The 230,686-nt window shown below is 28.4% G+C and carries 213 protein-coding genes, 24 tRNA genes, 3 rRNA genes, 1 pseudogene and 6 riboswitches (2 of these 247 only partly in view); of the genes and pseudogenes, 138 read left to right on the top strand and 103 right to left on the bottom strand.

Going from position 1 to position 230,686, the window contains the following annotated elements:
* From MKD34_RS12310 to MKD34_RS12260, 11 genes are all read right to left on the bottom strand, one after another.
* Positions 1 to 283, bottom strand: partial view of a ParB N-terminal domain-containing protein gene (locus MKD34_RS12310; protein ID WP_240220803.1) — the 5' end (the start) only. Its footprint begins 1,091 nt before the window's first position; only the first 283 of its 1,374 coding nucleotides appear in the window; its start codon is at positions 281 to 283; its stop codon lies beyond the left edge, outside the window.
* A gap of 1 nt (position 284) precedes the next feature.
* Positions 285 to 920 (bottom strand): ParB/Srx family N-terminal domain-containing protein, encoded by a 636-nt coding sequence (locus MKD34_RS12305; RefSeq protein WP_240220801.1) that lies wholly within the window; start codon positions 918 to 920, stop codon positions 285 to 287.
* A gap of 35 nt (positions 921 to 955) precedes the next feature.
* A complete protein-coding gene (locus tag MKD34_RS12300) occupies positions 956 to 1,234 on the bottom strand; it encodes a hypothetical protein (RefSeq protein ID WP_240220792.1) in 279 nt (92 codons plus the stop codon).
* Between the two features lie 11 nt (positions 1,235 to 1,245).
* On the bottom strand, positions 1,246 to 1,587 hold the full coding sequence (locus MKD34_RS12295) for a VRR-NUC domain-containing protein (protein WP_240220790.1): 342 nt from the start codon (positions 1,585 to 1,587) through the stop codon (positions 1,246 to 1,248).
* A 279-nt stretch (positions 1,588 to 1,866) separates the two neighbouring features.
* Positions 1,867 to 4,173 (bottom strand): hypothetical protein, encoded by a 2,307-nt coding sequence (locus MKD34_RS12290; RefSeq protein WP_240220788.1) that lies wholly within the window; start codon positions 4,171 to 4,173, stop codon positions 1,867 to 1,869.
* Positions 4,174 to 4,236: 63 nt separating this feature from the next.
* Positions 4,237 to 5,121, bottom strand: a complete 885-nt coding sequence (locus tag MKD34_RS12285) for an IS3 family transposase (RefSeq protein ID WP_240219284.1) — start codon at positions 5,119 to 5,121, stop codon at positions 4,237 to 4,239.
* Positions 5,094 to 5,378: a transposase gene (locus tag MKD34_RS12280; RefSeq protein ID WP_240219283.1), complete on the bottom strand. Its 285-nt coding sequence runs from the start codon at positions 5,376 to 5,378 to the stop codon at positions 5,094 to 5,096. The genes MKD34_RS12285 and MKD34_RS12280 overlap by 28 nt, the downstream gene beginning before the upstream one ends.
* Positions 5,379 to 5,494: 116 nt before the next feature.
* Positions 5,495 to 5,656: a hypothetical protein gene (locus tag MKD34_RS12275; RefSeq protein ID WP_240220786.1), complete on the bottom strand. Its 162-nt coding sequence runs from the start codon at positions 5,654 to 5,656 to the stop codon at positions 5,495 to 5,497.
* Between the two features lie 19 nt (positions 5,657 to 5,675).
* Positions 5,676 to 5,906 (bottom strand): hypothetical protein, encoded by a 231-nt coding sequence (locus MKD34_RS12270; RefSeq protein WP_240220784.1) that lies wholly within the window; start codon positions 5,904 to 5,906, stop codon positions 5,676 to 5,678.
* A 2-nt stretch (positions 5,907 to 5,908) separates the two neighbouring features.
* Positions 5,909 to 6,988, bottom strand: coding sequence for a replication initiator protein A (locus MKD34_RS12265; RefSeq protein ID WP_240220782.1), 1,080 nt, complete (start codon positions 6,986 to 6,988; stop codon positions 5,909 to 5,911).
* Positions 6,989 to 7,150: 162 nt separating this feature from the next.
* Positions 7,151 to 7,357, bottom strand: coding sequence for a helix-turn-helix domain-containing protein (locus MKD34_RS12260; RefSeq protein ID WP_240220774.1), 207 nt, complete (start codon positions 7,355 to 7,357; stop codon positions 7,151 to 7,153).
* Positions 7,358 to 7,502: 145 nt separating this feature from the next.
* Between MKD34_RS12260 and MKD34_RS12255 the strand changes: the two genes are divergently transcribed.
* Entirely contained in the window at positions 7,503 to 8,588 is a 1,086-nt protein-coding gene (locus MKD34_RS12255; protein ID WP_240220772.1) for a TerB N-terminal domain-containing protein, read from the top strand.
* A gap of 163 nt (positions 8,589 to 8,751) precedes the next feature.
* Here the strand turns inward: MKD34_RS12255 and MKD34_RS12250 are convergent, their stop codons facing one another.
* The 4 genes from MKD34_RS12250 to MKD34_RS12235 form a co-directional block, all read right to left on the bottom strand.
* Positions 8,752 to 10,227, bottom strand: a complete 1,476-nt coding sequence (locus tag MKD34_RS12250) for an Eco57I restriction-modification methylase domain-containing protein (protein WP_240220770.1) — start codon at positions 10,225 to 10,227, stop codon at positions 8,752 to 8,754.
* 63 nt (positions 10,228 to 10,290) lie between these two features.
* Positions 10,291 to 10,902, bottom strand: coding sequence for a hypothetical protein (locus MKD34_RS12245; protein WP_240220768.1), 612 nt, complete (start codon positions 10,900 to 10,902; stop codon positions 10,291 to 10,293).
* A complete protein-coding gene (locus MKD34_RS12240) occupies positions 10,892 to 11,953 on the bottom strand; it encodes a GmrSD restriction endonuclease domain-containing protein (protein WP_240220766.1) in 1,062 nt (353 codons plus the stop codon). Before MKD34_RS12240 ends, MKD34_RS12245 begins: the two co-directional genes overlap by 11 nt.
* A gap of 15 nt (positions 11,954 to 11,968) precedes the next feature.
* On the bottom strand, positions 11,969 to 12,679 hold the full coding sequence (locus MKD34_RS12235) for an XRE family transcriptional regulator (RefSeq protein WP_240220764.1): 711 nt from the start codon (positions 12,677 to 12,679) through the stop codon (positions 11,969 to 11,971).
* Between the two features lie 190 nt (positions 12,680 to 12,869).
* Between MKD34_RS12235 and MKD34_RS14105 the strand changes: the two genes are divergently transcribed.
* The 14 genes from MKD34_RS14105 (at position 12,870) to MKD34_RS12170 (ending at position 20,755) form a co-directional block, all read left to right on the top strand.
* Complete coding sequence (locus MKD34_RS14105; protein ID WP_282441581.1) at positions 12,870 to 12,992, top strand: hypothetical protein; 123 nt, start codon at positions 12,870 to 12,872, stop codon at positions 12,990 to 12,992.
* Positions 12,993 to 13,077: 85 nt separating this feature from the next.
* Positions 13,078 to 13,311 carry a hypothetical protein gene (locus MKD34_RS12230; RefSeq protein ID WP_240220763.1) on the top strand — a complete coding sequence of 78 codons (234 nt, stop codon included), beginning with the start codon at positions 13,078 to 13,080 and terminating at the stop codon, positions 13,309 to 13,311.
* Between the two features lie 124 nt (positions 13,312 to 13,435).
* Complete coding sequence (locus MKD34_RS12225) at positions 13,436 to 14,530, top strand: YqaJ viral recombinase family protein (RefSeq protein WP_240220761.1); 1,095 nt, start codon at positions 13,436 to 13,438, stop codon at positions 14,528 to 14,530.
* 18 nt (positions 14,531 to 14,548) lie between these two features.
* On the top strand, positions 14,549 to 15,550 hold the full coding sequence (locus MKD34_RS12220; protein WP_240220759.1) for a recombinase RecT: 1,002 nt from the start codon (positions 14,549 to 14,551) through the stop codon (positions 15,548 to 15,550).
* A gap of 2 nt (positions 15,551 to 15,552) precedes the next feature.
* Positions 15,553 to 15,828 (top strand): hypothetical protein, encoded by a 276-nt coding sequence (locus tag MKD34_RS12215; protein WP_240220757.1) that lies wholly within the window; start codon positions 15,553 to 15,555, stop codon positions 15,826 to 15,828.
* A 253-nt stretch (positions 15,829 to 16,081) separates the two neighbouring features.
* Positions 16,082 to 16,348, top strand: coding sequence for a hypothetical protein (locus MKD34_RS12210; RefSeq protein WP_240220755.1), 267 nt, complete (start codon positions 16,082 to 16,084; stop codon positions 16,346 to 16,348).
* 12 nt (positions 16,349 to 16,360) lie between these two features.
* Complete coding sequence (locus tag MKD34_RS12205; RefSeq protein WP_240220753.1) at positions 16,361 to 16,936, top strand: hypothetical protein; 576 nt, start codon at positions 16,361 to 16,363, stop codon at positions 16,934 to 16,936.
* Positions 16,936 to 17,139, top strand: coding sequence for a hypothetical protein (locus tag MKD34_RS12200; RefSeq protein WP_240220751.1), 204 nt, complete (start codon positions 16,936 to 16,938; stop codon positions 17,137 to 17,139). Before MKD34_RS12205 ends, MKD34_RS12200 begins: the two co-directional genes overlap by 1 nt.
* Before the next feature lie 8 nt (positions 17,140 to 17,147).
* A complete protein-coding gene (locus MKD34_RS12195) occupies positions 17,148 to 17,333 on the top strand; it encodes a hypothetical protein (protein ID WP_240220749.1) in 186 nt (61 codons plus the stop codon).
* A gap of 13 nt (positions 17,334 to 17,346) precedes the next feature.
* Positions 17,347 to 17,946, top strand: coding sequence for a hypothetical protein (locus tag MKD34_RS12190; protein ID WP_240220747.1), 600 nt, complete (start codon positions 17,347 to 17,349; stop codon positions 17,944 to 17,946).
* 84 nt (positions 17,947 to 18,030) lie between these two features.
* On the top strand, positions 18,031 to 18,222 hold the full coding sequence (locus tag MKD34_RS12185) for a helix-turn-helix domain-containing protein (RefSeq protein WP_240220745.1): 192 nt from the start codon (positions 18,031 to 18,033) through the stop codon (positions 18,220 to 18,222).
* Between the two features lie 77 nt (positions 18,223 to 18,299).
* Positions 18,300 to 19,319: a site-specific integrase gene (locus MKD34_RS12180; RefSeq protein ID WP_240220743.1), complete on the top strand. Its 1,020-nt coding sequence runs from the start codon at positions 18,300 to 18,302 to the stop codon at positions 19,317 to 19,319.
* 134 nt (positions 19,320 to 19,453) lie between these two features.
* The gene (gene dinB / locus MKD34_RS12175; protein WP_240220741.1) at positions 19,454 to 20,509 is read left to right on the top strand and encodes a DNA polymerase IV; all 1,056 of its coding nucleotides are present in this window, start codon (positions 19,454 to 19,456) and stop codon (positions 20,507 to 20,509) included.
* A gap of 78 nt (positions 20,510 to 20,587) precedes the next feature.
* Positions 20,588 to 20,755, top strand: coding sequence for a hypothetical protein (locus MKD34_RS12170; protein WP_240220740.1), 168 nt, complete (start codon positions 20,588 to 20,590; stop codon positions 20,753 to 20,755).
* Between the two features lie 49 nt (positions 20,756 to 20,804).
* On the opposite strand, the gene MKD34_RS12165 is transcribed toward MKD34_RS12170, so the two are convergent.
* The 3 genes from MKD34_RS12165 to MKD34_RS12155 form a co-directional block, all read right to left on the bottom strand.
* Positions 20,805 to 21,398, bottom strand: coding sequence for an NAD(P)H-dependent oxidoreductase (locus MKD34_RS12165; protein ID WP_240220738.1), 594 nt, complete (start codon positions 21,396 to 21,398; stop codon positions 20,805 to 20,807).
* A 2-nt stretch (positions 21,399 to 21,400) separates the two neighbouring features.
* Positions 21,401 to 22,360: a BMP family lipoprotein gene (locus MKD34_RS12160; RefSeq protein ID WP_240220736.1), complete on the bottom strand. Its 960-nt coding sequence runs from the start codon at positions 22,358 to 22,360 to the stop codon at positions 21,401 to 21,403.
* 106 nt (positions 22,361 to 22,466) lie between these two features.
* Entirely contained in the window at positions 22,467 to 23,492 is a 1,026-nt protein-coding gene (locus tag MKD34_RS12155) for a FomA family porin-like outer membrane protein (protein ID WP_240220734.1), read from the bottom strand.
* Between the two features lie 165 nt (positions 23,493 to 23,657).
* Between MKD34_RS12155 and MKD34_RS12150 the strand changes: the two genes are divergently transcribed.
* Positions 23,658 to 24,281: a DUF4136 domain-containing protein gene (locus MKD34_RS12150; RefSeq protein ID WP_240220732.1), complete on the top strand. Its 624-nt coding sequence runs from the start codon at positions 23,658 to 23,660 to the stop codon at positions 24,279 to 24,281.
* A gap of 41 nt (positions 24,282 to 24,322) precedes the next feature.
* Here MKD34_RS12150 and MKD34_RS12145 read toward each other — a convergent pair whose 3' ends face one another.
* The gene (locus MKD34_RS12145) at positions 24,323 to 24,496 is read right to left on the bottom strand and encodes a (2Fe-2S)-binding protein (RefSeq protein WP_240220730.1); all 174 of its coding nucleotides are present in this window, start codon (positions 24,494 to 24,496) and stop codon (positions 24,323 to 24,325) included.
* A gap of 141 nt (positions 24,497 to 24,637) precedes the next feature.
* Here MKD34_RS12145 and MKD34_RS12140 point away from each other — a divergent pair, with 141 nt between their 5' ends.
* Positions 24,638 to 25,183 (top strand): helix-turn-helix domain-containing protein, encoded by a 546-nt coding sequence (locus MKD34_RS12140; RefSeq protein ID WP_240220728.1) that lies wholly within the window; start codon positions 24,638 to 24,640, stop codon positions 25,181 to 25,183.
* A gap of 30 nt (positions 25,184 to 25,213) precedes the next feature.
* Here MKD34_RS12140 and MKD34_RS12135 read toward each other — a convergent pair whose 3' ends face one another.
* The 5 genes from MKD34_RS12135 to MKD34_RS12115 all read right to left on the bottom strand — a co-directional run bounded on the left by MKD34_RS12135 (position 25,214) and on the right by MKD34_RS12115 (position 36,428).
* Complete coding sequence (locus MKD34_RS12135; RefSeq protein ID WP_240220726.1) at positions 25,214 to 25,834, bottom strand: MarC family protein; 621 nt, start codon at positions 25,832 to 25,834, stop codon at positions 25,214 to 25,216.
* A gap of 69 nt (positions 25,835 to 25,903) precedes the next feature.
* The gene (locus MKD34_RS12130; protein ID WP_240220724.1) at positions 25,904 to 31,429 is read right to left on the bottom strand and encodes a discoidin domain-containing protein; all 5,526 of its coding nucleotides are present in this window, start codon (positions 31,427 to 31,429) and stop codon (positions 25,904 to 25,906) included.
* Between the two features lie 9 nt (positions 31,430 to 31,438).
* Positions 31,439 to 33,202: a hypothetical protein gene (locus tag MKD34_RS12125; RefSeq protein ID WP_240220722.1), complete on the bottom strand. Its 1,764-nt coding sequence runs from the start codon at positions 33,200 to 33,202 to the stop codon at positions 31,439 to 31,441.
* A gap of 67 nt (positions 33,203 to 33,269) precedes the next feature.
* Positions 33,270 to 35,975, bottom strand: coding sequence for a glycoside hydrolase family 18 protein (locus tag MKD34_RS12120; RefSeq protein ID WP_240220720.1), 2,706 nt, complete (start codon positions 35,973 to 35,975; stop codon positions 33,270 to 33,272).
* Positions 35,976 to 36,005: 30 nt separating this feature from the next.
* Positions 36,006 to 36,428 carry a hypothetical protein gene (locus tag MKD34_RS12115; protein ID WP_240220718.1) on the bottom strand — a complete coding sequence of 141 codons (423 nt, stop codon included), beginning with the start codon at positions 36,426 to 36,428 and terminating at the stop codon, positions 36,006 to 36,008.
* A 411-nt stretch (positions 36,429 to 36,839) separates the two neighbouring features.
* Between MKD34_RS12115 and MKD34_RS12110 the strand changes: the two genes are divergently transcribed.
* Genes MKD34_RS12110 through MKD34_RS12100 form a run of 3 tightly spaced genes read left to right on the top strand, consistent with a single transcriptional unit; the run spans position 36,840 to position 42,291 of the window.
* Positions 36,840 to 38,966 (top strand): hypothetical protein, encoded by a 2,127-nt coding sequence (locus MKD34_RS12110; protein WP_240220716.1) that lies wholly within the window; start codon positions 36,840 to 36,842, stop codon positions 38,964 to 38,966.
* An 18-nt stretch (positions 38,967 to 38,984) separates the two neighbouring features.
* Positions 38,985 to 41,270 (top strand): glycosyl hydrolase family 18 protein, encoded by a 2,286-nt coding sequence (locus MKD34_RS12105; RefSeq protein ID WP_240220714.1) that lies wholly within the window; start codon positions 38,985 to 38,987, stop codon positions 41,268 to 41,270.
* Positions 41,271 to 41,277: 7 nt separating this feature from the next.
* The gene (locus tag MKD34_RS12100; protein WP_240220712.1) at positions 41,278 to 42,291 is read left to right on the top strand and encodes a patatin-like phospholipase family protein; all 1,014 of its coding nucleotides are present in this window, start codon (positions 41,278 to 41,280) and stop codon (positions 42,289 to 42,291) included.
* Positions 42,292 to 42,378: 87 nt separating this feature from the next.
* Here MKD34_RS12100 and MKD34_RS12095 read toward each other — a convergent pair.
* The 3 genes from MKD34_RS12095 to MKD34_RS12085 form a co-directional block, all read right to left on the bottom strand.
* Positions 42,379 to 42,455 (bottom strand) — tRNA-Met (locus MKD34_RS12095).
* Positions 42,456 to 42,462: 7 nt separating this feature from the next.
* Positions 42,463 to 42,538: transfer RNA gene (locus MKD34_RS12090), tRNA-Trp, on the bottom strand.
* Between the two features lie 3 nt (positions 42,539 to 42,541).
* Positions 42,542 to 42,618: transfer RNA gene (locus MKD34_RS12085), tRNA-Pro, on the bottom strand.
* A gap of 155 nt (positions 42,619 to 42,773) precedes the next feature.
* On the opposite strand from MKD34_RS12085, the gene MKD34_RS12080 reads away from it, so the two are divergent.
* Positions 42,774 to 43,538 carry an exodeoxyribonuclease III gene (locus MKD34_RS12080; RefSeq protein ID WP_240220704.1) on the top strand — a complete coding sequence of 255 codons (765 nt, stop codon included), beginning with the start codon at positions 42,774 to 42,776 and terminating at the stop codon, positions 43,536 to 43,538.
* 14 nt (positions 43,539 to 43,552) lie between these two features.
* On the opposite strand, the gene MKD34_RS12075 is transcribed toward MKD34_RS12080, so the two are convergent.
* Positions 43,553 to 44,824 (bottom strand): APC family permease, encoded by a 1,272-nt coding sequence (locus MKD34_RS12075; RefSeq protein WP_240220702.1) that lies wholly within the window; start codon positions 44,822 to 44,824, stop codon positions 43,553 to 43,555.
* Positions 44,825 to 44,826: 2 nt separating this feature from the next.
* On the bottom strand, positions 44,827 to 45,552 hold the full coding sequence (locus MKD34_RS12070) for a gamma-glutamyl-gamma-aminobutyrate hydrolase family protein (RefSeq protein WP_407933869.1): 726 nt from the start codon (positions 45,550 to 45,552) through the stop codon (positions 44,827 to 44,829).
* A 141-nt stretch (positions 45,553 to 45,693) separates the two neighbouring features.
* Between MKD34_RS12070 and MKD34_RS12065 the strand changes: the two genes are divergently transcribed.
* Together MKD34_RS12065 and MKD34_RS12060 are read left to right on the top strand one after the other, a co-directional pair.
* Positions 45,694 to 46,107 (top strand): Hsp20/alpha crystallin family protein, encoded by a 414-nt coding sequence (locus MKD34_RS12065; RefSeq protein WP_240220698.1) that lies wholly within the window; start codon positions 45,694 to 45,696, stop codon positions 46,105 to 46,107.
* 64 nt (positions 46,108 to 46,171) lie between these two features.
* Positions 46,172 to 47,455 carry an MFS transporter gene (locus MKD34_RS12060; RefSeq protein ID WP_240220696.1) on the top strand — a complete coding sequence of 428 codons (1,284 nt, stop codon included), beginning with the start codon at positions 46,172 to 46,174 and terminating at the stop codon, positions 47,453 to 47,455.
* A gap of 46 nt (positions 47,456 to 47,501) precedes the next feature.
* On the opposite strand, the gene MKD34_RS12055 is transcribed toward MKD34_RS12060, so the two are convergent.
* From MKD34_RS12055 to MKD34_RS12040, 4 genes are all read right to left on the bottom strand, one after another.
* Entirely contained in the window at positions 47,502 to 48,137 is a 636-nt protein-coding gene (locus MKD34_RS12055; protein ID WP_240220694.1) for a hypothetical protein, read from the bottom strand.
* 79 nt (positions 48,138 to 48,216) lie between these two features.
* Positions 48,217 to 48,411, bottom strand: a complete 195-nt coding sequence (locus MKD34_RS12050; RefSeq protein WP_240220692.1) for a hypothetical protein — start codon at positions 48,409 to 48,411, stop codon at positions 48,217 to 48,219.
* Between the two features lie 80 nt (positions 48,412 to 48,491).
* Positions 48,492 to 49,679, bottom strand: coding sequence for a sodium/glutamate symporter (gltS, locus tag MKD34_RS12045; RefSeq protein WP_240220690.1), 1,188 nt, complete (start codon positions 49,677 to 49,679; stop codon positions 48,492 to 48,494).
* Between the two features lie 242 nt (positions 49,680 to 49,921).
* Positions 49,922 to 50,857 (bottom strand): nucleoside hydrolase, encoded by a 936-nt coding sequence (locus tag MKD34_RS12040; RefSeq protein WP_240220688.1) that lies wholly within the window; start codon positions 50,855 to 50,857, stop codon positions 49,922 to 49,924.
* A 134-nt stretch (positions 50,858 to 50,991) separates the two neighbouring features.
* Here MKD34_RS12040 and MKD34_RS12035 point away from each other — a divergent pair, with 134 nt between their 5' ends.
* On the top strand, positions 50,992 to 52,500 hold the full coding sequence (locus tag MKD34_RS12035; protein WP_023052501.1) for a DUF1846 domain-containing protein: 1,509 nt from the start codon (positions 50,992 to 50,994) through the stop codon (positions 52,498 to 52,500).
* Between the two features lie 41 nt (positions 52,501 to 52,541).
* Here MKD34_RS12035 and MKD34_RS12030 read toward each other — a convergent pair whose 3' ends face one another.
* On the bottom strand, positions 52,542 to 53,291 hold the full coding sequence (locus tag MKD34_RS12030; protein WP_240220686.1) for an adenine nucleotide alpha hydrolase family protein: 750 nt from the start codon (positions 53,289 to 53,291) through the stop codon (positions 52,542 to 52,544).
* Positions 53,292 to 53,434: 143 nt separating this feature from the next.
* On the opposite strand from MKD34_RS12030, the gene MKD34_RS12025 reads away from it, so the two are divergent.
* Entirely contained in the window at positions 53,435 to 54,241 is an 807-nt protein-coding gene (locus tag MKD34_RS12025) for a DUF4396 domain-containing protein (protein WP_240220684.1), read from the top strand.
* 25 nt (positions 54,242 to 54,266) lie between these two features.
* On the opposite strand, the gene MKD34_RS12020 is transcribed toward MKD34_RS12025, so the two are convergent.
* Positions 54,267 to 55,094 carry a mechanosensitive ion channel family protein gene (locus tag MKD34_RS12020; RefSeq protein ID WP_240220682.1) on the bottom strand — a complete coding sequence of 276 codons (828 nt, stop codon included), beginning with the start codon at positions 55,092 to 55,094 and terminating at the stop codon, positions 54,267 to 54,269.
* A gap of 145 nt (positions 55,095 to 55,239) precedes the next feature.
* Between MKD34_RS12020 and MKD34_RS12015 the strand changes: the two genes are divergently transcribed.
* From MKD34_RS12015 to mobB (MKD34_RS12005), 3 genes are read left to right on the top strand one after another with little or no spacing between them, the layout of a single operon-like run.
* The gene (locus tag MKD34_RS12015; protein WP_240220680.1) at positions 55,240 to 56,619 is read left to right on the top strand and encodes a TldD/PmbA family protein; all 1,380 of its coding nucleotides are present in this window, start codon (positions 55,240 to 55,242) and stop codon (positions 56,617 to 56,619) included.
* Complete coding sequence (locus MKD34_RS12010; protein ID WP_240220678.1) at positions 56,619 to 57,959, top strand: TldD/PmbA family protein; 1,341 nt, start codon at positions 56,619 to 56,621, stop codon at positions 57,957 to 57,959. Before MKD34_RS12015 ends, MKD34_RS12010 begins: the two co-directional genes overlap by 1 nt.
* A 25-nt stretch (positions 57,960 to 57,984) precedes the next feature.
* Positions 57,985 to 59,070 (top strand): molybdopterin-guanine dinucleotide biosynthesis protein B, encoded by a 1,086-nt coding sequence (gene mobB, locus MKD34_RS12005; RefSeq protein WP_240220676.1) that lies wholly within the window; start codon positions 57,985 to 57,987, stop codon positions 59,068 to 59,070.
* Between the two features lie 54 nt (positions 59,071 to 59,124).
* Here mobB (MKD34_RS12005) and MKD34_RS12000 read toward each other — a convergent pair whose 3' ends face one another.
* The 6 genes from MKD34_RS12000 to MKD34_RS11975 all read right to left on the bottom strand — a co-directional run bounded on the left by MKD34_RS12000 (position 59,125) and on the right by MKD34_RS11975 (position 65,756).
* Positions 59,125 to 60,540: a glutamate decarboxylase gene (locus MKD34_RS12000; RefSeq protein WP_240221613.1), complete on the bottom strand. Its 1,416-nt coding sequence runs from the start codon at positions 60,538 to 60,540 to the stop codon at positions 59,125 to 59,127.
* A 202-nt stretch (positions 60,541 to 60,742) separates the two neighbouring features.
* Positions 60,743 to 60,818 (bottom strand) — tRNA-Thr (locus MKD34_RS11995).
* Between the two features lie 12 nt (positions 60,819 to 60,830).
* Positions 60,831 to 60,907: transfer RNA gene (locus MKD34_RS11990), tRNA-Arg, on the bottom strand.
* An 18-nt stretch (positions 60,908 to 60,925) separates the two neighbouring features.
* Positions 60,926 to 61,001 (bottom strand) — tRNA-Gly (locus MKD34_RS11985).
* 81 nt (positions 61,002 to 61,082) lie between these two features.
* The gene (locus MKD34_RS11980; RefSeq protein ID WP_240220674.1) at positions 61,083 to 62,687 is read right to left on the bottom strand and encodes an ABC-F family ATP-binding cassette domain-containing protein; all 1,605 of its coding nucleotides are present in this window, start codon (positions 62,685 to 62,687) and stop codon (positions 61,083 to 61,085) included.
* 117 nt (positions 62,688 to 62,804) lie between these two features.
* Positions 62,805 to 65,756: a glycoside hydrolase family 2 TIM barrel-domain containing protein gene (locus tag MKD34_RS11975; protein ID WP_240220673.1), complete on the bottom strand. Its 2,952-nt coding sequence runs from the start codon at positions 65,754 to 65,756 to the stop codon at positions 62,805 to 62,807.
* A 183-nt stretch (positions 65,757 to 65,939) separates the two neighbouring features.
* Between MKD34_RS11975 and MKD34_RS11970 the strand changes: the two genes are divergently transcribed.
* From MKD34_RS11970 to MKD34_RS14155, 7 genes are all read left to right on the top strand, one after another.
* Positions 65,940 to 66,605 carry a M48 family metallopeptidase gene (locus tag MKD34_RS11970; RefSeq protein ID WP_240220671.1) on the top strand — a complete coding sequence of 222 codons (666 nt, stop codon included), beginning with the start codon at positions 65,940 to 65,942 and terminating at the stop codon, positions 66,603 to 66,605.
* Complete coding sequence (locus MKD34_RS11965; RefSeq protein WP_023051663.1) at positions 66,602 to 67,201, top strand: ECF-type riboflavin transporter substrate-binding protein; 600 nt, start codon at positions 66,602 to 66,604, stop codon at positions 67,199 to 67,201. The genes MKD34_RS11970 and MKD34_RS11965 overlap by 4 nt, the downstream gene beginning before the upstream one ends.
* Before the next feature lie 18 nt (positions 67,202 to 67,219).
* Positions 67,220 to 68,908 (top strand): ABC transporter ATP-binding protein, encoded by a 1,689-nt coding sequence (locus tag MKD34_RS11960; RefSeq protein WP_240220669.1) that lies wholly within the window; start codon positions 67,220 to 67,222, stop codon positions 68,906 to 68,908.
* Positions 68,908 to 69,738, top strand: coding sequence for an energy-coupling factor transporter transmembrane component T family protein (locus MKD34_RS11955; RefSeq protein WP_240220667.1), 831 nt, complete (start codon positions 68,908 to 68,910; stop codon positions 69,736 to 69,738). The genes MKD34_RS11960 and MKD34_RS11955 overlap by 1 nt, the downstream gene beginning before the upstream one ends.
* Positions 69,739 to 69,836: 98 nt before the next feature.
* The gene (locus tag MKD34_RS11950) at positions 69,837 to 70,748 is read left to right on the top strand and encodes a hypothetical protein (protein ID WP_240220665.1); all 912 of its coding nucleotides are present in this window, start codon (positions 69,837 to 69,839) and stop codon (positions 70,746 to 70,748) included.
* Between the two features lie 74 nt (positions 70,749 to 70,822).
* Positions 70,823 to 71,422 (top strand): hypothetical protein, encoded by a 600-nt coding sequence (locus MKD34_RS11945; RefSeq protein ID WP_240220663.1) that lies wholly within the window; start codon positions 70,823 to 70,825, stop codon positions 71,420 to 71,422.
* Positions 71,419 to 72,438, top strand: a complete 1,020-nt coding sequence (locus tag MKD34_RS14155; RefSeq protein WP_366116871.1) for an EpsG family protein — start codon at positions 71,419 to 71,421, stop codon at positions 72,436 to 72,438. The genes MKD34_RS11945 and MKD34_RS14155 overlap by 4 nt, the downstream gene beginning before the upstream one ends.
* A 25-nt stretch (positions 72,439 to 72,463) precedes the next feature.
* Here the strand turns inward: MKD34_RS14155 and MKD34_RS11940 are convergent, their stop codons facing one another.
* The 11 genes and pseudogenes from MKD34_RS11940 to MKD34_RS11885 all read right to left on the bottom strand — a co-directional run bounded on the left by MKD34_RS11940 (position 72,464) and on the right by MKD34_RS11885 (position 84,542).
* Entirely contained in the window at positions 72,464 to 73,780 is a 1,317-nt protein-coding gene (locus MKD34_RS11940) for a sensor histidine kinase (RefSeq protein ID WP_240220661.1), read from the bottom strand.
* Positions 73,767 to 74,423 carry a response regulator transcription factor gene (locus tag MKD34_RS11935; RefSeq protein ID WP_240220660.1) on the bottom strand — a complete coding sequence of 219 codons (657 nt, stop codon included), beginning with the start codon at positions 74,421 to 74,423 and terminating at the stop codon, positions 73,767 to 73,769. Before MKD34_RS11935 ends, MKD34_RS11940 begins: the two co-directional genes overlap by 14 nt.
* Before the next feature lie 55 nt (positions 74,424 to 74,478).
* Positions 74,479 to 75,660, bottom strand: coding sequence for a hypothetical protein (locus tag MKD34_RS11930; RefSeq protein ID WP_240220658.1), 1,182 nt, complete (start codon positions 75,658 to 75,660; stop codon positions 74,479 to 74,481).
* A 66-nt stretch (positions 75,661 to 75,726) separates the two neighbouring features.
* On the bottom strand, positions 75,727 to 76,032 hold the full coding sequence (locus MKD34_RS11925) for an FMN-binding protein (protein ID WP_023049628.1): 306 nt from the start codon (positions 76,030 to 76,032) through the stop codon (positions 75,727 to 75,729).
* Between the two features lie 123 nt (positions 76,033 to 76,155).
* On the bottom strand, positions 76,156 to 77,529 hold the full coding sequence (locus MKD34_RS11920; protein ID WP_240220656.1) for an alanine/glycine:cation symporter family protein: 1,374 nt from the start codon (positions 77,527 to 77,529) through the stop codon (positions 76,156 to 76,158).
* Between the two features lie 126 nt (positions 77,530 to 77,655).
* Positions 77,656 to 77,755, bottom strand: a riboswitch (glycine riboswitch).
* 168 nt (positions 77,756 to 77,923) lie between these two features.
* A complete protein-coding gene (locus tag MKD34_RS11915; protein ID WP_240220648.1) occupies positions 77,924 to 78,823 on the bottom strand; it encodes an ROK family protein in 900 nt (299 codons plus the stop codon).
* Positions 78,824 to 78,833: 10 nt separating this feature from the next.
* Positions 78,834 to 79,703, bottom strand: a complete 870-nt coding sequence (locus tag MKD34_RS11910) for an N-acetylneuraminate lyase (RefSeq protein ID WP_266187668.1) — start codon at positions 79,701 to 79,703, stop codon at positions 78,834 to 78,836.
* A 17-nt stretch (positions 79,704 to 79,720) separates the two neighbouring features.
* Positions 79,721 to 80,671, bottom strand: a complete 951-nt coding sequence (locus tag MKD34_RS11905) for an acetylxylan esterase (protein WP_240220646.1) — start codon at positions 80,669 to 80,671, stop codon at positions 79,721 to 79,723.
* 6 nt (positions 80,672 to 80,677) lie between these two features.
* Positions 80,678 to 82,482: pseudogene (locus tag MKD34_RS11900) on the bottom strand (TRAP transporter large permease).
* A gap of 24 nt (positions 82,483 to 82,506) precedes the next feature.
* Complete coding sequence (locus MKD34_RS11890) at positions 82,507 to 83,493, bottom strand: sialic acid TRAP transporter substrate-binding protein SiaP (RefSeq protein ID WP_407933866.1); 987 nt, start codon at positions 83,491 to 83,493, stop codon at positions 82,507 to 82,509.
* Positions 83,494 to 83,546: 53 nt separating this feature from the next.
* Complete coding sequence (locus MKD34_RS11885; RefSeq protein WP_240220640.1) at positions 83,547 to 84,542, bottom strand: substrate-binding domain-containing protein; 996 nt, start codon at positions 84,540 to 84,542, stop codon at positions 83,547 to 83,549.
* Between the two features lie 152 nt (positions 84,543 to 84,694).
* Between MKD34_RS11885 and MKD34_RS11880 the strand changes: the two genes are divergently transcribed.
* Positions 84,695 to 85,105, top strand: coding sequence for a hypothetical protein (locus MKD34_RS11880; protein WP_240220638.1), 411 nt, complete (start codon positions 84,695 to 84,697; stop codon positions 85,103 to 85,105).
* Positions 85,106 to 85,130: 25 nt separating this feature from the next.
* Here MKD34_RS11880 and MKD34_RS11875 read toward each other — a convergent pair whose 3' ends face one another.
* Both MKD34_RS11875 and MKD34_RS11870 read right to left on the bottom strand, forming a co-directional pair.
* Positions 85,131 to 85,919, bottom strand: a complete 789-nt coding sequence (locus MKD34_RS11875) for a Cof-type HAD-IIB family hydrolase (RefSeq protein WP_240220636.1) — start codon at positions 85,917 to 85,919, stop codon at positions 85,131 to 85,133.
* Between the two features lie 73 nt (positions 85,920 to 85,992).
* On the bottom strand, positions 85,993 to 87,450 hold the full coding sequence (locus MKD34_RS11870) for an ABC transporter substrate-binding protein (RefSeq protein ID WP_240220634.1): 1,458 nt from the start codon (positions 87,448 to 87,450) through the stop codon (positions 85,993 to 85,995).
* A gap of 104 nt (positions 87,451 to 87,554) precedes the next feature.
* Between MKD34_RS11870 and MKD34_RS11865 the strand changes: the two genes are divergently transcribed.
* A complete protein-coding gene (locus MKD34_RS11865) occupies positions 87,555 to 88,955 on the top strand; it encodes an aminotransferase-like domain-containing protein (RefSeq protein ID WP_240220633.1) in 1,401 nt (466 codons plus the stop codon).
* 39 nt (positions 88,956 to 88,994) lie between these two features.
* Here MKD34_RS11865 and MKD34_RS11860 read toward each other — a convergent pair whose 3' ends face one another.
* Both MKD34_RS11860 and MKD34_RS11855 read right to left on the bottom strand, forming a co-directional pair.
* Positions 88,995 to 89,504, bottom strand: coding sequence for an NUDIX hydrolase (locus MKD34_RS11860; protein WP_240220630.1), 510 nt, complete (start codon positions 89,502 to 89,504; stop codon positions 88,995 to 88,997).
* 1 nt (position 89,505) lies between these two features.
* Positions 89,506 to 90,375 (bottom strand): RluA family pseudouridine synthase, encoded by an 870-nt coding sequence (locus MKD34_RS11855; RefSeq protein WP_240220628.1) that lies wholly within the window; start codon positions 90,373 to 90,375, stop codon positions 89,506 to 89,508.
* Between the two features lie 504 nt (positions 90,376 to 90,879).
* On the opposite strand from MKD34_RS11855, the gene MKD34_RS11850 reads away from it, so the two are divergent.
* Genes MKD34_RS11850 through MKD34_RS11840 form a run of 3 tightly spaced genes read left to right on the top strand, consistent with a single transcriptional unit; the run spans position 90,880 to position 92,598 of the window.
* Positions 90,880 to 91,584, top strand: a complete 705-nt coding sequence (locus MKD34_RS11850) for a ParA family protein (RefSeq protein WP_240220626.1) — start codon at positions 90,880 to 90,882, stop codon at positions 91,582 to 91,584.
* Positions 91,577 to 92,320 (top strand): hypothetical protein, encoded by a 744-nt coding sequence (locus tag MKD34_RS11845; RefSeq protein WP_040406739.1) that lies wholly within the window; start codon positions 91,577 to 91,579, stop codon positions 92,318 to 92,320. Before MKD34_RS11850 ends, MKD34_RS11845 begins: the two co-directional genes overlap by 8 nt.
* 20 nt (positions 92,321 to 92,340) lie before the next feature.
* Positions 92,341 to 92,598: a hypothetical protein gene (locus MKD34_RS11840; protein ID WP_240220624.1), complete on the top strand. Its 258-nt coding sequence runs from the start codon at positions 92,341 to 92,343 to the stop codon at positions 92,596 to 92,598.
* Between the two features lie 186 nt (positions 92,599 to 92,784).
* Here MKD34_RS11840 and MKD34_RS11835 read toward each other — a convergent pair whose 3' ends face one another.
* The gene (locus MKD34_RS11835; RefSeq protein WP_240220622.1) at positions 92,785 to 94,791 is read right to left on the bottom strand and encodes a hypothetical protein; all 2,007 of its coding nucleotides are present in this window, start codon (positions 94,789 to 94,791) and stop codon (positions 92,785 to 92,787) included.
* Between the two features lie 840 nt (positions 94,792 to 95,631).
* Here MKD34_RS11835 and MKD34_RS11830 point away from each other — a divergent pair.
* The 14 genes from MKD34_RS11830 to MKD34_RS11765 all read left to right on the top strand — a co-directional run bounded on the left by MKD34_RS11830 (position 95,632) and on the right by MKD34_RS11765 (position 103,273).
* Positions 95,632 to 95,708: transfer RNA gene (locus MKD34_RS11830), tRNA-Pro, on the top strand.
* 3 nt (positions 95,709 to 95,711) lie between these two features.
* Positions 95,712 to 95,786, top strand: a tRNA-Gln gene (locus tag MKD34_RS11825).
* A 9-nt stretch (positions 95,787 to 95,795) separates the two neighbouring features.
* Positions 95,796 to 95,870: transfer RNA gene (locus MKD34_RS11820), tRNA-Glu, on the top strand.
* 2 nt (positions 95,871 to 95,872) lie between these two features.
* Positions 95,873 to 95,957, top strand: a tRNA-Tyr gene (locus MKD34_RS11815).
* A 5-nt stretch (positions 95,958 to 95,962) separates the two neighbouring features.
* Positions 95,963 to 96,038, top strand: a tRNA-Thr gene (locus tag MKD34_RS11810).
* 26 nt (positions 96,039 to 96,064) lie between these two features.
* A tRNA-Leu gene (locus MKD34_RS11805) sits at positions 96,065 to 96,147 on the top strand.
* A gap of 127 nt (positions 96,148 to 96,274) precedes the next feature.
* Positions 96,275 to 97,787: ribosomal RNA gene (locus MKD34_RS11800) — 16S ribosomal RNA — on the top strand.
* Positions 97,788 to 97,839: 52 nt separating this feature from the next.
* Positions 97,840 to 97,915 (top strand) — tRNA-Ala (locus MKD34_RS11795).
* A 136-nt stretch (positions 97,916 to 98,051) separates the two neighbouring features.
* Positions 98,052 to 100,968, top strand: a 23S ribosomal RNA gene (locus MKD34_RS11790).
* A 49-nt stretch (positions 100,969 to 101,017) separates the two neighbouring features.
* Positions 101,018 to 101,134, top strand: a 5S ribosomal RNA gene (gene rrf / locus MKD34_RS11785).
* Together the 16S, 23S and 5S rRNA genes with 8 tRNA genes alongside form the textbook arrangement of a ribosomal RNA operon.
* Before the next feature lie 10 nt (positions 101,135 to 101,144).
* Positions 101,145 to 101,220: transfer RNA gene (locus MKD34_RS11780), tRNA-Asn, on the top strand.
* Between the two features lie 211 nt (positions 101,221 to 101,431).
* Positions 101,432 to 101,632 (top strand): cold-shock protein, encoded by a 201-nt coding sequence (locus tag MKD34_RS11775; protein WP_023052292.1) that lies wholly within the window; start codon positions 101,432 to 101,434, stop codon positions 101,630 to 101,632.
* A 122-nt stretch (positions 101,633 to 101,754) separates the two neighbouring features.
* The gene (locus tag MKD34_RS11770) at positions 101,755 to 103,146 is read left to right on the top strand and encodes an alanine/glycine:cation symporter family protein (RefSeq protein WP_185892175.1); all 1,392 of its coding nucleotides are present in this window, start codon (positions 101,755 to 101,757) and stop codon (positions 103,144 to 103,146) included.
* A 50-nt stretch (positions 103,147 to 103,196) separates the two neighbouring features.
* Positions 103,197 to 103,273: transfer RNA gene (locus MKD34_RS11765), tRNA-Arg, on the top strand.
* Positions 103,274 to 103,341: 68 nt separating this feature from the next.
* Here MKD34_RS11765 and MKD34_RS11760 read toward each other — a convergent pair.
* On the bottom strand, positions 103,342 to 103,776 hold the full coding sequence (locus MKD34_RS11760) for a MarR family winged helix-turn-helix transcriptional regulator (RefSeq protein WP_240220621.1): 435 nt from the start codon (positions 103,774 to 103,776) through the stop codon (positions 103,342 to 103,344).
* A 159-nt stretch (positions 103,777 to 103,935) separates the two neighbouring features.
* Here MKD34_RS11760 and MKD34_RS11755 point away from each other — a divergent pair, with 159 nt between their 5' ends.
* Positions 103,936 to 105,039: a FomA family porin-like outer membrane protein gene (locus tag MKD34_RS11755; RefSeq protein WP_240220620.1), complete on the top strand. Its 1,104-nt coding sequence runs from the start codon at positions 103,936 to 103,938 to the stop codon at positions 105,037 to 105,039.
* Between the two features lie 67 nt (positions 105,040 to 105,106).
* Here the strand turns inward: MKD34_RS11755 and MKD34_RS11750 are convergent, their stop codons facing one another.
* Positions 105,107 to 105,856 carry a YdcF family protein gene (locus MKD34_RS11750; protein ID WP_240220618.1) on the bottom strand — a complete coding sequence of 250 codons (750 nt, stop codon included), beginning with the start codon at positions 105,854 to 105,856 and terminating at the stop codon, positions 105,107 to 105,109.
* Between the two features lie 138 nt (positions 105,857 to 105,994).
* Between MKD34_RS11750 and MKD34_RS11745 the strand changes: the two genes are divergently transcribed.
* Positions 105,995 to 107,302 carry a Na+/H+ antiporter NhaC family protein gene (locus MKD34_RS11745; RefSeq protein WP_240220616.1) on the top strand — a complete coding sequence of 436 codons (1,308 nt, stop codon included), beginning with the start codon at positions 105,995 to 105,997 and terminating at the stop codon, positions 107,300 to 107,302.
* A gap of 5 nt (positions 107,303 to 107,307) precedes the next feature.
* Here MKD34_RS11745 and MKD34_RS11740 read toward each other — a convergent pair whose 3' ends face one another.
* Both MKD34_RS11740 and ybaK read right to left on the bottom strand, forming a co-directional pair.
* The gene (locus MKD34_RS11740) at positions 107,308 to 108,336 is read right to left on the bottom strand and encodes an AEC family transporter (RefSeq protein WP_240220614.1); all 1,029 of its coding nucleotides are present in this window, start codon (positions 108,334 to 108,336) and stop codon (positions 107,308 to 107,310) included.
* A 20-nt stretch (positions 108,337 to 108,356) separates the two neighbouring features.
* The gene (ybaK, locus tag MKD34_RS11735; RefSeq protein WP_240221602.1) at positions 108,357 to 108,830 is read right to left on the bottom strand and encodes a Cys-tRNA(Pro) deacylase; all 474 of its coding nucleotides are present in this window, start codon (positions 108,828 to 108,830) and stop codon (positions 108,357 to 108,359) included.
* 295 nt (positions 108,831 to 109,125) lie between these two features.
* On the opposite strand from ybaK, the gene MKD34_RS11730 reads away from it, so the two are divergent.
* Positions 109,126 to 109,521 (top strand): hypothetical protein, encoded by a 396-nt coding sequence (locus tag MKD34_RS11730; RefSeq protein ID WP_240220612.1) that lies wholly within the window; start codon positions 109,126 to 109,128, stop codon positions 109,519 to 109,521.
* A gap of 40 nt (positions 109,522 to 109,561) precedes the next feature.
* Here MKD34_RS11730 and gltS (MKD34_RS11725) read toward each other — a convergent pair whose 3' ends face one another.
* From gltS (MKD34_RS11725) to MKD34_RS11715, 3 genes are all read right to left on the bottom strand, one after another.
* Positions 109,562 to 110,758 carry a sodium/glutamate symporter gene (gene gltS, locus MKD34_RS11725; RefSeq protein ID WP_240220610.1) on the bottom strand — a complete coding sequence of 399 codons (1,197 nt, stop codon included), beginning with the start codon at positions 110,756 to 110,758 and terminating at the stop codon, positions 109,562 to 109,564.
* A gap of 159 nt (positions 110,759 to 110,917) precedes the next feature.
* Positions 110,918 to 111,565, bottom strand: coding sequence for a Dph6-related ATP pyrophosphatase (locus MKD34_RS11720; protein ID WP_240220608.1), 648 nt, complete (start codon positions 111,563 to 111,565; stop codon positions 110,918 to 110,920).
* 74 nt (positions 111,566 to 111,639) lie between these two features.
* Entirely contained in the window at positions 111,640 to 111,930 is a 291-nt protein-coding gene (locus tag MKD34_RS11715) for a GNAT family N-acetyltransferase (protein ID WP_240220606.1), read from the bottom strand.
* A 117-nt stretch (positions 111,931 to 112,047) separates the two neighbouring features.
* Here MKD34_RS11715 and MKD34_RS11710 point away from each other — a divergent pair, with 117 nt between their 5' ends.
* Positions 112,048 to 113,382, top strand: coding sequence for an MATE family efflux transporter (locus tag MKD34_RS11710; protein ID WP_240220604.1), 1,335 nt, complete (start codon positions 112,048 to 112,050; stop codon positions 113,380 to 113,382).
* Positions 113,383 to 113,440: 58 nt separating this feature from the next.
* On the top strand, positions 113,441 to 113,815 hold the full coding sequence (locus MKD34_RS11705) for a hypothetical protein (RefSeq protein WP_240220602.1): 375 nt from the start codon (positions 113,441 to 113,443) through the stop codon (positions 113,813 to 113,815).
* A 58-nt stretch (positions 113,816 to 113,873) separates the two neighbouring features.
* Here MKD34_RS11705 and MKD34_RS11700 read toward each other — a convergent pair whose 3' ends face one another.
* The 4 genes from MKD34_RS11700 to MKD34_RS14100 all read right to left on the bottom strand — a co-directional run bounded on the left by MKD34_RS11700 (position 113,874) and on the right by MKD34_RS14100 (position 117,448).
* Positions 113,874 to 115,262 carry an alanine/glycine:cation symporter family protein gene (locus tag MKD34_RS11700; RefSeq protein ID WP_240220600.1) on the bottom strand — a complete coding sequence of 463 codons (1,389 nt, stop codon included), beginning with the start codon at positions 115,260 to 115,262 and terminating at the stop codon, positions 113,874 to 113,876.
* A gap of 41 nt (positions 115,263 to 115,303) precedes the next feature.
* A complete protein-coding gene (glsA, locus tag MKD34_RS11695) occupies positions 115,304 to 116,218 on the bottom strand; it encodes a glutaminase A (RefSeq protein ID WP_240220598.1) in 915 nt (304 codons plus the stop codon).
* 341 nt (positions 116,219 to 116,559) lie between these two features.
* Positions 116,560 to 117,240 carry a hypothetical protein gene (locus MKD34_RS11690; RefSeq protein WP_240220597.1) on the bottom strand — a complete coding sequence of 227 codons (681 nt, stop codon included), beginning with the start codon at positions 117,238 to 117,240 and terminating at the stop codon, positions 116,560 to 116,562.
* Positions 117,241 to 117,316: 76 nt separating this feature from the next.
* On the bottom strand, positions 117,317 to 117,448 hold the full coding sequence (locus MKD34_RS14100; RefSeq protein ID WP_023052390.1) for a hypothetical protein: 132 nt from the start codon (positions 117,446 to 117,448) through the stop codon (positions 117,317 to 117,319).
* Positions 117,449 to 117,613: 165 nt separating this feature from the next.
* On the opposite strand from MKD34_RS14100, the gene MKD34_RS11685 reads away from it, so the two are divergent.
* From MKD34_RS11685 to MKD34_RS11620, 14 genes are all read left to right on the top strand, one after another.
* Complete coding sequence (locus tag MKD34_RS11685) at positions 117,614 to 118,312, top strand: S24 family peptidase (protein ID WP_240220596.1); 699 nt, start codon at positions 117,614 to 117,616, stop codon at positions 118,310 to 118,312.
* 247 nt (positions 118,313 to 118,559) lie between these two features.
* Positions 118,560 to 120,200 carry a sigma 54-interacting transcriptional regulator gene (locus tag MKD34_RS11680; protein WP_240220595.1) on the top strand — a complete coding sequence of 547 codons (1,641 nt, stop codon included), beginning with the start codon at positions 118,560 to 118,562 and terminating at the stop codon, positions 120,198 to 120,200.
* Positions 120,201 to 120,405: 205 nt separating this feature from the next.
* On the top strand, positions 120,406 to 121,617 hold the full coding sequence (gene dpaL, locus MKD34_RS11675; protein WP_240220594.1) for a diaminopropionate ammonia-lyase: 1,212 nt from the start codon (positions 120,406 to 120,408) through the stop codon (positions 121,615 to 121,617).
* A gap of 63 nt (positions 121,618 to 121,680) precedes the next feature.
* On the top strand, positions 121,681 to 122,865 hold the full coding sequence (locus MKD34_RS11670; protein ID WP_240221600.1) for a YgeY family selenium metabolism-linked hydrolase: 1,185 nt from the start codon (positions 121,681 to 121,683) through the stop codon (positions 122,863 to 122,865).
* Between the two features lie 18 nt (positions 122,866 to 122,883).
* The gene (locus MKD34_RS11665) at positions 122,884 to 124,476 is read left to right on the top strand and encodes an N-acyl-D-amino-acid deacylase family protein (RefSeq protein WP_240220593.1); all 1,593 of its coding nucleotides are present in this window, start codon (positions 122,884 to 122,886) and stop codon (positions 124,474 to 124,476) included.
* Positions 124,477 to 124,488: 12 nt separating this feature from the next.
* Positions 124,489 to 125,820, top strand: coding sequence for a putative aminohydrolase SsnA (gene ssnA, locus MKD34_RS11660; RefSeq protein WP_240220592.1), 1,332 nt, complete (start codon positions 124,489 to 124,491; stop codon positions 125,818 to 125,820).
* Between the two features lie 23 nt (positions 125,821 to 125,843).
* A complete protein-coding gene (locus MKD34_RS11655) occupies positions 125,844 to 127,184 on the top strand; it encodes an NCS2 family permease (RefSeq protein ID WP_240220587.1) in 1,341 nt (446 codons plus the stop codon).
* Between the two features lie 15 nt (positions 127,185 to 127,199).
* Positions 127,200 to 128,489 (top strand): guanine deaminase, encoded by a 1,290-nt coding sequence (gene guaD, locus MKD34_RS11650; protein ID WP_240220585.1) that lies wholly within the window; start codon positions 127,200 to 127,202, stop codon positions 128,487 to 128,489.
* Positions 128,490 to 128,508: 19 nt separating this feature from the next.
* A complete protein-coding gene (locus MKD34_RS11645; protein WP_240220583.1) occupies positions 128,509 to 129,609 on the top strand; it encodes a 4Fe-4S binding protein in 1,101 nt (366 codons plus the stop codon).
* A gap of 67 nt (positions 129,610 to 129,676) precedes the next feature.
* Positions 129,677 to 130,468 (top strand): FAD binding domain-containing protein, encoded by a 792-nt coding sequence (locus MKD34_RS11640; protein WP_240220581.1) that lies wholly within the window; start codon positions 129,677 to 129,679, stop codon positions 130,466 to 130,468.
* A gap of 59 nt (positions 130,469 to 130,527) precedes the next feature.
* Positions 130,528 to 133,392 carry a molybdopterin cofactor-binding domain-containing protein gene (locus MKD34_RS11635; RefSeq protein ID WP_240220579.1) on the top strand — a complete coding sequence of 955 codons (2,865 nt, stop codon included), beginning with the start codon at positions 130,528 to 130,530 and terminating at the stop codon, positions 133,390 to 133,392.
* 60 nt (positions 133,393 to 133,452) lie between these two features.
* On the top strand, positions 133,453 to 134,820 hold the full coding sequence (locus tag MKD34_RS11630; protein WP_240220577.1) for a uracil-xanthine permease family protein: 1,368 nt from the start codon (positions 133,453 to 133,455) through the stop codon (positions 134,818 to 134,820).
* A gap of 119 nt (positions 134,821 to 134,939) precedes the next feature.
* Positions 134,940 to 136,280 carry a dihydropyrimidinase gene (hydA, locus tag MKD34_RS11625; RefSeq protein WP_240220576.1) on the top strand — a complete coding sequence of 447 codons (1,341 nt, stop codon included), beginning with the start codon at positions 134,940 to 134,942 and terminating at the stop codon, positions 136,278 to 136,280.
* A gap of 29 nt (positions 136,281 to 136,309) precedes the next feature.
* Positions 136,310 to 137,110: an XdhC family protein gene (locus tag MKD34_RS11620; RefSeq protein ID WP_240220574.1), complete on the top strand. Its 801-nt coding sequence runs from the start codon at positions 136,310 to 136,312 to the stop codon at positions 137,108 to 137,110.
* Positions 137,111 to 137,237: 127 nt separating this feature from the next.
* Here the strand turns inward: MKD34_RS11620 and MKD34_RS11615 are convergent, their stop codons facing one another.
* From MKD34_RS11615 to coaBC, 4 genes are all read right to left on the bottom strand, one after another.
* Entirely contained in the window at positions 137,238 to 138,716 is a 1,479-nt protein-coding gene (locus MKD34_RS11615) for a DHA2 family efflux MFS transporter permease subunit (RefSeq protein WP_240220572.1), read from the bottom strand.
* Positions 138,717 to 138,730: 14 nt separating this feature from the next.
* The gene (locus tag MKD34_RS11610; RefSeq protein WP_240220570.1) at positions 138,731 to 139,894 is read right to left on the bottom strand and encodes an HlyD family secretion protein; all 1,164 of its coding nucleotides are present in this window, start codon (positions 139,892 to 139,894) and stop codon (positions 138,731 to 138,733) included.
* 1 nt (position 139,895) lies between these two features.
* On the bottom strand, positions 139,896 to 141,326 hold the full coding sequence (locus tag MKD34_RS11605; protein WP_240220568.1) for a TolC family protein: 1,431 nt from the start codon (positions 141,324 to 141,326) through the stop codon (positions 139,896 to 139,898).
* Between the two features lie 182 nt (positions 141,327 to 141,508).
* Positions 141,509 to 142,693: a bifunctional phosphopantothenoylcysteine decarboxylase/phosphopantothenate--cysteine ligase CoaBC gene (gene coaBC, locus MKD34_RS11600; RefSeq protein ID WP_240220566.1), complete on the bottom strand. Its 1,185-nt coding sequence runs from the start codon at positions 142,691 to 142,693 to the stop codon at positions 141,509 to 141,511.
* 118 nt (positions 142,694 to 142,811) lie between these two features.
* Between coaBC and MKD34_RS11595 the strand changes: the two genes are divergently transcribed.
* Entirely contained in the window at positions 142,812 to 143,450 is a 639-nt protein-coding gene (locus MKD34_RS11595) for a flavodoxin family protein (protein ID WP_240220564.1), read from the top strand.
* Positions 143,451 to 143,484: 34 nt separating this feature from the next.
* On the opposite strand, the gene MKD34_RS11590 is transcribed toward MKD34_RS11595, so the two are convergent.
* Together MKD34_RS11590 and MKD34_RS11585 are read right to left on the bottom strand one after the other, a co-directional pair.
* On the bottom strand, positions 143,485 to 144,825 hold the full coding sequence (locus tag MKD34_RS11590; protein WP_185892756.1) for an MATE family efflux transporter: 1,341 nt from the start codon (positions 144,823 to 144,825) through the stop codon (positions 143,485 to 143,487).
* Positions 144,785 to 146,194 (bottom strand): MATE family efflux transporter, encoded by a 1,410-nt coding sequence (locus MKD34_RS11585; protein WP_240220562.1) that lies wholly within the window; start codon positions 146,192 to 146,194, stop codon positions 144,785 to 144,787. The genes MKD34_RS11590 and MKD34_RS11585 overlap by 41 nt, the downstream gene beginning before the upstream one ends.
* A gap of 158 nt (positions 146,195 to 146,352) precedes the next feature.
* On the opposite strand from MKD34_RS11585, the gene pdxR reads away from it, so the two are divergent.
* Positions 146,353 to 147,798, top strand: coding sequence for a MocR-like pyridoxine biosynthesis transcription factor PdxR (gene pdxR, locus MKD34_RS11580; RefSeq protein ID WP_240220560.1), 1,446 nt, complete (start codon positions 146,353 to 146,355; stop codon positions 147,796 to 147,798).
* Here pdxR and MKD34_RS11575 read toward each other — a convergent pair.
* Positions 147,754 to 148,182, bottom strand: coding sequence for a threonine/serine exporter family protein (locus tag MKD34_RS11575; protein WP_240220558.1), 429 nt, complete (start codon positions 148,180 to 148,182; stop codon positions 147,754 to 147,756). The genes pdxR and MKD34_RS11575 overlap by 45 nt on opposite strands.
* Positions 148,182 to 148,955, bottom strand: coding sequence for a threonine/serine exporter family protein (locus tag MKD34_RS11570; RefSeq protein WP_023051904.1), 774 nt, complete (start codon positions 148,953 to 148,955; stop codon positions 148,182 to 148,184). The genes MKD34_RS11575 and MKD34_RS11570 overlap by 1 nt, the downstream gene beginning before the upstream one ends.
* Before the next feature lie 156 nt (positions 148,956 to 149,111).
* Between MKD34_RS11570 and MKD34_RS11565 the strand changes: the two genes are divergently transcribed.
* From MKD34_RS11565 to MKD34_RS11530, 8 genes are all read left to right on the top strand, one after another.
* Positions 149,112 to 149,199, top strand: a tRNA-Leu gene (locus MKD34_RS11565).
* A gap of 7 nt (positions 149,200 to 149,206) precedes the next feature.
* Positions 149,207 to 149,291 (top strand) — tRNA-Tyr (locus tag MKD34_RS11560).
* A gap of 8 nt (positions 149,292 to 149,299) precedes the next feature.
* A tRNA-Thr gene (locus MKD34_RS11555) sits at positions 149,300 to 149,375 on the top strand.
* Positions 149,376 to 149,497: 122 nt separating this feature from the next.
* Complete coding sequence (locus MKD34_RS11550; RefSeq protein ID WP_240220556.1) at positions 149,498 to 150,769, top strand: hypothetical protein; 1,272 nt, start codon at positions 149,498 to 149,500, stop codon at positions 150,767 to 150,769.
* Positions 150,770 to 150,817: 48 nt separating this feature from the next.
* A complete protein-coding gene (locus tag MKD34_RS11545) occupies positions 150,818 to 151,204 on the top strand; it encodes an META domain-containing protein (RefSeq protein WP_240220554.1) in 387 nt (128 codons plus the stop codon).
* The gene (locus MKD34_RS11540; RefSeq protein WP_240220552.1) at positions 151,191 to 151,661 is read left to right on the top strand and encodes a C40 family peptidase; all 471 of its coding nucleotides are present in this window, start codon (positions 151,191 to 151,193) and stop codon (positions 151,659 to 151,661) included. Before MKD34_RS11545 ends, MKD34_RS11540 begins: the two co-directional genes overlap by 14 nt.
* Before the next feature lie 124 nt (positions 151,662 to 151,785).
* Positions 151,786 to 151,966: riboswitch (cobalamin riboswitch) on the top strand.
* 157 nt (positions 151,967 to 152,123) lie between these two features.
* Positions 152,124 to 154,214: a TonB-dependent receptor gene (locus tag MKD34_RS11535; protein WP_240220550.1), complete on the top strand. Its 2,091-nt coding sequence runs from the start codon at positions 152,124 to 152,126 to the stop codon at positions 154,212 to 154,214.
* Between the two features lie 12 nt (positions 154,215 to 154,226).
* Positions 154,227 to 154,766 carry a YkgJ family cysteine cluster protein gene (locus MKD34_RS11530; protein WP_240220548.1) on the top strand — a complete coding sequence of 180 codons (540 nt, stop codon included), beginning with the start codon at positions 154,227 to 154,229 and terminating at the stop codon, positions 154,764 to 154,766.
* A 12-nt stretch (positions 154,767 to 154,778) separates the two neighbouring features.
* Here MKD34_RS11530 and MKD34_RS11525 read toward each other — a convergent pair whose 3' ends face one another.
* Positions 154,779 to 155,633 (bottom strand): DMT family transporter, encoded by an 855-nt coding sequence (locus tag MKD34_RS11525; RefSeq protein WP_240220547.1) that lies wholly within the window; start codon positions 155,631 to 155,633, stop codon positions 154,779 to 154,781.
* Positions 155,634 to 155,727: 94 nt separating this feature from the next.
* Entirely contained in the window at positions 155,728 to 157,548 is a 1,821-nt protein-coding gene (glmS, locus tag MKD34_RS11520; RefSeq protein ID WP_240220545.1) for a glutamine--fructose-6-phosphate transaminase (isomerizing), read from the bottom strand.
* A gap of 348 nt (positions 157,549 to 157,896) precedes the next feature.
* Between glmS and MKD34_RS11515 the strand changes: the two genes are divergently transcribed.
* From MKD34_RS11515 to MKD34_RS11490, 6 genes are all read left to right on the top strand, one after another.
* A tRNA-Leu gene (locus tag MKD34_RS11515) sits at positions 157,897 to 157,984 on the top strand.
* Positions 157,985 to 157,991: 7 nt separating this feature from the next.
* A tRNA-His gene (locus MKD34_RS11510) sits at positions 157,992 to 158,067 on the top strand.
* Positions 158,068 to 158,083: 16 nt separating this feature from the next.
* A tRNA-Gly gene (locus tag MKD34_RS11505) sits at positions 158,084 to 158,159 on the top strand.
* A 9-nt stretch (positions 158,160 to 158,168) separates the two neighbouring features.
* A tRNA-Lys gene (locus tag MKD34_RS11500) sits at positions 158,169 to 158,244 on the top strand.
* Between the two features lie 3 nt (positions 158,245 to 158,247).
* Positions 158,248 to 158,322 (top strand) — tRNA-Gln (locus MKD34_RS11495).
* 3 nt (positions 158,323 to 158,325) lie between these two features.
* Positions 158,326 to 158,402, top strand: a tRNA-Met gene (locus MKD34_RS11490).
* Between the two features lie 40 nt (positions 158,403 to 158,442).
* On the opposite strand, the gene MKD34_RS11485 is transcribed toward MKD34_RS11490, so the two are convergent.
* On the bottom strand, positions 158,443 to 159,252 hold the full coding sequence (locus MKD34_RS11485; RefSeq protein WP_240220543.1) for an alpha/beta fold hydrolase: 810 nt from the start codon (positions 159,250 to 159,252) through the stop codon (positions 158,443 to 158,445).
* A 222-nt stretch (positions 159,253 to 159,474) separates the two neighbouring features.
* On the opposite strand from MKD34_RS11485, the gene traT reads away from it, so the two are divergent.
* The 3 genes from traT to MKD34_RS11470 all read left to right on the top strand — a co-directional run bounded on the left by traT (position 159,475) and on the right by MKD34_RS11470 (position 162,536).
* Positions 159,475 to 160,185, top strand: coding sequence for a complement resistance protein TraT (gene traT / locus MKD34_RS11480; RefSeq protein ID WP_240220541.1), 711 nt, complete (start codon positions 159,475 to 159,477; stop codon positions 160,183 to 160,185).
* Between the two features lie 119 nt (positions 160,186 to 160,304).
* Positions 160,305 to 161,855 carry a hypothetical protein gene (locus MKD34_RS11475; protein WP_240220539.1) on the top strand — a complete coding sequence of 517 codons (1,551 nt, stop codon included), beginning with the start codon at positions 160,305 to 160,307 and terminating at the stop codon, positions 161,853 to 161,855.
* The gene (locus MKD34_RS11470; RefSeq protein ID WP_240220531.1) at positions 161,856 to 162,536 is read left to right on the top strand and encodes a LytTR family transcriptional regulator DNA-binding domain-containing protein; all 681 of its coding nucleotides are present in this window, start codon (positions 161,856 to 161,858) and stop codon (positions 162,534 to 162,536) included.
* Positions 162,537 to 162,570: 34 nt separating this feature from the next.
* Here MKD34_RS11470 and thiE read toward each other — a convergent pair whose 3' ends face one another.
* The 5 genes from thiE to thiS are packed head-to-tail and all read right to left on the bottom strand — an operon-like array spanning position 162,571 to position 165,830.
* Positions 162,571 to 163,215 carry a thiamine phosphate synthase gene (thiE, locus tag MKD34_RS11465; protein ID WP_240220529.1) on the bottom strand — a complete coding sequence of 215 codons (645 nt, stop codon included), beginning with the start codon at positions 163,213 to 163,215 and terminating at the stop codon, positions 162,571 to 162,573.
* Entirely contained in the window at positions 163,202 to 163,747 is a 546-nt protein-coding gene (gene thiF, locus MKD34_RS11460; RefSeq protein WP_240220527.1) for a sulfur carrier protein ThiS adenylyltransferase ThiF, read from the bottom strand. Before thiF ends, thiE begins: the two co-directional genes overlap by 14 nt.
* A complete protein-coding gene (gene thiH, locus MKD34_RS11455) occupies positions 163,744 to 164,853 on the bottom strand; it encodes a 2-iminoacetate synthase ThiH (protein WP_240220525.1) in 1,110 nt (369 codons plus the stop codon). The genes thiF and thiH overlap by 4 nt, the downstream gene beginning before the upstream one ends.
* 9 nt (positions 164,854 to 164,862) lie before the next feature.
* The gene (locus MKD34_RS11450; RefSeq protein WP_240220523.1) at positions 164,863 to 165,630 is read right to left on the bottom strand and encodes a thiazole synthase; all 768 of its coding nucleotides are present in this window, start codon (positions 165,628 to 165,630) and stop codon (positions 164,863 to 164,865) included.
* Between the two features lie 2 nt (positions 165,631 to 165,632).
* Positions 165,633 to 165,830 (bottom strand): sulfur carrier protein ThiS, encoded by a 198-nt coding sequence (gene thiS / locus MKD34_RS11445; RefSeq protein ID WP_240220521.1) that lies wholly within the window; start codon positions 165,828 to 165,830, stop codon positions 165,633 to 165,635.
* A gap of 94 nt (positions 165,831 to 165,924) precedes the next feature.
* Positions 165,925 to 166,028, bottom strand: a riboswitch (TPP riboswitch).
* Positions 166,029 to 166,120: 92 nt separating this feature from the next.
* Between thiS and MKD34_RS11440 the strand changes: the two genes are divergently transcribed.
* Positions 166,121 to 166,774, top strand: coding sequence for a YczE/YyaS/YitT family protein (locus MKD34_RS11440; RefSeq protein WP_240220520.1), 654 nt, complete (start codon positions 166,121 to 166,123; stop codon positions 166,772 to 166,774).
* 15 nt (positions 166,775 to 166,789) lie between these two features.
* Here MKD34_RS11440 and MKD34_RS11435 read toward each other — a convergent pair whose 3' ends face one another.
* The 4 genes from MKD34_RS11435 to MKD34_RS11420 form a co-directional block, all read right to left on the bottom strand.
* Positions 166,790 to 167,602: a serine aminopeptidase domain-containing protein gene (locus MKD34_RS11435; protein ID WP_240220518.1), complete on the bottom strand. Its 813-nt coding sequence runs from the start codon at positions 167,600 to 167,602 to the stop codon at positions 166,790 to 166,792.
* An 83-nt stretch (positions 167,603 to 167,685) separates the two neighbouring features.
* Entirely contained in the window at positions 167,686 to 168,606 is a 921-nt protein-coding gene (locus tag MKD34_RS11430) for a sodium:calcium antiporter (protein ID WP_240220516.1), read from the bottom strand.
* Between the two features lie 13 nt (positions 168,607 to 168,619).
* Positions 168,620 to 169,975: an MATE family efflux transporter gene (locus MKD34_RS11425; RefSeq protein WP_240220514.1), complete on the bottom strand. Its 1,356-nt coding sequence runs from the start codon at positions 169,973 to 169,975 to the stop codon at positions 168,620 to 168,622.
* Positions 169,976 to 170,045: 70 nt separating this feature from the next.
* Positions 170,046 to 170,723, bottom strand: coding sequence for a flavin reductase family protein (locus tag MKD34_RS11420; RefSeq protein ID WP_185892778.1), 678 nt, complete (start codon positions 170,721 to 170,723; stop codon positions 170,046 to 170,048).
* A gap of 160 nt (positions 170,724 to 170,883) precedes the next feature.
* Between MKD34_RS11420 and MKD34_RS11415 the strand changes: the two genes are divergently transcribed.
* The gene (locus tag MKD34_RS11415; RefSeq protein WP_023049725.1) at positions 170,884 to 171,045 is read left to right on the top strand and encodes a DUF6693 family protein; all 162 of its coding nucleotides are present in this window, start codon (positions 170,884 to 170,886) and stop codon (positions 171,043 to 171,045) included.
* Positions 171,046 to 171,378: 333 nt separating this feature from the next.
* Positions 171,379 to 171,735 carry a YMGG-like glycine zipper-containing protein gene (locus MKD34_RS11410; protein ID WP_240220513.1) on the top strand — a complete coding sequence of 119 codons (357 nt, stop codon included), beginning with the start codon at positions 171,379 to 171,381 and terminating at the stop codon, positions 171,733 to 171,735.
* A 31-nt stretch (positions 171,736 to 171,766) separates the two neighbouring features.
* Here the strand turns inward: MKD34_RS11410 and MKD34_RS11405 are convergent, their stop codons facing one another.
* Complete coding sequence (locus tag MKD34_RS11405; protein WP_240220511.1) at positions 171,767 to 172,924, bottom strand: iron-containing alcohol dehydrogenase; 1,158 nt, start codon at positions 172,922 to 172,924, stop codon at positions 171,767 to 171,769.
* 230 nt (positions 172,925 to 173,154) lie between these two features.
* On the opposite strand from MKD34_RS11405, the gene MKD34_RS11400 reads away from it, so the two are divergent.
* Genes MKD34_RS11400 through MKD34_RS11370 form a run of 7 tightly spaced genes read left to right on the top strand, consistent with a single transcriptional unit; the run spans position 173,155 to position 179,299 of the window.
* Positions 173,155 to 173,571 (top strand): GlcG/HbpS family heme-binding protein, encoded by a 417-nt coding sequence (locus MKD34_RS11400; RefSeq protein ID WP_240220509.1) that lies wholly within the window; start codon positions 173,155 to 173,157, stop codon positions 173,569 to 173,571.
* Between the two features lie 15 nt (positions 173,572 to 173,586).
* Positions 173,587 to 175,251: a propanediol/glycerol family dehydratase large subunit gene (locus MKD34_RS11395; RefSeq protein WP_240220507.1), complete on the top strand. Its 1,665-nt coding sequence runs from the start codon at positions 173,587 to 173,589 to the stop codon at positions 175,249 to 175,251.
* Positions 175,252 to 175,260: 9 nt separating this feature from the next.
* Positions 175,261 to 175,809, top strand: a complete 549-nt coding sequence (locus MKD34_RS11390; RefSeq protein ID WP_240220505.1) for a propanediol/glycerol family dehydratase medium subunit — start codon at positions 175,261 to 175,263, stop codon at positions 175,807 to 175,809.
* An 11-nt stretch (positions 175,810 to 175,820) separates the two neighbouring features.
* The gene (locus MKD34_RS11385; RefSeq protein ID WP_240220497.1) at positions 175,821 to 176,243 is read left to right on the top strand and encodes a diol dehydratase small subunit; all 423 of its coding nucleotides are present in this window, start codon (positions 175,821 to 175,823) and stop codon (positions 176,241 to 176,243) included.
* 13 nt (positions 176,244 to 176,256) lie between these two features.
* Positions 176,257 to 178,077: a diol dehydratase reactivase subunit alpha gene (locus MKD34_RS11380; RefSeq protein ID WP_240220495.1), complete on the top strand. Its 1,821-nt coding sequence runs from the start codon at positions 176,257 to 176,259 to the stop codon at positions 178,075 to 178,077.
* A complete protein-coding gene (locus MKD34_RS11375) occupies positions 178,071 to 178,397 on the top strand; it encodes a glycerol dehydratase reactivase beta/small subunit family protein (protein ID WP_240220494.1) in 327 nt (108 codons plus the stop codon). The genes MKD34_RS11380 and MKD34_RS11375 overlap by 7 nt, the downstream gene beginning before the upstream one ends.
* 20 nt (positions 178,398 to 178,417) lie before the next feature.
* Positions 178,418 to 179,299 carry a PocR ligand-binding domain-containing protein gene (locus MKD34_RS11370; protein WP_240220492.1) on the top strand — a complete coding sequence of 294 codons (882 nt, stop codon included), beginning with the start codon at positions 178,418 to 178,420 and terminating at the stop codon, positions 179,297 to 179,299.
* A 49-nt stretch (positions 179,300 to 179,348) separates the two neighbouring features.
* On the opposite strand, the gene MKD34_RS11365 is transcribed toward MKD34_RS11370, so the two are convergent.
* A complete protein-coding gene (locus MKD34_RS11365) occupies positions 179,349 to 180,884 on the bottom strand; it encodes a hypothetical protein (RefSeq protein WP_240220490.1) in 1,536 nt (511 codons plus the stop codon).
* A 205-nt stretch (positions 180,885 to 181,089) separates the two neighbouring features.
* A riboswitch (cobalamin riboswitch) is annotated at positions 181,090 to 181,267 on the top strand.
* Positions 181,268 to 181,393: 126 nt separating this feature from the next.
* Here MKD34_RS11365 and MKD34_RS11360 point away from each other — a divergent pair.
* From MKD34_RS11360 to MKD34_RS11290, 15 genes are all read left to right on the top strand, one after another.
* Entirely contained in the window at positions 181,394 to 182,878 is a 1,485-nt protein-coding gene (locus MKD34_RS11360; RefSeq protein WP_240220488.1) for a cobyric acid synthase, read from the top strand.
* Positions 182,878 to 183,825, top strand: coding sequence for an adenosylcobinamide-phosphate synthase CbiB (cbiB, locus tag MKD34_RS11355; protein WP_240220486.1), 948 nt, complete (start codon positions 182,878 to 182,880; stop codon positions 183,823 to 183,825). Before MKD34_RS11360 ends, cbiB begins: the two co-directional genes overlap by 1 nt.
* A gap of 21 nt (positions 183,826 to 183,846) precedes the next feature.
* Complete coding sequence (gene cobD, locus MKD34_RS11350; RefSeq protein ID WP_240220484.1) at positions 183,847 to 184,899, top strand: threonine-phosphate decarboxylase CobD; 1,053 nt, start codon at positions 183,847 to 183,849, stop codon at positions 184,897 to 184,899.
* Positions 184,899 to 186,227, top strand: a complete 1,329-nt coding sequence (locus MKD34_RS11345; RefSeq protein ID WP_240220483.1) for a cobyrinate a,c-diamide synthase — start codon at positions 184,899 to 184,901, stop codon at positions 186,225 to 186,227. The genes cobD and MKD34_RS11345 overlap by 1 nt, the downstream gene beginning before the upstream one ends.
* Positions 186,215 to 186,859 (top strand): precorrin-8X methylmutase, encoded by a 645-nt coding sequence (locus MKD34_RS11340; protein ID WP_023049710.1) that lies wholly within the window; start codon positions 186,215 to 186,217, stop codon positions 186,857 to 186,859. The genes MKD34_RS11345 and MKD34_RS11340 overlap by 13 nt, the downstream gene beginning before the upstream one ends.
* On the top strand, positions 186,859 to 187,983 hold the full coding sequence (gene cbiD / locus MKD34_RS11335; RefSeq protein WP_240220481.1) for a cobalt-precorrin-5B (C(1))-methyltransferase CbiD: 1,125 nt from the start codon (positions 186,859 to 186,861) through the stop codon (positions 187,981 to 187,983). The genes MKD34_RS11340 and cbiD overlap by 1 nt, the downstream gene beginning before the upstream one ends.
* Entirely contained in the window at positions 187,976 to 188,605 is a 630-nt protein-coding gene (cbiE, locus tag MKD34_RS11330) for a precorrin-6y C5,15-methyltransferase (decarboxylating) subunit CbiE (protein WP_240220479.1), read from the top strand. The genes cbiD and cbiE overlap by 8 nt, the downstream gene beginning before the upstream one ends.
* Before the next feature lie 5 nt (positions 188,606 to 188,610).
* Positions 188,611 to 189,186 (top strand): precorrin-6Y C5,15-methyltransferase (decarboxylating) subunit CbiT, encoded by a 576-nt coding sequence (gene cbiT, locus MKD34_RS11325; RefSeq protein WP_240220477.1) that lies wholly within the window; start codon positions 188,611 to 188,613, stop codon positions 189,184 to 189,186.
* A complete protein-coding gene (gene cobI, locus MKD34_RS11320) occupies positions 189,186 to 189,911 on the top strand; it encodes a precorrin-2 C(20)-methyltransferase (RefSeq protein WP_240220475.1) in 726 nt (241 codons plus the stop codon). The genes cbiT and cobI overlap by 1 nt, the downstream gene beginning before the upstream one ends.
* Entirely contained in the window at positions 189,890 to 190,651 is a 762-nt protein-coding gene (cobM, locus tag MKD34_RS11315) for a precorrin-4 C(11)-methyltransferase (RefSeq protein ID WP_240220473.1), read from the top strand. Before cobI ends, cobM begins: the two co-directional genes overlap by 22 nt.
* A complete protein-coding gene (gene cbiG, locus MKD34_RS11310; protein WP_240220471.1) occupies positions 190,651 to 191,637 on the top strand; it encodes a cobalt-precorrin 5A hydrolase in 987 nt (328 codons plus the stop codon). The genes cobM and cbiG overlap by 1 nt, the downstream gene beginning before the upstream one ends.
* Positions 191,624 to 192,355 (top strand): precorrin-3B C(17)-methyltransferase, encoded by a 732-nt coding sequence (gene cobJ, locus MKD34_RS11305; protein ID WP_240220469.1) that lies wholly within the window; start codon positions 191,624 to 191,626, stop codon positions 192,353 to 192,355. Before cbiG ends, cobJ begins: the two co-directional genes overlap by 14 nt.
* A complete protein-coding gene (gene cobK / locus MKD34_RS11300; RefSeq protein WP_240220462.1) occupies positions 192,352 to 193,092 on the top strand; it encodes a precorrin-6A reductase in 741 nt (246 codons plus the stop codon). Before cobJ ends, cobK begins: the two co-directional genes overlap by 4 nt.
* Positions 193,093 to 193,113: 21 nt before the next feature.
* Positions 193,114 to 193,395, top strand: coding sequence for a zinc-ribbon domain-containing protein (locus MKD34_RS11295; protein ID WP_240220460.1), 282 nt, complete (start codon positions 193,114 to 193,116; stop codon positions 193,393 to 193,395).
* A 158-nt stretch (positions 193,396 to 193,553) separates the two neighbouring features.
* Positions 193,554 to 193,796, top strand: coding sequence for a hypothetical protein (locus MKD34_RS11290; RefSeq protein WP_240220458.1), 243 nt, complete (start codon positions 193,554 to 193,556; stop codon positions 193,794 to 193,796).
* A gap of 100 nt (positions 193,797 to 193,896) precedes the next feature.
* Here MKD34_RS11290 and MKD34_RS11285 read toward each other — a convergent pair whose 3' ends face one another.
* Complete coding sequence (locus tag MKD34_RS11285) at positions 193,897 to 194,826, bottom strand: DUF523 domain-containing protein (protein ID WP_240220456.1); 930 nt, start codon at positions 194,824 to 194,826, stop codon at positions 193,897 to 193,899.
* 87 nt (positions 194,827 to 194,913) lie between these two features.
* Here MKD34_RS11285 and MKD34_RS11280 point away from each other — a divergent pair, with 87 nt between their 5' ends.
* Positions 194,914 to 195,510: a class I SAM-dependent methyltransferase gene (locus tag MKD34_RS11280; RefSeq protein WP_240220455.1), complete on the top strand. Its 597-nt coding sequence runs from the start codon at positions 194,914 to 194,916 to the stop codon at positions 195,508 to 195,510.
* 36 nt (positions 195,511 to 195,546) lie between these two features.
* Here MKD34_RS11280 and MKD34_RS11275 read toward each other — a convergent pair whose 3' ends face one another.
* Genes MKD34_RS11275 through MKD34_RS11265 form a run of 3 tightly spaced genes read right to left on the bottom strand, consistent with a single transcriptional unit; the run spans position 195,547 to position 199,176 of the window.
* Positions 195,547 to 197,109: an ArnT family glycosyltransferase gene (locus MKD34_RS11275; RefSeq protein ID WP_240220453.1), complete on the bottom strand. Its 1,563-nt coding sequence runs from the start codon at positions 197,107 to 197,109 to the stop codon at positions 195,547 to 195,549.
* Positions 197,110 to 197,150: 41 nt separating this feature from the next.
* Complete coding sequence (locus tag MKD34_RS11270) at positions 197,151 to 198,497, bottom strand: sensor histidine kinase (protein ID WP_240220451.1); 1,347 nt, start codon at positions 198,495 to 198,497, stop codon at positions 197,151 to 197,153.
* A 1-nt stretch (position 198,498) separates the two neighbouring features.
* Positions 198,499 to 199,176 (bottom strand): response regulator transcription factor, encoded by a 678-nt coding sequence (locus MKD34_RS11265; RefSeq protein WP_291943617.1) that lies wholly within the window; start codon positions 199,174 to 199,176, stop codon positions 198,499 to 198,501.
* Positions 199,177 to 199,374: 198 nt separating this feature from the next.
* On the opposite strand from MKD34_RS11265, the gene MKD34_RS11260 reads away from it, so the two are divergent.
* Genes MKD34_RS11260 through MKD34_RS11240 form a run of 5 tightly spaced genes read left to right on the top strand, consistent with a single transcriptional unit; the run spans position 199,375 to position 204,130 of the window.
* The gene (locus MKD34_RS11260) at positions 199,375 to 200,076 is read left to right on the top strand and encodes a glycosyltransferase family 2 protein (protein WP_240220447.1); all 702 of its coding nucleotides are present in this window, start codon (positions 199,375 to 199,377) and stop codon (positions 200,074 to 200,076) included.
* Positions 200,077 to 200,078: 2 nt separating this feature from the next.
* On the top strand, positions 200,079 to 200,360 hold the full coding sequence (locus MKD34_RS11255; RefSeq protein ID WP_240220445.1) for a lipid-A-disaccharide synthase N-terminal domain-containing protein: 282 nt from the start codon (positions 200,079 to 200,081) through the stop codon (positions 200,358 to 200,360).
* Positions 200,361 to 201,398, top strand: coding sequence for a GDP-mannose 4,6-dehydratase (locus MKD34_RS11250; RefSeq protein ID WP_240220443.1), 1,038 nt, complete (start codon positions 200,361 to 200,363; stop codon positions 201,396 to 201,398). It abuts the gene before it with no gap.
* A gap of 1 nt (position 201,399) precedes the next feature.
* Positions 201,400 to 202,722, top strand: a complete 1,323-nt coding sequence (locus MKD34_RS11245) for a UDP-glucose dehydrogenase family protein (RefSeq protein ID WP_240220441.1) — start codon at positions 201,400 to 201,402, stop codon at positions 202,720 to 202,722.
* A 16-nt stretch (positions 202,723 to 202,738) separates the two neighbouring features.
* A complete protein-coding gene (locus tag MKD34_RS11240) occupies positions 202,739 to 204,130 on the top strand; it encodes an ArnT family glycosyltransferase (RefSeq protein WP_240220439.1) in 1,392 nt (463 codons plus the stop codon).
* Between the two features lie 33 nt (positions 204,131 to 204,163).
* Here MKD34_RS11240 and MKD34_RS11235 read toward each other — a convergent pair whose 3' ends face one another.
* Together MKD34_RS11235 and glyA are read right to left on the bottom strand one after the other, a co-directional pair.
* On the bottom strand, positions 204,164 to 204,505 hold the full coding sequence (locus MKD34_RS11235) for a zinc ribbon domain-containing protein YjdM (RefSeq protein ID WP_240220438.1): 342 nt from the start codon (positions 204,503 to 204,505) through the stop codon (positions 204,164 to 204,166).
* Positions 204,506 to 204,600: 95 nt separating this feature from the next.
* Positions 204,601 to 205,845: a serine hydroxymethyltransferase gene (glyA, locus tag MKD34_RS11230; protein ID WP_240220436.1), complete on the bottom strand. Its 1,245-nt coding sequence runs from the start codon at positions 205,843 to 205,845 to the stop codon at positions 204,601 to 204,603.
* 124 nt (positions 205,846 to 205,969) lie between these two features.
* Positions 205,970 to 206,067: riboswitch (purine riboswitch) on the top strand.
* Between the two features lie 59 nt (positions 206,068 to 206,126).
* Here glyA and MKD34_RS11225 point away from each other — a divergent pair.
* From MKD34_RS11225 to thiM, 4 genes are all read left to right on the top strand, one after another.
* A complete protein-coding gene (locus MKD34_RS11225; RefSeq protein ID WP_240220434.1) occupies positions 206,127 to 207,521 on the top strand; it encodes an amidohydrolase in 1,395 nt (464 codons plus the stop codon).
* A gap of 86 nt (positions 207,522 to 207,607) precedes the next feature.
* Positions 207,608 to 208,222, top strand: a complete 615-nt coding sequence (locus tag MKD34_RS11220) for a putative peptidoglycan-binding domain-containing protein (RefSeq protein WP_240220432.1) — start codon at positions 207,608 to 207,610, stop codon at positions 208,220 to 208,222.
* A gap of 24 nt (positions 208,223 to 208,246) precedes the next feature.
* A riboswitch (TPP riboswitch) is annotated at positions 208,247 to 208,344 on the top strand.
* Positions 208,345 to 208,430: 86 nt separating this feature from the next.
* Entirely contained in the window at positions 208,431 to 209,237 is an 807-nt protein-coding gene (thiD, locus tag MKD34_RS11215; RefSeq protein ID WP_240220430.1) for a bifunctional hydroxymethylpyrimidine kinase/phosphomethylpyrimidine kinase, read from the top strand.
* Entirely contained in the window at positions 209,230 to 210,057 is an 828-nt protein-coding gene (gene thiM, locus MKD34_RS11210; protein WP_240220428.1) for a hydroxyethylthiazole kinase, read from the top strand. Before thiD ends, thiM begins: the two co-directional genes overlap by 8 nt.
* On the opposite strand, the gene MKD34_RS11205 is transcribed toward thiM, so the two are convergent.
* The 3 genes from MKD34_RS11205 to MKD34_RS11195 are packed head-to-tail and all read right to left on the bottom strand — an operon-like array spanning position 210,050 to position 212,757.
* Entirely contained in the window at positions 210,050 to 211,354 is a 1,305-nt protein-coding gene (locus MKD34_RS11205) for an amino acid permease (RefSeq protein ID WP_240220426.1), read from the bottom strand. The genes thiM and MKD34_RS11205 overlap by 8 nt on opposite strands.
* Before the next feature lie 9 nt (positions 211,355 to 211,363).
* A complete protein-coding gene (locus MKD34_RS11200) occupies positions 211,364 to 212,146 on the bottom strand; it encodes an ABC transporter permease (protein WP_240220424.1) in 783 nt (260 codons plus the stop codon).
* On the bottom strand, positions 212,146 to 212,757 hold the full coding sequence (locus MKD34_RS11195) for an ABC transporter ATP-binding protein (protein ID WP_240220422.1): 612 nt from the start codon (positions 212,755 to 212,757) through the stop codon (positions 212,146 to 212,148). The genes MKD34_RS11200 and MKD34_RS11195 overlap by 1 nt, the downstream gene beginning before the upstream one ends.
* 104 nt (positions 212,758 to 212,861) lie before the next feature.
* Between MKD34_RS11195 and MKD34_RS11190 the strand changes: the two genes are divergently transcribed.
* The gene (locus tag MKD34_RS11190) at positions 212,862 to 213,368 is read left to right on the top strand and encodes a hypothetical protein (protein ID WP_240220420.1); all 507 of its coding nucleotides are present in this window, start codon (positions 212,862 to 212,864) and stop codon (positions 213,366 to 213,368) included.
* Positions 213,369 to 213,388: 20 nt separating this feature from the next.
* On the opposite strand, the gene malQ is transcribed toward MKD34_RS11190, so the two are convergent.
* Both malQ and MKD34_RS11180 read right to left on the bottom strand, forming a co-directional pair.
* Positions 213,389 to 214,888 (bottom strand): 4-alpha-glucanotransferase, encoded by a 1,500-nt coding sequence (gene malQ / locus MKD34_RS11185; RefSeq protein WP_240220418.1) that lies wholly within the window; start codon positions 214,886 to 214,888, stop codon positions 213,389 to 213,391.
* 89 nt (positions 214,889 to 214,977) lie between these two features.
* Positions 214,978 to 216,429 (bottom strand): carbohydrate porin, encoded by a 1,452-nt coding sequence (locus MKD34_RS11180; protein ID WP_240220416.1) that lies wholly within the window; start codon positions 216,427 to 216,429, stop codon positions 214,978 to 214,980.
* Positions 216,430 to 216,665: 236 nt separating this feature from the next.
* Between MKD34_RS11180 and MKD34_RS11175 the strand changes: the two genes are divergently transcribed.
* The 8 genes from MKD34_RS11175 to MKD34_RS11140 all read left to right on the top strand — a co-directional run bounded on the left by MKD34_RS11175 (position 216,666) and on the right by MKD34_RS11140 (position 226,096).
* Positions 216,666 to 217,904, top strand: a complete 1,239-nt coding sequence (locus tag MKD34_RS11175) for an extracellular solute-binding protein (protein ID WP_240220414.1) — start codon at positions 216,666 to 216,668, stop codon at positions 217,902 to 217,904.
* Positions 217,905 to 217,961: 57 nt separating this feature from the next.
* Positions 217,962 to 218,852 (top strand): carbohydrate ABC transporter permease, encoded by an 891-nt coding sequence (locus MKD34_RS11170; protein ID WP_023049676.1) that lies wholly within the window; start codon positions 217,962 to 217,964, stop codon positions 218,850 to 218,852.
* The gene (locus tag MKD34_RS11165) at positions 218,849 to 219,706 is read left to right on the top strand and encodes a sugar ABC transporter permease (protein WP_240220412.1); all 858 of its coding nucleotides are present in this window, start codon (positions 218,849 to 218,851) and stop codon (positions 219,704 to 219,706) included. The genes MKD34_RS11170 and MKD34_RS11165 overlap by 4 nt, the downstream gene beginning before the upstream one ends.
* A gap of 9 nt (positions 219,707 to 219,715) precedes the next feature.
* Positions 219,716 to 220,489 carry a TrmB family transcriptional regulator gene (locus MKD34_RS11160; RefSeq protein WP_240220410.1) on the top strand — a complete coding sequence of 258 codons (774 nt, stop codon included), beginning with the start codon at positions 219,716 to 219,718 and terminating at the stop codon, positions 220,487 to 220,489.
* 18 nt (positions 220,490 to 220,507) lie between these two features.
* Complete coding sequence (locus MKD34_RS11155; RefSeq protein WP_240220408.1) at positions 220,508 to 221,338, top strand: hypothetical protein; 831 nt, start codon at positions 220,508 to 220,510, stop codon at positions 221,336 to 221,338.
* A gap of 19 nt (positions 221,339 to 221,357) precedes the next feature.
* The gene (locus tag MKD34_RS11150) at positions 221,358 to 223,739 is read left to right on the top strand and encodes a glycogen/starch/alpha-glucan phosphorylase (RefSeq protein WP_240220406.1); all 2,382 of its coding nucleotides are present in this window, start codon (positions 221,358 to 221,360) and stop codon (positions 223,737 to 223,739) included.
* Between the two features lie 63 nt (positions 223,740 to 223,802).
* Complete coding sequence (locus tag MKD34_RS11145; protein WP_240220404.1) at positions 223,803 to 224,399, top strand: metallophosphoesterase family protein; 597 nt, start codon at positions 223,803 to 223,805, stop codon at positions 224,397 to 224,399.
* 8 nt (positions 224,400 to 224,407) lie between these two features.
* The gene (locus MKD34_RS11140) at positions 224,408 to 226,096 is read left to right on the top strand and encodes a hypothetical protein (RefSeq protein ID WP_240220403.1); all 1,689 of its coding nucleotides are present in this window, start codon (positions 224,408 to 224,410) and stop codon (positions 226,094 to 226,096) included.
* Between the two features lie 35 nt (positions 226,097 to 226,131).
* Here MKD34_RS11140 and MKD34_RS11135 read toward each other — a convergent pair whose 3' ends face one another.
* Positions 226,132 to 227,064 (bottom strand): L,D-transpeptidase, encoded by a 933-nt coding sequence (locus MKD34_RS11135; protein WP_240220401.1) that lies wholly within the window; start codon positions 227,062 to 227,064, stop codon positions 226,132 to 226,134.
* Between the two features lie 137 nt (positions 227,065 to 227,201).
* Between MKD34_RS11135 and MKD34_RS11130 the strand changes: the two genes are divergently transcribed.
* A complete protein-coding gene (locus tag MKD34_RS11130) occupies positions 227,202 to 229,277 on the top strand; it encodes a molybdopterin oxidoreductase family protein (RefSeq protein ID WP_240220399.1) in 2,076 nt (691 codons plus the stop codon).
* Positions 229,278 to 229,290: 13 nt separating this feature from the next.
* The gene (locus tag MKD34_RS11125) at positions 229,291 to 230,214 is read left to right on the top strand and encodes an SLAC1 family transporter (RefSeq protein ID WP_240220397.1); all 924 of its coding nucleotides are present in this window, start codon (positions 229,291 to 229,293) and stop codon (positions 230,212 to 230,214) included.
* A 16-nt stretch (positions 230,215 to 230,230) separates the two neighbouring features.
* On the opposite strand, the gene mobB (MKD34_RS11120) is transcribed toward MKD34_RS11125, so the two are convergent.
* Positions 230,231 to 230,686: the 3' portion of a molybdopterin-guanine dinucleotide biosynthesis protein B gene (mobB, locus tag MKD34_RS11120; protein ID WP_240220395.1), read on the bottom strand. It continues 639 nt past the right edge of the window; 456 of the gene's 1,095 nt are visible here — the last part of the coding sequence; the start codon falls outside the window, past its right edge; the stop codon is at positions 230,231 to 230,233.

Below are 230,686 nucleotides of genomic sequence, written 5' to 3'. Positions count from 1 at the left end.
TTTCGATACTATTATGAAATAAGTTGAATCTAATTTCATCCTGGATAGATACATCTTTTATTCTTATCGCAGGACAAGTTTTTAAACCAATAGCTTTCATAGCTTTAGTTCTTTGGTGTCCTGCTGTTAGTATATTCTTACTTCCATTTACAATAACTGGTTTTAATACTCCAAACATCTTTAAACTTTCCTGAAGCAATTTAAAGGCTTTCTCATTAATCTTTCTAGGGTTATAATCAGCAGGTTTTAATTTATCTATCTCTATTTCTCTTATAAATTCCATTTTATGCATCAGCTCCTAAAAGATATGATACAAAACCAAAGTCAACTCCCATTTCATTTATATACTCTTTATATTTAGCTTCTAATCTTTCTAACTCTTCATCAGTTATAATAACCTTCCTAGTTCCAAAAGTTAGTTTTAAAGATGTTTCTCTTGATATTTCATTCTGTTGTTTGTCTATAGCTAAAACTTCTGGAATGTCTAAATCCTCTATTTTTAACTCACTTATTTTCTCTAAAGATAATCCTGTTAATTCTAAATCTGCTTCTGCTAGTTCTAATTTTTCAATAACTAGTTTTGCCATTTCTTCATCTATACCAGTCATTAAAACTGAAGTATTATCCATCATCATTATTTGTAACTTTTCTTCTTCACTTAGATTACTAATCTTTAAACATGGAACTGTCTTTTCTCCTGTTTCTTTTAGTGCTAATACTCTTCCATGACCTGCTAGTATCATGTTCTCTTCATCAATAACTACAATACTATTAAAACCTAATTTATCTATACTCTTCTTTATTAGCTCTATCTGTTCCTGAGTATGAATTTTAACATTATTGGGATTATCAATTAGTTTCTCAATGTCCATTATTACTACTTCTCTTTGTGAATCAATTTTAAATTTTAGTTCTTGCATATATCCTCCATAACTTCAGTATTAAAAAAGTAACCTTAAAAAAAGTTACTTCCTCTTATTTTTAACTTTATTAGATTCTTTTTTACTCTTCGATTTAATCGTTTAATGCTATCAATAGAAGCTTGATATGTTATCCCTAAATCTTTAGCTATTTTGTCATGAGAATGATTAAATTTATTTCTCCTTCTCCAGATTTCTAATTCCAATTCAGTAGCCAATATAGTTCTTAAATCTTCTAACAAAGCTATTTTTACAGACCTCTCTTTTTTATGAGTAACACTATCTTTTATAGTATATCCTTCTATTGGTTTCATTCCCCCTCCTACTACACTACATGACCAACTACCTTTATAGCCTCTTCTAATGATCTAACTACATGGTATTCTTGGCCCTGTTTTTTAAAACTCTCTTCTACTAATTTTTGCTCTTTACTTTGCTTTCCTATAGGTGTTTTAACTTCCATAGCAATAGTTCTCCCCTTAGATATAATCAAAATATCTGGAATACCTTTCTTACAACCTCTAGGAAGTTTCCTGAAAACCATTTTCCCATCAGTTCCCTTATTAACTGGTGGAATGTTATTTAATCGACTAAACCAAATTTTACCTTGATTCTCTAATATACCTAAATAAGTTATTATTGCTGCTTGAATATCTGTTTCTTTCATGTTATCTCTCCTAAATAAATTTGATTTTTCTAATTTTATATAGTAATTAAATATTATCTTACTTTTTCATATGTCTGGGATTTAGTGGGGAAAAAGCTTCTTAGAAGGTCGGGGACTAAGAAGCTTTTTTGTTTCCCAAATTTATCTACTGACATTTTTATTAAAAAAGTCAGTTATTTATATTTTTACAAAAAATAAAAGAGCTAAGATTTACTTCACAGTAAACCCTAACTCTTTATTAAGTCTTTGCATCATATTTAATTTTTATTCATTAGATTTTTAAGGCAATTCTGTTAATTTATAAACTTCTACATTATTTTCAAAACATATTTCTATATTTTTATAAATTTTTAATAAACTCGAACCTTTTAATCTTAATTTTTTATTTTCAATACTATCTTCTGGTATTAATTCTAATAATTTTTGATTATTACTCTCCTCAAGAGTTTCTATTTGAATATATGTACTTTCATTATTTTTATAATCTTCTGGTAAATATTCAAGAACAAATGCTATTGATTTCATTGATATCAATATTGGATTTTTTAATCCATTATAATTTTTTAATACATATATCTTTATTTTCTTATTTTTTACTAAATCAACCACTTTTGAATAATCATCCTTATGGACAAATAAGCACCAATATTTTTCAAAGTTAATTTTTTTATTAACTTCCATATACTTTAATTCAATAGCAATTTGTAAGTATGAATTTATTACAAAATATTCATCCAATAAGTTCATATATTGCTGTGCTATTCCAATATCTAAAACTATATCATTTTGAAATAAAACATTGTAACCTTTTGCTTTTTTTCTCCACTCATCTATTTTTTTATCCACTTTTATTACATTTTCTTCATTTTTACATAAATATTTAAAAAGGAATTGATAACAATTTGATTTATAAGTACTTAATTCTAAATAATAATTCTCTATCTTTTCTTTTGTTAATCTTATCTTACTTAATTTAATTGCTTTCCTTTCTTTAATTTTTTCTTCTAAATTAAGAAGTTGTTTTTCTATCTTTTTAAAATTATTCTCTTTAGCAATCCATTCTATTTTATCATAATATTCTAAAATGAACTCTTCTGTCAGATCATCCATATTCTCATTCAAAAACTTCATAATCATAACTTTTAAGTCTAATTTTTTATCCTCATAATCACAATATCCCAATATATTTGGTTCTGTGAAATCAAACTTATAAATATCAAATTTCTGTTCATACTTTTTATTTTCTATAAATATATCTTGTAAAATTTTAATATCTACATAAGTAAATCTTTCTTCTAAGTTTTCATCCCAATTTTCCTTATTATTATTTTTCAATAAATACAATAATAGCATATTCACGTATACATCAATTTTATCGCAATTTAAATCATCTAATAATTTTTGAAAATATACTTTGATAATGGTATAATCTTTTTCTCTATCCTTTTTAATTATCTCATTAATTAAATTTATAAGTGAACTATAAACCACAATTTTCTGTTCTTGGTTAATATTATTTAAATACAAATATCCCGACAAAAATCCAAATTCTAATTCAGCATTTTCCTTTAATAATACATATTTGTATCTTTCTAATAAAAAATTATAGTATATTTTAGCATACTCTAAGTTTCTTTCTAAAAAATACTCAGCTAATTGTATAGTTGTAGTTTCTAATTCTTTATAAAATTCATCATTAGGTTTTTTCAAAAGATGCTTATACATTAAATAAACAAATTCAATACTTTCTTCCTGTTCACTTTTTTCAACATCTTTAATAGCTGTTTTTTCAATTTTTGAAAAAAACACATTCTCTTCACCAACTTGTGGTTCTTGATCTTGTAACACATTTTGACTTTCTTCTTTTGGAGATACATCATTTTTTTTTAAACTTCTCGGTTCTAAGAATCCATTTTTTAATAATTTTATATAAATTCTTAAACCTTCTTGATATCCTATATAATTTTCTTCTCTTAAAGCTAACATAATATTTTGCTTCAACTCATAATATAAATCTTTCAATCCTAACTTTTCGTTATTCTCTCTAAATTTATATATAATATTTCTAAATTCATTAACAAATCTAGTTGGACTAGTTACAAAAAATACCAAATCTATTATTTTATATAACTCATAAAACGTTAATAATAATAGTGATAAAATAAGTAAATTTGAAATTTTAAATAAATATAGCAATAAAATTATTAGTGTTAAATATAATATTGTTCCTTTCCCTATTAAATAAATTACTACATATTTTTTAAACGAATTTTCTATTCCCATACAATAAATATAAATAGCTAATAGGAACGAAACTATACCTAAATATACGTATAATACTCTGTCACTATTTAAGTATTTTTCAATTTCTTTTATTAAAATATTATTTTCTAAAATATTTAATTCTTTTTCTATAAAATTTTGAAAAAAAAATAGACTTAATATTAAAAAAATAAAATATATTTTTTCTTGATTTTCAAATAATTTTTTTATTTTATATTTTATATTTAACTCTCTTTTAAAAATACCCAAAATAATGATATTTAATAAAATTATTATAAAGATTCCTAAAAAATTTTCTTTCATATAACCTCCTCCTAATAGGAAATTATATGGTGGGCTCTTTTGTCAAACAGTTTCTCTTAAAACCTAAGCAATTTTTTTGTACTCAAAAGTTGATAATTCAAAAGCTTCATTTGGAGTAGAATATCCTAAAGAACTATGTCCTCTTTCTGAGTTGTAAAAATTTAAATATGATTGGATTCCTTTGTATAATTCCAGTGTTGTTTTATGCTCGTAAAGATATAAATAATCATATTTAATTGTTCTCCAAAATCTTTCTATCCAGACATTGTCTAAACAACGGCCTTTTCCATCCATACTTAATAAAGCGCCTGATGAAAGCACTGTTTCGATAAACTCATTACTTGTATATTGACTACCTTGATCCGTATTTAATATTTCTGGTGAACCATAAGTTTTTACTGCTTCTTTGTAACAATTAATGCAGAAATCTTTAGACATACTGTTTGACAATTCCCAAGTTAGTATTTTACGACTATAAACATCAATTATTGCAGTTAAATACATAAAACCTGTTGGTGTTTTTAAATACGTAATATCAGTTGACCATACTGCATTAGGCTTTTCAATCTTTAGATTTCTCAAAAGGTAAGGGAATTTCTGCGCTCCAGCTTTAGGTTTACTTAAATTTCTTTTAGGTGCAATTCCTTTAAGGTTTAGCTGCCTCATGAGTCTTCTAATGACTGATCTTTTTACAGGTATTCCAGCTCTATTCAAAGCTGCAGTAATACGTCTAGAACCCGCTGAAGGATCTAGACTGTATTGTTCCTTTATTTTTTCTTTTAATTGAACCTGAATATCAACTTTAGGCCTAGGAGCGTAATAGTATGAGCTTCGACTAGCGCCAAATATTCTACATTGTTCTGAGATGCTAAAATAAAGGTTTTCTTCGATTAAAGAAACTGGATTACCTAATAAATCAGCTATCTCTCGAGCTTTTTTTTTAACCAATCGTTCTCAGAGCTAAGTTTACCAATTTTAGCATAAAGCTCATGTTGTTGCTCTTCAAGAAGTTCAATCTTTTTAGAGCTAGACATATCTTTAGAAAAAACAGAGATACCCGCCGATTTAAACTCATCTACCCAACGAGATATTTGAGAAGGTGCAATATGATGTTCTGAAGCGATTTCTTGAAGAGTTTTTCTTTCTTTAAGTGCTTCCAAAACAACTGCAAATTTAAATTCTGGTGAATATGATTTTCTAGCCACAACCTCATCCTCCTAGTTTATTTTATGATATATTATACCTCAAAATTTTGCTTAAGGTAAGAGGGAAGCTGTCTTAAATCGTTAACCCATTATATTATACTATATAAAAATATTTTTTAAAACTGAATTTTATGACTTTCTCCACATTTACAAACTATTCTAAATTCTTTTCCTTTCAAGGATATTTTTTTAGATTTTGGATTTATATTTATTTCTCCATCATCACTTCTACTAGCTATAAATTTATTACATTTTTTACAAATATATTTATTCTTCATAAATACTACTCCTTTTTAACTAAAATAAACTTTGTTGTTTGTATTTAATTTTTAAATCATTTGCTACAAGATTATATTTACCTCGATAAAACTCTTTTTCTGAAATACCTATCTTTTCTGCGAGTTCTTTATTGGATAAATTAAAATTAACATAAACCAAAGTTTCCAATTTCTTAAATCTCTGCTTTATTTTACTTTGAGATTTTTTATAAGTAATTCCACTTTTTCTTAGTCTCTTAGTTTTCTCCATAACTAAGCTCCTTTTTCCAATAAATAATACTTTTCTAAAATTTCAAACTTAGTTTTAGTTCTTGCCATAATTTTAGCAACAGTTGGTCCATATTGTTCTACAGCTAATTGATATGCTTCATCATCAATTTTTTTCTTTTCTGTATCACTTAAAACTTGATATATCCCTTGCAATCTATCAATCTTAGATGTATATTCCTCTTTAGCTTCCTTAGCTTCTATTGTGCTGTCTATAGCTTCAGAATTAAACTTATGTCCTCTTGCTGTAGGTGTAGTACTGATATTCTTTTCAGTTGAATATGTTATATCTTTCAATGTCCAATTCTCTTCTAAAGCCTTGTAGATAAAGCCAATTCCTTTTTGAGATTTAGTTGCATAATTAACAACCTCTTTGATTCTTTCAAGAGGTAGACCTATATTTTCAACTAAGAACATGATATTTTTACAAGTTGGTATATCTTTTACGTTCTCAAGCAAATATTTTTTAATCTCTTTTATATTTTTTTCAAAAGAACTACTACTAGCTTTTTCAGGTTGGTTAGTATCTTGGTCTTTATAATTTATATTATCTTGGTTAGTAGTAGTTATTATTAAATTATTATTAATAAAGTTATTATTATTAGCCTCTACAAATTGTGTAATCTCACTAACACACTTTGTAGAATCTGACTCACACAAATTGTGTAATTCTGCTTTTTCTTCTAAGTTAGATTCTACAATTTGTGTAATCTCACTTTCTTCTTTTTCAGAATAGATATTTAGATAATAAAGATTAGAATCTCTATATTTACGTTTAACTTGTAATAATCCTAATTCATATAATTTATCAAGATCTCTTTTTATCTGATTATTTGATTTTACTTTTCTATCTTCTCTCATTGAATCCCAAGAGTATATAATAAAAACTTCTCCTTCTTCATCTATCCAATTGTTCTTTGAAGATAGTCTTGTTCTATCATACATAAGCATATAAAGACAGTATGCTCCTGGAGTAATTTTCCCCTCAAGTAATAAGTTAAATAACCATTTAGGTGTTTGATAAAAATTTATATTTTCTAAATCTTCTTTTTTTATTGCTCTCATTTTGTTACCTCCTGATGAAAGGCCTGCCAAGAACCTTCCATTCTTATTTTTATATTTAATTGCTACCCTCAACCCTTAGGTTCTTGGCTATGGGTTAAGAGTATCAATTAAACGCCTACATTAAGTAGGCATTCCCATAACCTTTGAAAGGTTATGGATTATCTAAAAAAAATTTTTAGGGTTTAAACCTAAAATTTTTGCTATTTTTATTGTATTTTTATAACTTATTTTATTTTTCTTCATTCTTGAAAAAATCATACTTATATTAGCTCTTGTCATTCCTAAAGTATTGGCTATATCTGATTGATTTATTTTTTGTTTTTTCATTTCATTTTTTAAATGCTCGTATATTCTTTCTCCATTTTCCATAAATATCACCTCCTAAAAATTATATAACTATTTTTTAGTTATGTAAATATTTTTTTTAACTTTTTTGACATTTTATTATTTTTGATATAGTATTTTATATATATAATAAAAATTTTTAAATATTTTTTACTTAGGAGGCAATCTTGTGTTTAATTTTATTAAAAAATTTTTCGCTTCAAATAGCATTAAAAACTATGATGAAAATGAAAGAATAAAAAAAGAATTATCTTTAAAACCAATTGAAAGCACTTTAATACCAAAAAACATTAAAAAGTCTACTGATAATGAAGCTAGTATTCCTTACAGTTCATCTAATATTTTTTCTATTTCTGAAAATTTTAATATACCTAAGCATATTATATCTCTTTTATGGTTTGAAGATGGACCTTTTAAAAATTTTTTTTATAATAATGAAGAAAAATTTAATTTTACATATGAAGATTTAGAAATAACTATCACTTCTAGCTTTGGTCCAGAAGAACCTAGTCTTATTTCTGTATTTTCTTCTATTAATATCACATCTTCAGTAACTCCATTAAATGAAATTGGATATTTTCCTAGTTATCACTCTCTTACACCTGAAGAAAAAGGAATTTATTTAAAATGGCTAACAAATCCTTTAAAAAATAGTGAAATTTGTATAGGGTACGTTTTTATTTTTTATTATGGTCTTGAACGATTCTTATTTTTAGAGAATAGAACTGATGCTTTTGATATGATAATTGAGTTAAGAAAAGTATACGATAACTCATCTTTTCAAAACTATAGCTTAAATTCCTTGCTTTCTTATGCTTTTGCTACAAAATCAAAAAATCTAATTGAAAAAATTATTCATACTTTTCCAAATGAAACTTATTATTATACTAAATTTAAAATTTGGAACAAGCTCCCTTTAAATAGTGACGATATAATTTCTTTAGCTTCAAAAGTTGGTTTTACAAATAAAAGGTATATTAAGCAAGAATATCTTCTTTTTAGAGAAACTTTAGAAAATATTTTAGTTAATAAATTTAGTGACAATTTTTTTACATTATCTACTTATGATACCATTAATGTTGAATCAAAAAATATTATTTTTACTGCAAATTATTCTTTAAGAGATTTAAAATTTGAAGTTCCTGATTTATTGGAAAATAATTCACTTAAGTTAGATTTATATAATCTATTACTTGAAACTCATGAAAATACTAAAGCTCTACTAAAAGAAAAAAGAATGAGAATAAAAAAATAATTTGTTATAATATAAAAAAGTATTCTTAATAAGAGGGCACTGAAAAACCTTAAAATCATCGAAAAATTAAAATTTTAAATCAAAAAGAACCCTTATGAATCAAGGGTTCTTAAAAAATTTAAATTCAATTTTAATTAAAAAATTACTTTTTCGATGACTCATATTAGAATCTTTTTTCCAATAGCTCATTTTTAACTATATCTGTACATAACTTTACAGTTAAATCTAATTTGCTATATTTTTCTCCAATTCTCTTTATTGTACTTAATGGTGGGAATTTCATTGATTCTAACTCATATACATTTAAAGTATGGCTACTATTTATCATTCTATAATAAGTATCAAATTGCTCCGAATTTATTATACAAAAAATTCCTACTGCCTCCTCCATACTTAAATTATCATTAATATTTGTAAAATATGAAAGATTATTATCAATTCCCAATTTATCACATTCTAAATTTTTTAAATATAAAACTGGCATTATTATTTTTTTGTTTTTCTTTTCTATATTTTTTCTTAAAATAACATAATTGCTATTTTTTACCAAAATAGATTGATTCTTGATATTATTCTTTAATGTTATTGCTCTATTTTTATTTTTTTCCTGTATTTGTCTATAATTTATTTTTCCTTCATTAATATGACGGTATACTAGTAGTGGAACTTCATTTTCAATTTCATTAAACTCTTCCTCTATTAAAGAATTTTCTCTATCATGGACACGAAACTGTACAACTTTTCCTACTCTCATAAATAATTCATTACCAATACTCTTGTCTTTAATATTATTAAATAGTTCAATAACTTTTACGTCTTCTAAATTTCTTGGCGTCATTATTATAAATTTATCAGCATCTAATATCAACTTATTCATATTTAATACTATTTTTTCATTACCATTATACGATACAATCACATCGTCTTTTTTTATATTTTCTATATGCGAAATACATACTTCTTGTATAATTTCTCCCCCAAAAATTTGACTTCTTTCATTGAAAGTATGCAATTTTGTTATTGAAAATTTTTTTAAAATAAATTCTCTTAATTTTTCAGTATACTTTCCAGAAAGATAGTTTTTCGGAGATACTAATATATACTTTCCTTTTTTTTCTAATAGTTTTAATGATTTCCCTATAAACAAATGGTATAAATTTGGTTGTCCATTTATTAAAAAAGTTAAATCTTGTTCTACTAAATCTTTATTGGTCTTTTTATATGGAGGATTTGATATTATATAGTTATATTTTCTTTCAATATTTACTTTTAAAAAATCCATATCATAAAGATTTATTTTTATTTTTATTTTTGCTAAAGCAGCTATATCATTAATTATTTTCTTAGTTATATTTAATGCTTCGTAATCAATATCGTATGCATCAATTTCTATTATTTTTATTTTTTTTGAATCTAATAATCTTTCTAATAATTTTATTAAAAGTATCCCACAACCACATGCTGGATCTAGTATCTTTACTCTTTCTAAATTTTGGATTTCTAAATCTTCTAACATTTTATCAACTATATTTATTGGTGTAAAGTATTGAGAGTTTTCTTTTATAAAATCCATATTTTTATTTTCAAAAAAATTATCAATTAATTCAAAATAAGTTTGTAATATCTTCGAAAAATCCATAAAAAAATTCTCCTTCGTTCAATTTTCATATCTTTATATTATACACCAATTTTTAACTAATGTCTATAGATGTTCTGAATACATCATTATTTTCATAGCTATGTAAATATTAATTAAAAAATCTAAATACTTACCTCTATATAAATAATATAGTGTTTTTATATCTTTATAATCTCCATGAACAACTCTCGTTCTTGTATCTTTATAATCATCTTGCAATTGTTCCTGTAAACCTAAAAAAGTTAATCTTCTTTTCAATAATATTTTATCAATAACTTTTTTAGTTTCTTCACTTTGCTTTAAAAATTCAAATAAATTTGAAATATCCTTTAAAGATTTATGATCATTTTTAAAATCACTACTCATTCTTTCAGTTTTTATCCCGTTTATAAAAACATCAATATCTTTTATAGAAAGATTATTTAATTTTTTACCATTTCTATATTTAAGCAAAAATATTTTTTTAGAAAGTTTTCTTAAATCTTGATTATAGTTTTTTAAAATATCCTCTAATATTAATAGAGAAAATTTTTCATACAAAGAATTTGCAGCAACATAAGAAGTAAGTATTACTAATCCTTTCTCTGTTTCTGACTTATGCTGATTTTCCATTGTTTCTTTTGAATATTTTATCAAAAACTTTAAATCATTAATAACTTTTTTTTTATCTAACATTTCTATAATCCTTTGCATATTTCATAGCCATTCTCATTCTGTTAAGAGCACTTGGGTTATTTACTCCTATCTCTGTTTGCCATTCACTGTATTTTTTAGATAAAATTTCTTTTATTTCTTCATCTTCTACTTTTCCATCTTCTGAAAGAATATAAAGACTTGATATAATTTCAAAGTATGCATTTATAAAAGCCCCTTGAGGTTTTTCATCCTTTGTATATTTAAATTGACATTTTCCACAATCATTTATAAATTTAGAAAATTGAATAAATCCTTCTTCTAACTCCTCACTATCTAAAGATAATGAAAATTTATTTAAAGCTTCTGAAAAATTTGCTGCATCATTATCTTGATATTGATTTTTTAATAAATTGCTTAATAATAGAAATTCTAAAAATAATTCCATATCTTTTCTTTCTATAAAATCTTGTGCACTCAAAAAAGTAAAATCTAATCTTTTTATTTGTTTTTCTATATGTTCATAGACTGCCGGAGCTGATTCATATAATGTTGCATTTCTTATCTCTTGAGCTGAAAGAACTGTTGAAGAGGAATTTAGTCTTCTAAAAATTTCATATTTATTTTCAATATCACTTTTATTATCTAAAACAGTTACTTGTAATGTTTGTGTTTCTAATATAAAATCTAAATTTGATTTCTTAAAATCTTCCCACGTTTTATCTTCTAGTGTTCTAAAAATACTAGTTCTTTTTAATTTTTTTAATTTTTCCTTTCTTGGAAAACTTTCTTCTAACACACCTATAAATTCATAAATTGTTGCTAATCTCTGTAGCCCATCAATAACTTCCCAAAATCCATGAACAGTGTCTCTGTACATAAAAATAGGTGGTATCGGATATCCTAAAAGTAACGATTCTATAAAATTACTTTTTTGCTCGTTTGTCCAACGATAATGCCTTTGATAAGCAGGATTAATTACTATTCTTTTTTGTTCTTGACTATACCTTGTTACTAGTTCACCGATAGATATACTAAAATTATTAGTAGATATATTTTTTATTTTTTCTTGCCATTCTTGATATAAATCCATAATTTCCTCCTTATTTTATAAATTTCCCTCGTAAACAAATTTTATTGCTCTTCCTAATAATTTTACATTTTCTAACTCTTTACCAGCTATATAAACATCATCATAATCTGTATTTACACTTTTTAATATCATTACTTGAGCCTCCTCTTTTATAAGAATTCTTTTTACAAAAGTTTCTTCTCCAACTTTAACAACATATATCTTATTTGCAATATATTCAGTTTGATGTGGATCTACTATAACGAATGACCCATCTTGAATTAATGGTTCCATTGAATTTCCTGCTACTTCAATTAAATAACAATCTTGACAAAAATTACCTCTTCTAATTAATCTTGTATATAGCGTATCCTCAAAATTAATATATCCATTCCCTGCAGAAGCTTTTGCTTTTACAGGCATTTCAATAAAGTCTTCTTCACTTAATGGTTTTAAATTTGATTGTATTACTTTTTTTTGGTTATTTTTTTCCAAAAAAATTAACTTCTCTTGTATATCAATCGGCAAACGTCTAAACTTTTCATACTCTTCTATTGCTATTTTTTCATCATTTGTAAATAAAAACTCATTATATATATTCTGTAAATAATCTTTACTTGGTCTTTTAGTGTTATTCTCTATTGCTGTTACATATGGTTGAGAAACATTCAAATTCTCAGCTAATCTTGAAGCTGAAAGGCCTTTTTCTTCTCTTTTATTTTTTAAGATTTCTCCTGTTGTTAACATTTCTCCATTCCTCCATGCTTTTTGATTAATTATACTATAAAACGAAAGATATGTTAAAAGAAATTTTAACAAAATGTTAAAATAATTATTGACATAACCAAAAAATAGTTATATTATATAACTGAAATTAAGTTATTAATATTTTTTAATATCTGTTATAACTTTTTTTTAGTTATAACAAGGAGGGTATATGATTATTAAAAATTTAAAAAATGGATTATGGAAATTTGAAATTAATGGAATTATATTGATTGGAACTTATAACGAATGTTTAGCAAGACTTGAAGTTTATGCAAGGATGTGGGGGATTTAATGAAAGTAATAGCTGAATTAACAATAATTGGATTGATGGTACTTACTGTTGAAGTAATAATAATGAGAATTATGTAGGAGGAAATATGTTAGGAGTAGAGCTTTTAGAATTAGAAACAAACTTATTAATCAAAGATTTAAAACTTTTAAAAAAAGATAATGACATTATGTGTGAATGTGGAGAACATAAGGCCAAATGGATACTTATAGATGAATTTATGAAAGGCTGGCACATGAACTTATGTGATGATTGCTTACTAGAAATGAGAGAAGAATATAAAAGAGAAGGCACAAAATACAATGTGAGCCTTATAAAATAGGCTCACTAACCTTTAGGTTTTAATTACATACTCAATCAAATAAGATATACCCCCGACTATCTTATATAATCCCCCGATGAAAATTGAGTATGTAATCAAGACTTAAAAAACGGAGGTTTTACTCATGAATGAGAAATTAACAGTAAAAGAATTAAAAGAACAATTAAAAACTTTAGGTGCTAAAGGATATAGTAAGTTGAAAAAAGCTGAACTTATATCTCTTTTAGAAGAATTATCACCAAAATTACATGATTCAGAAGTGTTATTCACTGGAGAATGTAGTGGAGAAGGTGAATGGTTAAATCATAGAAGAATAGGAGCTACTGACGTTTCTATACTAATGGTTGATTACGCTTGGAGAAATGGTTTTATCGATAGACCTGATAATTATAATAGTCCATTACTTATGTATTTAGAAAGAAAAGGACAATATAAAAGAGAGTTTAGCTTTGAAAGTATGGTTGCTATGAACTTTGGACATTATGCTGAAGATTTCATAATTAATAATCTTCCAGATCTTTTTAAAAGAGAATTTAACCTTGATGTTCAAGAGGTTAGAAAAGGAAATCAAGTAGTAGCTAATCCTCAATATCCTTTATGGACTTGTACTCCTGATAGTTGGGTTAAGATTAATAACGAATGGTATCCAGTTGAATTAAAAACAGGAAATAGTTATCAAGCATATGATTGGTCTAAAGATGAAGTGCCTAATAAATACTATGCACAAGTACAACAGCAACTTGCAGTACTGAATAAAACTAAAGGCTTTCTAGTTGGTTTTATAGATAATAGATTTACTAAAGTTTATGAAATAGATGTTGATAGTAAGTTAATTGAAAAAGCTTATGAATTATCTATAGAGTTTCAAAATTGCTTAGATACAAATACAGAACCTAAATCAAATGGTTGTAAAGCTGAATGTAGCTTCTTTAAAGAAGAGTTTAAAGGCTTTAGCAATAAACTAGAAACTACACCAATAATTGAAATTAATAAATTCCAAGACTATACATCTTTAAAAGATACTTCTAAAGAACTTTCTAAGGAATTAAAAGAAGTTGAACAAGATATGACACCTTTTGTGGCTGAAATTCAAAAGAAAATGTTAGAACTACAAACTGAAGAGTTAATTATAAATAATGAATATATTGCAACTTGGAAGATAGATAAAAGAGGTTCTAAAAGATTTAATATCAAAGAATTACCAAAATATGTAGCTTAATTAAGGGAGGATTAAAAAATGGCAAGAGTTAAAAATGATTTAGTTGGTAGTAACAGCAATAGTTTAAGTACAGGTATTAATGGAACAGGAATTCCTGCTTTAAAATCTCTACTTGCTACTGAGGCAATAAGAAAACAAATGAAAAGTTTGCTAGGAGATAAGGCAGGACACTTTATGATGGCTATTGTTGGAGTAGTAGAAGGAACTCCACAACTTCAAGATTGTGAACCTCAATCTATTATCAATTCAGCAATAGCAAGTGCAACACTAGATTTACCGATAGAAAAGAATTTAGGTTATGCTTATATAGTTCCTTATAAAGATAAAGCTCAATTTCAAATGGGTTATAAAGGTTATATCCAACTAGCTTTAAGAAGTGGACAATATAAATATATTAACTCTATTGAGATAAAAGAAGGTGAATTAGAAAATTATAACCTACTTACTGGTGAATTTAATTTTAAATTTATTGAGGATATAAACCAAAGATTAGAAGCTAAAACAATCGGTTATGCCTCTTATATAGAATTTACAAATGGATTTAGAAATACTTTATATATGACTAAAGAACAAATTGAAAACCATGCTGAGAAGTATAGTCAATCTTATGGAACTGATTTAAAAAAAGGTTATAGTAGTTCAAATTGGAGTAAAAACTTTGATTCAATGGCTTTAAAAACAGTTTTAAAACTTAATTTAAGTAAATTTGGTGCTTTATCAGTAAGTGTTCAAAAGGCTTTACAAATTGATGGTTCTTCTATTAAAAGTATATCTGAAGAGGGAACTATTAATATTGAATACGTTGATAATACTAATGAAGAAAATAAAATTATAGGAAATGTTGAACTTGCAACAAATGAAGAAAAATTAGAACTCCTTAGACAATCCGATTTAATTAAATTTAATATAAATAAAAAGGCTAGTGAATTAAAAATTGATTTTGATACTCTTACTAAAAAAGATTTAAGGATTCTTGAAAACATAATTGATGTCGAAACTGATAAGAGAATGGAGGATTAACAATGATTAAAGAACTAGTTATTATAGATGTTAATTCTACAAATATAGAGAAAATTTTAAATAAATTAACAGAAAATCCTAGAATTAAATGGACCTGTGGTGGCCAAAAGCCTAATACATGGAATCCATATATTAAAACTTCTATGGTTAAAGAACATCAAACTATTGAGCTTAACTACAATATTCAAGGTGAATTATCCTGGAATGATAAAGATGCACATCTTTTAAAAAAGGTTTTAGCTGTTACAACTGCTAGTGAATTTCTAAAAAGTGAATAAAAATAAAAAGCTCCCATGCAACTAAGTACATAGGAGCAACACAGTATATAAATACAGTGCCTGAGAACCTTATTATATACTGTGTACTCCTAAAAATCAAGTGGGAATTTTAGGAGGTTACATTATTAAAGATATCAAAATACCCAATATAAAAGTTACTGTTCCTGATATTAAAGTAGAGAAGGAAGAAGATATAAAAGTACAAGTACCAAAAATTATAATTAAAGAAAATAATGAAAGTGAGGATAAATAAATGCTTAGTTTAAGTGAAGATAAATTCTTTGAAAAAACAATAAGAATAGCTTATTTTGAAAGGATAAAAAAGTTGGAAAAGGAACTTTTAAAAGCTAGAAAAAAAGCTGAAGGTTGGAGTGAAAAAACAATGGAACTCATTCCAAGAAGAGGTATTCGTGGAGGTAGAGCAACTACTAATGAAGCTAAATGTCAGATTGCTTGGAAAGAAGTCAGAGAGATAGAAAAACAAATTAATATATTAAATCAAGAGTTAAAGAGATCATAGGAGGATTACTAAATGGAGTTTATTGAATTATTTAAAGTTAGAGCTAAAAAGATAAGAGAAAAACTTAGTACTGAGTTTGTTTATTTAATGAGTACCTTAGGTATTAATTATAACTATAGAATAAAAGAGTTATTCCAATGTTTGAAAATGCTTGAGTTAAAGTTAATAGACGCTGAAAAGTATTGGTATAGCAGCAAGACTAAATTAAAAACTGATTTAATACTTTTACTTGAAGCTACAAGCTCATTGGTTAGGTATTCAGGTTGGAAACCTTGTTCTGAAGTTGAGAAAGGTTTTAATTTAACACTAAATGCCTTTTATGTAAGTCGTAATTATGAAATAGAGCATGATAAGAAATTTAAAGATATTGCTGAGAACTATAGAGTATTAAAAACTTTAATTGAATACTATAAACAATATTGTAAATTTGTAGCTATCATTTTAAATTTAAATACAGAGATAGATTATATCATTGATTATACAGAAACCTATTTTAAAGAGATTATAGAGTTTATTAAAAAGAAAGAAAATTCATATAAAAAGTATGTTGGAATAAATTTAAAAAATTGGAAGAGCATGGAGGGATAATGAAACTACTCTTTCATGATTATAAAGAAAAGAAATTTTTAAAGTCTGATTTTATATTAATTATAAACGAATGTCTAGTCTATAAAGATGATAAAAATGAAATAAAAGTAAACCTTTTAAAACAATTCAAATACATTTTTATAGACTTTCATAAAATTCATGATAATAGAAATTTAATAGAAAAAATTTTTAAGAAATATTAAGAGGTGAAATGATGGAAAAATTTCCAAATAATAAATATTGGCTAAATCAAATAATCAAAAGACTAGGAATTAATAGAGAAGTAAAAAATTACCAGATTAGATATAAATTTATAAAGAATACTAAAAAATTAAAATATCTTGTAGTTAAAGTTAAATTTATTGGTTTTAGCGTTAAAATGAAAATATATAATTAAGCTAGGGGAAAATATGACTACAAAAGAACTTGAATATGCTATCAATAAACACTATTTTAATTCGGCAAAAATAATAACAACAAAACTTTCTAGAAATAGTGGAGTAGTTAGCCATGAATGTGATGTAGTTGTTGTTACTAACTCATATTATTTAATAGAGTTTGAATTGAAAATTAGCAAATCAGATTTAAAAAAAGATTTTCAAAAGAAGCATTCTCATGAGTGTGATAATATAAAAAAAACTTTCTATGTAATACCAGAAAAATTAGAAGATTGTATAGAATTAATTCCAGAAAGATTCGGAATAATAATAGTTAATAAAAAAATACAAATAGATAAAAGTGGTAAGATTCCATTAGAAAAAACTTACTATCCTTTAAGAATCATTAGAGAAGCACAAACTAATAAAAAAGCTAAAAAGATAACAAATGACAATTTTATAAAAATATGTACTTTAGCTTCAATGAGATATTGGACAACTAAAGAAAACGAACTTAAAAGAGATAAATTAATAATTTGGCAAAAAGCTAAAATATGCGATAACTGTCAAAATAGATTTTCACTTATATGTAGAAATTGTGATAACTTCAACAATTGGGAAGATAAAGAATGAACAAACCTTAAACAATTAGGGAACAAAATTTAAAAATATATGAATAATAAATCAACTAAAGATAATAAATAAGGAGAAATAACTATGGAAGTAAAATGCTTAGTATACACTGTTAATGAAGTGAGCATAATGTTAAATGTCTCAATATCTACAGCTTATAGAAAGATTAAAGAAATTAATCATATGGCAATTAGAAAAGGGATCCATAAAGAATGTATCTCATCTGGAAAAGTTAGTAAAAAATTATTTCACGAAGTCTATCCAAATTGTGATTGATAAATTTAATTAAAGAGGGTATCATATTATTGTGAAATATCCCTCTTTTTTATTTTAATAAATTAGGAGGAAATTATATGAAAAATTCAAATGGAAGTGGTTCTATTTGTAAATTAAAGGGAAAAAGAAGGAAACCATGGTATGTTAGAGCTACAATAGAGTTTTCTAGTGATGGTAAACAAATTAGAAAATCTATAGGTACATTTGCTACGAAGAGAGAAGCTCAAGAAGCTTTATATAACTACAATAAAAACCCATTACTATATAGTAAGAAAACTTTTAAAAATATTTTAGATTTATGGTGGAGTGCATACACTAAAAAAGTTACACAAAAAACAACTATAAGTACACATATTTATAGAATGAGAGCTTTTGAACCATTACATGATAGAATCATAGCAGATATAAGATTGTTTGAATTGCAAGAGTTATTTGATAATATGACAACTTCTTGGAGTTTTAAAAATGGATGTAAAAGTGTTCTTAATATGATATTTGATTTTGCTTTAAAAAACGAATTTATTGATTCCAATAGAGTTAGCTTTATTGAGATTGGGAAAAAGGAAAAAGTTATTGAAAGAAGAGTATTTACAAAAAAAGAAATCGAGACTTTGTGGGAAAATCTCGATTCTAAATACTGCTATATAATTTTAATTCTCATCTACACTGGAATGAGAATAGGTGAACTTCTCAATTTAAAAAATGAAGATATCGACCTGCATAACTCATGTCTTACTATAAGAGAAAGTAAAACAGATGCTGGTGTTAGAATTATACCAATTTCTTCAAAGATTTTCAATTTATTTGTTACCAATATGGTAAAAGATCAAGAGTACTTTTTAAAAGGAGAAACTACTAATCAATTAAGTTATTCTACTTTTAAACCTCGATTTCAGAAGCTGCTAAAATCATTAAATATTGAACCTCATACAATTCATGATACTCGACATACTTTTGCAACTTTACTAAACAATGCTAACGCAAATCAAAGTGCTATAACTAAATTAATTGGTCACTCAGACTTTTCTATTACAGAAAATGTCTATACTCATAAAGACACTGAAGAGCTAAGAAAAGCTATTGATTTACTATGCTGATTTTGTCACCAATTTGTCACCAAAATAAAAAAAATTATGATAAAATTGATAAATAATGACAATTATGATAAATGTATAAACTGCAGAAAACCCTTGATTATACTAAGAATTCAATAAAATAAGGAGGTGCCTAAATGAAGAAATTAATATGCCACTACGATATGGACGCTTTTTACGCTTCTATTGAGATTAGGGATAATCCAAAGTATAAAGATAAGCCCATTGTTGTTGCTGGAGGCGTTGTTACAACTGCTAGCTATCCTGCTCGTAAGTTTGGTATCCACTCTGCCATGAATACCTTAGATGCCAAAAGATTATGCCCTAAACTTATTGTCCTCCCTGTAAATAAAGATAAATATGCTTACGAATCTAAAATTATCCACGAACTTGTTTTAAAAATTACTCATAAGGTAGAATTCATAGCTCTTGATGAAGGATTTATCGATATAACTGATATTATTCCAAGATTTCAATCAAAAGAAAGTTTTGCTACACTTTTTAGAAAAAGAATCTATGAAATTACAGGACTTACCTGTTCTGTAGGAATTGGTCCTAATAAATTAACTGCTAAAATTGCTTCTGATATAAATAAACCTGGAGGACAACATATTTTTAATAATGAAGAGGAATTTATTGAGTTTATAAAAGAAAAAAACATTAGAAAACTTCCTGGTGTTGGAAAACAGTTTGAAAAAATTTTAAATAAAAATAATATTCACTTTGTTAAAGATATTTACCCATTCTCATTAAAAGAACTTGTTGCAAAATATGGAAGTTCTCGTGGAGGAATGCTTTATACCTATAGTCGTGGAATTGATCATCGTGAAGTTGAATTTAATAGAGCTATCCACTCTATTGGAAATGAAAATACATTTAGAATTCCTCTTGATTCAGAAGAGGAAATCAGTAGAGAAGTTGATGCTCTTTTCCAATGGTCATACAATAGACTTCAAAGAAAAAACCTTCTCACTAAAACCGTCTCTTTAAAAGTTCGTTTTAAAAATAGAGAAACTATAACTCGTTCTAAAACTCGATTTATTCCAAGTGATGATAAAGATATTTTAAAGGGAATGCTTGACGAAATTTTAAACTCTTTAGATTTAGTAAACAATATAAAACTTCTCGGTGTTTCCTTCTCTAATTTAGAAAATCCTTCAAGTAGACAACTTGTTTTTGAAAAACTTTATTAATTTTCTTTCAGAAAAAAAGAAGTTTCTTTTAATTATAGTATATTATGGTAATTCGAATATTAAAGGAGGCCAAAAATTATGAAAAAAGTTGTTTTAGCAAGTATTTTCTTTAGTTTATTCTTCGTTGGATGCTCTAGTTCTGAACCTCAGCCAGAGCCTGTAGTTGAAGAAGTTGTAGTTGTAGAGCCTGTAGTAGTTGGAAAAGAAGTTATTGTAGCCCCTGTTTTAGACAAACAAAGTTATTAGTAAAAGGAAATAAACTATGAAAAAAGGCCACTCTAAAAGTGACCTTTTTTTATAAGTCTATAAAACTACTCTCTTTATTCTCTTTTTTTAAACGTTCTAAAAATTTTCTATGATTTATATCTTCATTATTAATATGTTTTATATACTTTCTTGTTGATTCAACTATATCATCATCAGACAATCTAGGGATATCAAAAAGGGCAAAATATGGTAAATAAACCATTTGAATTGCATTTGCTGTCGCTTCTAATGGTCTCAATAACTCAGTTATTGTAAAGTTATTATAACTTCCACCCATATATGAGTACTCTGGTGCTCCTACAGAAAGAGCAACTAAAAACTCTTTTCCTTTTAAAGCATCTCCTCTTGGTCCATAAGCCCATCCAAACTGAAGTACTTTATCAAAATACTCTCTCATTAAAGCCGGCATGCTGTACCAATAAAAAGGAAATTGGAAAACAACCCTTTCAGCTTTTTCTAAAAATTTTTTTTCTTTTTCTATATCAATTTTTTTAATATCTTCATAAATCTCGTCTAAAAACCTAACTGTTATATTACTTTCTTTTTTTAAATTTTCTATCCAAACTTTATTAACCCTAGATTCTTTTATATTTGGATGCGTTGCTATTACAAGTATCTCCATTATTAGTTCACCTTTATTTTTCCAGATATTATATCCTCTTTTAACTTTTCAACAAATTTTATATTCTCACTTCCTATAACTTCTTTTGTGTATTTAAAATCTGTTGTTCCTATACCATTTTCTTTTAATCCAAAGTTATAAACTTGTCCTTTGAACTCTCCGTTAACAGTATCTTCAATCACTTTATAAATTGCATTATTTACATTTTTTAACATAGATGTTAAAATCTGCCCCTTTACTATATCATCTTGATCACAGTCTACACCAATACCATAAATCCCCTTTTCTTTTACTCCTTCTAAAATTCCTATTCCTGTATTTCCTGATGCATGATATATCACATCTATACCTTGATTTGCTAAAGAATATGCATGTTCTTTTCCTTTTAATGGATCACTAAACGGTGCATCTCCTCCTACATATGTTGTTATAACTTCTATATCAGGATTTACATATTTAGCTCCTTGTTCGTAACCTGATTTAAATCTATTTATTAGTGGTATATCTAAAGCCCCTATAAAACCAACTTTTCCTGTCTTACTCATTTTAGCTGCTATTGCTCCAACTAAAAATGATCCCTCACTTTCATCAAAAACTAATGATGCTATATTGGCTCCCTCTTTAGCTCTTGTATCAACTATTGCATACTTTGTATTTGGAAACTTTGTACTTATATCTTCCATTGCATCTTGAGCTGTATAAGATGTCGCAATTATTAAATCAAATCCATTTTGTGAGTACTCTTCTAAAAAGTAAGCATCTTCCATCCAAGAGTTTGGCTCTACATATTTCACTTCAATATCAAAATCTTTTTGTGCTTTTAATAGCCCTGCATAAGCAGAATCATTAAAAGATTTATCACCTAGTCCTCCCATTGCTAAAATTAATCCAACCTTTAAAGGCGCTGCTAAAATTGTTGCAGATAAAAGTAAAAACATAACAATACTATTAATCTTTTTCATTAAAAACCTCCCCAATTTTATATTTTTTATTATATATCAAAATAAAAAAAAGAGCTATCTCTTTTGAGAGATGATAGCTCTTTAACTATTAAAAACTATATTAAATTTAGAAATCGTATGTTACACTAACTCCACCTTGTGGCTGTAATTTCCAATCTTTCTCTGTATTTCCCCAAACTTGGTTTGAGTACTTAACTTGTGCAAAAACAGAGAACGATAAATCATCAGTATAATTATAAGTTACTTCTAATTGAGGTAATGCAAATACTGAATAAGTATCTTTATAATTTCCACTATCTACTGCAGGTCCTAACCACTCATACATTTGGTTTCCTACAATGAACGGATCCCATGCAGCACTTCTGTTAGATGAAATATATGGGTCAAATCCTCCAGTAAAGTTAAATGTTAATGATGTTTGATCATTAAATTTGTACAGCTCTTTTGAGTAACCTAACCAAGCTAAAATCATAAAATAGTTTGCTGTATCATAGCTCTGATTACTATTTCCTATTTCAAAACTTCCATTATACCACTCTCTAAATGCATATGCATTAAATGTAAATGTAAAATCAGCTGGTAATTGCCAATTTGTTAATAAACTTAAGATACCAGTATTAACATGACCTGATGGCCCTTTTGTACTCCATCCATAGATATACATTGGTGATATTGCAAATTGTGTTGCCTGAACATATTGTCCTTTTGGTATATACTCAGAAAAATCAAATGCTGTTTGAGCTAATACATAAGTTTGATTAGTTCCATTAAATTCGGCTTCATTTTCTACCATTAAAGATGATGTCCATTTAATTTTTGAATTCTCTATCATACCATGGTCATAACTCAATGTAGCTTTTGGTCCACTAAAGTTATTATTTTGCTGATTTTCTCCACCATTATAATCATACATATTCCAAACTCTATCCCACTGTAGAGCTATATTCCAATCTTTTGCAAAATTATAGTTTAAAACAGCTGATGGATGTGAAGATTCAGTTTTATACTTTCCTGCATTTCCATAAAAAGTTTGAGTAAATCCTAAACTTCCATTAGGTGTAAACTCCTCTGCATAAGATGCCCCTGCAATAAGCAACGATCCTATAAGTGTTTTTAAAAATAAATTTTTCATAACTTACCTCCCATAATAAAGCTTATGTTTTTCATTTTCAGCTTAAATATACAAATAATCATTTATTTTTCCTTTTAAAAAGTTTATTTATTTTACTTTTTAGAAGGAATTAAGAATAATTTTCGAATAGAAAATATAATTATTCCTTATAGGAGGTTTAAATCTATGATAAAAAAAATTTCTATTTTATTTTCTTTTTTACTACTTCTGCTTCAAGGGTGTAGTGCACTCGATAGTCGAGTTGTAGCTGTTGACTCATATTCAACTATGCAAGCTTATGGTGGTACATATTATCTTTCTACAAATACTCCTGGGCTTCAATTACAACAACAATCATTTGAAGTTATTTTACAAAATATGTTACAAGCTAAAGGTTATACTAGAACCTTTAATCAAAAAAATGCCTTATATAATATAGTTTATAACTATAAAATTAAAGGTCCGTACACATCAATTGAGTCATATCCTGCTCCTGTAAATCCATGGTGGAATGGTCCATATGGAGGAATCTATAATGGATTCTATGGAGATATGTGGATGAATTCTATTAGCGCTTCTACGTACTTTGTAAAAAGACTAGAACTTTCAGCATTTACTAAAAACAATAATGCTGTTTGGCAAGTTGTTGGAAGTTTAAAAAGTGACAATAGTGATCCTAGAAGTAGTTTCCCTTATTTAGTATCTGCTATTTCAAACTATGTTAATGCTAATTCAAACCAAGTGGTTTATCTTAATGTTGAAGAAAATTCTCAAACAGGTCAATATACTGCAACTCCATCAATATGGTAAATAAAAAAGAGCTCTATCATTAATCATGATAGAGCTTATTTTTATTTTTTCTCTTCTATTATTGCTTCTATTCTATCTAGACATCTTCCGCAACCTGAACCTGCTCCTGTTGTATCTATTACTTCTACTAATGTAGTAGCTCCATTTTCTATTGCAGCTAAAACTTTTCCTAAAGTAACACCTTTGCAGTAACATATCATTGTATTTTCAGACATTTTTAACCTCCAACTTCTTTTTTTAAATTATACTATATTTGTGTAGTATTTGCAATATTTTTATTTAGTCTAATTTTTGCAAATAAAGTTAAAATAAGTTATACTTTAATATAGCAAATTATATTTAGGAGATATTTAAAAATGAACGAAATCAATCTAGGATTAAAAATAAAAAAATTTAGAACAGACCAAAAGTTAAGTTTAAAAGAGTTAGCAGAGATGATCAACTCCACATCTGCTCTTTTAAGTCAAATTGAAAAAGGGGTTACAAATCCATCTATCAATACATTAAAAGGTCTATCTAAAGCCCTAAATATACCTCTTTATAAATTTTTTTTAGAAGAAACTTTAAAAAAAGTACATATAGTTAGAGCTCAAGATAGAAAAATTATAAAACCCTCTAAAAGTGAGGGAGTTTCTTATGAAATTTTAAGTCCTGAGCCACAAACTCAAGTAGAGTTTATGATTTTAAATTTAGAACCTTACTCATCTTCCAAAGAAAAAGAAATTGGACATGAAGGTCAAGAAGTTGCATTTGTGCTAGAAGGAGAAGTAAAGCTCAACTTAGACAACGAATCTTATGTTCTCTTTCAAGGAGATAGTATTAAAATTGAAAAATTTGTTAAACATAGTTGGGAAAACTTTACATCTAAAAATACAAAAGTTATCTTTGCAGTTACAATTTAAAAATAAATAGGAGAGTTACCTCTCCTATTTTTATCCTAAAAATATTCCTTTTATTCCATTTGAAATTAACTTTACTCCAGCAGACATTATAAAAATTTGCATAACTCTCGAAAGTACAAATAAAACAACCTCTCCTAAAACTTTGTCTAACCAATCTGAAATACTAAATAAGAATTTCATTATTAAAAAAGTTACCGCAACAGCACCTACAGATATAATCAATCCAGCTTCTTTATGAATAATCATTACAGTTGATATCGTTCCAGGTCCTACAAGCATGGGAAAAGTTAGAGGCGTTATTGCATAACGTATCGCATCTTTTTCAGACATTACACTTCCTGAGCTCTCTTTAGATACTCCAAGACCTAAAAGATTTCTAAAAGCAACAACAACTAATATCATTCCACCTGCTACCCTTAACTCATTCATCCCTATTTTATATAGGTAATTCATGAAAAAGTCTCCTGCAACTATAAATCCTGTTACTATTCCAAATCCAGAAACAACTATAGCATTATACATTTTTTTCCGTATTTCAGGATTTTGATCCTTTGTTAATGTCATAAATAAAGGTACATTTCCAAATGGATTTAAAATTCCAATAATCGTAAGAACATATGTCATTATGTCTATGACAAATTCTTTTCCCATACTTATTAATCTCCTCTTTAATTTATTTATACACTATAATATATAAATAAATTAATAAAGTAAAGTTTTTTATATATTATTTTTATAATTCAAGTTAAATGTTCTTTTTTCCTCTTCTCTAAACTCATTTTGATTATCCCAAGTTATTTGAGCTATATCTTTTGTAAATTTAGGATAAGTATTACAATAATCTATTGCTTCTTGAGTTAAAGTAAATCCATGTTTTATAAAATAATCACTTGCGTCTCTTTTAATTATTCTAGTAACATAAGTTGCTAATTTTCCTGAAATATCCTCTGTTGAACTTGTTTCAATAGTTTGCATATATTGATGCATTTTTACAAAGAAATCTCCCTGTCCATAGTATAATCTAAATTTATACCAAAATGCTAAAACTGCAAAAACATTAAGACTAAAAATACTTTCATTACTTGTTTCTAAAGTTTTTAATTCATTATATACATTTTCTCTAACACTATTTGTATACTCAATTCTTGCCTCATTAGCATACCAGTTATTAGTTACTTCTCCAAATAATCCCATGTGATAATTATTTACATCCATTTCATGTCCAACTTCATGTCCAACAACCCATGCTGAAGCAAAATCTCTTAACTTTGGTTTTAATATATCATGACTTCCACCACTATAAGCTGTATATCCTCCTGTAAAAGATCCTCCTGCGTGTGGATTATCATTACCTGATCCAATCCACATAACTCTTTTATATGGAATAGCATTGTTAAAATGAGAATTCATATTATCTATATAATAAAGAAAATCTAAAAATTCATCAGTTATTTCAATTCTTTGAGCTAATGTTCCCTCAGATATATTATTTTTTAACCAATCAAATTTTACTGCACCTATAAAATTTTTACCTTCTACATATGCCAGATTTGAATTTAGTTTCACTCCATCCCTATCTTCTATTAAAGTTGTGTTATTTGGGATTTTATAAAACTCTTCCTCTTTTGTAATTCCATATCTATATACTATCGCATTTTTTTCATTTAAAGAATAGATCTCTATTAAATCTTTTCTAGTTCCTGTTAAAACTAATTGTCCTGTTGTTTCTCCTAAATTAACTACATTTAATCCCTTTTTCAATAAAAACGAATGTTCTGCTTGAGGTTTATTTTCTCTCAAAATTATATGGGCATTTAAATCTTTATTACACACAATAACATAATCTTTATTAGGTAATATATAATAAGGTGTTAATGAAATATCCCCTGCTCCATTTGTTTTTAATGGATTAAAATAATAGTGTGTATTATATTGAATGCTTTTGATTTTATAAGTTTCAAAAGGTAATTCATTTTTATTTTTTAAAATAGATTCTGCTATATAAAGTTTTGCTAGTAATACTTTATTTGTTAAAACTTTTTCTTTAAATTTCTCTATAGTAGCTAATTTTACCCCTCTACTTAAAGTTTTGTATAAAGTTTTATCTTCGAATAAATTCTCTATATTTTCATTTAGTTTATTGTAGATATCAAATTTTATATCATTAAGAACAACAACACTTGCTTGCGTTCTTTCAAATTTAACACAAATTTCTTTTGCTAATACTGGTGAAAATGCTATTATATTTTCACCTCTCACTGGACTTTCTATTTCATAAATACATAATAATTTCCAATCACTATTTTCTTCACCTTTAAAATACAATGTTGCTTTATATACAACTCCATTAGAACCATTTGCATGCCTTGATACAAATGTAAATTTTTCAATAACTTTTTTATCTTCAAAAGTAAAAAATACTTCTCCTAATCCTGATGAATGATAGTAAGTATCTAGATTTCCATCAACCATTGATCCTATAGCTCCAGGATAACCACAAGTTGTACGAAGTCCTATTTTTTCTATAGGATAGTTATTTGGAATATCAGTTAAATTATAATATAATTCTTGTTCTACTTGAATTAAATGAACACAATTTACTTTCCATTTTTCATACTCATTTACATAAACCTCTACTTTTAGTGTATCTGTAAATATTTCTGAAAATTGTACTTGAACTTTTCCAGCTTCACTTAAATCTATTATTTTCTTCTTTACCTCTTCTAACTCACCTAAATGATTTTTTAAATATATTTTGATATCATATATATAATCAGCTTCTTCTCTAAGTAAGATATCAATAGCATTCAATACTTCACAACTATTATTTTTTATTTCAAAACAAATTGGCTCTATTCTTTTTAAATATATATCTTTAGCTTTTTCTATTTTATCTTTATATTCTTTTGTTATAAGACATCTCTTTTCTAGCTCTAAAATATTTTCATACTCTACTTCAGGCTTTAAGCTTTCAAAAGTTAAGTCTTCAAAAAGATCATTTATCTCATCTTCTAATAAGTTATGTATAAATAGCTCTAATTCATTTATTAAAGCCCAATTATTAACTGAATCCTCTATACTTAAACATATTTCATCAGTTAAATATGGTTTATTCTCAACCATTAACCACTCGTTTTTATAAGACTCAACATCATAACTACCAAACTCAATCCATTCTTCTTGATTTAAATCCTTTACTAATACCTTAAATTTATTAATCAGTCCAGAAGTATTACTTCTAAAACTTATAAGTCTCAATCTATTAATTAAATATTCTCTATCCAATTTAAAATTTATTTGTGCAGGATTAGAAGATTGTGTTGTATGACATTGAGTTGTAAGATCCCCATCAAACATATTTGTCAATGGATACGATAAATTCTCATTATTTGATGACACTTGTAAATTTTCAATACTTACTCTTGTATCAATATCTTCATTTATACAAAACTCTGATAATAGATAACTATTATTTTTTATTTTATGTATTCTATCAGCACCATACATTAAAATTTTTGCTTTTTTAGTCAAAATTTTTCTAAAATTTAGTGTTATATTTTCTTCATCTATCACTGGATTACATCTTATTATTACATTTTCTCCCAATGAATTTTCATATGATAAACACGCTCTCAATATTCTTTGCTCACACACAAATACAATTTCATCTAAAACTGTATTCTCACTTAATGGAACTTCAAACTCTTCTGGTGTTAGAGAATCAATATATAACTCTTTTGCTTTTTTCAAAGTATTTATATAACTCTCTGTTATCAATCCAATTTCTAAATTTTCAATATCCTCTAAAGTTACACTATCTTTTATAACAGTTTGCGTTTCATCAGTAAAAAGATTTGAAATTTTTTCCTCTAAAGTATTGTATTTAAACAAATCTATCTCATGAAAAACTACGAAATGATTATGACCATCTGTTACTCTAATACATATTTCTGATGCTAAGACTGGTTTAAATACTGCCTCTCTAAAATCTCCACTCTCTTCTGTTAATTGTTCATAAACCTTTTTCCACTCTTCAGTACTACTCGTTTTATATAAAATTTCATATGCTTTTATTCTTCCATTATATGAAGATCTTGTTTGAAACTTTACTCTATTTATTAACTTTACATTATCTAATTCTAAAGTAAAATCTCCATACTCTCCAGTACCATAATTTCTATAGTCTGCACTATGAAATGTTGTAACAGGATCATTATCAATAGCATACCTTGGAGCATTATTTGTGTACTGACCACACAAACTTGTAGCAATCATTGTTGTTTTGTCAATTCTTACATCTATATCTTCATTTGCATAAAACTCATCTTGTGGAATTTCTATAACTTCAATACTTCCATTTTGTTCTATTGGTCCATATAAAGATAACTCAAAACTATTACCATAAAACTTTTCAAATTCTATCGTAGTTTCACTACTATTCTCCTCTATTTTTAGTGAATTCGAAAATTTTTCATATCCATGTTCATCTATATATTTTATTTGCCCTTTTAAAACTCTTCCTATATTACTTAATCTTAGTGTTGAAATTACACTTTTATTCTCTGTTTGAACTTGAAATTTATAAGGTTCTAACTGATTAATGTATAACGCTTTGGCATCTTTAAATAGATTTAAATACTCCTCTGTAGTTCCTAAACGAGATTCAATCTCATCTAGCATCTCCAATGTTACAGTTTCTTTTAACTGAGTACATTCTGCATCGATAAATAACTCTTTCAAAGTATCACTTAATTTGTTATATTCAAATAAATCCATCTCATAGATGATTACAAAATTATCATTGGATCTTGTAACTCTAATACATATTTCTGATGCAAAAACTGGATTAAATTTTATATTTCTCCAATTTCCAGATACACCTTCATTTATAGATTCTGCTATTTCTAACCATTCTTCTGAAGATCTCTCTTTATATAAAACCTTATAATTATCAATTCTTCCTAATGAGTTTGGTCTTGTTAAAATATTTATTCTATCTATAACTTTAGGTAATAAATTTTTTAAATAGAAATCCCCATATCCAATACTACTATATTCATTACTGTGAAAATTTGTAGCTTCGTCTCCATCGATAGCTCTATCTGCTCCTAAATTTCCATAAACTCCACAACCTGAACTAGCTAATAATCTACTTTTATCAATTCTTGTATCAATATCTCTTTGAGCATAGTAATCATCTTGATTTATTTCTCTCTCGATTATCTCTGCATTCGTTATATCTGCTGATGCAAAAATTGTAAAAGCTATATCTTTTGCATAAAACTTTTCAAAAGTTACTATTTTATTTTCAGAAATATTTTCTGTTTCTATACTTTTCTCATTCCCATATTTATCTAGATACGTAGCTCTAACACGATATATACTCTCTTCAGTTATAAAGTTAAAACTTTCAACTACTTTAAACTCATTGCTTACATATTCAATAATTTCTCCCATCATTCCTCCAATTAGAATATTCTTAGCAATAGATAGTTTATCTATATACTCTTGTGTTAAACTTGTCTTCTTTTGTAATTCGATAACTCTTTCTATTGTTACCTCAGGCTTTAACTCTGTATATTCTTCATTTAAAAATAGATTTTCAATTTCTACACTTAAATAATTAAACATAAAAATTTCAATTTCATCTTTTGAAAGTTGTGTATCTCCTTCTCCAACTAATAAAAATTTCTTTGCCATTACTGGATGAATTTTTAAAGTTTCACTAACAGGTATCTTTGTTAAAGATATCCAAGTTTGTCCCTCCCCAGGACTATAAAAAATCTCTAAATTTGCAATATCTTTATTTAATTTTATTCTATCTATTATTTTGCTATTTTTTAATTCTATCTCAACTCCATTGTTAACTGAAGTTATTTCAAATTCATTTTTAGGTATTCTTGTATCAACATCACTCTGAGCATAATATGGTTTTATATCTGTTAAAACTGGAGTTACATTTATTATTGAGGCTTCTGACTCACCAATTTTAACTTTTACTAAATCTGTTAAAACTGGGTCTACTTCCCACTCCTGTATATTTCCCATCTCTCTTAATTTATTTGCTCTCAATTTTATATTATTTCCTATAAAATCTTTAAATTCTAAGTTTAATTCTTCTGGAAAAATATTATTTTGACTTTCTATTATTAAATTTTTTATTATAGAATTTGAGCTTAACTTTAAGTTAAAATTATTACTGCTAGGAGCATTTCCATTTCTGATAAAAGTTATTTCTGAACTCATCTTTCCCCCTTAAATATTTCCTTCTAAATTTCTCTTGTAATTTTCATTTATTATAACTATCTCTTCTTCAATCAACTCTTTATAGTTTGAAAAATTAACTCTATTTAAATCAATTGCTAGCTCTGGATATTCATTGCACTGAGATAATATTTCACTTGAAATATCATATCCATTTTCAACAAAATATCTAGATACATCTCTTTGTAATATTTCTACTATCCATAAAACAATTTTTTCTAAATGATTTGTAGCTCCCTCAAAATTATGAGCTTGAAGTTTTTTATATAAGTTTGGTAAAAATCTATCACTATTAAAAAATAATCTTAGCTTTATCCATAATGCTTTTTGATTATCCTCTGGAATTATCATTACTCTTGAATATCTAAATTCTAGTTCTTTTGTTAATAAGAAAACTAATAGTTCTTGAACAGCTGTATTTCCCTCATGTTCACCTATAAAATCTTTTGCTATGACTCTACAAAAATTTGGATTGGCAAGCTCTTCAATTGTTTTATTAAACATCAATCTAGACATTCCACCAAACAGAGTATAACTTCCATCTTGTGTGTCTTTTTGCTCAACTATATTATTATTTACACCTTGAATTAAAACTCTTTTAAATGGTGAAACATGATAATACTCATTTCTATTTAATAAAAAGTATATATAATTTAATATTGTATCTAAATTTTCAATACTTTGTAAAAATTCAAACTCATTGTATAAATTTTCAATCTCTTTTCTATTTAACTGACAAATAAAATTTTTACCTTCAATTAATCCTAATTCCTTAGTATTTTCTTTAATAAATTCTTTATATTCAACTTTTCCTGCAGTATAATTCTTTACTAAATCAGCATTAAATATAACCATTTCAATATTTTTATTAATAGTATCTAGTAAAAATATTTCTGCTGTATCTTCTTTTAAATATACTGTATTTACACCTTTTTTTATTTCTATTTTTTTATTCCTTAAGTTCTCAAAATTGTCAACAGTATATAAAGTGATATCCTCCATTGAAACAATTAAATATTCTTTTTTAGCTTTAAAAGTTATTCCTGTTGGTATTATTGATAAATTTTGCTTTATTTTTAAAGTGGCAAAGTAATCTTCTTTATTAACATCAGATTTTATAAACTTAAATTTTTTTCTGCTTACTTCATTATTATTAAGCCACAGATATCTACCTACATTCAGTAAATTCACCATTTCTAAATTATCTTGATATTTATCTTTTAATATACTTATCTCTTTTAATCTTATTTGAGACTTTACTGCTAAACACTCCAATGATTCAAAAATATTTTTCAAATCATTTTCCACATTTATATTCAAATAAAACTTTATATCATTCATTACTATCCAATTACCATAACTTCTATGAACTCTTATACATATTTCTGAAACTAAAACATCTTGAAATTCTGCTATTTTCCACCCTTTTTCTGCAGTTACTTCTGATTGATAAATAGAAATCCAACCTGCATCAAAATTTCCATTTTTATATAAAATTTCATATTGGTCAATTCTTCCATTATTAGAACTTAGATGTCTCGTTAAAAATTCTATCTTATTTATAACTCTAGGCTCTTCAAACTTAAAATAAACATCCCCATATCCACCAACAGAATATTGATTTGAATGAAACAGTGTATCTTCACTATCATCTAAAATTAAATCAGGACCATTTCCACTCCAGATAGATACGTTAGATGATGCAGTAATGTTATTTTTATCAACAAGATCAAATATATTTCCATCTCTTTTCATAATTTAAACTCCCTTATTTTGATTTTTATATAATTAAAGGGGAGTTACCTCCCCTTTAATTGTTTTATTATCTTCTAGCTATTTTATTTAAATAGTTTAATCTTAATGAGTTTGCTTTGAACTTATCAAATATTACTGATGTTAATAAGTGCTCTGCTTGGTATAATGTTGGATAAGCTGATGTTGCTTCTGAACTATGCATATCAATACCATAATCATCCATTGCAATATCCCATGAAATTAATCCTGCTAAGTTATTATCTACAATCCATTGACACTTTGTTTCAACTGATCTTTCGTCTTCAAATGTATAGAAAATTCCTGCAGTTTGATTATATAAATAAGGTGCTTGAGCGGCCTCATCATAATAGTATTGGAAATCTGATCCCTTTAAAATAGTTCCTGCGTGTGGGTTAGCTGGACCATTCATATCTAAAGTTCTTACTGATACATTTTCCCCTTTAATTAATTTATTTAAATGATGTAGAGGTAAAACTCCTGCTCCTCTTCCTCCGTCCATTGTTCCTGGAGCTGAACATCCTTTTGTTTCACTTGCAGCTGGATCAATAGTTGTTCTTACATATAATCCTGGCATATTTGTAGGCCAACCTGAACTTGGCATAAATATTCCTGACCATCCTCTTGAGTAAAACGGTGCTCCAACTGTTAATTTATTTGCTGGTACTCCATAAGTTGTTGTTACATAATCAATTAAATCCTTAATCGACATTGCGTTATCTTGTGGATTTGTCTCTACTAATGGCTCACTTGTATTTTGGAATAAATATGATTGGTGATTTGATATTGGATCAAATGCTCCATGTACATCGTAAGTCATGTAACTAATAAAGTCACAAGTTGGATGCCACACTCCAATTCCACTCTTTTTAATATGAGTTTTTCCTGATACTATAGCACATGATAAGAAATAGTATTTTCCATCCTCTTGTCCTGCTTTATCTAAAGCTCCTCTTAATGCTTTCATTAAGTTAGTGAATAGTACTTCCTCATCGTCAGCTGCTCTTGGTGTTCCTAAGTCATTTTTATTATCAACTAAGTCTGCATCTCTTCTTGAACAAGGGAATTCCCAGTCAATATCTATTCCAGCAAAGTTAAACTCTCTTATAAAATCAATACATCTCTTAACGAAGTAATCTATTTTATTTGATTGAGCTGCATCTCTAAAGAATGCTGATCTTGACCATCCACCTAGTGATGCAATTGGTTTTACATATGGATATTTTTTACACATTTCGTTATACTCTGTCATAAATGCATTTGTTCCACCGTAAGCTGAGAATGCTGCACCTGGATCAAATATATTTGGAGAAACATTTAAGTTTCCTGCACCATTAACCGCATCTCTTGCTGATTGAGCTAAATGAGATATATCATCTTTGTCTGTAAAGAACTTTCCTGTATAATCAGGAATTACATCTACGAATGCATATTGCATATGAGATATTTTATTCCATGGAGTTATTTTTGGAGTATACTTTCTTCCTCCCCATTTCCCCCACTCTGGAGTATAAGTTATATGCATCTTTTCCATTGGAGATCCTAAACCTTCAACTTCTGAGATATTCATTGGCTCTAAATGAGCATTTGGTTTTGTTCCTGCTGAATCCATTAAGTGATTTCCAGGACAAGCAATTGAACTCTCTTCTGCCACTGACAACTTTGTCCATGGTGACCAGTCTCCATTTAATTTTGGTGATTCTCCTGTTGTTGCCCACCCTGTATGCTTAAAATGGAATCCTTGATAAAACACTATTTTATTTGTAGGTGATCCGTACTCGATTTCTGGACTCCACTCTGGATATTTACAATATTTTACTCCTCCATCTGGAGTAGCTACTTCAATTGTACCTGTTGTACTCTTATAATAAACTACAACTTTATCATTTGTTTTTTCATCTCTTACATATGTAACTCTGTAAACAAATTTTAAATCTTTGTTTGAAGGATATTTAGAAGCTGACACTGTATTTTTAGCCGAACCTTTGTTTCCTGCTGTAAAGTTTGTCGCTAATACTTCTGTTAACTCTCCATCTAAGTAAACAGCCAATTTACTATCAATAACTCCCCAAGTATTATTAAGTGTTATCTCGTAATTTCCATTTGTATTAACTGTATGTGCCCACAAATTTGAATATGGTAATGTTGCTGGGAAATCTCCTTCAACTGGTGGAGGTATTACTACATCCTCTTCAACTATAACTGTATTTGATGTAATCTGTTTAAATTTATCAGCCCAATAATATTTTGCTATAAATTGATATGTTCCAGGTGTATTTGATGCAAAGTTTGCAATTTGAGATCCTGAATTAGTTGTAATTTTCTCTACTCTTGTATTATTTTTATATAACTCATACTCAACAGAAGTTATTAGATGTGCATTTTCACCTAAAGTTAATTCTCCTGTTAAATTTTTATTTATATTTTTTAAAATAGCACTTAAAACTGTAGGTTCTAGCTCTGGAATAGGTGGTAATGTTCCTTCGTGATCACACTCTCCAAGAAGTTTTAAAATATTTTGTACTAACAACTTAAAAGAAAGGTACTCTTCTAATTTTGTTACTCTACTAAGATTTAATACGAAGTTATTCATTTTTTCAATCATTGGATCTAGCTCTTCACAAGCTACTCCATTATGAATAGTTGAATACTTGCTATTTATAAAATTAACTTTTTCTATTGTGTTGTTATATATCTTTTGGAACTCTTGTTCTTTATCTACAACAGGAAATAAGTCATTATTTGTTCTTTTCATTTGCAATTTTGTCCTCCATTTAATAAATTTTTATTTAAACATTCTGTATGATTTTTCAAGATTTGCTTGATAAGTTGATGTTTCTTTATTAAAATTTGTGTGTTTCTCTAAAAATGTTGATAATCTTCCAATTTCTCTTGATAATTTTATTAAATCACCTTCAAGATCTTGAAATTTTCTTACTAAAGTTTCTGTTTTAGAAAACTCTTTATTTTTTTCTTCTAATTTAGAAAGTGTAATCTCTACCGATATTAATTTTGAAGATAATTCTGAAAAGCTTTCTCTAAAAGCATTATTAAAGTTTTCGTTTCTTTTCAGAGCTTCAACATATTCTGTTTTAATTTGTAAATATTTTTCTTGATAATATTCACATTTTTCTTCATATTCTTTATTTATGGCAGTTAGATTAGCAACTTCTTTTTTTAGCTCTTTATTTTTCTTATTAAAGAACATACTATCTCCTTTCATTATAAAAATATCTTTAAATATTTTCACTTATCATGTTTTCTTTTTTCTTTTTAAAATATAATTCAAAATATAGCCCTTAAAATTAAACTATATTTCACTTTTTTAAACATTTATGAAAATATAATACAGTTTTTATTTAAAATAATCAACAATATTTTTAAAAAATTTTATATATATTTTTTAACCATGCATTTTCACTAGCTTTTTATCCCTTTAAATAAGGTTTTATATTTTATTTATTTTTTAGTTTGAATTTTTAATCCAGTTATGTTAATATAAATTCACTTATCATAAATTTTAAATTCTTTTGAAATATTTTTTCTTTTTATTAAAATAATAATTTCAATCTATGGAATTAGTATAAATAACCATAAAAAACTAGGAGGTCAATCTATTTTGAATTCGAATAACGAACTAGATTTTCAAGTCAATGACTTAAAAAGTAAAATTTCATCACTTTTTGACAAGTTTAAGACTCTTCAGACAAGTATGAACCTAATAATGGATATTGTTTCATCAAATCCAGAATATAATATGACAAAAAATAAATTAGAACTTTTAGTAAATTTATCAAATAATCTAAATAGTGCTAATAACATTAATGATTTTTTCGAAATAAAAGCTCTTGCTTATGATGTAGAAAAAATGATTTTCGATTTAGAACATATAATCGAAGTAAGTGAACCTGAAGTTCCTGAAATTGTAATTCCTGAAATTAGAACTGCTATTTTAGAAGATACTGGTCTTACTTTAACTGGATCTTTAAAAGATATTGTTGATCCTGAAATTAGATTAAACAGTGTTGAATATAGATTATACAAAGAATCATCATCTGGAACTAACGAAGTGGTACATATCTCTTTACCTGAATCTATGTTTAATGTAGATTTTAACTTCAGAGACCACGGATCTTTTTACTTTATAGCAACTTATTACTACGATGGAGATAATGAGGTTATTCAAAGTAAAACTCTCAAATCAAATACAGTTATAATTCAATTAGTTGATAAAGAAGTTCCTAGTATTTGTTGTGCAGCTTTAACAGCTTTTGAAAGTACTCCAAAAGGTTTACTGACTAAAATTGTAGATAAAGATTCTGCAATCACTGAAGTAGTATATACATTAAAAAACTCAAATAATATTTCAATTGAAACAATCACTAATACCAACCCTTTTGAACATATTCAATTTGCAAATGTTACTGATGGGAATTATTTCTTCAACTGTAATTGTAAATATAATATTGGTTCTAGAATTGGTGAAATTTTATTGAAATCTAATACTATAACTATCAAAGAAAATACAACTAACCCAGATCCTAATCCAGATCCAACTCCGGATCCTGAACCTACACCAAGTAAAAAATGGCCTAGAGGTATTTTTGCTCCTTTTGTAGATGCTGCTAGAGATGACGTTAATTCTAAATTTGGATTAGCAGACAAATCGAAAATAACTGGTGTTCAATTTTATAATTTAGGTTTTATAACTGCGGACTCTAACAAAAATCCAGCTTGGGCAGGAAATATAAATTTACCTGGTAACAAAGGAACTAATGCTGGACTTATGCAAGATATAGAAAGATTAAGATCTATGGGTGGAGATGTTTGTATATCTTTTGGTGGACTTAACGGTCCCTACTTAAATGAAGTTATCACAGATATTCAAGACTTAAAAAATAAATACAAATCAATCATAAATAACTGGAACTTAAATAGAGTTGATTTCGATATGGAACACAACAGAACTTCTGGTAACGAAACTTGTGAAGAAAACAAAAGAAACCATATGGCTATAAAGCTTTTACAAGATGAATTAAAAGCTGAAGATAAATACGTTGGAATTTGGTTCACACTTCCCGTTATGCCTTATGGTTTAAATCAAAATGAAATTCTTTTAATTGATGATGCTATAAAAAAAGGTGTTGAGATCGAAGGAGTTAATATAATGGCTATGTGTTACGGTGGTGCTTACTCTGGAAATATGGCCGAACAAGCAATTTCAGCTATGACAAACCTTCATTCACAATTAAGAACTCTTTATAGTAACAATGGAATTACAAAAACTGATGATGAACTTTGGGCTATGATTGGAATCTGTCCTGAGATTGGAATAAATGACACTGGAGCTTTTAATACATTTTTCTTAGAAGATGTTACTCCTGTTATTAATTTTTGTAAAACTAAAAATGTTGGAATGATAACTTTCTGGTCTGCAAATAGAGATAAAGCAAATAATGGTTCAGAAGTTAACGGTCCTGACTCTACTGGTTTAACTCAAGAAGAACTAGCTTTTACTAAAGCTTTCCAAATTTATAATAATACAAACACTGAGGTTTCTCCACTAGTTTTTTCAGCAGATTCTGGAATTTATAATGGTACTCCAGTTTGGCATGAATCAATGAGTTACCCAAATTCAAATACGAAAGTTTACTACAATGGTAAATATTATGTTAATGGTTGGTATGTTTCTGCATGGGATCAACCACCATCATCAAATGAAGCTTGGAAAGAAGCTACACTATAATTTAACGAGGAGTGTGCAATGAATACTTTAGAAATACAAAATATAAAATCACATTTTACAAATGTTTTAAATCATTATAACAATTTAAAAAAGAGATTTGTTGATGCAGGTAACGAACTTGAATCTTTAAATATCCAATTAATAGAATTAAAAAATAAAATAAATAGCTTAAATATGGAGTCATCTATTATATACTTTTTTGAAATTAAAGAATTACTTTCAAATGTTGAAAAAAATATATTTGATTTAGACGGAGATACTATTCCTCCAGAACCTCCTGTTGATCCAGAAATTATAGTACCTACTATAGGAACTGTTGAATTAACTACTACAGAGAAAAAAGCTTCTGTTGTTACAAAATCAATATCTGATTCTCAAAATAGATTAACTCAGGTTACATATAACTTAAAAACTTCTGTTAGAAATACTATTGAACAAAAAACAACAACTACTCCTGTGGAAACTATTAGTTTCTCTACTATTTTAACTCCAGGAGATTATATTGTTGAGGCTATCTTCTCTTATAGAGGTGCACAATCATTAGAGCAAATAACAAAATCATCAAACTTAGTTACAATTAAAGAAGATGTTATTATTCCTCCACCAACTGGTGACAATGTAGCTACATTAAAATTCACTTCAAGTCAGTCTTGGAACAATGGATTTAGTGCTGCTATGGAATTAATATCTCATTCAAATGAAAACTATGGTGGCAAATGGGAATTAAGTTTTGATTCTCCTGCGGCTGGACTTTCTCAGTGGCAGATTAATGCTTCTAAAACTGGTAATAGAATATCTATAACTTCTGGATCAGATTGGTCTGGTGCTCCTCACTTTAATTTAGGACCTAATGGATCTTTTAAAATTGATGGAATAAATGGTACTGGTGCTCCTTTTGATACTAAAGTTGCTTCTAATGCTACTTTAAACGGACAACCAATAACTCTTATTATAAACGGTGAAACTGTAGAAGGTGGAGGAACAAATCCTGAACCTCCTGTTGATCCACCAGTTGATCCTGAAGTTCCAACTGTAAACTTTCCAGAAAGATTACCTTTAATTGGAGCAACAGATGTAGAGGCAATCTATTTAAATGGAGACAACACTCAACTTTTAGGAACAGTTTCAATTCCATCTTTAGATATTCATACTGAATATGCAATCTATGTTAATGGATTTAAATCTGCTACAAAACCTGTAGAGTTTACAAGAAGATCTTCTATGGTTAATGTTTCACTTGAAGTTACATCACTGCCACTGCTAACTGGAAATAATACTGTTCAATTAGTATTTGCTGGAAAAAATGCTTCAACTATAACATATTACCAAACAAATATACTTACAATAACAAAAGAGTCAACAGGAAGTTCTAAAAAATCTTTAATTGGTTATTGGTCTTCATGGGGAGGAAATGGTCCTACATCATATATCGATCTTGAAGAAACTCCAACTGAATACGATACAATAGTTGTATCTTTTATCGAACATGCTAATGACTACTTAACACCTGTTTTTGATCCAGAAGCAAGTAAAGCTGTTACAAAAGCTCAATTTAAAGAAAAAGTTGCAAGAATGAAAGCCAAAGGACATAATGTTATTATCGCTGTTGGTGGACAAAATGGTGTATTCCATATAAAATCAGATTCAGATAAAGAAATCTTTAAAAATGGTGTTATTAATATCATTGAAGAGTATGGATTTAATGGATTTGACGTAGACCTTGAAGGACAAAGTGCTCAAAATGGAACATCGCATGTTGTTCAAGCTATAAAAGAAATTATTGAATACTTTAGAGCTAAAGATCCTAACTTTATCTATTCTATGGCTCCTGAAGTTGCTTATTTAATAAGCACTGGATTCGGAAGTTTATATATTGATCTTATTAGAGAAACAAAACATTTAATAACAACAATACACCCTCAATACTACAATGCTCCTGGAACTGGTGTTTATCCATTTGATGGTAGTGGAGTAGCTATTGATTGTAAAAATCAAGCTAGATTCATTCCTGAGTTTACTGAAGCTCTTATTAAAGGACACGACGGTCCTGCATGGGGAGGACAATATGCACAACTATTCCCTATTGGTCCTATTCCAGAGGAAATTTTAGCTATTGGATTACCATCTGGTGTTGGAGCCGCTGGAACTGGTGCAATTAACGACATGAATGTTTTTGTTGAAGCTTGGAGAGAAGTTCAAAGAAGAGGATATTCTAATGTCAAAGGATTTATGACTTGGAGTATCGATTGGGATAAATATCACAACTGGCAATTTAAAAATGCTTTAGCACCTATTATTAAATAGTGATTTTATGAAAAAACTTAGAATTTTATCTATTGATGGTGGTGGTGTAAAAGGAATTATTCCAGCTATTATTTGTGAATACTTGGAAAATGAAATTTCAAAAAAGGTAGGACAAAAAGTATATCTTCATGAATATTTTGATTTAATTGTAGGAACAAGTACTGGTGGTATTCTTGGAGCCCTTTATACATCACCTAATTATCATAGTGCTCAAGAAATTGTAGAGCTTTATAAAAATTGTGGAGATAAAATTTTTAAAAAAAATATAATAAGAAGGGTTTCATCTTTTGGTGGAATCCTTCGTCCTAAATACTCTACAAAAGCTCTTGAAGAACTAGCAGAATCCCTATTTGGAGATATCAATTTAAGTGATACCGTAAAACCTTTCATGTCAACCTCTTATGACTTAATTAGAGCTAAAGAAATATTTTTTGATAGTTTAAACGCTAAAAGAAAACCTTTGAAAAATTTCAAACTAAAAGATGTTGTTATAGCCACTTCATCAGCTCCTGTTTATTTTAATGCTAAAAGATTAATATCTCTAAATAATGATATTTATAATTGTATTGATGGAGGAATTTTTGCTAACAATCCAGCTCTTATTGCATATGCTGAAGCTAGAAATATTGATTTTAAAAAACATCTAAAAGAGGATAAGCCATCTTTTCCTGGATCTGATGACATGATTCTTATCTCTATTGGAACAGGTAAAAAAGAAGGGTACAAAAACTATGAACACCTTAAAACTAAAGGTGGTGCAAAATGGGTAGTCCCTATTATCGATATTCTTTTCTCAGCACAATCTAATACAGATGATTTCGTTTTGAGAAAAATATTTGATTCATCTAAAAATAAATGGAACTACTATAGATTAAATCCTAGATTATACAAAGCTTCTTTAGAGCTCGACAATAAATCTAAAGATAATATTGAAAACCTTTCTCATGACGCTTATGAATTTATAAAAAATAATAAAGATAAATTAGATGATATAGTTTTACAACTTATATTGAATCACTAAAATCTACTGATAGAAATATTGGTAGATTTTTTATTATAAAGTTACAAAAAATAAAAAAAACTCTTTTTACAGAGTTTAAATTTCAAATGGTGCCTAGAAAAGGATTCGAACCTTCGACCGCCCGGGTATGAACCGGGTGCTCTAGCCAACTGAGCTATCTAGGCAAATAAATGGCAGGTCAAGAGGGACTCGAACCCCCAACCCTCGGTTTTGGAGACCGATGCTCTACCAATTGAGCCATTGACCTGCATGGTCGGAATAGCAAGATTCGAACTTGCGGCCCCCTGCTCCCAAGGCAGGTGCGCTACCGGACTGCGCTATATTCCGAACTATTTTGTTTTCGTAGCTGGTTGCTCGCTACATAATTATAGTATCATAAAATATTATTTATGTCAACAAACTTTTTTATTTTTTTTATTTTTTTATTTTATGATATAATCACTAGTAGGTAATTTTGAACTAACAACATGGAGGTTATATATATGAAAAAATTGATTTCTTGGAATGTTAATGGTCTTAGAGCTGTTCTTCAAAAGAATTTTTTAGAATACTTTAATTCAGTTGATGCTGATATTTTTTGTTTACAGGAGATAAAGCTTCAGGAGGGACAAGTTGATTTTAATCCAGAAGGATATAACTGTTACTGGAACTACGCTGAAAAAAAAGGATATTCTGGAACTGCTATATTTACTAAAGAAAATCCAATCTCTGTATCATATGATATTGGAATAGATCATCACGATAAAGAGGGAAGAGTTATTACTTTAGAATTTAAAGACTACTATTTAGTAAATGTTTATACTCCTAACTCACAAACTGAATTAGCTAGACTAGATTATAGAATGACTTGGGAAGATGATTTTAGAAGCTATCTTTTAGATTTAGATTCTAAAAAACCTGTTATTCTTTGTGGAGATCTAAACGTTGCTCATACAGAGATTGACTTAAAAAATCCAAAATCTAATAAAACAAATGCTGGATTCACTATTGAGGAAAGAAATAAATTTAGCGAACTGCTTGAAAGTGGATTTGTAGATAGTTTTAGATATTTACACCCAGATGCTATTGAAAAATACTCTTGGTGGTCATATAGATTTAGTGCTAGAAAAAATAATGCAGGTTGGAGAATTGATTATTTTGTAGTTTCTAATAAAATAAAAGATAAAATTGTAGAAGCTAACATTCATAATGAGATTATGGGGTCTGATCACTGTCCTGTAGAACTTATAATAAAAGAACTCTCTTAATCGAGAGTTCTTTTTTACTTTGCATATTTTTTCATAAAGAAATAGATTGGTACACCTAAAATAAGCCCTCCTAATCCTATTAAAATCTTTTCTAAATCTGAATTATAAACTAACCAACAACTAACTACAATAGCAAAAATTGGAATTACTGGACCAAAAGGAACTTTGAATGTTCTTACTAAATCTGGTCTCTTCTTTCTTAATACTGGAATTGCTAAACAAGTTGGTAAATATTGAACAAATCTTGATATTACACTAATTGCTGCTAGTTTTACAAAGCTTCCTGATAAAGCTATTAAAAGAGCTAATATAACTGTTATTATTATAGCTGTAGTCGGAGTTCCATATCGACCATTTTTTGCTATAACTCTAGGTAAAATCCCATCTTCTGCCAAAGCTACTCCACATCTTGGTGTAACAAAAGAAGCTGCTATATTTATCCCACCTATCGAAACTAAAGTTCCAGCTGTTATTAATAAAGCACCCGCTTCTCCCATAAAATTTCCTGCTGCTTGAGCTATTGGAGTTAAACTAGTTGCTAAATCCTTTCCTAAAACACCTATTGAAACCATCAAAATTAAAATATAAAAAATCGATACTATAAGCATAACAGTTATAGTAGCTACAGGTAGATCTTTTTCTGGATTATGCATATCTTCCGCTGCTACAGCAATAGATTCAAATCCTGTAAAAGCATAAAACATCAGTAATGCCGCTGGCGCAAAATTTATCTCTTCTGATGTTGTTGAAATGCCAAAAGGTATAAAATTACTACCTTTTATAAAAAAAATACCAACTGCTATAAATATAATTAAAGGAATTAATTTTCCTAAAGTTATTATATTATTTAATAATTTTGATATTTTAACACCCAAAATATTAACAAATCCTAAACCACATATAATTATAGCTATTATTATATCTTTAGTCATCGTATCCTTAGCTGGTTCCCATACGTCGCCTAAAGCTTGAACAAATCCAGCTGCCATTGCAGCCCAAGCTATTATAGCAATAGCCCATTTCATAAATCCTACTTCAAATCCTACAAACTCTCCAAAAGCCTCTTTTGCATAAATATATGGTCCTCCATTCCTTTTAAACATCCCACTAGCTTCTGCAAAGCATAAGGCTATACTTAGAACTAATACCATATCAAATAAAATTACAAAAATGCTTCCAGTTCCCACTAAACTATATGCTTTATTTGGTAATAAAAATATTCCTGATCCTATTATTGAATTTATTCCTAATAAAACAATACTCCAAAATCCTAGTTTATTTTTCATAACTACTCCTTATTTGAAATGCTAACAAAATAATTAAATAGCCGTTGCATTAAACCATTTGTTTTACTAAGCATCTCAGGATGCCATTGAATAGCTAGTATATTCTTTTCTCTCATTTCAATTCCCTCAATAACACCATCTTTAGAAAAAGCTGTAACCTTCATTCCTACTGCTACATCTTTAATCGCCATATGATGAAAGCTATTTACTAAAATTTTATCTTTTTTTAATATCTCATATAATAATGATTCCTTTTCAATTTCTACTGTGTGTGTCTCTAAATCAGGCTTTAATTTTTGATTATGTCGGATATTACTACCTTTTTTTAAACTCAAATCTTGATAAAGAGTTCCACCAAAATATACATTTAATATCTGTTCTCCTCTACATATACCTAAAATCGGTTTCTCCTCTTCTAACATATTTTCAATTAAAAGAAATTCAAATCTATCCCTTTTAGGAAAAGTTTCCCCTAACTCTTTTATAGGTTCTTCCTCCCATAATAAAGGGTTTACGTCATGCCCACCAGATAATATTAAACAGTCTATATTTTTTGTATATTCTTTTATCAGTTCTTCATCATCAGTCACTGGTATTATATATGGCACTCCACCAGCTCGAATTACAGATTCTACATAATCATTATTTACATACGATCTTTCATACCCTGGAAAATTTCCACTGCTATCAACTATAATACTTCCTGAAATTCCTATTATTGGTTTTATTTTCATATTATCATCTCCTTTTTTCTATTTTTCATTTTTACTTTTTTATTTCCTTTTAAATTTAAAAGGAATCTTATTTTTTTTTAGTAGATGTTAATACAAACTATAAATTTCTTTATATTTTTAAGGGAGGTTTTTATTATGAGTTTAATTAAAAAAACTGATTGGTTTTCTAATTTTTTATCGGATCCTTTTGACGAAGATAAACTACAAAATCCTTTTAAAAAATCTTTTCCTGCAGTTAACATATCAGAGAACGAAAAAGAATATCTAATTGATGTCTGTGTTCCTGGAATTAAAAAAGAGGATTTAAAGTTAAACATTACTGAAGGAACTCTCACTCTTTCTTACAAAATAGAGGAAAACAAAGAAGAGAAAAATAAAACTTATTTTAAAAAAGAGTTTTCTGCTAGTTCTTTTGAAAGAAAAATGACTTTGCCAAAAAATTGCTTAGAAAACGAAATAAAAGCATCTTTCAATGATGGAATTCTTAATATTGTAATTCCTAAAGATGAAACAAAAAAACCAGAAACAACTTCTATTCCAATCGATTAAATACAAATTAAAACAGGTGGTGTTAACTAACATTACCTGTTTTTATTAACAGGGGGTATTACTTATGTTTCGTGACTCTTATGATAAAAATAAATTCCTTATTACCGTTGAGGGTATGAGTGCCAATATGCTTTCTTTAGGTATTCAAGGCTTTGCCCTTACTGCTTTAGCTTTATACTTTAAATGCGAACCATTTTGGATATCAGTTATTACAACTCTACCTTTAGGATTACAATTACTTCAAATTTTTTTAGGAACATATTATAAGTTTTTTAAAACAAAAAAAAGAGCTTTATTATTTAGCGCTGCTGCTGCTAGAATTCCAATGTGTTTTTTATTTTTCATTGTTCTTTTCGATAAAATAGATTACAGACTTCTCGTGGGAATCGTTTTTATATATTCATTTTTTTCAGCTTTTGTAAGTGGAATATGGACAAGCTCTGTTGGAGATATTATAAAAAAAGAGGATCGTGGAACTTTTTTTTCTAGAAGATTTACTTTAATCTCTATGTCAACGGTAGTTTTTTCATACATAGTTTCAAAAGCTTTAAACTATACCCCTGGAAAAACTAGTATTTTAGTACTAACTTTCATTATTGCTATAGCTGCAATTACAACATTAATTTTACTTTATTTTCACGAGATACCAAACTTTAAAGAAAGTCAAATAAGTTTTTCCATAAAAAAACCATTAAAAGATAGTAATTTTTTTAACTTTTTAATGTTTATTGCAATGTGGAATTTTTCTATTGAATTTACAAAACCTTATTTTTATTATTTTGCTGTTGTTGACTTAAATGCTTCTTATAATATATTGGGATTATCTAGTTCTTTAACTGCTATATTATCTATAATCGCATTTTTTATATATGGAAAATTAGTACAACGAATTGGCTATAAAAAACTTTTATCTTTCGGAATTGGAGTTTCTAGTTATGTTGTTATTTTTTATTTTTTAATGACCAAAGAAACTGTTAATAGCCTAATTATGTTAGATGCCATTGGAACTGCTGTAGGATGGTCCGCTATAAATCTTTCTTTATTTAGCTTACTTTTAGAATTATCTTCTCCTGATAGAGATTCTTATACAGCAGCCTATTCTCTTTCTGTTGGAGTTTTAGGACTAACTGGTGCATTTTTAGGTGGTTATCTTGCTAATTTTTTACATGGAAAAACTATTTTGATTTTTGGTGATTCCTATGCTGGATTAAAACTTATGTTCTTTATAAGTTTATTTCTAAGATTTTATTGTATGCTACTTTTAACTAAAGTTAGAGCCTATCAAAAAAGTCTTTATTATCCTGGCCTGTATCCATCTATTATTTATTTACTTAGAAATAGACGATAAAAAAAAGCTCCAAACAGATTGAACTAATCTGCTAGGAGCTTTTTAATTATTTATTATTTTTTAAACAAAACTCTTCAAAATGAGGAAGTGTTAAACACCAGTCACAAAAATTTCCCCAATCCTCTTTAAGTTTATGATATCTTCTTTGAAGATATATTGTCTTTAACTGTAAATATGATGTTGTTACTCTCATTGTTTGCTCTAATCCCATTGGGCAATTAGAGATTATTTTCATATAGATTTCATATTTTGTATAAATTTTTCCATTTACTTCTACCTCTTTTTGTTCTTTCTCAAAAGAGTTAAAAATTTCAATCCATCTATTTAAATTTTCAATTACTACATCATCTACATACTCATTACATGATTTTTTTAAATCCATTTTTGTTAATCTATGCATTTTTGATGTTGAAGATACAATATCTGCAAAATGATATCTTTGAAATTGTGGTGTCCAGTAGTTTGGATAAGTTATATCAAACTGAACAATTATTCCCTTAAGAAAATTATCATGCCCTGTTCCTGTAGGAACATTCCCTAATTTTCCTGCTCTTTTAAAATCTTTTTCATCTAAACCTGGAGTCTCATCCCACTCCTCTATTGATTCGGCTATCATTGGATATCCGCTAGCTATTAAACTTTCTTCCAGTCCATATACTCTATCATTAAATATTTTAAGCACGACATACCTCCATAAAACTTTTTATAAATTATATCATACTTTTTTTTTTAATGCATTTAAAATATCTAGAAGACTTATTCTAAATCTCTTTTATATTTATCCATTCTATATGATCATTTTTTCTTTTAATTTCTTCAACAGCTTTATCTCTAGCTTCACCCTCTTTTATGTCCTCATCAATCTTTTTTAATTCTGCTAATAACTTATGAAGCTCTTCTGTTTTTTCAACTTTTAATTTTTCCTCTACTGTTGATATTGCTTGCTTTAATTTCATAAAACCCACCTCCTAATTTCTATTATACTTCTTCTTCATTTTTTTTAAATTCCTTTAATTTTTAGAAGGCGTTTTCAAAATTAATGTAAAATATTCATAAATAAAGTTATTATTCCAGCATTAAAGAAATCTATAAATAATCCACCTACTATAGGAATAACAAAAAATGCTTTTGGTGATGGGAAATATTTTGCTGTTAAAGCTTCCATATTTGCTAATGCTTTTGGTGTTGTTCCAAATCCACATCCACAATGACCACTTGTCATTACAACTGCATCGTAATCTTTTCCTGTCAATCTAAACGTAATAAAGTATGCAAATACTCCTATTAATATTGTCTGAGCAACTAACATTATTACTAAAGGGAGTGCCAATCCTTGTAATTCCCATAATTTGAAACTCATTAAAGTCATTGAAAGGAATATAGTTAATGTAAATCCTCCAATTATATTTATAATATCTAAATGAACTTCGTATGCTCCAGTGAAATCAGATATATTTCTAATTAAAGCTGCTGCAAACATAGCTCCAATATAAGACGGTAAAACTATTCCCGCTTTTGATAAATAGTTAGATATCAAACTTCCTATTCCCATAGCCATTATTATTTGAAAAGAAGCCGTAGAAACATGTTTTGGATCTAATGGTGTCTTTTTCTCTTCATCTGAGTCATACATTCCAACACCATCTCTTTTCTCTAAAAGATTATGTTTTTTTATCAATCTATTAGCTAGTGGTCCTGATATTAAACTTCCAACTATCAAAGCATATGTTGCAGTAGCCATTGCAACTACTGTTGCTCCCTCTGCCCCATAACTTTCTAAAATAGGAGCAAAAGCTCCAGCTGTTCCTGGACCACCTGTCGTTGACATAGATCCTGTAGCTAATCCTATCAATGGATTTAATTTTAAAATTTGTGCTAATCCTACTCCTAGTATATTTTGTGATATTGCTAATCCTACTGAAGCTATTAAAAACATAAATACAGGCATTCCTGCTTTTTTTAATAATTTTAAACTAGCTGAATATCCTACTGTTGTAAAAAATGCAATCATAAATATATTTCTTAAAGAATCTTCGAATATAAAATTAAACATACCCGTTTTATATCCAATAAAAGTAATTATCGAGAAGGCTGTTCCTCCTGTAACTGATTCAGGAATACAGTTTTCCTTTAAAAATTTGAAGTTGTGATTTAAAAATTTACCTATATACAATACAACAACTGCCATTGCTATAGTCTGAATTGTTGATAACTCAATTGTCATCTTAATACCTCCTGTTAATGTTTATAAAGTGTGCGTGTTTTTCGATTATAGCACCTAATTATTGTTTTTTGAAATAGAATATATAAATAATTTAAATAATTAATTATTTAATTCATTGATATATCAAAAAAAATGTGAAAATAATCACCAAAAAAATTAAAAGTATTACTTCATTATACTATTTTTTATAAAAAATGCCAAATAAAAAAACCAAAGTAGACTTCTTTGGTTTTCTTAAATCGTTATTTTTTTAAAATTTTCACCGAATTTTTTATAAGTTTTATAAATTCTTCTCTATTAATCTCGTTTAAAACAAATGCATTTTTCTCTTTTCCAAGTTTATTTCTATAATCTATTATTGTTTCACCATAAGTGAATTCACCTTTAAGTTCTGTTCCTAAAAATACTTTTTGTCCTTTAAAAATATTTGGATTCAATAAATATGCAATTGTACAAGGGTCGTGCATTGGAACTTCTGTTTTTTGATAAAATTCTTTGTAGAAATCAAGAGCATTTTTTATAGCTCCATATGCTACTTCAGATGCTAATCCTTCTATTTCTCCTATTTCTTTTAATTCTTTTTCAGTAACAAAAGCTTTCATAGTTACATCTAATGGACATAATACAATTTCAACTCCAGATTTAAAAACAATATCTGCAGCTTCTGCATCAACATAGATATTAAACTCTGCTGAAGGTGTTACATTTCCACCTATTGATGAGCCTCCCATTATTACAAATTTTTCTATCTTTGATTTTAGTTCTGGATACATCATTAAAAATACAGCTATATTTGTCATCGGTCCCGTTATTACAATAGTTATCTTTTCTTCACTTTCTTTTAATGTTTGAGCTATAAATTCAACTGCATTAATTTTTTCAATCATTTTTTCTGTTTCAGGTAAAACTACGCATCCAAGACCAGTTTCACCATGTACTTCTGGAGCTGTTACTATAGTTTTAAATAATGGTTTCTCACACCCTTTTGCAACTTTAATTTCCGGTTTAAAAGCCCCTACTAATTTTCTTGTATTTTCCGTTGTATTATTTATATGAACATTTCCTGCTGAAACTGTAACTCCTTTTATATCTAAACTTTCACTAGCAAAAGCTAAAAGCAACGCTATTGTATCATCGCATCCTGGATCACAATCTATTATTATTGGTAACTTTTTCATCTCATCCTCCATCAAAATTTTTATAATTATATCATAAAAAAATATTTTTAAGCTAGATTTTTTTTTTATATCATGCTATGATATAGAGTCAGGAATAGCTCTGACAAAATATGAAAAAAATGAAGGAGTGAGTCATGAAAATAGGTTTTGATCACAATAAATATCTAGAGGAACAATCGAAATATATCCTAGAAAGAGTTAATAATTTTGACAAATTATATCTTGAGTTTGGTGGTAAACTGTTATTTGACTTACATGCAAAAAGAGTTTTACCGGGGTTTGATGAAAACGCAAAAATCAAATTACTTCAAAAATTAAAAGAAAAAGTTGAAGTTATAATCTGTGTTTATGCTGGAGATATCGAAAGAAATAAGATTAGAGGAGATTTCGGTATTACATATGATATGGATGTTTTTAGATTAATCGATGATTTAAGAGAGCGTGAGCTTGAAGTAAATAGTGTTGTTATAACAAGATATGACGACCAACCATCTACATCTCTTTTTATAACAAAATTAGAGAGAAGAGGAATTAAAGTTTACAAACATAGAGCTACAAAAGGATATCCTACTGATGTTGACACTATAGTTAGTGAAGAAGGATATGGAAAAAATCCATTTATTGAAACAACTAAGCCAATTGTTGTTGTTACTGCTCCAGGACCTGGAAGTGGAAAATTAGCTACTTGTTTAAGTCAACTTTATCATGAAAATAAAAGAGGAAATGCTGTTGGGTATTCAAAATTTGAAACTTTCCCTGTTTGGAACGTACCTTTAAAGCATCCTTTAAATATAGCTTATGAAGCTGCTACTGTAGATTTAAAAGACGTTAATATGATTGACTCATTCCACCTTGAAGCATATGGTGAGACTGCTGTTAACTACAACAGAGACATTGAAGCTTTCCCAGTATTAAAAAGAATTATTGAAAAAATAACAAATAAAGAATCAATCTATAAATCTCCAACTGATATGGGAGTTAATAGAGTAGGTTTTGGAATCACTGATGATGAAGTTGTTAGAGAAGCTTCTAAACAAGAGATTATCAGAAGATACTTCAAAACTGGATGTGAATATAAAAAAGGATATGTTGATAAAGAAACTTTCCAAAGAGCTAAGCTTATTATGGAAGAGTTAGATTTAAAAGAGAGTGATAGAAAAGTAGTTACTGCTGCTAGAGAACATTTAGATAAGCAAAAACAAGCTTGTGAGAAAAATGAACTTTTATCATCTGTTGCTATGGAACTTTCAAATGAAATGATTTTCACTGGTAAAAAATCTAATGTTTTAGATGCTTCATCAGCTGTTTTAATCAATGCTTTAAAAGCTATCGCTGGAATTAACGATAATATCCACTTAATATCTCCAACAATAATCGAAGATATTACAAAATTAAAGAAGAATACATTACAAAGCAAAAATTTAGGATTAGATTGTGAAGAGATGCTTATTGCTCTTACTATTTCAGCTACAACTAACCCTATGGCTCAAGCTGCTCTTGATCAACTTCCAATGTTAAAAGGAGCACAACTTCACTCAACTACTATCTTAGGTAAAGGTGACGAGCAAACATTAAGAAAACTTGGTGTTGATGTAACATCAGACCCAGTATTCCCAACTGAAAACTTATATTATAACGAATAATTATTATACAAATAGCAGAGTTTATAAGCTCTGCTATTTTTTTAACCTATAAAAATTGGTTTTGTTGCTTTTTCTATTATCTCTACTCCCATACGTTTTGTTATTTTTTCAAAGAAAAATGATTTACTTAAATTTCCCATTATTATAAAATCAAATTCATTCATCCTTTGAAAAAATTCATCTTTTGTATTAAATTGTTGATTAAACATCTCTATTTTTGCTTCAATTCCTTTTCTTTCTAATAACTCAAGCAAATTGTTTTCTTGATATTTATAATTCCAACTTAATAAAGTAACACTTTTTACTTGAGGAAAATCTCTAATAAAGCTATTTACACTTTTATTAACTTTGACTCCATCATCTGAAATTATTACAACATTTTTAAAAGATGATACACTTTTATTTACAATAATAACAGGTTTATATATAATCTTTAATATATCTAAAAAATCTTCATCTAAATATTCAGTTTCTTCTAACATTAAACAATCCACTTTTTTTAAATATTCCTGAACTATCTCTTTATTTATTCCTATCTCAACAACAAGTTCATCCTTAATTCCCTCTTTCAACAATAGATTTTTTAAATCTTCAATATACTCATCTTCATATTCTTTTAAAATATCCATCGTCATACTAGGACTTAAAAATGTTACTCCTGTTGGAACTCTTAACTCTTTTATATAAAGCGGTAATATTTCAAACCCAAATCTCTTTTTTAGTGACTTAAAATTTTCTATAGCTAACTTTGCATCATTATAATATTTAAATAATACCATTATTTTTTCCATAAAAACCTCCTTATTAATTGTTAAGTAATTATGTTTACTTTATTTTTATAATTTATCCTTTATTTACAGCTATTTTTTAAAGGAAATCATATTTTTTTTATGTATTTAATTACTAAATAATAAATTTTTAGGCGGTGATTTAATTGTTTAACATTATTTCTAAAATCTTTATCGTTATCGGAATTCTTTCTGCATTAAGCATTACCATTGATATTTTAAAACATCCACAAAAAGAGATGCCTATTATGAATCTAGTTTGGCCTATTAATGGCCTATGGGCTGGAATCTTTGGAGTTTGGGCTTATTTTACTATTGGAAAATATAGAAAAATGGATATGAGTGGTATGGATATGAGTAATATGAAGATGGATGATATGAAAGACATGGACATGAGTAATATGAAGATGGATGACATGAAAGATATGGACATGAGCAATATGAAGATGGATGACATGGATATGAAAGGCATGGATATGAGCAATATGAAAATGGATGATAATAAATATTCAAGTTTTTGGCAAGGTGTTGTTGCTGATACTCTACATTGTGGTGCTGGTTGCTCTTTAGCTGACCTAATTGGTCCATGGCTATTTTTAGTATTTCCTTTTACTATTTTTAACAATTACACTTTTGGTGAGTGGACATTAGATTATTTTCTAGCTTTACTAACTGGTGTAACTTTCCAATATGCTGCAATCTCTCCTATGATGAATGAAAAAGGGGTAAAAGTATGGTTAAGAGCTCTTAAAATAGATTTTCTTTCTCTTAGCTCGTGGCAAATAGGTATGTATGGTTGGATGGCTCTTGTTATATTTGTTTGGTTTGGTCGTCTATCTCCTACAACTCCGGAGTTTTGGTTTATGATGCAAATTGCTATGTGTTGTGGTTTTATAACTGCATATCCTGTAAACTGGTGGTTAGTAAAAGTTGGAATAAAAATGGGAATGTAAAATAAAAATACCTTTAAGAATAATCTTAGAGGTATTTTTTTATTTCATATGATTGATATGGAATTCTTATTCCCTCTTTATCAAATCTTTTTTTAACTTCTTCTTGAATATCAGCATTTAAGTCTCTAAAATTTTCTTTTAAAGTCCAAACTCTTACAATAAACTCTGACGCTATTGGTGTCTCTTTTGCAAATTTAACAAATATATCTTTGTCCTTTAAAACAGACGGATGGTTATTTACAACATCAAAAAGTACTTCTCTAACTTTATCTATATTACATTTTTTATCTGTAAAAAATAAAAAATCTGCTCTTCTTTGTGGATTGGCTGTAACTGTAGTAACTATTGATGATGATAATTTTCCATTTGGAACTATAATTTTTTTATTGTCTACACTATTTAAAATAGTATATAAAAAACTTATCTTTTGAACTGCTCCCTCTGTTCCAGCAGCAATAATAAAATCGCCTTTTTTAAAAGGTTTTGATACTAAAATCTGTATTCCACCAGCTACATCTGATAAACTTCCTTTTAATGCTAATCCTATTCCAACACCTACAGATCCTATTAATGCTAAAATTGATGTAGTTTTTAATCCTAAAATTTCTAATAAGTTAAGAAAATAAAAAATCATTATCATTAAACTTGTTGATGTCAGTAAAAAATTTACTAACAATTCATCTAAAATCTTTTTTCTTAATATTTTCTTTAATGAACCTACCACAAACTCTTTAACTGGATTATATGTAAAATAAAGTATTAATAAATATATCGCTTTTTTTATAAGCACAGGAGAATATTTTGCTATATATAATATAACTTCATCTGACATATTCCCTAAAAAATTTTCCATAAAAAATTCCTCCATATTATTATTTATTGAAGTATTATACTATATTTTCGTTTTTTTTTCCATCTTATTAACTCTAATTATTCATCTATCTAAAAAAAAATACATATGATATACTCTAATAAAAACATCAAAAGGAGAAATCTATATGATAGATAAGAGTTTAGTTGAAAATATATTAAATGAAGCACTTTCTACTGGCGGAGATTTTGCAGAGATTTTTGTTGAAAATAAAGTTGGAGATTCTTTCTACTTGGTTGATGGAAAAATTGAGCAAGCTATTTCAGGAAAAGACTTTGGAATTGGAATAAGAATCTTCAAAGGTTTATTTTCTGTTTATGCCTATACTAATGATATGAATAAAGAAAATCTTATAAAAGTAGCACAAAAGGCTTCTAAAGCTATAAGAGGAACTAAAGAAGATCTTGTTATAAATCTCATCAAACAAGAAATAGAAAATAAACATAAAATAATTTTAGCTCCTGGAAGCGTTTTAAAAGAGGATAAAATTTCAATTATGAAAGAAGCTTATAATGCTGCTAAAGAATATGACAACTGTATCAGTCAAGTTAGAGTAAACTATAATGATTCTACACAAAATATTTTAGTTGCTAACTCAGAGGGTATTTGGGCTGAAGATAGCAGAGTTAGAAGTAGACTTGGAATTGAAAGTATTGCTTCTGATATGAACGATATGCAAACTGGTTCATATCGGCCTGGAGCTGCTAAAGGATTTGAATTTTTTAAAGAGATTGATATAAAGTCATATGCTAAAGAAGCTTCTAGAATTGCTAAAACTATGCTTGGTGCTAAATATGCTCCAAGTGGAAAAATGCCTGTTATTATTGAAAATGAATTTGGAGGAGTAATATTCCACGAGGCATGTGGACATGGACTTGAGGCTACAAGTGTAGCTAAAGGACTTTCTGTTTTTGCGGGAAAAATTGGTGAGCAAGTTGCAAGTAGTGTTGTTTCTGCAGTAGATGACGGAACTCTCTCTAACGAGTGGGGTTCTTCAAATATAGATGACGAAGGTACTCCTACAAGAAGAAATCTTTTAATTGAAAATGGTATTTTAAAAGGCTATATGGTGGACAAGCTAAACGGAAGAAGAATGGGTGTAGAAAGTACAGGAAGTGCTAGAAGAGAATCTTATAAATATGCTCCAACATCAAGAATGACTAACACATTTATTTTAAATGGAACCTCATCTTTAGAAGATATGCTATCTAATGTTGAAAATGGAATCTATGCTAAGTATATGGGAGGAGGATCTGTTAATCCTAGTACAGGAGACTTTAATTTCTCTATTATGGAAGGATATTTAATAAAAAATGGGAAAATTACTGAACCTGTTAGAGGAGCAACTTTAATCGGTAATGGACCTGAAATTCTTCATAAAATAGATATGGTTGGAGACAATTTAGCTCATGGACAAGGAATGTGTGGATCTGTTTCTGGAAGTATTCCCGCTAACGTTGGACAACCTAGGATTAAAATAAAAGATATTGTAGTTGGAGGAAGATAATGGATATAAAATTATTTATAGATAAAGTTTTTGATACTGCTAAAGATATGAAGTTAGATGATTTTGAAATTTATTTTACATCTTCTGAAAATGAAACTATTAAGGTTTTTAAAGGTGAAATTGACACATATAGTAACTCACAAAATATGGGAATCTCTTTTAGAGTTAAAGTTAATGAAAAAATGGGATACTCTTATACTGAATCTCTTGAAGAAGAGGATATCATACCACTTATAGAAAGAGCTATCTCTAATGCTAAAGTTATTGAGAATCTAGATGTTATTGAAATATATGGAGAAAAAAGTATTTATGAAAAAATCGACGCTTTTAATCCAGATCTTAAAGCTGTTACAGTTGATGCTAAAATCAATTTCTTACTAAAAGCTGAAAAAACTGCTTTAGAATTAGATTCTAGAATAAAAAGTGTTAACTATTGTATGATTGGTAGTGGATATGGAGAAAATATTATAAAAAATTCAAAAGGCTTAGACCTTTATCATAATGGAAACTCTATATATGCTTACATAGCTGTTGTTGCTCAAGATGGAGAGTCTATTAAAAATGATTCGGCATATATTGTGACTAAAAACTTTTCAGAGATGGACCCTGTTAAATTAGCTACCGAAGCTGTTACTAAGGCTTTGAATAAATTAAATTCAACGTCTATAGAAAGCAATGTTTATAATGTAATTATCGAAAATGATGCTTTTGCAGATCTTTTAGGAGCTATGAGTGGAATTTTTTCTGGTGAAGCTATTCAAAAAGGCGTTTCAAAATTAAAAGGTAAAATTGGAGAAGCTGTTGCTAGTTCTATTGTTACAATAACTGATAATCCTCATTTAAAAGATGGTTATGGTAGTGCTCCCTTTGATGCAGAAGGAGTTCCAACTCAGTGTAAACATCTTATTGAAAATGGTATTTTAAAAACATATCTCCATAATCTAAAAACAGCTAAAAAAGATAATGTAAAAACAACAGGAAATGCTGCTAAAGGCGGGTATAAAGGAACAATGGGAATTTCATCTTTTAATCTTTATTTAGAAAAAGGAGACCATTCATTCCAAGATCTTTTAAATAAATTGCAAAATGGTATTTTAATCACAGGTTTTTCTGGTTTACATTCTGGATTAAACTCTATCTCAGGAGACTTTTCTCTAGCTACAGAAGGATTTTTAATTGAAAATGGAATTATTTCCAAACCATTAAACCAAGTTACTTCAGCTGGGAATTTTTTCGAGCTTTTAAAAAATATCGAATATATTGGAAGTGATTTAAAATTTAATCTATCTGGTGTTGGTTCACCTTCAATTCTAATTAATAATATAAGTATCTCATCATAATTATAACTCACAGGAGGTAACATATATGAATAAAATTGAAAACATTGATGCTCTAGTTCTTGCTGGAGGAAAAAGCTCAAGAATGAATTTTTTAGACAAAGCCTTACTTAAATATGATAAAAATAGAACTTTTTTAGAAAAAATAACTCAAGAATTAGATAATTTTAAAAATTTAATGGTTTCTATCAATAAAAATCAGAATTTTCTTATACCTAGAGGTACTATTATTACAGATACTATAGATAATGCTGGTCCTATCGAAGGAATCTACCAAGGACTTTTAAATACAAAATCAGATTTTATTTTTGTTACAACTTGTGATATGCCAAATATTACAAAAGAATTTATTAATTTTATATTACAATTTATTTCTCATGATTATGATGCTGTTATTATTAAAGATAGCAAAGGAAAAACTTATCCTCTTTTTGGAATATATAATAAGTCTTCATTAAGTACAATAGAAAGATCTATTATGGATAAAAATTATAGACTTCAAGATCTTCTTTCTGAATTAAATGTTAAATATATCAATCTTTCTAATACAACTTTTGATTGTCAAAAGCTTTTAAGAAGTATTGATACTCAAGAAGAATTAAAGTTTAACTCTATTTTTATGGGAAATAAACCTTTTATTGCTATTTGTGGTGCTAAAAATAGTGGTAAAACTCTATTGATTGAGGAACTATTAAAGCATTTTAACGATGCTGGATTTAAAGTAGCTACTATTAAATTTGATTCTGATTATAATCTAGATGGATTAGATGAAGAACTAAATAGATATAAAAAATCTGGTGCTAAAGGAAGTTTACTTTTTTCTAAAAATAGTTATATCCTCTTAAAGGATAGAGTTAACAATAGTTTTTTCCAATATTTAAACTATTTTAAAGATTTTGATATTATTTTACTAGAGGATTTTAAACATGAACCTTTTCCTAAAATTGAGATTTTAAAAGAAAGTATATCTTTAACACCTTCTTGTAATCCAACTAATTTATTATTTTATGTAAGTGATTCAAATAAAATATTAGAAGATAAATCATTAAAATCTATAAATCTAAAAGATACTATTTCAATTTTTAAAGAAATTTTAAAAATTAGTAATTTATAAATCTCTAAATAAAAACTGCATCCTATTTATAAGGATGCAGTTTCTTTTTTTCTTTTATTTTTTTAATAATCTTTTTTCTGTGTGTGAGTATCCTGCTACATGATCTTCTGTTTTTTTGATCTCTTTTTTTACTGTGATATGTTTGTCTAAATAATCTATTGATTCTTTCATATCTCTTAATAATAACGACATTTGTTCCATACTTTGGTCAGCTCTTACAACAACTCTCATTATTGTTACATCTTCAAAATTCTTTGGTAATGGATATGCTGGTAACTGCCATCCATAATATCTTAATCTATCTGATAAATCATACTCTGTCCATGCTCTTTTTGGATCATCTTTTAACATCCAACATACAATTGGAATATTCTCTCCACTATTTAAGATTTTAAATATTCCTAATTTTTCTAATCCTTTTGTTAAGAATAATCCTACATCTCTTGATTTTTCATGTACTGCTTTATATCCTTCTTTACCCCATCTTACAAAATTGTAATACTGAGCCCATATTTGACTTCCTGGTCTTGAGAAATTTATTTGGAAAGTTGGTTCAAATGCTCCTAAATAAGCTACTTTAAATAGTAACTCTTCTGGTAAATATTCTTTATCTCTCCACATTACCCATCCAAGTCCTGGGTATACTAAACCAAATTTATGTCCTGATGTACTTATAGACACTACATTTTTAAGTCTAAAATCCCAAACTAATTCTGGATTAACAAATGGTAAATATAACCCTCCTGATGCAGCATCTACGTGGATTGGTACTGATAATTTTGCTGTTTTATTGTATTCCTCCACTTCTTTATCTAAAGCTACTATATCATCAAATGTTCCTGTATAAGTTATTCCCATTATTGGTACTATACCTATAGTGTACTCATCACATGCTGCTATAGCTGCTTTTGGATCCAGTCTTAAATCATCTAATGACATCATTGGAACTTCTCTTAACTCTACATCCCAATATACTCCAAACTTTTCCCAAACTACTTGGAACCCTGAACTTACTACTAAGTTTGGTTTTTTTGCATTTATGTCTATACCTAAAGCTTGTGCTCTTTTTCTCCATCTAAATTTCATCGCCATTCCACCTAGCATACATGCCTCTGATGAACCAACTGTAGATGTTCCCATGTACTCCTCTGTTTCTGGAGCATTCCATAAATTTGCTATTATATTTACACATCTTTTTTCAACTTCTGTTGTTTGAGGATACTCAGCTTTATCTATTGCATTTGTTGCAATAGCATCAACCATTACTTGCTTTGCTTCTGGCTCCATGTAAGTTTGTACAAATGTTGCTAGATTATATCTAGGATTTCCATCATGCATCATCTCATCTGCTATTAATTGATATGCTATATTTGGATTAATTGCTTTTTCATTTATACTTTCTCTTGGTAATACATGAGCCGATTCATAACTTCCAAATAAAGGTGTTGCTGAATTATCTGGAGCAAACATATACTCCTTTTCTTTTTCTTCTCCAACTTTTCTTCTGTGTAACATAAAAAAACCTCCTTATATCTTAAAATTCCTTAGTTTATTATCTTATATTTGAAACTCTGAAAAATTATTCGAATTAAGTTGAAGAAATCCTTTAATTTTAATTATAATTTATAAATAAATATAAAAAAAAAGCACTTTCGTGCTTTTAAAATCAAAATGGTGCCGCTTATCGGAGTCGAACCAATCACCTACTGATTACAAGTCAGTTGCTCTACCAGATGAGCTAAAGCGGCTTATAAATAAAATGGCGTGTCTGAAGAGATTCGAACTCCTGACCCACGCCTTAGAAGGGCGTTGCTCTATCCAGCTGAGCTACAGACACATTTGATAAATATTTAATTGGAGCGGGAGACGAGGGTCGAACTCGCGACATTCAGCTTGGAAGGCTGACGCTCTACCAACTGAGCTACTCCCGCTAACGTCTTGAAGGAATCCCTCAAGACATAAAAATTGTATCACAACATTTGTTTTTTGTCAATAAACTTTTTTATTTTTTATTAATTTTTTATTCTAAATCTATTATCACGAATATCGTAAGTTACAAATCCTATTCTTCTCATTAAAACTTTATCGTGACTTACTAATATAACTGCTCCAGGATAATCTAAAAGCATATTAGCTATAGCTGTTCTTGAGTAATCATCCATATAAGTTGATGGTTCATCTATTATCAATAAATCTGTTTCCATTAAAGTATTTGTAAAAATCTCTAATCTTTTTTTCTCTCCACCTGATAACATAAATATTCTTTTATCTCTAAACTCTAATTCATTATTGTAAAGATTATCAATAGCAGCTTCTATAAACTCTTCAGAAAGACCCGTTTTATCTTTTAAATAATCTTTAATATACATATTTTCATTTTCAAAAACTGTATCTTGCTCTATAAATGCTATTGTTGCTTTTTCATTTATAAAAACTTCTCCTGAAGTTGGCTTATCTAATCCAGCTATTATTTTTAGCAGTGTTGATTTTCCAGATCCATTTTCTCCAACAATACAAATTTTTGTATCTCTATCTACTACTAAGTTTGCATCTTTATATAACATCTTATCTGGATACTCTTTCATTACATCTTTTAAAACAACAATTGGTCCTTCAAACTCTTTTTTCCCAGTTATCATTACATCTTCTGGTGCATCAATATAATTATATTTATACTCAGGCGAGAACTTAATTCTTTCTCTTTGTAATCTTTCTAGCTCTTTTCTCATTCTTCTTAAAATTACAGCATGAGCATGTTTATTGTTACATCTTTCTAATAACTTTAATTTTTTTTCAATCGCTTCTTGAGTTTCTTCTATCGTTTCTTCAGTTTCTCTATTTTTCTTTTTATCCTCTGCTATTCTAACTTTTTTCTCTTTTAAATAAGCTGGATAATCACAATCATAAACTCCTACTTTATTATTATCTATATCAAAGATTTTTGTAGCGAAAGTTCTTATAAAATCTATATTATGTGATATTACTAAAAAAGCTTTTGGACTATCATTAATATAATTTGTTAACCAAGCTGTCTTTTTCTTATCAAAGAATGAAAGTGGCTCATCTAAAATTATTAAATCTGAATTACTAAATAAAGTTATAGCCAATCTTATATATTGTCTTTCTCCTCCACTTAACTCTCTAAACTTTTTATCTAACTTATCATTTAGTTCAAAAGTATCTATAAATTCAGATTGAACGTGAATATATGAATACCCTCCTAAACTTTCAAACTCATCAGATAATTTTGAATATTTTTCCATTACTTTTTCATCGTTATCCATATCACCTGTAAATTCTGCTGAAACTGCATCCAATTCTGCTTGAACAGACATTACTTTTTCAAAAGGTGAATTTAACAAATCTTGAACTTTACTATCTAAATCAACTCTTCCAAACTGATCAAAACAAGATATTACAGCTTCTTCCTCTCTAATTACAGTTCCTCTATCAGGATTTTCTGATCCAGATAAAAGTTTAATTAAAGTAGATTTTCCTGTTCCATTGTTTCCAACAAGAGCTATTTTATCTCCAGAATTTACTTCTAGATCAACATGTTTATATAAATTTTGTGAAAAAAATGATTTTGATACATTTTTAAACTCTACTATAGTCATTTTACTCTCCTATTCTCTATTAAATTTAACGTATTATTATACCATGCTTTATATTTTTTAGCAATATTACCTTTAAGAAATAGGAAAAGCTAGAAGAGGTATCTTCTAGCTTTAATTTTAAATATTTGATTCTATTATATAACTAAATAAATACTTTTTGTCGCTTGGAATTAAATATTCATCATGTGTTGGAGCTCCCCACGAATCATCTCCTCCAACCCCCATCTGTATTTTATTTATATTTAAAGCAGTACAATGAGATTTAGGAAGTTCGTAGTGATGATATGCACTTTCTATTTCATTAACCGTATAAGGTAAAGCACTAAATTCAAAAGGCTCCTCACTTGAAATCTTTATTCCTACTCCCATCTTATTTGTTATTTCTGTCCATCTAGTTCCTATTCTATTTCCACACTCTTGAGGAATCACATATTCACTCATATTTTTATTTACATCTGTTTCAAAAATTCCAAGTTTAGCTCCATGAACTCTATCTATATAATTTTCTTCTGGCCCCATTCCATACCATTTTATTTCACTAAACTCTTTTGGAACTTTATAACTCATTCCAAATAATGGCATATCAGATAATCCTTTTACTCCATTATATTCCATATTTATTTTTAATTTTCCATTAACAAAACCTTCATATGTAATCTCACATTCTGAAGTAGGATTTGTAGGTAGTTCATACTTAGCTTTTATTTCCACAGAATTTTCTTTTTCTAAAACATTCACATCAACCATTTTTACATACATTGATGCAAGTTTCCATTGGGCATATCTAAATGGCATCTTATTTCCTCTATCATTATCTGTTGAGGCTCTCCAGAAGTTTGGCATTACAACACCATCTATAAACTCTTTTCCTCCAAATTTTAATGAGATTAATCCACCATACGCTTTTGAAAATATTAATTCCATTTTTTTAGTTTTTATTCCTAAATTAAATCCACCATTTATAAAAATTGGTTTTCCTTCTAATTTTTCTTTTACTTTTTTTTCAATTTTATATATTTTTTGCCCAAAACAAATTTCATGTCCCTTTAAAGCATAAAACCTATCCTCTTTTAAATTTAAAGACACCTCTATTGTATATTCTCCATACTCTTTTACTTTAGGAAGATTTAATTTAAATGATTTTTCAGACAATGGTTTTACATTACATTCTAAACTCTCTTCATATATTTTAATTCCATTTTTAAATAATTTTATTTTTGTATCGTACTCTGAACAATTTGTGAATAAACTTTCATTTATTATAGTAAAATATTTTTCCTCTACATTTATTTTATAATCTGAAAATAGTTGTTTAATCTCTTGAACTTTTGGTGATGGTTTTCTATCTCCATAAACAATTCCATTTACACAAAAATTATAATCAGTTGGTCTATCACCAAAGTCTCCTCCAAAAGCTAAATACTCTTTACCAAAAGGATCTTTCTTCATTAATGATTGGTCTATATAATCCCAAATAAATCCTCCTTGATACATTGGATATTTTCTTTCCAATTCTGTATATTTATGAAGTCCACCATTAGAATTTCCCATAGCATGAGAATATTCACATAGTATAAATGGTTTTTCAGGTGTTTCCTGCAAATACTTTTCAATCTCATAAACTTTTGCATACATTCTGCTTTCCATATCCGACGTTTTATCATATCTTCTATCCCAAAAAATTCCCTCATAATGGATAACCCTTGTATTATCTAAACTTCGTAAAAATTCAGACATTTTAAATAAGTTTTCTCCTCCAAAAGATTCATTTCCACAAGACCAAATTACTATAGAAGAATAATTTTTATCTCTTTCAAACATAGACTTTGCTCTATCTATTATATTCTCTAACCATTCTGGATTGTTATTTGGTATAACTTTTTCTGGACAAGGTTGCCCTAAAATTTGCCAAGTTCCATGAGTTTCTAAATTAACCTCGTCAATTACATATAATCCATACTCATCGCATAACTCATACCATCTAGTTTGATTTGGATAATGTGATGTTCTAACAGCATTAAAATTATTAGCTTTCAAAAACTTTATATCCCAAATCATATCCTCTTCTGTTACTGCTCTTCCTCTATAACAATTAAACTCATGTCTATTTACACCTTTAAATACAATCCGCTCTCCGTTTATTTTCATAATTTTATCTGAAATTTCAAATTTTCTAAATCCAAATTTTTGCCAACACTCTTCTATTATATCTCCTGTTTTAGCATCTTTAATTAAAATTTTAACTTCATAAAGATTGGGGTTTTCAGCACTCCATAACTTTGGATTTTCTACTTTTTTATTTAATTCTAGTTTTAATTCTTTATCAATTTTTATATTTTTTTCTTCCATTTTTAAAACAACTTCTGTTTTATCTATAAGCTCCATTTCAATATCTACTATTGCTTCTTTATAAGTTTGAATTTTTAGTGTATTTTTTAAAGTTGCCTTTTTAAAATTATTTGTTAATTCTGAAGTTATAAACATATCTTTTACATGTACATCTGGAGTTGAATAAAGATAAACATCTCTAAAAATACCTGAAAGTCTCCAAAAATCTTGGTCTTCTAACCAACTTCCACTACACCATTTATAGACTTTTACTATTATTTCATTATTCTCACTCTTTAAATATTTTGTCAATTCAAACTCACTCGGTGTGAAACTATCTTCACTATATCCCACAAACTCCCCATTACAATATAATTCTAGCGATGATTCAACTCCTTGAAATGAAATATATACTGGTCTATTTTTCCAATCTTTTGGTATATCTATATTTCTTTTATAAATTCCAAAAGGATTAAACTCCTTCGGAACCTCTCCTGGCTCTAAATTTTCTCTTCCATCCCAAGGATACATTGTATTAACATATTGTGGTTCTCCATATCCTTGTAACTCCATATGGCCAGGAACTTGAATTTTAGTCCAATTAGATGTATTACAATATGAAAAATCCCAAATTCCATTTAAACATTTTTTCCACTCTATATTTAATCCTTCATATTTATGATTTGAATGTGCACTTAATCTATTTATTTTAAAAACTCTTGGATTATGTAAATTATCCATAAACCCCTCCCATATCAATTAAATTACTAATATATAATCATAATTTAAACAATATAGCAATTAACACTCTAAACTTCTCAAAATCTTTGTTAACTAATTAAAAAAAGTTTTTTAATTTATTTTATTTCGTAAATCAAACTATTGTGATAAAATATTTATAATACGATATCTAAAGGTGAATTAATGAAATATAATGTAGTAATTACTAAAAAAAATATTAAAAATATTATTCTTAAAGTTAAATCTGATGGTACTGTTACTCTTTCTGTTCCCAAAAGAACTCCTAATACTTTTATTGAATCTTTTTTAAAATCTAAAAATGAATGGATTTTAAAAAATCTCGAAAAAGTTAGAAATTTTTCAACTAAATCAGTTGACAAATCATATAAAAATGGAGACAATATAGAGTATCTTGGTAAAATTTATATTTTAGAAATTTTTAAAAGCTCTTATAATAACATTGAAATTATAGATGGTTTTTTTAAAATATTTACTAATAAAGAGATTAATGACAAAAATATTGAAACTCTTATTTATAATTGGTATAAGAAAAATGCTTTAAAAATTTTCGAAATATCTTTGAATAAATATAGTAACCTTATCGGTGAAAAGTTTTCTAGTTTTAAAATTCGAAAAATGAAAAGACGTTGGGGGTCTTGCAGGTTTATCACAAAAATCATTACATTAAATATTGAACTTATTAAAAAACCTATTGAATGTATTGATTATGTGGCATTCCATGAAATAGCACATTTAAAATATCCTCATCATCAAAAAGAGTTTTGGAATTTTATATCACTTTATATGCCTGATTGGAAGGTTAGAAAAGAAAGGTTGGATAAAATATGATAAAAAAGTATATTGGAGAAGATGGTTTCAGATATTATGTAAAAAAAACTGAATTATTTTCTACCAAAAGTGTAGTAGCTATCGGTATTGGAGCTGCTCTTTATAGCGTACTTTCAGGAGTTGCTATTCCTGTTGGTCCTAATACATCATTTAGAATAGCTGTCGCTCTTCTTACAATTTTTGGAGCTATCTTTGGTCCATTAGTTGGATTCTTTGTAGGTTTTGTTGGACACGCTTTAAATGATATGATTATGTGGGGAAGTGTTTGGTTTAGTTGGGTTTTCTTATCTGCTGTTATTGGATTATTTGGTGGATTAATTACCTTAGACAAAAGTTTTTCTTTAGAAACAGGTCATGTTACTAAAGTTCACATATTTAAAATGTATCTTTATGCTATTTTAGGAATGATTTTTGCAGGATTAGCTGCTTATGTTGGCGATGTTTACTTCTATGGTGAACCAGCTCAAAAAGTTTGGATTCAAATTGCTTTAGCAACTTTAACTAATTTTGCTGTTACTGCAACTTTAGGAATTCCTATTATTCTTGGAATCGCTGCTAGAAAAAGAAAATATTCAAATTTAAAAATAGAAGATTAATTAAGTGAAGGAGTATAGATGAGTAACGTAGTAGAATTTAAAGATTTTACTTTTAAATACATCAATCAATTAGAACCAACTTTAAAAAATATTAATTTAGAGATAAAAAAAGGTGAAAAAGTTCTGATTGCTGGGCCGAGTGGTAGTGGTAAGTCTACTTTAGGTAGTTGTTTAAATGGTATTGTCCCTTTTTCAAAAGAGGGTGGATTTAAAGGTACTTTAACTGTTAAAAATATTGAACCTTATGAAAGTAGTATTTTTGAGATTAGTAACCTTGTTGGAACAGTTTTACAAGACCAAGATGGTCAATTTATAGGTTTAAGTGTTGGGGAAGATGTATCATTTATTGATGAGAATAATCTTATACCTCAATCTGAAATGATTAAAAACACTGAGAAAGCATTAAAAGAAGTTGGAATGGAGAGTTTTATTAATCATAGTCCTCAAGAACTTTCTGGTGGACAAAAACAATCTGTATCATTAGCTGGAATAATGAGAAGTCCTGCTGAAATATTACTTTTTGATGAACCTTTAGCTAACTTAGATCCATATAGCGGGAAGCATGCTATGAAATTAATTTGTGATATTCAAAAGAAAACTGGAAAAACAATTATTGTTATTGAACATAGAATTGAAGACGTTTTAGAACAAGAGTTTGATAGAGTTATTATTTTAAGTAAGGGCGAAGTTGTCGCTAATGGAACTCCTGAAGAGTTATTTAGAAAAGATATATTTAGACAATATGGATTGAGAGAGCCTCTTTATATTGAAGCTTTAAAATATTCTGGCGTAAACTTAGAAACAGATTCGATATATCCTATATCTAAAATTGGAACTAATGAAAATATAACAAAAGTAAAAACTTGGTGTGATTCAATAGAATTAAAAGAAAAACAGTTTAAAGATAATATTTTAAGTGTTCAAAATCTTTCATTTGCTTATGATGAGAGTAAACCAATCTTAAAAGATGTTAATTTTTCTGTTAATCGAGGAGAGATTCTTGCTCTTTTAGGAAATAATGGTGCTGGTAAATCAACACTTTGTAAAGTTGTAACAGGTATTGAAAAAGAATCTTCTGGAGATATTATTTTTCTTGGAAAAAGTATTATTAAAAATAGTATTAAAAGAAGAGGAGAGAAAATTGGATTTGTTATGCAAAATCCAAATCATATGATTACACAAGAAACTCTTTTAGAAGAAGTACAGTTTGGTTTAAAAATAAGAGGAGTTAAGGATTTTACTGAAAAAGCTGAAAAAGCTTTAGAAATTTGTGGTTTACATGAATTTAGACATTGGCCTGTTACATCTTTAAGTTATGGTCAGAAAAAAAGACTTACTATAGCTGCTATTTTAGCTCTCGAGCCTGAAGTTTTAATTTTAGATGAGCCTACAGCAGGACAAGATTATAAAAGATATAAAGAGTTTATGAACTTTATTAAAGAGATTGCTAATAAGGGTGTTGGAATTATTCTAATAACTCATGATATGCACTTAGCTCTTGAATATGCTAATAGAGCTATTGTTCTTTGTAATGGAACAATTATAGCAAATAATTCTCCATCTATTATTTTAGGAGAAAAAGAATTAATGGAGAAGTCTAATTTAAAAGAAACTTCTTTATCTCAAATGGCAGAAATTATGGGCCTAGATCCTGAGATGCTTATGAACTCTTTCATTAATTTTGAAAATCAAGGAGGGATGAGATAATGTCAAGAGCTGGAACTTTATATATTGATAAAAACTCTCCAATACATAAAATTGATGGAAGTGTAAAATTTTTATTACTACTTGTTTGGACAGCATCGGTATTTTTATTTAATGATTTTAGAGTGTTTTTAACGTTTTTTATTGTAGGAATGGGGCTATTACATATTGCTAAAATTCCATTTAAATCAATAAAACCTTTGTTTATATTCATTGTTATGTTTACTATTATGAACTCTTTATTTTTAATAGTTATAACACCTGAATATGGATCAACTTTAACAGGAACTACTACTCCAATTTTAACGATAAAAGGAATAACGCTTTCTACTGAAACAATCTGGTTTGCACTTACTTTATCAATGAAGTACTTAGCTATTTTTCCTATAATGATGCTGTTTATATTTACAACTCATCCTAGTAAATTTGCAAGTAGTTTAAATAAAATTGGTGTATCTTACAAAGTTGCTTATGCAATTAATATAGCACTTAGATATATTCCAGATGTAAGAGATGAATTTAAAAATATAATGCATGCTCAAGAAGCTAGAGGAGTAGCTTTTAGAAAAGAAGATGCCAATATTATAACAAGATTAAAAAATTATAATACCATTTTATTCCCATTAGTTCTTTCGTCATTAAATAGGGTTGAAGTTGTTTCTAATGCAATGGATCTAAGAGGATTTGGTCATAAAAGTAAAAGAACTTGGTATAGTTCTCAAAAATATTCTTCTATTGACTTTATTACACTTATATTAATGGGATTAATGTTAGTTGTATCAATTTATTTAAAAATATATGTACTTAAAGGATTTTGGTATCCTTTTAATTAAGACTTGTTAAATCAAGTCTTTTTTTATTTGACACAAAGTTGACATAAAATAAAAAAAATAGTATAATTATGACATAATATTGACATATTGGAGGGGTTATGAATAATAAAATTATATCTTGCTTCGCTCTTTCATCTTTTTTATTAGTTAATACATCTGTTTTAGCTTTTAATTTAGATAAAATGGGTGGAGATATTGAAGTTGGATTTAAAGTTAAAGATTATGAAGAGGGTGGAGCTTCTAGAAATTTTAGAGAAGGTAATGTTAGTCTTACTTTAAAACCTAATAAAGATAACGGACTTGCTTTTAAGTTTGGTTTTGCCGATAGAGTTTTTAATGAAAGTAAAACTTCTAAAAAGAAAGAGCAAACTAGAGAAATGTCAGAGTTCTACATTGAAAATATGTACCTTTGGGGAAAACTTATGTTTAGACCTGAAATCGGTTTAAAATATACAGATTTCCATAATGATGATAAAGGATTGGATTCAGCTAAAGAGTATAGATTCTATCCTAAATTCACATATACATTTAATAAAAATTGGAGTTTATATTCTAGAGGATTTGTGGCATACACGGAATTAAAAGATCCTTGGAAAAATGGCGATAAATATGGTTACAAACATAGATTAGAAGGTGGAACTAGATATACTTTCAATAGAAAACATGCTTTATCAGTTGCTTTATCTGATGATACAAGTGGTGTTAATAAATTTGATTATGATGTTGATAATACTCAATTAAGATTTAGATATCACTACTCACCAACTAGAAATCTAAAACTTGTACCTTTCTTCTTCTGGGGAGTTGATGGTGAAAGAATTGCTACAAATGGTACAAAAAAAGAGGTTAAAAGGGATATGCTAGGAGTTAATACTCACTATAAAATTACTAAAAATATCGAACTTATAGCTAAGGTTAACTATGAGTGGAGAGATGATAATACTGATAAAGGCGGAGATGGAAATAAAGATCACTGGTTTTATTCAGGTGCAATAAAATATTCGTTCTAGTTTAAAAACCTCTTTAGTAAAGAGGTTTTTTTATTTTTTACAGTATTATATTAAAAAGGATACTGGAGGTTTAAATGTCTAAGGATTTTTTTAAGATTATTAATGCACATAGATATTTATTTTTTTCTATTTTTATCATCGGATTAATTTTCACTTCTTATTTTTATTTTACTAGCCCAATTACATATTCTGCTAAGGCTTTATTTCGTTATATCGAACCTGAAGGTGCCACAAAAATTACAAAAGTTGATATAAACGAAACTATAACCTACGAAAGCATAACTCCTGGAAGTGGTGGTTTATATATTCCAAGCTTAATTAATAGCGATTCTTTAAAAATATCTTTTAATGCAGGAAATGGTATTTATACAGTTGTCAGCAAATCCATTTTAAAAGATTTTCCAATAAATGAAGTTAATAACTTTTTAGATTTTGTTGTCATAACAAATATAAATTTTTTAAATGAAAAACTTCTTTATGCTACCTCTAAAGATGAAGAAATTAAATTTAAAGCTCTTTTAGAAAATCCTACTAAATCTTTTCCTTTAATAATAAAAGCTGATTCAATAGAAATTATCGATAAACGGTACTTAATTTTATTTTTTGGTTTTATTGCATCTCTTTTTGTCTCTTTAACTGGTGTTATTATAAAAGAACGAGTTGATGAGGTATGATTTTTGTTCTTGGAATCTTTGGAATCTTTCTTTTTTATACTATATTTTTTACTGAAGACCCTTACGAAAAATTTTTACTCATTATGCCTGTATTTCTATTGTCTATATATACCGGAACTAGGATAAATGTTGGTGGATATGACTATCATGTTTATAAATATTTTTATGAACTCCCATATTTTCAAAATCCATATGGATATGAATACTTTTTTATTCTACTCAGAGATTTCTCTAAATTTCTTGGTTTAAATTACAATTTTTTTCTTCTTTTTTTAAGTTTTATATTTAATTTTATTATTTATAAACTTTTTATATCCTACAGTAGATACCCAACACTATCTTTTCTAATATATCTATCAACTTTTTACTACTGGCATAATTTTACTATCATTAGAAATTTTATTGCTATCATAATATTTTGGATAAGTTTAAAGTATATTATTGAAAGAAAAATATTTATTTATATTTTTTTAATTACCTTAGCTTGTTTCTTTCATAAAACAGCTATTATTCTATATCCTCTTTATTTTTTATTAAACTATCGATTTACAAAAAAATCTTTAAGTTTTCTTTTTATTTTATCTCTCATTATTAATCCATTATCTTTTATTATTTTTAAACTTAATATATCTTTTTTAGGCTTAAGTGAACGTTTAAATAGATATAGCCATATTATTGAACATGGAAATTTTTATGAATTTTTAGAACTTTTAATTTTTGTTACCATATTATTATTTTATTTTAAAAATAGTACTAAAAAAGAAAGTGTTCTTTTAAATCTAAATATTTTTGCACTTTTTATTTTTATTTCTTTTTATCGTTTTGCCATTATTTTAAGAGTTTTAGATTATTTTAGATTAGGTATTTTTATTGGAATCCCTTTTATTATATTTAATATATCTAATAAGTATTTAAAATATCTTTCTTTCATTATACTTTGTAGTTATCTTGTATTTAAGTACTATAACACTATTACAGATTACGCTATTTATAACTATCAAACTTGGTTAATTTAAAAAACTCGGAAAATTTTCCGAGTTTTTATTTTAAATAAACTATAAAATTAAAAGTTTCATTTTTTATATAAACTTCATATTTTATATTTAATAATAAAAATATTTTTTTTACTAAAGTTAAACCTAAACCATTTCCATCTATTCTTGAAAAGTTTTCTCCTCTATTAAAAGGAATAAATATTTTTTCTAAATCCATATTTTTATTAGGTAACATTTTATTTGTTACTTTTAAAATATTATTTTTTAACTCTATATTTACCTCTTTATCATCTTCAGAGTACTTTAGACTATTTTGAATTATATTCTCCAATGCAATTTGTAAAAATTCTTTATCTGTATAAACTTTTATTTTATCAATATCTAAATTAACTATTAGATTTTTAGAAAGTTCTATATAGTCATAACGTTCTACTATTCTTAAAGTTAACTCTCTTAAATCAATCTCTTCATTTTTTATATTTTTTAAAACATCTAATTTTGATAAAATCAATAACTTTGAGATTAACTCTTTAGTATAATAGCTCTCTCTTAGTATAGTTTTATAAGTTTCTAATGTCTCTAAATCTATATTTTCATTTTTCATTAAAACTTGAACTTTAGATGAAATTATTGTAATTGGAGTTTTTAATTCATGAGATGTATTAGAAATAAAAGATTCTAAATCATTAATTGCTACTTCTAATTTTTCACTCATTACCTTTATATTTTCACTAAGTTCCCCTAATTCATCGTCTCTTTTAATTTCTAAGTTAGATTTAAATTTTAATTTTGATATCTCTTTTGTATTATTTTGTAATATTTCTATATCTCTTACAAAATTTTTAGAAAAAAGTTTAGCAAAAATTAAACTTATAAAAATTGCTATAAATGCACCAAGTAAATTAAAATAACCAATCTCTTTTTTATAATAATTTAAAATAGATAATGACGTTCTTATTGATATCCATCTATTTTGAATTTTTTCATTATATAATAAAATTTTAGCCTCTGTTAATCTTTGATTTTTTATAAAAAATTTTTTACTCTCTAAATTTTCAATTAAAAAACCACTTCCACTTCCGCCTCTATTATTTACCCACTTTTTTTCTCCTTCAGCCATAATTAGAACTGTTATATCTTTTTTTTCTTTTAAATTTTTGATATAATTTTCCAAATCTAATTTTTTATTATTTAATATTAAATACTCAAGTTCTCTCGCTATTTTTGGAAACTCTTCTTTTCTTTCAGATATAAAGTGAGACTCTAAAAAAAATATACTTATAGTATAACTTATACTCATTGCAATCATTATAATTAATGCTGAATATATAAATATTTTAGTCGATAAACTACCTCTCTTCAAAGATATACCCCACTCCTCTTACTGTCCCAATTAATTCGTCATAATCCCCTAATTTTTTTCTTAATCTTTTAACAAGTGTATCTGAAGCTCTCTCATCAAACTCATTATCTATCCCCCAAATTTCTAATAAAATATTATTTCTACTTAAGGGTTTATTTTTATTTTTTATAAAATATTCTAATAAATTCTTTTCTCTTGTTGAAATATTAACTCTTTCACTTTTTATTTTTAATATCTCATCTTTAAATGAATACTCCATCTCTTTATATATATACTCTTGTTGAATATTTAATTTTAAATATTTTTTTATTTTAGTTGAAAGAACATTTATACTAAATGGTTTAATAATATAATCATCTGCTCCTATCTCTAGTCCATGAATTTCATCTAATTCCGAATCTCTAGCTGTCATCATTATTATTGGAACTTCAGACTTTTTTCTAATATATTCACAAACTTCCCAACCATTTTTAAGAGGTAAATTAACATCTAAAAGTACTAAATCTGGTTTAAAACTTTCAAAATATTTTATTCCTTCCTCTCCGTTTAATGCAATTTTTATCTCTATATTTAGATTAAAAAAATGACTCTCTAAAGAGAGAGCCAATTCTTTTTCATCCTCAATAATTAATAACCTCTTCATAAGTTAACACCTCTTATATTTTATTAAGGTTATTATATCAAATATTTATCTATTTTTAAAAATACTTTTTAAATCCTAATCTTATTATTACAGATTCTTCTACTGATCTTTTTATACTTTTTGATCCTCCACCTGTTCCACTTCCAGGTCCTGTTCCAGATCCACCTCCGCTACCAGAACCACCTCCATTTCCTCCACCAGAGTTTCCTCCACCAGAACCACTTCCAGGCTTTCCAGTTGATTTACTATTATTTCCACCTGACGGTTGTCCATTATTTGAAACATTTTTATATTGAGCTAAATAAACTACATCAGCTGTTATAGAAAAATCAACCATTGGATTCCAAATAGCTCTTGTTCCAATCATTGCTCCTAATTCATTATGAAATGTTGTTCTATTCTTATTTCCACCTGTTTCAACTTCAGGATTTAAAAATCCCCAAACATATGGTCTTACTTGTAAAGTTTTTGTAGTATATAAGTTATGATCAACTTTAGCTAAATAAGACCATCTTATATTTTCACCAGCATATTCATCTTTAGATTTATTTGCAACACCTAAAGATAATTTTGTTTTGTTTACTCTATAACTTAATCCTGTTTCTATTTTATTTACATAATCTTCATTTTGAAATGGTAAGTTAAAAGCTTGAGTTATTTGATCTCTTTCGTCTCCTTTAACTTTTGCATATCCTACAGCTCCTTTTAAATACCAACCAAATTTATCTGTAAAATCATATGTTGCCTTTGGAATAAATCTTAGTGTTGTCGAGTGTTGAACTTTTGTATGTTTAAGCTCATCTTGTCTGATTCCTAATTTATAGTTCAGGAAAAATTTACCATTTCTATATACAGATCCTCCATAAAGCTCTACCATTGTTTTATTATATCTTTTTTCAGAACTACTATATTCGTGTCTATATGATGTTTTTCCATCTATATAAAAATTTGAATTTTCAAAAGGAAAAAATTCAAATCCTAAATATGGTTCTACTCTATTTTTTTCATCCACAGATCTCTCAAAAATCATCGTATCCATTCCTATTTCTAAAAATCCTGTTGATCCACTATTTTTTAATCTTTCCTCTTCATGAAAACTATATGTATCTACTCCTACTAAATTTTCTTTAGAATAATCTACTCTACTTTTTTTGTTATTTCTTCCCATTCCCTCTTGTGAAAAACTTAAAACTGATAATGCTACTGTACCTAAAATTACTAATGTACTTCTTTTCATGTTCTCTCCCCTGAATTTTTTATAAAAAAAAGCTGAGATTAAATCTCAGCTTTATTAATTAATCAATTACTTTCCTGTTGCGTTATTTACTGCTTCTAAGAATCCCTCAGAAGTGTATGTAGCTCCTGCTACTGTATCTACTTGAGATGATTGTGCCTCTATAACCTTCTTTGTTAATTGCTCAATTGCTGGATTTGCAATTCCTGGAGTGTCGCTATTCTCTTTTACTTCAATTGCAACAATTTTGTCTCCGTCCATTGTTACTGCCACTTTTATATCATCTGCATATCCTAATCCAGTTCCTTCTTTTACTTCAGCTCCAAAAGCTACTGCTGATAAAACTACCAACATTGACATTATAAATTTTTTCATATAATCCACCCTTCTTAATTAATAATCTTATATGAATTATACTGTATACTACTATTTTATGTCAATAAAAAAATACATTTAATACTAATTTTAATCACTTTTTTCTCATTTTTCACTCAATTTTTAAGCTATAATTTCTTTTACTTTTTCTTCAGGAATTTTATCATATTCTTTCATAGCACTTCTTGCATATTTACCTAATGATAAAAGTGCTATTAAATTTGGTAAAACCATCATTCCATTAAACATATCAGCTAATTCCCATACTAATTCTACTTTCATCATTGATCCAATAACAATCATTATCATAACTATTGCTCTGTATACATTAACTGATTTTTTACTCTTAAAGATATATCTAACATTAGCTTCTCCAAAGAAATACCATCCTACAATTGTAGAGAAAGCAAAGAATAATAAACAGATTGCAATAAAGGTATCTCCAAATACTCCTAATGTTTCACTAAATGCTCCTTGAGTTAAAACAATTCCTGCTCCCGATGTCAATGAAACTTTTGATGTTAGAATTACAAGTGCTGTTCCTGTTAATACCACAAAAGTATCTATAAATACAGTTATTACTGCTACAATTCCTTGTTCTCCTGGATGTGATACTTTTGCTATTGCATGAGCATGCGGTGTTGATCCCATTCCTGCTTCATTTGAAAATAAACCTCTTGCAACCCCATATCTTACAGCTTGTTTTACTGATACTCCCATAGCTCCTCCAAGTGCTGCTTGTGGATTAAATGCTGAATAGAAAATAGATGTTATAGCTGGAATTACTTCTTGATAATTTATTACTATTATTACAATACATGCTGCTATATATAATCCAGCCATAATAGGTACTATTTTTTCAGTTACAGAAGCTATTCTTTTTATTCCACCAAAGAAAACAAATCCTGCTAAAACAGATACAATAATTCCAACAAGAGCTGGTGATACACCAAAAGCTTTATTAAAAGCTGCTGATATTGAATTTGCTTGAACTGCATTTCCCATTAATCCTAAAGCTGCTATACAAGCTACTGCAAAGAAATATGATAACCCTTTTGCAATTTTTTTATTTTTAATAGAGTTTTCAATATAGTATGCTGGTCCCCCTGTTATTTGACCATCTACTCTTCTTTTAAAAACTTGTCCTAATATTGCTTCTACGTAAACTGTTGCCATCCCGAAGAATGCACTCGCCCACATCCAAAATATTGCTCCTGGTCCTCCTGAAGCTATTGCTGTAGCTGCCCCTGCTAAGTTTCCTGTTCCTACCTGAGCTGCTACTGCTGTAGCTAAAGCTTGAAATGATGACATACCATTTTTATCTGCTGCTTTTCCATTTAAATTTATTGACCCAGTTACATGTTTTATTCCTTCTCCAAATTTTCTAATCTGAATAAAATTTAACTTTAAAGTAAAATATATCCCTGTTCCCATTAATAAAATAATTAAAAAATTTCCCCATAAAAAACTATTAATACTCATTACGAAATCTTGCATTTTAATTTCCTCCTATTTTTTTAAATGCAAAATTGAATAAAAAAAGAAGGTATTTCAAAAAATACCTTCTGGAATTAAAAAAGAATTATACACAAAAAATAGTTTAATACAAAAAAACTTTTATTGCATAATTCCTCTGTCCTTTTACCTGAGAGTTTAGTCCAAATATAATTTATATTTGGGTTTGCTCCTTCGGTGCTCATAGAGTCTCTCCAGAGGCTCGTCCAGTATAGGTCCTCAAGTTTTTCAACTAACCTGAAAGATTCACTTCTTCGGTGGCCAAATTGGCGCTCTCCCTATACCTTCATCCGATTTTCTATTCAATTTTTTACTGTTATATGAGATTAATTGTAAAATGAAAACTTTTTTTTGTCAATAGTTTTTTTGAAGTTTTTTATTTTATTTTTTCTAAAAGTAAATACGATGCTCCTAACATTCCTGCATCATTGCCCATTTCAGCCATTTTTATTTCAAGAATATCCAAATAATTTTTCATTACTTTTTTTTCTAAACTTTTCCGAAAAATTTCTTTTAGAAAATTACCTTGTTTAGATACTCCACCCCCAATAATTATAAGTGAAGGATTAAATATGTAGATTAAAGTTGCTAATCCATCAGTAAAATAATCAGCCCATTCATCAACAATTTCTTTATACTTTATATTATTTTTATGAACTTCATCAAATATTTCTTTTCCATTTAATTTTTTACCAATTTTTTCTTCTGCTAATTTTAAAAGTGCTGTAGTTGATGCATAACTTTGATAACATCCTTTACTTCCACAACCACACTCCACTCCATTTTTTACAATCTGTATATGTCCAAATTCTGCCGCAATACTACTTTCTCCTCTTAAAAGCTCACCTTTTAAAACGATTCCTCCGCCTATTCCTGTTCCTATTGTAAGGCATAAAAAGTTTTCTTTTCCTTTTGCTGCTCCCATCCACATTTCACCTAGAGCCGCACAATTTACATCATTTTCTAAAACTGCTGGGACTTTATATTTTCTCTCTAATATTTCTACCAAATTTGTTCCTATCCATCCTGGAATTAAGTTTGTTCCACCTACAACTTTTCCTATTCTTCCATCTATTTGTCCTGTAGCAGATACACCTATTCCTACAGTTTTCCCATCTTTTAGTTTTTCAACTATTTTAAAAATTTTTTCTAATAATTGCTCTACACCTTTTGAAGCCTCAGTTAGTAAAGAAGAGGAGAATGTAACTTCTCCTCTTAAACTAACTAAGCCATATTTTATCTCTGTTCCTCCAATATCTATGGCTATTATATTCATTGTTTGTCTCCTATAAAAAGTTTCTTCCAATCTCTTTTGCTGCTTCAATTTTTTTTGCTGATAATTTTTTCATTGGTAATCTACAGTATCCTATTGCATCTACACCTTTTAACTTTAAAATTTCCTTTATTGTTTGGTAAAGTCCATTTCCTAAAATTGCCTCAATTATATCATTTAAATAAGTTTGTCTTTCTCTTGCAGTAACTAAATCTCCCGCTTTTGTTGCATCAAAAACTTCTCTAGCTATTTTTCCTGTTACATTATATGTACTTCCTATTGCTCCATCTACACCTAATGCTACTGCTGGTAATAACATCTCATCGAATCCTGCATAAATTAATTTATGAGGGAAAGCTTTTCTAACTCTTTCTAAAAGATAGAAGTCTCCTGCTGTAAACTTAATTCCAATAATTTTATCGTGACAAAGTAACTCTCCAAATTGCTCAACATTCATATTAACTCCAGTTAAAAAAGGAATTGAATAGATTATCATATTATTATTAGTTTCATTTACTATTGTCATATAGTAATTTTTAATCTCTTCAAAATCAAACTTATAGTAAAATGGTGTTACTGCTGATAATGAATCATATCCTAATTCAGTTGCATATTTTCCCAATTCAACAGCTTCATATAAATTAATTGATCCTACTTGTGCAATTAATTTTACTGCATCTTTTGCCTCATCTTTTACAATTTCAAAAATTCTTTTCTTCATTTCTGTTGAAATCATAAAGTTTTCACCAGTACTTCCACCTACATATAATCCATCCACTTTCATTTCATCAATATTGTATCTTACAATATTTCTTGTTCCTTTTTCATCTAAGTTTCCATTTTCGTCAAAAGAGATTAGTAATGCTGAATAAATACCTTTCATTTTTTCCTCCAAGTTTTTTATTTTAATAAGTTTAAGGCCCACTGATAAATTAGATCTTCTAGTCCGTTAATGTTCTCGTGACCAAAATCTGGGTAAATAATATGCTCTTTTTTACTTTTTATATTATTATAAACTGCAAATTGTGTTGATGGTGGGCATATTCTATCCATTAATCCAGTTACCATTGTCACCTCTCCCTTTATATTTTCTACAAAGTTTTTTACATCTATATATCCTAGTGTTTCAAAGAACTTATTTTCATTTTTATGTTGCGGATCATACCATCTAAAAAAATCTCTTAATTCTTGGTATGCAAAATCTCCTAAATCTAAATTCCAAACTCTCTTAAAATCTGATAAATATGGATAAACTGCAAATACTTTAAATACCCTATTTTCTAAAGCTGCTGAAACTAAAGAGATTGCTCCACCTTGAGAATAACCTAAAGTTGATATACGTGTTCTGTCAACATCTTTCATTTGAAAAATAATATCTAATAATCTCACTGCATCTAAATAAACTTTTCTATAGTAACTTTTTTTAGGTCCCTCTAACAAACCTCTAACTAAATTTCCTGTTCTAAAGTATTCATCACCACTTTTTCCCATTTGATCTCTACAATCCATAGCAAAATAGGCAATTCCTGATGCTGGATATACCATTCTTCTCGACCAATCTCCACCATTTCCTCCATATCCATGAAATTCTACTAATGCTGGTACTGGCTTTGATATATTTTTAGGCAATAACATTTTTACATAAATTTTTTCATTATCAATCCCTTTAAATGTTAAATCGTAACAATCACATAATGGTGTTTGAAACTCTGCAGGAGTAATTACTACTCCTGCTTCAGTTTCTCTCAATTCATCTAATGATTCTTGCCAAAATTCAAACATATTTAAAGGAGTTGGATTGGTTCCTCTATATTTTTTTAATTCATCTAATGGCAAATCAATATTAGGCATATTCTATCAAGCTCCTAATATTAAGTTAGGTACAAATAAAACAATTTGTGGAAATATTGTTAATAAAACTAATGTTAATATTATTGGTATTAATAACGGAATTACTCCTCGGGTTATTGTACTGACAGGTATTTTCCCAACTCTTGAAACAACGAACAAAGCCATTCCCATTGGTGGTGTCAAAATTCCTATCATTAAATTTAAAGTACTTAAAACTCCAAAGAATACTGGATCTATTCCAAATTGAACTACCACTGGTATCAACATCGGAAGAACTAAAACTTGTAAAGCTAGTGCCTCTATAAATGTTCCTAAGAAAATTAATAGTAAATTTATCATTACTAAAACCATTAATGGTGATTTTCCAAATGTTAAAAATACTTCAGCTATTTTCATTGAAATTTGTTCTCTTGCTATAACTTGACCAAAGAAAGTAACTCCCATAATCATTAAAACTGTTACACCACTTATTTTTATAGTTTCTATAACATCTTTAACAAAGCCTTTCATAGTTAACTCTTTATATACAAAGAATCCTAATCCCATTGAATAACAAGTTGCTATTACCGCTGCTTCTGTTGGTGTAAAATATCCTGAGAAAATTCCACCTATTATTATAAATGGTGTTAATAATGCCCAAAATGACTCTTTAAATGATATCCATCTTTCTTGCATTGTTGCTTTAGGAGCTCTTTTGTAACCTCTTTTTTTACAAATAAAATAGTTCATTATCATAAGAGCAAAAGTTAAAATTATTCCAGGAACAAATCCACCTAAAAATAACCTCGCAATAGATTGATCTGCTATAACTCCATATATAATCATTGTTATACTTGGAGGAACTAATGGTCCAATTATACATGAAGCTGCTGTTAATCCTCCACATAAATCATCATCATATCCTTCATCTCTCATTGCTTTTATTTCAAGTTGTCCTAATCCTCCTGCATCAGCTAGAGCAGATCCTGACATTCCTGAAAATATTAAGCTTGCAAATATATTTACATGTCCCATACCGCCTGTATAATGCCCCAATAAAGCCTTAGCAAACCTAAATATTCTCTCTGTTATTCCAGAACTATTCATCAAAACTCCAGTTAAAACAAAGAATGGAACACTCAATAAACTAAAGCTATCTAAACTATCGACTAAAAGTGAACCTACAAAATAGACTACATTCCAATCTGTAAGTGCAAAGAACAACAATGTGGCAAATACTAATGAGAACCCAACAGGAACTCCAACGAATATTAACCCAAACCATGATAAAAACGTTACTAATGTTAACATTCTTTACTCACCACCTTTTCATCACTTTCAGTCTCTATATGTTTAGGAGATATAATAAACTTTCCCTCTTTATAGTCTTCTCTAAGAACCTGAAAAAATCGGATTAACATCAATGTTGCTATTAAAGGAAGAGCTCCATACATCCAGCCTGCTGATATCTTCAATGCTATCAATTGAAATATTTTTTTTCTTAAAAATAATTTATAACCTATTTGAATCATCGCAACTAATGATATAAAAACAACTGATTGAATAAATGTATTAGCTATTTTTAACCCTTTTCCTGAAAATTTATTATATAGAAAATCTATAAATACATGCTGTCTATATTTTATTCCTATACTTACTCCTAGCATTCCCACATATGTAAATAATAAGATAGCTAACTCTTCACTCCAAACCAGAGGAGAATCAAATATTTGTCTAAAAATAATTTGAGCTACAAGTATTGCAAACATCATTATAAAAAGTATAGCTCCCACAATTTCCTCTAAGTTATCTAAAATTCGTTTTATATTCATATCCAACTCCTATATTATAACTCTCTATTTAACTGCTATAATCTCTTCTAATCCTTCTTTACCAACTTTTCCATTATTTTTCATATAAACTTCATAGAATGGTTGCATTGCTGTTCTAAATGGATCTAAATTAGGATTTGTAACTGTAACACCCTGTTCTTTAAAGAAATCGATTAGTCCCGCTTCCTCTTCCATAAATAACTTTGTATGATATTGTGCTGCTACTTCAGATTCTTGTTTTACTAATTCTTGTAAATTTTTTGGTAATTTTTTCATACTTGAATTACTAATTAAATATAGTTGGTCATTTAATATATGATTTGTCATTGCTAAATATTTTTGAACTTCATAGAACTTTTGAGCTCTAATTGCTGATAATGGATTCTCTTGTCCATCAACTGAATTCGTTTGTAATGCTAAGTATACTTCTGAGAATGCCATTGGTGTTGGAGATGCTCCTGTATTTTTAGCATACTCTAAATTTGCATCAGCTTTTGGTACTCTTAACTTTAATCCTTTCATATCTTCAATACTGTTTATTGGTCTATTTGTTGTAGTCTGTCTTGTCCCGTTATAAGCTTGTGATAAAATTTCTATATTTAAATTATCACTTATTTTCTTCTGTAAATTCTTTCCAAACTCTGTATCAAATGTTGCTTTTTTCATATGATCAAAATCTTGGATTACATAAGGTAATGAATATACTTGAGCCTCTGGAAAAAATATATTAAATCTTCCAATTTCAGCAAACCCCATATCTAAAACTCCTGCTGATAATTGTTCTAGCATTGATCTGTCATCTCCAAGTTGAGCCCCTGGATATAACTCTACTATAATTTGACCATTTGACTTTTCTTTTAAATTATTTGCTAAATACTCTGCTGCTTTGTATTCATTTGAGCTTGTATTTGCTACTAATCCCATTTTTAATTTATAAACCTTTTCGTTTGCCCCAAATGCTACCATTCCAAAAACTAACGTTAATCCAGCTACTTTTAACACTCTTTTCATTGAAATTTCCTCCCTTAGAATTTACTTTTGATTTTTATATAATAATCTCAAATTTAATCCAAACTTTCTTTAAAAAGTATATCTATTTTAGTTTGATATTCATGAGATCTTTTTAAACTTGTTTTATATAATGCTTCAAAAATTTTTTTTCCTGCTATGTATCCTTGGTTATAGAAATCTTCTGATACAGTTGCTACAACTTTATCATTTTCAATTAATCCCCGTATTTTTTCATTAAAACCATTTGTTACAAATTTATAGTTATCTTTTCCTATCTCCCCAAGATATTCTATTACTTCCGGAGCATATCTATTTATATATATTCCTTCTATATCATTTGAAAGATAATCTAAAATTTGATTTTTATCTTCTAATAACTTTTTGATTTTTATTGGTCCCTGAAACTTTCTATCTAACTCTTTTAATTTTTCTGAGACACCTTTTAAATATATTTTTGATGAAATTAAATCATCTCCAGCATCTATAACTAATATTTTTTTATCAATTCCAACTACACTTGATAATACGTTAGCTGCTATTCTTCCTGATTTCTCATACTTTGAGTCTATATACGTATCCTCTTCAAAAAGTTGCTTTCCTATAGAAACAATTTTCAAATCACTTTTTATTGGCTGTAATATTTTAATTATTTTTTCTCTATCTAATGGAATTATTATTAAACCATGGATTTTTTTTTCTAAAGATTTTTTTAAAAGTTCAATTTGACCTTCACTGTCATTTATATCTACTTCTAAAACTTTAATTTTTATTCCATACGCTTTTACTTCTTCTTGAAAATCTTTTAATCCACTTTTTAACTTTTTAGAATATTCTTCATTAATTGATCTTACTATAATAGCTACTATAGTTTTTTTCTCTTTTATTGCTAACGAACTCCCTAAGTAGTTTTTCTCATACCCCATTTCATTTGCTAACTTTAATACCCGTTCTTTTGTTTCTATCTTTATATTTTTACTCCCATTTAAAGCCCTTGCTACTGTTGTTCTTGTTATTCCTAATATTTTAGCTAACTCTGCTTGAGTAACCACTTTACACCTACCTTTGTTCTCGTGAACATGTTCGTTAATAAATTAATATAACATTTTTTGGTATTTGTCAAATATTTTTTTTAATTATTCTTGTAAAAAAGTGTAAAAGCCTTTATAATATTATGATAAAAGAAAATTTGAAAGGAGAATTTATGAAAATTATTAGTAAAACTAAACCAAAAGGTACAGAATATAATGAACTAAAAAATATGAAAAAAGCAAAAAGAATTGTTAAAGCTAAAGAAGATAGAAGAAGAGCTGAAAACAAAAGAGTAAATGCTGAAGCTAGAAAAGAAAGAAGAATTGAAGGTGAATTTTACGATAGAGTAAGAGAAGTTGAAATTTTAGGTTTTAATAAAGGAATGCTTTTAGTTCGTATTGGAGAAGATGTTGAAAAGAGAGGTCTTACTTATGGAAGAAGAAGTGTTGATCTTAAAGAAAATCTAAGTTTAATTGGAAACTTTCAATTAAAACTTTTTGGTGAAATGGTTGAGTTAAAACATTTAAAAAACTTTGCTCAAATGAAAGACCAAATATCTTGGGCTATTTCAGAAGATTTATAAAAAAAGTGGGAAATATCCCACTTTTTTATATTTTTTGTACTAAAAATTTGTACACTCCATCATTATCATTTGAATCTGTTAAATATTTTGCATCTTTTTTTAAATCTTCTTCTGCATTTTTCATAACAACTCCATATCCAACCATTTCTAGCATTTCTTTGTCATTATTTGCATCTCCAAAGGCAGCACATGTATCTAAAGTTAGATTCTTTAATTGTAAGATTTTTTCTAAACTTTTTCCTTTATTAACTTTTTTATTTAAAATTTCTAAATATCTCTCTTGTGAATATGTTAAATGCACTATATCCCTTAATTTCTCTTTAATTTCTTTTTCTATTTTTTCTAAATTACATCGTTCATCTATAAATAATGCTTTTGTCATTAACAAACTTGTAAAATTATTAAAGTTTTTTTCAACTGCATCTATTCCTATATTATTTTTATAATATTCTGTTTGCCAATTTTTTTTATCTTCAACAAACCAATTTTCATCTTGATATAAATTTAAGTGAATATTATTTTTTCTAGAAATTTCTATCAATACTTTAACTATATCTTCTGAAAGTGGTTCTTCTAATAAAATACTCTCATTTTTTGTATCTATAACTTTTGCTCCATTATAACAAATTACTATAATTGGTAACTCTAATTTTTTTAAAATTTCTTTTGTTGCACTGTATGACCTTCCTGTAACTATAAAAATCTCTACTCCTTTTTTATATAACTCTCTTAGAATAGATATATTTTTATTGCTAATCTCTTTTTTAGAATTTAATAAAGTTCCATCTAAATCTAATGCTACCGATTTTATCATTTATACTATACCTCCCATTTTATATAATATAATACATTATAACAAAAAAAGAGGAGAAATTCTCCTCTTTACTTTAATATTCAATATTTTCTAATATATGATTTCCATTCGGATTAAATTTAAAACCTTTTATATTTTTATTTATTCCTATATTATATGTTTTATAAACTATTGGTATTATTGGATTTTCATCTAAAATAATCTCTTGTATCTCTTTATATTTTTCTTTTCTTTTCTCTTTTAGTGGTTCTTTTCTTGCTTCATCTAATAATGTATTTACTCTTTGATTATTATAAAAACTTCTATTTCCAACTCCACCTCTAGAATTGTTATGAAGTAATGGATAATATCCATAATCTGCATCTCCTGTACTTGTATACCAAAGTCCTATTAAAGCATTGTGCTTTCCTTGAGCTGTTAATTGTAAAAAAGATGATAATTCCAATGTCTGAATTTTTACGTCAATTCCAATCTCTTTTAAATTTGCTTGTATTATTTGAGCCATTTGATATTTACTTGTATCTTCATATATCCATAGTTCTATTTCTATCGGAGTTTTATAGTCCTTCATTATTTGTTTTGCTTTTTCTAAATTATATTTTTTCTCTTCTTTATTTGAATATCCAAAAGTATTTGGAGTTATTATAGAATTGGCCACTTTTGATGTATTTTCAAATATAACTTCATTTATAGAATCTTTATCTATTGCATAACTTATTGCTTCTCTTAGTCTTTTATCATTTAATGGAGCTTTTTCAGTATTAATGGATAAAAAATCTGTTCCATAAGATAATTTGTTTAATATTTCTAAATCTTTTGAATTTTTAAAAGCTTTTACATCTATCGATGATATATCATATGCTATTTGTATTTCATTTGTCTCTAAAGCTATATATCTATTAGGTGCTTCTGGAATCGTTAAAAATTCTAATATATCTATCTTCGGACTTCCCTTGAAGTAATTATCATTTTTTTCTAAAATTACTTTTTCTCCTGTTCCCCATTCTAAAAGTTTAAAGGCTCCTGTTCCAATTAATTTTTTATTCTTATCTTCTTTAACTATTGCCATAGATGAATGAGTTAAATTATGTAATAATATGTCCACATTTGTTGTACATATTATTCTTAATTTATATTTATCTATAACTTCTATTTTTTCAATAGGATCTACCAATACCTTAGTAACTGGTATACTCTTATTTCTTTCTAAACTCTTTTTTACAATTTCAGAGTTTAATTCTTCACCGTCTTGAAATAAAATGCCTTTTTTTAAGTCCATTTCTATTGTATTATTTTTTATTGAATAATTTTCGATTAATTCTCCTTTTACTTCGTTTTCATTATCAAGAATAAATAAATTATTATAAATTTGTTTGGTTATAGCTAATGTAGAACTATCTGTATGTTTATGTGGATCATAAGATCTACCACTATATCCCAAACCTATCTTTACAATTTTTTTTTCTGGATTTCCCAATGCTATATTTAATAACAAAATAAATATAGTAAATATTTTAAAAAAACTTTTCATTTTATCCCCCTTCTATTTATGCTATACTTTTATCAGTATGACATATTTATTATTTTTTTTCAAAATAATATCATAAATTGTATTACTACACTTTAGGAGGCTCTATGAATATTCTTTTTAAAAATTTTAAAATTGAAAATGAAAATTTTATATATATTCCTCTTTATATCTTTTTAAAAAATAAAATTGAAAAAAGAGAAATTTCCTATAAACTTCCATCAATTAGAAAAGTAGCTAACTTTTTAAATATCAGCTCTAATACTGTGGCAAAATCTTATTTAGAGTTAGAAAAAATTAACTATGTAAAAACAATCAAAGGAAGCGGTGTTTTTATTAATAAAAATATTTTTTCTGAAAGAAATATCTCTTCTTTAAATTTAGAAAATGATGATAATTTTAATATAATCAAAACTTTAAATATTGATTTTATTAATTCTACACCTAATTACAGTTATCTTCCAGTCAATGATATTAAATATGCTATTAATTATATATTAGATAGAGATCAAGAACTTGCATTAATTAATGAAGGTCCTTTTGGAAGTTTCGAGCTACGTGAATCTATTAAAAATTCTTTGATTAACTTAGATATTATCTGTAAAACTGAAAATATTCATATACTTTCTGGAGCTCAGCAAGGTATAGATTTAATTTCTAAAACTTTAGGTTTTTCTAAAGCGCATATAGCTATTGAACATCCAACTTATTTAGGTGCTTTAAAATCTTTTAAAAATCAAGATTTTATTATACATCCTATTGATGTCGAAAATGATGGTCTTAATATTTCACAATTAAAACAATTACTTTTAGAAACAAAAATAAAATTTATTTATCTCATGGCTAATTTTCAAACACCTACAGGTGTTACTATTTCTCAAAAAAAAAGATTACAGCTTCTAGAACTTTCTAAAAGTTTTGACTTTTATATAATTGAAGATGATTCTGCCTCTGATTTATATTATTCTAGTAAAGCATCAGTACCTTTAAAAGCATTGGATGTTGATGATCGTGTTATTTATATTAAAAGTTTTTCTAAAATATTTATGCCAGGATTTAGATTAGGATTTATTCTTGTTCCTGAAAAACTTCTAACATCATTTTTAAATAACAAAATATTAGCTGATTCTAATACTTCTACTTTATATCAAAAATCATTTGCTCTTCTTTTAGAAAAAGGCTTAATCGAAAAACATATGAATCTTTGTCGAAAAAACTTTGAATTTATTCAAAATTCTATTGTAAAAGAGCTCAAAAAAATTCCAAATGTTAGTTTTATAATTCCAGGTGGAGGTTGCTCTATTTGGATAAAATTGCCAAAGAATATTTCTTCTATGAGTATTTATAATAAATTACTAATTAGCAATGTTGGAATAGTTCCTGGAAGTACATATGGTTTTGATAATTTTATAAAATTAAATTTTTCTAGAATCAATAAAAAAGATATAACTACTGGAATTTCTCTTCTAAAAGAAGCCATTGAATTTTTTATAAATTTAGATATATAAAAAAAATAACAAAGGTAATTATATTACCTTTGTTATTTTTTATTTCTTTATTAAATTTTTATACAATGTAATTGCATAATGTGTTTTAAAATCATTTGTTATACTTTCTACTTTTTCAAAATTTTCCCAAAGAACTTCTAAATCTTCCCCTTCATCTAATTGTTTCTCATAAGTTTTTTCTTTTTCTGTTTTTAACTTTAATATATATACATATAATTTTTCAGAAGTATATCCTGGAGAAAGAATTAATGCAGTCTTAGGCGTATACATAACTTCGAAACTTTCAAACATATATCCAGTTTCTTCTCTAACTTCTCTTGCTAAGGTTTGTATTGGATCTTCATTATTTTCAATTATTCCTGCTGGTATTTCTAAAAGTTTACCTGAAACTCCTGGTCTATATTGTTCTACTAATAAAACTTTATCCTCTTTAAAATTCAAAATTAAAGCTGCAATAGCATTAGGTTTATCCAAAAACTCTAATTGAATATCTCTTGTCGGATGTTTCTCTATCTTCACTTTTAAAAATCTTAAATCATTTATTTTCATATTACTCTCCTATAATTCTAGAAAATTCTTTTGGAGTAGGCGATACAAAACTCATTTCTTTATTAGTTACAGGATGTTTTATTTTTAATGTATACGCATGTAACCCCAATCTTTTTAGAATATTTGTTTGTGCTCCGTACTTTTTATCACCAACTACCGGATGACCTATATCACTCATATGAACTCTAATTTGATTTTTTCTTCCAGTTTCTAAAGAAGCTTTTAAATATGTATATTTTCCTTTTACTTTTTCAACTTTATAATTTGTAATTGCTAATTTTCCACCTGTTTTATCATCTTTTACTGAATAAGTCACAAAAGCCTTATTATCTTTTAAATATGATTTAATTTGTCCTTTTTTTTCTTTAACAATACCTTCAACTATAACAGCATATTCTCTTTCTAAAACAAGAGTATCCCAATTCTCTTGAAGTTCTGTTTTTATTTTTTCTGATTTAGCAAAAATCATCACACCTGATGTATCTTTATCTAATCTATGAACAATAAATATTCTTTCTTTTTTATCTTTTGACTTCATATAGTCCATTAATAATTTATATGCAGTTCTTTCATTGCTTTTTTTATCTGTTGATATAGATAATAATCCTTCTTCTTTTTCTATTACAATTATGTCATTATCTTCAAATAAAATTTTTATTCCTTTTGGAGTTTTATCATTCCTATTTTTATTCCAATTTATTATTACTTCATCCCCAGGGTTTAAAATAAAATTAAACTGTCTTTCTATTTTTCCATTTACTCCAACTTGTTCTTTTGATAAAAGTGTTTTTATATTATTTTTACTTTGCTTTGACAAATTATCTATTAAAAATTTCATCAATTCACTTTTTTCAGTTACTTTAAATTTCATTACAATTACCTCTTTTTTTATTTCTATTATAACATATGTTTAATTTTATTGCGACAAATTGTCGTGTTTTAATTTTATTGCGACAAATTGTCGTGTTTTAATTTTATTGCGACAAATTGTCGTGTTTTAATTTTATTGCGACAAATTGTCGTGTTTTAATTTTATTGCGACAAATTGTCGTGTTTTAATTTTATTGCGACAAATTGTCGTGTTTTAATTTTATTGCGACAAATTGTCGTGTTTTAATTTTATTGCGACAAATTGTCGTGTTTTAATTTTATTGCGACAAATTGTCGTGTTTTAATTTTATTGCGACAAATTGTCGTGTTTTAATTTTATTGCGACAAATTGTCGTGTTTTAATTTTATTGCGACAAATTGTCGTGTTTTAATTTTTTTATCCATAAAATATGGATAAAAAAATTGATTATTTTCCATTTTTAAATTATACTATAATTATTAAAAAAGGAGGTGAAAAGCGTTACTTCTTTTAGTGGCGTTAATAATGGGGAAAATAATAACTATAAAAAATAACAAAGGTGGAGTTGGAAAATCAACTTTATCAAAAAATATTGCACATGGTCTTGCTATGTTAGACTTTAAAACTGCCCTAATTACTTCAGATGCACAAAATGACAGTTTAATACTTTTAGGTGGATGGTTCGAAGGTGGTAAAGGTTTTAAATCTTTTGTTCAAAATGGTGAAGAAATAAAAATAAAAATCAGAGAAAATCTAGACTATTTTCCTGTTGAAACAGATATTTTTGGAATAAATTTAAAAAGTAAAATCAGAAATACTTTTAATTTATTAAAAGATAATTATGATTTTATAATTGTTGATTGTGCTCCTGTTTTTAATGTACTTAATGATATTATTTTAGAAATTACTGATGAAATTATTGTTCCTATCAAACTTGATAAGTTAAGTACTGCTGGTATTACAAGATTAATAGAAAAAGCTGAAGGAAATAAAATAACTCAAATCGTTCCTAATTTATATAGAAATACTAAAATCTCAAGAGAATACTTCCAAAATCTATCTAACTTTTTTAGTGATACAGGTGTTACATTAACAAATCCTATTCCAGAAAGTGTTATTGAAGAACAACTTTCAGAAAAAGGCAAAACAGTCTGGGAAACTCAATCTAAAAAAGCTGAAGAATTACAAAGTTTATATGGTGAAATTATTGGGGGAATTATTAATGATTAATAAAAAAATTAATGTTTTAGATAGATTAAAACAAGATTCTTTCAAAAAAAAAGAATCTCCAGTTAAACAAAATATTGAATCTAAAGAGTTTGAAATAACTGTTATTGAAAAGGATTTTCTACCTGATAATGAAGTTTTATTTAATTATGAAGATATACAAGATTTAGAAATGAAAAATGATTTATTAAAATATGAATCTCTTTTAAACTTAGCTAAAAGTAATTATCATACTAAAGCTGGGGAAATACTAAATGAAGCAAACGAAAAATATGCAAATCATAAAAATGGAACTTTTTCAATTTGGTTAGAGCATATGAAAATTGGTAAAAAAAGTGCTGAAAGATTAATAAATCGTTTTAAATTTATAAAAAATAATTGTCTTACGTCAGAAGATCAATTTTATTTTGAAACCCTTCCGTTATCATTAACTTATGAAATTTCTGCTCCTAATGCAAATAAGGATTTAATTAATGCAGTTTTAAATAAGCAAATAAAAACTAGAAAAGAATATATTATTCTTAAAAATACTTTAAAAAACGAATCTCCTAAAGTTTCAGAATTTGATTCTATTGAAAAATTATTCAATAAATTAAACTCTAATATATCCACTCTCATTGAAAACAAAGTAGAATCTTCAACTTTAGATTCAAATAAAGCAAAAACAGTATATGAAAAAATTGAGCTTCTCAACAAAGAGATTAAAAGCTTACTTATTGAAATTGAAAAACTAAACTAACTAATCAAGAAAGGAATAATATGAAACTATTTAATTTTGTAGATTTTTTTTATGTTATTGAACATAATAACGAATATTTTGAATTTGAAATTGAGGATGATTTTTTAGATAATATATCTGAAGACTTAGATATTGATAATTTTGATATTTTAAAAATGTCAGAAGTATCTGAAGGTAATTTTGATATTCTTATAAAAACACCTAAAGGTGATGAAAAAGTTTATAAATATACTCTTTCTTCTGAAAGAATATCTTATATTTTATCTATTACTGAGTAATTATACTTTTAAACAACTATTTAAATAACCCAAGAAGCTATAAAAAACTTCTTGGGTTATTTTTTATTTTAGAATAAAATAATTAAATAATATAAATCCTATATACAAATAATTTAAAACTAGTATTTGGATTTAATTCTTTTAATATCATTTTATTAGTAATCTTTTATACAACACCAATGTCTATTATTTTAAAGGTTTTATTTTTATTAAACTTTCTTCATCTTCATTATATTCTAAAATAACATGTAAATTTCCTAATTCTCCCTCAAAAAATTTAGTTATTCCTAATAATCGAATAATTTTATTAACTTCTTTTATATTTTCTCCTTCTAAAATATCTAAAATATCTAACTGAAACATTGACATATTTTTATATATTTTTTTAACTTCAATATTTTTATCTATATTGGCCACATCTGCTGTATTTATTTCTATAATTGATTTAATTTCTTTTTTGGCCACTTGTATTGTATCTATTTTTTCTTCTATTATCTCAATCTCTTGTATATAGTTATTTATCGACGTTTGTGTTGTATTTATTTCATTTAATACTTCTTTTTCATCAATAACTGAACTTTCTAAGACGATACTTTCTTTTTTATCCTCTTCTATTGTATATTTTTTCAAATTTTTATCTAAATAATCTTTTACAATTTTGTCTTTAGCTGCAGTAAAGGCCATTTTTTGTATTTTTCCCTCTACTCCACACATTTTTATATAATCTTTATATGCTTCTTTTTCTATTTTTTCTTTTTCTTCCAATGTAATTCTTGTTAAGAATTTTTCTATTTCTAACCCATTTTCCAAAGATTTTGGAACTTCTATATCTAAATTCATTAATTTCAAATCTTCATTATTGACCTTAGGTGCTGTATTTTTTTTCTTCTGTTGTATATAATCTTCAGCCCAGCCTTTTGATAAAGCTTGTATCATATAACTTCTAATATTACTTACTTTTTGTACTTTTATATATTCGGATACTAATTTAATATGTTCAAATCCGTACTGTCTTATTCCATCTTTAATAACTTTTGGTAGTGTCTTTAATTCCCTAGCTTTAGACGGTAGTATTTTTAAAATTTCTTCTAATTTTTCATTAGTTGGAATTCTATCCACAGTTTCAGCCTTTACAGCTTCAAAATGTTTGTTTCCATCGTTTGGTAAATCTACTCCGCTATCTGTATGAGTTATTAGTAAATTATCAAAATGATTTTTATCATCATAAAAATATGATTGTTTTAACTCATTGTGTGATTCATTAAAATAAAATTCAAATTCAGATTCAATCCATTTACTATTTTTAATAATTGCATAATCTGCTATTAAACTCATTTTTTTCAATTCTTGACAGCTCTTTTCAATAACCTTTATAGTTCTTCCAATTTTTTGAATATTCTCACTTAAAGGGATTCTTTTAATTAAGTTTATTGAAAGAACTTTTATGTACATTCTATTAAATCTTAATTTATTAATAAGCATATATAATGCCCTTGTAATTGGGTTATCCATACTTAAAAGTAGTTGAGAATCATATACCAAATAACCTTTTCTTATTATATTATCATAAAAATGTTCTGATATTGATACTTTTATTACTTCTTTTATTCTTCTATCAGTAAATAATTCTTTTTCTGATTCTTGGGCCTGTTTTAAGGATATCATATGAATATTCATAATATTTGTATTAATTTGTTCTTCAATAATCCCTTTAATTTTATTGGAGTATAAAGAATTCTTAAACGTATAACTTGTTTGTGATAATCTTATTAATGCTTTTGAAATTCTTCCATAAAATCCCTTAAATGATTCTTGTGCAATTCCCATGCTTGTTAAAATCTCACTTATTGTTGTATAAAAAGTATTGTGATATCTCTTATCTCTCATTATTTTTAATAAAGCTATAAATACTCTTTCTTCAAGTTCTCCTGGAATATAATCTCCAGATGTAGGATTGACCTGAATATATGCTTCTTTTGATCTATTAAAAAAATATCTTATTATTTGATTTTTTTTCTTACTTGTACTTTTCGTAAATAGTGGATATTCAATCATATTTATATCTATTCTAACTAGACTATGACTTTTTTCATTTTCAATTTCAGAAACATCTAAAAATTTTTCAACTATTTCACTTGGACCTGTATCAATAACTTGATTCATAGGAATATCAAATCTTTTTACTTTTTTCATTTTCACCAGTCCTTTAATGCTGTATATTTATTTTTTTATCCTCTTATGCTGTATATTTTACAATAAAAAAAGCTTTTTTTCAACTTTTTTTACCATTAGTGTTGTATTATTTTGTTGTTTTTCTTACTTTAATTAAGATTAATAAATTTTTTCATTTAATTAGTCTATACAAATGGACATTTTTGTAAACTTTTTTTTATACAACATTAATGGCTTTTAAAATACAACATTAATGGCTTTTATATACAATATCTACGGACATACTAATACAACACTAGTGGATATATATATACAACATCTGCGGTCATTAAATTTTATTTATAATTTCTTATCAAGCCTTATTTTATCTATATTAAAAGCATCTTCTATTTTTATTTTTTACTTTACAACAATATAAACAACTATAAACAACTAAAACAACTATAAACAATCTTTTATTAATTTAATATATAAGACTTATTCTTTATATTTTAAAACGAAACAAATCGAAAGTATATTGTTTTTATATCTTTATAAATTATTCAAAATTAAACTATAATTATTAAATCTTCTAAATATATATTTAAAAAAAATAAAATATAAAATTATATTCAAATGTAATAATATCCAACTAATTTATCAATATTATAATATTATTTTAAAAAATTAATTTTTTACACTTTTATTTAAATTATTTTCTAAATATTTTTTATATAAATAACGTAAAACTACTTTAATTATATGTATTAAGATAAAAAATAAAAAAATTCAAAAAAATAAAAAAAGTTTGTTGACATTATTTAAAAATTATGGTACTATTATTTTTGTCAGCAGCAAACGTTGATGCAAAACTAAATAAGTCGGAATATAGCGCAGTCCGGTAGCGCACCTGCCTTGGGAGCAGGGGGCCGCAAGTTCGAATCTTGCTATTCCGACCATTATGGGGTGTCGCCAAGCGGTAAGGCAACGGACTTTGACTCCGTCATGCGTTGGTTCGAATCCAGCCACCCCAGCCAAAAAGTTTTGCCCCGTTCGTTCAGTGGTAAGGACAATAGATTTTCACTCTATAAACAGGGGTTCGATTCCCCTACGGGGTACCAATGGTGAGGTTCCCGAGCGGCCAAAGGGATCAGACTGTAAATCTGACGGCTCTGCCTTCGAAGGTTCGAATCCTTCTCTCACCACCATATACGCCGCTTTAGCTCACCTGGTAGAGCAACTGACTTGTAATCAGTAGGTAATTGGTTCGACTCCGATAAGCGGCACCATAAGAATATTAAAATAAAAAACATCTGCGAGGGTGGCGGAATTGGCAGACGCACCAGACTTAGGATCTGGCGTTTCGACGTGAGGGTTCAAGTCCCTCCTCTCGCACCATATATAACATTAAAGGACATTAACAACCGAATAGAGAAAATAGTCAGAAGTTATGAAAATAACAAAATGCCAGAAATGCCAAACCAATAAATGGTGTAAACGTAAGTCTTAGGACTTTAAATATATTTGAATGAAGAGTTTGATCCTGGCTCAGGATGAACGCTGACAGAATGCTTAACACATGCAAGTCGATTCAATTTACCTTCGGGTAATGAGGATGGCGGACGGGTGAGTAACGCGTAAGGAACTTGCCTCTTGGTCTGGGACAACTGTTGGAAACGACAGCTAATACCGGATATTATGAGATTCTCGCATGGGAAACTTATGAAAGCTATATGCGCCAAGAGAGAGCCTTGCGTTCCATTAGCTAGTTGGTGGGGTAACGGCCCACCAAGGCGACGATGGATAGCCGGCCTGAGAGGGTGAACGGCCACAAGGGGACTGAGACACGGCCCTTACTCCTACGGGAGGCAGCAGTGGGGAATATTGGACAATGGGCCACAAGCCTGATCCAGCAATTCTGTGTGCACGATGAAGGTCTTCGGATTGTAAAGTGCTTTCAGTTGGGAAGAAGAAAGTGACGGTACCAACAGAAGAAGCGACGGCTAAATACGTGCCAGCAGCCGCGGTAATACGTATGTCGCAAGCGTTATCCGGATTTATTGGGCGTAAAGCGCGTCTAGGCGGAAAAATAAGTCTGATGTTAAAATGCGGGGCTCAACTCCGTATTGCGTTGGAAACTGTTTTTCTAGAGTACTGGAGAGGTGGGCGGAACTACAAGTGTAGAGGTGAAATTCGTAGATATTTGTAGGAATGCCGATGGAGAAGTCAGCTCACTGGACAGATACTGACGCTAAAGCGCGAAAGCGTGGGGAGCAAACAGGATTAGATACCCTGGTAGTCCACGCCGTAAACGATGATCACTAGGTGTTGGGGGTCGAACCTCAGCGCCCAAGCTAACGCGATAAGTGATCCGCCTGGGGAGTACGCACGCAAGTGTGAAACTCAAAGGAATTGACGGGGACCCGCACAAGCGGTGGAGCATGTGGTTTAATTCGACGCAACGCGAGAAACCTTACCAGCGTTTGACATCCTAAGAAGTTTCCAGAGATGGATTCGTGCCGGCTTGCCGGAACTTAGTGACAGGTGGTGCATGGCTGTCGTCAGCTCGTGTCGTGAGATGTTGGGTTAAGTCCCGCAACGAGCGCAACCCCTATTGTATGTTGCTACCATTAAGTTGAGCACTCATGCGATACTGCCTGCGATGAGCAGGAGGAAGGTGGGGATGACGTCAAGTCATCATGCCCCTTATACGCTGGGCTACACACGTGCTACAATGGGCAGTACAGAGAGTTGCCAACCCGCGAGGGTGAGCTAATCTCTTAAAGCTGTTCTTAGTTCGGATTGTACTCTGCAACTCGAGTACATGAAGTTGGAATCGCTAGTAATCGCAAATCAGCATGTTGCGGTGAATACGTTCTCGGGTCTTGTACACACCGCCCGTCACACCACGAGAGTTGGTTGCACCTGAAGTAGCAGGCCTAACCGTAAGGAGGGATGTTCCTAAGGTGTGATTAGCGATTGGGGTGAAGTCGTAACAAGGTATCCGTACGGGAACGTGCGGATGGATCACCTCCTTTCTAAGGAGACTAACTTTTTCTCTATTCGATTGATACTGTTCTTTGTAAGTATGGGGATATAGCTCAGTTGGGAGAGCGACGCACTTGCACTGCGTAGGTCAGCGGTTCGACTCCGCTTATCTCCACCAAAACATTATCAAACTTGGACATTGGAAACTATATAGTAGATATTGAGAAAATATTCTAAATTAACTAACAATTCATTTTTAAGTCAATCTTAAATTGAGTAGTTAGTCTGTCTAAATAATATGAATTATATTACAAGGTTAAAATATTAAGGGCACACGAAGGATGCCTAGGAAGTAAGAGCCGATGAAGGACGTGGTAAGCTGCGATAAGCTTGGTGGAGTTGCAATCGAACTGTGATGCCAAGATTTCCGAATGGAGAAATCTGCTAAGATGGAGTCTTAGCACGAAAGAGGGAACCGCGTGAACTGAAACATCTAAGTAACGCGAGGAAAAGAAAGTAAAAACGATCCCCTAAGTAGCGGCGAGCGAACGGGGGTGAGCCCAAACCGTAGATGTGCCAAGGATGCAGCCGTTGCATCTACGGGGTAGCGGGAAGATCGTCTGAAGAACTGCAAGGTATTCGACATTATGATACGCCGAACTGGAAAGGTCTGGAAAGGCCTGCCGTAGAGAGTGAAAGCCTCGTACAGGTAAACCGTATCAAATGTATGATCTCTCCCAAGTAGCACGGAACACGAGGAATTCTGTGTGAATCTGCGAGGACCATATCTCGTAAGGCTAAATACTCTTACTTACCGATAGCGCATAGTACCGTGAGGGAAAGGTGAAAAGAACCCCGGGAGGGGAGTGAAATAGAACCTGAAATCGTGTGCTTACAAGCGGTCAGAGCCCTTTGGGGTGATGGCGTGCCTTTTGGAGAATGATCCTGCGAGTTACGTTCAGTGGCAAGGTTAAGTTTAACGGAGCCGAAGGGAAACCGAGTCTGAATAGGGCGACATAGTCGCTGGGCGTAGACGCGAAACCTGGTGATCTAAGCCTGTCCAGGGTGAAGCTGTGGTAAGACACAGTGGAGGCCCGAACTCACCGCCGTTGAAAAGTTGGGAGATGAGGTAGGTTTAGGGGTGAAAAGCCAATCGAACCAGGAGATAGCTCGTTCTCTCCGAAATGCATTTAGGTGCAGCCTTGAGTGTTCAATTATGGGGGTAGAGCACTGAATGACCTAGGGGGCATACTGCTTACCGAAGTCAATCAAACTCCGAATACCATAATTCTAGAGCTCAGGAGTGAGACTATGGGAATTAACTTCCATGGTCAAAAGGGAAACAACCCAGACCACCAGCTAAGGTCCCTAATTATAACTAAGTGGGAAAGGAGGTGGAGATTCACAAACAACCAGGAGGTTGGCTTAGAAGCAGCCATACCTTTAAAGAGTGCGTAATAGCTCACTGGTCGAGAGTCTCTGCGCCGACAATGTAACGGGGCTAAGTTATAAACCGAAGCTGTGGAGTTGCGTAAGCGACTGGTAGGAGAGCGTTCTGTAGGCCGTTGAAGGAGAATCGACAAGAAACTCTGGAGGTATCAGAAGTGAGAATGCAGGAATAAGTAGCGAGAATGGGGGCGAGAATCCCCCACGCCGGAAGACCAAGGGTTCCAGGGTAAAGTTTGTCTCCCCTGGGTAAGCCGGGTCCTAAGCCGAGGCTAGATTGCGTAGGCGAATGGAAAACAGATTAATATTTCTGTGCCACTGATATCAAGTGATGGAGGGACGCAGGAGGTTATGCACGCTGGCGAACGGAAGTGCCAGTTCAAGCATGTAGCGTGGTCTAGTAGGAAAATCCGCTAGACTAAACGTGAGGTGTGATGAGGAGTCGTAAGATGGAAGGTGCAAATACCACACTGCCGAGAAAAGCTTCTAAGCGTTTTAAAGATATTAGTGCCCGTACCCCAAACCGACACAGGTGGTCAGGATGAGAAATCTAAGGCGGACAGGCTAACTCTCGTTAAGGAACTCTGCAAAATAGCCCCGTAACTTCGGGAGAAGGGGTGCCTTTTATGGTGAGCGTACACGCGACGCAAAGCTATGAGAGGCCGCAGTGAAGAGTCTCAGGCGACTGTTTAACAAAAACACAGGTCTATGCTAAGCTGTAAGGCGACGTATATGGGCTGACACCTGCCCAGTGCCGGAAGGTTAAGAGGAGGAGTGAGAGCTCCGAATTGAAGCCCCGGTGAACGGCGGCCGTAACTATAACGGTCCTAAGGTAGCGAAATTCCTTGTCGGGTAAGTTCCGACCTGCACGAATGGTGTAACGATCTGAGAGCTGTCTTGACGGGAGGCCTGGTGAAATTGTATTACCGGTGAAGATACCGGTTACCTGCAGTAGGACGGAAAGACCCCATGGAGCTTTACTGTAGCTTGGTATTGGGTTTTGGCATCGTATGTATAGGATAGTTGGGAGACTATGATGCGTGGTCGCTAGATTACGCGGAGTCACTGGTGGAATACCAACCATACTATGTCGGAATTCTAATTTGAGGTTTGTACCCTCGAAGACAGTGCTAGGTGGGCAGTTTGACTGGGGCGGTCGCCTCCGAAAGAGTAACGGAGGCGTTCAAAGGTTCTCTCAGGTTGGATGGAAATCAACCGCAGAGTGCAATGGCATAAGAGAGCTTAACTGCGAGACTGACGGGTCGAGCAGGTGCGAAAGCAGGACATAGTGATCCGGCGATTCCGAATGGAAGGGTCGTCGCTCAACGGATAAAAGCTACCCTGGGGATAACAGGCTGATTCTACCCGAGAGTCCATATCGACGGTAGAGTTTGGCACCTCGATGTCGGCTCATCGCATCCTGGGGCTGGAGAAGGTCCCAAGGGTTGGGCTGTTCGCCCATTAAAGCGGTACGTGAGCTGGGTTCAGAACGTCGTGAGACAGTTCGGTCCCTATCCACTGTAGGCGTTAGAGTATTGAGAAGATCTGTCCTTAGTACGAGAGGACCGGGATGGACAAACCTCTGATGTACCAGTTGTCACGCCAGTGGCACAGCTGGGTAGTCACGTTTGGAACAGATAACCGCTGAAAGCATCTAAGCGGGAAACTGACTTCAAGATAAGTACTCTTTAAGATACCTTCGAGACTAGGAGGTTGATAGGTTGGGGGTGTAAGAGTTGTGAGACTTTTAGCTGACCAATACTAATATATCGAAGTTTTAACCTTAATATACTACTATATAGTTTCAAGTGTTCAAGAACACAAATAAATATTGATTGGCAACGATAGCTATGGAGGTACACCCAGTAACATTTCGAACCTGGAAGTTAAGCCCATAAACGCTGAAAGTACTTGGGGGGCAGCCCCCTGGGAGGATAGGAAGTTGCCAATCTTAAAAAAGTGCTTCTTTAGCTCAGTTGGTAGAGCGCACGACTGTTAATCGTGTTGTCGCTGGTTCGAGCCCAGCAAGAAGCGCCATTTTTTTATTTTTTGGAAAATGGAAAGAGCTGTATCAATAGAAAAATATTTGACATGAAGATTTAAATAGTGTATACTGTGTTTGAATGATGTATAAATTGAAAGAAATTCTAGTATTTAATATTTAAAGGTCTTTACATAGGTACCTAATATTAGTTGGATTGAATGGAGATTTATTACATGAAATCAAAAATTTTTATGGAGGTATCAAATGAAAGGTACAGTTAAATGGTTCAACCAAGAGAAAGGATTCGGATTCATCACTGGTGAAGATGGAAAGGATGTTTTCGCACACTTCTCTCAAATTCAAAAAGATGGATTCAAAACTCTTAACGAGGGAGAAGAAGTAACTTTTGATGTAACTGAGGGAGCAAAAGGACCTCAAGCTACAAATATCGTAGTAGCAAAGTAATTTTAAGGAGTCAATGACTCCTTTTTTTTTATAAAAAATAATAGTAATTTAAAAAATATATTTTTCATTTTTCGTTCTTTATGATAAAATTGTTTCATAAAAATCGAAATAAAGGGGGAAAAATGGAGATATTAAATTCATTAATAAATTTTTTTAATGATATTTTATGGGGTTATGTTCTTATTGTAATGTTATTATTTGTAGGAACATATTTTACATTAAAAACAAAATTTGTTCAAATAAGATATTTTGGACAAATGATAAAAATTTTAGGTGATAGCGTAGGTCATAAAGGTGGAGTTTCATCATTTAAAGCATTTTGCATAAGTACTGCCTCTAGAGTTGGAACTGGGAATTTAGCTGGAGTTGCAATAGCGATAGCTTCAGGAGGTCCAGGTGCTATATTTTGGATGTGGTTAATAGCCATTATAGGTGGAGCATCTAGTTTTGTAGAAAGTACTTTAGCACAAATTTATAAAGTAAAAGATGGAGAAGCTTTTAGAGGTGGACCAGCTTATTATATGGAGAAAGCTCTTAATAAAAGATGGATGGGTGTTGCATTTTCAATATTAATATCAATAACTTTTGGACTAATATTTAATTCAGTTCAATCAAACACAATATCTTTAGCTTTTCATGAAGCTTTTAAATTGGATAGAACAATAATTGGTATTGTATTAGCTGTTGGAACGGGAGCTATAATTTTTGGTGGAGTTCAAAGGATAGCAAACTTTAGTGCTGCAGTAGTACCTGTTATGGCGATTCTTTACATATTAGTTTCGTTGTATGTAATTATAAGCAATATAAGTATGGTTCCAGAAATATTTAGAGATATAATTGAAAATGCTTTTGGTATTAGACAGGCAGTTGGTGGAGGAATAGGAGCTGCTATTATGACTGGAGTAAAAAGAGGTTTATTTTCTAATGAAGCAGGCATGGGATCAGCACCAAATGCAGCGGCAGCAGCAGAAACTTCTCATCCTGTAAAGCAAGGATTTGTACAAACTTTAGGAGTATTTACAGATACAATTTTGATTTGTTCATGTACAGCTTTTATGGTTTTAATATCAGGAGCACATAAAACTGAAGGATTAACAGGAATTCAATTAACTCAAAATGCCTTAAGTTCTCAAGTTGGAGGATGGGGAAATGTTTTCATTGCATTATGTATATTATTATTTGCTTTTAGCTCAATAATTGGAAATTATTATTATGGAGAAACGAATATAGAATTTTTAACTCCAAATAAAACTTGGTTAAACTTGTATAGAGTTGGAGTTATTGGAATGGTAATGTTTGGTTCTATTGGAGAGTTAGCACTTGTTTGGAATATGGCTGATTTATTTATGGGATTAATGGCAGTATTGAATCTTATAGCTATATTCTTACTAGGTAAAGTTGCTTTTGAAGCTTTAGGTGATTATAGCAATCAAAAAGAGAGTGGATTAGATCCTAGTTTTAATAAAAATGATATAGATATGCCATACGGTGAAAGAGTTGAGTGTTGGGATTAAGAAAAGTTGTTGACTTAAATCTTAAAATGCTGTAAAATCTCTTATAGTGAGCCTCCATAGCTCAATTGGATAGAGCATCTGACTTCGGATCAGAGGGTTATGGGTTCGATCCCTGTTGGGGGCGCCATAAGATATTTAATAGTATAAAAAATAAAGGTCATTAAATCAAAATTGATTTAATGACCTTTTTGTATATTATAAATTTTTACTATTTATAATTTCTAATTGCTTTTTAAATTTTTTTAATATATTTAAAAAAATTTTAATCTCATTTTCTGAAAATAAATTTTTAAATTTATCTTGTATATTTGGAAGAAAAGAATCAATATAATTAATGGCTAAAATTCCATCTTTTAAAAGATATAAACCTTTTTTTCTTGAATCAATTTTTCTTTTTTCAATTAATCCTTTATCCTCTAAATTTGTAATGTATTTAGTAACAAGAGATCTTTCTATTTTAGTTTCCTTAGAGATTTCGTATTGGCTAATTCCAGGATTATGATAGATAAGCTTTAAATAAACACTTTCCATTTTGGTTATTTCTAGATTTGATAAAAGATAACTAAATAAAAAATCTATTTCTTTGTTAATTGAAGAAATTAAATAAATAGCCCCTTCATGTGTTTTCATGATATACCCCTTTTAGTAATTTATACATATATAATAAACTATTTAAAATAAAAATGAAAGGGTGAATAGTTCACGGTTATCCATTCTAACTATTATTTTAAGATAAAAAGTTTTAAAATAACAACAGGTGGATTAAAAAAATATAAATGGAGGGGAATTATGAAAAAAAATCTGATTTATTTAAGTGCAATTTTTGCTATAACTACAATGGCTCAAGGAAAAGAATTAGTTAATTATCCTAAAGTGGAAATAGTAGAAGTAGAAGATGTAAATATTATAAAGGAAAAAACTACTTTTAGACCAAGTGGTTATTTAAGAATAGAGTATAAAGGTTATGGTGAAACTGAAGGACATGGTGATGGTTTGGAAAATAGCTTTTCAGATACATCAGTAGACCCAAGTATAGCTCAAGATGAATGGAATAGAGGAGCTAATAACTATTCTAGATTGCAAACAACTTTTGGTGTTCAAGCAACTGAAAAAATTCTTTTAGAAGGAAGAATAAGAGACTATAATAATTTAGAAAGAGATGATGAATCTAAAGATAATAGTGCTAAAGATGGAACAGAAACAAGAATGAGATTATATTATGCTCATAATAATTGGCTAACTTCTAGAATTGAATATTATAATCAAGAAAATGATGATCAAGAGTTAGAATATCAATTAAGAATGGATTTATATAAAAATAAGGGAGCTTTTGTAGAGAAATTAGTTTTAGCTCCTAAGTATTATCACCTATTCCCAAATTCTAATGGTGGAAACTATGTTAATGCTATTGGAGCAGATTTAGAATATGCAGGAAATTTACCATTAGGGATAAAATGGGATGGTACACTTTATTTGGATTATTATTTCTATAACCAAGATATCATAACAGGAAGTAATGGAAATGATAGAGAGGATAAGGAACTTGTAGTAGAATGGGAATTTTATTTACGTAGACATTTTGAATTATATACAGGAAATAATTATGGAATTAATCTAAATTTTGAAGGAGGATATGATCCATATGTATTTAGACAGTATGATAGATATGGATTTGATAGTAATAAAAATTCATATGTAATGAAAAAATCAAAAAATACTTATGAATTATATGGGCAACTAGCTGTGTCGGCAGATTATAGAGTAACAGAAAATTTTGTAACTACTGTAGGGGTTGGAGCAGAATATAGAAACTGGGATAATGTAAACCAAGATTCGGCTTCAGATTGGAGATGGCAACCATTTGCTTATGTAGCGATGAAAACAACATTTTAAAAGCTTATAATCTTAAAATCTGAATAAAGATTTTAATTTTTATAGAAAGTGCTAATTTGAAAGGAGCTTAACTTTTGTTAGGCTCCTTTTGAATTAATAAAATATTTTTTAAACTATAATATATAATAGCAAGAGCTTCTCTACTAAATAGACTAACTTTGCTTTTTAAAGGAGTTTTAGCATATATAGGATTTATTTTATAATTTAATGAATTTGCAAAAAATTTAACTCTATACATATGGAAATCATTGCTTATAACACCAATATTTTTTATATTATTTGGAATAAGTTTACGAGAAAAAATTAGATTTTCTAAGGTTGTTGTAGATTTATTTTCCTCAATGATATTATTTTTAGGAACAGAATGTGAGACAAGATAATTTTTCATAGCTTTACTTTCACTAATAATTTCATCTTTTCCTTGACCGCCAGAAACAATAAATATAGTATTAGGATATTTTTTGTAATAATCAATAGCTTTATCTAATCTATATTTTAAAACATTTTTAGGTTTATCTCCTCGTAATCCAGCTCCCAAAATAACGATATAATCATTTTTAAATTCTAAATTTTTTGAATTATGTATATCTGTGATAATAGTTCCGAAGCTAATAATAAAAAGAGTAACTCCAATAGCAAAACAAGTTTCAATAATAGCTTTAAAAATTTTATTACCATTTAGAATAAAAAAATGATAGATAATAAAAAAGAGATAGATAAAAAATAAGATATTAATAAAAAAAGACGAAGGGAAAATATATTTATAAATTCCTAAACTTATTACAATAATTAGATTAAATAAAACTTTAAAAATCATTTAAATTCCTCCTAATAATATATATACAAATTCTACCATTATTTTACTATTTTTTACAACATAAGTGGACAAAATTTAAAATAGTATTGACTTTTAAAAAAATATAGGATAATAGATAAAATAAAGAGGAGAAATAAAATGATACATACAATCTTTATTATAATAGCAATATTATATTCTTTTAAAGTTCAATCAATTTTATTAATTATTTTATCTCTAATTTTTTTAGGAATTTTTATTTTTTCAATAAAAAAATTTAAAACTCTAAAAAACACTTTAGATATAGCAATAGCCGGAACTAAAAAATCTTATTTACTAGTTTTTATATTTGTTCTTTTAGGAGCTCTTTCAGCAAGTTGGTTTATATCAGGAACAATTCCAGCTTTAATATACTATGGGATAAAAATTATAAATCCCAATTATTTTTATGTATTTTCATTTTTAATAACTTCTTTATTTTCATTTTTAATAGGAAGCTCTTTTGGAACTGTAGGAACTATAGGATTAGTTATGGTATCTTTAGCTAGAGGTATTGGGTTAGATATTTATATAGTTGCAGGGAGCATAATATCTGGAGCTTATTTTGGTGATAGAGGATCTCCAATGTCATCTAGTGCTAACTTTGTAGCTATTTTGACAGAAACCGAGATATATAGCAATGTTAAAGGAATATTTAAAGCTTCGATTCTTCCATATTTAATAACATTAAGTTTATATTTTTATTTAGGTAAGAATATTGAACCAAAATTTATAGAAAATAATATTTTAACTTTGTTGAATCAAAATTTTTATTTAGATTTTTTGGTATTTATTCCTATGATTTACTTAGTAATAATGTGTCTTTTGAAAAAGAATATTAGGCATACAATATTAGTAAGTATTTTTTTAAGTTTAATTATAGGATGGTTTTTACAAAACTATGAAGATAGAAATTTTATTAAAATATTAATTTATGGATTTAGGCTTCCAATTGAGAATGAATTATATAATGTAATAAGAGGAGGAGGAATATTTTCAATGGGAACAGCTATGGTTATGGCTTTACTTTCTTGTGGGCTAGTTAATATAGTTGATAAACTAGGAGTATTAAAATTGATATCTGAAAAAATAGGATTTATAAAAAGTGAATGGAAAATATATTTATATACAATAGTAGTGGCAATTTTAACAGCTGCTATTAGTTGTAGTCAATCTACTTCTATACTATTAACTTCTCAAATTATGAAAAAGATTTATAAAAAAAATGGATTTACAAAGGAATTATTGGCTTTAGATATAGAAAATAGTAGTGTTGTATTAAGTTCGTTAATACCATGGAATATAGCAATTACTGTACCAGCTTTGATGTTGGATATTTCTGCAGTAAAAATAATACCGTATTCGCTATATCTATTTATTTTACCACTGATAGTAATGATATTAAAAATAAAAAAACTGAGTCATTGACTCAGTTAAAATTTAAAAATTTGTAAAAAAGCTATTAAAATGGGTATTGTAATCAAGCTAAAAATAGTTGATAAAAGAGAACAGCTTGATGTTATTAAAGGCTCTTTATTATACTTTAAAGAATAAGCAATAACAACAGATGCTGTTGGAGTAGCCATCATAATAGTTATAACTCCTAAACTAACACTAGATAATTGAAGAATACCAAAGAAATTAGCTCCTAAAATAATAACTAACACTAGAAAAGGAATTAAAAGTGTTTTTATAATAGAAAATTGCCAAGCTATAGAATTTTTTAAAGATTCTTTAATAGGTAATTCAGATAATTTTAATCCAGCAGCTAACCATGCTAATGGTGAACATAAACCTGCTAAAAAAGCCAGAGGTTTATATATCCAAAAGGCTGTTTTATCAATTCTTAAAATAGGAAATTTTTGTCCACTTATGCTTACTTGGGGAAGATATTCTTGAAATATCCAAATAAAAAGACCTATGAAAGTTGCTAAAATAACTGGATTTAAAAACATAGATTTAAGATTTTTTTTATCCATTTTAATACTAGACATTTTAATAAAACCATAAGAATAAAGTAAAACTCTGTACGGTATGGAAAAAATTGAAGAGTATATAACTCCAAGGTCGCCATATAAAGCTTGAGCTATTGGGATTCCAAAAACAGTAATTCCACCAAAAACAGACATAATTTTTAAAGTTAACTGTTTTTCTAAATCTAAATTTTTGTAGAAGATATTACCAATGGCCATTAAAAAAAGATGAATTAAAAAACTCCAGATTAATATGTTTATCCCGTTAACAAAAGTTTCTTTGTCAAAATCTTTCATAAAAGCATTAAAAGACAAAGCTGGAATAGAAATTGTTAATATAATTTCTCCTAACGGTATAGAGAAAGAGCTTTTTAGTTTATTGCTCTTTCCTAGATAGAAACCTAAAATCATAATAGAAATTGATGATGACATAACCCCAATAATATTTTTATCGGATAGTACAGAAATAATAGTATTTGTTGTATTCATTAATTACACTCCCAGAAAAATTATTCAATAATAAGATTTTTAACTTTCATATTAAGAAAATTAATTAAATCATTAGGACTAATTTTAATTTGCAGTCCTCTTTGTCCCCCGCTTATAAATATAAAATCTTTTTTTAGACAGCTTTCATGTATTAATGACAGATGTCTTTTTTTTATTCCAATCGGAGAGCAACCTCCTCTTATGTAACCTGTTTTTTCTTTTAATTTACTAAGTTCAAGCATATCTACTTTTTTAGATTGAACAATTGAAGCAACTTTTTTTAAATCTACTTCATCACTTCCAGGAATACACACAATAAAAAGTTCATCTTTGTCATTTGTGAGAGCTAATGTTTTGAAAACCTTAGTTATATCAGCTCCAGTTTTTAAAGCAACACTGACAGCACCTAAATAATTTTCATCAACATCATATTCAAAGATCTCATATTTAATTTTAGCTTTATCGAGTTCTCTCATTGCATTAGTTTTTTTTATAGCCATATTATAAACTCCTTATAATTTATATCCACATATGTTGTATAAAAAAATAAGAGAAACTTCTTAAATTGAAAAAAATTATTACATACAACATATATGGCAATTTTATGAATTAGTTCTAAAAATAGACTGTGGTGTTGTAATCATTTTATTAGATTCATCACTATCGAATTTTTATACATTGAATTATATCATATATATATAACTAAAATAAGTAAAAAATATACAAAAGTTGCTTTTTGTTGTAAAACCATTTATAATATATTATCAAAATTTAAGGAGTGATATATAAATGAAAAAAGGGATACTAATGTTATTACTTCTGTTATCTTCACTAAGCTATGCAAGTTGGTGGGGAGGATTAAATGGAGGAACAAGGGCTGCTATAGTAACAGGATCTGCCTTAATTCTAGGATCGCAATACAACCAAAGTGAATATAGACATCAACAAGATTTAAGAAGATTAGATACTCAAATACGTAGAGGATACGAGAGACAAGCTGTAATAGAGAATGCCAATAGAAAATATGGAAATATAGGGGCACCTCAAAATTTTTATGGAAATCCAAGTCCAAATTATCAACAATATAATCAGGGCACAAGACAAGGTGCTAGAGTTATATATTCTGATCAAAGAAGTCAAATTTTAGAAATGGCTGATGGAACAAGAATAATATTAAATCAGTAAAAATAAGTAAAAGGAGAGTTGAAAAACTCTCCTTTTATTATTAAGAAAACATATTAACAAAGACTGTTATAACTGATGCATTAACAAAATCTATGAAAAGAGATCCAACTAATGGTAGGGCAAAGAATGCTGTGGGAGAAGGACCGTTTGCTGCTGTAAAAGATTCCATATTAGCCATAGCATTTGGAGTAGCTCCCATTCCGAATCCACAATGTCCAACAGCCATAACCGCAGCATCATAATCTTTTCCCATAACTCTAAATGTTACAAAATATGCATATAAAGCCATAACGACTTTTTGTGCTAAAAGAATCGCTACAAGTGGAATAGCTAGTGCAGCTAATTCCCAAAGTCTCATAGACATCAATGCCATAGCTAAGAAAAGTTGTAATGCAATATTACCAACAACATTAATTGCATTCAATGGAATCTCTATCTTAGCTCCATCAGCGATATTTCTTATAATTGCAGCAACAATCATGGGACCGATATATACAGGAAGAACAATTCCTAGATTTTTAGCTAACGGTGTTATAAAACCACCAATTCCCATAGCTAGAACAATATAAACAATAGCTCTAAATAATAAATCTTCATTTAAAAGTAATTTTGTATCAGAAGGGTCTTCATTACCATCAAGAAACATCTCTACTTCTCTAGGAGATTTTAAATTATGTTTTGCCATAAGTCTTTTTCCAACTGGGCCTCCAATTAGACATCCAGCAACTAATCCAAAAGTTGCTGAAGCGATTGCAACAGACATAGCACCAGTAGCACCAGCAGCTTCAAGAACAGGACCAAAAGCTCCAGAGGTTCCGTGACCTCCAGTAAGAGGAACAGAGCCAGCAGCGATTCCAATTAAAGGATTTAAACTAAATACTTTTGCTAAAGAAACACCAACAACGTTTTGGATAACAACAAGTATAACGGCTACAAGTAAAAAAGTAAAAACTTGAACACCACCCTTTTTTAGCATTTTTAAACTTGCTAAAAATCCAATTGTGGTAAAAAAAGCTACCATTAGAAGATTTTTTAATGAACCATCAAAATCAAAAACAAAAAGTTGCATATTATAACCAATTAGAGAAACAATAGAAAATATAACTCCTCCAATAACGGGAGCCGGTATAAAGAATTTTTCAAAGAAATATACTTTTCCTTTAATCCATCTTCCAATTAATAACAAACAAACTGCTATTGCTAAAGTTTCTGCCATATTAAATGTGTGTGTGAACATAATTTTCCTCCTAAAAAATGATTTTTTTACTTACTTTTATATTAATAATTGTACACATGGTATATAAAATATACAAATATAAAAAAAATATACAGCATATTCATGCTGTATATTAATTATTTATTATATGTATAATCGATTCATTTTATATATACAAGTCTAATAAGTACTCAATAATAGAGTGTTTTCGTTAATAATATTTTTTGTATTTTGTAATAAAACCTCTTTAGAAAAAATTGGGCCATCGTATACAAAAGTATGATATTCACCATTTTCTCCACAAACATCAGAACCAGTTTTTTCTATTTCTTTTAAAAGTTCATGAGTTAAAGTTTTTCCTAAAAAATCAGCACTCATATTGTTTAAATTAACTTTTTTAATAATAGCTTTATATCCTAATTCTATAAATTCCTTAACTAAAGCTTCACGATTTCCTTGCCATAAAGGGAAAATAGCTTCAAGATTGGTATTTTGGCATCTAGTTTCTCCCCATTCTCTATGATGAGCAATATCAATATCACCAAAAATACATGCCTCGGCTCCTAAATTTTTCATATTTTTTAAAGCTATTTCAAAAGTATTTTCATAATTTTCACCATCACACTCGACTAATAGTAAAGGTATATTAATAGCTAATGAAACTTGTTTTAAAAGATCGGATGAGATATCATGAAACCAAGAATCTCCCTTATTTTTATTTATTGTTGTCATAATAGCAATTGGTTCATAACCTAATGAAATTGCTTTATGTAAAGATAACATACTATCTTTTCCCCCGCTGAAAGAAACGACAACTTTTATTCCCATAATAATCCTCCAAAAAATATTTTATCCGTTATATAAATATTATAAAAAAATAAATTGATAAAAACAAGATAAATTTATTTTGAAATTACAATATCTTGGTATTTATTATTATATCTTTTAAAATAAGTTTTTCCAAAAGAACAAATAGGAATGATTTTTAAATTATTTAGTTTAGCAAATTCTATAAATTTTTCTATTAAAGTAGTTGCTAAATTTTGATTACGATATTCTTCTTCTACCCAAGTAGAATTCAATTTAAGAGTTTTATTAACACCATCAATAGAATATATTAATTCTGCAATTTCTATATTTTCACTATTAGTGATATAAAACTTTGAATTTTTTTCATCATGTATAATTTTCATAAAAACCTCCTTAAAATTATTATAATTTGATTTTACTCAAAAAATGTTTATATCTTTTAAAATAAAAGGAAAAATCTAGAAAAATAGTAGAAAAATAAAAAGAGAAAAGGAGTAAAGATGGATTTAGTAAATGAAAATTTAAACACATGCATAAGGAAAATTGCAATACCTTCCAGTATTGGTTTTTTATTTAATACATTATTCAATATTACTGATACGTATTTTACAGGATTTATAAGTGTTAAAGCTTTAGCTGGTTTATCATTATCTTTTCCTGTTTTTTTTATTTTGATTTCTTTAGGCTCTGGAATGGGAATGGGATTAAGTGCCTTAATTTCAAATGCTATTGGTGAAAAAGATAAGGATAAAGGAATAGAATTAGCAAAAGATGGAATCTTAGTAGGAATCCTAACAGGGCTCTTTATTAGTATAGTAGGTCTTAAATTTAATAGACAACTTTTTTTATTGATGGGAGCTGGAGAAAAAGAGTTGTTATTAGGAATGGAATATACAAAATGGATATTTATAGGAGCTGTGTTCTTTTGTTTAAATTCTATATTTAATGGAATCTTAGTGGCTCAAGGTAATACAAAAATTTATAGAAATTTTTTAATTGTAGGATTTGTAGCTAATGTAATATTGGATCCGTTTTTTATATTTATTTTAAAAACAACAACAGATGGTGTAGCAATAGCTACAGTATTAATACAGTTAGTAGGAAGTATCTATTTATATTTTAAGGTAAAAAAATCTCCCTTAATTTCAAAACAAAATTATAACATAAAAACTCCAAGTGTAAAAAATATTAAAGACATTTTAAATCAAGGATTACCAGCAAGTTTTAATATGATGACGATAGCTGTAGGAGTTTTTGTGATAAATCATTATATACAAAAAGTAGGTGGGAGCTCAGCTATTGCATCATATGGAATATCAACTCGTATAGAGCAATTAATATTATTGCCAGCGATTGGTTTAAATAGTGCCGCTTTGAGTATAACTGGTCAAAATTTTGGGGCAAAAAAATTTGATAGAATAAGAGAGATTTTTATTAAAACAATGCTTTATGGGATTATAATAATGACTATTGGAATGCTAAGTATAAGCTATTTATTACCTTATTTATTTAGTATATTTACTAAGGATTTAGAAGTTATAGAATATGGGATAAATTATTTTTCAATAGAGAAATTTACTTTTAATTCATATATTTTAATAAATATATGTGATGCTGTTTTGAGAGGCTTAAAATATCCTAAATTTTCAGTTTTAATTGGAATATATAGACAGTTCTTAATGCCTATATTATGTTTTCCTATATTAATAAAATTTTTTCAAGGTATTCAGGGGATTTGGATAGGAATTTTAATCATAAATTGGAGTGCAGGTTTTTTATTTTTGGGATACTTTGTATTTATATATAAAAAAATAAAAGAAAAAAGGAAGAGTTAATATGTTAGCGTAGATAAAAATATAAACCTGTAAAAACAAGAGTTGAGGAGGTAAAAAAATGGCATACAAAAAATCATTTTCAGAGGTAGAAAATAAATATTGGGGAGACTATAAGGTAAGAATGTCTAAGGCCCAAGGAACTGAAGATGTTAAGAAAATATTTTCAATGATAGTGGCTGATATGGTAAAAGAAATTGAACCTAATTTAGATCCTATTTATGGTGAATTTAATGGTGATTTTGAAATAGAAATGATTGGTGATAAAAAATATAGAGTAGCTCCTAAAATCAAAGAGGACCCTACATATATAGGGCTAATTGAGAATTCTGATTTACCTGCAATATTAGATAAATATGCAGAATTAGCAGTAAATAAAATAATTCATTTATCTGGAAAAGAGCCAGAAGAAAATGGTAAAAAAATAATTCATTAATAAAAAAAGACCTCTTAATAAAAGAGGTCTTTTTATTTTATTTTATTTTAAACTAGAATTAAAGAGAAACCTCTCCTTTATCATCCCAACATTCTACACCTGTAGAGTTAGAAAGAACATTTTTAGTAAAAACAGGATTTCTTTTAGCTTTTCTTTCTTGTAAATAGTGGTGAATACATTCAATAGCAGGAACTCTAAGTTTAGTAATAGCGTATATATTGAAAAGTGCCATGAATGCCATAAATAAATCAGCCATAGCCCAAACAGATGGAGCATCTTTGACAGAACCCCAGAAAACCATAGCAAGAGCAACAACTTTAAATGGGTTTTCTAACCACTTTTTTTCAGTATAGGCTATATTAACGATTCCGTAGAAGTAATTTCCAATAACTGATGAAAAAGCAAATAAAAATATACAAGCCATCAAGAAAATTCTACCAAAAATTCCAAGTTCATGTATCATAGCAGTTTGAGTTAATTCAATTCCTTTATGAGTAGTAGTTCCTAATACTCCAGAGAAAAGAATGATAAAAGCTGTAGCAGAACAAATAGCTAATGTAGTAACATAAACCCCTAAAGTTTGAACTAATCCCTGTTTGAAAGGATGATCTGTAGAAGCACTAGCTCCAGCGTTTGGAGTTGAACCCATACCAGCTTCGTTTGAGAAAAGACCTCTTTTAATACCTTCCATAACAATAACTCCAAGAGCACCTCCACCAGCAGCAGCAGGATCAAAAGCGTTTGTCATAATCAATGAAAGTACTCCAGGAAGAGCTGATATATTTTTTAAAACTATAAAAATAGCAACTACTAAATAAAATACACCCATAATTGGAACAATAATCTCTGAAACTTTTGCAATTCTATGAGCTCCTCCTAAAATAATTATAGCTGTTAATACAGTTAAAATAATAGCTCCATAAAATTGATTTATACCATAAGCATGTTGGAAAGCTACTGTAATTGTATTAGCTTGAACAGCATTAAAAATAAAACCATAAGTTACTGTAATTAAGATAGAGAAAGCTACACCAAGATATTTTTTATTCATACCTAATTCCATATAGTAAGCTGGTCCACCAACAAAGATTCCATCCTCTTTTTTCTTATAAATTTGAGCTAAAGTGTTTTCGACTAAACTCAAACTACCAGCTACTAAAGCTAAAATCCACATCCAAAATATAGATCCAGGTCCACCAACAGATATAGCAAGAGCAACTCCTGCTAAACTACCAGTTCCAACTTTAGAACCAGCACTAATACAGAATGCTTGGAATGGTGAAACTCCTTTTCCATTTCCTTTTTCAAGCATTACTTTGAACATTTCTTTAATTTCAGTTATATTTGCAAACTTTAGTTTAAAAGTAAAATATAATCCTGAAATAATAAGAACTGCGATTAAAACATAAGACCATAAAATGTTGTTAAGTGTGTTGATAATATTCATTGTTCCTCCTATATAACATATAATAAATTGTGTGTGTGTGTTTAAAATATTCTACATTTAAGTTCGTTGCATAGGTCTTCTAAAAGACATACTCCAGCTATAGGATTTCCTTTTTGATCAAGAGCAGGTGAGTAAATACCAATTCCCATTTTGTGTGGAACAACAGAAACAATTCCACCCCCGACTCCACTTTTTGATGGTAAACCAACTCTTACAGCAAATTCACCAGAATTATCATACATTCCACATGTAACCATAAGTGTTTTTACAATTCGGCTAACTCTATTGGAAACGATTTGTTCACCAGTACTAGTTTGTCCTTCATTAGCTAGGAATAAACCAAGTTTGGCAATAGTTTTAGCAGTTACATCAATAGAACATTGTTTAAAATAAACTTCTAAAGCTTCCTCTACATTTCCCATAATAATTCCTTCAGATTTTAGATAATATCCCATAGCTCTATTTTTATTTCCCGTTTCAGATTCGCTTAAGTAAACTTTAGGGTTTAATTCAAGTGAGGGATCTTCTGTTATCTTTTTAAAAAATTCAAGAAGCCGATTGAACTTATCTTTTGCATCATTACCTTTAATCATTGAAGATACAACGATAGCTCCAGCATTAATCATAGGATTATAAGGTTTTCTTCTACTAGATGTTTCTAATTTTCTAATAGAGTTAAAAGGATCACCACTTGGATCCATTCCAACCTTAGAAAATACATATTCTTCTCCATTGTCTAAGATAGCCAACATAAGAGCGACTACTTTAGAAATACTTTGAACTGTAAATTTATTATCATAATCTCCAGCAAAATATTCATTTCCCTCATTATCTAAAATATATATTCCAAGATTTCTGGGGTTTGTTTTTTCCAATTCAGGGATATAACTTGCGACTTTCCCTAATTCAGTTGTTTTTCTGTGTTTTTCAACTAATTCTTTTAGTAATTCTTGCATTTTTTACCTCCTGAAAGTACTATTACTAAACTTTATATATAATTATAATACTTTTTATATATGAACAAAGTAAAATATATTGTTTCAATGTGAAATTAGTTTCTGATTTTTTAATTATATAAATTTTTTTATTTTAATTGAAAGCCCTGAAAAATAAGGGGAAGTATAAAGTAATTATTTTAATAAAAAAATTTTTTTGTTCAAAAATTTGTGAAATTAATATTAAAAAAACAGAAAAAATAAATATAGAAAAAATGAATAGTCTATATTTATAAAATGAATTTATAAAAACAAAAAAATAAAAAAGGGTAGTAAAATATAGTTAATACTACCCAAAATATCTAACTATTCAATAATGAGAAGACTGCAATACTTTGAAAAATAATGTCATAAACTAAAGCTAAAGCTGGTATTTTACTATCTATGTGAGGAGCTAAAGAGACTTCAACTCTTTTTGGTTGTGCACTTAAATTTGAGTTTGCTTTCTTAGAAATAGCAGTACCAAATCCAAACTGTATACTTTGAACTTCAGGAATTAAAGAAAATGCTATTTCAGAAAAAATACCTTTAAATTTATTCATATCAGTATCTAGAGGTAAATTTATTTCTACTGAACTACCTAAAGCGTCATTAGTAATAATCATTTTTTGTATAGCTACTCTTATATAGGCTTCATTTTTTTCACCATGGAATATTCCTCCGATTTCAAGAGGAGTTACTGTAGGAACTTCTAATATAAGTTTCTTACATAAGGTACCAACTAAAATCATAGCAGAAGGTAAATCACCATCGGTATAGATAAATACAATATCATCTCCATTAGTTTTTTCATCTATAATTCCAGAAATTACATCAATTTCTTCTTTAGGATTAGGAGAGTAACCCTCCATAGTTCTTTTAGCTAAATCTTTTCCAAAATCTAAAGTAGTTATTGATATATTTTTAGGAAAGTTTATAATTGTTAATTTTATACCGTTATCTATATTTTCAAAATTTATTTTAATTTTTTTACCAAAAATCATAAAAACCTCCAAGATTAAATTTCACTTATTGTATATTATATAACAAAATTCATTTAATCTCTATAAAAAAGAGAAATTAATTTTTTAAAAGACATTTATCTAAACATAAATTAAGCAGTTCTTTTTGACACTGCTCCCAAGTTCCAACAATAAAAACTCCATTAGATTCAACTCTCCAAAAGTGATTAGAAACCCTTTTAAATCTCATTAATACTCCTCCTCAATTTTTCTACATAAATGTATAAGAAAAAAATAAAAAAATTTAAAATTCATCTATTAGAATTATACTTTAATGTAGAAAAAAAATCAAATATTTTTTTACATTTTTGTAGAAAAATAGTATAATAAATTAAAAATAAGAAGGGAGGATAATGTGAAGACTAAATTTGGTAATTATTTAGAAAAAATGATGATGAAAAATAATTATACATTAGAATATATAGCAAAGCAAACAGATTCTTCTCTATCTGTAGTAGGCCACTACAGAAAAGGAATTAGAATTCCTAAGGATGATTTTGTAGAAAGATTTATTGAAAAATTTATAAAAACAGATAAAGAAGCAGATGAAATTAGATATATAGTTGCTTATGATAGAACTCCAGACTTGATAAAAAGAAGATTAGAAGAAAATAATGAAGAGAAAAAAAATAAGCAAATGGCAGAGATAATATCTTTACCAGTATTAGGAAAAGCAGCAGCAGGATTAGGGCATATAAATTTTGAGGATAATACACGAATGGAGGTGCTAGCTTCTATTTCAACCACAGAGTTACCTAAAGATGCTTTTTTAGTTGAAGTTAGTGGAGATTCGATGTTTCCAACTTTATCAGATGGAGATTTAGTTATAATTAATCCAGTTCAAAAGCAAATGAGAATGGTAGAAGGAAAAGTTTGTGTGTTTAGTTATCATGACCAAACATATATAAAACGACTTAAAATTAATAAAAATGAAGTAAGGCTTGTATCTGATAATAGTGATAAAAAAAGATATTCAGATATTATTATATCTGACGAAGAATTAGAGTATTTAAAATGCTACGGAGCTGTTATAGAAAGCAGAAGAAAACACTAAAAATAATAAGAGAGGATTATACAAAACAAAAAACAGTTTTTTAAGAACTGTTTTTTTTATTTTGTATATTTTTATTTTATTGTGAAATTTTCACAAATTAATTGTCTAAAATTTCAATTATTGCATATAATTAGTGTTTATATAGAAAATAAATTCATAATATTGTATAATCATATATATAATTATATAAAAATAAAAAAATTATTTATAAAATTTATAATAAATATGTAATTGTTAGGGGGAGAGTATGAATTCTAATTTACAAGAATTTTTAGTAGCTTTGTCAGAGATAAATGCAATAGAAATTGAAGTGGTCAATACAGATAAAGTAAGAGTATTTTCTACTGGAGTTTATAAAGAACGAATAGGGGAAATTTCAGATGAGTGTTTATATGAAAAAGTAATAAGTGAAAAAAAAACTATTTTAATAGAAAGTCCAAAAAATAATAAAGAATGTAAAGTTTGTTTTAATAATCGTTGTTTAAAAAAAATTATATTAGCTACACCGCTTATATATAAAGAACAAACATTAGGAGCTATATCAATTTTTAGTTTTTCTCTTTCTAAAAGAGATGAAATTTTAGAAAAAATAACTTTATATACAGATATTCTGAAAAAGATTTCTAGACAAATAACAGATAATTTTTTTATAGAAAATTATTCAGAGTTATATCATGAAATTTTTTTAAAAATGAAAAAAGCTGTTTTTATATTAAATGAAAATGGACAAGTTATTGATTATAATAGAAGTGCAAATTTATATTTTAGTATGTTTAAAGAACTTAGAGGAAAAAAAATAATAATAAATTTTAAAGAAGACAATAATTATGTGCTATCTATTGGAAATATTTCGCTAGAAGTTAAAGCAGAAATAAAATCTTTTGAAAATAAAAGAAGTTTTATTATTTTTAAAAAATCAAATAAATTTGTTTTTGAAGATAATTTTGATCAGCTACTAATAGGAAAATCTAAAGCTATATTAGAATTAAATCGGAAAATAAAAATGGTTTCAAATTCAAAAATTCCAGTTATGATAAAAGGTGAAGTAGGTTCGGACGAGGAAATTATAGGGAAATTAATACATAATCTTTCAGAAAGAAAAAATAAAAAATATGTTTCAATAAATTGTAGGGATGAGGATGAAGAACATTTAGAGGAAAAAATTTTTGGAAATGACTTTAATAAAAATTTAAAAATTGGACTTTTAGAAAATTTAGATGGTGGAACATTATTTATAGAGGAAATTGAATATATGCCAATTCATATACAAAAAAAATTACTTTACTATTTAAGAACATCTATGATTATACCAGAAAATAGTGAGAAACAGATTATATCAGATGTGAGAATCATAGTTTCAACAAGAATTGATTTATTAGAAAAAGTAAAACAAAATAAATTTATAGAAAATTTATTTTATGCAATTGATTCTGTAAAGATAGAGATGCCTGGATTAAAATATAGAAAAGATGATATGGATGAAATTGTAGAATATCTAATAGAAAAACATTCTAAGATTCAAAATAAAAAAATAGATGGAATAAATGAAAAAGCTAAAAAACTTTTAATAGAAAGTGAGTGGAAAGGAAATTGGAAAGAGTTAGATAATGCTTTAAAAGTTATAGTGGAATTAACACCAAATGATAATGAAATTGGTATTGAAAATATTCCTGAAAGAATAAAAGAGTTACATATAACAAAAGATATGAAATTTAGAAAAATAAGAAAAATAGCTGAAGTTGAAAAAGAAGAGATTATAGCTGCCTTATCACAATTTGGTACTGATACTGATGCTAAACAAATTATAGCGAAAAAATTAGGAATTGGAGTAGCAACTTTGTATAGAAAGATAGAAAAATATCAAATTGATAAAAAAAGTTTAATTTAAATTGAAAATACCCATAAAATGAGAATTTCTAAAAAAATAAAAAAATATCAAAATGAAAAAAAGGTATATATATACCTTTTTTTTTATTGTTTAAGATTCGAAAAAAGAACTTAAAAACCTGAAAAAAAACATTTGAGAATTGAAACGTATATAGTATAAAAGTGTTAACAGATTAAAAAGAAGCAAATATTGATATGGAGGAATTATGGATAAAAAAATTAAATGGCAAAAAAATAATTTGCCAAAATCAAAAATAGAAAATTGTGAACAGATTTTGTCTTTAAAAGAAGTAAAAAAAGCAAAAGAATTTCATAAAAGTTTTCCAGAGTATGAAGTAACTCCACTTGTAAAATTAGAAAACTTTGCTCAAAAAATAGGTATTAAAAGTTTTTATCTAAAAGATGAATCTTATAGATTTGGACTTAATGCATTTAAAGTTTTAGGTGGATCATATTCTATGGGAAAATATATAGCTCAAAAATTAGAAAAAGATATATCCGAACTAAAATATGAAGATTTTATAAGTAAAGAAGCAAAAGAAAAGTTAGGAGAAATAACTTTCTATACAGCAACAGATGGAAATCATGGAAGAGGAGTTGCTTGGACAGCAAATAGACTTGGACAAAAATCAGTTGTATATATGCCTAAAGGATCTTCTGAATTTAGATTACAAGCAATTAAAAATGAGGGAGCAGAAGCTTCGATAACAGATATGAATTATGATGATGCAGTAAGGCTTGCAGCAAAAAATGCTAAAAATAGTAATGGAGTTATAATTCAGGATACAGCATGGGAAGGATATGAGGAGATTCCTACATGGATAATGCAAGGGTATGGAACAATGACTTTAGAAGCAATAGAACAACTAAAAAAAGATGGAATAAATAAACCTACTCATGTTTTTGTACAAGCTGGCGTAGGATCTTTAGCCGGTGCAGTTCAAGGGGTGGTTGTTAATAGTTTTGGATTAGATGTAAAAACTATAGTAGTAGAAGCAAACTTAGCAGATTGTTTATATAAATCATCAGTAATAGGAGATGGGGAAACATATAGCGTTGGTGGAGATATGCAAACAATAATGGCCGGACTAGCTTGTGGAGAAGCAAATATTATATCTTGGGAAATTTTAAAAACATATTCTGATACATTTATTTCGTGTCCAGACTGGGTAGCTGCAGAAGGAATGAGAATTTTAGGAAATCCACTGAAAGGAGATCAAAGAGTTATTTCAGGAGAGTCAGGTGCAGTTACAACAGGGCTTGTTTATGAAATTATGACAAATCCCCAATACCAGGATTTAAAAAATAATTTAGAGTTAGATGAAAATTCAATAGTTCTTGTTTTTTCAACAGAAGGAGATACAGATCCTAATAAATATAGAGAAATAGTTTGGAAGGGTGGATACTTAAGAGATTAAATATTTTATTAAAATTAAGAATAAAAAAGTAGTAAGGAGGTAAAAATGTTACATACAAAAACTATACTAACAAAAAAAAGGGAAGAGTTTGTAATAAAATTTCTTCAAGAAATGATTCAACAACCATCTAATTCAGGAAAAGAGTCAGGAGTTGTAGAGGTTATAAGGAAAAATTTGTTAGATATGGGATATGATTCAGTACATATTGATAAATTTGGAAATGTTATTGGATGTATAAAAGGAAATAAACCAGGAAAAAAGATTTTGTTTGATGGACACATTGATACTGTTCCAGTTCAAGGAAGAGAAAAATGGAAGTATGATCCATATGGTGGAACAATCTCTGATGGAAAGCTTTATGGAAGAGGAACTTCAGATATGAAGGGACAAACAGCTGCTTTTATGGTTGCAAGTGCTTATTTTGCAGAGGATTGTAAAAAAGATTTTGCAGGAGAAATTTATGTAGCTGGAGTTGTACATGAAGAAATTTTCGAAGGAATTGCAGCTAGAGAAATATCAAAATATGTAAAACCTGATTATGTAGTTATTGGTGAATCATCGGAATTGAATCTAAAAATTGGCCAAAGAGGACGAGGAGAAATAGTATTAGAGACATTTGGAAAACCTGCTCATTCAGCAAATCCAGATAAAGGAATTAATGCGGTATATAAAATGAGTAAAATAATTGAAGAGATTAGAAAAATAGTTCCTCCAGAAACGGAATTAGGAAAAGGGATTTTAGAATTAACAGATATAAAATCTTCACCATATCCTGGAGCTTCTGTAGTTCCTGATTATTGTAGAGCAACTTATGATAGAAGATTACTAGTAGGGGAGACTAAGGAGGAAGTTCTAGCTCCAATAGAGGCTGTTTTAAATAAATTAATGAAAGAAGATTCTGAGTTAAAAGCTAAAGTTTCCTTTGCAATAGGAAAAGAAACTTGTTATACAGGAGAGATAATAGAAGGAGAAAGATTTTTTCCAGGTTGGCTATATAGTGAAGATGATGAATTTGTACAAAAAGCATATAGAGGATTAAAAGATGTCGGAATTGAGCCTGAAATTACACAATATTCGTTTTGTACAAATGGATCTCACTATGCAGGAGAAGCAAAAATAAAAACAATAGGATTTGGGCCATCTAAAGAAAATTTAGCTCATACAATCGATGAGTATATAGAATTAGATCAATTATTTAAAGGTATAAAAGGGTACTATGGAATTTTAAAGTCAATTTATGATAAATAAAATTAAGGAGAAAATACAATGAAAACTTTAATAAAAAATGGTCTCATAGTAGATGGTAGTGGAGATCAACCATATATTGGTGATATTCTCATAGAGAAAGAGAAAATAGTGGCTATTGAAAAAAGTATTGATTGTAAAGATATAGATAGAATAATTGATGCTAAAGATCTTGTTGTAGCTCCAGGGTTTATAGATACGCATTCTCACTCTGATTTAGTAATTTTAGAAAGTCCTTACAATGAAGTAAAGGCTAGACAAGGAATAACTACAGAGATTTTAGGACAAGATGGAATTTCTATGGCACCTTTACCTAAAGAGTTTATATCTTCTTGGAAAAAAAATCTAGCTGGTTTAGATGGAACTTCAGAAAGCATTAATTGGACATATGAAACAACTGACGGATATTTAAAACAGATGGAGAAAAGTAAAGTTAGTCTTAATTATGCATATCTTGTTCCTCATGGAAATATACGTATGGAAGCTATGGGGTTAGAAGGAAGAGCAGCTACAGAAGAAGAAATTAAAAAAATGTGTGAAATAACTCGACGAGAAATGGAAGCAGGAGCTTTTGGCTTATCAACAGGTTTAATCTATATTCCTTGCACTTATTCAGAAACAAAAGAGTTAATAGAAATGTGCAAAGTTGTAGCGGAGTTTAATGGAGAATTAGTTATACATCAAAGATCAGAGGCGGGAACAATACTTGAATCGATGGAAGAGGTTATAAGAATCGGAAAAGAATCTGGAGTAAAAGTACATTTTTCTCATTTTAAAGTTTGTGGAAAACAAAATTGGAAATATATTGATGAAGTTGTAAACCTTTTGGAAAAAGGCGAAAAAGAAGGCGTAAAAATTAGTTATGATCAGTATCCTTATGCTGCTGGATCTACTATGTTAGGAGTAGTTCTTCCACCTTGGGCACATGCAGGAGGAACTGATAAATTGATGGAAAGATTAAAAAATGAAGAAGACAGAAAAAAAATGAAATTTGACATTGAAAATGGAATTCCAGGTTGGGATAACTTTATTGAATTTGCTGGATTTGATCAAATATTTATAACTTCAGTTGTTAGCAAGAAAAACCAAGATTTAGTTGGAAAAAATTTAATTGAAGTGGGAGAAATAAGAAAAAAAGACCAATACAATGCTACATTTGATTTACTTTTAGAGGAAGAAAATGCAGTTGGAATGGTTGATTTTTATGGACTTGAAGAACATATTATAAAGTTTTTAAAAAGACCTGAACAAAATGTCTGTACAGACGCTCTTTTAGCTAAAGGAAAGCCTCATCCAAGAGCATATGGAGCATTTCCAAGAGTTTTAGGAAGATATGTGAGAGAAAAACAAGTTTTAAAGCTCCAAGAGGCAATTTATAAGATGACTAAAAAAGCAGCAGAAGCAATAGGAATTTCTGAAAGAGGAGAGTTAAAACCTGGAATGTTTGCTGATATAACAATTTTTAATCCTAAAACAATAATAGATAAAGGTGACTATATAAATCCAGCTCAATTTCCAGAAGGAATACAATATGTTATTGTAAATGGAACTCCAATTATAGATGATGGTATTTTTAAAAAAGTATCACCAGGAAAGGTTATTAGAAGAAAATAAGAGGAGGTAACTATGTATATTGTTGGAAATGGAAGAGTTATAACTCAAGATGATAAAAATCCATATATAGAAAATGGAGCTGTAGTAATAAAAGAAGATGAAATAATAGAAGTTGGAAATTTTAGTGATTTAAGAAAGAAGTATAATGAAGCTGAAATTATAGATGCAGATGATGGAATAATAATGCCAGGTCTCATAAATACTCATATGCATATATATTCAAGCTTTGCAAGAGGAATGGACATAAAGGGAAGTACAAGAAATTTTGATGAAATTCTTAAAAATCTTTGGTGGAAAGTAGATAAAAGTTTATCTCTAGATGATATTGAATATTCGGCATATGCAACATATATGGAAAGTATAAAAAATGGAGTAACAACGGTAATAGATCATCATGCTTCACCGATGGCAATAACGGGAAGTCTAGAGAGAATTGCTAAAGTTGCAGATCATTTAGGAATAAGAACTTCTTTATGTTATGAAGTTTCTGATAGGGATGGAATTGAGAAAGCAGAAGAGGGATTAAGAGAAAATATAGAGTTTATAAAATATGTTGATAGAAAAAATTCAGATATGATAAAGGGAATGTTTGGAATTCATGCTTCTTTTACAGTATCAAACGAAACTTTAGAAAAATGTAAGAAGGCTATGGAAAATATAGATGTTGGATATCATATTCATGTTGCTGAAGGAATAACAGATTTAAATGACGCTCAAGAAAAATATGGGAAAAGAGTTGTGGAAAGACTTAATGAATATGGAATATTTAAAGAAAATACAATAGCAGTTCATTGTATACATATTAATGATTATGAATTAGATATTTTAAAAAATTCAGGATGTAATATTATCCATAATCCAGAATCAAATATGGGGAATGCAGTCGGTTGTTCTCCAGCAATAAAAATGTTAGAAGAAGGATTAATTGTAGGTCTTGGAACAGATGGGTATACAGCAGATATGATTGAATCTCTAAAAGTAGCTAATATTTTACATAAGCATGAATTAAAGGATCCAACAGTAGGATGGAAAGAAGCTCCTTTAATGCTTTTTAGAAACAATCGAGAAATAATAAAAAAACAATTTGGATGTAATACGGGGATTTTAAAAAAGGGAGCAAAGGCAGACATAGCAATATTTGACTATATACCTCATACTGAGCTTAATGAAAATAACTATAATAGTCACATAATATTTGGAATTTCAGGAAGAGGAGCTACTACTACTATTTGTAATGGAAAAATTCTTATGAAAAAAAGAAAGCTTATTAATGTAGATGAGAAATCAATCTTAGAGAAAGCTAGAACAATTTCGAAACAAATGTGGAAAAGTGTAGAAAAATAAAAAATAAATATAGGAGGGTTGTTATGGAAGAAGATTTAGAATTAGTAAGAGATGAGGGGTTAGGAAGTAAATCAAAATTAGATCGATACTTTAAAATTAGTGAAAGGGGATCTGATGTAAAGACAGAATTATTTGCAGGGTTAACAACATTTATGACAATGGCTTATATTTTGGCAGTTATACCAGGAACACTTTCAAAAACTGGAATACCATTTTCAGGAGCATTTGCAGCGACAGCATTATCATCAGCAATAGCAACATCTTTAGCTGCATTATTTAATTTTCCATTTGGATTAGGACCATCTTTAGGTATGAATGCATTCTTTGTATTTTCAGTTGTTTTAGGTCAAGGACATAGTTGGCAGTATGCTTTAACAGCAGTTGCAATATCTGGAGTTTGTTTACTAATATTAACTGTAACAAGAGTGAGAGAAAAATTGTTTGATGTAATTCCATTTAATATTAAAATGGCAATGATTGCAGGAATTGGATTGTTTATAGCTTTAATAGGTCTTGTAAGTGGTGGAATAGTTGTAGCAGGACAAGGAACTGTTGTAACTCTAGGAAACCTAAAGGAACCAAGAGCAGTATTAACACTTGTTGGAGTTTTTTTAACAGGATCATTAATGTATAAAAATATAAAAGGTTCCATGTTTTGGGGAATAATTGGAACTGCTATAATAGGATTTTTTATGGGTGTAACAAAATTACCAACAAGTTGGCAAGTAATTCCAGATTTGAAATCTACGGTTTTTCAATTTGTAGGAATGGATGAAATTTTGACACCAAACATGGCTTTAGTAGTATTTACATTTCTTTTTGTTGCAATATTTGATACTGTTGGAACTCTTATAGGACTTGGAGGAAAGGCAAATTTATTAGATGAAAATGACAACCTACCAGGAGTAACAAAAGCTTGTCTTTGTGACTCTATTGGGACTATAATGGCAGGATTTTTAGGAACATCTCTTGTTGGAACATTTGTTGAATCAGCTTCAGGAATAGCAGAAGGTGGAAAAACAGGATTAACAGCATTAACAACATCAATACTTTTTGTAATAGCATTATTTCTATCACCATTATTTATTATGATACCAGCATCAGCTACAGCACCTGTATTAATTATAGTAGGACTTTTAATGGTAACTGCTATAAAAGCGATAAATTTTGATGATATAACAGAGGGAATACCAGCATTTTTAACAATTATTTTAATGCCATTAACATATAGTATAGCAGATGGAATTGTTATTGGAATTTTATCATATGTGGCTTTAAAAGTTTTAACTGGAAAATTTAAAGATGTGACGAAGGTAATGGCTATTTTGGCAATTCTGTTTGTAGTAAAAATTATGTTTATTTAGTTAATACAAGGGAGGATGAGAGAAGTGTTAAAGTTATTTAAAGGAGATATATATCACACACCAGAATTTGGGAGACATGAAATTATTGAAAATGGATATATTGCAGTAAAAAATGGTCAAGTATTAGGAGTTTATAAAGAAGTTCCAAAGGAACATAATATGGCTGAATTAATTGATCATAGTGGAAAATTAATAATACCTGGATTTATAGATACTCACTTTCATGCACCACAATTTACAAATAGAGGTTTGGGATTAGATAAAGAATTACTTCCTTGGTTAGAAACATACACTTTTCCAGAAGAAGCTAAATATGAAAATATAAAATATGCTAAAAAAGCATATGAAAAAGTAATAACAGAATTATGGAGACAAGGAACTACTAGATCAGTTTTATTTGGAACAATCCATAGAGAAGCTACGGAGCTTTTAATGGAGATGTTAGATAAATCAGGATTAGGGGCTATGGTAGGAAAAGTTAATATGGATAGAAATGCACCAGAATTTTATCATGAAACAACACAAGAGTCTTTAAATGAAACTAGAAAATGGTTAGAAAATACAAAAGATAGATATGAGAGGGTTAAACCAATTATAACTCCAAGATTTGTACCAACGTGTACACCAGAATTATTATCAGGATTAGGAGCTATGGCTAAAGAGTTTAATGTTAAAATCCAATCTCATTTATCTGAAAATAAAGGAGAAATTGCTTGGGTATCAGAATTAGAACCAACAGCAAAACATTATGCAGATGTATATAATACTCATGGATTATTTGGTGATCAACCAACTATTCAAGCTCACTGCATTTGGAATACCAAAGAAGAACTAGAATTAATGAAAGAGAAAAAAATAATGGTAGCTCATTCACCACATTCAAATAACAATTTATCATCAGGAATAGCTCCAATAAGAAAATTAGTTGATATGGGAATACCGGTAGGATTAGCATCTGATATATCAGGAGGACATGATGTATCTATAGCCAAAGCAATTGTAAGCGCTTCACAAGTTGCAAAGTTAAGATGGGTTTATTTAGATGATAGTAATAAGCCATTATCTACTTCTGAATGGTTTTATATAGCTACTAAAGGAGGAGGACAATTCTTTGGAGATAATATAGGTTCTTTTGAAAAAGGAAACGAATTTGATGCTTTGATTATAGATGACTCTAATATAGCCGATATAAACCCAAGAGATGTGATGGAGAGAGTAGAAAGATATATCTATGTAGGTGATGATAGAAATATAGTGGAGAGATATGTATCAGGAAATAAATTGGATAAACCAAATTTTAATTAAAAGATTACGGAGGATAAGAATGGCAGATTTAAGAGTAACATTAGCAGGATTAAAATATGCAAATCCAGTTATAGTAGGGGCAGGACCAACATCAAAAGATGCTGATATATGTAGAGAAGCAGTAGAAAATGGAGCAGCAGGAGTAGTGGCAAAAACTGTTTCATCAGAACCAGCAAAAGTACCAAAACCATGTATGCAGGATTTTAAAGGAAAATATTTTTTAAATACAGAACTATGGTCAGAACATTCAGTTGAGTATTGGGTAGAAAAAGAGTACAAAAAATGTAAATTTAAAGATGAACCTTTAATAATTGGAATGGGTTATGTAGCAGCTGATATTGAAAAAGTAGTACCGTTGGTAGATAAATTTGCAGATGCATATGAAATCTCTGCTCATTATGTAGGAAGAGATATTACGCCAATGTTGGAAACTTTAGCAGCAGCAAAAAAACATACTAAAAAACCTGTATTTATGAAAATTTCACCAGGTATTCCAGATATTTCAGAAACAGCTAGAATTTTAGAAGAACATGGAGCAGATGGGTTAGTAGCGATGAATTCTTATGGACCATGTCTATCAATAGATATAGAAACAGGTATGCCATATATGGGTTCTAATACAGGATATGGATGGCTATCTGGACCTGCAATAAAGCCAATTATGCTAAGACATGTATTTGAGCTTGCAAAAGGAGTAAAAAATATACCAGTATTTGCAGTTGGTGGTATTTCAACAGGAAAAGATGTTGTTGAAGCATTTATGGCAGGAGCATCAGCAGTTCAGGTTTGTACTCAAGGAATTATAGAGGGACCAAAAGCTTATGGAAGAATAGTAAAAGAGTTAAATGAGTGGATGGATTCTCATGGGTATGAGAATTTAGATCAAATAAAAGGTTTAACTATTAAAAAGACAAAAGAGAGAGTAAAAGCAAATTATGAAACTAATATTCCAGAATTAAAAGATGGATGTATAGGCTGTGGAATTTGTATTAAAGTTTGTCCTTATCATGCGATAAAATTAGAAGATAAAAAACCTATATTTAATAAAGAACTTTGTTTTGGATGTGGTGTATGTACCTCTCAATGTCCTAAAAATGTTTTAGATATTATAAGATACTAGAAAATTAAAAAATAAGTTTAAAGGGATTAATCTCTTTAAACTTATTTTATAAATATATGGAGGAAAAATGATAAAAAAATATTTTATACCAGAGACAATTGAAGAAGCCATTTCATTAAAAAATCAACATAAAGAAACTGGAAAATATCTTGCAGGTGGAACAATATTAAATCTTTTATTTAATAAAAAAAAATATGAAGTATATATAGATCTTAGAAAATTAAGTTTAGATAAAATAAAGAAAAATGAAAAAGGAAACTTAGAAATTGGAGCATGTGTAACATTTCAAAAATTAATAAGTAGTAAGATTATACCTGAACAACTAAAAAAAGCAGCGATGTTAATGGAAAATAGAAATATAAGAAATATGGCTACAATTGGTGGAAATATTGTAGGTGGAAAAACGGTAGGAGACCTTATTCCAACTTTAATTGTTTTAGAAGCAATGGTTAAAGTTTATGAAGAAGAAAAGTTGGTTTTAGTTGAAGAGTATATACTAAGAAAAGATGAGCGATTTATTGAAAAAATAATAATTGAAGAGAAGAAGCTTGAAAAACTTTACGGAGTAAGAGCTCATTCAAGAACTTCTGATGATTTATCATTAATTGGAGCAGCTGTTACTTATAATAAAGATCAAGAAAAAATAAAGGATATAAGAATAGCCGTAGGTGGCGTAGCTTCAACAGTTATAAGATTAAAAGATATAGAAAAAGAGTTAGAAGGAACGATATTAGAAAAACAATTGTTGATACACCTAATTAGAAATCATGTAGAACCATTAACAGATTTTCGTGGTTCAAAAGAGTTTAAAGCTTATTTAGCTGGAGAGTTAGTAGCTGAATGTTTTGAAATTGCTTAGAAAAAATTGAAAGGAGGATGTATGGTAAATATTTTCAACATTTATCATATAGATAAAAGATGGATAAAATAAAATTTAAATTAAATGGTGTAGAAAAAGAGTTTTTTGGAGATAAATGTCAATCAGCAAAGGTATTTTTGAGAAATCAAGGAATTCTTTCAATAAGAGAAGGATGTGATGGAGATGGAAACTGTGGTTTATGCAATATAATATTAGATGGACAAACTGTTAATTCATGTCTATTATTGGTTGGACAAATTGAAGGAAGAGAGATATATACTGTAGAATTTTTTTCTGATAAAAAGAAAATAGATACACTTCAAGAAGCAATGATTTTAGCAGGAGTTATTCAATGTGGATACTGTTCTCCATCAATTTATCTTGCACTAAAAATACTTTTAGATAATGTTGAGAAACCGACAAGGGAAGATATTTCAGATGCATTATCATCAATTTTATGTCGATGTACAGGTTATGAGCAGATGTATGATGTAATTGATATTTATAAAAAACTTTTAGCTGGAGAAAAAATAGAGAGAGCAAATTCTGAAAAAGAGATGAGAGTAATAGGAAAATCTGTTTGTAAAATTGATTCTCCAAAGCTTGTAAAAGGAGAAAAAGCTTTTGTTGAAGATTTTGTAGCCTCAGATGCTTGTTTTTTAAAAGTTTTAGGATCACCTCATGCAAGTGCTTATGTAACAAAAATTGATGTATCAAAAGCAGAAAAATTACCTGGAGTAGTTTATATATTAACACATGAAAACTCTCCTAAAACTGTTTATGGAAGATCAGGACAGAGTTATCCAGAGCCATCGCCTTATGATAGAAGATTGATAGGACAAAAAGTTTATCATGAAGGAGACAGGGTAGCGGCAGTGGTTGCAGAGAGTCTAGAAATAGCAGAAAAAGCTATAGAACTTATAGAGGTAGAATATGAAGTTTTAAAACCAGTAGTAACATTAGAAGATGCTATGAGTGGAGAGATTTTAGTTCATGGTGGACCTGTATATTTTAAAGATGGAAATTTAAGAGGATACGAAGAGCATAATGCAAAAGCTGATCCAAGAGAAACACCAATATTTTGGAATTTTCCAATAGGTGGAGATCAAAGAACAAACATGGTAGCTAAAACTGGCGGAAAAATGGGAGATGTAGAATTAGCGTTTTCAAAATCTGATGCAATAATAGAGCGAGAATATAGAACAAAAAAAGTTCATTGTTGCCCTTCAGAGCCACATGTATGTTATACAGAGATTGTAGATGGAAGATTAGTTGTTCATGCTTCAACACAAGTTCCAGGACATGCTAGAAGAATAATCTCAAGTATTTTAGGAATTTCAGAAAATAAGATAAGAGTTATAAAAGAGGCTGTTGGAGGAGGATTTGGAGTTAAACAAGACGTATTGATGGAAGATTTAGCTTCATATTTAACTTGGATAACAGGAAAATCTATCTATTATAGATATTCAAGAGAAGAGGAATTTATAGCAGCAACTTCGAGACATGATATGAAAATAAAAGTTAAATTAGGAGCTAATAAGGATGGAAAGCTAAATGCTATTCAAATGGATGTTTACTCTAATACAGGAGCTTTTGGAAATCATTGTATGACTGTATCAAAAAATAGTTGTGCAGTACCACTGCCTTTATTTAACGTAGAAAATATAAAATTTGATATAGATATATTCTACTCTAACCTTCCTAATGCTGGAGCTTATAGAGGTTATGGAGCACCGCAAGGAACCTATGCATTAATGACATGTATAGCTGAGTTAGCGAAAGAGATTGGTGTAGATTATTTAGATATCCTAAGAAAAAATACTGTTAGATCAGGGGATGCAATGGAACTTTTAGCTCAAATGGCTGAAGTTGGAAAAGGAAGTGCTGAAATTATTGAGAGTTGTGGATTGATAGATACTATTGAGAAAGCTGCAAAAATGATAGATTGGAGAAATAAAAAAGAAAGTGAAAAACCTCATATAAAAGTGGGGCAAGGAGTTGCTATAGTTCAACAAAAGTCAGGAATTCCAAATGTTGATACTGGAAATGCGATTATAAAGCAATTAAACGATGGAACATTTATAGTGCATATGGGAGGTACAGATTTAGGAACAGGGATGAATACAATAGCTGTGCAGGCTGTGTCAGAGCATCTAAAGTTAGACATGGATAAAATACATATAATAGCTGCCGATACAGATAATACTCCTTTTGATGTGGGAGCATATGCATCATCAGGAACACACTTTTCTATAGGAGCAGTTTTAAATGCCAGTAAAGAAATGGAAAATAAGATGTTAGAGTCAGCTTCGTTCTATATGAATGAACCAAAAGAAGATTTAAAACTTGTTTATCCAATGAAAATAGTTGGAAAAAATAGTGAGATGAGCTATGCTGATTTAGCTTTTAAAACACAGAGTGGTAAAGGTTGTGGACAATTAATAGCAAATGCAAACTTTACAACACACTTACATGCATTTCCATATGCTACTCATATTTGTGAAGTAGAAGTTAATACAAATACTGGAGAGGTTAATGTAACTAAATATTATGCAATTCATGATTGTGGAGTGCCTATGAATCCAGTTTTAGCAAAAGGACAAATATTTGGAGCTGTTATTCAGTCAATTGGTCATTCGTTATATGAAGAGATGATTTTTGATAAAGATGGCCATATGTTAAATGCAAACTTTATGGATTATAAGGTAGCTAAAATAAAAGATATACCAAAAGATTTCAGAGTAGAATTTGTAGAAACTTATGAAGATAAAGAGGAGTATGGACCTAGAAAATCAGTAGGAGAGTTATCAATAAATGGGGCATCTCCAGCTATAGCAACTGCAATTCATGATGCGGTAGGAGTGTGGATAAGAGAATGGCCATTCACTCCAGAAAAAATATTAAAAGAACTTGGAAAAATTTAATTAATTTATCTTAATACTCAAAATACTTACATAAAAACTTAAATTTTAATAGGAGGAGTAATGGCTTTAGTATTGAGAGTAGATGAAAAACCTAAAAGTATAGGAGAGTGGCTATTGCTCTCCTTTCAACATATATTCGCTTCATTTAGTGGAATTGTTACAGTGCCAATTATTTTTGCATCAGCATTAGGATTTGATAAAATTCAGACGGGAGAAATGATAGCAGATATACTTATTGTATCTGGAATAGTTACTATTTTTCAAAGTAAAGGAGTAGGATTTTTAGGAAGTCGGTTACCTCAAGTCATGGGATCAAATTTTACATTTATTGGACCGGGGCTTTCTATTGGATTAGCAGCATCTGCTATAGCAGGAGGATCACCAGAAGCTGGTTATGCAGCAATATTAGGAGCATCAATGTTGGGATCGCTAGTACAAATTTTTTTAGGAGGATTTACAGGAAAAATTAGAAGAATATTTCCTCCGATAGTTCAAGGAATAGTAGTATCTTTAATAGGACTTACAATTTTAGGAGTAGCTGTAGATTGGTTTGCAGGAGGTCACGGAGCAGAAGATTATGGTAGTATTACAAATATAGTTTTGGGATTGACAGTTATGTTTATAACAATTGGTCTTAATCAATATGGAAAAGGAATTTTATCCTCAGGATCAATTTTTTTTGGGATAGTTGTAGGATATTTATTAGCTTTTTTTATGGGAAAATTAGATCTTTCAATTCTCACTCAAACTCAAAGTATATATTTTCCAACTCTCTTAAAGTATGGAATGACTTTTAAAATCGAGTACGTTTTTCCTTTTGCTATAGCATACTTAGTTGCCATGGTAGAGGCAACTGGAGATACTTTGGCATGTGCGAAAGTATCTGAAGTTGATATGAAAGATAATAAAAGATTGTCAGGATCAATTTTATTAGGAGGAGTTGGGAGTTTTGTTGGAGCATTGTTCAATGCTACACCAACGACAACATTTAGTCAAAATACAGGAGTCGTTTCTATAACAGGAGTAGCAAGTAGATATGTTGTTATGGGATCAGGAGCGTTATTAATAGTGATGGGACTTATTCCAAAAATAGGAGCGTTAGTTTCTGTAATGCCACAGCCAGTTTTAGGAGGAGCAGCAATAGTTATGTTTGGAACAATAGCAGCTGTAGGAATAGGAGTTTTTCAAGAGGTAGAATTTAATAATGGAAACATGCTAATAGTAGGAATATCTATAAGTGCTGGATTAGCAGTAACATTGAGACCACAATTATTACAAAATTTACCTACTTTTATATCTACTATTTTATCTTCAGGAATAACAACTGGAACTTTAGTTGGAGTTACTATGAATTTGTTATTTAATGGAGTTGAAAAGCAAAGTGATGTAGAAAAAGATAATATAGAAATAGAAACAGAGGGTATATAAAAATAGGGAGGAGAATTCTCCTCTTTATTTAAAAAAATTAAAAAATTTATAAAAAGTAGTAACTAGATTGACTTTTTTTTATAAAATTTTTAATAATAATACTTAGGAGGATGCCTAATATGCTTTTAAAAAATGGGAAAGTTTTGATAAAAGATAAAATTGAACAAGTGGATATAAAAATAGAAAAAGAAAAAATAATAGAAATTGGAGAGAATTTAAAAGAAGATGGAAGTTTTATAGATTTAAAAGGAGCTTACGTGGTTCCTGGAGGAATAGACGTTCATACTCATTTTAATATAGATGTAGGGATTATATCGGCTGATGATTTTCAAAGTGGTTCTATGGCTGCTCTAGCAGGAGGGACTACTACAATAATAGATCATCCAGGGTTTGGACCAAAAGGGTGTAATTTAGAATATATGATAGATAAATATATGGATTATGCAAAAAATTCACTTTGTGATTATTCTTTTCATGGTGTTTTTCAAGAGGTAGATAAAAATAGTTTTAAAGAACTTGAGAAACTAAAAAAAAGAGGAATAAATAGTTTTAAAATATATTTAACATACGCTTTCAAACAAGAAGATGAAGATATAATTAAAGTTTTTCAATATGCTAAAAATCTTGATATGGTTGTAGCAGTTCATGCAGAAAATGATTCTATTATAAGTTTTTTTAAAAAGAAATATATGGAAGAGAGAAAAGGAAAGGCAATATATCACGCGTATTCTCGCCCAAGTTACTCAGAAGCAGAAGCAGTTTCAAGATTAATAAGATTGGCAGAAACAGTGGAGTTTGAAAAATTATATTTTGTTCATATCTCATCAAAAGAATCTTTAGATGAAATTATTCAAGCAAAATTAAGAGGAAGAAAGTTTTGGGTGGAAACATGTACTCAATATCTTTATTTAAATGAGTTAAATTATCTTGAAGATGATGGTGAGAAATATATTCTTTCACCTCCTCTTAGAAAAGAAGAGGATATAAAAGCTTTGTGGAAAGGTATAGATAAAAATTATATCGATATTATAGCAACAGATCATTGCTCTTTTAGTTTAGAACAAAAAAGAAATGGAATAAATGAATTTTGGAAATGTCCAAATGGAATTCCAGGTGTTCAAGAAAGAGTTTTATTACTATTTAGTGAATTTTTAAAAGGAAAGTTAAGTGTTGAAAAATATTTAAATTTAACCTCAAAAAAACCAGCTGAAATTTTTGGAATGAGTTCTAGAAAAGGAAGTATAGAAATAGGAAAAGATGCCGATTTAGTAATATTTAAAGAAAAAAAATTAGTTCTAAATTCAAAAATGATTTTTTCTAAAGCTAACTATAGTTGTTTTGATGGCTTTAAGTTATTAGCAGATATAGATATGGTTTTTTTAAGAGGAGAGTTAGTTCATAGTCCCAATTTAGAAGAAGTAAAATTAAATAAAATAGGTAAATTTATACCTCGTTATTAGAATAAAATGATAACTTTAAAGGAGAAAATATGGATAAAGATATTATTTTTAATATATCAAAGAAGCTAGAAAATGGTATGGGAGTAGCCCTTGTAACTTTAATTGAAATTGATGGTTCAAGTCCTGGAAGAAAGGGGAACCTTATGGGAGTTTTTCAAACTGGAGAAATTTGTGGAACAGTAGGAGGCGGAAACTTAGAGTTTAAATTAATTAAAGAGGCATTAAAAGCAATAGAAGAAAATAAGTCTAAAAGTTTAGAGTTCGATCTTATAGAGGAAGCTGCTCTACATATGGCGTGTGGAGGAAAAGTTAAGGCTTTTATAAAAGTCTTCGAAAAAAAAGAAAAATTGATAATTATTGGTGGAGGTCATATAGGATCTGAACTATATAAATTAGGAGATTACTTAGGATTTGAAATAGTAATGGTTGATGATCGAGAAGAATTTTGTAATTCAGAAAAATATCCAAATGCAAAAAATATAGTTGGAAATCTAGAGGAAATAACGAAATATTTAAAGTTAGATAAGTATTCTTTTGTGGTTATAGTTTCAAGGGGACATTTAGGAGATAAAGTGGCTTTAAAAGGTGTTTTAGGAAGAGATGCTAAATATATAGGAATGATTGGGAGTAGAAGTAAAGTGAAAAAAACTTTTGATGAACTTGAAAAAGAGGGGATATCTGTAGTGGAATTAGAAAAAGTTTATTCTCCAATAGGACTTGATATTTCCTCAGGAAGCCCTAAAGAGATTGGAATTTCTATAGTTTCAGAAATTCTGAAAATAAAAAATAATCTTTCGGGATACTCTTTAAAAGAAAAAAATAAAATATGAGCAGATATAATTGTTATTAAGTCAGAAGAGTGGTCAATTATAAAAACTTAATATAAAAGAGCTTCAGGAATTTATCTTTGTATAAAAAAATTGCTTACTATAATTAATAAGCAATTTTTATTCCAAACTATGTAACTGGTTTTGTTGATTTGGCGAGAAAAAGAAATGGTATCAATAAAAGAGATATAACTCCACTTCCAATTAAAACATCATTAATCCCCATAATCGAAGATTGAACAACAACTTGCTGATTTATTAATGCTAGTGATTGAGCAGAAGTACTTATAGCAGTATTAATATTAGGGTTTGCTGTTGTTATACCAGAAGCCATCATAGTATGATGAAAGGCCATTGTATGATTCCACGCAGGAATAACTAACGAGGTTCCTAAACTACTTCCAATATTTCTCATAAAATTATAAATTCCAGATGCACTAGCTAAGTTTTCGTTACTAATATTTGAAAGAGTTAACGTATTTAAAGCTATGAAGAAAATTCCAACACCAAAACCATTGAAAAATCTGGTTAATCCAACATAAGTTGGAGTTATTTGTGGAGAATAATTAGATGTTAAAAATGTTGATATACCTAATAGAAAAAATCCAAGGGCAGCAACCTTTCTGGAATCTAAATGATCTATTTTTTTACCTAATATTGGAGCTACCATTAAGATAGCAAGACCTAAAGTACAAGTTGATTTTCCACTAATAAAAGCAGTATAACCCATATAGTTTTGTAACCAAAGAGGTATAGCAACGACTCCACTGAAGTAAGCTAAGACAGAAAACATTAAAGAGAAAGATCCAACACAGAAATTTCTATTTAAAAATAATCTTACGTTGACTACAGGAGATTCGTGATGCCATTCCCAAATGACCAGGAGGACTAAAAAAACAAAAGCGGATATACTAAGACCAATAATAGTATTATTAGAAAACCAATCTAAATCGTTTCCTTTATCTAACATAAGTTGTAAAGAACCAACACCAATAGCTAAAAAGATAAATCCAATGATATCAACAGGTTCTTTAACAGTTTTTTCTTTAGCAATATCTTTTTTAAAGATATAATAAACGATTAAACTAGATATGATACCAAAAGGAAGGTTGATATAAAAACACCATCTCCAAGAAGCTGTATCAGTAACCCATCCTCCAAGAACAGGACCAACAACTGGTGCTATAACGATAGTCATAGACCAAATTCCTAAAGCTATTCCTTTTTTTTCTTTAGGATATAGTTGTAACATAAGTGTTTGAGATAAAGGAATCATACTAGCTCCGACAACACCCTGTAAAATTCTCATAGTAAGAAGAAAACTATAAGAGGGACTAATACCACAAAGCATACTAGCTAAAGTAAAAAGTAGTGTTGCACCTAAATACTGTTTAATAATTCCTAAACGTTTAGTTAACCACCCGATAAGAGGTAAAAATATAGCTTCAGCTACAGCGTAAGAAGTTATAACCCATGTACCTTGATCAGGAGCTACAGCAAAGTCTCCCGCAATATGACTTAGAGAAACATTAACAATGGTCATATCGAGGACGTTCATAAAAGAACCAATAGCTAGAGCAATTGTAGCAAAAATAATTGATGAGTTCATGATATAGAACCTCCTTAAAAGCTATTATCTTTAACTATTTTTTCAATTAATACATTTAATTTATTTTCGTCAATTTTATAAAGGTCTGATTTTTGCTCTTTAAATTGATTTGGAATATCAACATTTTTATTTGTATTAACTGTGACAGTTAAGCTTGTCCCAATTGGTAAAACTCCATTCTTCTCTAAACTTTCATGATCAAAGTCAATTCTAACAGGAACCCTCTGAACAATTTTAATCCAGTTTCCAGTAGCATTTTGTGTTGGTATTAAAGCAAAAGCACTACCAGATCCAGCAGATATTCCAGAAACAACTCCTTTATAAGTTTTACCATTTAAATCACTAACAATTTCAACATAATTTCCAGGTTTTATATCTCCAAGTTGAGTTTCTTTAAAGTTTGCATTAACCCAAGTTTTATTTAAGTCAACAACAGTAAAAAGTGTTTGTCCAGCTTTTACTTGTTGTCCTAATTCAACTTGCTTTTGAGCAATAGTTCCAGAAATTGGAGAGAAAATTTTAGTTTTTTCTAAATTATAATAAGCATTTTTTAAATTTTCAACAGCAGCAGCAACAAGAGGATGAGAATATATATTGCTACTAAAAGCTTGAATTTTACTATTTTCTAAATTAGTTAAACTTTGTTCATAACTATTTTTACTATCTATATATTTAAAATTAGTTGTATCAAAGTTCTCTTTGCTTGTTATGCCACTACTACTAGATATAGTTTGTCTTTTTAATGTTTTATCAGCAAGAGTTAAGTTAGCTTTAGCAATTGCAACACTATCTTCACTAAGTTTTACACTATTTTGTAGTGTATAGTATTTTCTGACAGCATCTGCTAATTTTGTTTCAGCGTTTTTTAAAGCAATTTCATAATCAATAGTATCTAATTTTATAACAGGGGTACCAACGACTATAGATTGAGTATCCTCTACGTTAATTTCATTGATAACACCACTTACTTGTGTTGTGATAGAAACTTGGTTTCCATGAATGTAAGCATTTTCAGTTTCCTCATATCCTTTTAAGAAAAAGAAATAATAAAGCAGATATAAAATTCCAATAGCAAGTATAATTAAAAGAAAAATACCCATCTTTTTTTTAGCATCTTTTCTATTTTTAGTTTTAGTTTCATCCGTCACAATATTTTGATTTGTAGTTTGATTCTCCAATTTATTTCACCTCATTTTTATAGTAACCACCAAGGGATCCGATTAAATTAATTTGATTTGTATATAATGTAAAGTTATTTTCAATATAACTTAATTTAGTATCAAGTAAATTATTTTTTTGATTTAATAACTCAAGTTTAGATATGCTACCAATTTGATATAAGGTATCATTATCATTATAAGTAGATTTTACATTATTGTAATTTTTTTCTTCTAATTCGTTATTTGTTTTTGATGTTTTTAAAGCATTAAGATTATTATTAATATCTTGGTAGGCTTTAATTAAATTATTATTATAGTTTTCTATAAAAATATTTAAATTAACTCCGGCGATATTATAGTTTTGAGTGAGTGTATTCCTATTAAATAAAGGCAAATATAAGCTTGGTCCGAATTCCCATAATGTACTATGAGCTTTTAATAAATCTTGAATATTCAAATTTTGATACTCATATTTTCCAGTAATAGAAAATCTAGGATAAAAATCAGCCTTTAAAGACTTTAAATTTTCTTTCTGTGAATTAATTAAAGCTAAATAATATTTTACATCAGGTCTATTAACTACTATATCTGAATCAATATATTGGGGAATATTTAAAAAGTAGTCAAACTCAGGGGTGTTATAATCTATATTTGATAAAATTTCATCAATATTTTTAGATTTTACATTTCCAACAAGAGAATAAAAGCTATTTTTTAAAGTGATTTTTTGAGTGGCAATCTCAGCAATTTTTTGATTTAAAGAGTTAACATTATTATCAGCAGTTAAAATGTTTTCTTTATTTCCAAGGCCAGTTTTATAAAGAATATTTTGATAATTTAAAACCTCTTTTGCAATATTTAGTTTTTCGTTTAGTATATTCTCCTCTTTTGTTAGTAAAATATATTTTCCATAGAGATTTGCAACTGTTGTTGAAAGAGTTAGAGTGCTCCATTCACTTTGAAGTTCTGTAGCTAATTTTGAATATTGAGCTTGATTTTGTAAAGCATCAAATTTTCCCCAAATATCAAAGATATATTGACCTTGAATAGCTAAAGATCCCATATCAATAGTATCGCTATTTTTTATATCTTTTATAGGAAGATCTGTTTTTACATGAGATGTTAAAACATGATTTCTATTCCAACTTCCTCCTAAATCTATGCTAGAAAGATTAGAGTTTTTTGTAGAATTTAAGGTATACATTGCTTTTTCAATGTTTAGTTTAGCTATTTTAATTTCACTATTTGTTTTTAAAACCTCATCAATTAGAGAAATCAATTGCTGATTATTTGTGCTAAGCCACCATTGTTGTGACTTAAAAAAAATGTTGCTATTTTGTGGTTTATTTTCTGTAATTAATGTTTTAATAGGAGTTTCAGTAACCTTAGGAGTACCAAAACAACCTGTTAATAAAAAAGGCAAAATAACAAAAAAAATATAAGATTTCATAATCCCTCACTCCTGATAAAAATCTACTAAATTAAAAAATAAAAATTAATTTAGTAGGATTTTATAGATTTATATTGTATTTATATTAATACTACTTTATAATTGTTCTTAAAATATTTAAAACTTCCTACAAAAATTTATTAGAAAATGAAAAACAGGTAATTTTTTACCTGTTTTTTTGATTACATTTTGACTTCTTTTAAAATTTCATTAAAAATATGTTTTGCAATTTCAGATTTTGGTTGTTCTTTATAAATAATATTTTCGCCAGATTTTTTTATAATCTGTATGCTGTTAGTTGATTTTTGCATATTTTCAGCATTATTAGCAACAATAAAATCTAAATTCTTCTTAACTAGTTTTTTCTTTGCATTTTCAATTATATTTTCAGTTTCGGCTGCAAATCCAACTAAAATTTGATTTTTCTTTTTTTCACCCATATTTAATAAAATATCAGGATTTCTCTCCAATACTATTGTTAGTTCTCCATCTGCTTTTTTTATTTTTTCAGTAGAATAGTTTTTAGGTCTATAATCCGCAACAGCAGCACAAGCTATACCAATGTCTTGAGAATCGAACCTTTCCATAACAGCGTCAAACATATCAACAGCACTTCTTATTCTAATAAATTCTTTTAGTCCATGAGGAATTTCAAGATTTGTAGGTCCAGAAACTAAAGTTACATCAGCTCCTAAATCAACAGCAACCTTAGCTAAAGAATACCCCATTTGTCCACTAGATCTATTTGAAAAATATCTGATAGGATCTAAAGGTTCTTCTGTTCTACCTGCTGTAATGATAACTTTTTTTCCTTTTAGCAATTTAGGAATAGGAGTTGTTAAATCCTTCTCTATAATTTCAACTATTTCACTTTCGTTTTTTAATCTTCCTTTAGCATTAACATTACAAGCTAAAAAACCTTCGTCAGACTCTATGAACTTATAACCTAATTTTTCCAATTTCTGTATATTTTCTTTTAATATTGGATTTTCATACATATTTACATTCATTGCTAAAGCAAAGTATGTAGGCTTTTTACATGCTGAAATAACAGTAGACAACATATCATCAGCAATTCCATTAGCTACTTTTCCTACGATATTGTAAGTTGCTGGAGCAATTAAAAAAGCATCAGCCCACTCTGCTAAAGAGATATGTTCTACTTCAATTTGATGATTTCTTTCCCACATATCTGTAATAACTCTATTTCTAGAAAGAGTTTCTAAAGTTTGAGGAGTAATTATTTTAGTGGCACTTTCAGTCATTATAACTTTAACGTTATATCCTTTTTTTCTTAATATAGATATTATATTAGCAGACTTATAAGCAGCAATTCCACCAGTAACTCCAATTAAAATATTTTTCATCTTTATCCTCCTAAGTAAAGAAAATTAGAATCTTTTTTATATATTATACTATTTTAAGCTGAAAAAAAACAGAATTTGTTATATAATTAAAATTATAATTAAATTTAAGGAGGTTTTTATGAAGGTTGTTGCATTTAATGGAAGCCCGAGAGAAAAAGGTAATACATATTTAGCATTAAGGATGGTAGGAGAAGAGTTAGAAAAAGAAGGGATTGAATTAGAGATAATTCATGTAGGAAATAAAGCTATTAGAGGTTGCATAGGTTGTAATGGATGTGCTAAAAATAGAGATGAAAAGTGTGTTATGAGTGAAGAAAATTTTGTAAATGAGTGGATACAAAAGATTAAAGAAGCAGATGGTGTTTTATTGGGGTCGCCAGTTCATTTTGCTTCTTTAGGAGCTACTATGAAAGCTTTTTTAGATAGAGCATTTTATGTAGCATCAGTTAATGGAGGACTTTTTAGACATAAAGTTGGTGCATCAGTTGTTGCAGTAAGAAGATCAGGAGGAGTTCCAACATTTGATCAGTTAAATAATTATTTAAATTATTCAGAAATGTTGATGCCTTCAACAAATTATTGGAGTGTAATACATGGATTAAGACCTGGAGAAGTTGAGCAAGATGAAGAAGGAAAACAAATAATGAGAATTTTGGGAAAAAATATGGCTTGGCTTTTAAAGATGGTTGATTATACAAAAGATACAATTGTTCCACCAGAAAAAGAAAATAAAAAATACACTCACTTTATAAGATAAAATAAAAAACTCAGAGGATATTCTCTGAGTTTTTCTATATACTTGAGGCTTTTAAATTTTTATTAATACCTAGAACTTTAAAGATTATAAGAGTTAAAATAAATGTTAATACATCTGCAAATGGAAGTGTTAACCAGATTCCATCAACTCCAAGAAGTTTTGGTAAAATAACAATTCCGATTCCCATAAATACCACACCTCTACAAACTGATATTATATTAGCTAAAAAAGCTTTGTCCATAGCTTGTAAGTAAGAGATATTCATAAAGTTAGCTCCTACAAAAATAATGGCACTAGAGTATAAAAATAAACCTTTAGCTGTATACTCAAATAGATGAGATTCGTGTGTAAAAACTTTAACAACATCTAAAGCAAAGAATTTTATTAAAATTAAAGCTATTGTAGTGGCTATAAAACAGAATTTATGTGCATATCTAAAAATTTCTAGAACTCTTCTATAATTTCGACGTCCATAGTTAAAGCTAACTAATGGTTGGATTCCTTGGGCTAAACCTGTAAATAACATTCTATAGATAACAAATGAATAAGAGATTATTCCGTAAGCGGCAACTCCTATTTGTCCTTCTGTTCTAGAAAGAGTTATATTTAAAAGAATTGTTATTACCATAACTGCAAATTCTAAAATAAAAGATGAAAATCCTAAAGAACAAATTTTTCCCATTAAATTCCACTGGATATCTTTTATATCAAAAGATAATCTAAAAGTTGATTTAGGAAAGTGCATACATAAATATACTGCTGATAAAACTTGTCCAATAGCTGTAGCATAAGCTCCACCCTCAATCCCCATTTTCAATTTAAATATGAAGATATAGTCTAGAACAATATTTGTAATAGCTCCAATAAAAAGTGAATTCATGGCTTTTCTAGGAGCATTATCATTTCTAACAATAGCATTTAAAGATATCGATAACATTAAAAAGAAAGTAGCTACAATACATGGATACATATAATCTTTAACCATGGGAAGCAAAAGTTCTGTTGCTCCTAGAGATTTCATTATTTTATTAGGAAACATGAAAACAACAGAAGCTATTAAAATATAAAAAATAAGATTTAAAATAATTGTATATGTAAAACTTTTATTTTTAAAATCTTGGTCATCACTTTTTAAAGAGATTAAAGTAGCTCCTCCAGCTCCAAACATAAGACTTAGAGCAGCTGTTAAGTTAATTATAGGGTATCCAATATTAACAGCGGCAATTCCAATACTTCCGATACCTCTTGATATAAAAACTCCGTCAGCAACGACATAAAGGGAGTTAACAAGCATCCCGATTGAAGCTGGGATAGCAAATTTATAAAATAGTTTATTAATTGGTTGATTCTCTAGTTGATTGATTTTCGTTGACATTTTTTCTCAAGTCCTCTTCGTTTTCTAAAAATTTAAGATTTTTCATCTCTTTTTTTGTCATAATAAAAGTAACAATAACAGATAATATATCTGCAGATGGCACGGCCATCCATATACCACGAACTCCCCAGATTCTAGAAAAAATCAAAACAATGGGGATTAAAAATAAAACTTGTCTTGATAAGCTTAAAAACATAGTAGTTTTTGGTTTTCCAATAGCTTGAAAATAAACTGCTGCTATAATTTGGAAACCTATAAAAGGAAACATTAAAGTAAAAATTTTAAGACCTTTTGATGCAGCATCTAAAAGTTCAGGATTGCTAGTAAAGATAACTATAAAATATTTAGATAAAAATTGAATAGCTAAAAATCCAATAGTAGAAATAGTAACAGCGCCTTTCACAGCTAGTATAAAGGCTTGTCTAACTCTGTGAAAAAATCTTGCTCCATAGTTAAATCCAAGAATAGGTTGAACTCCTTGATTTATACCAAAAATAGGCATAAGAATAAAAGTGTTTACTGCATTAACAATTGTCATTGCTCCAACAGCAGTATCCCCACCATATTTCATAAGACTACTATTTAATATAAAGTTTACAGCACTAGAACCTAATTGTAAAACAAATGGTCCAGCACCAATAATAAAAATTTCTTTAACTTTTTCCCATTCAAGAAGTAAGTTTTTTAAATGGAGTTTAATCCCACTAAATTTTGATGTGAAGTAACCAACAGTCCAAATTGCAGAAACAATTTGAGAAATAATAGTTGCAAGTGCAGCACCTTTAACTCCTAAATTCAATCCAAAGATAAAGATAGGATCTAAAATGATATTTGTGATTGCTCCAAGTAAAAGAGTAATCATAGAAATTTTAGGATTTCCGTCAGATCTAACGGCTGCATTAGTAGCGTATCCAACCATTAAAAAAGGAAAACCAAGAGCGACAATTGTTAAGTAATCTCTGGCAAATGGTTCCGTGACAGGGCTTGTTCCTAATTTTCCAATGTATAGATCCATTGTAAAAATTATTATAAAACTTAAAACAATACCGAATATAATTGATAATGAAGTAGCATTACCTAAAAATTTTTCAGCTAAATCTTTTCGTTTTCTTCCTAATGAAATGGAGATATTAGTGGCACCACCTAATCCAATTAGAAGACAGAAACCAAGAGAGATTATCATTATTGGAAAAACAACCCCAACACCTGCAATAGCAACCGGACCGATTTCAGGTATATTTCCGATATAAATTCTGTCTACTATATTGTATAAAGCATTTACAAACATTCCAATCATAGCAGGAAGTGAAAATTTTAAAAGCAGTTGACCGATGGGCTGCTCTCCCATTTCTTTGTGTTTTTCTTTCATTCATTCCCCCAGTTTATTTAAATATAGTATAAGTATGATTATATCTTAAAAAATTAAGAAAATCAATTTTCTTTAACATATAAATAAGTAATTGGAATCTAAAGAAAATAGGTGTATTATATATTCAAAATTAGATAAATAAAATAAAGAGGGTGTATATGTCTAAAATTAATATTTATATAGATAAAAATTCAAAAGAAAGCTTATACCTACAGATTTATCAGTGTCTAAAAAAGCAGATTTTATCAGGAGATATTAAAGAGGGAACAAAGTTACCGTCGATTCGCCAAGTTGCAATAAAACTAGATATAAATCAAAATACAGTTATTCAAAGTTATAATATTTTAGAAAAAAAAGGATTGATAAAAAAAATCTCTGGAAAAGGGTGTTTTGTAGAACAAGTTTGTGAATTTGAAATAGAACAAAAAGAGATACCTCTAATAGAAAGTTTTAAGTATGGACAAAATCAAATAGTAGAAAGAATAAATTTTTCAAATGGAACTCCAAGCTCTAAGTATTTTCCTGTTGAAGATTATAAAATTTTTTTTAATGAAGTTATTGAAGAGTATGGAGGAGAGATTTTTCAATATCAAAATGTACAAGGAGTAGATAGTCTTAGATATTTACTTTCAGAGGAGTTTGAAAAAGAAGATATTTTTGTAAAAAAAGAAAATATACAAATAACATCAGGGACTCAACAAGCTTTAGATATTGTTATAAAACTTTTTTCAAAAGAGACAAAACCAACAGTTGTATTATCAGATCCAACTTACCCAAATGCTTTAAATATATTTAAAGGTTGGTGCAATATAAAATCTTTAGATATTAAAGAAGATGGCTGGGATTTAAAAGAGTTTGAAGAGATATTAAAAGAAGAAAAAATAGATTTCGTATATGAATGTATAAATTTTCAAAATCCTACAGGTGTTACTTGGTCTTTGGAAAAGAGAAAACAACTTTTACAACTTGCTCAAAAATATGGGTTTTATATAGTTGAGGATGATAGTTTTTCAGATTTTTACTACACAAAAGAAAAACCTAAAACTTTAAAAAGTTTGGATAAGTTAGGACAAGAAAAAGTTATTTATATAAAAACATATTCAAAGATACTTATGCCAGGAATTGGATTAGCAATAATGACAGTACCAGAAAACCTTATGCAAAGAGTTCTTTTAATAAAATATGGATTAGATACGACAACCTCAGGAATAAACCAAAAAATTTTAGAAAAGTTTATAGTTAGAAATAAATTATATGAACACTTATCTTTTTTGAGAAGAGAATTTGGTGAGAAACAGAAACGATGTTTGGAACTTTTAGATAAAATTCAAGGGTTAAATGTTATGCACAAACCAGACGGTGGTTTTTTTATTTGGGTTAAACTTGCTAATAATGTGGATGGTGAAAAATTTTATTTAAAGTGTAAAGAAGAAGGTGTTGCTCTTTTACCAGGAGCTTTATTTTATAAGGATAAGAGAGATGTTTGTAAAATAAGATTAAGTTTCATATCTCCAACCCTATTTGAAATAGAAAAAGGATTGGAGATACTAGAAAAAATTTTATTTTTTTGTAAGATGGAAAATTCTAAAAAATGTAGTTACTAAAATTATTCCAAGAGCCATAGAACCAGCAATTATTGAAGTTTCCATACCTTTTAGCATAGAATCTTGGTATTTATTTTGAATTAGATATAGCATAGTGTAATAAACTCCACCACCAGGAGCCATAGGAATTAGAGCTGCTATAAGTAGTGTAGGAACTGTAGTTTGTAGTTTTTTTGCCATAATTTCAGAATAAAAAGCAGTGATGGCTGTTGCTAAAAGATAGCATGTAGAGTAAGAATAACCTTCTTTTGTAAAAAGTAAATAAAAAAGCCAGCTTATAGCGCCACCGATTCCTGAATAAATAATAAGTTTGCCTCTAACATTAAAAAGAATAGCAAAACTAACTGTAATAAAAAAAGCAAAGATAACTTCTATAAAAAACATTAAAATCCTCCAAAATTAAAAAAAAGTTTTGTAACTAATCCAGCACCAATAGCTATAGCTCCACCAATCATAAGAACTTCCATAGCTCTTGACGTACCAGAAACTAAATCTCCTGCTATAATATCTCTGATAGAGTTTATAAAAGCAACTCCAGGAACTAATAGCATTAAAGAAGAGATTATACTAATAGATGGTGTTGTAATTATTCCGTTAACATAAAATAAATTAGAAACAAAGGCACAAATTGCTCCAGAAATTAAATTTATAAAGAAGCTATTTAGTTGTAATCCTGAAATAATATAAGAAAATAAAGCAACACCACATCCAGCGACAAAAGCAGCAGCAAAATCGTTTGGTCCTCCTTTAAAAGAAACAACAAAGCTTGCTGCTCCTAATGCAGAGGCAATGAAGTTCATACCAAAACCATAGGGTGATATTTTATTAATATCTTCTAAAGATTTTTTTAATTCTGAAAAAGAGTATTTTTCGATTTCATTTATTAATTTATGAACTTGATGAATTTTATCTAAATTTGTAGATCGAGAACTGATTCTTTCTACTAAAGAAACAACTTCATCATCAATATTTTTTCCAGAAACAATGATACATGTTAATGTAGCAAAGCAGTCAATTTTCAAATTAAAATGTTGACCGATTCGAGCGATAATATCCTCGACTCTATAAACTTCACCTCCGCTAGTAAGAACTATTTTTCCGGCGAAAGTTGCTAGTTGAAGAACACGATGTTCGGTAATTAGTTGTTTTTTTGGCATAAAATCTCCTATAATTATAAAAATTTAAAACATATCTAATAGTAGCATTAAAGTTTCTAAAAAGCAACACAGACATTGTTAAAAAAAATAAAAAAAGTTATTGACACAAACTTTAAATTGTGGTATTATTATCTTGTTGAAAGCGAAAGCAATCACGCCTGGGTGGCGGAATAGGTAGACGCACAGGACTTAAAATCCTGAGCTATCTGATAGCGTGCCGGTTCGATTCCGGCCCCAGGCACCATACAAGTGGTGAGGTTCCCGAGCGGCCAAAGGGATCAGACTGTAAATCTGACGGCTCTGCCTTCGAAGGTTCGAATCCTTCTCTCACCACCATTTTATAAGCCGCTTTAGCTCATCTGGTAGAGCAACTGACTTGTAATCAGTAGGTGATTGGTTCGACTCCGATAAGCGGCACCATAAAAAGTTATTAACTCCTTATAGAAGGAGTTTTTTTATTTTTTGCAACATTTCTTTTTTTAATAAAAAAAATATAGTATAATTTAATAGAAGTATATATAGAAAAAATATTTGGGGGAAATATGAAAAATATATTAATACTATTGCTTTTGATTTATACAAATATAATGGCAGCAAAAAATGTAGTAACTTTAAAATATAAATCTAATGAACCGTTATTAGGAAAGGGGCATTACTTGGTTCTTTCTGATATTCCAATTCCAACCTATCCAAATACAATTGGATATTTTTCAACTGTAGATATTTTAGGAAAAAATTTGAAAATAAATAAAAATTTAGAGAAAGTTATCATTAAAAAAGGTGGAGAAATAATAAAAGAAAAAAGTGTTATTTGGGATAAATATGCTTTTCAAATGGAGAAAATAGATTTAGATGGCTTGATTATAGAGTTAAAATGGAAAAGTTTAAATAGACAAAAAATGGAATTGATGATTTATGAATGGGATTTAAAAGAAAAAGAATATGAATTGGAAATAGAATATAAATATCCTGACAAAATCGAGACACAGGTTCTGAAGATAGAAATGCCTAATTTCAATTCGGATATATATTTAGATTTTGATTATAAAAATCCAATTTTGAAAAAACAAGAGTATGGAAAAAAATATTTGATAGTTAAAAAAATACAATTAAATGATTATAATTTGGAAATAACAAAAAGTGAAAATAAATTAGATGGATTAAGATTGATTTTAAAGCCAGAAGGAGTAATAGAGGGAGATAATCAAGATACGAACTATTATAGAAATACTATTAAAGTTGTCCCTTTGATAGAAAAATATCCAGGGATTTTTCTTGAGGAGTTAGATTATGGTAATATATTTAAAAATTCAAAGGAAATTTTCATAGGATTAGAGCTACCAAAAGATTTAAATTATAATAAGACTTACAAAATTTCAGGAGATATTTTGAGTATAGCTTATAAAAATAAAAAAAATACGTTGATAGATAAAATAGTTATTTTAAGTGGTGAAAAGAAGATTTTTAAAATCATAGGAATAACTAAAAATTATAATAGTCAGGATAAAATACAGATAGGTGATTCAGAAAAAAATAATAAATATTATGAAGTCGAATCTTCAAATAGCATAAATAAAAACTATAAAAACTTGAAAATAAAACTTAATAATATTGAAGAGGTTATAGATAATTTAGGAAATTCTAGAGTAATATTGATTGAAAATATGAAAATTAAAGTTGAGAATGGAAAAGTTTTTGTTTCCATTGATGAGTTGGAAAAATTTGAACAAGGTCAAGAAATAACATATGATATATTAAATAAAAATAATGAAATAATAGATAAAATAAATTTAAAATTTTATATGGAGAATTAAAGCTGGACATGTTAGAATAGGAAATAATAATAAAGAAGAGGTGAAAAAATGAAGAAGCTACTATTATTTTTAATTGCAACTATGTTATTTGTAGGATGTTTTGGAAAAAAAGAGGATATAAGTTCTCAAATTATAGGGAATACATATATTCTTCAAGGTGTTCTTCCAGAAAGTGAAATTGATATTAATTTTGAGAAAGATAAGGTTTCTGGAACTTCAAGTGTTAACAGATATTTTGCAAACTATACATTGGAAGGAAATAAAATTTCGATTCAAGAGCCTGGATCTACTAGAATGATGGGACCTGAAAATTTAATGATACAAGAGCAAGAGTATTTAAAAAATCTTAAAGATTCAAAAGAGATTGAGGTAACAAAAGATGGAATTATACTACTTACAAATTCAGGAGTAAAATTAAATTTTGTTAAAAAATAATAGATTTCTTTTGAAAATATTACTTTTGTTCGTTTTAATTATATTCACAGGATGTTCATCAGCTAGGATTAGTGAAAGAGAAAGAAATGAAAGAACTGCTAAAATAACCGCTTTTTATAAAAGTTGGAAAGGGACTAGATATAGGCTAGGAGGTACAACTAAAAGCGGGGTGGATTGTTCAGCCTTAATGCAGCATCTTTATAAAGAAAAGTTTTCAAAAAAATTGCCAAGAACAACTAAAAATATGGCCCAAGAGGGAGAGAAAATAAAAAAAACTAATTATTGGGAGGTTGGCGATTTAGTATTTTTTAAAATTGGATGGAGAAAAACCCATCATGTTGGAGTTTATTTAGGTAATAATAAATTTATGCATGCCTCAACATCAAAGGGTGTTGTAATTTCTGAGATGGATAGTTATTGGAACAATCATTTTTGGCAAGTTAGAAAAGTATTATAATTAGAGAAGAAGTAGATGTTCTACTTCTTTTTTTTATAATATAAAAAAGAAGTCAAAATAAAAAAATATATTCAAATAATAAATGTTGTATTCAAATAATTGACAAAATAAATTTAAAGTATTATATTATAAAAGTATTTTAAATGCCAAAAGGCTTAATAAAGGAAGATGGGTGAGAATCCCACGCAGCCCCAAGCTACTGTATTGTGGACGAAACTGATAGAACCACTGGATTATAAAATCTGGGAAGGATTAGGAGTAGGATGAAACTGAGTCAGGAGACTTATTTAAAATTTAGTTTTTTATTTTTCATGGGGGAAAAATAAGAAATAAGAGTATATTTTATGACATGATTTTTTGTAATTAAATAAAAACTCCTAATTTCTAATAAAAGCTAAAGTTTAAGAAGTCTTTGGTTTTTTATTAGATTTTTTTATTTTAAAAGAGTAATTGGAGGGAAATATGAACAAAAAATTATTATTACTATCTTTACTTATTGTATCTGGTATAGCAAAAGGTGGAGAAAACAAAAGCTTTGTAAAATTAGAAGATACAGTTATTACAACTCAAAACTTTGAAACAACAGTTAGAGATACTCCCACAAATATTTCTATTATAACAGCAGAGGAAATTGAAAAAAGCGGTTCAACAAATTTAGTTCAAGTTTTAAGAGACGTGCCTGGGTTATTTGCTAGAGAATATGCGGGTGGTGAAATAAGATTTGATTTAAGAGGACAAAACCCAATGTACGCTAATAAAAATATTATTGTTACAATAGATGGTGTTCCTATAAATAGAACAGGTTTAGGAAGTTCTGATAGCTATAATCTTTCTCAAATTCCTGTTGAAAGAATTGAAAGAATTGAAGTTATTCCAAGTGGTGGAGCAGTTTTATATGGTGATGGTTCTGTTGGAGGTATCATTAATATTACTACAAAAACAGTTGAGGATAGACAAAACTACGGTTCTATAAATTTTAATGCTGGAAGTCACGGGTTATTTTCAGAAAATATAACCTATGGAACTAAAATTGGTAATAATTTTCTAAATGAGATTTCATTTAGTAAGTATAATTCTCACGGATCAGGAAGAAAATTATCTGATGGAACTAAAGAAAAAGTTGATAAATACTCTTTTGACTATACAGGAAAATATCTTTTAGATAATGGTGATATAGAGTTTAAATATAGTCATGCAAAATCTGAGACTCACTTAGGAGGAACAATACCTCAATATATATTTGATGAAAATATTAAATATGCATCAAAATTTTCAAAAAGTAAATATGAATTAAATGATTTTTACTTAAAATATAGAGCAGAAGTTTCAGATAGTTTAGAATCTGTAACTTATATTAATTATTTACATAACGATTATTCTCCTTATTCAGGAGGTTTTTATAACAGTAATAGATATAAAGAAAGAAAAGAATATGTTAAATCTCAATTAAAATATAAATATTTAGAAAATAATTATCTTATTTTTGGAGCAGACTACTCACATCATAGAGAAAAGGATTCTATGGCAAATTTAAAAACTTATAAAGATGGAAGAGAAGCTAAAAAAGAAGCTTACGGAATCTTTTTAATGAATAAGATAGAATACAATAAATTTCAATTTATTCAAGGAATAAGAAAAGAATATACTGATTATGATTATTATTTACAAAAGTTAAAGGATGTTAATGACCCTTCTAAATATTATGACATGGAAAGTAAAAAGTTTAATAATACAGGATTAGAATTTGCAATAAACTATTTATATTCAGATACAGGATCGACATATATAAATTATACACGAGGATTTAGAACCCCAAGTGCCACTGAAATGGGAAGCTATGAGCCTATTTTACAAGGAGTTTATGAATACAATAGAAAATCACAAACAAGTGATAATATAGAAATAGGTATAAAAGATTTTGTTGGAAACACTTATCTTTCAGCATCTGTATATTATAATAAAATTGACAATTATATGTATTCTAAAATCCCTACAAATATTGAAGATTGGGATAAGAGTATAACTGGAAATTTAGGTAAAGTTGATAAATATGGTACGGATATAGTTGCAGAGCATTACATAGGAAATCTTACTCTTAGAACAGGAATTTCATATATTCACCATGAATTAAAAGATGGACCTACAAAAGGTGAACCGATTCCAAGCGTTCCTAATTGGAAGGTTACTGCAGGAACAACTTATAACTTTACGCCTAAATTCTCGGCTAGTGTAGATGCTCTTTACCATGGTTCTTATACTGTTTTGGATGCACTAAAATATAAGGTTGGAACATTACCAGAGAGTGGAGATGAAAGTTCACTTGAAAAATATGATGAGAAAGTAGACTCATATATAACAGTAGATTTATCTACTAGTTATCAATTTGAAAATGGGCTTACTTTAACTGCTAGAGTAGACAATTTGTTTGATAAAAAATATGATAGATACGTTGGAGCTTGGGGAGATTTTTCTGGAGATTCTACATATGTAGTTCAACAGCACTTACCTGCTCCTGGAAGGACTTTTACTGTAGGAGCTCTATATAAATTTTAAAAGGAAGAAAATATGAAAATATTAAGAGAAATATTGGAAGATGCAAAAAATAAAATAGTGCAGTTGAATGGGGAAAGGTTATGTAATCAAACTTCTAATTCATGTGGTTGCTGTAATTGGGATTATTCATTAATATCTTTAGATGAAAAGAAAGAGATAATAGAGTTTTTAAAGAAAAATAATGAGATAAGAGAAAAAATATTAAAAAATAAATTAGAGGAAAATATTTGCTATTTTCACGATAAAGAACTAGGAAAATGTTTGATATATAAATTAAGGCCGATATGTTGTAGATATATATCATATAAAATCTATGAAAAAGATGATTGTTTTAAAACTTGCTCTCCTTTAGAACCTTGTAAAAAGGGTTGTTCAACAGTTATAAGAATAGAAAAAAAAGATGTTAGAATAGAAAAATATCCTTTAAAAAGTTATCAGCTAAATGATGAAAGATATTATTTTATAGATGATAAGGTGATAGAAGAGTATAAGAAATATAAAAATAAACAAAATGTTAAGTTAAACAGTGTGATAGAAGAGATAAAAAAGTGATTGCTATCGCAATCACTTTTTTGATAATCTGTAGTTAAAAATAGCTGCTCCAATAATTATTAATCCACCAATCAGACTTAAAGTATCTGGAATTTCTTTCCAAAAAATAAAACCGATTATAGCTGAAAATATAATACTTAAGTACTGGTATATAGAAACTTCACTAGCTAAAGCATATTTATAAGCGTATGCTAAACCGATTTGTCCAACAGTTGCGAAAATACCAGTTAAAATAAGATAAAATAATTGAACCCCACTAGGAATAACGAACCCTTGGATTAACATAGGTGGAATCATTCCAACCATAGAAAAAGCTGAAAACCATAAAACTAAAGTTGATGGTTCTTCCATAGTTCTAAGATATCTAACTAAAGTATAGGCACCACCAGCAAAAATAGCTGACAAGAATCCTGCTAGAGCTGGAAGCATTTCAAAACTAAATTTAGGTTTGATAACAAGAAGAGCTCCAAATAATACAACGATTAAAATTGGGATTTGATGCCTTTCAAGTTTTTCTTTTAGAAATAATGTAGCAAAAATAGTTACAAAGAATGGTGAAAGTTTATTTAATAAAGCTGAATCAGCTAAATAAAGTTTGTTTATACAATAAAAATATAAAACTGCACCAGTTAACCCGATAACACATCTGTAAACCATAAATAATCTACTTTTATTACTACTTCCCCAAATATTTATATTTTGTCCTCTCATTGTAAAAAGTAACATAACTACACCAATAAGATTTCTAAAAAAAAGTTTTTCAAAAGTCGAGATATCGCTACCAATAAATTTAACTGTAGCTCCCATTAGTGCCATCCCTAAAGCAGAGATACACATCCAAATTGTACCTTTTAATCTATCATTCATATATAACCTCCTAAAGTAAAAATATTATAACATGAAAAAATGTTAAATTCTACTTAATAAGTATAAAAAAAAGAGCCGATAGGCTCTTTTTGAATTATTCAACAGTTACTGATTTTGCTAGATTTCTAGGTTTATCTACATCGATACCTTTATCTACTGATGTGAAGTATGATAAAAGTTGTAATGGAATAATAGCTAATAAAACAGAGAAAACATCTTCAATATCTTCTACGCCGATAAACTCATCAGAAACATTAATAGCTTCTTCACAAGATTTTCTTGCAATAGTTATAATATGTGCACCTCTAGCTTTAAGCTCTTTTATATTTGATATTGTTTTTTCTAAAAGATTTGACTGCATTCCAATAACTACAACGGGTGTTCCCGGTTCTATTAAAGCTATTGAACCGTGCTTTAACTCTCCAGCAGGAAAGGCTTCAGTATGAATATATGTAATCTCTTTCATTTTTAATGATCCTTCTAGAGCTGTAGCAAAATCCACACCTCTTCCAATATAAAAACCATTATGCTTATCTTTCATGAAGTTTGCAACACTTTTGATAATTTCGGTATTATCTAAAGTAGTTTTGATTTTTTCTGGAATACTATATAAAGAAGATATTAACTTTTCTGCTTTTTCTTTAGCTAATCTTCCTTTTTTCTCAGCTAAATATATAGCTAATAATTGAAAAATAGTCACTTGTGTTGTATAAGCTTTAGTAGAAGCAACTGCAATTTCAGGGCCAGCCATAGTATAAATTGTATTATGAGCTTCTCTTGAAATAGTTGAACCAACAACGTTAGTAATAGCTAATGTTTTTGCACCTCTAGATTTTGCTTCTTTTAAAGCAGCAAGTGTATCTAAGGTTTCACCAGATTGGCTTACAAAAATAGCTAAGGTGTTTTCGTTAACAAAAGGATTCATATATCTATATTCAGATGCAATTTCAACTAAAGAGTTAATTCTAGAAATTTCTCTTAAAGCATATTGGCCTTGTAATCCAGCATGATACGCAGTTCCACAAGCAACAATATGAATCATATCAAATTTATTGATTTCATCATCAGATAAAACATCAGAGAAGTCAATGATTCCATTGTGAACTCTTCTATTCAAAGTTTCTTCGATAGATTTTGGCTGTTCGAAAATTTCTTTAATCATAAAATGAGGGAAACCACCTTTAGTAGCCTGTTCGTAGTCCCATTCAATGACTTTAATTTCTCTTCTTACAGAATTTAAAGTTTTGTCAAAGATTTCAATAGAGTCAGCAGTTAATCTAGCGATATCTCCATCTTCTAAAAAATACACATTCTTAGTATATTTTAGAAGTGCAGGGACATCAGATGCGATAATGTTTTCATTTTTTCCAACTCCGATTACAAGTGGACTATCCTTTCTTGCACAGATAATTTCATCTGGAAAATCTTTATGAAGAATTCCAAGAGCATAACTTCCTCTAAGTTGTTTTATAGCTTCTGTAACAGCATTAAAAAGGTTTCCTTTATAAAGAGAATGAATAAGATGCGCAACTACTTCAGTATCTGTATCAGAATTGAATCTATAACCTTTCTCAATAAGTTCATTTTTTAATATTGAATAGTTTTCAATAATTCCATTATGAACTACTGCAATAGACATATCTTCACTAAAGTGAGGATGAGAATTTCTATCAGATGGCTCACCATGAGTAGCCCATCTTGTATGACCGATTCCAATATGAGAGTCTAAATCCATTCCCTCTAGGTGAGTTTCTAAATTTTTTAGTTTACCTTTTTTCTTTTCAACTATAATTTTAGAATCCTTTATAATTGCGATACCAGCTGAGTCGTATCCTCTGTACTCAAGTTTTTCTAACCCTTGTAAAACAACACTTTTAGCATCTCCTTTTCCTATGTAACCAACAATTCCACACATAAAAAATCCTCCTTAAAATATTTAATTTTCAATGTTCTTTATATTTAAGAAGAATCACTACTTACTTTCCTTTGTCCTAAAAGTCACCCTTTAGATTTGTAGAAGGTCTAAGGTTGTAGTCACCTCTGGAATACCCGCCGAATGTTCGATGATTCCAGTCCTCGTCAACTTAAAAAGTTCTGGCGCTTAGTTTCTTTTTAATTCTCCTAAATATAGAGTCATTCAATGGTATCATAAGTTGAAAAAAGTTGCAATAAAATTTTTTTTATAAAAAAATAAAAAACTTGTTGACTTTTGTTGAAAAAAATGGTACTATTATTTTGTTGAAAGCGAAAGCGAGAAATCAACGCCTGGGTGGCGGAATAGGTAGACGCACAGGACTTAAAATCCTGAGCTATCTGATAGCGTGCCGGTTCGATTCCGGCCCCAGGCACCATTTTATGGTGGCCGTAGTTCAGTTGGTAGAGCGCCAGTTTGTGGATCTGGTTGTCGCGGGTTCGAATCCCGTCGGTCACCCCATAAAATTTATAAAAATGCGGGAGTAGCTCAGTTGGTAGAGCGTCAGCCTTCCAAGCTGAATGTCGCGAGTTCGACCCTCGTCTCCCGCTCCATAAAAAAATGCGTCATTAGCTCAGATGGTAGAGCACACGACTTTTAATCGTGTTGTCACTGGTTCGAGCCCAGTATGACGCACCACTTTGGGGTGTCGCCAAGCGGTAAGGCAACGGACTTTGACTCCGTCATGCGTTGGTTCGAATCCAGCCACCCCAGCCATTTGCCTAGATAGCTCAGTTGGCTAGAGCACCCGGTTCATACCCGGGCGGTCGAAGGTTCGAATCCTTTTCTAGGCACCATTTTGAAATTTTAAGCACAGATTACTCTGTGCTTTTTTTATTATTTATTCAAAAATTTTATTATTTCACTATTTACAAATGCAGGATTTTCTAAATTAGATATATGTCCAGCATTTGGAATAATAGTTAGTTTTGAGTTTTTAACTAGCTTATGCATTTCAAGACTTTCATATGCTGGTCTAGGGATATCTTCATCTCCAACTAAAAATAAGGTTGGATTTTTAATATTTTTCATTTCATTTAGAAGATTTTCTCTTTGAAAAATTTCTCTTCCTAATTTAACAATAGTATCAATATTTTTCTCTTTTTTATTCATAAGTTCATTTTTAAAATTTCTATAAAAAATTCCTTTAGAATTCCCTTCATTTTTACTAAAAAACATTGGGGTAATTATATTTGCAAGTTCTTCTGGAATATACTTTAAATGTTCAATAGTATTTAATAAATTTATATATTTTTCTTGTGTTGAAATAGGCTCATCTCCAGAATATCCATCCATTAAAACTAATTTTTTAATTCGATTATTATAATTTAATGCTAAATAAGTACCTAACATAGCACCTACAGATAAACCAATATAATCGAATTGTTTTATATTTAATTGGTCTGCTATATTAATTATATCTTCAGTAAGTTCTTTAAGAGAACAAGTATCCTCTTTATTTAAAAAGTCAGATTCACCATGCCCCCATAAATCTATAGAGATACACTTGAAGCTTTTTGAAAGTTCTTTTAGTTGAGGCTCCCACATATTACTATCCCAAAGATATGAGTGGATAAAAATAATTGGATCTCCTTCTCCTAAAATATTTACTTTTATTTTTTTATTTTTTCTTAATGTAATATACATTTATTCACCACCTTTATATTGTTAGTTATAATTTTAATACAAAAAACTACAAAATGATAATTTTTTACATAAATATTGAAAAAATATACTTTGAATATTAAATTTTATACATTAAAATAAATATTTTATGTAAAAAAATATGGGTATTCATGTAGATTCTATCTTAATATAAAATTTATTAGATATAATAAAATAAAAACAGATGAAAATTAGGAGGATTTAATGAAAAGAATAATACTAATAATTATATCTACTTTTATGTTATTAACGGGATGTAGTAGTGTAAATACGATAGTAAAAAAGAGAAATTTAGAAGTACAAACTCAAATGTCAGAAACGATTTGGCTAAATCCAGAGTATGTAGGAGATAAAACAATTTTTGTTCAAGTTAAGAATACAACTCCAAAAACATTAAATATTGAAAATAGTATAAAAAGTTTATTAATTTCAAAAGGATATAAGATAACAAATAACCCTAAAAAATCAAACTATTGGTTACAAGCTAATATCTTAAAATTAAATAAAGAGGATTTAAGAAATAGTAATCCAGCAGAAGCAGGTTTAGTAGGTGCAGGAGTAGGAGGAGCACTAGGAGCGTATAATACTGGTTCTGTAAATAGTGCAATAGGATTAGGTTTAGTAGGTGGAGTTGTAGCTACAGCTGCAGATGCTTTAGTTGAAGACGTGTATTATGTAATGATAACAGATATAGTAATTAGTGAAAGAACAAGTAAAAAAGTAGTTATAGATAATGTAAATCTTATAAAGCAAGGAACTAGAGGAGTTGCGGCAACAACATCTGTAGATTCAGGAAATATGAATAAATATCAAACACGTGTAGTTAGTACAGCAAATAAGGTTAATTTAAAATTTGAAGAAGCGACTCCATTATTAGAAGGAGAACTTATAAACTCAATTTCTAATATCTTTTAAAAAATACCCCAATCGAAATTTTCTTTTAGAAAAGAAATAGGTTGGGGTATATTTTTCTTGTATATCTTTTATAAGAAAAGGTATAATGAAAAAAATATAATTAAAATAAAGGAGAGAAAATGCATAGAAAAAGTCTTATTTTCATTTTTTTAATAACAGCTTTGTTTTCTTTTAAGTTATTGGAATTATCAAAAGTAAAAAAGGATTTTATATACGTAGTTCCTAAGATAAAGAATTTTGAAGTGTTAGAGAGAAATATAGGAGAATATACGCTATCTCCTATTGATGGAAATATTTTAAAAGAGAAAATAGAACAACGTAATTTTTTAAATGGTAGTTTATTTTATAATGTTCCAAATGGCGAATATCTTTTAAAGGGAAAATACAGAGATGATTCAGATGAATACATTTTAAAGAAGCAAAAAAATTGGGAAAAAATATATTTAAATTTAGAGGGAGTAAAATTTTCTAAAATTCAAGAAGTTTTTTTGAATTTTTTAACAGCATGTTTAATAGGTTTTAATATTTTTATATATTTAAATAGTAGACATAGAATTCCTAAAGGAAATAGTTTAAAAGTTATATTTTTTCTTTTAATAGGAAAGATGTTATTTAGTTTACGGATAGGATTTCAAAATAACTATCTAATTATGGCTGAATACACAATAACACGAGTGCTTTTATTTTTATTAATATTTTATTTTTTAGAAAATATTTTATCTAAAAAATTTAAAAAATTTAGAATTTTTATTTGGAGTTGTTTAGGTATAATTTATTTTTATAATATAGTAACTCTATTAATATTGTATTCGCCACAGTTTTATGTATATTTATTAGAAGAATCACCAGTCTTTTTAAATATTATTAGAACAGCTAGAAGGGTAATAGATTTAACTAGAATAATTTTTATAATTACACTGTTTCAATTTTTTATTCAAAGAAGAAAAGTTCGAAAAAAAATATCTTTTAGTTGGATTGCCATAGGAATAACATATTTTGTTTTAGAATTTTTCAGAGAACTGTTTCCAAAAGAGAGAAATTTATATTACTTTATAGAATTAATGGAGATTTGTTATATTTATTGGTGTCTTGTTTTTTATATTTTTAAGATATATACAGAAAATGTAATGAGAGCTATAAGATATTCTATAGGTGTAACCTTGAGCTATATATCTCTTTTCTATTTTAAAACTTTAACAGAGCCAGCTGTAATTTTAGGAACCATAATTATTTTAGATTTTTATACGAATATTATTGAAGGTATAATGAAATATAAAAATGAAGCGGTTGATAAAATATATAATAGGCTATGTTTAGTTAGAGATGTAAAAACCTTTGAAAAACTTCTACAAAAAGAAATTTTAAAAAATGTAACATTAGTAGATGTAAAAGTAAAAATACTTTTTGATCCAGAAGAGTATAAAGAATTTATTACAGAAGGTGATGATAATGAAATTGTTATTTCAAAAGATATGATAAAACTAGAAGAGTATAGTTCAGCTTACAGAATTGAATTTAACGAGAATAAATATATTGCTTTAATTTTTGTTGAAGAAGGAGATACGCCTCTAACAATAGAAGAACAAAATTTTTTATTAGACCTTTCTAATAAAATAGGAAGTATAGTCAGTAAAATTAGATTAGACTCTTTATATGAGGAGTTGATTTAAATGATATTAGGGATAGATGTAGATAATAATTTGAAAATAATTTTAAATGAAGTTATTCCTTATAAATGTATTGACTTAAGAAAAAATAGCGATGAAATTCAAAATGTTGATGTTATTATAATTGACTCAAAAACAGAAAATATAGATGAAAAATTAATTGAATATAAAAAAAGAAATTTAAAAGTAATTGCATTAGTTGGAGAAAATGAAACTAGGGAGATGCGAAAATTATTTTTAAGTAACTTAGTAAATGATTGTTTAATTAGGAAAGATATTTTTGAGCTAGAAGAGTGTATACAGCAGTTAGAGAAAAAAGAGAGTAAAATAAACTCTTTTTATCTTTTTGACAGTTTTAAAAGAGGTATATACAATTTTTCAGAAGTAAATTATATCACATATTCAAGTGTTTCAAGGAGAACAGAATTTCATTTAACAAATTCAGAAATTTTTGATATAAAGAAAAATTTCTCTGAAGTAGAGGAAAAAATTATTCATACAAATATTTTTTATAAATTAGATAGAGGAACTATAATTAATATCCAACTGATAGAAGTTTTAGATTATAAAGAAGAAGTTATAGTTTTTAAAAATAAAGATTTTATTTACACTAGTAAATTGAAACTAAAAGAACTTGAAGATAAATGTAATTTAATGAATAATAGAATTGTATTAGGTCTGTAAAAAAACCTCTAATTTTACTTAGAGGTTTTTTTTATTAATTTTTATGCCAATGTATAATCATATTGTTAATTCTTTTAGTAGTTTCAAGAGTGTTTTCTGCACCAACTAATTCAGAAACAAGACAAATAGACTTTGCTCCTAGAGCAAGAACTTTATCTATATTATTTTCTTTGATTCCACCAATTGCAACATAAGGTAATTTAATATTTTTGTTAACAAAATCCAAATATTCTAAAGTAACTAGAGCACATACATCCTCTTTAGTTTCTGTATAAAAAATTGGTCCTACTCCAATATAATCAGCCCCATCTATAATGGCTTGTTGTGCTTCTTGAGGATTGTGAGTAGAAATTCCAATAATTTTATTTTCACCTAAAATTTTTCTAACGTCTTTTATAGGAAGATCGTCTTGTCCAATATGAATTCCATCAGCTTCCGATAAAAGAGCAATATCAAGATAGTCGTTAACTATAAAAGTTGCATTATATTTTAGTGTCAACTTTCTTAAAGCTTTAGCTTCTTCTAAAAGAAGTTTTAAATCTCTCTTTTTTTCTCTGTATTGTATGATTTTAGCTCCGCCTTTTAAAAGGTCTTCACAATATTCTAAAAATTTTTTATTTTTTCCAGATTTAGAATCTGTTATTGCATAAACTCCAATGGGTAAATCAAATTTTTTCATCGGAAAATCCTCCTATTATATCTAAAACTTTATTTGCCATAAGACACGCAATAAACATAACTTTAGTCGAATATGTTTGATAAATTTTTATATCACTATAAAAATCCCCAATCACAGTTAGTTTATTAAATGTTAAATTTTTTATATTTTTTAAATCTCTTCCACCGATACCATTTGCAGATATAATATATTTAGTCGAGTAGTTTTCAATTAAAAGAGTTTTAAATTCTTTTTTATCAAAAGCTTCAATAATGATATCACAGTCTGAAAAAAAATCTAAGATATTATTTTTATCAATTTTTTCTACGAAAAAATCAATGTTTAAATTTTCATTAATAGATTTTAGATTTTTTATCAATGTAGGAGCTTTGTATAATCCTATTTGATTTTCAAAATAAAATTGTCTATTTAAATTAGTTTCTTCAATTTTATCGAAATCGACTAAAATAAAATTTTTAATACCTGCTCTAACTAGGTTCATAGCTACATTTGAACCTATACCACCGCAACCAGCAATACCTATTTTAATCATAAACTACCTTCCCAATCTTTAAAAATAGGTTGATATCCCTTAGTTTTTAGCATAGAAACAATCTCTTGTACGCTTCTATGGTCATCTGTTTCAAACTGAGGTTCTGAGTTATTTGAAAGAGAGTATCCTCCTACTTCTGTAACGGAACCAGCAGAATATTTAGTGACTCCTAAAGGTAGTAAATTATCTCTAAAATTTTGTCCTTCTCTAGTTGAAATATTTATTCCAACCATAGGAAAAGCCAAACGATAAGCTAAGATAAACTGTACAAATTCCTTATCGTTTACAATATTTTCAGGTTTAATATTTCTATAAGCTTCTTTGATCCTAGGAAGAGATATAGAAAATTGAGAGCCTAAGAAATTATTTATTAAATATTTTAGATGCATACCCGCTAAAAATGCTTCTTCAACAGGGTTTCCAAGTCCAAATAGAGTGCCAATATTAATGGATCTTAAATTGGCTAGAGCTGCTCTTTTAGGAGTTTCTAATCTGTAGCTATAATCTGTTTTATTTCCTTTTAGATGATATTTAGAGTATGTCTCTTTATGGTAACACTCTTGATAAACAGTGACACCATCGAGTCCAACTTCATATAGAATGTTATATTCTTCTTGTGAAAGAGGTTGGACTTCAATTATAACAGTAGAAAAATATTTTTTTAAAATTTTAATCGAATTTTTTAAATACTCTATAGAATTTATAGAGCTTTCTCCAGTTAATAAAATAATGCTATGAATTCCAAGAGTTTCAGAGATAAAAATAGCTTCTTTTTCAATTTCTTCAAGAGTTAAATGACGCCTTTTAATTGGATTTGAATGTTTAAAGCCACAGTAACTGCATTCATTATCACAAATATTTGAAATATATAAAGGTGCATAGATATGAATTTCTTTACCAAAATATTGCTCAGTTATAGTATTAGCTTTTAAAGCCATTTTTTCCAATAAGTTTGAAGCTTTTGGAGAAAGCAAAGCTAAAAATTCTAAGTCTTCAAGAATTTTATCTCCACTATTTTTAATAATATTTTCTATATCAGAGGTGCTTAATTTTTCAAAAAAAATTTCATAATTAAAAGATTTATAATGTTGTAAAAATTTATCCATAAGTTCTCACTAATCCCTTAAAAATCCAGTAAGAGGAGAAGAAGCAATAGCGCTATTATTAATTTTACCACACTTAGCTAGGTAAGCTTCTCGTCCAGCTTGAACAGCTTTATTAAAAGCTATGGACATTTTTACAGGATCACCACTAGTTGCAATAGCAGTATCGACTAAAACGGCACTGCACCCCATTTCCATAGCTTCACATGCGTGAGAGGGTTTTCCAATTCCAGCATCAACAATAATAGGAAGAGTACAATTTTCAACAAGAATTTCAATCATTGGCTTTGTTAGAAGTCCTTTATTTGATCCAATAGGAGCACCAAGTGGCATAATAGCTGCTGCTCCAGCAACTTCTAATTTTTTAGCGACAATTAAATCTGGATTGATATATGGCATAACAATAAATCCTTCTTTAGCAAGTACTTCAGTAGCTTTTATAGTTTCTTCATTATCTGGCATCAAGTATTTCATATCACTTATAATTTCAATTTTTATAAAATCACCACAACCAGCTTCTCTAGCAATTCTTGCAATTTTAATAGCTTCTTCAGCATTTCTTGCTCCACTTGTGTTAGGAAGAAGTTTGATGTTTTGTGGAATATATTCTAAAATATTTTCACTTTTTCCAGTGACATCAACTCTTCTTAGTGCGACCGTAATCATTTCACTGCCGCATTTATTTAACATTTCATTGATTAATGAATATTTTGAAAATTTTCCACTACCTGTAATAAGACGATTATTAAATTCTATTCCACCTATAAATAATTTATCCATAATTAACCTCCACATACAAAATTTAAGACTTCAATTGAATATCCTTCTTCAATAGTAATATCAAGTTGTTCTTTTTTTATAATGTTGTTATTGAGTAAAATAATGAGACTGTCAGTATTTAAATTTAAAGAATGAATAAAGTCTCTAATTGTGCTAGTAGAATCGATAGATAGGGATTCGCCATTAAATTTAAAATTCAAAATAAATTACCTCCTTTTTATTGTTAAGGTGGCTATTTTATAAAAAAAAGCTATACCCAATAGAGTATAGCCTTTTAATCAGTTATATAATAATAACTTGATAAAATAGCTTCCCTACGTTGGTTTTAACCAAATCAGGTTCGAAGGGTTAACTTTTTTCAAAGTCTCTCAGCCAAAACGGCACCCCTAGCAAGAACATTTTACATCAAATAAAAAAAAAATCAAATAAAATTTTATTTTTTTTAGAAAAGTGATATAATATTTCAAGCAAAATTATGAAAGGAAAGACTATGAAGCAAGAGATGTTAAGGTATTTGAAGTTAATGTTAGGATTATTATTGTGTGCATTGGGAGTTGTAACTATTTTAAATTCAAATTTAGGATTATCACCGTGGGATGTTTTAAATCAAGGGTTGAATAGAACTATTGGAATAACACTAGGAGAAGCGAATCTTTTAGTAGGAGCTTTCGTTGTTTTATTTAGTATTTTTTTAAAGCAACCGATTGGAAGCGGAACTGTAATAAATTTTTTATTAGTAGGAGTATTTATAGATATGTATATCTATTTAGATATAATACCTAAAGGAGATATATTATTAAAAAAAATATTAATTTTAATAATAGGAATACTTATATTTAGCTATGGTTGTTATGTTTATATATCTACAGGTCTTGGATGTGGTCCAAGAGACGGATTAATGGTAATTTTAACTAAAAAATCAAGTCATCCCTTATGGAAAATAAAAACTTGTATAGAAATTGTTGTTTTAGGTCTTGGATATATTTTAGGAGGAACAATAGGAGTAGGAACAGTAGTTTCTTCACTATGTGTAGGGCCTTTAATTCAGTATTTTTTTAAGCTTAATAGTCAAGACATAAAAAAATTAGAGCATAGAAGTTTAATATCAGAGTTTAAATTTTTAAAAGGAAAAGTATTAAAATAACAAAAGAAGGAAAAGTTAAACTTTTCCTTCTTTTTTCATCCAGAGTAGTATATCGTCATATACTTGATTTTTATTAAGTTCATTTAAAATTTCATGTCTGCAATCTTTATATAATTTTAAAGAAAGTTTGCTAAAACCTAAATTTAAATAAAAATTATAAAGAGATTTAACCCCTAAACCATAAAGTCCAATAGGATCATCCTCACCTGAAATAATTAAAATAGGAGTTGTTCTATTAACAAAATTAAAGCTATCTTTATTATAAAGTTTAGATAAAAAATCTAAAAAATTATAATAAAATTTTGGAGTATAACTAAATCCACAATGAGGATTATCTAAAAATTCTTTTACAACTTTTGGATCTCTACTTAACCAAGATGAGCTGTTTTTATCTTTATCTTTAATTTTTGAATTAGTTCCTAGAAAAATGATATTATTAAAAATTTTTTTAGGATTATCTGTTAAAAGAGATATAGATTTAAAAAGAGCTTTACCAATAAAAGTCATGAATTTTCTTTCATAACAACTACCCATAAAAATATAATTAAATTTTTCTTTAGAATATACTTTCATATGTTTCTGAGCTATAAAGGATCCCATACTATGTCCTAAAATATAAAAAGGGAGATTAGGGAACTGCTCTTTTAAATTTTTACTTATATTAACTTGATCAAAAACTAAAATATCAAAAGAACTACTAAAAAGTCCTAAGGTTCCATTTTTAAGAGCCTCTTCTCCATGTCCTCTATGATCAGATAAAACAACTATATATCTATTTTTATTTAAAAAATCTGTAAAGCTCAAATATCTTTTAGAGTATTCACTCATACCATGTATAATTTGAACAATTCCTATAGCAGGCTTATCATTATTGTAGATTATTTTAATTTTAATCTCCTCCTTTTTAACTCCTATTTAAAAAGAGAGTATAAATAAGTTGAGTATACTGTTAAAAATAGAAGACCGTGAATTCTATTTAATCTATAGTTTCTTAAAACAAATGCTAAAAGAAGAATTGAAGCAACTATATTTAAAATTAAATCAATAAATGCAGTAGTAGGAACATCGATAGGGGTAATAACAGCAGATATCCCTAGAATAAAAAATGTATTAAAGATGTTAGAACCTACAACATTTCCTATTGCAATATCAGTATTTTTCTTAAATGCAGCAACAACAGAAGTTGCTAACTCTGGTAAAGATGTTCCTAAAGAAACAACTGTTACAGAAATAACTCTTTCAGAAATTCCAAAGTTTCTAGCCAGATCAACAGCAGAGTCAACAATAAATTTTCCTCCAAAAACTAAAAGAATAAAGCCAAGTATCGTTACACCAGTAGCTATAGGTAAGGTATAATTTTTTACTTCTAATTCGCTCTCTTCTCTATTCATAACTGTTAAATAGGCATTATACATAAGAAATAATATAAAAAATCCTAATAATATAAATCCATCAATTTTACTTAAGACTCCATTTTTAGCTAAAACATATGTTAAAATTGAAGCAAAAAGTGCTATAGGTATTTCAAATTTAACAGTGTTTCTCGCAACTGTTAAAGGGTAGATAATAGCTGTAATACCTAAAATAACAAGAATATTAATAACATTACTTCCTATAACATTTCCTAATGTGATAGCACTTTTGCCATTTAATGCAGAAATGACATTTACAACAAGTTCAGGAGCAGAAGTTCCAAAAGCTACGATGGTAAGTCCAATAACAATATTAGGAATATTGAATCTTTTAGCTATAACAGAAGCTCCATCAACAAGAGAATTTGCTCCTAAAACCAAAAAAATAACTCCGACAAGTAAAATAATTAAAGATATCATAAATCCTCCTAAATTAAACTAAACTTCTAATCCATTTATATGACATAACACGTGGGTATGTTATGGCACATTTAACAAGTTCTTCTAAACAGATTATAAAGTATAATGTTGTTATAGATAATCCCGGGATGAAGTGAATAGCAGCAAAGGCCATAGGAATTCCTATAATCCAAATTCCAATCATTTCAGTTGCAATTGCATAAACAACATCTCCACCACCTCTTAAAGTACCTATTACTTGTATAATAGCATAAAATCTTGCAGGAATAAAGAATGCCATTATTTTTAAAACAGTAATTACATTTTTAGCTGTTTCAGGAGTTATTTTAAAGACTCCAACAAAAAGAGGAGAGATAAAGTAGAAAATAATTCCGATAGCTACTCCTAATAAAACTCCAAATTGAGATATCTTTATTGAAAGAGAGTACGCCTCATCTTTTAAGCCAGCTCCAATTTTATTACCAATTATTATAGCAGAAGCAGCTCCAATACCTATACCAAAGATATTAAACATATTGTTAACAGTAATTGCAATTTGCATAGTTGCAGTTGCGTTAACTCCAAGTTTAGCATAAGCAATAGAATAAGTTGAAATTCCTAAAATCCACATAATATCGTTAAAAATAACTGGAGATGCAATTTTAAAGAATTCTTTTAATTTTTTTATAGAAAGTTCTTTTAAACCGTGGAATTTTGTTGCAATTACATTATTATAATTATAAATCATGAATAAAAGAAACCCTAGTTCCATAGTTCTAGAGATAGTTGTTCCTAAAGCAGCACCAGCAACTCCCATCTTAGGAGCACCGAATTTACCAAATATAAATAAATAATTTAAAAGACCATTAAAAGCAATTCCAACAATACTTCCGTACATAGGGAGTTTAGTTTGAGCAGTACTTCTTAAAGCCATTGAATAAGCTAGAGTTATAGATGATAGAATATAACTCACAGCAACTATTCTTAAATAACTAACTCCTAGAGACGTAACAGTTGGATCATTTAAAAAAATATGAATTATATTCGCTGGAAAAATTAAAGCAATTGCAGCAAAAAATATTGAAACTCCAAGTGAGATTAAAAGAGAGAGATCTAAAAATTCATGTATTTTTTTGACATCTTTTTTACCCCAAAGTTGAGACATGAAAATAGAGGCTCCCATTCCTACACCAGCTACTGAATAGAAGAAAATCATATAAAATTGATTTGATAAACCAACTGCAGCGATTTCACTTTCTCCAAGCTTTCCAACCATGATATTATCAAGAAGATTTAATGATGCAGTAATCAAACTTTGTAAAATAATAGGAATAGCTAAAGACATTAACATTTTAATAAAACTTTTTTCGAATTTAAATTTTTGAAACATGCGACACTCCTTTTGTAAATTAAAGAGCAGATGGGTTATAAGCTGCCCATCTGCTCTTTTATATTGTATTTTATTTTTTCTTTTTAACCTTACTTTTAACCTTTTTTTTAGGTTTTTTATTGTTTTTTTCATCTCTATATTCTGTATAAGATTTTATATGCTTATATTTTTCTATTAGTAAAGGATTTTTAGCAACAGAGAATCCAAATTGACCAATAGGTTTTTTTGACATTGGAAAATATTCACCATGACAATAATTAATTAGATTAGCCCATTCAAAATGAATTTTGCCTTTTTCATCAATGATATTTTTATTGATATGTGAACCAACAACTTCAGCTAAAAATAAATCATGTGTTCCTAGTGGAATAATTTGCTTAACTTTACATTCGATATTGATAGGAAACTCCTCTAAATACGGAGAGTTAACATGTTCTCCAGGTTTAGCAGTAAGCCCTAGATGTTTAATTTTATCAACATCTCTTCCAGAAATAACACCACAATAGTCAGTTTCTCTTACTTGGAAAGTATTTGGTAAGTTAACTGTAAACTCCATTGTTTCTTTAATATATTCATATGATAATCTCTCAGGTCTAATAGAGATAGAAAGCATAGGAGGATTAGTACAGATAGTACCCGTCCATGCAACGGTAAATGCGTTATTAACACCATCTTTATTTCTAGATGTTATAACTACAGCAGGAACAGGATTTAAAACTACACTTCCTTTAAATAGTTCTTTTGTCATTATTATAACTCCTTACTTTTCTTTTATTTTATCTTTTTATTATACAATATTAATTATTTAATGTCTATAAAATCAAAGAGATGTTTAGAAAAAATCTTGTAAAATTAAAAGAAAAAATATATTATTATAGAATAAAATAAATAAAAGAGGTGAAGAAAAAATGGCAAGAAGATTAAGATGTGATGTAGGATTTGCAGATAGTTTATTATTTTTACTAGGATGGACAGTTTTAGTTGTAATAACTTTTGGATTAGCCTCTCCATTCTTTTTATTCTCTCTTATAAAGTTTATGATAAATAGAACTATTATTGTAGAGGAATAATTAATGAAGATAGAAATTACTCAAGAAGTTTTAAACTATTTAGAAAAGAAAAACATCAAAGATATAAAGTTGTATTTAGAAAGTACAAAAGGTAGTAAGTGATGTCCTGTTATTTTTAGTGTTCAGGTTGAACTGTTAACGGAGGCACAAAATAAAAATCTTGGTAAAAATAGAAAAATAATTTTTAGTGGAGTCAATATTTATATAGATGAGAGTGTTCCACAAAATAAAAATTATAAAATTTTTAAAGTGTTAAAAATACCTTTTTTTCCAATGGTAATAGATGTAGAAACGTTTTAAAATTATGAAAAGTTATATAAGAAAGGAGTTAATATGAAAAAATATCTAATATTATCAGTTTTATCTGTAGTACTTTTATCAGGATGTTCTAATGTTGGATCAAATACAATTGGTTCAACAACAGTTGGAGCAGGAGCAGGAGCTCTTTTAGGACAAGCGATAGGTGGAGATACTGGAGCAACTCTTTTAGGAGCAGGTATAGGTGCAGCAGCAGGTGCATTAGTTGGTTCAGTTCAAGATCAAACTCAGGCTATAAAAGATACAAACCAGCAACCATATTATAATAATCAACCGCAATATAGCCAACCACAATATAATCAACCTCAGTATAATACAAATCAACAATATAATAAACCTTATTATAGTCAACCGTATAGTTCATCATATTAAAAAAGACCTCCCATTGGAGGTCTTTTATTTATTACATAGCACTTTTAAAAATATTTGCAATATCTCTCTCATTACCTTTTCTTGGATTACTAAATGCATTTCCATCTTTTAAAGCATTGCTAGACATAAGTTCAATATCTTCCTCTTTAACTCCAGCTTCTTTTAAACTTTTAGGAATTCCAACATCTCCTGAAAGTCTAAAAATAGCTTCAATTGATTTTTCAGCAGCTTCAATAACAGAAAGTCCATCTGTTTTCTCTCCCATAAATTCAGCTATATCAGCAAACTTTTCAGGATTAGCAATCATATTGTAACGACAAACATGAGGAAGTAACATAGCGTTAGCAACACCATGTGGCATATCATAAAGTCCACCTAATTGATGAGCCATAGCATGAACATATCCTAAGTTTCCATTATTAAAAGCCATACCTGCTAAAAGCGATCCATAGGCCATATTTTCTCTAGCTTTCAAGTTTTCACCATTAGCAACAGCTTGTCTTAAATTTTGTGAAATTAATTTTATTGCTTGAATAGCAGCAGCATCTGTAACAGGATTGGCATCTTTAGAAACATAAGCTTCAATAGCATGAGTAAGAGCGTCCATACCTGTTGCAGCAGTTAAACCAGCGGGTTTTCCAACCATAAGTAGTGGGTCATTGATAGAAACTTGAGGCAGATTTCTCCAACTTACAATAACAAATTTAACTTTAGTTTTAGTATTAGTAATAACAGCATGTCTAGTAACTTCAGAAGCAGTTCCAGCAGTTGTGTTAATAGCTATAATAGGAGGAAGTGGATTTATAAGAGTCTCAATTCCAGCGTAGTCACAAATATCACCAGGATGTGTAACAGCTATTCCGATACCTTTACCGCAGTCATGAGGAGAACCTCCACCTACAGTTATTATCATGTCACACCCTTCTTTTTTATACATATCTGCACCTTCATACACATTTGTATCTTTAGGATTAGGCTCAACATTGTCAAATACAACACTTTCTATTCCAGCTTCGTTTAAATACTTTATAGTTTTTTCTACAGCTCCATCTTTTAAAGAGTGTAAAAATTTATCAGTAACGATTAAAGCTTTTTTTCCATTAAGTATTTGAGCTCTATCCCCAACTACACTAAGGCATCCAGGGCCAAAAAAGTTAACACTAGGCATTAAATAATCATAAAATCTCATTAATAATCTCCTCCCGAAATAAAGTAATTCTTGTTTCAATTTAAGAGTAACAAAAAAATAGAATGTAAACAAGGTAAAAAAATACCTAAAAATGGTAAAAAAAAATCAAAAATATAAAAAATGACAAAAAAGTACAAATCTAAGATTGATTATTACCTTGAAGTATATAGAAAAAGTTGTTAATATTCGATATACGAACAAAAAAATAAAAAGTATAGGGAGGAAAAGTTATGATTATTAAGAGTTTTAATCAAATTACTTTAGAAGCTTCAAAAAAAATGGGTAAAGCAGCATTAAAAAAAGCAATAGAAATAAAAGTCCCAGTTGTGTTTTCAGTAGTAGATAATGGTGGTAATTTATTGTATTTAGAAAGAATGGATGAAGCTTTTGTAACAAGTGTTGATATAGCAATTAATAAGGCTTTTACAGCATGGGCATTAAAGAGTGGTACAAATGAGCTTAGTGAAGTAGTTTTACCAGGGCAAAGTCTATATGGTTTAAATTTGACAAATAACTCTAGAATAATAACTTTTGGTGGAGGATTCCCAATTATTATAAATGATGAAATTGTAGGAGCCGTTGGAGTAAGCGGTGGAACTGTAGAAGAGGACATGGAGATAGCAAAAGCAGCATTAAATTCTTTATAATTTATAGGAGGAACGATGAGATCAAAACGTTTTGAGGTTTTAAGTGAACGTGCAGTAAATAAAGATGGGTTTATAGGTGAGTGGAAGGAAGAAGGATTAATAGCTATGGATAGTCCTTTAGATCCTAAATCAAGTCTTGCAATTAAAGATGGAAAAATAATTGAATTAGATGGTAAAAAAAGAGAAGATTTTGATATGATTGATCTTTTTATAGCTGATTATGCAATTGATTTAAGCTATGCTGAGGAAGCTATGAAGTTATCAACGCTTGAAATAGCGAAAAAATTGGTTGATATAAATGTAAAAAAAGAAGATATTTTAAAAATAACAACAGGAATAACACCGGCAAAGATGGTAGAAGTTATTAGTCATTTAAACGTTGTAGAAATGATGATGGCTGTTCAAAAAATGAGAGCTAGAAAAACTCCTTCGAATCAATGTCATGTAACAAATTTAAGAGATAATCCAGTTCAAATTGCAGCAGATGCAGCAGAAGCTGCAATAAGAGGTTTTGATGAACAAGAAACAACAGTGGGAATTGTAAGATATGCACCATTTAATGCTATTGCAATTTTTGTTGGTTCTCAAGTGGGAAGAGGTGGAGTACTAACTCAATGTTCAGTTGAGGAAGCAACAGAGCTAGAACTTGGAATGAAAGGATTTACAAGCTATGCAGAGACAGTTTCAGTTTATGGAACAGAGCAAGTATTTACTGATGGAGATGATACGCCATGGTCTAAGGCATTTTTAGCATCGGCTTATGCTTCAAGAGGATTAAAAATGAGATTCACTTCAGGTACAGGATCAGAAGCTTTAATGGGGTACTCAGAGGGGAAATCTATGCTGTACTTAGAGACAAGATGTATTTATATAACAAGAGGAGCAGGTGTTCAAGGATTACAAAATGGTGCAGTAAGTTGCATAGGAATGCCAGGAGCTTTACCAGGAGGTATAAGAGCAGTTTTAGGAGAGAACTTAATAGCAATGCTTTTAGATTTAGAATGTGCTTCAGCTAATGATCAAACTTTTTCTCACTCTGATATAAGAAGAACGGCAAGAACTCTAATGCAGATGTTACCAGGAACAGACTTTATATTTTCTGGGTACAGTGCAGTACCAAACTATGATAATATGTTTGCAGGATCAAATTTTGATGCTGAGGATTTTGATGACTACAATATTTTACAAAGAGATTTGAAAGTTGATGGTGGTTTGAGACCAGTTTCTGAAGATGAAGTAATAAAAATAAGAAATAAAGCAGCAAAAGCAATTCAAGGATTATTTAAAGAATTAGATTTACCAGAAATAACAGATGAAGAAGTGTACGCAGCAACTTATGCTCATGGTAGTAAAGATATGCCAGTTAGAGATGTTGTTCAAGATTTAAAAGGGGCTGAAGAACTTTTGAAAAGAGGAATAACAGGTTTAGATTTAGTAAAAGCTTTAAGCAAAAGTGGATTTAAAGATGTTGCTGAAAATGTGTTAAATATGTTAAAACAAAGAGTTTCAGGAGATTATCTTCAAACTTCAGCAATTTTAAATAAAGACTTTAAAATTGTAAGTGCAATAAATGATAAGAATGATTATATGGGACCAGGAAGTGGTTACAGAATTAGTGAAGAGAGATGGAATGAAATTTCTAATATTCCAACAGCAATAAAGCCAGAGAGTATTGAATAGGAGGAAAAAATGGAAATAAAAATAAAAGAGGTTGGAATTGCAAAAAAAGGTGATAGAATAGAAGAGGTAGTTATAGGACTAGCTCCAGCTTTTAAAAAATATCAACATAAAACAATAACAGATATTCCTCATGATGTAGTTTTAATGGAGTTAATTGCAGGAATAGAAGAAGAAGGATTGATAGCTAGAGTAGTACGTATAAACAGAACATCAGATGTTTGTTTTATAGCAAATGATGCAGCTAAATTAAGTGGATCTGGAATAGGGATAGGAATACAATCTAAAGGAACAACGGTTATACATCAAAAGGATTTACTTCCGTTAAATAATCTAGAATTATTTCCCCAAGCCCCTCTTTTAACACCAGAAATTTTTAGATTGATAGGTAAAAATGCAGCTAAATATGCTAAAGGGGAATCGCCAAATCCAGTACCTGTTATAAGTGACCAAATGGTAAGACCAAAATATCAAGCAAAAGCAGCGTTATTACATATAAAAGAAACAAAACATGTAAAAGAGAACGAGAAACCTGAAGAGTTAGAATATACTTTTGAATAAGGAGATGAAAGATGAACAAAAAAATTAATATCGAATTAGATTATCCTTTAGGAGAGAAGAGAAAAGAGTGGTTAAAAACTCCAACTGGAAAAACGTTAGATGATATCACTTTAGAAAACGTTTTAGATGAAAATGTTAAAGCTCAAGATATTAGAATCTCTTCAGAAACACTTAATCTTCAAGGAGAAGTAGCTGAAACAGCAGGGCAACCAACGATAAAAAGAAATTTTCAAAGAGCCAGTGAATTAGTAAAAATTTCAGACGAAAGAATATTAGAAATTTATAATGCTTTAAGACCAAATAGATCGTCTAAAGAGGAGCTTTTAGCTATAGCTGATGAATTAGAAAATAAATATGGTGCAATTGTAAATGCAAATTTTGTTAGAGAAGCTGCAGAAATTTATGAAAAAAGAGGAAAGTTAAGAAAAGATTAGGAGCAATTTAATTATGAAAATTATTGCGGGTATTGATATAGGAAATGCTACTACTGAAGTAGCTTTAGCCAAAGTTAGTAATTCTAAAGTCGAGTTTTTAGATAGTTCTCTTTATAAAACTACGGGTTTAAAGGGAACTGAAGAAAATATAGAAGGAATAAAAAAAGCAATTTTCTTATTATTAGAAAAATTAGATTTAAAATTAGAAGATTTAAATTTGATTAGAATAAATGAAGCTACACCAGTAATTGGTGATGTTTCAATGGAAACAATAACAGAAACAATAATAACAGAATCCACTATGATTGGGCATAATCCAGATACCCCAGGAGGTTGTGGAATAGGAATAGGTTTAACAATTAATATAGATAACCTAAAAGAACTAAATTTTACTTCGTTAGATGAAGAGTATATTGTTATAGCAGCTAAAGATAAAAATTTTTTAGAAATAGCAAAAATTTTAAATTGTGAAATGAATAGAGGTGTAAAAGTCAAAGGCGCTATTTTACAAAGAGATGATGGAGTTCTTGTAAATAATAGATTATTAATAAAAATTCCGATAGTTGATGAAGTTCAGTTGGTTGAAAAAATACCTTTAGGTGTTAAATGCTGTGTTGAAGTAGCTGAAAAAGGAAAAGTTATTGAGAAAATTTCAAATCCATATGGAATAGCAACAATTTTTAATTTAAATTCAGAAGAAACTAAAAAAGTGGTTCCCTTATCAAAAGCTCTTATAGGAAATAGATCGGGTGTTGTAATAAAAACTCCTCAAGGAGATGTTAAAGAAAAAATTATTCCAGCTGGAAATATCTATATAAAAGGTTGTAAAACGACTGAAGAAGTAGGTATACAAGAGGGCGCTCAAAAAATCATGGATAAAATATCTACTTTAAATGTACAAGATATTTTTGGTGAAGATGGAACAAACGTAGGTGGAATGCTGAGAAATGTAAAAAATACTATGAGTAAATTTACAGGTGAGAGTATACAGGATATAAAAATAAAAGATTTATTAGCAGTTGACACTTTTGTTCCTCAAAGAATAAAAGGTGGCTTAGCTGGAGAGTTTATGCTTGAAAATGCTGTAGGTTTAGCAGTAATGGTAGGAACTGAGAAAAATCAAATGGAAAATTTGGCAAAATTGATAAAGAGTGAATTAGGTATTGAAGTTGAAGTTGGTGGAGTTGAAGCAGATATGGCTATAAAAGGAGCTTTAACTACTCCTGGAACAGGAAAACCATTGGCAATAATTGATATTGGAGCAGGATCTACAGATGCTTGTAGTATTGACAAAATTGGAAGAAAATCTCATACACATTTAGCTGGGGCAGGAAATATGGTAACTTTATTGATTCAAAAAGAACTTGGAATTGAAAATTTTAATTTAGCTGAAGATATAAAAAAATATCCATTAGCAAAAGTAGAGTCTTTCTTTCATATAAGATATGAAGATGGAAGCGTACAATTTTTTAATGATCCATTGTCGCCAAATTTGTATGCAAAAAATGTGTTGGTAAAAAATGGAGAGCTTATTCCAATCGATATTCAAAACACTATGGAGAGAATTAGAGAAATTAGAAGAGAGAGTAAAAAAAGAGTTTTTGTAACAAATTCTAAAAGAGCTTTAAGAAAAATATCGTTAACTAAAAATATTAGAGATTTTGAATTTGTAATAATTGTTGGCGGTTCAGCTCTTGACTTTGAAATACCAGAGATGATAACAGAGGCTCTTTCTAAATATGGTGTGGTTGCTGGTTGTGGAAATATAAGGGGAACAGAAGGACCTAGAAATGCAGTGGCAACAGGATTGGTTTTAGGTGATAGAGAATGCTAAAAAATGGAATAGACATAGTATGTTCAAATATTATAAATGTGATTGATATAGAGGAGATATTTTTTGGAATAGAAGAAGAGGGAGTTCCTTATATTTTAAAGTTTTTAGAAGATGAAAAGATAGATAAAGAGTCTTATGTAAATGGAAGATTTGAGATAGGAATAGGTATTAATTCAGATGGAGAGATACTTTTGAATCAAAAGAAATATACAAAAAAATATATACTAAGAGAAAGTATTGAAAGCTCTAAAAGAAATTTAAGAATTTTTGGTCAAAATGCAGCGAGACTATTAAAAGGATTGCCCTTAAAAAAATTATGATAAAACGAAAGGTGTGAGGTATGCTTCATAAATATAAAAAAGAACTATTAAAAATTCAGGAAGAGATAGTAGATATGACTAAAATGGCTGTAGTAATTGTAGATGATGAAGGCAATTATTTAACGGAAAAAAGTAACTACTCAGAGTTTTGTAAGATTTTTAGAAAAAATAAAGAGCTTAGTTCGTTTTGTGAAAAATGTGATGTAAAAGCTTTAAGTAAAGCATTTTTATCATTAAAACCATATATTTATAGATGCCATGCTGGATTAGTAGATATGATAATCCCTATTATTTATCAAAGTGAATTAATAGGAGCATTTTTAGTTGGTCAAATACTTTTAGAAGATGAAGAAACGTTTGAATTAGAGGATATATTAGTTGAAAATGTAGGAAAAGAGTTTAATATAAAAAAAATTGTTGAAAATTATGGCTTTCTAAAAAAAGTGAAATATAATGAACTCCAGAGTATTGCAAGTATTTTACATTATACATCAGTTTATATAAGTGACTGTATTAAAAGTAAGAAATGGTATAATCATATTATTGAAAATAATATAAAAGAGGAGAGAGTAGAATATAGCCATTCTCAAATCTCTTCAGCAGTAACTTATATAAATGAAAATATTAAAGAAAATATTCATTTAGAAGATGTAGCAGGATTATGTAATTTAAGTATTTCTCAATTTAGTAGAGTTTTTAAACGAGAAACAGGAAAAACTTTTAAAGAATATATTCTTATAAAAAAAATTGAGAAGGCTAAACATTTTTTAGAGATTACGAGTAAGTCTTTATCAGAAATATCAAATGAAATAGGAATTGAAGATAGTAGCTATTTTACAAAAGTTTTTAAAAAATATGAAAGAATTTGTCCTAAAGAATATAGAGATCTTTTTCAAAAATAATAAAAAATGCAGCTATAATTGAGCTGCATTTTTTGATACTTTTATTTATTTATTTATTTATAATACAGAAAGATTCGTATTCTTTAGTAAGTATATTTTTAACTTTTTCTCTCATAATAGAAAGTTTTTCATCAGGTATCGAAGGAGAGATTATTTTGATAGCTTTAACGTATCTTTCTAAAATTTCTTCTATTTTTTGATTAACAACTTCTTTGTTGTTTGCTAAATTTTCAGGAGTCATATTAGATAAGAAGCTTGTTAAAGATTTGTATGAAGTATCAGTTGTAGATTTTATTAGAGTTTTTGTAGACTCTATTTTCTCAGCTGTTATATTTGAACTAATAGTTTTCATATCTTGTTCAAGTTGTTCTAAAGATTTTTCAATCATATTTAAAACAGAAATATAAGCTTGGTTATCTCTATTATTAACAGTAGTCTCTACCTTATTAATAGATTCTTTTAATCCATTTAAAATTTTAGTTTCTGAATCTGTAAACTTTGCATTTCCAGAAATAATTTTATCAAATAAAGATTGTGCAGAATCTACATCAGTTTTAAGAATATTTATAAATCCAACTTCAAAATCTTTAAAGTGTTGTGGAGGAATTTTATTTTTAATTTCTTCAAGGATGCCTTCAACTTCTTTAACAATAGATGAAAGAAGAGTATTTAGTTGGTTTTCAATTTCAACAATTTTATTAGAATCTATGTCTTTTAATATTTGAGGAACAATAAAATTTATATTATCTAATTGCAATTTAGTAACTGTATTTATATCTTTTAAATTTTCGGCATTATTTTTTTTAGTGATACCTTTTAAAATAAATATGTGCTCTTTAATAAATTGAATTACTTTATCATTAATTAAAGATAAATCTTCAGTAGGAATGATATTTACTAAATTTGTAAATATTTTACTAACTTGATCAGATGTATTCATGCCTAAAGTTTTTAATTTTTTTTGGATATCTAGGTAAGAGTCTTCTCCTAAATCATTTTTTAATGGTTCAATCAAAGAATTGAAAGCAGTGATATTACCTTGATAAAAATTTAAAACTTCAGCTTCGACAGTTTTTTCTTCGCTTTCAAAAGTGCTATAACTTTTTTCACACTCTTCTATGAAGTTTGATAAACTTTTTCTAAAAAAGTATTTTAATTCAAAAGATGTTATAGGGTGAAAGCTATGTTTACTTTCTAATAAAGTTGTTTCAAGATGTATATTACATTTTTTATCATTTATCTCAGTAAGATGTAAATTTGTTTCGATTTTAAATTTATCACCTTCTGTTAATATAAAATCTAATCCTTTATTTGTTTGAGGTTTTTTTAAATATAATTTATGTGTTGTATTTCCAAACGTTACATCTAAAAGGAATGCTTCATCATTGACAGCAGCATTAACTTTTGTATTTAAAATATCTTTTACTTTAAGATCTTCGTAAGACTTATTTGAATTTTTTGCTCCAACTAGCCATTTTTTAAGATTTTTAGGATTTAATGCAAAAATCTCTGCAAACATAGGAGGAACATTAATAATTTTGTCCTCTATAATAAGAGGTTGTTTATTTGTTTTAACATCGTTCATATTTAATCACTCCCTTATAAAAAATTAATATGTCACATTTAATCTACGAATAAAATTTAATTTTCTTTTTTATTATTATAGTTTTATCAAAAATATTTTGTTTGGATTTATTTCTATAAAATACTATGCATATGTAGTTTAATTTTTAAACATAAACTTTTAAAAAGGGTTGACTTGTGCATAATCATTATGTATAATTATGATAAATATGTATATTATTTATGGTTCAATAATTTGATTAAAAGGAAAGTTGAGTGAAAATCTCACACGGTCCCGCCACTGTAAGGAGGACGAAATTAGACTAAGCCACTGTAGTTTTTATGGGAAGGCCTAAGAGTAGGATGAATCTGAGTCAGGATATCTGCCATGAATATAAAAGAAAATATAAAGTCTGCGGTGAACAGATTTGTATTTAGAACTGTCAATTTCAATTCTAATTAGCAATATTCTATTCATTTTCGCATTTTTTATATTTCCGCTAAACTTCACAATTTAGGAGAAATGATATTATGAAACATAAGAACATAATGGTTGTTGGGACGTCTTCAGGAGCAGGGAAGAGTATAACAGTTACAGGCTTATGTAGAGCATTTTTTAAAGATGGATACACAGTTTCACCTTTTAAATCTCAAAATATGGCACTGAACTCTTATATAACAAAAGATGGACATGAGATGGGACGAGCACAAGCTCTTCAGGCGATGGCATGTGAGATAGAAGCTCACTATACAATGAATCCTATTTTATTAAAACCCACAGGGGATAGAAGGATTCAAGTGATTGTCAATGGAAAATCTATTGGAAATATGGGAGGACTTGAATACGGAGACTATAAATCAAAGTTAAAAAAAGATATAATTCAAGCTTATAATACGATTAAAGATGAAAATCAAATATGTGTTATAGAGGGAGCAGGAAGCCCTGTAGAATTAAATATAAAGCAAGACGATATAGTAAACATGGGATTAGCTGAAATGGTTGATGCTCCTGTTATTTTAGTTGCAGATATTGATAGAGGTGGAGTTTTTGCATCAATTTATGGAACGATATCTCTTATGGAACCAGAAGAGAGAGCTAGAGTAAAAGGTGTAATTATAAATAAGTTTAGAGGAAATGTTGATATATTAAAACCAGGATTAGAAAAAATAGAGGAACTGACAGGAGTTCCAATTTTAGGAGTTATGCCATACTTTGAACTAGACATAGAGGATGAGGATGGGGTAACAGAAAAATTTAATAAAATTAAATCAAAAACGGCAGATATAACAGTTTCGGTTATAAAATTAAAACATATATCGAATTTTACAGACATTGATGCTTTACTAGCAAATAAGGATGTAAATGTTAATTATGTAACATCATTTCATGAATTAGGAAATGAAGACCTGATAATTATACCTGGATCTAAAAATACAATAGATGATTTAAAAGATATAAAAGAGAAAGGAATTGCACAAGAGATTATAAAAATTTCTAGAAAAGGAACTCCTATTATTGGGATATGTGGAGGATTTCAAATTTTAGGGGAAAAAGTGTTAGATCCATATGGAATAGAGGGAGATATAAAAGAACTTCCAGGACTAGGACTTTTAGACATAGAAACTACAATGGAAAAAGAGAAGGTAACAACACAGTATACAGGATTATTAAAAGGAGAAACAGGGTTATTAAAAGGATTAGGAGATATTCAAGTTAAAGGTTATGAGATTCACCAAGGAGTAACAGAGGGGAAAGAAAAATCTATAACTTTAGATAATCGATTAGTAGCCACAGTAAAAGATAATATTTTTGGAACATATTTACATGGAATTTTTGATAATAGAGAGTTTACTGATTTTATTTTAAACAATATAAGAGAGAAGAAAGGATTGGAAAAGAAAAATAGCACAATGACATTTGATGAATATAGACTTCAAGAGTTAGATAAGTTAGAAAAAATATTCAGAGAAAATGTGGATATGGAAGCTATTTATAAGATTTTGGAGGAGAACTAATGAGCATCATTTTAAAAATATGGATAGCTTATTTGTTAGATTTAATTTTAGGGGATCCATATTGGTTTCCACATCCAGTTAGATTTATAGGAAAATATATAACGTTTATTGAAAATAAGATTTATTCATTAAAAAATAAAAAAGTATGGGGAGGAGTATTAGCTTTTATAGTAATACTTTCAACAGTAGTGTTGTCATATTATATAGCTAGAATATCTGAATTTTTAGAAATTTTCTTTCTATACACAACTTTGGCAACGAAAAGTTTAGGTGCTGAAGGGATTAAAGTTTATAAAATTTTAAAAAGTGGAGATTTACAAAAAGCACAAAAAGAGCTTTCTTATTTAGTTAGTAGAGATACAGGTGAGATGGATGAAGTACAAGTTGTAAGAAGTACAATGGAGACTATAGCCGAAAATAGTGTTGATGGAATTATAGCACCTATGTTTTATGCATTTTTAGGAAGCTTTATATTAATTGATGGAGTTTCAATGGCATTGCCTTTAGCAATGGGATATAAAGCAGTAAATACTCTTGATTCAATGGTTGGATATAAAAATGATAAATATATAGATTTTGGGATGGTTTCAGCAAAAGTAGATGATTTCTTTAATTTTATTCCAGCGAGATTATCTGGTCTAATAATAATTCCAATTGCAACATTTTTATTAGGAATGGGAATAAAAAAGCCATTAAAAATATTTTTTAGAGATAGAAAAAATCATTCAAGTCCAAATTCAGGGCATCCAGAGGCAGTTTTTGCAGGAGCTATAGGGGTTCAATTTGGTGGTAAAACAAAATATTTTGGAAAATATTTTGAAAAACCTACAATAGGAGATAAATTAAAAGAGTTTCAATGTGAAGATATAAAAAAATGTTATAAGATAATGTTTATGACATCTTTTGTAGGAATAGTTTTGTTTACAGCATTTATTAAACTAGTATAAGATAATAGGAAGTGAAGTAATATGGATTTACATGGTGGAAATATATATAAACTAAAAAGAGATAATGGGATAGAAGTTTTAGATTATAGTTCTAATATAAATCCCTTAGGAGTTCCAAGTAGTTTTAAAAAGGCAGTTATAGAAAATTTTGAAACTTTAGAAAAATATCCAGATATAGACTACGTGGAGTTAAGGACAGCTATTGGAAATTACAATAATTGTCATATAGATAATGTAGTTGTAGGAAATGGTGCTACAGAGGTTCTATTTCTATATATGAAGGCAGTAAAAGCTAAAAAGGTTTTAATAATTGCACCAACTTTCGCAGAGTATGAAAGAGCTGCTAGAGCTGCAGGAAGAGATGTTAAATTTTTTCCGTTGAGCAAAGATTTTTCTTTAAATGAAAATATGTTATTAGACTTTATAACAGATGAAGATGTTGTCGTTATGTGTAATCCAAATAATCCAACAGGAAAATTTCAGAATCTTGAAAAAATAAAAAAACTAGCTGATTTTTTAGAAAGAAAAAATAAAAAATTATTTATAGATGAAGCTTTTATAGAGTTTGTTGATAATTGGAAAGATAAAACTGCATTTTTGTTAAAACATAAAAATGTATTCATTTTAAGAGCTCTAACTAAGTTTTTTGCACTTCCAGGAGTTAGATTAGGATATGGATTAACTTATGACGAAGCAATATTAAATGAAATAAAAAATATCAGAGAACCTTGGAGTGTTAATGGAGTAGCTGAAATAGCAGGAAAAACCATGCTTTTAGATACTTTATATATACATGAAACAGAAAATTGGATAAAAAAAGAAAAATTATGGTTTTATGAAGAGTTATGTAAAATAGATAATATAGAAGTAACTCCAACAGAAACTAACTTTATATTAGTAAAGTTATTAAACGATAATGCTAAAAGTTTCAGAAAAAAAATGATAGAGAATGGCGTTTTAGTAAGAGATGCTTCCAACTTTATGTTTTTAGATGAAAGTTATATAAGATTAGCAATAAAAGATAGAAAGAAAAATGAGCAAGTTTTAGAGGCTTTAAGGAGAGTGCTGAAATAATGAAAGGGTTTGTTTTAGCAGGAACAAGAAGTGGAATAGGAAAAACTACAGTATCTATGGGACTAATGGCTACTTTTGAAGATGTGGCTCCATTTAAAGTAGGGCCTGATTATATAGACCCCAGTTTTCATAAATTTATAACGGGAAATAAAAGTTATAATTTAGATTTGTTTTTAATGGGAGAAGAGGGCGTAAAGTATAGTTTTGAAAAGCATAGTAAAGAAATATCTATTGTTGAAGGTGTTATGGGGCTTTATGATGGTTTAGGAAATTCTTTAGATAATTATAGTACAGCTCATTTATCTAGAGTTTTAAATTTACCAGTTATCTTAGTAGTAGATGCAGCAGGAAAAAGTACAAGTATTGCAGCAGAAGTCTTAGGATATAAAAATTTAGATCCAAGAGTTAATATAGCTGGAGTTATAATAAATAAAGTAAATAGTGAAAAACTCTATGAAATGTTAAAAGATGCTATAGAAAATTATACAGGAATATCATGTCTAGGATATTTAAAAAAAGATGAAAATTTAGGAATTAGTAGTAGACACTTAGGATTACTTCAAGCAGATGAAGTTGAGGATTTAAAAGAAAAAAAAGAGATTTTAAAAGAAGAGATAAAAAAAACTATTGATTTAAAAAAGATAGAAGAGATAGCTAATCTACAAAAATCAGAAAAAAATGTAGATATTTTTAAAGATATAGAGAATCTATATGTAGGATTAAAAGTAGGAGTAGCTAAAGACAAAGCATTTTCATTTTACTACGAGGATAATTTAGAACTTTTACAAAGAATGGGAATAGAACTTGTAGAGTTTTCACCTATAAAAGATAAAAAAATACCTCAGGTTGATTTACTATATTTTGGTGGAGGATATCCAGAAAATTATTTAGAAGATTTATCGAATAATAAGGAGTTTTTAAACTCTTTAAAAGAATTTCATGAGTCTGGAGGACATATTTATGGAGAATGTGGAGGATTTATGTATCTTAGCCAAGGAATAAAAACCTTGGAGGAGAAAAGTTATTCTATGGCACAATTAATTGATTGTAGTGTAAGAATGACTGGAAGACTTTTTATTAGCAGATTTGGATATGTAGATGTAGCTTTTGGTGAGTTAAATGGAAAAGCTCATGAATTTCATTATTCAACTATAGATGAAATGGGTAGTGATGAAAGAGTATTTAAACTTAGAAAAAGTGATGGTAGAGAGTGGCTATGTGGTTATAAAAATAAAAATCTTATAGCAGGTTATCCACATTTACATTTTTTTAAAAACTTAGATATATTAAAGCAGATGTTAGAAGGAGCAAAGAAATGTCATATATAAAAAGACCACAAGATATTGAAATAAGAAGTTTTGAAATAATAGAGGAAGAGATGGGAGAAAAGGCAAAAGAGTTTTCTTCAACTCATTTACCAATAGTAAAAAGAGTTATACATACAACAGCTGATTTTGAATATGCAGACCTATTAGAGATTTCAGAAGGAGCAGTTGAGTCATGTTTAGAAGCCTTAAAAAAAGGTGGTAAAATATATTGTGATACTAACATGATAGCTAATGGTTTAAGTAAAATTACTTTAGATAAATATGGATACTCAGCTTATTCTTTAGTTTCAGATAAAGATGTAGCAGCTGAAGCTAAAGAAAGAGGAGTGACTAGATCAATAGTAGGAATAGAACACGCAGCGAAAGATCCTAATACAGATATATATCTAATTGGAAATGCACCAACAGCTCTATTTAGATTGAAAGAACTTATTGATTCTGGTGAGGTTCAAAAACCCGCTTTAATAGTTGGGGTTCCTGTAGGATTTGTAGGAGCGGCTGAATCAAAAGAGATTCTACCTGGAAGTGGAATACCATATATTATTGTAAAAGGTAGAAAAGGAGGAAGTCCTGTAGCTGTTTCAATACTTCATGGAATTTTATATCAGTTGCATAAGAGAGAAGGATTTTAATGGATAAAGAATTAAGAGCGGGATATACAACTGGAACATGTGCGTGTGTAGCGGCATTTGTTGCACTAAATCTTTTGATAGGAAAAGATTTGGGAGAAAAAGTTGAGATAACTACATTAAATGGAGTAACTTTAGATATACCAATACATTCAAAAAAAAGAGGAATCAATTGGGCTAGAGGTGTTGTTTTAAAAGATGCAGGAGATGACCCTGATGTTACAAACGGAATAGAAATTTGTGCTAAAGTAAAAATTGTAAAAAAATTACCCAAGATAGAAAGAGCTCATAATTTTGATAATATGTTGATAGTAGGTGGAAGAGGCGTAGGATTAGTAACAAAAAAAGGGCTTAAAGTAACACCTGGAAAATCAGCTATAAATCCAGGACCACAAGAGATGATAGTAAAAACTTTAAACCCACTTCTTGAAGAGTATGGATTAAAAGTAATAGTAACTATATATGTTCCAAAGGGAAGAGAAAAAGCTTTGAAAACTTTTAATGGGAAGTTGGGAATACTAGGTGGGATATCTATTTTGGGGTCTACTGGAATAGTTAAACCTATGAGTGAGGATGCACTTACTAAATCTATGTTTGCTGAATTAAAAGTTTTAAAAGAGAATAGTGCTAGAGAATGGGTAGTATTTGCTTTTGGAAATCATGGGAAACAATTTTGTATAGATAATAATATAGATATTGAGCAGATGGTTGTAACAAGTAACTATATCGGATTTATGATTGATAGTGCAGTAAAATTAGGATTTAAAAAAATAGTATTAATTGGACATATAGGAAAAGCTATTAAAGTAGCAGGTGGAATTTTTAACACTCATAGCAGAGTTGCTGATGCTCGTTTGGAAATAATTGCAGCAAATGCTATTTTAATAGATGAACCTAGAGAGAATATTTTGAAAGTTTTAGAAGCAAATACAGCCGAAGAAGCTACAGAATATATAGTAAAAAAAGAAAGTTTATTTAATTTAATTGCTAATAAAGTAGCTAAAAGATCAGCTGAATTTTCAAGAGATAATATAGAATTTCAATCAATTCTTTTTAATTATAGTGGAGATATATTAGGATATAGTGATGGATTTTATGAAATGATAGAGGAGTTAAAAAGTGAGTAAAGAGATATCGGTGGTGGGACTTGGACCAGGAAATCTAGATTATATGACAAAGGCAGGAATAGATAAAATAAAAAATTCTGAAGTTGTTATAGGTGGAGAGAGGCAGTTAGAAGAGATTGACTCCCTTTTAAATAATCAATATATCTATATTATGAAAAAATTAGATGAAATGAAGGAGTTTGTTTTAAGAAATCTAGATAAAAATATAGTCTTTATTGTTTCGGGAGATACAGGTTATTATAGTTTACTTACATATTTAAAAAAGAGTTTTTCTGAACAAAAGTTTAATGTTATTCCAGGAATATCTTCTTTTCAGTATCTATTTTCTAGGATAGAGATGACTTGGGAACATTATCAACTTTGTAGTGTTCATGGAAGAGAAAATGATTATGTAGAAATATTTAAAAATAGTAAAAGCGGAGTAGTACTTCTAACTGATGAAAAAAATAATCCAATTGAAATAAGTAAAACACTTGTTAAAAATAATATTTTAAATGCTGAAATAATTATTGGAGAGAGACTTTCGTATAAAGATGAAGTTATTACAAGGTTTTTAGTATGTGATTATAAAAAGTATAATAAAAAATATGAAATGAATGTAACAATTATAAGAAAGGTTTGAAAATAATGGGACATATTTATGATAAAGAGTTCGTTCAAAAAGAACTACCTATGACAAAACAAGAGATTAGAGCAATTTCTATAGCGAAATTACAATTGCAAGATGATTCTATTTTAGTAGATGTTGGTGCCGGAACTGGAAGTATAGGAATAGAAGCTGCAACATATTTAAGAAATGGAAATGTTTTTGCTATTGAAAAGGAAGAAAAAGGTATAGAGACCTTAAAAGAAAATATAAATAGATTTAAATTAGATAATATAGAAGTAATTGTGGGAAGAGCTCCTGAAGCAATACCGACTATTCAATATGATAGGATGTTTATAGGTGGATCGACAGGTTCAATGAGAAATATACTTGAACATTTTCTTAAGTATTCAAAAGACAATTCTAGAGTAGTCATAAATGCGATAACTTTAGAAACTTTAGCAGATGCTACAAAGCTTTTAAAAGATTTAAATTTTAAAAATATAGAAGTTGTAAATGTTGTTGTATCTAGAGGAAAGAGTATAGGTCCGTACACAATGATGTATGGAGAAAATCCAATATATATAATAACAGCAGATAAGGAGGAAACAAAGTAATGTCAACAGCAAAGTTTTATGGAATAGGAGTGGGAGTAGGAGATCCTGAAATGTTAACGCTAAAGGCTATAAGAGCTTTTAAAGAGCTAGATGTAGTAGTTTTACCAGAGGCTAAAAAAGCTGAGGGAAGTACAGCATACGAAATAGCTAGAGAGTATTTAAAAGAGGGAGCAGAAACTTTGTTTGTTGAGTTTCCAATGTTAAAAAGTGTAGAAGCTAGAAAAGAATTTAGAAAAAGAAATGCAGATATGATAGTTGAGCATCTAAAAGCAGGAAAAAAAGTTGGATTTTTAACAATTGGAGATCCAATGACATATAGTACATATGTTTATATTCTTGAGTACTTAGATGGGATGATACCTGTAGAAACAATTCCTGGAATATCATCATTTTCAGATATGTCTTCGAGATTTAACCTACCTTTAGTTATGGGAGAAGAATCTTTGAAAGTTGTATCACTAAATGGAGAAACTGATATTATCGGTGAAATTAACTCAGCAGATAATATCGTATTTATGAAAGTATCTAGAAATTTTGACAAACTTAGAGCTGGACTAGAAGCTACAGGAAATCTAGAAAATATAATAATGGTTTCAAACTGTGGAAAAGAAACACAGGAGATAAATTTTGATTTAACAAAAATGGAAGAGGAAGATATTCCTTACTTTACAACATTAATACTAAAAAAAGGTGGTATCAATCAATGGAAAAAGTTTATTTCATAGGGGCAGGACCAGGGGATCCAGAGTTAATTACAGTAAAAGGGCAAAGGTTAGTAAAAGAAGCGGATGTAATAATTTATGCAGGCTCTTTAGTTCCAAGACAAGTTATAGAATGTCATAAAGAGGGAGCAGAGATTCATAATTCAGCTTCAATGACTTTAGAAGAAGTTATAGATGTAACTGTTAAAGCGATAAAAGCAGGAAAAAAAGTTGCCAGGGTTCATACAGGAGATCCAGCAATATTTGGAGCACATAGAGAACAGATGGATATGTTAGATGAGTACGGAATAGAGTATGAAGTGATTCCAGGAGTAAGTTCGTTTTTAGCATCTGCTGCAGCAGTAAAAAAAGAATTTACTTTACCAAGTATTTCTCAAACTGTAATTTGTACAAGATTGGAAGGAAGAACACCAGTTCCAGAAAAAGAAAGTTTAGAATCTTTAGCTTCTCATAGAGCTTCAATGGCTATTTTCTTATCGGTACATATGATAGGTGATGTTGTAAAAAGATTGGCAACACATTATCCAATGACTACTCCAATAGCTGTTGTTCAAAGAGCTACTTGGGAAGATCAAAAGATTGTTTTAGGAACTTTAGAAACAATTGAAGAAAAAGTAAAAGAAGCGAATATAACTAAAACAGCTCAAATTTTAGTTGGAGATTTTTTAGGAGATAAATATGAAAAATCTTTATTATATGATAAGCATTTTACACATGAATTTAGAAAAGGAATAGAGAAGTAATGAAATTAGCAGTTTGGGCTGTAACAAGAGGAGCAGGTCTAAATGGAGTAGAGATTAAAAATAAAATTGAAGGGGTAGATGTATTTACTCTTTCAAAATTTAAAATAGATAATACTATTCAGATAGAAAACTTTACTGAAGAGTTAAATGAAGCTTTCAATAAATACGATGGACATATTTTTATAATGGCAACAGGAATTGTTATTCGTAAAATTGCCTCTTTAATAAAATCTAAAGATGTTGATCCAGCAGTAGTTGTAATAGATGAAGGAATGAATTTTGTAATTTCTCTTCTCTCTGGACATTTAGGAGGGGCAAATGATTTAACTCAAAATCTTCATGAAATATTTGGATTAGTTCCAATCATAACAACTAGTTCAGATGTGACTGGAAAAATTGCAGTAGATACTTTGTCTCAGAAATTAAAGTGTAATTTAAAATCATTAGAAGCTGCTAAAAAGGTTACATCATTAATAGTAGATGGAAAAAACGTTGAATTAAGTCTTCCTAAAAATATATGCAATGAAAATCCAGAAGGTGTTATGGTTATTTCTAATAAAGAAAATTTAGAAATTGTACATTTATATCCTGAAAATTTAGTTATAGGAATAGGTTCAAGAAGAGGAATTGAAAAAGAAAAAGTTTATGAATTTTTAATAGAAACATTAAAAAAACATAATCTTTCACTTAAAAGCATAAAGCATTTTGCAACAGTAGATTTAAAAGCAGATGAAAAAGGAATTATTGAAACTGCTAGAGAGCTTGGAAAAGAGTTGAAAATTGTTAGTAGAGAAGAGATATTAACAGTAGAAGATATGTTTCATGGATCTGAATTTGTAAAAAAAGAGATAGGTGTAAAAGCTGTTTCAGAGCCATGTGCATATTTAACATCAAGTAAAGATGGGAAATTTATAGAGATAAAAGCAAAAAAAGATGGAATGACAATTTCCATTTATGAGGAGAGATTTATTTATGAAAAAAGGTAAAATATATGTTGTAGGAATTGGTCCTGGAAATATGGATGATATAACAGTAAGAGCGTATCGAGTTTTAAAAAATGTAGATGTAATTGCAGGATATATAACTTATACAGATTTGGTGAAAGATGAGTTCGCAGAAAAAGAGTTTTATGTATCAGGAATGAAAAAAGAGGTTGCTAGATGTGAGCAAGTATTAGAGATTGCTAAGTCTGGAAAAGATGTAGCGCTAATCAGTAGTGGAGATGCAGGAATTTATGGAATGGCTGGAATTATGATAGAAATAGCTCAAAAAGAGGGATATGAAGTTGAGGTTGTTCCTGGAGTAACATCATCAGTAGCTGGAGCAGCAGTTGTGGGAGCACCACTAATGCATGATCATGCAACAATAAGTTTAAGTGATTTATTAACTGATTGGGATGTAATAACAAAAAGAATTGATAAGGCTGCAGAAGGAGACTTTATTATATCTCTTTATAACCCGAAAAGTAAGGGAAGAACAACTCAAATAGTTGAAGCAAGAGAATTAATGTTAAAACATAAAGCACCAGAGACTCCAGTTGCGCTATTAAGACATGTTGGAAGAGAAGATGAGAATTATACTTTAACAAACTTAGAAGACTTCTTAAATCATGAAATAGACATGTTTACAGTTGTTATAATAGGAAACTCAAAGACATATGTTTCTAATGATAGAATGATAACTCCAAGAGGATATCATATATGATTTGGGTTATAGGTGGAACAAAGGACTCTAGAGATTTTATAGAGTCCTTTCCTTTTAAAGAAAAGTTAGTTGTAACAACAGCAACAGAGTATGGTGGAAAATTACTTGAAAATATAGAAGATATAAAGGTATTTTGTAAAAGATTAGATTTAGAAGGGATGAATAAATTTATAGAAGAAAATAGTATCAATAAAATTATTGATTTATCTCATCCGTATGCAGAAGAAGTTTCTAGAAATGCCATTGAATGTTCAAGAGTAAAAGAGATTGATTATATAAGGTTTGAAAGAGAGAACTTAGTTTCTGAAGATGGAGTTATAGAATTTTCTGAGCTAGAGTTTATGATAGAATATTTAGAAAGTTTAGAAGGAAATATTTTAGTAACCTTAGGAAGTAATAATCTTCATAAATTTGAAAATATAAAAAATAAATCAAATATATATTTTAGAATACTTCCTAAATGGGAGATGATAAAAAAAGCTGAAGATTTAGGAGTTCTGCCTAAAAATATTATAGCTATGCAAGGGCCATTTTCTAAAGAATTAAATGTTGCAATGATGAGGCAACTTAATATAAAATATATTGTAAGTAAAAAAGGTGGGAATACTGGTGGGGAAAGAGAAAAAATAGAGAGCGCAAAAGATATTGGAGCTATATCTATAATGTTATCTAGACCTAATGTAGAATATCCAGTTGTATTTTCTCATATAGAAAAACTTATAAAATATATTATTTAAATGCTTGAAGGGGGAAATGAAATGATATTTGTTGGGATATTCGGTTTAAAAGATTCAGAAGAAAAATTAAGAGAAGTTGATTTTGAGTGTACAGGATGTTTATCAGAAAAGGTTCAATTATTCGCATTGAGAAGAGTTTTTGAAATTTTTTTTATACCGATAATTACTTTAAAAAAGAAATATATAATAGCTTGTAACTCTTGCAATAGTGTATATAAGCTAAAAGATGAGAAAATGGAAGAGGTTTTATTGAAAGGAAAAGTTCGCTATGAAGATGTAGAAAAAATACTTAAACAGTACTAAAAATAAATTAAATGTGATTTAACAAAACATAAATAAAAAATATATAAACTATTTATTTTATAAATAGTTGTATCATTCATTATTTATATAATGACATTGACATTTTATATGAAAAGCTGTATATTTACATTATATGAAATATATGGAGGCAGATTAAAATGAGTAAGAAAATTGTATATATTATAGTAGGATTGTTGTTAGCAATGAATATATATGCAAGAGGGTTAAAAAGTAAGGAAACTGAGAATAACCAATCTTCTTTAAAAAATTCTGTAATCACTAAGACACAAGAGATATTTAATTATGAGAATAATGTATCAAAAATTATGCCTATTGATGAAGAAGAGCTTGCAGAGGTAAGTGGAAAAAATGTTAATTTTGTTATAAATAAAATGAGATAAACTATTTTAGATAAAGTGTGGATAATAAAGTGAAAAAGAGAAAAGACTGAGTAGACGCAGTCTTTTTTCTTTTTTTGTTTAAATTATTTATAAAAATAAATTATCTATCAGGCTTATAATTGATTGGAGAGCTTCTAAATAAAATATTTTTTTTCCTAGCTTCAATTTCAACTCCAAGGAGTTCTTGTGCTATATGTGTCATATTTCTTAAAATATGAGGTTCGAAAATCTCTTTTACTTCAATATTTTCTTTTTCTTTTAAGTTAACATAATTAGTCCATAAGCATTTTTTTATATTTTCTAATTCGGCAGGTTTTCTTAAAAGGTCTAAAATAGTGTTTTTAAGAAAAGTAAATGTTTCATCAGGTACATCCTTATTTTCATTTGTAATTAATCTTATTTGATCTCTTATTTTAGTTGCTTCTTCTTCGTGTAATTCATATAAAACATATTTAACTTTGTCCCAAATTTCTTTTAAAATGTCAATTGAGTTGATATTTTGCTCTTTAATCCAAACAAAAGCAACCAATCGTCTTTTCCAATCCCACCATCTGATAGGACTTTGTAAATCAATTGAACTAATTAAAAAAATATTTCTTTCTAAAAGTAATGCACCAAAGACTCCTGGTGGATTTCCAAGACGCTGATTTTTTAAACTTGTTCTATAAACTCCGCAAGAAGGACTTCCCTCCATAAATATATAAGCATCAATATTTGCTCTTTCTAAAGTTTCAAGACAAGCGATAGCACCTTTTCGAACCATCTCATTTCGGTTTTCTCCCTCTTTATTTTTTATATTTGCTTTTCCATTCCAAAAATCAAATCCATTTCCTCCTGAAAGTTTAATACTTGGTCTAGGAACTCCCATTCCACTCATAATTTCAGGACAAACAGGAGTCCAAATGAATTGTCCACGGTCTCTTCCTAAAGCTTGAGTCAAATCTATTCCTTTTCCGTTATATCTAACTTTAGAACCAAATTGACACGCTGCGATTCCCAATCTTAATTTTCTATTTAAAAGATTTTCCATGTTGCCTCCTTGTATATAGGGTTTAGATAATATATACTATTAAGAAATAGAGTTCCTTTAATAAAAATAAAAAATAGGAGAATTAAAATGGAAACTAAAGATAAATATAGTAGAATTGCAAATATTTTTGATAAATTAGAAGAAAGAATGCCTATGAATGAAATAAAAAAAGAAGCTGTTCAAATATTAAAAGGTAAAATTCTTGAAATTGGAATAGGAAGTGGTGCATGTTTAAAGTATTATGAAAAAAAATCGGATGTAACAGGTATAGATTTCTCTGTTGGAATGTTAAATATAGCAAAGAAAAAAGCAAAGTTATTGGGATTAGAGAATGTAAAATTATTAGAAATGGATATTGAAAATATGAGCTTTTCAGATGAAACATTTGATTCAGTATTTTCTTCTTGTGTTTTTTGTACTATACCTAATCCTAAGAAGGGAATAAATGAAGTGTATCGAGTTTTGAAAAAAGGTGGAAAAGCAGTTTTTATAGAGCACATGAAAAGTAAGAACTTTATAATTAACATAGGATTAAGAGTTTTGAATATTTTTACAAAATTAATTTTAGGAACATCTTTATTAAGAGAAACGGAAAAGACTATTAGAGAAGCAGGATTTTCAAAAGTTACAAGTAAGAATATTATGTTAAGTGATGTAGTTAGATTAATTATAGCTGAAAAATAAAATTCAAAGAGATAGTATTATCTCTTTGAATTAAGATCATTTATTATTAGTAATTTTATAAATATATATTAAGTCATCATCATCTTTAAATCGACTATAAGTTTCTTTATATTCTATATTATAATTATTTTCTAAATCAAATTTTGAATTTTTAGATAAAATATAAAATTTTTCAGGAAGAATGGTATTGTCATCTAAGAAATGAATATCTTGTCCTACACTCCAAACATCTTCAATAGTAAAATCATTTGAATATATATGAAATAGCTTATTATTCTTTTGCAAAATTTCTAAGGGAACTAAATTAGAATTATTCTTGTTACGAACTTCATTTTCGATAATCCATGTTAAATTACAATTAACTATTAGTAGTAAAAAACCACTTAAATAAATAACTTTTTTTTTGAAATTTTTTTTATCAATTAATCTATCTTTAAAAAGGTAGACTAATAAGATAAAAAATGGAATGGTTAAATAGTAAAAAATTGGTTTTTTCCAGAATATAAGTCCAATACTTCCAATAGATAAAACTGTTATAAGAGTAGCTTGCATGTAAAATAAAATTTTATCTGATTTTTTCAAAAGATTCCAATCGCTATTTAGATAGTAATTTAAGATAACTCCAATCGGAATAGACGAAACTACATATATAGGAAAGCCGTATCTCTCTTTTTTCATTTTTACAAATGATAAAAGTAAAAAAGTTAAAATAGACCAAAGAATTCCGAATTTAAAAAATTTATTATCTTCACTGTTTTTTAAATTCCACTTTTTAAAAAAAGTAATAATGGAAAAGAATATCCAAATTCCCATGAAATAAAAATAGTTAAAGTAAAAGAAAAAACTTTTAACATGTTTACTTGTCCATGTATTTTTTTCTTTATTCATAACAGAGAAAAATAGTTCTTTATTCTCTAAAATCATGGCAATAGGCCAAATAGAGGCTAGAATTAAACCAATTAAAACATATAAAATAATTTGTCTATGATTCTCCTGGATTTTTTTAAATTTATAAATCCAAATATAAGAGATAATAAAAGGTAAGAACATCCCATAAATAGCCACAGGACCTTTACTTAATAAAGAGGCTGCTAAAAGTACAGAAGCAAATAAAAGATTTAAAAAACTTTTAGAGTTTATACTTTTTAAAAGATAGGTGATAGACCCAAACATAAAAATATATGGATATGCATCCCAAGCATTTTCTCCACCAACTTTTGTTATCATAAATGTAGTTGTCGCAACAAATGATACTAAAAATGGTAGGTTTTTATTATTTGATAATTCTTGAACAAATCGGTATATAAAAAATATTAACAATACAGAAACTAATGCCACAGGTAATCGAAGTATCCACTCATCAGAAAAATTATTAGAAAGTTTCATGACAACGGCAGTAAGCCAAGTTGGTAATGGAGGTTTTTCAAAACGATATTGTCCATTTAAAGTAGTAACGAGCCACTCATTATTAAATATAATCTCTCTAGCTGTAATAAAATTTCTAGATTCCATCAAGTCTGCTTTACGAATCCAAATAGTACTAAAAAATGAGATAAAACTTAACCCTAAAATAGATAAAAGTTTTTTATCTTTAAACATAAGAAAATCCTCCTTAAAGTTTTATAAATATAGTAGAAATTTTATAGATTAAAAAATATTTGAACAGTTGTTCCAATGTTAGGAGTACTAGAAATTTTTATATCTAAATTTAAAAGAGTTAGAATTCTTTTAACAATAGACATACCAAGACCATGACCGTGAATCTCTTTACTACGAGATTTATTCGCTCTAAAGAAGCGATCATAAATATGATGAAGTTCTTCAGAAGTCATTCCAATACCATAATCTTTAATAGTTAAAATAGCTTGTTTTTGTTCATCATTATTTATAATACTTATATCAATTGGGTTATTTTTACCATATTTAATGGAATTTTCCAAGATATTTTTTATTAATAGCTTAATTAACCCCTCATCAGACTTGATAATTGTATATTCAGGAGTAAAATTAATATTAGATTTAGGATATTGATGTTTTAAGCTAGAAATACACCCTAAAATAATTTCAGATAGTTCAACTTCATTTTTTTCACTTTTTATTTCAGATTCTTTTGCAATAAATAAAAGTTTTTCAATAAGTAAATTCATACTCTTAGTTTCATCTTCAATAGAAATTAAAGCTTCATTAAATATTTCTGGATTTTTTTTCCCCCAACGTTTAATCATATCAATATACCCTCCTATTATAAAAAGAGGAGTTTTTAGTTCATGTGATGAATTATGAACAAATTCAATTTGTTTCTTATTTTGTGTGTCAAGTCTTAGTAGCATATCTTCATATGAGTCTAAGATATTATCAAATTCTTTAAAGTAATTTGTAGGTTTTATAACTTTTAAATTTTCTAAAGTTATGTTCGAATTAATATTTTCTAATAAAGAAAGTTGTTTATTTATTTTTTTTAATAATCTTGTAAAAGCAAATACAGATATAAGAATACAAATAGATAGTCCAGATAAAAATATATAGATCATATCAAAGAAAAAATCTTTCTCTTCTTTTAAATTTTTTACAAGAATAACTGTATAGATTTCACCATCTTTGTTAATTAACTCATTTTTTAAAACCATGTAATCATACCAATGTACATTTTTTACTTTGTCTTCAACAGCAGCATCTAAAAGACGTTTATTTGTATTTTCTGTATAAACTAAATCCTTATATTTTATTGTTATTTCTAAATCGTCAAGAGCAGGATTTTCCACTTTAAAAAGTCTATTAACTAAATCACCAGTAAAAATTTCCATAGATTTAGAATTTACTTCTTCTAAAATTTCAAATTTAAGAAACCCCATAGCATTTCTTAAATATTGTTTAGATGAATTAATTAAATATTTTCCAGTAATAGATAGAGATAAAAGTAAAACAATAGAAAATAAACATATAAGTTGAAAATAACTTTTTTTTAAAGTACCTGAAAGGGTTTTCAAATTAGTCCTCCTTTTTTAAAGAATAACCAAATCCACGAATAGTTTTAATATATTTACTATCAGGATCAAGCTTTTTTCTAAGAGCTTTTATATACATATCAATAATTTTACCATCTCCAAAATAATCATATCCCCAAACATTTTCTAGAATATTTTCTCTACTTAAAACTAAATTTTTATTAATCATTAAGTAGTGAAGCAGGTTGTATTCTGTTTTAGTTAAAGTTATTAAAGTTTCATCTAAAAGAACTTCTTTTGTATTTAAGTTAAGTGATATATTTTCAAATTTTAAAATTTTTTTATCTGTGAAAGCTTGTTTATTTCTGAAAATAACTCTCATTCTAGCTAAAAGTTCGCCAATAACAAATGGTTTGGTAATATAGTCGTCAGCTCCTAAATCTAAAAGTGCTATTTTGCTAAAAATTTCATCTTTAGCAGTTAATACTATGATTGGTATATTAGATTCATTTCTAATAGTTTTACAAACTTCTTCACCACTCATATGAGGAAGCATTAAATCAAGAAGAATAAGAGCATAGTTATTTTCTCTAAATAGCTTTAAACCATCGCTTCCATCTACAGCTAAATCAATATTATATCCTTCATGAACTAATTCTAATTCTAAATATCTTCTAATTTTAGGGTCATCTTCAATGATAAGTATATTTTTTTTTAACACAGCTTTCCTCCATTTAATTAACATTATATGTATTATAAAACAAAAAAGTAAAAAAATGGTAAAAATTTATTTAAAAAACTTGTATGTATAATAATTATGAGGTATATATTGTAGCAGCATTTGTTTTATTTTAAAAAATTTACTAAAAATTTACTTTTTAACATTATAATAAAAAAAAACAAACAAAAGGAGGCAACAATGGAGATATCAGCAGTAATACCAGTTTACAATGAAAAGGACAATATTATTCCTATGACAGAAAGAATCGAAGCAGCTTTTAAAAAGGAATTTAAGGAGTATGAAATTATTTTTATAAATGATGGAAGTACTGATGGGAGTTATGAGCTACTAAATCAATTAAGAGAACAAAATAAAAATGTAAAAGTTTATCATTTTACAAAAAATAATGGTCAAAGTGCAGCAATAGATACTGGATTTCAAAAATCTCAAGGAAAATTAGTTTTAATGATGGATGGAGATTTACAAACTGATCCTGAGGATGTTTATAAACTTTTAGAGCATATTCCAGAGTATGATGTAGTTAACGGAAGAAGAGCAACTAGAGAAGATGGTTTTAAAAGAAAGTTAGCATCAAAAATTGGAAATGGATTTAGAAATTTTGTAACAGGTGATAATATTCAAGATACAGGATGTCCATTAAAACTATTTAAAAAAGAAGTTGTTAAATCATATAAATTATTTAATGGAATGCATAGATTTTTGCCGACATTAGCAAAGTATATGGGGTATAAAGTTATAGAGGTACCAGTAAGACATTATGATCGATTACATGGAGAGTCAAAATATAAAGTTTTTGGAAGAGGTTTTAAAGCTTTTAAAGATGTTTTTGCAGTAAGATGGATGAAAAATAGAATGCTAAATTGGAAAATAGAGGAATAGTTATGGTAAGTATAGAGAATTGGAATATTTTTTTAATTATAGGCTTTATTGGACAAGGACTTTTTTCAATGAGATTTATTATTCAATGGTTAGCTAGTGAGAAAGCTAAAAAGAGTGTTATACCGTTTTCGTTTTGGATATTTAGTCTATCAGGTAGTATTTTTTTATTAATTTATGCAATATATAAAAAAGACCCTGTATTTATATTGGGGCAAGCACCAAATGTGCTTATTTATTCAAGAAATATATATCTAATAAAAAAAAATAGAGGAGTTGAAAGATAAATGAAAATTATTGTAACAGGAGCAGCTGGGTTTATAGGATCACATTTGGTAGAAAAATTATTAAGTTTGGGACATAGCGTAATTGGAATAGATAATTTTCATAATTTTTACTCAGAAGATATAAAAATAAAAAATATTTTAGAAAGTTTAAATAAAATTGAATATCTTGTAGAGATTTTATCAAGAGATACAAAAGAAGAAAAAATAGAAATGCTAGCAAAAAAAGTAGATACAGACAACTATTCTTTAGAGTACTGTGATTTAAAAAATATTGAAAGTTTAGACAAGATATTTAATGAAAATAAAATAGATATGGTTGTAAATTTAGCAGGATTAGCTGGAGTAAGACCATCTTTAGAAAATCCTTTAGAATATGAAAAGGTAAATGTAGGTGGATATTTAAATCTGTTGGAGTGTTGTAAAAAATATGGAGTTAAAAAATTTATACAAGCTTCTTCTAGTTCGGTTTATGGTAATAATAAAGTGGTTCCTTTTAGAGAGGTAGATGTAGTTGATTTTGCAATTTCACCATATGCTGCAACAAAAAAATCTTGTGAAGTATTTGGACATGTTTATTTTAATTTATATAATATAGATACATTACAATTTAGATTTTTTACAGTTTATGGGCCAAGACAAAGGCCTGATTTAGCTATTCATAAGTTTGTTGATAAAATTTTAAAAAATGAGGGTATTCCATTCTTTGGAGATGGAGAAACATATAGAGACTATACTTATATTGATGATATAATTGATGGTGTTATAAAAGGAGTAAAGTATTTAGAGAAGCATAAAAATGTTTATGAAGTTATTAATTTAGGTGAATCAGATGCAATTTCGTTAAATAAAATGGTACAAACAATTGAAAAATGTTTAGGTAAAGAAGCTATAATAGAAAGATTACCAATGCAACCTGGAGATGTAAAAAGAACCTATGCAAATATAGATAAAGCTAAAGAACTTTTAGGATATAAGCCAACTACAAAATTTGATGATGGAATTGATAAATTTGTAAAGTGGTATTTAGGAGGGAAGTAGAATGAAAATAACTGTAATAGGAACAGGATATGTTGGACTTGTACAAGGTGTAATTTTAAGTGAATTTGGTCATAAAGTTATATGTTTAGATATAGATGAAAAGAAAATTGAAAATCTAAAAAATGGGATACTCCCGATATACGAACCAGGATTAAAAGAGATTTTAGATAGAAATGTTTTAGAAGGAAGATTAAAGTTTACAACGAATAAAGAATATGCACTAGGAGAGGCAGAGATAATATTTATAGCTGTTGGAACTCCTCCTGGAGATGATGGATCAGCAGATTTAACTTATGTATTACAGTGTGCAAAGGATATTGGTCAAAATATAAGTAAGTATGCAGTAATTGTTAATAAATCAACTGTACCAGTTGGAACAGGAGATTTTGTAGAAGAAACTATTAAGAATGAATTGATCAAAAGAAAAATAGAGATAAAATTTGATGTAGTTTCAAACCCTGAATTTTTAAGAGAAGGAAAGGCTGTAAATGATTGTTTAAGACCTGATAGAGTTGTTATAGGAACTGAGAGTAAAAAAGCACTAGAAATAATGAAGAAAATATATGATGTTTTATATATTAATAAAACTCCTTTTGTTTTTACAAATAGAAGAACATCAGAGATGATAAAATATGCATCAAATGCATTTTTAGCTGTTAAAATATCGTTTATAAACGAGATGGCTCTATTAGCTGAAAAAGTTGGAGCAAATACGCAGGAAATAGCTCAGGCAATGGGAATGGATGGAAGAATATCACCAAAATTTTTACACTGTGGACCAGGATATGGTGGATCTTGCTTTCCAAAAGATACAAGGGCAATTGTTGAAATAGGAAAAGAATACGGTGAGGATATGAGCGTTGTTTCAGCAGCAATATCTGCAAATGAAAAGCAAAAGAAAAAAATGATAGATAAGATAGTTAGAGAAATGAATGGTGTGGAAGAGAAAACTATTTGTATATTAGGATTATCCTTTAAACCAGATACAGATGATGTTAGAGATGCTCCAAGTTTAGATATAATAAAGGGATTAATAAAAAATGGTGCAAAAATAAAAGCTTATTGTCCTAAAGGCATAGAGGAAACAAAATGGAGATTAGAAAAATATAAAAATAAGATACAGTATTGTAAAGACGAAGATGAAGCTAGTGAAAAGGCAGATGCTGTAGTTTTAGTAACTGAATGGAATCAGTTTAGAGGAATTAACTTAGAAGAGTTGAAAGGGAGAATGAAAGGTGAATTTTATTTTGACCTTAGAAATGTTCATACTAAAAACTGTAAAGTGAGATCTTTATTTAAATACTATCCAGTAGGACAGATATAAAAATTAAGGAGATGATATGAGATTTAAAGATGATGCATACAAAGAGAGATACAAATTATTTTTCATAGGCTATTTTGCTTTAACTATAGGAATAACTTTTTTAAGATTTCCAGATATAAGAAATGAGTTAAAATATTTTGTAATAACAGAACAAATGGTAGAAACTAAAAACTTTATAATTCTTAAATATTTTACAGAGCTTTATCCAGATAAACCACCAATATATTTTTGGATATTAGGTTTGGTTAGATATATTAGTAAAGATAATTTCTATCCAATCTCTCTAATTATAGCAAATATTATACCAGCAGGAATAACTGCTTTTTTAAGTTTTAAACTATCTAAGCTATATTGGAATGAAAAAATGGCATATATATCTACCGCTATTTTTATAACATTACCATACATATTTGGAGTATCACTAGTACTTAGAATGGATACTTTAATGACAGCATTTATAATGGGAAGTATTTATCTTTTTTTCTCATCTTATTTAGATAAAAAAGAGATATCATTAAATAAGAGTATTTATTTTTATAGCTGTATAGCTTTGGGAGTTTTAGTAAAAGGAGGGGCTGCTTTTATTATTCCTATATTAACTGTATTATTTTATTTATATTTAGATAATAATTTAAGTTATCTAAAAAAAATGAGATTATTATTAGGAGTAGGAATAATAGTAACTATTTTAGGAATTTGGTTTCTAATGATGTTAAGTTTTCCAGAGGGTAAAACTTATATAGGATTAATATTAGGACAAGAAACTTTAGGAAGAGTTGTTAAAGCAAAAACACATACTAGACCTATATATTACTATTTAAAACTTCTACCATTAACAACTTTACCAATAGCTCCATTTTTTATAATAGGACTTTATAGAAATCTAAGAAATCTTAAAAATAGAAAAAAGTGGAAAAAAATTGATAAAATTGCATTTAGTTTATTTATTCCGAATTTAGTATTTTTTAGTTTGATAAGTGGTAAATTAGATATTTATCTACTTCCACTTTATTATGGGATAGTTATAATTTCATTAAGAGCTATTGAAAGAATTTGGAGTGGATCAAAAGAGAAATTCTATAGAACTTTATTATATATTAATTGTATAATATTAAGTGTTTGTGTGGGATTATTACCGTATTATAATAAAAATTTTACAATAAAAGAGAGTATAGAGATTTTGAAAGAAAATAGTGAAAAGGTTTATAGTTATAGATTTGAAGATGCTAAAAATATTTCTAATGAAATAAATAAAAATTCAATAGAAAATATAACTTTAGAGGATTTAAGTAAAATGAATGAAGGTGAATTACTTTTAGTTAAAAAGAAATATAAAAAAGATATTTCAGATAAAAATTTAGAAGAAATTTATTCAAATAAAGAGTATGTTATTTTAATAAAAAAATAATAGAGATAAAAATAAGGTCGTAGAAATACGACCTTAGATTTTTTTTACAAATTCAGATTTAAGTTTCATAGCTCCAATACCATCAATTCTACAATCGATGTTATGGTCTCCTTCTACTAATCTTATGTTTTTTACTTTTGTTCCAATTTTAACAACAGAAGAACTTCCTTTGATTTTTAAATCTTTAATAACAGTGATTGTATCACCATCAGCTAAAAGAGTTCCATTAGCATCCTTAACTATAAGAGAGTCATCTGAATCATCCTCAGTAGTTTCCATTGACCATTCGTACGCACATTCTGGGCAAACAAATAGGTTTCCATCTTCATAAGTGTATTCTGAATTACACTTAGGACAATTAGGTAATTTTGTCATAATATTTTTCTCCATTCTATAAATAATTACTTATATTATAAAACAAATTTGAAAAAAATTCAAGGAAACAAAATTTTATTAGTGTTATTTAATTTTTAATCCTTATATAAAGGGAATTTTTTACAAAGAATTTTAATATCTTCAATAATATTTTTAAGAATTTCATCACTATTACTATTTTGTAAGGCTGTAACAATTAAATTTCCAATTAAAATCATCTCATTCTCTTTCATACCTCTTGTTGTTAAAGCAGGAGTACCAAGTCTGATTCCACTTGTAACAAAAGGACTTTTAGTATCATAAGGAATTCCATTTTTATTAACTGTTATATTTACTTTTTCTAATATTTTTTCAGCATCTTTTCCAGTTATATCTAAATTTGTAAGATCAACAAGAATAAGATGGTTATCAGTACCTCCACTAACAACTCTAACTCCCTTTTGAGTTAATGTATCCGCTAAAACTTTAGCATTTTTTATAACTTGTTCTTGATATTTTTTAAATTCTGGTGAAAGTGCTTCTTTAAAGGCTACAGCTTTACCTGCTATAATATGCATTAAAGGACCACCTTGAATACCAGGAAATATAATCTTATCGATTTTTTTAGCAATCTCCTCATCATTTGTTAAAATAAGCCCGCCTCTTGGGCCTCTAAGAGTCTTATGTGTTGTGCTAGTAGTAATATGAGCATATGGAATTGGAGATGGATGTAATCCAGTTGCAACAAGTCCAGCAATATGAGCCATATCGACAACTAAGTAAGCACCAACTTCATCAGCTATTTCTCTAAATTTTTTAAAGTCAATAGTTCTAGGATAAGCGCTTGCTCCAGCGATAATAAGTTTAGGTTGATTTTCTAAAGCTAATTTTCTAATTTCATCATAGTCAATTCTTTCATCGTCTTTTTTTACACTGTATGATATAACTTTATAATCATTTCCAGAAAAATTAACATTTTTACCATGAGTTAAATGTCCACCGTGATCTAGTCTCATTCCTAAAATGCAATCACCTAAATCTATCAAACTTCTATAAGCTGCCATATTAGCTTGAGAACCAGAATGCGCTTGAACATTAGCAAATTTTGCGCCAAAAAGTTCTTTTGCTCTTTCAATAGCTAAAGTTTCAACTATATCTACAAATTCACACCCTCCATAATAACGTTTATTGGGATACCCTTCGGCATATTTATTTGTCATAGCTGAACCAACAGCTTCCATTACACTTTTTGAAACAAAATTTTCCGAGGCAATAAGTTCTAAACCATTTTCTTGTCTATCTAACTCTTTTTCAATAGCGTTATAAACATCAATATCTGTATCTTTTAAAAATTTTAACATTAAACTACCTCCTGCAAATTATATGATATTTAAATTATATACTATTAATGTGTAGAATTCCATATATAAAATCAATAAAATAAAAAAACTTTGATTTTATATTCAAATATGTTAGAATTATTTTGTGAAATATTTATTTAAAGCTTATATATATTTGGGATATGGCCAAAAGTTTCTACACCAAACCTTAAATTTGGTACTATAAGTAAAAGTAAATTGGGAGTTAATCAACCCAGGAAGCTTTTGCTTGCTGGGATTTTTTTATTTGGGAGGATTATTTAATGAAAAATTATTTAAAAGGTGTATTATTATTAGGAAGTTTGTTTATAGTGGGGTGTAGTTCTTTAGTTGAAAAAAAAGAACAAGCTAATATAATAATAAAAAATGGAACTCTTTTAACAATGAATGAAAAAAGAGAGATTATAGAAAATGGAGTTATAGTTATAAAAAATAATAAAATAATTTCTGTGGGAAATGAAGATTTATTAAAAAAATATAGTGCTACTAAGGTTATAGATGCAGACGATGGAATTATAATGCCTGGAATGATAAATACTCATACTCATGTATCAATGACAGTATTTAGATCTTTAGCAGACGATGTTCCTGATAGACTAAATAGATATATTTTTCCTTTAGAAAATCAAATGGTAAGCCCAGAGATGTCATATATAGGAGCAAAGCATGGGGCTATGGAGATGGCTTTAGGTGGAGTAACTACGATGGTAGATATGTATCTGTTTGAAGAGAGTGCTGCTCAAGCTGTTAAAGAGGTTGGATTAAGAGGAGTTATGACACAAAATATAATTAAATATCCAACAGCAGATGGAAAAGAAAAAGGAGAAACATTAAATAGAGCTGTTGCTTTTGTAGAAAAATATAAAAATGATGAATTAATAACTCCAGGATTCGGACCTCATGGACCTCATACAGTAACAAAAGAGGAGTTATTAAAAATCAAAGAACTTTCAAAAAAATATAACGTGCCTGTTTCAATGCACGTAGCAGAAACTGATGGAGAGTTTGATAGAATCAAAAAAGAATATAAAATGACACCTGTTGAGTATTTAGATTCAGTTGGTTTATTAAATGAAAGATTTATTGCAGCTCATAATATCTTTATAACAGATAGTGATATAGAATTAATGAAAAAAAGAGATGTTGGGATAGCTCATAATATGGTTGCTAATATTAAGTCAGCAAAAGGAATCTCACCAGCTTTAAAAATGCATGATAAAGGGATGAGAGTAGGTTTAGGAACAGATGGTCCTATGAGTGGAAACACTTTAGATATAATTGGTCAAATGGGGTATGTTGCCAAGTTACACAAACTAGATACAAAAGATAGATCAGCACTACCACCAAAAAAAGCTGTTGAAATGGCAACGATAGGTGGAGCAAGAGCTATACATAGAGAAAATGAATTAGGAAGTTTAGAAGTTGGTAAATTAGCTGATATAGTAATAGTAGAAACAAAGTCAGTAAACATGAACCCAATATATGATCCATATTCAGCTTTAGTTTATTCAGCTAATGCTAGCAATGTAGATACTGTTATAGTAAATGGAAAGCTAATAGTAGAAGATAAGCAAATTAAAACTGTAGACTCTAAAAAAGTAATAAAAGATATAACTGATTTTAAGGAAAAAGTTCAAAAAGTTGCAGAAACTCTATAAAATTAGTCAAAATTATGATATAATATATCCTGTTTTTAAAAAGTTATTAAACTATTTAAATATACAGGGAGGAAACTAATCAGAGTATGCTAGAAAAATTTGTAATTATAATTACGTTATTGTATTCTACAGTCACTTTTGGATATGAGGATACAAAAATTAGAGAGATTATAATAAGTGAAGTGTTGTCTCATGAGGGGGATAAACTTGTAAAAACACAAAAGGAACTTTCTAAATATGGAATAAGAAATTTTTTATTAATTGAGTACAATAAAAAATTTAATAAAAATTATGAAATAAAATCTCTTACAGAGGATCAAGCTAGAGAAATAGCTGAGCATCTTTTAACAGAGTATCGATTGAATGAGATTAAGCACTCATATTCACAGATGATGATATTTGATATATTTTTTAATGGTGGATATAATGCAGGAGCTGTTATAACTCAAAGAGCTTTGAAAAGATATAAACCTTCGGAAAATGTGGTTGTAGATGGAGTTTTAGGAAGTAAAACAATAGCTGTTATAAATTCAGTTCAAGATCATGAAAAGTTTATAGATCTTATAACAGAAGAAAGAATAAATTATTATAAAAGTTTAACTAGTTGGGAGCTATATGGAAAGGGCTGGGAGAAAAGAATCCTTTCTTATAGAACCAAGTTAAAAGAGATGGCTATGGTTGACATTAATAATAGAATATAGTATATTGTTTTCAAGAGAATAAAAAAAGTTTACTAGGGGAGCCATTAGGCTGAGAAGTTTTGAACTGACCCTTTGAACCTGATCTAGTTAATTCTAGCGTAGGGAAGTAGCAAGATATAATATTTATAGATGTATTAACTATAAATTATGACTTAGCTATCCCTATTTAGGGATAGCTTTTTTTATACAAAATTCTAGGAGGTAAAAAATGAAAAAAATTTTGACTATAGCAGGATCTGATTCATGTGGTGGAGCTGGAATACAAGCTGATTTAAAAGCTATGAGTGCTCAAGGTGTATATGGTATGAGTGTTATAACTGCAATTACGGCACAAAATAGTATGGGTGTTTTTGCAGTCCAAGAAATAGATATAGATATAATAAAAAAACAAATAGAAGTTTTGTATGAAGATATAGAGATAAGTTCAGTAAAAGTAGGGATGTTATCAAGTAGTGAAATTATAAAAGTTGTTTATGAAACTTTAAAAAATGTCAATGGAAAAAATATAGTTATTGATCCAGTTATGGTTTCTAAAAGTGGTTATTATCTTTTAAAAGAGGAGGCAATTGAAGCTTTAAAGGAATTTTTAAAAATTGGAACTCTTGTAACACCAAATATTCCAGAAGCTGAAATTTTAGCAGATATGAAAATAGAATCTGAAGAAGATATGATTTTAGCAGCTAAAAAAATAAAAAATATGGGTGCTAAAAATATTTTAATAAAAGGTGGGCATAGAGAGGACAATTGTACGGATATACTTTTAACAGAAGAAAATGAGATTATTAAGTTTTTAGGTGAGAGATTTAAAACAAAAAATACACATGGAACAGGATGTACATTATCTTCAACGATAGCCTCTTATATAGGAAAAGGTTATTCCATAGAAGAGTCAGTAAAAATTGGAAAAAGTTATATAACAGATGCAATAAAAAATTCTTTTTCTATAGGAGAGGGAGTAGGGCCAGTAGGTCATTTTGTAGATCTTTATAAAAAGGCTGGTGTTGATTTTGAATAAGGATATAAAAAAAGAAGAGGTAGTTGATGAAATTATACTAGCTTTAAAAAATATTAAAGAGAAAACACCTTTAGTTTATCATTTAACGAATACAGTGACTATAAATGATTGTGCCAATATAACATTAGCTATTGGGGGATCACCATTAATGTCATTTTGTATGGAAGAAATTGAGGAGATAATTGGGTTTTCATCAAGTGTAGTTTTAAATATAGGAACTATGGATAAAAGTATGGAGACAATGGCAGTAGAAGTTGGAAAAATTGCCAATAAATTGAAAAAACCAATTATTTTAGACCCTGTTGGAGTAGGTGCTACGAAGGCTAGAAAAAATCTTGTAAATTTATTATTAAAAGAAGTGAGATTTACGGTGATAAAGGGGAATACTGCTGAAATAAAGTCACTTTTAAACCTAGATTCTTTAAGCAGAGGAGTAGATTCCTTAGAGAAAGATGATAGTGGGGAAAAGTTAGTAAAGCTTGCGGCTGAAAAATTTAATTCAATTGTAGCAATAACAGGAGAGATTGATTATGTTGGAAATCAAGAGTTAGTTTTTAAAATAATGAATGGTCATAAAATAATGGGACTAGTTACAGGAACAGGGTGTATGATTTCATCTTTAATAGGAGCGTATTTAGGTGGAGGAAATAATCCTTTAATAAGTGCATTGAGTGGAGTGGTATCAATGGGAATAGCCGGAGAACTAGCAGAAAAAAAATTTATAGGAACTGGAAGTTTAAAAGTTGATATAATTGATAACATATCTAACTTAGCAGAAAAAATAATAAGAAAAAATGAAAAAATATCCTCTACTATTTAGTAGAGGATTTATACTTTTTATATATATAAAATGGTAAACCAGTTAAATATATAAGGAGCGTTTGAATAATATAGTTTTCACCAGCAGCATACACCATCCAAAAACAATAAAATAAACCAAAAAATCCATATAGAATATACTTTTTCTCATTTTTAAATGATGAAATTTTTAATAAAAATAAGATAGAGAGGATATATGGTAGAAGCATTAATGCGGCGGCAGAATTTGTAATTATAAGATATACATTGCTTGAAAAAAGAGATATCATAAAAGTAAACTGTTTAATAAAAGCATTAAAAATTAAAGCGTTACTAGCAGCTCCATTAATATTTAATTTTTTTAAAAAACTTGGAAATAAATTATCCATAGATATATTATATGGAATTTCAGCGGCTATAATAGTCCATGTAATCCAAGCACCAAATATAGAAATTAAAACAGAAATATTAATAAAAATTGCACCCCACTTTCCAACGATAGCTTCTAGAATATAAGCTAAAGCAGGATCTTTTAAGTTTTGAAGTTTCTCAGCAGGAAGAATTCCATAACTTAGTACAACTATAAAAATATATAAGAAAAGTGCTATGAAATAACCGATAAAAGTAGCTTGACTAACATCATTTTTATTTTTTGCTCTTCCTGAGATGACAACTGCACCCTCTACTCCAATCAAAGCCCATAATGTCTGGAGCATACAACCTTTAACTTGTGTAAAAATATTATTTTTATAGGTTAAAGTTCCCCAAAAATCAAAAGAAAATATCTTATATTTAAAAAAAATAAACATAAAACAAATAGACATAATAATTGCTGAAACTTTTCCAAAAGTAGCTAAAAAATTAAAAAAATTATAAGTTTTAATTCCCTTCATAATAATATAGGAAACTAACCAAAGAAGAAATGTACCTAAAATAAATCCTTGGGGTGTTTTCACTCCCACGATAGATGGAAAAAAATAACTTAATGTTTGAACAATAAGAACAGGGTAACTAGCGTTACTAACAACGCAAGCCAACCAATATCCCCAGGCAGAAAAAAATCCAGCTAGAGGTCCAAAGCCAATACGAGCATATTCATATATACCATTATTTAAATCCGATTTTTTTAAAAGAAGTCTTTGGTAAATTTTTATTATGAAAAATACACCTAATGCAGATATGCTCCAGCCAATTAAAGCTGCACTAATAGAAGAGGTCTTTGCAATCTCTTTTGAGATATTAAAAATTCCACCGCCGATAACAGAGCCAATCACTACACCAATGAGTCCAAATAAACCAAATTCTTTTTTCTCAGCCATAAATATCACCTATTCTTTAATTTTTAGTGTAAATATTGAGTATTTATTAAAAAAATATAATGAGCAAAAATAAAGTAAAATAAAAGAAGATAAAAATCTACAGACAAAAAGAGCAATCATTATAGCAATTTGATATTTTATAGCAACAATAGGAAGAGAACCTCCTAAAATTTGACCAGTCATCATGCCAGGAAGAGAAACTAATCCAACGTTTGCCATGGTAGCGACAGAAGGCTTAAAAGCTAAAGTTATGGCGTTTGCTATAAATGGTTTGAGTGCTTCAAATTTAGTAGCTCCAAATGATAAAGATAGAAGATAGCTTTCTTCATTAAGTTTTAAATTATTTAAAAAATCATTTATAGTTACAATCATTCCATTTAGAGTATTTCCTAAAATCATACCAGAGATTGGTATTAAATATAGGGCATCAAGAGGATCTTTTAAATGTAGCAAAAGCTCTGAAAATATAAACATATTAAGGATTAAAGGAATGACAGTAGATACCGCAACAATTACATAAAATTTACTATCTCTTATTTTAACGTCTCTCACAATTGTAAAAGTACATGCGAAAGTCATAAGAGTTAAATAAGCTAAATTAATCCATGAATTATTTAGTGTTAAAATATAATGTAGATAAACACCAACTAACATAAGTTGGATAAACATTCTAAGAATAGATTTTATAACATTAGAAATCATATTTATTTCAAGATAATTCATAATATAAAAGATAGGAATTAAAAAAATAGCAAAATAAAGTAGATTAGGTAAAAATATATCTTGCGCCATTAAAGAATCACCGTCCTAAAATTATTTAAAGATTCTATTTTATCATGAGAAACTAAAATAACTGTTTTATTTGTATTTAAAATATAATTTATAACTTTTTCTTTCATATCTTGATCTAAAGAAGAGGTTATTTCATCTAGAACCCAAATTTTTCGATCTAATAAAATTATTATAACGAAAGCTAATCTTTGTTTTTCACCACCTGAAAGTTGATTTATATCTTTAGATAAAATACTAGAATCTAAATTGAATTCTTTTAAAGTTTTTATAAAAAGATTCATATCTAGTTTGGTTTTTAAATTCTCTTTATAATTAAAAATAGTGTGTATTAATTTTTCAACATTGATATTCAAAAAAGGAGTGGATTGAGGCATATATCCAATTTTATTTCGAATAATATTAATATTTTGTTCATTTAATTCTAAATTATCTACTAAAATACTTCCAGAATTAGGAGTATTAAAACCAAGTAAAAGTTTAAGTAGTGTAGTTTTTCCTTTTCCAGAAACTCCAGAGATTAATATTTTTTCTCCAGTGTTTACAACTAAATTAAAATTATGTAAAACTATTTTATTATTAAATTTTATACTTATATTTTTAAAGTTAATCATATTCCCTCCATAAAACTTTATAGGGATTTTAGCATATAAAGCAAGGAAAGACTATAAAAAAATTGTATATATTATCAGGGAGAGTTTAAAAATAAGGAGGTTGTTTGTATGACGGGACGAGTATCAAATTAGAAGAGGTTAATAATTTTGAACAAAAATTACTAAAACATGGAAAAATTTTGACTTTAAAACCTAAAGAAGATAGTATAAATAGCTTTTTTCTTGAAAGAGGGCATAATGTTGAACACTTAAAACTAGATTCTCATAGTAATGGTGAAATTTATGAAGCTACGGCAAAAGAAAGCATTATAAAAACTATGAGAGGTTTAAAAGATAAAGAACGCTTTATAGGTATTTGGGCTTTGGATACTCTTTTGCATTTAGATCGATTAGATTTATATTATGTTTTAAATAAATTTTATCAGGTTTTAGTTGAAAAAGGATTACTTTATCTTTCTTTTAGATTTGGGGAAAAAGATTATTTTAAAGAGGGAAGATGGAATACTTGTTTTACAGAAAAAGAGTTAATGGATTTAGTTGGATTTACTGATTTTGATATTTTAGAAATAAGCAATCAAGAGGATTATATTAATGTAATATTAAAAAAGTGAGGATTTTAGTCTCACTTTTTTTATCGATTATATTTTTTTGTTAAAATAGATATTTTTTGAGAAAGTTTGTTATCTAAAAAAGAGGTATCAACTCTCCAAATCCAGTTATTTCCTAAGGTAGCAGGTGTATTCATTCTACTAGAATCATCTAAACCTAAAAAATCTTGCATAGGAGCTATAACAAGTTGTGAATTAGAGCTCCAAAGAGCCTCAATAAACTTCCAATTAATAGAACTATCTTGGATATTTTGATTTTTTAAAAAATTATTAAGATAATCATCGCAAAATACCTTATCTTTTTTGTTCACAGTTTCATACCATCCAACAACAGTTTGGTTGTCATGAGTACCAGTATAAGCAATACTTTTTTTAGGATATTTATGTGGTAGATAATCACTTTCTTCCCTTGAATCAAAAGCAAATTCTAATATCTTCATTCCAGGAAAACCTGAATCTTTTAAAAGTTTATGAACTTTAGGAGTTAAAAATCCTAAATCTTCTGCGATAATATCTAAATTACCTAAAGAATTTTTAATAGCATTAAACAATTTCATTCCAGGACCTTTTTCCCACTTTCCAAATCTAGCAGTTTTTGCTTTAGCAGGAATTGACCAAAAAGATTCAAAGCCTCGGAAGTGATCGATTCTAACTGTATCGTAAAGTTTAAAACAACTTTTGATTCTTTTAATCCACCATTTAAAATTATTTTCTTCAATATATTTCCAATTGTATAATACATTTCCCCAAAATTGACCATCAGCACTAAAAGCATCTGGAGGACATCCAGCAACTTTTGTAGGCTGTAACTTTTTATCAAAGCAAAACATATTAGGATTTTCCCAAGTATCAGCACTATCAGTAGCTATAAAAATAGGAATATCTCCAATAATTTTTATTCCTTTATTGTTAGCATATGATTTTAATTCATTCCATTGTTTATAAAATAGATATTGTAAAAAAATATGGAAGTTAATTTCATCTTCAAGCTCAAGTTTAGCTTTTTTTAAAGTTTTCTTATCTCTAAATTTATAATCTCTAGGCCATTCTAACCAAGATTTATCGTTGAATTTATCTTTAATAGCCATGTAAAGGGCATAGTTCTCAAGCCACCAAATATTTTTATTTTTAAAATTATTTAAAGTGTATAATAAATTTTTATTTTTAAAGTTTAAGAAGGCTCTTTTTAAAACTTTATATCGATATATATATAATTTATCATACTGTATATTTGATATGGTGTTTAATTCAGATAAGGATTTAAGATCATCTTTAGTTAAGATATCTAATTTGATTAAAGAATTTAAATCTATAAAATATGGATTACCTGCAAAAGCAGAGAAAGATTGATAAGGAGAATCACCGTAGCCAGTTATTCCCATTGGAAGAATTTGCCAATATTTTTGATGACTTTTTTCTAAAAAATCAACAAACTCATAGGCACATTTTCCAAAATCACCAATTCCATAGTCGCCAGGTAGTGATGTTATATGTAAAAGAATACCACTTGATCTATCTTTCATGAAAATACCTCACTTTTAATTTATTGTAAATGAGGCACCAACGGGAGGAAGGTGCCTCAAAAGGGAATTATTATATAAAATATATTATATTAGAACCAAACTTCTGCTTGAACTCCAACATTTACTCCATTTTTTCCACTGTAAGAGTTTAAATCAGATTGGAAAGCTTTTTGATAGTCATTATCCCATCCAGCCCAAGTAACAAATGCTCTAATTTCAGGTCTAGCCCAGAAGTCATTTGAATTTAACTTAAATGTTGGTGCAAATGTAAGCTTGTAAAGATTTCCATCTACATCATTACCGTTATCTTTTTCTTCTGTCACATAGTAGTAACCAGCTTCAAATTGAAGTTCAAAGTTTTCATTGATTTTATAAACTGGTCTAGCAACAACGCTAACCCAAGTTGATTTAAGACCATCAACATCAACAGAATAAGAGTCTCCTTGAGGATCTAAAAGAGTTGCATTGTAATTAAATTTACTATTTTTATTATGTTGAGCAACAACTGTTGTAAATAAATCCCACTTTTCATTGATAGGTAAAACTCCAAAAGTACCAAGTCTAGCAGATAGAGCATCATCTAAATTTTTCTCTGCTCCCCTACCAGCAGTTCCTAAACCATCTCCTGCATTAAGTCCATAACCAACTTGTGCAAAAATTTTCGAGAAACCTTTACCACTCCAGTAATATCCAGGTGTATTATAGAATACTCCCAGTTGTAATCCGTAATCAGCGGCACTATATGTATTATAATCTCCGTTTTCGTTATTTATAGTTCTATTTTCATTATCTTTAGAAAAAGCAGCTCCTAAGTCAAACTCCCAAGATCCAATATCATATCTAGCAAGTAAGTTTACAACATTTAAACCATCTTCTTTAGAAGAATTAGTAACAGGACCAACAGAATCATAACTATCATAATCTCTAGCTATAACTCCTAAATCTAACATTCCATTTCCAATTTTTATATTATCTATTCCAGCTCCAGTTCCTGAGTAATCAGTAAAATAAAAGTCTGTTATATGAATATCTCTTCTATTATAAAATCTTTTACCAGCCCAGATTACAGATTCCTTGAAAGCTCCTGAAAATACTGGAAGATTTCCCATTTCAGCATAAGCTTGTCTAAGAGCTACATTTTCATTCCAATCGTTATAATCATCAGTTCCCTTAGCAAACATGATATGCCATTTAGACCAAGAACCATTGTCTAGGTAGAAATTTTTAACTAATTCAGCTTCAATATAAGTATCGCTTTCGTTACCAAGTCTTCCAACTCCGTTTTTATTAAATACTTTCCCTTTTTTTAAATCATTATTTGCATTTAAAAGAAGTCCAGATCTACCATATCCATGAAATTCAAAACTTGGATGCTCTTGATTATACTCTAACTTAGCAATTCTATCCTCTAATGCTGACACATCATAAGACGTTGTTACAACTTCAGGAGTTTGAACTACCTCTTTGGCTAAAGTTTTTTCTCCAACTGTTCCAGCAAGGATGATACAAGATAAAAGTGTAAGAATTTTGTTAATTTTCATAAATTTGACTCCCCCTGTATTTTATTTTTTTATTTGTTGTAAAAGAGATACAACAATTTATACCAATATATTTATAACATTTTTTTAATTTGTCAATAATAAAACTAAAATTTCTTAAAAAAAACAAAAAAATAAAAAAATGTACATATTTTTTTAAAAAACTATTGACTATTTAAAAAAAATGAGGTAATAATATTGTTGTATTTAAAGTACAACAAAAATCAAGGAGGGGTAAAATGAGAAACATTTTAAAAAAACCGCTATTAGTATTAGCAGCAGGAACATTATTTTCAACAATAGCTTTAGGAAAAGCCACTGAAATAACTTTATGGGAACAGATGGAACCAGCAGTAAGACCTACTTATATAAAAATAGTTGATGAATTTATGAAGAAGAATCCAGATGTTAAGGTAAATGTAGTTCATTATTCCAATGAAGATTTAAGAACTCAGTTTCAAAATGCATCTTTAGCAGGTCAGGGTCCAGATATAGTTTATGGTCCAAATGATAATATAGGAATTTTTATGGTTTCAGATTTAATTAAGCCAATTGATAAAGTTGTATCTAAAGATTTAATTCAAAAATTTAATGAAGGAGCGTTAAAAAGTGGTATGTATGATAATCAATTATATTTACTACCGGAGTTCTTAGGAAATCAAATAGCTCTTTTATACAATAAAGATATAGTAGCTAATGCACCAAAAAATTGGGAAGAATTTTTAAAAATAGCACAGGCAAACAGAACTGTAGATGCAAAAGATAAGGCTAATTCTAAATACGGATTCCTATATAATGAAAAAGAACCATTTTGGTTTGTAGGATTCTATAACGGATTTGGAGGAGAAATTTTTGATAGTAAAAATAATCCGACTTTAGATAATCAAGCTATGATAGATGCTTTAACTTTTGTAAGAGATATTAGAGCAAAGTATAACTTGGGAGAAGCAGGAATGGATTATGATATTGCTTCTCAACTGTTTAAACAAAATAAAGCTGCTATGATATTAAATGGAGCATGGTCTTGGAAAGAATATGAGGATGCAGGAATAAATTTAGGAGTAGCTCCTATGCCAATTCCTTCAAAAAACGGTTATGCATTATTTACAAATGCATCTAAAGGATATTCATTGTCAGAAAATACATCAGATAAGAAAACAGAAGCTTTAAATAAGTTCTTCGATTATATTTTCTCTCCAGAGATAAATGCAGAAATTTCTTTAAATCAATCGCAAGCTCCAGGAATAGAGGCAGCTAGAGAATTATCACAAGTTAAAAATGATAAATTAATGCAAGATTCAATTGAGACAATTAAGTATACTGTTCCTATGCCAGTTGTACCAGAGATGAGAGCTATCTGGGATGCAGTGAGACCAAATTTAGAAGCTGTTTTAAATGGAAAAATGACTCCAGAAGATGCAGCTAAAAAGATGCAAAAAGATGCAGTAGATGGAATTAAAATTATTAAAGGTGAGTAATAAAATTGAGAGGTTGGATTTTATCCATCCAACCTCTAAAATTAAAAGGAGACGATTATGAGTGGAAAAGGAAGACTAGTAGGTAAAAATACACCATATTTATTTATAGCACCAGCTTTTATAGTGATGGCAATAATGGTATTTTATCCTTTAGGCTATGGATTTTGGTTATCTTTAACAAATATGAGTTTAAGAACATTTAAAAATCCTGGTTTTGTAGGATTGCAAAATTATATTAGAGTATTTCAAGATCCAGAAGTATTAGCAACTTTTATCAGAACTATAATTTGGACTTTTGTAAACGTATTTTTTCATGTAACTATTGGATTATTTTTAGCAATATTACTGAATAGAAAACTACCAGGAAAATCTATTTTGAGAGTTTTTCTTATAATTCCTTGGGCAATGCCTCAATATATAGCAGCTCTTACTTGGAAAGGTATGTTTAATCAAAATTTTGGAGCTATAAATTTAATGCTAGGTTGGTTTGGAATACAAAATCTACCTTGGTTAAGTGATCCAAAGCTAACTTTTTATGCGGCAATAATAACGAATATTTGGTTAGGATTTCCATTTATGATGATGATAACGTTAGGAGGATTACAATCAATTCCAGCAGAATTATATGAAGCAGCTGATATAGATGGTGCTAGTCCTTGGAGCAAATTTAAAGATATAACATTACCTCTATTAAAGCCAACTTTAACACCTGCAATTATATTAGGAACAATTTGGACGTTTAATATGTTAAACATCATAATCATCTTAGCTGGTGGATATGGAAACAAAGAAACACAGATATTGGTAACAGATGTTTATAGATTGGCATTTAATTTCTATAGATATGGATTTGCAGCAGCGTATTCAGTATTAATATTCCTATTTTTACTTGTATTCTCTGTAATATATGTGAGAAAGAGCAATATTTTTAAGGAGGAGTCAAGATGATTGAAAAGAACATTCATTTTGAGAAAAATGACAGTTGGAAGAAAATAATTGGAATTTACACAATATTAATAATATTTTGTTTGATAACATTATATCCATTATTAAATGTTTTATCTGTAGCCTTAAGACCGGGGGATCAATTATTTTCAACAAGTTTAAGAATAATACCCGAAGATGCTACCTTAGATAATTTCAGGAAAGCCATATTTGAAACGGATCTTTTAATTTGGTTAAAAAACTCTCTTATTATCTCAACATTAACAGCTATAATAGGAGTATTTATCTCAATAACTGCAGGATATGCATTTTCTAGGTTTTCATTTTGGGGAAGAAAAGTTGGTATGATGACATTTTTGGTAACACAGATGTTTCCAGCACCAATGTTATTGTTACCAATGTTTATAATATTGGTAAAATTAAAATTAATGAATAGTTTTTTAGGGTTATTAATACCTTATGTGGCTGTATCAGTTCCTTTCTCAGTCTGGATGTTGAAAGGATACTTTGATACAATTCCAAAGTCATTGGAAGAAAGTGCATATATTGATGGTTGCAAAGTTTGGCAAGTTATGTATAAAATAGTGTTACCAGTTACAACTCCAGCCCTTGCAATAACAGCATTATTTTCATTTATGACAGCTTGGTCTGAGTTTGTAATAGCAAGAATAATTTTAACATCAGCAGAGAAATTAACTTTACCAGTGGGATTAGTTAATCTTCAAGGTTCTTTTAGTGCAGAATGGGGGACATATTCAGCCGCAGCACTAATAACAAGTGTACCAGTTGTTATACTATTTATTAGTTTATCAAGATATCTTGTAGGAGGATTAACTGTTGGAGGAGTTAAAGAGTAGGAGGATATTTTGATAGAAAATGAAAAAATTTTAGAAAATTTAGAGAAAATTGGTTTTGGAAGAAAAGAAGCGGAGGTTTTTTTAGAGTTAGTTAAAAATCCAGGAGCTAACGGCTCTCAAATTGCAAAAGCGCTTGGATATCCAAGAACAACAGTTTACCAAAATTTAGATATTTTACAAAAAAAAGGATATATTAATTCATATTTAGATAAAGAAATAACTTTGTATGAAGCGATTGATTTAAATGAACTTTTTGAAAATTATAAAAAAGAAGTAAATAGTGCAACAAAATTTTTAAAGGATGAATTAAATAAAGTAGAAGTAAATGGAAAACAAAAGCAATTTTATAATTTGAATTCTTTTGATGATGTGAAAGATAGATTTAGAAATATATTAAAAAGAGCAGAAAAAATTGTATATATAAATACTAATTTAGATTTATTTGAATTTGAAAAAGATTTTAAAAGGTTAAAAGAAAAAGGTATTAGAGTTATATTGTTTAGTTTTAATAAAATAGATTATATGAGTCTTGGTGTTGAAACATATATAAGAGATAGCTTCAATTTTAATGTAACTGATTCAGAAAAAAGAATAATGGTAGCAGTTGATTTATTTGCAGCAATAATTGCAAGTAACTACGAAGGTGAGTTTTGTGGAACATATTCAGAAAATAAGCTTTTAGTTAATATTGTAACAGAACATATAAAAAATGATATTCACTTAATGAAATTGGAAAATAGATTTGGGAAGGATGTCAATAAAATAATAACATTAGATTTTTAGAAAAGAGAGGGGAGTTAGATGAAAAATCTATTTTTTTTAGGAGCTTTATTATCAACAGTTGTAATAACAGGTTGTACACCAACAACACCAATAAAAGAAAATACTTCTATAGTAAAAGAACAAGGAGTTAAAATATATGGTGTGAAAGATACTACTTCAAGGGATTATCCATTAATATTAAAAAATAATGAAATATCAACAGACAAATTTTTTATGAATATTTCATTTAATAAAGATAGTATTGATGTTTCAATAAAAAATATATCTAAAGATGTTATTTTTATAAATTGGTCAGATACAAAATATATTGGATTTAATGGAAAAGAGCAAAGACTTTTTGATATGAATGAAAAATCTAAAGGATTCTATACAAAAGCTTTAGACTTTGGTTTAAGACCAGGAGAATCTACATCAGCAAAATTAGTTCCTGTTGACAATTTAAAAGTTTTATTTGGAAGTTCAGCAAGTTCTCAAGATATCTTTATTGATAAATCTTTATTTGAAGGAGAAAAATTAACAAGAGATTATGCACAAATGATTATCCCTATAAATCTTGATTCTAAAAAAGGTCCAATAATAACACCAAATATATATTTTGGAAATAGTGCTAATTCTAAAGAGGTACATCAATTATTACAAACTAAAGTGAATAAAAAAATAGTTAAATCTAATACACAAGAAGCATCAGAATTAAACAATATAAAGGCTGAAAATAATAAACTAAGCAATGAGATAAACAATAAAGATGAGATAATTAAGCAATTAAAAGAGAAAGCTAGGTTAAAGGCTGAATTAGAGAAAAAAGAGTTAGAGATTCAAGAACTTATGAAAAAATTAAATGAAAAATAATAAGTGAGGAGAATAGAATATGCTAATTGAGAAAAATCTTTTAAAAGGTAGAATAGAAAAACAGGTAGAAATTTTATTTAATAAAAGTATAAATGAAGCAAACTCTTTTGAAATTTACCAAGGATTAAGTAAAGCTTTAATCGAAAGTATTTCTAAAAATTGGTTAGAAACTAGAAAAAAATATGAAAGTGGTAAACAAGCATTTTATTTCTCAGCAGAATTTTTAATGGGAAGAGCTCTAGGAAATAATTTGATAAATTTAGGAATTGAAAAAGAAGTAAAAGAGATATTAAAAGAGATTGGATTTGACATAAACATAGTTGAAGACGCCGAAGAAGACGCAGGTTTAGGAAATGGTGGACTTGGAAGACTAGCTGCATGTTTTATGGACTCTTTAGTAACTTTAGATCTACCAGGACAGGGATATGGGATTAAATATAAAAATGGAATTTTTAAGCAAAAAATAGTTGATGGATTCCAAATTGAAACTCCAGAAACTTGGTTAAAATATGGTGATGTTTGGACAATATGTAGACCATTCGATGAAGTTATAGTTGAATTTGGTGATAGTAAAGTTAGAGCAGTTCCTTATGATATGCCAATAATAGGGTATGGAACTGAGAATGTGAACACTCTTAGATTATGGGAAGCTAAATCTATAAATGAGTTAGATTTAAAGGCTTTTAATGATCAAAATTATGATAAAGCTTTAAAGGAAGTTAATGAAGCAGAAGATATATCTAGAATTTTATACCCTAATGATTCAACAAATGAGGGTAAAAAACTTAGATTAAAACAACAGTATTTCTTTACATCTGCATCATTACAAGATATAGTGAGAAAATTTAAGAGATTACATGGAACTGATTTTAGAAAATTACCAGAATTTGTATCAATTCAACTAAATGATACTCATCCAGTAATTGCAATACCAGAACTTATGAGAATTTTATGTGATATAGAGGGACTATTATGGAAAGATGCATGGAAAATTGTAGAAAAAACATTTGCATATACAAACCATACAATATTATCAGAAGCATTGGAAAAATGGTGGATTGGCCTTTATGAAGAGGTAGTTCCTAGAATATTTCAGATAACAGAAAGAATACACTTTCAATTTTTAAATTTTTTAGAAGAAAAATATCCCGATGATAAAGCTAGAAGAGAAAGAATGTCAATAATCCAAGGGGATTTAATACACATGGCATGGCTTGCTATATATGGATCATTTGCGACTAATGGAGTTGCAGCACTGCATACAGATATTTTAAAGCATATAGAGTTAAAAGAGTGGTATGAGCTGTTTCCAGAAAGATTTTTAAATAAAACAAATGGAATAACTCAAAGAAGGTGGCTACTTCAATGTAATCCAGAATTATCTAATTTAATAACTGAATTAATTGGAGATAGATGGGTTACAGATTTTTCTCAAATGAAAAATTTAGAAAAATATTCAGCAGATAAATCGATTATTGAAAACTTCTTAAATATAAAATTAGAAAAGAAAAAGCAATTAGCAAAATATATTGAAGAAACTCAAGGAATAAAAATTAATCCAGATTCAATTTTTGATATTCAGATAAAAAGATTACATGAATATAAGAGACAACTTCTAAATATACTTCATATTTTAGATTTATATTATAGATTAAAAGAGAATTCAAATTTAGAAATTCATCCTGTAACATATATATTCGGAGCAAAATCTGCTCCAGGATATATGAGAGCTAAAGGGACAATTAGATTAATCAATGAGGTAGCAAATCTTATAAATAATGATAAAGATATTAAAGATATGATAAAAGTTATATTTATAGAAAATTATAATGTTTCAGTTGCACAACTTTTATTCCCAGCAGCGGATATATCAGAACAAATATCAACAGCTGGAAAAGAAGCTTCAGGAACTGGGAATATGAAATTTATGATAAATGGAGCTTTAACTTTTGGAACTTTAGATGGAGCTAATGTTGAAATTGTTGAAGAGGCTGGAATAGAGAACAACTATATTTTTGGATTGAAAGTTGAAGATATAGAAAAGTTTAAAAAAGAGGGATACAATCCAAGTATTCCTTATAAAAATACAATTGGATTAAAAAGAGTTGTAGATGCTTTAATAGATGGGACATTAAATGATGAAGGAACAGGACTTTATAAAGAGTTATACGATTCATTATTAAAAGGAGCTTCTTGGCACAAACCAGATCAATATTTTGTGCTACAAGATTTTGAAGCATTTAGAGAAACACAAGGGAGAATAAATAAAGAGTTTTCTAATAGAGAGAATTGGGGAAAGAAAGCTTGGATAAATATTTCAAATGGTGGTAAGTTTTCATCAGATAGAACAATAGATGAATATGCAAAAGAAATTTGGAAAATCGCCCCTCAAAGAATTTAATATAAATAAAAACTACCATATATTTATGGTAGTTTTTGTCTATTAAAAATTAGGAGTTGAGAAATGAAGATACTTGCAGTTAGTGATGAAGCAACATTGGAGAGATATTCTCCTGAAATTTTAAAAGAGATGTTTAAAGATATAGAATTGATAGTATCTTGTGGAGATGTTAGTAATAAATATTTAGATTACCTTTTTACTGTTTTAAATAAAGAGCTAGTTTATGTTAATGGAAATCATATATATGCAGGTGATCATGATATAAGTTTTTGTAAAAATATAGATGGTGGAGAGAATTGTACGGTAAAAGGGGTAAAAATTGTTGGATTTGATGGAAGTCAAAGGTACTCAATGGGAGCACATCAATACAGCGAAAAAGATGTTTTTTTTATGGTTATGAAAAGTTATGTTAAAACAATGTTTAAAACAGTTGATTTAGTTATTAGTCATTCACCTATTGGAGGAATAAATGAAGGTGATGATCCAATACATAAAGGTTTTAATAGTTATAGAAAAGCGATTGATCTTTTAAAACCAAAATATTGGTTACATGGACATATCCATTTAAAAAGTCACCATGAGATTCAAGAGGGCCAATTTGAAAATACAAAAATAATAAATGTATTTGGATATAAGGTCTTAGATTTGGATTTCTCTTAGGAGGGAAAATGAAATTTGACATAGATAAAGAAGAAGCTGAACTAGCCTTTAAAAAGGCTTTGAGAAAAACTAGATTTAATTTTTTTGATAGAGAAAATAGAAAAATAAAGGAATTTAGTGTCGTAGAAAAAGAGAATCAACTATCTAATAGAATTTATTTAGGTGTAAAAGAAGTCCCCATTGGAAAAATTATTGGAACTGTTGAAAAAGCTCAGGATTTTGATAAAGATTTTAATCCATTAAGAGAAGAGTCCAAAGGAAGATGGAGTTCAGTATATATAAAATATTTAGAAAGTGGAAGTTTGCCACCAGTTATTTTATATAAATTTAGAGAGGAATATTATGTATACGATGGAAATCATAGAATTTCAGTAGCTAAAAATTTAAATTTTCATTCAATAGAAGCAGAAGTCTATGAGTTTTTTTCTCAAAATAATGAAGAGATTGATAAACTCTCAAGAGAAAGATTTAGTTTTGAAAAGGAAAGTGGCTTAAGTAATATAGAATGTTCAAGAGTAGAGAATTACAAGGAATTAAGAGAAGAGGTTAGAAAGTTTTTAAATCTTTACTTTTTAGGAGAAGAAAATTTAGAGAAAGCAATTGTGTGGTATCAAAGAGTTTTTACTCCCATTGTAAATATATTAATTTCTAATTTTAAAAATTTAGAAAATGAAAATAATGGAGATATTTTTGTAGAGTATTTAAAATATAAAAATACGTATAGGCTAGGAAATAAATATCAAAGAGGCTATACAAATACATTAATTGATTATTTAAATAGAAATAAAATTTTATTAGTAAAAGATTTAAAAACAGATATTAATTTAGATAGTTTTTTAATAGATGATTTTAGAAAACTCTATTATATTGATAAAATTATATTTTATACTGATGATACAAAAGGAAAAATAAAAGCTATTAGAGAATATTCTAAAAAGCAGTTTAGAAGAGAAACATTAATAATAGGAGAAATTGCTCTATTTAATCTAGTTAATGATATTCCAGGATTTATTGTTGGAATGCAAAGATGGTTTGAGCAAGTATATAATTTCTATAAAGAAGAAATTATATTAAAATCTAAACAATTAAATTTAACTTTAGATGGCTTAAATTTAGAAGAGATAGTTGAAGATTGTATAAGATATTCTAGATATTATAGAAAAAAAGAAGGTAAATTATTAACGAAAAAAGAACTTATTTATAGCTATATTTTAGATATATATTTACCTATTTTTATTATGTTTCAAGAGAATGAACTTGAAAAAAATAGAAATAAGCAATATTTAAAAATAAGTCAAAGTTATCTTTATTATACGAGATATGGAGGATTAGATAATTTAAGAGAGTTTATAGAAAAAAATATAGTGAATAAAGAGGAATATAAAATAGGAGATTTTACTCTAAGTAAAAATATAAAGTTAAATTATAATTTAGACAAGGAGTTAGAAAACTATTGGTCTTTAAAAGATTATGGAGGAACACAAAATTATGAAACTATCTATCGGCTTAAAGAATATATAAAGTTTTTAAATATAAAAACTTTAGAAGAAATTAATAAAAAATTTAAAGAAGATATAGAGAAATTAATAAAAAATAGAGAGATTTTAATTCAGTACAATAATAGTAGAGTCTTAAATGTTGTAAAAGGAAAATGGGAACAGTATACATTTATAGATTACTATGGAACATTAGTATAAAAAGGGAACTTTTTTAAGTTCCCTTTTTATATACATTAATCAATAACTATAAATAAAGACTTATCAACTTCAGCCCAATTATATACAAATTGAGCATGAGAAGCAGAAGATCTAACACACATATGTGAAATAGGAAGAGATCCTAAAGAATTGCTATATTCGATGATGCTTGTTCTTGGAAGGTCTACAGGAAATCCATGGAAATAACCACCACCAGAGAATCTTGTAGCATAAGGAGAATAACCACCAGGTTCAGATTCATTTCCAAATTTCATATAATCCATTCTTTTCAATTTGTTTTGAGTTACAAAAACTCCTAACGGAGTAGCATAACTATAGGGTAACTTATCTTTTCCAGTAGTAATAGGATTTTTACTTCTTATTTTCCAAATACCTCCCACTCTTTCAAGAGTAACAACGTTTTGAAAACTTCTATTTATAACAATTATTTTATTAAATCTTTTAGTTGGAAGAGTTTCTATATACCTATTTGGGATATACCAAATACCATCAATATCCTTAGCTTGAACCTTAGAAAAATTTCCATTTCGTGATAAAATTTTTACTAAACTACCGTCCCAAGCATATCTTTCAGGTTGATTTAAATTATTTTCAGAATATAAAGGTATTCCTTGATTTCTTCGAACGCCATATATATCAGATTCTGGAGGAGATTTCATTTTTATAGCTGGTCCAGGTTTTCCATTTACATTTTTATAATTTTTTAAAGATCCTAAATTATATTGATCGTGAGTAAAGTTATCAACATCATCTAATATATTAGATATTTTTGTCCAGTCGTAACCTCTATGTTGAGTATAGTTGTCTCCTATTTTTATTATGTAGGCATCAGGTAAAGTATACTTATCGTATAAAAGTTCTTTTTCAATGATAGCTGATTTAGAAAATGAAAATAATGTAAGTAGAAAAAAAGCTATGGATAATTTAAGATTAAAAATTTTTATCATAATATTTCTTCACTCTCCTTATATATTTAAAAGTATTCTACAAGATAATACTCTACTCTCCTTTTATAAATTTAAATTAAAGGAAAAAAAATAAAAAAAAGAATAAAAAAATATAAATAAAAAGCGGAGGTAAAGGAATGAGGATACAAACAACATGTAGTTTTTGTGCTACTGGATGTAATTTAGAGTTTGAAGTGGAAAATAATAATATATTGTCTTGTAAACCAGCAATAACACATCCAGTTAATAAAGGTTTAGCTTGTATAAAAGGAAGAAACATAGCTTATCAAAATTCAATGGAGCATAGAGTTACTACACCATTATTGAGAGATGAAACAGGAAAAATGAATCCAATTTCTTGGGAAAAAGCATATGAAATTATTGCAGAAAAATTTATTGATATAAATAATAAATATGGAAGAGGATCTTTAGCTTTTTTAAGTACAGGTCAGATACCTTTAGAAGAAATGGCGATTTTAGGTTATGTAGGAAGATTTGGATTAGGAATGGAAGGTGATGGAAATACAAGGCTATGTATGGCAACAGCAGCAGTTTCTTATAATCAATCTTTTGGATTTGATGCACCTCCATACTCTTGGAATGATTTAATGACAACAGAGTTAGCTATTTTTATAGGATCAAATCCAGCTATTAGTCATCCAGTTCCATGGTGGAGATTAAGAAAAGAGAATAAGGATGCAGAGATAGTAGTGATTGATCCTAGAAAAACAGAAACAGCAAAAATGGCTAACATGTGGATACCTATAAAATTAAAAGGAGATTTATCTTTACTTTATACTTTAGCTAATCATTTAATTGAAAAAAATTACATAGATGAAGAGTTTGCTAGAAACAAAATAGAGAATTTTGATGAATTTAAAAAATTTGTATCGGAATACACTTTAGATAAATTAGAAGATAGTTGTGGAATAAAAGATAATGTATTAATAGAATTAGCAGAAAAAATACATAATAAAAAAAAGGTGTCGTTTTGGTGGACTATGGGTGTAAATCAAAGTTATGAAGCCACAAGAACAGCAGAAGCAATAATAAATATTTGTTTTTTAATAAAAGCTATTGGAAAAGAAGGGTGTGGGCCCAACTCCTTAACCGGGCAATGTAATGCTATGGGTTCTAGACTTTATAGTGCAGAAACTTGTCTTTTTGCTGGAAGGAAATTTAATTCAGAAAATGATAGAAAAATAATAAGAGATATTTTAGAAATACAAGATGAGATAATTCCAACAAGAGCAACATTGGCATTTAATGAAATTATTGAAAAGGTAGAAACAAAAGATATTAAAGGACTTTGGATAATAGCAACTAATCCAATGGTATCTTATCCACACAATACACTTATGGAAAATTTTAATTCAAAAATTGATTTTCTAGTAGTACAAGACATATATTATGATACAGAAACAGCAAAAGAGGCAGATTTATTTTTACCGACAGCGACATCTCTAGAAAAAGAAGGAACTTTTATAAATACTGAGAGAAGACTTGGGGCAGTTCAAAAAGTAGTTGAACCTCCAGAAGGAATAAAAAGTGATTATGAAATAATACTAGAAATTGGAAAAGCTTTAGGGTTAAATGATAAATTAAAATTAGATAAATGGAAGACTCCTAAAGATGCTTTTAATTTGATGAAAGCTATATCTGAAGGGATGCCTTGTGATATAACAGGAGTTGAATATGACAATTTAAAAAATAGTAATGGAGTTCAATGGCCTTTAAGATATAAAGAAAATTTAGAGAATGATTATAGAATATTGTTTGAAGATTATAATTTTTATACAGAAAATAAAAAAGGAAAATTTATATTTGAAGCTCCACAAGAATATCCAGAAATTCCAAATGAGCAGTATCCGTTTTATTTAATTACAGGAAGAGGAGGAGTAGGTCTTTGGCATACGTTAACAAGAACAAGGAATATGCCAATAGTACAACATACATATCCAAAGGAAGACTATTTACTAATAAATCAGCAAGATGCGGATGCTTTAAAAATAAAGGATGAGGATCTAGTTTTGGTATCATCTAAAAATGGAAATTGTAATATAAAAGTTAAAATAAGCGACGAAGTAGTAGTAGGACAAGTTTTCATATCTATGCATTATAATGTGGCAAATAGACTAACAGATTCTCTATATGATCCATATTCAAAAGAGCCATCTTATAAGTATGCAACAGTATCTATAAAGAAAATTTAAATTAGGAGGCTTTATGGCAGAAAGTAGTTTAATAGAAAAATTAAAAAAATATCCTTCGGGAGCCTCGGCTTTAGGACTGGGTATAGTTGGATTAGGTTCAGCATGGGAAGGGATAGGTTATAAGTATGGAGAAGTTATATTTTTAGGTACAATTTTAATCTCTTTAGTTTTAGTTATTACTTATATTTCAAAAATTATATTTTGTTATAGTTCATTTCTAGATGACATACAGGACACAATGAGAGGTGCTGTCATTACGTCATTGGATATGGCAATTTTAATAATATCAACATATATATATCGATATAATCCAGAAATAGGAAGATTGATTTGGTTTATAGCTTCTTTAGTTCACCTTACTCTTTGGTTTACATTTACATATTATAGAATTAAATTAGGAAAACTTCTAGAGTTTCATTTTGGATGGTTTGTAACTTACGGAGGAATAATAACAGTAGCTGTAACCGCAAAAAATATGGGATTTGATCCTTGGGCTAAATCATTTTGGTGGATAGGACTCATTTCAGTGATAGTATTGTTACCAATTATAATAATACGAGGAATAAGATTAGGGTTTGAAAATAAATATAAAATTACTATTCCTGTAGTGGCTGCTCCAGTAAATCTTTTATTAGCAGGATATTTAAGTGGAATATTTGAAGTTAATCAAACAGTTGCTTGTTTGTTGGCAATAGCAGCTTTTACAGGAACTTTTACAGCATGGGTAGGTGTTCTTCGAGCTAAAGTATTACCTTTTGCACCAACATTTGCGGCTTTTACATTCCCTTTAACAATAAGCGTTACTGCAGCAACTAGATTTGGAAAATTATACCCTAGTTTTTCTTTTATAGCTTGGATTGAAATTGTTATAACAACAATCTCTGTTTTATATACAATTTATAGATTTTCAGAATTTTATTTTTTTAAGAAAGATTAAGAGAGGATGACCTAAATTATATTAGGTCATCCTCTCTCATCATATTGATCAACTTTTCAAAAATATTATCAATGTCATTAATATCGATAATATCTAAACTTTCTCCATTCTCAATAAAATCTAAATCACTTACTAAAAATTTTAAATTATTTTTATTAGATTGGCTAATATTAGATACTTCTTTTCGAATAACTTCTATTTTAGGATAAGAACTATTTTTAAAACCTTCTAGAATTATGAAATCATAATTTTTGAAGAAGTCTAAGTAGAAATTCAAATCTTTTTCAATAGAATTTTCTAAGAACATATATTTACTTTTTGAAAAAATAAGTGTTCCTAATGCACCTGATTTTATATGTTTATCAGTATCTGAATCAAGATTATCCATTTGAAAATCATGACCATCATGTTTTATAGTTCCAACTTTAAAACCATTTTCTACAAATTTTTTTATAAGTTTTGTAATCAAAGT

Source organism: Cetobacterium somerae, from assembly GCF_022430525.1.
In the GTDB taxonomy this organism is placed as follows: domain Bacteria; phylum Fusobacteriota; class Fusobacteriia; order Fusobacteriales; family Fusobacteriaceae; genus Cetobacterium_A.
Note: the sequence above shows the minus strand (reverse complement) of the source record. Positions and strands in the feature narration are given on the sequence as shown.

Coding starts and splice junctions, on each gene's coding strand:
- MKD34_RS12305 (WP_240220801.1), bottom strand. CDS start 920: ATGCAAGAACTAAAATTTAAAATTGATTCACAAAGAGAAGTAGTAATA.
- MKD34_RS12300 (WP_240220792.1), bottom strand. CDS start 1,234: ATGAAACCAATAGAAGGATATACTATAAAAGATAGTGTTACTCATAAA.
- MKD34_RS12295 (WP_240220790.1), bottom strand. CDS start 1,587: ATGAAAGAAACAGATATTCAAGCAGCAATAATAACTTATTTAGGTATA.
- MKD34_RS12290 (WP_240220788.1), bottom strand. CDS start 4,173: ATGAAAGAAAATTTTTTAGGAATCTTTATAATAATTTTATTAAATATC.
- MKD34_RS12275 (WP_240220786.1), bottom strand. CDS start 5,656: ATGAAGAATAAATATATTTGTAAAAAATGTAATAAATTTATAGCTAGT.
- MKD34_RS12270 (WP_240220784.1), bottom strand. CDS start 5,906: ATGGAGAAAACTAAGAGACTAAGAAAAAGTGGAATTACTTATAAAAAA.
- MKD34_RS12265 (WP_240220782.1), bottom strand. CDS start 6,988: ATGAGAGCAATAAAAAAAGAAGATTTAGAAAATATAAATTTTTATCAA.
- MKD34_RS12260 (WP_240220774.1), bottom strand. CDS start 7,357: ATGGAAAATGGAGAAAGAATATACGAGCATTTAAAAAATGAAATGAAA.
- MKD34_RS12250 (WP_240220770.1), bottom strand. CDS start 10,227: ATGGATTTTTCGAAGATATTACAAACTTATTTTGAATTAATTGATAAT.
- MKD34_RS12245 (WP_240220768.1), bottom strand. CDS start 10,902: ATGTTAGATAAAAAAAAAGTTATTAATGATTTAAAGTTTTTGATAAAA.
- MKD34_RS12240 (WP_240220766.1), bottom strand. CDS start 11,953: ATGGATTTATATCAAGAATGGCAAGAAAAAATAAAAAATATATCTACT.
- MKD34_RS12235 (WP_240220764.1), bottom strand. CDS start 12,679: ATGTTAACAACAGGAGAAATCTTAAAAAATAAAAGAGAAGAAAAAGGC.
- MKD34_RS14105 (WP_282441581.1), top strand. CDS start 12,870: ATGATTATTAAAAATTTAAAAAATGGATTATGGAAATTTGAAATTAAT.
- MKD34_RS12230 (WP_240220763.1), top strand. CDS start 13,078: ATGTTAGGAGTAGAGCTTTTAGAATTAGAAACAAACTTATTAATCAAA.
- MKD34_RS12225 (WP_240220761.1), top strand. CDS start 13,436: ATGAATGAGAAATTAACAGTAAAAGAATTAAAAGAACAATTAAAAACT.
- MKD34_RS12220 (WP_240220759.1), top strand. CDS start 14,549: ATGGCAAGAGTTAAAAATGATTTAGTTGGTAGTAACAGCAATAGTTTA.
- MKD34_RS12215 (WP_240220757.1), top strand. CDS start 15,553: ATGATTAAAGAACTAGTTATTATAGATGTTAATTCTACAAATATAGAG.
- MKD34_RS12210 (WP_240220755.1), top strand. CDS start 16,082: ATGCTTAGTTTAAGTGAAGATAAATTCTTTGAAAAAACAATAAGAATA.
- MKD34_RS12205 (WP_240220753.1), top strand. CDS start 16,361: ATGGAGTTTATTGAATTATTTAAAGTTAGAGCTAAAAAGATAAGAGAA.
- MKD34_RS12200 (WP_240220751.1), top strand. CDS start 16,936: ATGAAACTACTCTTTCATGATTATAAAGAAAAGAAATTTTTAAAGTCT.
- MKD34_RS12195 (WP_240220749.1), top strand. CDS start 17,148: ATGATGGAAAAATTTCCAAATAATAAATATTGGCTAAATCAAATAATC.
- MKD34_RS12190 (WP_240220747.1), top strand. CDS start 17,347: ATGACTACAAAAGAACTTGAATATGCTATCAATAAACACTATTTTAAT.
- MKD34_RS12185 (WP_240220745.1), top strand. CDS start 18,031: ATGGAAGTAAAATGCTTAGTATACACTGTTAATGAAGTGAGCATAATG.
- MKD34_RS12180 (WP_240220743.1), top strand. CDS start 18,300: ATGAAAAATTCAAATGGAAGTGGTTCTATTTGTAAATTAAAGGGAAAA.
- dinB (WP_240220741.1), top strand. CDS start 19,454: ATGAAGAAATTAATATGCCACTACGATATGGACGCTTTTTACGCTTCT.
- MKD34_RS12170 (WP_240220740.1), top strand. CDS start 20,588: ATGAAAAAAGTTGTTTTAGCAAGTATTTTCTTTAGTTTATTCTTCGTT.
- MKD34_RS12165 (WP_240220738.1), bottom strand. CDS start 21,398: ATGGAGATACTTGTAATAGCAACGCATCCAAATATAAAAGAATCTAGG.
- MKD34_RS12160 (WP_240220736.1), bottom strand. CDS start 22,360: ATGAAAAAGATTAATAGTATTGTTATGTTTTTACTTTTATCTGCAACA.
- MKD34_RS12155 (WP_240220734.1), bottom strand. CDS start 23,492: ATGAAAAATTTATTTTTAAAAACACTTATAGGATCGTTGCTTATTGCA.
- MKD34_RS12150 (WP_240220732.1), top strand. CDS start 23,658: ATGATAAAAAAAATTTCTATTTTATTTTCTTTTTTACTACTTCTGCTT.
- MKD34_RS12145 (WP_240220730.1), bottom strand. CDS start 24,496: ATGTCTGAAAATACAATGATATGTTACTGCAAAGGTGTTACTTTAGGA.
- MKD34_RS12140 (WP_240220728.1), top strand. CDS start 24,638: ATGAACGAAATCAATCTAGGATTAAAAATAAAAAAATTTAGAACAGAC.
- MKD34_RS12135 (WP_240220726.1), bottom strand. CDS start 25,834: ATGGGAAAAGAATTTGTCATAGACATAATGACATATGTTCTTACGATT.
- MKD34_RS12130 (WP_240220724.1), bottom strand. CDS start 31,429: ATGAGTTCAGAAATAACTTTTATCAGAAATGGAAATGCTCCTAGCAGT.
- MKD34_RS12125 (WP_240220722.1), bottom strand. CDS start 33,202: ATGAAAAGAGATGGAAATATATTTGATCTTGTTGATAAAAATAACATT.
- MKD34_RS12120 (WP_240220720.1), bottom strand. CDS start 35,975: ATGAAAAGAACAAATAATGACTTATTTCCTGTTGTAGATAAAGAACAA.
- MKD34_RS12115 (WP_240220718.1), bottom strand. CDS start 36,428: ATGTTCTTTAATAAGAAAAATAAAGAGCTAAAAAAAGAAGTTGCTAAT.
- MKD34_RS12105 (WP_240220714.1), top strand. CDS start 38,985: ATGAATACTTTAGAAATACAAAATATAAAATCACATTTTACAAATGTT.
- MKD34_RS12100 (WP_240220712.1), top strand. CDS start 41,278: ATGAAAAAACTTAGAATTTTATCTATTGATGGTGGTGGTGTAAAAGGA.
- MKD34_RS12080 (WP_240220704.1), top strand. CDS start 42,774: ATGAAAAAATTGATTTCTTGGAATGTTAATGGTCTTAGAGCTGTTCTT.
- MKD34_RS12075 (WP_240220702.1), bottom strand. CDS start 44,824: ATGAAAAATAAACTAGGATTTTGGAGTATTGTTTTATTAGGAATAAAT.
- MKD34_RS12065 (WP_240220698.1), top strand. CDS start 45,694: ATGAGTTTAATTAAAAAAACTGATTGGTTTTCTAATTTTTTATCGGAT.
- MKD34_RS12060 (WP_240220696.1), top strand. CDS start 46,172: ATGTTTCGTGACTCTTATGATAAAAATAAATTCCTTATTACCGTTGAG.
- MKD34_RS12050 (WP_240220692.1), bottom strand. CDS start 48,411: ATGAAATTAAAGCAAGCAATATCAACAGTAGAGGAAAAATTAAAAGTT.
- gltS (WP_240220690.1), bottom strand. CDS start 49,679: ATGACAATTGAGTTATCAACAATTCAGACTATAGCAATGGCAGTTGTT.
- MKD34_RS12040 (WP_240220688.1), bottom strand. CDS start 50,857: ATGAAAAAGTTACCAATAATAATAGATTGTGATCCAGGATGCGATGAT.
- MKD34_RS12035 (WP_023052501.1), top strand. CDS start 50,992: ATGAAAATAGGTTTTGATCACAATAAATATCTAGAGGAACAATCGAAA.
- MKD34_RS12030 (WP_240220686.1), bottom strand. CDS start 53,291: ATGGAAAAAATAATGGTATTATTTAAATATTATAATGATGCAAAGTTA.
- MKD34_RS12020 (WP_240220682.1), bottom strand. CDS start 55,094: ATGGAAAATTTTTTAGGGAATATGTCAGATGAAGTTATATTATATATA.
- MKD34_RS12015 (WP_240220680.1), top strand. CDS start 55,240: ATGATAGATAAGAGTTTAGTTGAAAATATATTAAATGAAGCACTTTCT.
- MKD34_RS12010 (WP_240220678.1), top strand. CDS start 56,619: ATGGATATAAAATTATTTATAGATAAAGTTTTTGATACTGCTAAAGAT.
- mobB (WP_240220676.1), top strand. CDS start 57,985: ATGAATAAAATTGAAAACATTGATGCTCTAGTTCTTGCTGGAGGAAAA.
- MKD34_RS12000 (WP_240221613.1), bottom strand. CDS start 60,540: ATGTTTGCTCCAGATAATTCAGCAACACCTTTATTTGGAAGTTATGAA.
- MKD34_RS11980 (WP_240220674.1), bottom strand. CDS start 62,687: ATGACTATAGTAGAGTTTAAAAATGTATCAAAATCATTTTTTTCACAA.
- MKD34_RS11975 (WP_240220673.1), bottom strand. CDS start 65,756: ATGGATAATTTACATAATCCAAGAGTTTTTAAAATAAATAGATTAAGT.
- MKD34_RS11970 (WP_240220671.1), top strand. CDS start 65,940: ATGAAATATAATGTAGTAATTACTAAAAAAAATATTAAAAATATTATT.
- MKD34_RS11965 (WP_023051663.1), top strand. CDS start 66,602: ATGATAAAAAAGTATATTGGAGAAGATGGTTTCAGATATTATGTAAAA.
- MKD34_RS11960 (WP_240220669.1), top strand. CDS start 67,220: ATGAGTAACGTAGTAGAATTTAAAGATTTTACTTTTAAATACATCAAT.
- MKD34_RS11955 (WP_240220667.1), top strand. CDS start 68,908: ATGTCAAGAGCTGGAACTTTATATATTGATAAAAACTCTCCAATACAT.
- MKD34_RS11950 (WP_240220665.1), top strand. CDS start 69,837: ATGAATAATAAAATTATATCTTGCTTCGCTCTTTCATCTTTTTTATTA.
- MKD34_RS11945 (WP_240220663.1), top strand. CDS start 70,823: ATGTCTAAGGATTTTTTTAAGATTATTAATGCACATAGATATTTATTT.
- MKD34_RS14155 (WP_366116871.1), top strand. CDS start 71,419: ATGATTTTTGTTCTTGGAATCTTTGGAATCTTTCTTTTTTATACTATA.
- MKD34_RS11935 (WP_240220660.1), bottom strand. CDS start 74,423: ATGAAGAGGTTATTAATTATTGAGGATGAAAAAGAATTGGCTCTCTCT.
- MKD34_RS11930 (WP_240220658.1), bottom strand. CDS start 75,660: ATGAAAAGAAGTACATTAGTAATTTTAGGTACAGTAGCATTATCAGTT.
- MKD34_RS11925 (WP_023049628.1), bottom strand. CDS start 76,032: ATGAAAAAATTTATAATGTCAATGTTGGTAGTTTTATCAGCAGTAGCT.
- MKD34_RS11920 (WP_240220656.1), bottom strand. CDS start 77,529: ATGCAAGATTTCGTAATGAGTATTAATAGTTTTTTATGGGGAAATTTT.
- MKD34_RS11915 (WP_240220648.1), bottom strand. CDS start 78,823: ATGAATATAATAGCCATAGATATTGGAGGAACAGAGATAAAATATGGC.
- MKD34_RS11910 (WP_266187668.1), bottom strand. CDS start 79,703: ATGAAAGGTATTTATTCAGCATTACTAATCTCTTTTGACGAAAATGGA.
- MKD34_RS11905 (WP_240220646.1), bottom strand. CDS start 80,671: ATGCCTAATATTGATTTGCCATTAGATGAATTAAAAAAATATAGAGGA.
- MKD34_RS11890 (WP_407933866.1), bottom strand. CDS start 83,493: ATGAAAAGAGTGTTAAAAGTAGCTGGATTAACGTTAGTTTTTGGAATG.
- MKD34_RS11880 (WP_240220638.1), top strand. CDS start 84,695: ATGAAAATTATTAGTAAAACTAAACCAAAAGGTACAGAATATAATGAA.
- MKD34_RS11875 (WP_240220636.1), bottom strand. CDS start 85,919: ATGATAAAATCGGTAGCATTAGATTTAGATGGAACTTTATTAAATTCT.
- MKD34_RS11870 (WP_240220634.1), bottom strand. CDS start 87,450: ATGAAAAGTTTTTTTAAAATATTTACTATATTTATTTTGTTATTAAAT.
- MKD34_RS11865 (WP_240220633.1), top strand. CDS start 87,555: ATGAATATTCTTTTTAAAAATTTTAAAATTGAAAATGAAAATTTTATA.
- MKD34_RS11860 (WP_240220630.1), bottom strand. CDS start 89,504: ATGAAAATAAATGATTTAAGATTTTTAAAAGTGAAGATAGAGAAACAT.
- MKD34_RS11855 (WP_240220628.1), bottom strand. CDS start 90,375: ATGAAATTTAAAGTAACTGAAAAAAGTGAATTGATGAAATTTTTAATA.
- MKD34_RS11850 (WP_240220626.1), top strand. CDS start 90,880: ATGGGGAAAATAATAACTATAAAAAATAACAAAGGTGGAGTTGGAAAA.
- MKD34_RS11845 (WP_040406739.1), top strand. CDS start 91,577: ATGATTAATAAAAAAATTAATGTTTTAGATAGATTAAAACAAGATTCT.
- MKD34_RS11840 (WP_240220624.1), top strand. CDS start 92,341: ATGAAACTATTTAATTTTGTAGATTTTTTTTATGTTATTGAACATAAT.
- MKD34_RS11835 (WP_240220622.1), bottom strand. CDS start 94,791: ATGAAAAAAGTAAAAAGATTTGATATTCCTATGAATCAAGTTATTGAT.
- MKD34_RS11775 (WP_023052292.1), top strand. CDS start 101,432: ATGAAAGGTACAGTTAAATGGTTCAACCAAGAGAAAGGATTCGGATTC.
- MKD34_RS11770 (WP_185892175.1), top strand. CDS start 101,755: ATGGAGATATTAAATTCATTAATAAATTTTTTTAATGATATTTTATGG.
- MKD34_RS11760 (WP_240220621.1), bottom strand. CDS start 103,776: ATGAAAACACATGAAGGGGCTATTTATTTAATTTCTTCAATTAACAAA.
- MKD34_RS11755 (WP_240220620.1), top strand. CDS start 103,936: ATGAAAAAAAATCTGATTTATTTAAGTGCAATTTTTGCTATAACTACA.
- MKD34_RS11750 (WP_240220618.1), bottom strand. CDS start 105,856: ATGATTTTTAAAGTTTTATTTAATCTAATTATTGTAATAAGTTTAGGA.
- MKD34_RS11745 (WP_240220616.1), top strand. CDS start 105,995: ATGATACATACAATCTTTATTATAATAGCAATATTATATTCTTTTAAA.
- MKD34_RS11740 (WP_240220614.1), bottom strand. CDS start 108,336: ATGAATACAACAAATACTATTATTTCTGTACTATCCGATAAAAATATT.
- MKD34_RS11730 (WP_240220612.1), top strand. CDS start 109,126: ATGAAAAAAGGGATACTAATGTTATTACTTCTGTTATCTTCACTAAGC.
- gltS (WP_240220610.1), bottom strand. CDS start 110,758: ATGTTCACACACACATTTAATATGGCAGAAACTTTAGCAATAGCAGTT.
- MKD34_RS11720 (WP_240220608.1), bottom strand. CDS start 111,565: ATGGGAATAAAAGTTGTCGTTTCTTTCAGCGGGGGAAAAGATAGTATG.
- MKD34_RS11715 (WP_240220606.1), bottom strand. CDS start 111,930: ATGAAAATTATACATGATGAAAAAAATTCAAAGTTTTATATCACTAAT.
- MKD34_RS11710 (WP_240220604.1), top strand. CDS start 112,048: ATGGATTTAGTAAATGAAAATTTAAACACATGCATAAGGAAAATTGCA.
- MKD34_RS11705 (WP_240220602.1), top strand. CDS start 113,441: ATGGCATACAAAAAATCATTTTCAGAGGTAGAAAATAAATATTGGGGA.
- MKD34_RS11700 (WP_240220600.1), bottom strand. CDS start 115,262: ATGAATATTATCAACACACTTAACAACATTTTATGGTCTTATGTTTTA.
- glsA (WP_240220598.1), bottom strand. CDS start 116,218: ATGCAAGAATTACTAAAAGAATTAGTTGAAAAACACAGAAAAACAACT.
- MKD34_RS11690 (WP_240220597.1), bottom strand. CDS start 117,240: ATGATTTTTGGTAAAAAAATTAAAATAAATTTTGAAAATATAGATAAC.
- MKD34_RS14100 (WP_023052390.1), bottom strand. CDS start 117,448: ATGAGATTTAAAAGGGTTTCTAATCACTTTTGGAGAGTTGAATCTAAT.
- MKD34_RS11680 (WP_240220595.1), top strand. CDS start 118,560: ATGAATTCTAATTTACAAGAATTTTTAGTAGCTTTGTCAGAGATAAAT.
- dpaL (WP_240220594.1), top strand. CDS start 120,406: ATGGATAAAAAAATTAAATGGCAAAAAAATAATTTGCCAAAATCAAAA.
- MKD34_RS11665 (WP_240220593.1), top strand. CDS start 122,884: ATGAAAACTTTAATAAAAAATGGTCTCATAGTAGATGGTAGTGGAGAT.
- ssnA (WP_240220592.1), top strand. CDS start 124,489: ATGTATATTGTTGGAAATGGAAGAGTTATAACTCAAGATGATAAAAAT.
- MKD34_RS11655 (WP_240220587.1), top strand. CDS start 125,844: ATGGAAGAAGATTTAGAATTAGTAAGAGATGAGGGGTTAGGAAGTAAA.
- guaD (WP_240220585.1), top strand. CDS start 127,200: ATGAGAGAAGTGTTAAAGTTATTTAAAGGAGATATATATCACACACCA.
- MKD34_RS11645 (WP_240220583.1), top strand. CDS start 128,509: ATGGCAGATTTAAGAGTAACATTAGCAGGATTAAAATATGCAAATCCA.
- MKD34_RS11640 (WP_240220581.1), top strand. CDS start 129,677: ATGATAAAAAAATATTTTATACCAGAGACAATTGAAGAAGCCATTTCA.
- MKD34_RS11635 (WP_240220579.1), top strand. CDS start 130,528: ATGGATAAAATAAAATTTAAATTAAATGGTGTAGAAAAAGAGTTTTTT.
- MKD34_RS11630 (WP_240220577.1), top strand. CDS start 133,453: ATGGCTTTAGTATTGAGAGTAGATGAAAAACCTAAAAGTATAGGAGAG.
- hydA (WP_240220576.1), top strand. CDS start 134,940: ATGCTTTTAAAAAATGGGAAAGTTTTGATAAAAGATAAAATTGAACAA.
- MKD34_RS11620 (WP_240220574.1), top strand. CDS start 136,310: ATGGATAAAGATATTATTTTTAATATATCAAAGAAGCTAGAAAATGGT.
- MKD34_RS11615 (WP_240220572.1), bottom strand. CDS start 138,716: ATGAACTCATCAATTATTTTTGCTACAATTGCTCTAGCTATTGGTTCT.
- MKD34_RS11605 (WP_240220568.1), bottom strand. CDS start 141,326: ATGAAATCTTATATTTTTTTTGTTATTTTGCCTTTTTTATTAACAGGT.
- coaBC (WP_240220566.1), bottom strand. CDS start 142,693: ATGAAAAATATTTTAATTGGAGTTACTGGTGGAATTGCTGCTTATAAG.
- MKD34_RS11595 (WP_240220564.1), top strand. CDS start 142,812: ATGAAGGTTGTTGCATTTAATGGAAGCCCGAGAGAAAAAGGTAATACA.
- MKD34_RS11590 (WP_185892756.1), bottom strand. CDS start 144,825: ATGTCAACGAAAATCAATCAACTAGAGAATCAACCAATTAATAAACTA.
- MKD34_RS11585 (WP_240220562.1), bottom strand. CDS start 146,194: ATGAAAGAAAAACACAAAGAAATGGGAGAGCAGCCCATCGGTCAACTG.
- pdxR (WP_240220560.1), top strand. CDS start 146,353: ATGTCTAAAATTAATATTTATATAGATAAAAATTCAAAAGAAAGCTTA.
- MKD34_RS11575 (WP_240220558.1), bottom strand. CDS start 148,182: ATGTTTTTTATAGAAGTTATCTTTGCTTTTTTTATTACAGTTAGTTTT.
- MKD34_RS11570 (WP_023051904.1), bottom strand. CDS start 148,955: ATGCCAAAAAAACAACTAATTACCGAACATCGTGTTCTTCAACTAGCA.
- MKD34_RS11550 (WP_240220556.1), top strand. CDS start 149,498: ATGAAAAATATATTAATACTATTGCTTTTGATTTATACAAATATAATG.
- MKD34_RS11545 (WP_240220554.1), top strand. CDS start 150,818: ATGAAGAAGCTACTATTATTTTTAATTGCAACTATGTTATTTGTAGGA.
- MKD34_RS11535 (WP_240220550.1), top strand. CDS start 152,124: ATGAACAAAAAATTATTATTACTATCTTTACTTATTGTATCTGGTATA.
- MKD34_RS11530 (WP_240220548.1), top strand. CDS start 154,227: ATGAAAATATTAAGAGAAATATTGGAAGATGCAAAAAATAAAATAGTG.
- MKD34_RS11525 (WP_240220547.1), bottom strand. CDS start 155,633: ATGAATGATAGATTAAAAGGTACAATTTGGATGTGTATCTCTGCTTTA.
- glmS (WP_240220545.1), bottom strand. CDS start 157,548: ATGTGTGGAATTGTTGGTTACATAGGAAAAGGAGATGCTAAAAGTGTT.
- MKD34_RS11485 (WP_240220543.1), bottom strand. CDS start 159,252: ATGTATATTACATTAAGAAAAAATAAAAAAATAAAAGTAAATATTTTA.
- traT (WP_240220541.1), top strand. CDS start 159,475: ATGAAAAGAATAATACTAATAATTATATCTACTTTTATGTTATTAACG.
- MKD34_RS11475 (WP_240220539.1), top strand. CDS start 160,305: ATGCATAGAAAAAGTCTTATTTTCATTTTTTTAATAACAGCTTTGTTT.
- MKD34_RS11470 (WP_240220531.1), top strand. CDS start 161,856: ATGATATTAGGGATAGATGTAGATAATAATTTGAAAATAATTTTAAAT.
- thiE (WP_240220529.1), bottom strand. CDS start 163,215: ATGAAAAAATTTGATTTACCCATTGGAGTTTATGCAATAACAGATTCT.
- thiF (WP_240220527.1), bottom strand. CDS start 163,747: ATGATTAAAATAGGTATTGCTGGTTGCGGTGGTATAGGTTCAAATGTA.
- thiH (WP_240220525.1), bottom strand. CDS start 164,853: ATGGATAAATTTTTACAACATTATAAATCTTTTAATTATGAAATTTTT.
- MKD34_RS11450 (WP_240220523.1), bottom strand. CDS start 165,630: ATGGATAAATTATTTATAGGTGGAATAGAATTTAATAATCGTCTTATT.
- MKD34_RS11440 (WP_240220520.1), top strand. CDS start 166,121: ATGAAGCAAGAGATGTTAAGGTATTTGAAGTTAATGTTAGGATTATTA.
- MKD34_RS11435 (WP_240220518.1), bottom strand. CDS start 167,602: ATGAGTGAATACTCTAAAAGATATTTGAGCTTTACAGATTTTTTAAAT.
- MKD34_RS11430 (WP_240220516.1), bottom strand. CDS start 168,606: ATGATATCTTTAATTATTTTACTTGTCGGAGTTATTTTTTTGGTTTTA.
- MKD34_RS11425 (WP_240220514.1), bottom strand. CDS start 169,975: ATGTTTCAAAAATTTAAATTCGAAAAAAGTTTTATTAAAATGTTAATG.
- MKD34_RS11420 (WP_185892778.1), bottom strand. CDS start 170,723: ATGACAAAAGAACTATTTAAAGGAAGTGTAGTTTTAAATCCTGTTCCT.
- MKD34_RS11415 (WP_023049725.1), top strand. CDS start 170,884: ATGGCAAGAAGATTAAGATGTGATGTAGGATTTGCAGATAGTTTATTA.
- MKD34_RS11410 (WP_240220513.1), top strand. CDS start 171,379: ATGAAAAAATATCTAATATTATCAGTTTTATCTGTAGTACTTTTATCA.
- MKD34_RS11405 (WP_240220511.1), bottom strand. CDS start 172,924: ATGAGATTTTATGATTATTTAATGCCTAGTGTTAACTTTTTTGGCCCT.
- MKD34_RS11400 (WP_240220509.1), top strand. CDS start 173,155: ATGATTATTAAGAGTTTTAATCAAATTACTTTAGAAGCTTCAAAAAAA.
- MKD34_RS11395 (WP_240220507.1), top strand. CDS start 173,587: ATGAGATCAAAACGTTTTGAGGTTTTAAGTGAACGTGCAGTAAATAAA.
- MKD34_RS11390 (WP_240220505.1), top strand. CDS start 175,261: ATGGAAATAAAAATAAAAGAGGTTGGAATTGCAAAAAAAGGTGATAGA.
- MKD34_RS11385 (WP_240220497.1), top strand. CDS start 175,821: ATGAACAAAAAAATTAATATCGAATTAGATTATCCTTTAGGAGAGAAG.
- MKD34_RS11380 (WP_240220495.1), top strand. CDS start 176,257: ATGAAAATTATTGCGGGTATTGATATAGGAAATGCTACTACTGAAGTA.
- MKD34_RS11375 (WP_240220494.1), top strand. CDS start 178,071: ATGCTAAAAAATGGAATAGACATAGTATGTTCAAATATTATAAATGTG.
- MKD34_RS11370 (WP_240220492.1), top strand. CDS start 178,418: ATGCTTCATAAATATAAAAAAGAACTATTAAAAATTCAGGAAGAGATA.
- MKD34_RS11365 (WP_240220490.1), bottom strand. CDS start 180,884: ATGAACGATGTTAAAACAAATAAACAACCTCTTATTATAGAGGACAAA.
- MKD34_RS11360 (WP_240220488.1), top strand. CDS start 181,394: ATGAAACATAAGAACATAATGGTTGTTGGGACGTCTTCAGGAGCAGGG.
- cbiB (WP_240220486.1), top strand. CDS start 182,878: ATGAGCATCATTTTAAAAATATGGATAGCTTATTTGTTAGATTTAATT.
- cobD (WP_240220484.1), top strand. CDS start 183,847: ATGGATTTACATGGTGGAAATATATATAAACTAAAAAGAGATAATGGG.
- MKD34_RS11345 (WP_240220483.1), top strand. CDS start 184,899: ATGAAAGGGTTTGTTTTAGCAGGAACAAGAAGTGGAATAGGAAAAACT.
- MKD34_RS11340 (WP_023049710.1), top strand. CDS start 186,215: ATGTCATATATAAAAAGACCACAAGATATTGAAATAAGAAGTTTTGAA.
- cbiD (WP_240220481.1), top strand. CDS start 186,859: ATGGATAAAGAATTAAGAGCGGGATATACAACTGGAACATGTGCGTGT.
- cbiT (WP_240220477.1), top strand. CDS start 188,611: ATGGGACATATTTATGATAAAGAGTTCGTTCAAAAAGAACTACCTATG.
- cobI (WP_240220475.1), top strand. CDS start 189,186: ATGTCAACAGCAAAGTTTTATGGAATAGGAGTGGGAGTAGGAGATCCT.
- cobM (WP_240220473.1), top strand. CDS start 189,890: ATGGAAAAAGTTTATTTCATAGGGGCAGGACCAGGGGATCCAGAGTTA.
- cbiG (WP_240220471.1), top strand. CDS start 190,651: ATGAAATTAGCAGTTTGGGCTGTAACAAGAGGAGCAGGTCTAAATGGA.
- cobJ (WP_240220469.1), top strand. CDS start 191,624: ATGAAAAAAGGTAAAATATATGTTGTAGGAATTGGTCCTGGAAATATG.
- cobK (WP_240220462.1), top strand. CDS start 192,352: ATGATTTGGGTTATAGGTGGAACAAAGGACTCTAGAGATTTTATAGAG.
- MKD34_RS11295 (WP_240220460.1), top strand. CDS start 193,114: ATGATATTTGTTGGGATATTCGGTTTAAAAGATTCAGAAGAAAAATTA.
- MKD34_RS11290 (WP_240220458.1), top strand. CDS start 193,554: ATGAGTAAGAAAATTGTATATATTATAGTAGGATTGTTGTTAGCAATG.
- MKD34_RS11285 (WP_240220456.1), bottom strand. CDS start 194,826: ATGGAAAATCTTTTAAATAGAAAATTAAGATTGGGAATCGCAGCGTGT.
- MKD34_RS11280 (WP_240220455.1), top strand. CDS start 194,914: ATGGAAACTAAAGATAAATATAGTAGAATTGCAAATATTTTTGATAAA.
- MKD34_RS11275 (WP_240220453.1), bottom strand. CDS start 197,109: ATGTTTAAAGATAAAAAACTTTTATCTATTTTAGGGTTAAGTTTTATC.
- MKD34_RS11260 (WP_240220447.1), top strand. CDS start 199,375: ATGGAGATATCAGCAGTAATACCAGTTTACAATGAAAAGGACAATATT.
- MKD34_RS11255 (WP_240220445.1), top strand. CDS start 200,079: ATGGTAAGTATAGAGAATTGGAATATTTTTTTAATTATAGGCTTTATT.
- MKD34_RS11250 (WP_240220443.1), top strand. CDS start 200,361: ATGAAAATTATTGTAACAGGAGCAGCTGGGTTTATAGGATCACATTTG.
- MKD34_RS11245 (WP_240220441.1), top strand. CDS start 201,400: ATGAAAATAACTGTAATAGGAACAGGATATGTTGGACTTGTACAAGGT.
- MKD34_RS11240 (WP_240220439.1), top strand. CDS start 202,739: ATGAGATTTAAAGATGATGCATACAAAGAGAGATACAAATTATTTTTC.
- MKD34_RS11235 (WP_240220438.1), bottom strand. CDS start 204,505: ATGACAAAATTACCTAATTGTCCTAAGTGTAATTCAGAATACACTTAT.
- glyA (WP_240220436.1), bottom strand. CDS start 205,845: ATGTTAAAATTTTTAAAAGATACAGATATTGATGTTTATAACGCTATT.
- MKD34_RS11225 (WP_240220434.1), top strand. CDS start 206,127: ATGAAAAATTATTTAAAAGGTGTATTATTATTAGGAAGTTTGTTTATA.
- MKD34_RS11220 (WP_240220432.1), top strand. CDS start 207,608: ATGCTAGAAAAATTTGTAATTATAATTACGTTATTGTATTCTACAGTC.
- thiD (WP_240220430.1), top strand. CDS start 208,431: ATGAAAAAAATTTTGACTATAGCAGGATCTGATTCATGTGGTGGAGCT.
- MKD34_RS11205 (WP_240220426.1), bottom strand. CDS start 211,354: ATGGCTGAGAAAAAAGAATTTGGTTTATTTGGACTCATTGGTGTAGTG.
- MKD34_RS11200 (WP_240220424.1), bottom strand. CDS start 212,146: ATGGCGCAAGATATATTTTTACCTAATCTACTTTATTTTGCTATTTTT.
- MKD34_RS11195 (WP_240220422.1), bottom strand. CDS start 212,757: ATGATTAACTTTAAAAATATAAGTATAAAATTTAATAATAAAATAGTT.
- malQ (WP_240220418.1), bottom strand. CDS start 214,888: ATGAAAGATAGATCAAGTGGTATTCTTTTACATATAACATCACTACCT.
- MKD34_RS11180 (WP_240220416.1), bottom strand. CDS start 216,429: ATGAAAATTAACAAAATTCTTACACTTTTATCTTGTATCATCCTTGCT.
- MKD34_RS11175 (WP_240220414.1), top strand. CDS start 216,666: ATGAGAAACATTTTAAAAAAACCGCTATTAGTATTAGCAGCAGGAACA.
- MKD34_RS11170 (WP_023049676.1), top strand. CDS start 217,962: ATGAGTGGAAAAGGAAGACTAGTAGGTAAAAATACACCATATTTATTT.
- MKD34_RS11165 (WP_240220412.1), top strand. CDS start 218,849: ATGATTGAAAAGAACATTCATTTTGAGAAAAATGACAGTTGGAAGAAA.
- MKD34_RS11155 (WP_240220408.1), top strand. CDS start 220,508: ATGAAAAATCTATTTTTTTTAGGAGCTTTATTATCAACAGTTGTAATA.
- MKD34_RS11150 (WP_240220406.1), top strand. CDS start 221,358: ATGCTAATTGAGAAAAATCTTTTAAAAGGTAGAATAGAAAAACAGGTA.
- MKD34_RS11145 (WP_240220404.1), top strand. CDS start 223,803: ATGAAGATACTTGCAGTTAGTGATGAAGCAACATTGGAGAGATATTCT.
- MKD34_RS11140 (WP_240220403.1), top strand. CDS start 224,408: ATGAAATTTGACATAGATAAAGAAGAAGCTGAACTAGCCTTTAAAAAG.
- MKD34_RS11135 (WP_240220401.1), bottom strand. CDS start 227,064: ATGATAAAAATTTTTAATCTTAAATTATCCATAGCTTTTTTTCTACTT.
- MKD34_RS11130 (WP_240220399.1), top strand. CDS start 227,202: ATGAGGATACAAACAACATGTAGTTTTTGTGCTACTGGATGTAATTTA.
- MKD34_RS11125 (WP_240220397.1), top strand. CDS start 229,291: ATGGCAGAAAGTAGTTTAATAGAAAAATTAAAAAAATATCCTTCGGGA.